Genomic DNA, 230,686 nt, shown 5'->3' with positions numbered 1-230,686 from the left:
ATTTAAAGATGCCCCAGGCATTAACTACATTGGCTATGTAGAAGGTAATGATATCTTTACCGATAAAGCCGATGTGGTGGTGACTGACGGTTTTACCGGCAATGTCGCGCTTAAATCTAGCGAAGGGTTGGCCAAATTGGTTATCAACGAAGTGAAACGTCAGTCACAAAAGAACTTTTATACGCGGCTAATGGCCAAAATTGCTTTTCCATTGCTTAAATCTATCTATAACAGCGTGAACCCCGACCAGTATAATGGTGCGAGTCTGATAGGATTGCGCGGCATTGTTATCAAGAGTCATGGAAATGCATCTAAAGACGCCTTTTATTACGCCATTGTGCAAGCAATGAAAGAAGCAAAGATGCGAGTTCCAGACAAGATAAAAACGAAGATAGAAACGGTTTTATTGGAGCAGCTTTGAGCAAATATTCTCGATTTATCGGTACCGGCAGTTATTACCCTAGTGATATACGAACCAATGCCGATTTGGAAGTTATGGTTGATACCAGTGATGAATGGATCACTGATAGAACCGGTATTAAAGAACGCCGAATTATAGGTGCTGAAGAAACCGCTGCGACCATGGGTGCAGAGGCAAGTAAGAAAGCCATAGAGATGGCAGGCATCGACCCTCAATCAATTGATATGATAGTGTGTGCTACTACTAGCGGACGCTATGCACTTCCTAGCACTGCGTGTGAAATCCAGCGCATTTTAGGCATTAACGGTATTCCTGCTTTTGATGTGGCAGCTGCCTGTGCAGGTTATTGCTACGCGTTAAGTGTGGCCGACCAATACATCAAATCTGGCATGGCTAAGCGTATCTTAGTTATCGGTACAGATTGTCTTAGCCGCTTGATAGCACCTGAAGATCGCACTATGGTCATTTTATTTGGCGATGCTGCTGGAGCCACGATTATAGAAGCCAGTGATGAGCCGGGTATATTATCGACTCACATAAACGCCGATGGCTCTTACGGCGATTTACTTTATGTTGGTAACCCAACACGTGGTGATGAAGCATCTGTTCACGAAAATTGGGGTGTTATGCGCGGGAACGAAGTTTTCAAAGTTGCCGTGAATAAATTGTCTGAAGTGGTCGAACAAACCCTTGCGGCCAACAATATGCAAAAATCTGATCTGGATTGGCTAGTGCCTCATCAGGCGAATTTCAGAATTATTAAAGCGACAGCAAAGAAATTAGATATGTCGTTAGACCAAGTGGTGGTTACGTTAGAAAAATACGGTAATACCTCGGCTGCCACAGTACCCACAGCATTAGACACCGCTATTCGCGATGGCCGTATTCAGCGTGGGCAACATTTATTATTAGAAGCATTCGGCGGCGGTTTTGCGTGGGCATCTGCGCTGGTACGATACTAGTTTCTTTTAATAGTCTTCATGAATTCGTAGTATTCAAGAGATTCGTTGTACTCAAAAAAATAACAAGGAACAACAATGACAAAAACAGCCTGCGTCTTTCCTGGGCAGGGTTCACAATCTGTGGGCATGCTTAAAGAGTTGGCAGACAGCCATCCTTCTGTTTTAGATACCTTCAAAGACGCTTCAGACGTATTGGGTTACGATCTTTGGGATCTGGTACAAAACGACACCGAAGGAAAATTGAACGAAACCCATATTACCCAGCCAGCTTTACTTGCCGCCAGTGTTGCTACTTGGCGAATATTAGAAGCACAAGGCATTGAAGTGAGCTATTTAGCGGGTCACAGTTTAGGTGAATATTCAGCCTTAGTGTGTGGCGGTGCCATGTCTTTCGCCGATGCGATAAAGCTAGTTGAAGCGCGTGGGCAATATATGCAAGAGGCGGTGCCAGCAGGGGCAGGTGCTATGTATGCTATCATCGGCTTAGACGACAACACCATTGCCAACGTGTGCCACCAAACGGCGATTGCCACAGGCGATGTAGTGTCTCCGGTTAACTTTAATTCGCCAGGCCAAGTGGTTATTGCCGGTGAAAAGGTGGCCGCTGAGCAAGCTGCTGCTGCATGTAAAGAAGCCGGTGCCAAGCGAGCGCTTCCATTAGCGGTTAGTGTGCCTTCGCATTGCGAACTTATGCGCCCCGCTGCTGACAAGCTAGAAGATGCGCTGGCGACTTTAAATGTTCACACCCCTGCAATTAATATCATTAATAATGTTGATGTCACCATTGAAACCGATGGAGCATCAATAAAAAGTGCGTTGGTACGTCAATTATATTGCCCCGTTCAGTGGACGCGTACCGTTGAGTACTTGGCCGCAGCAGGTGTTGAACGCATTATTGAAGTAGGCCCAGGTAAAGTACTTTCTGGATTAAATAAACGCATTAATAAAAGTTTAGAATCCATTGCTGTAAACACCCCAGAAAGTGTGGAAGCATTAAAACAATAAGGAATCGCTATGAGTCAGTTAGAAGGCAAAGTAGCACTGGTAACCGGCGCAAGCCGAGGCATTGGTAAAGCCATTGCCAGCCAGCTTGCAGCGCAAGGTGCTACGGTTGTGGGCACGGCTACAAGCGACAGTGGTGCAAGTGCAATTACTGAGTATTTATCTGAATTTGGTGGCAAAGGCATTGCACTAAATGTTACCGATAAAGACAGTATAGATGCTATAATCAAGGAAATTAATGACACCTTCGGTGGCATTGATATTTTGGTTAATAATGCAGGTATTACTCGTGATAACTTGTTAATGCGTATGAAAGATGACGAATGGCAAGATATTATTAATACCAACCTTACAGCCATTTTTACGCTGTCAAAAGCAGTACTTCGCGGTATGATGAAGAAACGCTTTGGCCGTATCGTAAATATCGGTTCTGTGGTGGGTAGTTCGGGTAATGCTGGGCAAGCAAACTACGCAGCAGCGAAAGCAGGTGTTATTGGTTTTTCGAAATCTATGGCACGTGAAGTGGCTTCTCGTGGTATAACTATTAACGTTGTTGCGCCTGGTTTTATCGATACCGACATGACAAAATCATTGACGGACGATCAAAAAAGCGCAATTTTTAAAGATATTCCTGCTAACCGTTTAGGTGAACCTGATGAAATAGCAGCCACTGTTGCCTTTTTAGTGAGCAGCGGTGCAGCCTATATTACAGGCGAAACTATCCATGTAAATGGTGGTATGTATATGGGTTAAATTCACGAAAATTGTGAATTTAACTGTGTTTGGGGTGGATTTTCCCCGAACTTGGATGTAAAAATAGAACATTAAGAATTTGGGATGTCGCTGGTTTGACCAGAAAATTTGTTTAAACTGGTGCTTGCAAGCTAGTACCTTGCAAAATAAACTAGCGGCACTTTGACTATCTAGTGACGTTTAAGGGAAACCTAGAATTATGAGTAACATTGAAGAACGCGTTAAGAAAATTATCATTGAACAACTTGGCGTAAAAGAAGAAGAAGTAAAAGCTGAAGCTTCATTCGTTGATGATTTGGGCGCAGACTCACTTGACACTGTTGAGCTAGTAATGGCGTTAGAAGAAGAATTTGATACTGAAATTCCTGACGAAGAAGCAGAAAAAATTACTACTGTTCAGTCAGCTATTGACTATATCAATGCTAACAAAGACGCTTAAGTCTTCGTTATAGTAAATTAAAAAACGGCTCTCTTTAGAGCCGTTTTTGTATTCCCACCTTATTAGTTCCAATGCGAGGGCTTTTTGTGACAAAACGTCGCGTAGTGGTTACTGGTCTTGGCATGCTTTCACCTTTGGGTCTTTCTGTAGATGAGACTTGGCGTCGTCTGTTAGCAGGCGAAAGCGGTATTGGTGAAATCACCCATTTTGATTGCAGTGACTATTCCACCCGTTTCGCAGGTCAAGTTGATAACTTTGACCCGCAGGAATATATAGAAAAGAAAGAAACGAAAAAAATGGACAGGTTTATTCAGCTGGGTATTGCAGCGGGTAAACAGGCCATGGCTGATTCGGGCTTAACGATAACTGAAGAAAATGCACATCGTGTAGGTGTAGCTATTGGTTCAGGCATTGGTGGGCTAGAACAAATCGAACAAAACCACACTAAATTAATGAATAGCGGTCCTAAGCGCGTTTCGCCATTTTTTGTGCCTTCTACTATTACCAACATGATTTCTGGCTTTTTGTCTATCATGGAAGGGCTTAAAGGGCCAAACCTAAACGTAGTGACGGCATGTACCACTGGTGTGCATAACATTGGTATTGCTGCGCGTACTATCGCGTATGACGATGCAGATGCCATGCTAGCAGGCGGTTCAGAAGCGTCTATTACGCCATTAGGTATAGCTGGTTTTGCTGCGGCACGTGCATTGTCTGCACGAAACGACGATCCTCAAGGCGCCAGTCGTCCTTGGGATAAAGATCGTGATGGTTTCGTCATGGGCGAAGGTGCTGGCGTAGTGATGCTAGAAGAATACGAAGCGGCGAAAGCACGTGGTGCAACCATTTATGCTGAACTTGTTGGTTTTGGTATGAGTGGCGATGCCTATCATATGACATCACCACCTGCTGACGGTGAAGGTGCAGCGGCTTCAATGAGTAACGCTATTCGCGATGCAAAAATTGAGAGCAGTGAAATTGGTTACGTTAACGCGCATGGTACATCTACACCAGCGGGTGATATTGCAGAAGTAGCAGCGGTTAAGCGTGTATTCAACGAACATGCGCATAACATGCTGGTAAGCTCTACTAAGTCGATGACAGGTCATTTACTTGGTGCAGCAGGCTCTGTAGAAGCTATTTTCACTATATTAGCACTACGTGACAAAATGGCACCGCCTACCATTAACTTGGATGAGCCAAGCGAAGGATGTGACTTAGACTTCGTGGCTAATAAAGCAAAAATGTTTACTTCAGACTATGCGCTGTGTAATTCATTTGGCTTTGGTGGTACTAACGGTTCGCTTATCTTTAAAAGAATTTAAGCCCGAACATACGTTTGGATACCCTAGTTATTGAATAAAGGCAGCGCAAGCTGCCTTTCTTGTTTGCGCACAACAACTTGGTATACTGCGCCCTAGACGTTACTAATTAGAGCTAGTTGTGAAAATAGTCGCAAACACCGACACCGCATCTTTAACCTCTTCATCCGCCGATGCAATTGCCCTTAACGACAGGGCACTGAACTATGGTGATGGGGTGTTTACTACTATGTGTGTTAGCCAGGGGAAAGTAGAGCTGCTGTCTTTTCATCTCGCTAGGCTGAATCATGATGCCAAAGCGTTAGCCATTCCCCTCAATATGGCTACACTGAGAACTGCTATTGACGAGTATGTCAGTACGCTTAACGCATCGCTTGAACACACGAAGACTCAAAGAGTAATGAAGATTCATGTATCTTCAGGAGAAGGCGGTCGTGGTTACGCGCGAGATAGCCACGCACCTGCGATTGTTCGGTTTTCCACGCATGCTTATCCGGCACATTATTCTGAACTTGCTGCTAGCGGTTTAACCCTTATAAATGCGAAAACACCGCTGGCAATTCAGCCTTTGCTTGGTGGTATTAAACATATGAACCGGTTAGAGCAGGTATTGGTTAAGCGTGAAGTTATCGCGGCCAATGCCGATGATGCCTTGGTGTTCGACACGCAAGGGCACCTTATTGAAGCCAGTGCGGGAAACGTATTTTTTCAAACCGATAGTGGATGGCACACACCAAAGGTAAATAACTGTGGTGTAAATGGTGTTGTGCGCCAGTGCTTATTAAGTATGTTAAAAGCAAGCTCTTCAAAAGACAGGGACATAATTGGCAACCCCTCAAGCGTTCATGAAGGCGAATACACTTTGGCTGATATCGCTAATGCTAAGGCAATGGTGATCACCAATGCCTTAATGGGCGTGATGCCAGTAAATAAAGTCATTTACAATAATAATGACAAAGAGATTAGCAATGAATTGGAATTCAGCGCGTCCCACCAAGGGGCAAAGACCCTCGCTAAATTAGTAATAGATAAAATTCAGGAAGATCATGCGAATAGTTATTAGCATTGGGATAATGCTGGCGCTTGTTTTAGGTGCAGTTACCTTTGGCGTTTTATATGTAGTAGGGCAGGCGTCTTCGCCATTATTAGTGTCAGAACCGCAATTATATACGGTAGAGAAGGGCAGTAACGGATACAAAGTACTAACGGAATTGCGGGCGCGTGAGTTACTTGATAGCCCTGAATTAGCGACAAAACTTTGGCTCAAATTTTTCGCTGCCAATACCCACGTGAAATCGGGTACATACCGTTTAACACCTGGGCTATCACTACGAGAAGTATTCGGTATATTAAGCCGTGGTGAAGAGCACTATTTTGCCGTGAGCTTGGTAGAAGGACTGACACTAAAAGAGTGGTTGGTTACGTTAAAGGCGCAAACTGAACTGATAAACGATGTATCGCTGGATCAGGTTGAAGAGACGATTAATATCTCAAGCTCGGTAAATGAGGAAAAAGCGCCAATGCTATGGCTGAGTGAAGCTAGCAGCGCCGAAGGCTTATTTTTAGCCGATACGTATTTCTTTACCGCTAACACTGCGGCCAGTAGCATTTTAAAACGCGCCCACAAGGCCATGTTAGATTATGTCGAAACCCAGTGGCAGCAACGGCAAGCAGATTTGCCATTGAACTCACCGTACGACGCCCTAATATTGGCAAGTATTATTGAAAAAGAAACCGCAGTGAGTGCAGAACGAACCAAAATAGCGGGGGTATTTGTAAACCGACTGCGGAAAAATATGAGATTACAAACCGATCCCACCGTTATTTACGGCATTGGCGATGCGTATGATGGTAATATTACCCGTAAGCACCTTCGTACGCCCACACCTTACAACACGTATACAATTAAAGGTTTACCGCCCACGCCTATTGCGATGGCCGGTAAGGAAGCCATTTGGGCCGCGTTAAACCCAATGGAAACCGATGCCTTGTATTTTGTTGCCAGAGGTGATGGTAGCCACGAATTTTCGTCTTCGCTCGCTGCCCATAATGCAGCTGTGCGAAAATATCAGTTAAACAAAAAATAAAAAGTCCAACAACGAATAATTATGAACGGAAAGTTTATTGTAGTAGAGGGTCTTGAAGGGGCCGGAAAGAGTTCAGTGATTGGGCTTATAGTAAAGCATTTGCAAGACGCAGGTATTGCGGTTGAGCAAACACGCGAGCCTGGCGGTACGCCTATGGCCGAGGCTATACGCGAGTGTGTTAAACACGACTGGGACGAAACCGTAGCCGAAGAAACAGAATTGCTGTTGATGTACGCCGCACGGGTACAGTTATTAACTAACCGTATACTTCCGGCATTACATGCAGGGCAGTGGGTAGTAGGTGACAGGCATGACTTGTCTTCACAAGCTTATCAAGGCGGTGGTCGCGGCGTAAGCGCTAATACCATGACTGCCATTAGCAAAATTGCGCTTAACGGTTTTAAGCCAAATTTAACCTTGTACTTAGACGTTGAGCCAGCCATAGGGCTAGAACGCGCTAGAGGCAGGGGAGAGCTAGATCGCATTGAACAAGCAGGCTTGGCCTTTTTTGAGCGTACTCGTGAACGGTACTTAAGCTTAGCAGCACAAGACGACAGTATTGTGGTGATTAATGCCATGCAAGCTATGGAAGATGTACATAAAGACGTGATAACCGCTGTGCAGGAGTACCTTTCTTAATGCAATCTGGGCAAATGCTTCCTTGGTTCACTGATACCTATAACGAATTGCTTGTACGCTATTTTAATAACAAGCTGCACCATGCGCTGTTATTCATTGGCGCTAAAGGTATTGGTAAAGCAAAATTGGTTGCAGGGCTGTCGGATACGCTGTTGTGCAAAAAGCCAACCCAGCAAGGGGCCTGTAATGATTGCCAAAGCTGTCATTTACGGCTTGCTGGAAATCACCCCGATTTTTACGTGCTAGAAAGCGAAAAACAATTGGGCGTGGATAAAATTCGTGAAGGTATTGCCAAGTTAAGCGGTACGGCGCAAATGGGGGGCAATAAGGTGCTGGTGATCCCCGTGGCCGATAGCATGACTGAGGCGGCGGCCAATGCACTATTGAAAACGTTAGAAGAGCCCACCAATAATACGTACTTGTTGCTAATCACTGACAGCCTGAACAGAATAATGCCCACTATTTTGAGTCGATGTGAAAAACATTCGCTCGGCTTGCCTGACGTACAAAGTAGTTTGGCCTATTTACAGCAACAGGGCGTACAAGATGCCAGTGAAGCGTTATTAGAAGCCTATGGCTATGCGCCACTTCGTTTAGAAGCAGCACTTAATAGCGAAAGCGACTTTAATTATCGTACTTTTACAGATGGTATGGGCGCATTACTTGCTGGTACTGGAAGTCAGCAGCTTTTAGCGCTTGCGAATAAATGGCAGAGCGATGCTGTTCAGGTAGCAACGTGGTGTCAACACATGGCACATAAATCGTATGTAGAACGCCAGCAAGCGCAAGATTACGCGCGTTATCGTGCCTGTGTAGAGGCAGTAAAAACCTTACAGCACCCTGGGGTGAATAAATCCATGGTGTTGGTAAGTATTTTGAAAAAATTTCAGCGCTAGGCCGCGGTTATAGTGGGTTAGCCTTAAAAAAGATAGGTATATTTTGTTTGTAGATTCACATTGTCATTTAGACAGATTAAAGCAATCGCCAGAAGAATTGGCAGAAACCCTTAACTTTGCCCGCACCCGCGGTGTAGAGCACTTTTTATGTGTGTGCGTATCGGTGAGCGATTACGACAGTATGTTAGAAACGGTAAAAGGCTTTAATGATGTTTCTGTTTCTTGCGGCGTACACCCGCTTCACCAAGAAGATGCATGTACTTACGATGAGTTACTTGAAAAAGCGCAAGACGATGCGGTAGTGGCCATTGGTGAAACAGGCTTAGACTACTTTTATAGCCCTGAAAGTAAAGAAGTTCAGCTAACGTCGTTTGTTGACCATATTAACGTGGCTAACGAAACGAAAAAGCCGCTTATTATTCATACCCGCGATGCCCGTGACGATACCATTAATTTATTGCGCGAGCATAAAGCCAGCCACACAAAGGGCGTGCTACATTGTTTTACCGAATCGCTAGAAATGGCGCAGGCTGCCATTGAAATGGATTTTTATATTTCAATTTCTGGCATAGTGACATTTAATTCCGCCAGTGAATTACGAGACGTTGTAAAAGCAATTCCACTTGAGCGCTTATTAATTGAAACCGACTCCCCTTGGCTGGCACCGGTGCCTCACAGAGGTAAACAAAATCAGCCTGGCTATGTGGTAGAAGTCGCAGAATTCATTGCCGAATTGAAAGGTATTTCGGTAAAAGAGTTAGCACGTATTACGACTGAAAACTTCTACACTTTGTTTTCACTTGCCCAACGCAAAGCCGCTTAAGCGACCGGAGAGTTTTAACGATGCCGCAGTGGCGCACAGGGTTGACAAAAAGCTTACACGCTAGCAGAAGTATGCCTGAGAGCCGTTATTTTCAGTTGGCAACTGCTGACAAAGACGGCGTGCCGTACTGCAGAACCGTGGTGTACCGAGGCTTAAGTGATGACAACAAGCTGATTGTTATTTCAGACACCCGTACCGAAAAATACACCCAATTGTCACAGCAAGCGAAAGCGCAAGGCTGTTGGTATTTTTCGAAAACTCGTGAGCAGTATCGATTTAGCGTAATTGCGACTATCATGACTGAAAACGAAGATAGGTCACTCATAGAGTCTCATTGGGCTAAATTGTCTGATGCAGGTAAAAAGCAGTTTCTATGGGGCGACCCAGGTACGCCAAGAAACAACGGGTTACCGCTTCAGATTGCGGGCGACTACTCTGTCGCTCCCGAACATTTTTGCGTAATTTTGCTAGATATTGTGAACGTGGATTATTTGAATTTGCGCGGTAATCCGCAGTATCGAGAGTTACATCGTCGTGACGATAAGGGGAACTGGATAAGCCAGTCTATTATCCCCTGATGCGCTAAAGTTGAATTCTAACAATCAAGCCTATACGCATACGAAAAAACGCCAGCACAATGTCCGGCGTTTTTAATTTTATCCTTTTGCTTACATTATTTTACTCGAAAATTTTCGAAATTGGCGTATCACCTTTAAACAAGTAAGTAGTGACATTACTTGTGTCGCTGCGATTAACTGCTTCCACAATAGCTGTAGCCACGTCCTCTCTAGGAATCACTGCATCGTCTTGGTTGTCAGGCATGTCGGTAGATACCAAATGTGTACCTGGCTCGTTTAAGAGAGTACCGGGGCGTAGAATGATATAAGGCACGCCGCTGTTCATCAGGTGCTCATCAGCCATGTGTTTAGCGACTAAATAAGGCTTAATGCTAGAGCTAACTGCGTCTGGCTCGCCGGCCCCTATTGAACTTACCATCACAAATTTAGGCGTACTCGCTACCTTGGCATAATTCGCTGCGTTTCGCGCTGCCCATAGATCTATAAGGAGTGTTTTATCATCGCCTGAATTGCCGCCGCTGCCGGCAACGAATACAACGCAATCGACACCTTCGAAATGTTCAGAAAAGTCTTTTTCAAGATCTTGTTCTTTAATGACGAGGTTGTCGTTTTCAAAGTCGTTTAGCTTTTCGGGGCTTCGTACAGGCGCTACCACGTGGTGACCTGCTTCAAGTAATTTTCCAGTAGCCTGCTTACCAATTTGGCCTGATGCGCCAATGACAAGAACCTTAGCCATAAATGTTACCTCCATGATTGAATATGGTTATTCATAAGCGTGGGAGGGGATTTCGATCACACAGTACGATGAGTTTCATCATACTGCGCTGGTCGGCGTTAAGGCATAAATTAATTACACTCGGGAGAAGAGTGGTTTACATAATAGGTAAAGCAGCGGCTAAATCAGCAGGTTAACATAAGGCTATTTAACAACAGCATTGCGTCCCTGGGCTTTACCTTTGTAGAGTTTTTTATCAGCTGCGTGAATGCATTGCTCTACGCTATCGCTTTCACGAATATCAGCTATCCCCGCGGTGATAGTCACTTTCACATCATGTCCTTCGCAGTGAAATGAGGTTTTCTCAACCGCTTTTCTTAATTTCTCACCTACCCAGTAGCATTCATGCGCATTAAGCTCAGGCAATAGAATAAGAAACTCTTCGCCACCCCAACGACAAATAACGTCGGAATTTCTCAAACTCGTGCGTAGCAGTTCTGCCACCTTAACCAATATAAGATCGCCTACATGGTGACCGTAAGTGTCGTTAATTTGTTTAAACCAATCAATATCTACAATAAGCAAAGAAAATGCCTGTGCATAACGCTCGTAACTGTCCCAAGCCTCGAGCGCTCTGCTTGTAAAATAGCGCCTATTTTTCAATCCGGTTAACGAGTCTTGGCTTGATAGCAACGTTAGTTTATCTACTACGTCTTCAAGATCTTTGGTTTTTTCTTCGACCATTTTTGCAAGCACAACCGAACGGTTTTTAAGGGTTCGAATACGCCACCACACAAGTAGCGTTAACAGTAGAAAAGCCGAAACGATAATGGCACTTCGCCAGATGGGTTTGTCCCACCAAGGGGGGACAATACTGATTTTCAGCTTGGCTTCATTTGGGCTCCATACTTTTTCTTTATTCATCGCTCGAATAGTGAGGGTGTAATTCCCAGGGGCCAAATTGGTGTAGGTTACTCCGCGGCGGCGATGGTCGGTAAAACGCCATTTATTATCAAACCCTGATAATAGGTAGGCGTAACTTACTTCATTTGCACGAGTAAAATCGAGCGCCGCGAATTCTACAGAAAATGAAACATTGTCTGAGCTAAGGATTAATTCTTCGATATTGGTATTCGGGAAGAGGTCTTTCGAATCACTGCTTTGTTCATTAATAATTTCAATATGCGAGATATTGACCTTAGGCGACCAAGGCTGTTGTTTGATATCACTTGGCTTGAAGCGAGTGAGACCCTGTGGGCTGCCCATGAAAATAGTGTCGTCAACGGTTTTTACGGCAGCGCCTATGTAGTAACCAGCTTCACTAACACCATTTTGTGCCCCAAAATAAGAAACCGACGATAAGGTAGAATCGATATGTGCAATGCCGACGGTTGTTGAGATCCAGAGTGCGTTTTCTTGATCTTCAACAATAGCGCCAATCGAGATGTTGCTTAAGTAGCTGTCTGCTTCTATTTGGTTAAATGATACTGAAGATACTTCGTCATCTCCAAGCACCATAAAATAGATGCCGTTTGACTGTGTGCCAATCCAATAGCCGCCACGAATAGAACGAGAAACCCACGTCACCACCGCATCTTTAGGAAAATTACTGCTACTTTCACCAATATTACGGATTTCACCCGTAAATTTATTGGCAAAGTATAAACCCGATATGCTGGCCAGCCATGCGCTCTCGTTATCTTCAAATACAATGCGAGTGGTTAGCGAAATAGGCCATTGGCGAATAACTCGATTTTCGGAAGGGCGATACACAAAAACACCGTCGCTATAGCCGCCGTACCAAACATCACCGTCTGCATCTACATTAAGGGTATAGCCGGCCTTGCCCTCCAAGGCCACCAAATCTACTTGTTCGGTGGTGGTATTTAGTTTTGCTAGCCCCGCGCGAGTCGATAGCCAAACTGAGTCTGACGGTTTATCGTAATGCACGGTTAAAAGCTTGTTTGAAGATGATTTGCCTTCAGACTCGAGTGTTGAGGTATAGGGGCCGCGAACCTTGCCAGAATGATAATTGTAATGCCAAAGGTTTTCTTCAGTAGCAAGCCACACTGAGGTATCTGAATGTGCCGCAATACCAGAGATATTATTGCCAATAGCTGCGCTAGTTGAAAAGTTGGCCAGCACAGGGTTGTGAATAGAAAACCCATTGTCGCGAGACCCAGCTATAATGGCACCAGCTTCTGTTTGATATAGCGCGGTAATGTAATTATTGGCGAGTTTCGATTGAGAGACCGATAACGACACAATCTCTGATGTGTCTTTAGCCGGAATAATATTTACTCCGCCGCCCGTAGCAACCCAAATATTACCATTACGCTGAAATAAAACATTCAGCACATCATTAGATGAAAGGCCGTTGCTTTCATCAAAACAAGTAGACTCGGAAAAATCGTTTTTCGCAAATAAGGGGTAACGGCAAAGACCGTTAGCGCCTGTGCCAATCCACAAGCTCTCGTCAGCAGTTAATGCCATCAATGTTAAGTTTGTGTCCGCCAGTTGCTGAAGCTCTAAGGTATTGAAAGCCGTATTAAGCTTGTATAGCCCTGATGTTGAACTAAGCCAAACGTGACTGTTTCTATCAAAAACGATGTCGGTTAACGTACTGGTTATGTTATCTAAAACAGCAACTTGAACCAGTTTGTTTGAAAGTGATGAAAAACGATAAAGCGCACGGCCGCTAATAACCCAAACGTTGCCATTCTTATCAATCTTTATTCGTTTGATTGAGCCGGCTTTTATTTTGCTGGATACAGTTATGGGGAAGTGTTCGAACGTTGTCGTTTCGATATGAAACTTGCTTACCCCACCAATAGTACCCACCCACAAGTATTCTTTGTCTAACGAAGCCTCAATTTGAAAGGTAGTTGCAGCGTAAAGCCCGTCAGACTCAGTCTCTTGCCATTTACCGAGATGCTTAAATTCGTTCCCATCAAACCTGTCGATCCCCGACTGTGTCGCCAGCCAAATATAGCCGTTGTTATCTTCTGCGATATCTAAAACCGATACCTGCGATAAGCCTTCTTCGATTGAAAAGCTTTTAAACACGGGCAGGGGGAAGTCAGCGGCACGAGATGTGGCAGCTAAAGAAAAAACAATAGGTAATAGCATAGTGGCGGTAACCAGAAATCTTACCACTACAAACTTCATAAATACGCTCGGGAATTGGGAACAAGCGTTACGATATACTAGGGTTAACCTAGTAAAAATGGGACATAAGTATTAATTTTGCATTTACGAGATACAAGCGCAGATAAAAAAGAACCCCGATTAACGAGGTTCTACTATTAAATCATTTAGTTGGCTAAAACATTACCAGCCACACTGACGCGTAGCATTTTGCTCATCTAACCATGATTTTAACGGTGCAAAGTAGTCAGCAATGGTACTTGCATCCATTTCAGGCGAGCCAGTGAGGGTTTCTAACGCCTTTTGCCATGGCTGGCTCATGCCCATTTCAAGCATGGCGTTTAGTGCTGTACCTGCTTCTTCACTGTTATAAATAGAACAGCGATTAAGTGGGCCTTCATCACCCGCAATATCACATAACGCTTTGTGGAATTGGAATTGCAAAATATGTGCTAAGAAATAGCGCGTGTAGGGCACATTAGCGGGAACATGGTATTTAGCACCTGGGTCAAACGCATCAGCAGGTCTGTCTACCGGTGCTTTTACGCCTTGGTATTTTTCTCTTAATTCCCACCAAAGTGTATTGTATTGCTCAGGTGATACTTCACCTGCCATGACTTTCCAGCGCCACTGATCGACCATCAGGCCAAATGGAATAAAGGCAATCTTATCTAGCGCCACCTGCATTAGCATGCCTATGTCGTTAGACGCGTCTGGAATTTCGTCAATCAAACCAATTTCTTTGAGGTACTTTGGCGTGATCGACAAGGCAATGGTGTCGCCAATCGCTTCATGGAAGCCATCGTTAGCTGAACCACGGTACAATAAAGGTTGGTCTTTATAGGCACGCTGATAATAGTTGTGACCCAGTTCATGGTGAATAACATTAAACTCTTCCCCCGTTTTTTGGATACACATTTTTATACGTAAATCGTCTTTGTCGTCTAAGTCCCAGGCTGAAGCGTGACACTGTGCGTCTCGACCTTCAGGTTTTTGGAACATAGAACGCTCCCAAAACGTATCAGGCAGCGGCGCAAAGCCCAGTGAAGAAAAGAAAGACTCAGCCTGTTTCACCATTTTTATTTCATCATAGTCCTGCGCAACAAGTGATGATGTCACGTCTGGCACCGTCATCTCTTGTTCAGGCTTCACGATATCGTAAACATTGCCCCACGTTTGCGCCCACATATTGCCTAACAAGTGCGCTGGAATAGGTTGGTCTTGAGGTACTAATTCTTCACCATAATGCTCACCCAACTTAGCACGAACGTGACAGTGCAACGATTCGTAGAAAGGCGCAACTTGTCCCCACAACCTATCAAGTTCTTTCGGGAAGTCGTCGGCTGGCATATCGTATTTACCGCGCCATAGTTCGCTAACGTTTTGAAAGCCTAATTCAGCAGCGCCTTCGTTAGCCAAATTGACCTGTTGTTCATAAAGCGGCTTCATAGGCACAGACACTTCACGCCAACCTTTCCAGTACTCTAGTAAGGTGTCGGCATCGCGAACAGTCGCCATTTCACTGCTCATTTCTACCAAGCTTTTACAGGTGCCATCTTCCATGCAGTACTGACCAGAACCATACATTGCACTAAGCTCAGAACCAATTTTAGCAAGTTGCTCTGCTTTCGCAGGTTCTGACGGAGGTGGCATGGTAAGCCCGTTTTTGAGCAAATTGAGTTGACGACGGGTATTTTCATCTACTTCAACATCGTTAAATTTAGCCGCTTCTTTGGCTAATACCGCTACTTTGCTGGACAGTACTTCATTAAAATAGGCACTGACTGCGGCGGTATCAAAATTGATGTTAGTGGCGTAACTCCACTCGGCATGTGCGGCTGGCACCTGCATTTTACTAATGTCGTTTTGCGCATTAATAAGGAATTCTTGCGCATCTTGCGCGGTAGGTGCCGCTGGTGTGGTTTCAGTTTTAGTAGTAGCTTCACCGCAACCTATTAGCGTAATGCTAACTAGCGCTGCGACGATAGTGCGTTTAGTTGAAAACATAAGTTTGCTCTTGTCGTTGTTGTTTTTATGTATTGGGGAGTACATATATTTTAGCGTTATATTTTGGAGTGACTAGCACGCTTTGTAAAACAAATTTGCAACAAAAAGCGATGGCTAAATGATTTTGTGTAAAGGTGAATAGCGTAAAGCGAAAAATAAAGGCTTAGTCTGCTATCGCTATTTTTAGATTTTAGCTCATAAGCCGCCTCATAAGCTGTCTTATAACCCGGGTACATTGTGTGAAATCTTGTTTTATTTTAAGCGTGCAGAGGGTAGGCTTTGAGTCTCACCTTAATAGGCTCAATGCCATTTTTAGTTGGCTTAGTATTATAAGCCAACGGTAATCTCAGGAATTTAAATGAATGTAGAGGTTAGTTTTAGGTTTCTATCGCTCAATAAATTACAAGCTCACACGTTAGAACGAGAAGTGGCGAATTCATCTACTCGCTATGTTGAAGATAAAAATTGTTATGTGGGAATAATTCCACTTACCGAAGATATCTTTGACCCATTGATGATTTTTTTCGAGCGCCAACAAGTCGCACTTGCCAATTGCGATATTTATTTGTCGGTGCTTAGTAGTAAAGACAACAACATTGTTGATGTTCCTTCCTCGGTCAATAAAATGTTAAAGCATATAAACTGTAAGCTAGTATTTTCATACGCTTACAATCAGTAACGATGTGGAATGATAAAAATGGGTCGAGCATTCTAAGATAGTGCAGGCTCATATCTAAATGCGTATTTTTAGCAAATTTGATAAAGTCTAAGTTTTATAGCGTTAAAATTAGCGTAGTGATGACTGATAATACAAATAAGCATGCAGCAAGTACCTTTGAAGAATCTAGTAAAGGTTGTACAAACACAAGCTGCTGCCCGCCCAAAAGCCCAATAACCCGTTCGGCACCAAAGATTGGTCGCAACAGTCCTTGTCACTGCGGTAGTGAAGTTAAATTTAAGAAGTGCTGCGGTAAAAACTAACTCACCGCTTTTTCGATTGTTAATAGAGCCGAGTGTGCGACTGTGAGTAAATGGAAGGTCGAGTATAGACCTTAACGCACCACAACGCCTTCCAACTACTGGGTTCATAAGGTTTAATGATGAGATGGATTTTGTTAGGGCTATGCGTCGTTGTACTACTTGGCTTTGTTATACCAGAACCGCGAACTACTCCCGTAGATAACGCCAGTGCCGCTGATTGGAACAAAGACACTTTTTGGTATGAACCCTGGGGCACTTCAGGGGTCCACAAAGGTATCGATATCTTTGCTCAAAAGGGCACGTCGGTGCTGTCATCCACGCATCAACTTATTATCTATCAAGGTCAGAAGCCAAAAGGCGGCAATATCATACTTGCCTTAGGGCCTAAGTGGCGGCTGCATTATTATGCGCATCTTGATTCAATAGATATTGACGGCATTACACTTGTTTCCAATGGTTCAAAAATCGGTACGGTTGGTTCAACAGGCAATGCCCAAGGTAAAGCGCCTCATCTGCATTATAGTATTGTTTCGTTGTTTCCCTATTTTTGGTTGGCTGATGAATCGACTCAAGGTGCTAAGAAGGCGTATTATTTAAATCCAATATCGTACTTAAGCACGGTTGATTGATTAAAAATGGAGATATAATGAATAGTACAACCTCCTCAGATACTGGCGCTGAATATAAAAAAGAATACGAAGAAGCGTATGTGTATGCAGGTTTTGGGATTAGATTTGGCGCATCAATTATTGATACATTACTTTTATTAGCGATTACTTTTCCACTACTGCATCTAATTTATGGCAAGGGATATTGGACTGCTGAGGACTCTGTTGTAGGTTTAGTTGATGTCCTGATTAGCTACGTTCTACCGCTAATAGCCACAATATTATTTTGGGTATATAAATCGGCGACGCCAGGCAAAATGGTGCTTAACGTTAAGGTGGTTCATGCTAAAACGGGAAGTGCGCCCACAATACGCCAGTCTATAATTCGCTATATAGGATATTACGTTTCTATATTCCCCCTAGGCTTAGGCTTTTTATGGGTGTTATGGGATACCAAAAAACAAGGATGGCATGACAAAATGGCTGGAACTGTTGTTATTCGACCTAAAAATAAAGGTGTTGAACCGGTCAGTTTCGATGAAAAGTAACGTTGAATATTGGTAAGAGCGAGTCGATGGGTATAGCTTATCTACTTGCTCGGCAGCTTTCAAATTACGTATTGGTCACAAGGAAGCACGATGAAGCTTGAGCAAAAAATCCCGCCAGTTGCCGTCTTTTTACTGTCAGCCTTTTTTATGGTGGTGACGACCAAAGTCGCTCGGGGTGTAAGTGTTGAATATCAATACAAGTTTGAGACGCTAATTCTATTTCTATTGTTGGGTGTTGGAATAGCGGTTATAGGTGTCGTTTCGTTCAAAAAACACAAAACCTCGGTACATCCTATCAAAACCGAACGTGTTGTTAGTTTAGTGACTTCAGGTGTGTATCAGTACAGTAGGAACCCCATGTATGTAGGTATGTTGTTGTGTTTGGTGGGTATTGGGCTTTACACGGCCAACCCCGTTAATGTTGTCTTTATTCTGCTTTTTGTGTGGTACATGAATAAGTACCAGATAATACCCGAAGAGGCATTTCTAACGGATAAATTTGGCGCCAGCTATACAGAATATATGAAAACGGTTCGAAGATGGCTGTAAGCAAATTCGGCGTACTTATCACTCTTACCTTTTGCACCGCCTTAATAGCAGCGGCTTTTCTGAATTTATTACCTGTAGAAGTGGTATACCTTTACATTACTATCAGCACGATAACTTTTGCCATGTATGCTTTTGATAAATCGGCCGCTCGCAAAGGAAAATGGCGTGTACCAGAAACTCGTCTTCATCTTTTAAGTTTACTTGGTGGTTGGCCTGGGGCGTATCTTGCCCAACGAAAATTAAGACACAAGTCGGCTAAAGTTTCATTTAAGCGAGTTTATTGGGCTACGGTGACGCTAAATTACTTTGCGTTTATTTGGCTTTTTAGCGAACAAGGTCAACATTTCATCAATGCTATTTTGGCGTAAATAACGTGTCCTTTTCTTGTTGGCATTGAGCGGGTAAGATTAAAAGTTAACCACGGACTAAAACTAAAAAAATAAAGGAATATGTTGTGTTCAGACCGGTCATTACGATTGCAGTATTTTTACTTATTTTGGTGCCTTTACACTCGTACTCAAAAGTACGTGGAGAAACTACGTACCTAAATATTCATTCTGAAATACTCGATGAAGAGCGTGAGTTGTTCATACACTTACCCAATAATTATCACCAGCCGACTAAGTTACGTTATCCTGTACTCTATTTACTTGATGGTCAACGAAATTTCAGCCATGCAGTAGGTACATTAGACTTGCTCAATCAATCTAATATGGCGCAAGAAATGATAGTAGTTGGTATCGCAAATACCCATCGCTCAAGAGACTTTACCCCAACTTATGATGAGAATTATAACGAGTGGGGAATATCAGGTGGTGCCGACAATTTCCTAGATTTTATCGAGAAAGAGCTCGTGCCATACATTAGCGAAAACTATCGCGCCAACAACTACAAAATAATATCAGGGCATTCGTTAGGTGGGCTATTGTCGGTGTATGCCTTGCAGTCTAGACCCCATTTGTTCCAAGCCCATTTTGCCTTTAGCCCAAGCTTATGGTGGCAAGAACAGGTTATCTTTGACGATGCCGAAACCTTCTTTTCCGATACTTCTGAATTAAACAACTACTTGTATATCAATATGGGCAGCGAAGGCGGCGATATGCTGAGCGCTTACCAGCGCTACCACGAATTGCTAAACACGCATAAGCGAAAGGGATTTAGCTACAATACAGATTTAGATACCTCAGAAAGCCACAATACCACTGCGCTTGCTGGGCATTCGTTGGCTTACCAAAATCTTTACACGTCGCTGCAGCCATCAAAAGAAGTGTTAAGTGGCGGGATGCCAGCAATTAAGCAGTTTTATAAAGCACAGTCTGAAATGTACGGTTATGAAATTAAGCCCAGTTATCGCGCCATTAACAGTGTGGGATACAAAGCATTATCTGAAAAAGATTATTCATCGGCTATTACGATATTTCAAAGCAATGTCGACAGCTACCCTTATAAAGCGGATGCCTACGACAGCTTAGCCGATGGGTTTGAAGCTAGTGGAGATTTACAAAAAGCATTAGAAATGAGAGCGCTCGCGATAAAGAAAAGTACGGCTGAAAATGTTGAAAACGGCGCTTATAAAACCCGTCATGCGAATTTACTCAAAAAAATTCAGGACAAAAAGCTTTAGTACTTTCTCTTTACGCGCGTTGAACATAATTTATAAAGGAAAACGTTGTGGTAGTGATCTATGGAATTGATAAGCACTTAAACCCAATTAAAAGCCAGTTGTCTGATGTGATCCACCGTTGTATGCAATCTGTTTTGGGTATGCCGGAAGACAAACGCGCTCATCGCTTTATTCCGCTTGCCAAAGAAGACTTTTTCTATCCTGGTGGCAGAACAGATAGCTATACCGTTATTGAAATTAACGTGATGAAAGGGCGTAAGCCCGACACCCAAAAAGCACTGATTAAAGGGCTTTTTAAAGCAATCGAGTCTCAATTGGGAATTAGCACGGTAGACATTGAGATAACGATTAAAGAACAGGAAAAATACCAATGGGGTTTTCGTGGTATTACCGGTGATGAGGCGTCAGATTTAAAATACAACGTTGATGTGTAAACTAAGCCTGCGCTCATACCTACACAAAGCCACATTATGGCTAGCTGGTGCCTTATATAGTAATAAATATAAATTTTGGGTAATTTGAAGTATTACGGTTAACGCCTTAAACGATAAATACCATTTAATTTCGTAACCTTTCAATAGCAGTAAAAAGGATTGTCGATGACAACAAGAATACTAAAAACCATGTCTGGGGCAATGTTACTCACGGCACTCTTTTCACTCGCAGCATGCAGTGCAATAGTTAGTAACAACACAGGTAAACAAGCTCAATCTAGCAGTTTAATGGATTTCCTTTACCCCGATGAAGAAAGCCGGGTTAAGCACCAGCCTGAAATTCCCACGCTACAATTACCGGTAAAGGTGGGACTTGCGTTTGTTCCTTCAAGCAATTGGCGCCGAGATGGCCTGCATGGTAAAGACCAAGTCGAGCTTCTAGAAAATGTTAAGCAGTCTTTCCTTCAGTACGAGTATATCGATCGCATTGAAATCATTCCTAGTGAGTACTTAAGCGGGGGAGAAGGTTTTTCAACGTTAGAGCAAGTAGGAAGGTTATATGATGTTGATGTAATGGCGTTAGTGTCTTACGACCAAGTTACTCAGTCACTCGAAAATAACGCGGCGTTATTGTATTGGACCATTGTAGGAATGTACGTTATTCCAGGGAATGAAAACACGGTACAGACCTTTGTGGATACTGCAGTTTTCGATATCAAAAGTAAAAAGATGCTGTTCAGAGCGCCAGGTGTAAGTAAGCTTGAGAAGCGTACCACCGCTGTAGGTATTGACGATTCGTTGGCCGAAAAATCTTTAGAAGGGTTTGGTATAGCCGTTGACGATATGTCTACAAACTTAGATGCTGAACTTGCTCGATTTAAAACCAGAGTAAAAGAAGAAAAGATTGCGAAAGTAGAACATAGAGAAGGCTATAGTGGCGGTTCACTTCAGGTTTTTTGCTTACTGCTTATGGGCGTCATGTTATTTAGAAAAATGACTGTACGGTAACTCGCTGTCAAGGTGTGCAGATTGAACGTCACCAAGCAACATCTTAAAGACGCAGTAAGCGCCAATATTCTTTCATCTGAACAGTTGATCGCGTTTTTGAATCAGCAAACGAGTACCACTGCCAAGTTCGATTTCACCCATGTGTTGTATTACCTTGGTGGCTTAATTGCCATTGGCGCAATGACACTGTTTATGAACCTAGGCTGGGTATCTTTTGGCGGAATCGGTATTGTTTTCATCAGCTTATTCTATGCAGCTGTGGGAATTAAGTTAGCTAACGTTTTTAAGGTGAAAGGATTGTTTGTGCCGGTGGGCCTATGCGCTACCTTTGTTGTTGTGCTAACCCCGTTGGCGGTTATTTGTAAATTACCTAGGTATAAAGTGGCAAAAGAACGAAGCCGCTATTACCGCGAAAACACGTAAACTTTTGCCTATGGCACTGCAAACACTGTTGGACGCTAAACATCTCTAGATTAACCTGTGTTAAATGCACAAGTTGATACTCGATTAGAAACCTGTTTATAAATTAGCGGTAAATAGGCCAGCCAAAGATTTGACTGGCCTCTACGCATTTTTGCCGTTGCTTAATATTTTCTACGTTTTAACCCTGTTTCCGCCAATATTTTCGCTGAAATCTCTTCTATTGAATATTTGGTACTGTTTAAGAACGGAATTTTTTCTTTTCGATACAAGTTCTCAACTTCTCGTAATTCCATTCTACACTGCTGTAATGACGCATAGCGGCTATTCGCTTTACGCTCAGAACGAATTTGATGCAACCGTTCTGGCTGTATAGTTAAGCCAAAAAGTTTATTTTTATAGCGGCGAAGGGCTGTAGGTAACCTAAGCATGTCGCCCATGTCATCTTCGGTAAACGGGTAGTTTGCCGCTTTAATACCAAACTGCAGGGCTAAGTATAAACTGGTAGGGGTTTTACCCGAGCGCGAGACACCCACTAAAATAATGTCGGCTTCGTCGTAATCTTTCAGGTTAGAACCGTCATCGTTGGCTAAGGCATAGTTAACCGCCTCAATACGAATGTCATACGTGGTTTCATGAATGCTATGAGTACGATGTTTTTCGGGTTTTGAGGGCACACCAAGCACTTTTTCCAGCGGGGCCACGAACTGATCGAGGAAATTGTAGTTAATACCCACAGATTTTGAAATTATCTTGCGAACATCTACATTCACAATTGTATAAAAAACGAGCGGCCTTTCTCCTGTGTCTTGAAAACTTTCAGATATTTTATCCAAAACCTTGTTGGCTTCTTCCTCAGTTTCAACAAAAGGGATGGTATTGTGATTGAATTCAACAGGGAACAAAGACAGCAGGGCGTGGCCAAACACCTCTGCTGTAATGGCGGTACCATCTGAAATATAAAAAGCTGTGCGCACAACAAATCCTTAACATTGTCGTAATTTTATTACAAAAGTAATAAAGAGTTTACTTTCCGATTTCCCCCATTCTAAGATGATTTCGTCGAAAAGCTATATGGTTATTAATGATGACTTGATGTAACGCAAGTCTGCTTTACTTGGTACTCGTTAATATTAATAAGCATTAAGCGCGTTTGGATATACGCAGTCGACACGTATTTTACCAATGTTGGGCATGTGGCCCGCCATTGCTTATACCCTACTCAAAAATAAGCTGGAGGCTTCGGCAGTGAAAGAATTCGTACTTTGGTATCAAGAACTGGGCATGCATGATGTAGGTCGCGTTGGCGGCAAAAATGCATCTTTAGGCGAGATGATTTCTAACCTAGCTAACGCCGGTGTACAAGTACCGGGAGGTTTCGCCACAACTGCAGAGGCTTTTAATGAATTTCTAGAGCAAAGTGGTCTAGAAGCAAAAATTCATAACGTACTCGATACACTCGATGTTGAAGATATTAGTGCGCTTAACGAAGCCGGCAAAGATATTCGTCAATGGATCATCGAGACGCCGTTTCAACCTGCACTAGAAGACGCCATTAAAGAAGCGTTTGTAAAATTGCAGGGTGATGCAGGCGACGAAGCATCATTTGCAGTTCGTTCATCAGCTACCGCAGAAGACATGCCAGATGCGTCGTTTGCCGGTCAGCAAGAAACCTTCCTTAACGTGAAAGGTTACGAGTCTGTATTAGTAGCCATTAAACACGTATTCGCCTCGCTATTTAACGACCGTGCTATTTCGTATCGTGTTCACCAAGGTTACGACCATAAAGGTGTCGCATTGTCTGCTGGTATTCAGCGCATGGTTCGAAGCGATATTTCATCGTCGGGCGTGATGTTCACTATCGACACAGAGTCGGGCTTTGAAGACGTAGTATTTATTACGAGTTCATACGGCCTGGGTGAAATGGTTGTGCAGGGTGCGGTAAACCCAGATGAATTTTACGTACACAAACCAACCCTTGATAAAGGGCTTCCAGCCATTGTTCGCCGTAACCTAGGCAGCAAGCTAGTTAAAATGATTTACTCAGACGATGAGGCGCATGGCAAGCAAGTGTCTATCGTTGATATCGACAGCGCTGAAAGTAAAGCTTTCTCACTGAACGACGAAGAAGTGATGGAGCTGGCGAAGCAGGCGCAAATTATTGAAAAGCACTACGATCGCCCGATGGATATCGAATGGGCCAAAGATGGCGTAGATGGTAAGTTGTATATTGTTCAAGCGCGCCCTGAAACGGTTCGAAGTCGTGAAGATTCTCAAAGTATTGAGCGTTTCCAACTTAAAGGTCAAAGTAATATCGTGTGTGAAGGCCGCGCTATTGGGCATAAAATTGGTGCAGGCGTGGCGAAAGTACTTGGCTCTATTGAAGAGATGGACAAGATTCAAGCTGGCGATGTACTGGTTACCGACATGACAGACCCAGATTGGGAACCTATCATGAAAAAGGCGTCTGCCATTGTCACTAACCGAGGCGGTCGTACATGTCACGCAGCGATTATTGCTCGTGAGCTAGGCATTCCTGCAGTAGTAGGGTGTGGTAACGCCACTGACAGTATCGAGAATGGCGATAAAATTACCGTATCTTGCGCAGAAGGTGATACAGGTTATATCTATGGTGCAGAGCTAGAGTTTGACGTAGTGACCTCACGTATCGACTCTATGCCTGACTTACCACTAAAAGTAATGATGAACGTGGGTAACCCAGACCGCGCCTTTGATTTTGCGCGTTTGCCTAATGCAGGTGTTGGCCTTGCTCGCTTAGAATTCATTATTAACCGTATGATTGGTGTGCATCCTAAAGCGTTACTTAACTTCGATAGCCAGCCTGCTGAGCTTAAAGAAGAAATTGGCGATATGATTGCCGGTTACGACTCACCAACTGAATTCTACATTGAAAAATTGGTTGAAGGTATTTCTACCATTGGTGCTGCGTTCTCGCCTGAAAAAGTCATTGTTCGTATGTCTGACTTTAAGTCTAACGAATACTACAACTTAGTTGGCGGCTATCAGTACGAGCCAGATGAAGAAAACCCAATGCTCGGTTTCCGTGGTGCGAGTCGTTATATCTCGGAAGATTTCCGCGACTGTTTTGCCTTAGAGTGTGAAGCCATTAAACGGGTTCGTAACAACATGGGCTTAACCAATGTTGAGATCATGATCCCCTTCGTACGTACTCTCGAAGAAGGCCGTAAGGTTATCGAACTACTAGAAGAGCAGGGGCTTAAGAAAGGCGAAGACGGTTTACGCGTTATTATGATGTGTGAACTACCCTCTAATGCATTACTTGCCGATCAGTTTTTAGATATTTTTGATGGCTTCTCGATTGGTTCGAACGATTTAACTCAGTTAACCCTTGGGCTAGACCGCGACAGTGGCGTTATTGCTCACTTGTTTGACGAACGAGATCCCGCCGTGAAAGCCTTGCTATCAATGGCTATTCAAGCGGCTAAGAAACGTGGAAAGTACGTCGGGATTTGTGGTCAAGGCCCATCAGATCACGAAGATTTCGCTGCTTGGTTGGTAGAAGAAGGTATCGATTCAGTATCGCTTAACCCAGATACCGTCGTTGAAACTTGGTTATACCTTGCTGAAAAGCATGGCTAGCTAGAGATTTTAAATAGCGACGTTAACTAGCTTACAGGCAGTTTACACATACCGGGTAAACTGCCAAATAAGCCAATCTAGCAGAAGCGCTATTTATAAAAGCCTCAACATTAAAAAGCCGCATAGATTTTTCAATCTAAGCGGCTTTTTCTAAGCACTTTTATCACACTGTCAGCGTAACGCAGCCTTAAGCTTTTAACTGGTTTCCAATAGGTAACTGCCTAATGCGCTTGCCACACGCCGCAAAAATAGCGTTACACAAGGCTGGGGCATAAACCGGTGTGGCTGGTTCACCCACGCCTGCTGGTGGTGCATCACTGGGTATAATCTCAACGTCAATTTCTAACGGCGCATCACTCATACGCGGTACGCGGTAGTCATGAAAATTACTTTGTTGAGCACGGCCTTTATCAAAGGTAATACCCTCACTAATGGCGGCAGTAATACCAAAGACAGAGCCACCTTGTACCTGATTTTTCACGGTGTCGGTGTTTACCACAGTACCCGCATCAATGCTGGCCCACGATTTGATAATTTTGAGATCGCCTGCATCTGACACTTCTACTTCCACCACAGTAGCTACATAGGTTAAGAAGCTTCTATGGGCTGCAATACCAAGCCCTCGGCCTTTTGGTAGTGCTCGACCCCAGCCACTCATATCTGCCACTTTCTCGATGGCTTTGCGTAGGCGACCAATATCGAGTGGATAGGCATCTTTGTCGGCACCGTAGTTACCGTACTCTGCATTTTGTTCAGTTACATCGATAATACGATCGGGGCCAATGGTTTCAAGTAGGTAGTCTTTTTGATCGCGACCCGCTTTGTGTGCCGCTTCACCAATGAAGGACTGAATAGCGAATGCATGAAAGATATTAGACACCGAACGCATCCACCCTATACGCGCTTTTGCAGGTGCTTCACCACTTTCAAGTTTAATATTAGGGGTATTGATTGGGTTATCAGTAAAGCCTAGGCCAAGTTCAAAGCTAAACGGCGCGGTAGCATCTTGTTGGAAGGTAGACGCAATGGGTGAAAAAGCCGTACGGTGCAAGTAAGCATTAATACCGCCATTTTCATCTAAAGAAGCTTCAATGTGCTGAGCTGACACTGCATGGTAGAAACCATGCTGAATGTCGTCTTCACGTGTCCACTGCACGCGAATAGGCTTACCTGTTTTCATTGAAAGGTAGGCCGCTTCAGCAGAAAAGTCGGGCTTAGACTTACGCCCAAAACCACCGCCTAGCATGGTGACGTGCACGTTAATTTTCTCTTTTGGCATACCAATCATGGCACCCACGGTTTCCATATCGGCTTGAGGGTTCTGCGTGGCAGCCCACACATCAACGCGGTCTTTATAATACATTGCCGTGGCGCAAGGTGGCTCCATTGGCGCTTGCGCTAAGTGCGGCACATAATAATCGGCAACCAGTTTGTCACTTGCACTGGCGAGCACATTGGCTGCATCACCTTCTGCGCGTACCGACTTTTGTGGTTTCGATACTGTTTCTAGCAAGCTTGCTTTAAAGGCCGCAGAATTATAATCACCATTTTTACCGTCATTCCAGCTTACTGTAAGAGCACGACGTCCTTTTATGGCAGCCCAGGTATTGTTAGCAATAATGGCGATGCCGCCTTTAGGTTGAAACTGTGGTGCGCCTTTCGCCGCCGGAATTTCCACAACATCTACAACGCCATCAATGGCTTTAACTGCTTTTGCATCAAAGCTTTTTACTTTTCCGCCAACAACAGGTGGGCGAACTACCACGGCAACTAAGGCTTTTGGCTCAAGTACGTCAGCCGCAAAAGTCGCTTTGCCAGTTACAATGTCTTTTAGGTCGATATGCGCCATGGCGGTATTAATGTAACGCCACTCGCTGCGCGCTTTTAATGTAATGCGATCTAATTCTGGCGGAGTAATTTTTAATGCATCGTTTACCAGTTCTGCATAGGTAAGAGTTTTACCCGAGGTATGGGTGACCACATGTTGCACTGCACTGCATGAGTCGAAAGGCACATCCCAACGTGTGGCCGCGGCTTGCTGCATAAGGTGGCGCACGCTTGCGCCCATTTCACGAAGACGCTGCATGTTATAACGAATACTGCGTGAACCATCGGTATTTTGATCGCCGTATTTCGGATCACCTTTACCTTGGATAACCACGACTTTGTCCCACGAGGCTTCCATCTCATCGGCCACAATTTGCGCCAATGCGGTACGAATTTGTTGGCCCATTTCAGAGCGGTGACATGTAATCTCAACAACGCCATCAGGGCGAAGTGCTACAAACAAGTTAGCCATTTTGGCTGACTCAGAGGGTTTTGCTAGTACGCCTGCCATAGCGCGGGGCGCCGCTCCCATGAAGTAAGTGCCTAACACGAGTGCGCCAGCGGTAGCCGATGACTTTAAAAAGCTGCGACGAGTTAAATCAAAATACTTGCTCATGCTTCTTCTCCCGCAGACTCAGGCACATAATACTCCACACCGGCCATGGTTTTGGCCGCTGACTTTATGGCTTTGTGAATACGGGGATAAGTACCGCAGCGGCAGATATTGCCAGACATACCTTGCACAATTTCTTCATCGCTTGGGGTAGGGTTACTCGCTAATAAACTGGCCGCTTGCATCATTTGGCCGCACTGACAGTAACCGCATTGAGGTACCTTATGTTCAACCCATGCTTGTTGAACGGGATGTTCACCGTCTTTACTTAACCCTTCAATGGTCGTTATTTTGCTGCCTGAAATAGCAGAAACAGGCAGTACGCAAGAGCGCTGTGCTACGCCATTAATGTGTACTGTGCAAGCACCACATTGTGCCATGCCGCAGCCAAATTTAGGGCCAGTTAGATGTAATTCGTCACGTAAGTACCACAGTACGGGAGTGGTAGGATCGCCCGCAAATTCACGTGTTTCACCGTTAACGGTAAACGTAATCATGATCTTGTCTCCATTGTCGTAAGTGTCGATGGTCAGTCGAATATCTCACGTTGCCTGTTTGAATAAATGAAAGGTTTTTTGATTTTATAAGGTGTTATATAACGCGTCGTTGGTTTTTATACGCGTTACGAATTTAGCGTATAAAATAACATGACGATGGAGGTTATACTGAAACTTCAGATTAATGGTTTACGATGTGCGATGACAGGGGGATAAACGTGTAAATTACGTAGTAATGAGTTAGCGAAATTTACGCATTAACAATACGCGGTCTATTTTTCTAGCGCTTGACGTCATCATGTTCTGGCTTATTTTTAGCCATCCTCGTGCACGAGGCCAATCGTAGCTTAGTAATACTAAACCACCTATCACCAACAGAATCGACCCTGGCAAAAGGGTTAACACAATCCCGCCGATAAATAGAATGCCACCAAGGGTTAACCGAACAATTTTCATGATAATTTTTCCACGCAATTAAATGCTAGTTACTGAATTTTAGCTATTAACGGCAAGCCATCGAATCTAATCGCTTAGCCCTAACGTTCGAATTAAAGCAATCGAACTCAGGTAATGAAAGATAACTAAACTCATTGTGGTTCAAAATCGAATAGTTGCCAACCACAAAAGTGTAAACAAGTGTATAGCGGAGTTTTTAAAGCTCAGTTAGTTTTTAAACGAGGCCTAGCATGGCCAAAGCCCCAAAACCGATGGCGGTAACAGGTAACGACACCAATGTGCTTAGGGCAATAATACTTGCAGCCAAGCGGTGATCGCCACCTAAGTTCCTTACCATCACATAACTGGCTGCGGCTGTCGGCGCGATAGACAGCAATAATACTATGCCTAGCTCCATGCCTCTGAAACCAAAAAAATAGGCAATACCTACCAGTAAGGCGGGGTAAACAATGCACTTACTAACTGTGGCTAATGCGATGTTGTACCAGTCGCTAGAAAATGAGCGGAACTGCAGCGATGCGCCGGTACAAATAAGTGCTAAGGGAAGGGTAAGCTGGGCAAAGTATTCCCCTGTTTTTAAGGCAACCTCGGGCAACGACCATTGAAAATAAGAAAACGGTAAAGCTGCAACAATCGAAATAATAAGCGGATTTCGAGCAATACCTTTAATTTGATTCATTGGCGCCGTAAAACCCACCTGATAGAAGTTAAGTACAAATACTGACATAACATTGTACAAAATAGTAATGCAGCCCATATAAACGGATGCGGCTGCTAAACCTTCTTGTCCGTAAGTATTCGCGCAATATGCTAAGCCAATAATGCCCATATTGGCCCTAAAACCGCCTTGCACTACCACACCGCGTGCATTTTGTGGGTTCACGGTGCAATGCACCAATAGCATTAATACCGCGCACATTAATACCGAACCACTTATTCCAATAGTGATAAGGGTAAAATTAGCAGCATTAGAAAAATTCGACTGACTAATAGATAAAAAAAGCAGCGCTGGTAAGGCAACATTAAATACGAGTTTTGAACCCGACTCGATAAAGGCTTCGTTTAACCAACGGATGCGAAAAAATACCCAACCCATTAAAAGAAGGATTAAAACGGGCACTAAGGTACTGGTGATAAATGAAAGCATGGGAGTTAATCGATGAAAGCACTAAATTCAGGAGATGGGCAATACAGTACCAAACTTAAACGAGATTGCGGCATTAGTTTGAAAATATAATTTCAGTACTTTCATAGCGGGTTTTAGACATTCCAATAGCACTTGTAACTTTGCATAACTATCATTCAGTTCAGTACAAACAACAAATCCAATAGCTCAAAATGATGTCGACACTAATTCCCTAGGTCCCCAGCCCTTTGGCCCTTATTTGGAATTTCTATGAGAACGCTATATTTAAAATTTGTTGTAACGCATTTTGTTTTAAGCGCCATTATGTTTTGTGTTTGGTACTTGGTTGCAGGTATAGAGAATGCGAGGGAGATGACTTTCGTTATAAGTACATTAGCGAGCTGTATAGCAGCTAAAAATCTAATGGAAGACACTTTGAAAGAAAAGAGCTGACAACATAAGTGTTGGTTCGCGTAATGTATGCACAGCGCCTTTTGAGAAGTGTCAGGCACATGCTAAATTTCCATTTCAATCTGTTGAAGTGAGCGGCCAACGCCGCCAGCCATTAAACGAGTAATGCAGCCATCAACCAACTGTAAATCAACGGTTATCAGGCTGCCTGATGGGGGATTCATTAAATGGCCTTGTTCAATGAACAGAGTAGTTTTGTCTATACCCTCTCGATCATAGAGATAGCAAGCTAAAGGGCCAGCAGCCATACCAGTAGCAGATTCTTCGTCAATTCCATAGCGTGGGGCAAACATTCTAGCGCCAGCATGACGCCCGCGCACAGTGGCTTCACTTGAAAAAACATAGAAACCTATTAGGTCATATTGTTCGCTCATTTTTTTGATGAGATTTTGATTCGGTTGTACTCCAGCTACCGAAGCTGCATTGTGAAGGGGAACAAGTAAAAAGGCATTCCCCGTATTCACAATTGATATTGAATGAAGCGGTACGTCGCTTGAAAGATTAAGCGCAGCGCGCACTTCTTCGGTGTTTAACACATCCGTGTAGATTGGCCGTGATTGCTCCATAAATGCCATTGAACCATCAATGATTATTTCTCTGGTTCCATCTACCGTCTCTTTCGACATCCGACCATTTTGTACTAGGCCAAGCTCACTCATTCTGCTAAACGTCGCTATGGTGGCATGACCGCAATGCGCTATTTGCTGTACGGGGGTGAAAAACTCCAGCTTTATAGTGGCAACTTCTGAGTTTGAAACAAAGGCGGTTTCAGAAAGCCCCACTTTTTGCGCCACTATAAGCTTCTGCTGTGCCGTTAAGGGGTTCGCATCTAAAACTACACCGGCGGGGTTTCCACCAGAGTCACCGTCAATAAATGCATTTACTATTTCAACAGAGACTTTCATGATGAGCTCCTCTAGCAAACAATAGGACTGAATGTACTAACGTCAGACTACTAACCTCTAACACTTGAGGTTGGGCAGTTATTCCTTAAGCGCTATGAATATATCTTTATTAAGAGCCCTAATCCAATCCTTCTTGTGCCATCATGTTTTTCACCGCGTTACGGCTTAGCATGGTTTGATAGTGCGCATTTAAATGCGGCCAGTCTTGAGCTTTACTGGCATACCGACGGCTCCAGTAGGCAACCATGAACAAGTGGAAGTCGGCAGCAGTAAGTTGCTCACCTACTAGCCATGGTCCATTATTGGTGAGCACTTTTTCAAGTACGCCCCAGCAATGGGTGAGCATATCATTCGCGTTATCTTTTACTTGCTGCAAATTGCTGTCGCCGCTAACGTATTGTTCAGGGTGCGCCCAGCGGTTGGCGGCCTCTTGCAGCGTAGAAGACATCCAAAATAAGTATTGATAGTACAAGCCGCGTGCAGGAGAGTGTATATCAGGCGCTAGTCCAGATTCTGGGTACTGATCTATCACATACAGTAATATTGCGGCAGATTCATAAATAACTCGCCCTTCATGCACCAACGTAGGCACTTTACCGTTTGGGTTAATGGCTAAATATTCAGGCGATTTTTGCATGTTTTTAGCTAAGTCTATTTCTATTAACTCATAAGAAACGCCAAGCTCTTCAAAAATGGCGTGGGTAGCCATATTCGCGCCGCCTTTATCCCAATATAATGTATAAATAGTTGTGCCTTTTTTTTGCTGCTATAGCTAAAAATTGAAAACCTATTAGGTGTTTTTTTAAAGCTTATCATTTTCGCGAAATTTTCGACATGATGGCAGCGGCTAGAATGGGTATTTCCGACTTCTTAAGCCTGCAATATTAATTCTACCGTTTGGGCATGCCGTAAATAACGAACTCACCTTGTAGTAACTGCATTTGTTTTGCTGATAACGGTAATAATGAAAACATGCCTCTTTAAATAGCAAAATGACGTAGACGATGACACCGAACTTACACTAACCCTATTACTACCAGTCGGCGCTATATTTTTTATTCGCTTCAAAAGCTTCTACTTCTAACGGCGCATTATCGTAACCGTACGCTGCTAAATCAGAATAATGCTGCGTTATTATTTTATCTAAGCTGGCATTTTCTATCTGCCGCACATGCACTAATTCATGGGCTAGCGTTCCTTTCTAATTTTCGATGTATCTAAATATTCAGACATTTTAATACTCAAGGCCTTTCAAACTGTTTTACTTGCCTAAGTACCAAACAGCTAAGATTAATATTGCAAGATAAATGGCAAAGATACCATAGCTAGCCGACGTTGAAGCCGGTGAAATATTTTGAATTGTAGGCTTATCGTCATCTTCAAGTTCATCAAAATTTACTGTTTCAAAATTTAACGGGGAGCCAGAATGAATCTTTACTGCTATTGCGCCTGCACCAATAGCTAACTCTTTAAAAGCTCGCTTTTCAATCATAGTGAGACCACCTTCGGTTTTTTCCATAGGATGGATAATGACCTTAGGTCTGGGCCGTAATATTTGGTTAGTACTTAAGTGCTTAAAAGCGTGTTGTAGTAGCTTTTCGCCTACATAGAAATCAGAAAAAAGTACTCTGGGGTGTGAGAAAGGGTTTACGGCAATTTCATCCTGTTGAAGATTTTTACTCGCTTCTTTACCAATTCCCGATATTAGTTTCTGACCTTTGTCGGTCGTCTTTATGACTACAACGGGGTAATCATCAAAGGACGTGCGCTTTGCGGTATCAGTGACTTTTAATCGATGCTCCCAAATTTGCATGTACATGATCGGTGCAAATCTAGAACGTAAATTTGACAGCATCTTAATTTCCTTAGCATGGGTGGGGCAGGGTAGATTTCAATTTTTATAATAGTTTTATTCTATATCTCTACAAGTGTTTGTGTCACTGACGTTGGGAACGACAAAATATAGTTGATAACCACTAAATAGAGACTCTCTCAGCATTTGGAAATAACAGGCAAGCTCGGTCAAACACAAGAGCAGTATGTCTTTGTGATAGGGTGATATCGATGGCATTTGAACTATGATTAAATACCGTAATAATGTTGTCGGCATGTTGAATACGCGCTGCGCTTTGTTTATTAATTCGCTTACCCTGAGACGGCCACAGTCTTGCCAAGGGAGTATGAAGAATTAACACTTCATCACCAACGTCTTGCAATACATGCTCCGGATTATTTAGGCGTGGTGAGCGGAACATAAAAAAAGTAAACAGAAATATAAGCAATGCTACTAAATAGATATATTCCATGTGGGCACATTTTCCTTTGGTGAATAAATCCAGATTACCCCCTAATTCCCCCAAATTAAATACAAACTAAACAACAAAGTAGATTAGCGTACTTCGCTAATTGATCAAAACCACCAAAACGCTCCGCTAAAAGAGAAAAGTGTATTTTTCTTAATCACTATGCTATAAATTATACTATGTATTACATAGTAATAAGCTTAACCTAGCTGGAAGGTCATGACAGAAGCTTCAAATCAAAGCGCGAAGTGGGATGCGCAACTTCGAAAAGGCACCTTAGAGTTGGCCATACTTGCCGCGGTCGCGGGCGAAGAAAAATACGGGCTGGCGATACTTAATTACCTGCATGGTTTTGAAACCATGGTGATTAGTGAAGGCACGCTTTACCCATTGCTCGATAGGCTGAAGCGCGAAGGGGTACTGAATGCGAAATGGCATCAAGAGGGTGAAGTACGCCCACGAAAATATTACTCGCTTACCGAAAGTGGTCTTGAACGGTTACATATTCTGCGCGCACGCTGGAAGCGTTCGGTAGTCGATATGGAATCGCTGCTAGCAGATTCAGCTATCGGCGAAGGTAACGGTGCAGACAACGTGAAAGAAACTGGAAAAAGAAAAGGATAATGAAATGAGTGGAAGGGAACAAATTAGCAACTACCTGAAAAGCTTTAGTCGTTACTTGGCCTCGTTAAGTTCTGAAGATGCAGCAGAAGTCATTCAAGAAATTGAATCTCATATTTATGATGTTATCGATCAACAGGAAATGGCAGGAAAAGAAGCCAATATTGAAAGCATCTTGGCTGGGCTTGGTGCGCCAAGAGTACTGGCCGAAAATTACGTGAGTCATATTCAACAAGGTACACCCCCACCAGAAGGGTTTCGGCCTTTAACGTCGGTCACTAAAGGCCTGTCTAAAACTTTGTATTGGGGCATGTTGGCTTTTGGTTATGGTACGGGTTTGGCACTAATCGTATTGGCATTTGCAAACTTATTGCTGCCCAACGGCATTGCCTTTTGGGTAGAAGCTGAGGGAAATTCAGTTGCTATTGGCTTTTTAAGTAACCCTATATTGGCAAATAGCGACGCTACTATTACAGGCTTATGGATAACGCCGGTTGCCTTGGTAAGTGCCTACGCGATTAGCCTATTAACCTATCGCATTCTGGCTTTGCTTAAACGGTTTGCTGTTGGCTATCAGTATGCTTAAGCGCGCAGCGAAACGTATAGCGAAATCAGTCGGGCATTTTCTACTTGTTTCTTTTGTGTTGGCTATTGTTGGTGTGGGTGTCTTAATAAGCCAGCATGGCTCTATCGATATCGGAGACGCTCCATTGGCTTATAAAGTAGGCGGGGAAGGGCCCTTCATATTTTTTAACGATGAAACACAGTTAGGCTCTGATGTTACAAGCTCTGATAATTTAGGTGTTGATATTGTAGGTACTAATCTTCAAGGTACTGGCGTTGAAATTAATTACATCCGCGGAAGCCGAGAAGAAAACTTCTTCATTGAAAAACGCTACGTGCCTTTAACAGACCAAACAGCAGTGCCCCTTGAGGTATATTTTGCTTTAGAAGATGCCACGTTTACCTTCAATTTAAAGCCATTGAACACATTGAATACCAAAACGCCGTCGGTGTATGAAAGCACTGCGCCTATTTTGGCAATGTCCGACTTAGAAGGGAATTATAAAACCTTTCGTGATTTCCTTATTACCCATAACGTTATAAATGAAAACCTTGAATGGCAATTTGGTGAAGGCCATTTAGTGCTAGTGGGCGACATGGTAGACAGAGGATTTTCTACTACCCAATTGCTTTGGTTCATTTATAAGCTAGAACAAGAAGCCCAAAAAGCGGGAGGGGTGGTGCACTATATTATTGGCAATCACGAGCTTAAAAACCTTCAAGGCAATTTTAAATCGGCGGCCAATAAGTATATCCCCATTGCGGGCTTAATTGGCAAAAGCCAAGCCGATTTATTCAGCCACAATTCGTACATAGGGCGCTGGCTTGCCAGTAAAAATACCATTGAAAAAATTAATGGCCATTTGTTTGTACATGGCGGTATTCATGAAGATATCGCGAACCTTGATTTAAGTTTGCAACAGATAAACAACAGGTCTAAAGCTTATTACCGACAAATGTATTTCCCAGGCGTGGCTGACAAGGCAACTGAATCGTTAATTTCAACCGAGACTGGACTGGCGTGGTATCGAGGGTATTTCAAAGGTGACGCCAGCAATACATCTATACAGCAAACATTAGATAAATTTGATGCTCGCTCAATAACGGTGGGCCATACCTTGCAGTTTAAGGTAAATAAGCAATTTAATGGCCGCGTGTTTGCTATAGACGTGAAGCACCCCAATGATTATCGAGGAAGCTTTCCAACAAAACATTCTGAGGCTTTACTGATTGAAAAGGGTAACTTTTATCGGCTTACTGAAACTGGCGAAAGAATAGTTTTATAAGTATTTGGGAAACAGCTTTAGGGTGATTCCATTGCTTTGTTCATGGCGTTTATCGATCCCATTATGTCAGCATTAGTTATCTGTGATTGTGCTTTTTTCAAGTGAATGGGGGCAGAGTCGGAGGGATCACCACGAATAATATAACGAAATCAGTGAGATAAAAAAGAAGGGAACATTCAATTCGTTTGGTGATCAGAACAATCGCCAAACATCACTGAGACCTAATAATCATGAATGCCCTGACTATTGTGAACAAAGTCGTATCGCTTGTCAGCTTTAAGATACACAATACTCGGCAAAAAGCAGTTATTGATTGTGTTAAGAGTTTGCTCAAGTGGTACAGCTCCTTAGTAGACAAAGCCTGGGGTGGAGGTACATGAAATTAAATTCGTGGGGATCCCTCAGGGGCAGGGTACATTATTAAGGTACTTTGACTCTTATTTAACTTCGTGTTGTTTAACTTGCTTTGTTATATTTAGTTCGCCATTCCCCAGCAGTGCAGCCAACGTAGCGTTTGAAAGATTTTTGAAAGGCAGATTCAGAACTGTAGCCCACGTGTTCAGTTACTTGTAATATACTCATTCCATCGGTAAGAAGCCGTGAAGCTAAATGCATTCTCCAACTATTGATGTATTGCATTGGTGGCTGCCCAACGTAAAGATTAAAACGTTTTGCCAGGGACGAGCGAGACATAGCGCATTTGTTTGCCAGTGCGGCGAGTGTCCACTTATTAAATGGCGCTTGATGAATTAATACCAGTGCTTTTCCAATACATGGATCTTGTATCGCCGATAACCAGCTTTGTTTATCAAGGTCTGAATGACTCTCCATATGTTGCCTTAGTGCTAAAGTAAATATTAATTCAGTTAACTTTGTAACAATGCTTTTCGCTCGTTCATTCGATTTTCGCATCTCTTGTAAAGTAGAAAGTAGCAGTTGTTTCATTAACCCGTCGGTGTTGATGTGATCTTTAACCACCAACATATTAGGCAAAGTATTCAATACTGTATTTAATGGTTTAGCATTAAAGCCTATATACCCACATACCAAATATGACCGCGTGCCATCCTCACCTAATTTAACCGCAGTAAATGGCTGTTTTTTGGCGGCAGTTTGTTGATAAAAACTAGTGTCAACTGGCTGGCCTTCCCAACTATCAATGTTTGAGGTTAAGGAATGGCTAGTGCCCATTGGAAACATCACTACGTCACCAGTTTCAAGTTTTACTGGTGGAGAAGAATCACTAACTGATTTAGCCCAGCCTTCTCCACTAAGCATTATGTGAAAGGGTATAACATGTTCAACATCTGGCAACATGTACGATCCTATCGAGTTCATGGGAGGGTTAACCAATACCCATGGCTGTCCTGCTTCCACTTCAAAATAAAGTGCACCTTGAATGTGTAGACTGTTTAGCACATCAGTTAATACATCCATTTATCGCTTCCTTCGTGGGCACATACTGCTGAAAATAGTGGTTTACTGACGAGAATGGGAAGACACTAGGGATAGATTAGCCTATTTTTTGGACGATTGGATATAAATTAAGGTGAATTGGCTATTACCCTTTTGTGTTCAGGAGAACATGATTAGGCAGGTTTTTCGTTTAGTTAAATAAGTCATTGCGCTTTTACAGCGCAAAGTTAACAGGTGCTAATAGGTAAGATGCAAAAGCCGCAAAGTTATTATTCAAGGAATTATTACGACAACTAATAGGAATAAACAATGAATTTGCTTAGTTTTAAAAAGATGGACGGCAGCACTATTGAAGTAGAAAAGAGCAAAGTGATAGATGCGCTTACAGGGGAAATTATTATGCCCGATGCAGAGAGCTTTGATGAAGCACGGACGATATGGAATGGCATGATTGATAAGTTTCCCGGTTTAATTGTGCAAGTTAGCAATGAACAAGATGTGGTTAATGCGGTAAATTTTGCTCGAGTCTACGATATTTTATTAGCTATCAGGTCTGGTGGACATAATATAGCAGGGAAGGCGCTAGTGGATGGCGGGCTAGTCATCGATTTTAGTAGTATGCAAGCCGTGACTGTGGACCTTACTGAAAATACCGTTAAGGTCGCCCCTGGCGCTACCTTGGCAGATATCGACCATGTAACTCAGCAACATGGTTTGGTGGTGCCTACGGGCATAAACTCAACAACTGGAATTGCGGGGTTAACGCTAGGTGGAGGATTTGGGTGGACTACGCGTAAATTTGGCTTAACCATTGATAGTCTGATTGGTGTTTCTATGGTGACAGCAGCAGGCGACATTATAAAAGCAAATGCGCAAGAAAATGTTGATGTATTTTGGGCCGTCCGGGGCGGCGGTGGTAATTTTGGCGTGGTGACAGAGTTTGAGTTTACCCTACATCAAGCTGGGCCAGAGGTATTGGCCGGTATGGTGATTCATCCTTTCTCTGATGCTAAAAACGTACTTACGCAGTATCAAACTTTTATAAATACAGCACCAGAAGAATTAACCTGCTGGGTAGTAATGCGTAAAGCGCCGCCACTACCTTTTATCCCAGAAGAATGGCACGGTAAAGAGGTACTAATAATGGCCATGTGTTATGTAGGGGATATAAACGATGGGCAGAACGTCACAGCAGGTTTAAGAAAAATAGGCCACCCCATTGCAGAAGCGGTGGGCCCCATGCCTTTTACATCTTGGCAAGCCGCCTTCGACCCCTTGCTTACCGAAGGCGCGAGAAACTATTGGAAAAGCCTTGATTTGCAGGACGTTGATAATGATGTTGTAACAGAAATAGAAAAGGCTGTTGAGACATTACCTAGCGATGAATGTGAAATCTTTATTGCTCACCTTGGAGGCGCTATGGCGAACGTTGCGCCAGAAGGTACGCCTTGGATCAATCGACAAACCCACTTTACTGTAAATATTCATACCCGTTGGCAAAAAGCCTCAGATGACGAACTATGTCGAAATTGGGCTCGTCAACTGCATAGCAATTTAACGCCACACGCTATGAGGAGTGTTTACGTAAACTTTATTCCTGAAGGTGATGAAGACAGTATTGCACATGCTTACGGAGCTAATTTTGAAAGGTTAAAGAGAATTAAGCAGCATATCGACCCCAATAATCTATTTAGGGTCAATCAGAATATTGTTCCTTAAATAATGGCGCCGAGTACATTATAAGTTTTTAAAGTACTCGGTCCCTCTCTACGAACCCTTTCTTCGGACTTTACTTCGCTGTTTGCGTCGCTATACCCATTTCACTATTCTCATCGATTTTTCAAAAGATTTAGTCAGCTTCGTACTGCAGTACGGCCTTGGATTAACTATGATTTGTTGATTGCAAAGGCGTAAAAGGGGGATATCAATTGAACTATCGGAGTAACCTATAATTGTTTCGTATTCTTCAAGGTTATAGCGCATTTTGATGCGTTCAACTTTATTAGTTGAATAACAATGAAACTTGCTGACCATACCTCCAGCGAGCCGACTTTCTTCAGAGCAAGCGACCTCCAGCTTTGGAATACAGAGCTTTGCAATAATACGCTTAACCATCCACTCTGATGCACCACTGACAATTACTACTGTGTCATTATTTTGCGTATGTGAAATTAACTTTTCAATCGCGTTTTTATATAGGACGGTAGCGTTATTTTCCAAATACCTGTTAATAAAGCGCTTGCGTAATTTAGCTACCTTTTTAGGAGACATGCCACACGTAACTAGCCACAGAAGCACAGAGAAACCAATAAACTTTGTTTTATTCAGTATCAAAAAGGGCAGGGTGAAAGGTAGCGCGAAGAAGCATAATACAAATCGAATAGGATTGCGTTGCACCATGAACTTCATATACTCGGCGCCGGTATCTTTGTTTATTATTGTTTTGTCAAAATCAAACAATATTAAATTCACGGTGCTAAATATTTCCTTAATTTGACTACATGAGTCTTGGTAGCTATTCCACAAATAACGATATTCCACAGTTTGGACAAGTATAATTTGTGAATGTGAACATGCTCCATACCATTAAACTCAAAACTATTTACCTATAACGCCATTTTAAGCGGCACTGCCCGCTCTTGGCTGGTGCCGCTTAAAAATTTTTGTTAAGTTCTTACCTATTGATTACCATCTAATTAATAATATCATTTTCACTAAAATATGCATAAACACAGCTACTTATTGCAGCTCCAAATATTAGATATAGACCCCATGCGGATATCATCGATATAGCTTAGCTAAATTAATCACTACAGCCACCACCAGAATCTGAACCCTCATTACCCGAATATAAGTTGCTACTACCAGAACCGTCCGCAACAGGATTACCGCTATTTACTTTAGGGTTTATTGAGCGAAGGACAAGCAAAGTAATAGCAGGGCCACCTACTGGAATAAACCAATTAACAAGTAATGTAATTACTCGAGAGTAATTATTGATGAACAATGTGCTGTTGACAGCTAGAGTATTAAAAAATGCCCAAGCCAAATGAACACAAATAATTCCAGCTAATAAGTAAACCATAAGTTAGGTTTTCCCGATGGTATATAATGCCTGCAGCTGCAGCCGCGCGACGCGAGGCAGAATGCGCTTGTTAGATGTTTTCATAATTTTGCCACCAGTTTAACGGGTTGTCTTGAGCATCATAAACATTGCCATACCACCACGTAGGCTCTTTTAAGCAACTCACAAGCTTTGGCGATAGCTACTTCAATTTTTTGAAACCCTCTTTTTACTGGGATTGTCCAAACTGCAACATGCTCAAGGTTACCATCGAGGCGAGCACCAACTTTAGACAAGGCCTCATCTAGGCTTTGCAGCTTATGAACAATGCTCTCAACTTCAACTGGTTGAGTCTCGCATTCAGTACCTTCGATATATAAATCAATATGTTTGTTCATTCTTATATCTAACGCCAAGCTAAGCGGCGCAGCTCTGCTGCGTCCTTGCATGAGCGCTTTGATAAATTTTTACCCAATAATAGTAGGAGGTAAGTATATGGTAAATTCATTTATTGGCTCGACTAACACACTATAGGGATTGCTTTGCTCTTCTTCCTTAACAATATCAAGGTCAGACAAAAGTTTGAAATTAGCTGATTTTATCTTGGCGGGCTTAACCTCAAGCTCTTTGTGCCACACACGATATGTACCTAACTTTTTATCTCTTCGATAATAAAATCCTGCTAGCGGATGAGTTAGATAGACCAAGGCAGACTCAACATCGGGAAAACCCGGGAAATTTAACAAATCAGATTCAGATTGAACCAAATCAACTGAAGCTTCAGCCCAGTGGGATTCAGTTTCCATGTGATACTTTTTGTACAAGCCATTTACTTCATTAAGAGTGCAGTCAAAGCTAACTTTTCCAGCGTGCCACGGAAGATTCCAAAGGTATCTTGGCACCGCTAGCGTCCAAGAATCTAAAGTAGTACCAAGGAACCACACACAACGCTCCCCAGTTTCAGTATCGATAATGTATATTCGATAGTTTGTTTGGCCCATTGTAAATTTCGGAAACGGGAAGACTGCAGAAGTAAAGTCAACATCAATGAATGGAACTACAGATATAAGCCCCATTTCTTGGCCGTTGATTTCAACTGTGTCTAATTTAAAGCGCTCGGGAAATATACCTTGAAATCTATCAGAAGGTACTGCGTAAGTAATGATTGCGAAATGCTTCAAACCACAAAGGACATCTATTCCTTTCGGTTTAGGCCTTTCTATCAAATAGTCCGCCAGTTTCCGCGATTCTTGCACGATGCTTCCTTGAATTTAACAGTTTACTAGACCCCAAATCGGTCTGTTTAAACACACTATTATGGGTTTTTTGATTTTATCTATATTTCCAGATTACCTGCTAACCCCTCAAAACAATAAAGCCGGATGGTGTTTTTTGCTCACGAATTAAAGGTACAAAAACGGTATGTTCGGGGCTGAAGGAGTATTTGACTCATTTACTTTGTATTATGGTGTAGTAAGTTTAATTTAGCTAGAAGACCATAAAAGTACTACAAATTAAGCTCTATAAATAAAAGCGCTTAGGTAAAACAAATGACAAGTGGCATTTATGGCGAAAGGTACGCTAAAAAATATTTGTCTAACGCAGAGTGCCTAGAACGGTTATATATTCTTCGCGTATGATTGAAGCGTTCCAAAAGGGATAGGGAATCGCTATTAGCAAATAAATAAAGCAGCAAAAAATATAGCTACAATTAACTTACCTGCATCAAATTCACCCAACGCTGTCACCTGCATTATTAACAAGTGCAGCGTTAGGTAAGCCTAAGCAATAAACTTCAGCTAGCTATAAAAACAAAGATAAGCAGTAGGTGTTTCAATTTTTACATCGAAAGAAAGCTTTGCATCAATAGTAAACTCTGTTCCCGTTTTGAACGACTGCCAGTCGCTTGAACCTGGAAGTTTAACGGTCATTTCACCTTCCATTACTTTCATTACTTCGTGCTGACTGGTGTTGAAGGTGTACTCACCTGGCGCCATTACGCCTGAAGTACAGGGGCCATTTGCTGACTCAAATGCAATTGAACGAACCTTGTCATCAAAATAACTGTTTACTGTAAAAGACATATGCGCTTTCCTTTAATTGAAAATAGAAGAGCGAGCATTGTGCAATAATTAAAGCTGAATGGCTAACCTGTGATTTTCTAAGGCATTCTCATTCGCAAAATAAGCCGGCATTAAAAAGGCATCCAGTTATATAAAGTGCAAAATTAGTCATTAAAACCACATGAAATATGTGTAATTGGCTAGAGACTCTCAAGCGCTGTGGTTATACTAGCTCACAATCGCATTTCCAGAGGTTTTACAGCAATTGAGCACAATGAGTTTGCCACGTGTGGTGCCCCAGCAGAGTCTTTTAACACATTATCAGACATACCTAGAACAGCTTGCTAGTACCGCTTTTACCGGCGATGTTGAGTACAGCTATGCCAGCCGTCTTGCTGTGGCCACCGATAATTCGGTATATCAAAAACTCCCTCAAGCTGTGGTATTTCCTAAAAGCGTTGCCGATTTGCAAGTATTAGGCAAGCTGGTTAACGACCACCCGCTAGTGAAATTCTCTGCGCGTGGCGGCGGCACAGGCACTAATGGCCAAAGTTTAACCGACGGCATTGTGGTTGATATGTCGCGTTACATGAATCAAATTCTGGAAATCAATGTTGAAGAGCAATGGGTTAAAGTACAGTCAGGCGTAGTAAAGGATGCACTGAATGACGCCCTTCGCCCCCATGGATTTTTCTTTTCCCCGGATCTTTCTACTAGTAACCGCGCTACGGTAGGTGGGATGATTAGTACCGATGCCTCTGGGCAGGGCTCGTTAGTTTACGGTAAAACCAGCGATCATGTATTGGGCTTAACTTCGGTGCTGGCTAACGGTGATGTATTAAACACCACGCCAATTAGTGTGCAAGAAGCGAAAGAAATAGCCGACACAAACGCAGATAACAGTGCCTATGCGGGTATTCTGCGCCAAGTACTTGCTACTTGCGTAGATAAGCGCGATGCCATTATTGAAAAATTCCCGCGTTTAAACCGCTTTTTAACCGGTTACGATTTAGAGCACGCCTATAACGAAACCGAGCAGCTTATAGATGTAAGCCGCCTGATAACCGGCGCCGAAGGCTCGCTAGCCATGGTGGCCGAAGCTAAGCTTTCCCTAACGCCTATCGCGAAACATAAAGCCTTAGTTAATATTAAATACGATACCTTTGAATCGGCGCTTCGTCATGCTCCCGAAATGGTAAAAGCAAATGCCACGTCTGTTGAAACGGTAGACTCAAAAGTACTGAACCTAGCTAAAACCGATATTATCTGGCATTCCATTGCCAATTTAATTACCGACGTTCCGAATAAGGAAATGTTGGGCTTAAATATGGTGGAGTACAACAGTAATGATGAAGAAGAAATTCGCACCCGCATTGCCGAACTAGAAGCCAGGCTTACCGCCGCTGCTGAAACCGGCGAGGGTGGGGTAATTGGATATCAGGTTACGTTTGATAAAGCGGATATTGGTAAAATTTACGCCATGCGTAAAAAGTCAGTTGGCCTGTTGGGTAAAACCAAAGGGGTGCAAAAGCCTATTGCGTTTGCTGAAGATACCGCAGTACCACCTGAAAACTTGGCTGACTTCATCATGGAATTTAGGGCTCTGCTAGACAGCCATGGTTTAAAATACGGTATGTTTGGGCACGTTGATGCAGGTGTGTTGCACGTACGCCCAGCCCTTGATTTATGCGATGTTGAACAAGAAAAATTGATGCATCAAATATCAGATGAAGTAGTCGCGTTAGTGGCTAAATATGGCGGCTTAATGTGGGGCGAGCACGGTAAAGGTTATCGCAGCGAGTATGGTCCTGCCTTTTTCGGTGACATGTTATTTACCGAATTGCGTAAAATAAAAAGCGCATTCGATCCGCTTAATAAAATGAACCCAGGTAAGGTGTGTACGCCTTTAGATAGTACTGAAAGCTTGGTAAAGGTTAGCGATACGAAACGCGCGACATTCGATAGAACTATTCCTACTACGTTTAAAGAAGCTTTTGCGCCTGCCATGGAATGTAATGGAAATGGCTTGTGCTTTAACTACGACACCACGTCGCCCATGTGCCCATCAAGTAAAGTGACTCGCGATAGACGGCACAGCCCGAAAGGCCGTGCCGGCCTTATTCGTGAGTGGATACGCTTACTCGCGAAAGACGGGGTAGACACCAAAACACTAAGTGCCGACCAATTCGATACGTCGTGGTGGCAGCGCTTTAGTAATAGCCGAAACAAACAAGACGATTTTTCTCACGAAGTGCTAGACGCCATGAATGGTTGCTTAGCCTGTAAGTCGTGTTCAAGCCAATGCCCGGTGAAAGTAGATGTACCTGATTTTAGGTCGAAGTTTTTATCTATTTATTACCAGCGCTACATGCGCCCAATGAAAGACCACCTTGTGGGTAACATTGAACGCATGGCACCAATTATGGCTAAGTTCTCGCCAGTGGTTAATTTGTTTTTGAAACGAAAGTGGATGCAAAACGGTATCGAGAAAACCATTGGTTATGTAGACACGCCTATTCTATCTGAGCCTACGTTGGCGAACAGAGTAAAAGGGAAAGTAGCTACTTATAATCATGATGCGCTATCGAAGCTAAGTGCTGAAGAAAAACAAAAGACGGTGTTGATAGTGCAAGACCCTTTCACCAGCTACTACGATGCGAGTGTGGTTGAAGATTTTGTTGCCTTAGTGAATGCCCTTGGTTTTACACCGGTAATGTTACCGTTCAAACCGAATGGCAAACCAGAACATGTAAAAGGCTTTTTAGCTAAATTTGCGAAAACTGCAAAAAATACCGCAGGCTTTTTAAATGAAGTGGCGCAGCTAAACATTCCTATGGCAGGTGTAGATGCCTCTTTAGTACTGGTTTATCGTGATGAGTACACCAAAACCTTGGGTAAAGCCCGTGGTGATTTTCATGTGTTGGCAGTGCATGAATGGCTTGAAACGGTACCCAGTGATGTATGGCAAGCGACAAGCAAAAAGGCAGGTGTGTCAGAGACTTCAGCTCAGCCATTTGCTCTGCTAAGCCACTGCACAGAAAAAACGGCGTTGCCGGCATCTGAAAAGCAATGGCAAGGTTTGTTTGCTAAAGTTAATCAGCCAGTTGATATTGTGGCGGTAGGCTGTTGCGGCATGGCGGGAACTTATGGCCATGAAGCCGATCAAAAAGAAAAGTCGTTAGCCATTTATGGGTTAAGTTGGGAGCAAGCGGTTAAACGCTACCCACCAAATGCTATTCTTGCCAGTGGCTACTCTTGTCGAAGTCAGGTAGCCCGTATAGAGCAATTCAAGCCGAAGCATCCTTTACAAGGTTTATTGGCTTGTGTTTCATCACCCCAATAGCTATTGGCTAATATTGACCGACTATGTAAAAACTAAAAATAAAATAGATTAGAGAATAATATGACAGACAATACACCACAAAATGAAATGACCGACCAGCAGCGCAGTGAATGGGTGCGTGAGCAATTTCAAAAAGCAAACAAACACCTCGCCGCAAATGGTGTGCTTTTTGAATCAGTCGTAACAAATGAAAGCCGCTATTTGGTGCCTTACTTGGCAGTGTGGAAGATAAAAGATACTAACAATGCAATGTATTGGGTGATGAGTGGCGATTTACCCACTGACTACATTGCTGAGTCTACGGCGGCTACTGCTCGCGATGCAATCAAACATTTCGCAATGGCGTGGCAGTTGAAGGCGGCAAATTTACGCGAGTCAGACAGTGCTGATGCATCGTCGTTGGAGTATGCGGAATTATTAGAAAGTAGAGCAGAAGGCCTGCACGCCATACAAAACCAAGATGAGCTATGGCCAAGCGTTTAAGTTAACCTTTATTGATGCAATGGCTAATGTGATAGTTAATGCATTTGTGAAACATCGGGGAATGGAAAACGTTCTGCAGGGCATTGCATGCGCTGTCGTGCTACGCCACCGTCCATAAACACTTGCCCTTCGGGCTTAAAGCCTAAGCCTTGATGGTACGACACACTATCAAGGCTGCAGCTAACTGTTAAGATAGTAACTTGATGGTGGTTGGCAACCTCTATTAACGCCGCAAACAGCGTGCGGTAAATAGACATGTTTCGGTAGCCGCGTTTCACCGCAATTCTGCCAATTTCCCCACACTGAGTTAACCGCCCGGTTGCAATGGGTAAGCTGGCTTCCTCACCTTCTTCCAAAAGCAGTACATGAAAAGCGCTGGCATCGCGCTCATCAAATTCACTGTCTTGGGGTACTCGCCATTCCAAAACGAATACATCTTCCCTAATTGCTTTAAGTCGATGCTTATCCCTTGCCCAATCGACGTTCTCTATCGTATAAGCCATATCGGTGCTTTATGCTTCTATCCATTCCCAGTAACCTTTGTTTATAAGTGTAGTTAATGTTGCTAAAAACGCAAAAGAGGGGGGATCTGGCAGAATATTCGCAAAAAGAACATCGTTGTTCACTAAAAGCTGAACCCACTGTTCATCTTCCTTGCTAAAACTAAACCGTTCGCCGTTAACGTAAAAGTAGCTACCAGAACGAGAAAGCGATGTATTTTCAGCATCAGTTGCAATGACCGCACGTACACCCGGTGCAGGCGCAAACTCTACACCCGCTTCAAAACCTGCGGCTATTTGGCTATCTGTATATAAATGCTCGGGTGGATATTCAGGAAGCCCTTGTTCGCTTAACGATTCAAGCAACGCATGGGTAAAGTCATCTGAATTAATGGCCGTGATGAGCTGTTTTTTCAACGCGGCGATATCGCTGGGTTCAACCACTGCCGAAGGCATTGACAACTTTCTACCTGCATCGGTAAATCGCACGTTAATGTCGCTGGTTTCTAACATTAACGACAGGCTATCGGCGAGTTGAGCGGTTTCAGGGGCACGAAAGCCTACCGAGTAGGTTAAGCAGTCTTCCAGCGCCTTACCGTCGTGTGGCCAACCCGGCGGAATATAAAGCACATCACCAGGGTGCAGTACTTCATCAATAATTGGCTCGAAGCCTTCAATTTGACGAAGTTTAGGGTGTGGGAATACTTCTTTGTATTCTCCAGGCTTACCTACACGCCAACGGCGCTGCCCTTTTCCTTGTACTAAAAACACATCATATTGGTCGATATGTGCGCCAACACCTGCATTTTTAGTGGCAAAACTTACCATTAGGTCGTCTAAGCGCCAGTTTGGAAGAAAGCGGAAGGGTTCAAGAATATCAGCGACGTCGTGCACATACCTGTCTACACTTTGCACGAGTAGGGTCCATGCCCCTTCGCACACGGCTTCAAAATCATGAATAGGCCCTTGATGTACTTTCCATTCGCCTGTGCTATCAGTAGCGTTGCCACGGGTATTTTCAAAGCTTAGTAGTCGGCTATCTATTTCTTCTTCTTGGGCCAAGCCTGCCAAATCGTGCTCATCGATAGGATCTTCAAAATCTTGAAAAAAGCCACGTAATACTACGGGCTTTTGTTGCCAATAATGAGATAGAAAATGTTCAATATCGAATTCTTTCATTAATTAATCTCCACGCATCTATGAGGGTATTATCGTTTATTCTATAAAGGGTTACTAGCCTAGCGTGTATCAGTAAATCGGTGCTCGAAGGCGTCCAATTGACCTATTTTGCTATTAATTAAAATGGGGCAGAATTTAGCTTGGGTTTCAGCGGGTAGATGGGGAAATGTGCTAGCGCAAACGGTAACGGAATTTCCGTTGCAATGTTGTTCTAACATAGACGCCAAATTAACTGTATTACCCCACACATCGAAAATGCCGTGCTGCCTTTGGGGCATGCCAGCGGTAACAGGGCCTGCTGCCACACCAATACGAATTTGGCACGGCCAGCCTTCTTTTAATGCAAAAACTTTAAAGGTGGCGGTAACGGCAAGTGCAAACAGCACGCAGTTGTTTATGTGATGTGTATTTTCTTGCATTCTACTGTGTGAATGACTCTGCGCACTTGCCTGTGAACTATTCTGCGTATTTGGGTCGCCTTTTTGCGCACCAATTGCAGGGTGTGAAGGAGGGAACATACACAGTTCGCTAACCGCCATGTATTCATCGCCATTCGTTTTTACTGGGAACATGTTGTGCGCAGCGGCGAGCACATCTATTTGGCTGTAAAATGCATCTAAAGCCTCTATTACGTTTTGTTCTCCAAACAAGGGGGCCAACGTTTGATAACCTTTTATATCTGCAAATAACACACTGGCCGAGGTAAAGGTTTGACGCGTTAGCCCTGTTGAAAAACTATTTGAAGTGTGGCGCGAAAGCCCGTTGTGAGGGGTGTTTGAAACGCGGTTCAAAGGGCGAGTAAAAGCGCTTGTAAGCTTGGCTGCAGGAGTTGCTTTTATTAACAATTGCCGCGTATGGCGGTAGTTCACAGCAAGATGATGAAGGTGGCGACGGCTATGGGCATGTAAGGTCAGTATAAGGCCCACGCTGGCTAGGGTTAAGGTAATACTGTTGCTACGGCGAATAGCGCCCTGCCAACCTTGAAGCGAGTAGCTAAATAGGCCGTCGATAACACAGAATGTTAGGGCGAACAGTAACCCCCAGTAAAGTCGTGGACGTTGCTCATGCTGGCTAAACACTCCCACACAGCATAAGCAGCCAATCAATAAAAAGTGCTGAATGTACACGTCACCACGCCATAGGAAAGTCGCTAGCACGATATAGCTGTAATAGCTGGTTAACAGTAGTGTACGAGCATGCGATGGCAGGCCTTTGTTACAAAGGTATAGCGTGGTAAATGCACAAAGAATATGAAAGGTTAGATTCCACCACAGTGCGATATGGTGTGCGCTGTAGTGAGCATAAGCCATCAATAGCGGTGTTTGTAACAATAAGCACAGGGCAAAAAAGCGTGCAGTTGCGTGAAGTATTGCCGCTTTTGAATGAAATGTTTTGTGTGTAAGCATGCCTAAATCCCAACTATAAAAAAACGCGGACTGGCCGCGTTTTTAAGTGTATGGAAAAGGCGATGCCTTTATAACTGATCTACTAGCCTGATTGCATCACCAATGTAGCTTGCAGGTGTTAATGCTTTAAGGTCAGCTTTTGCTGCTTCTGGCATGTCTAAGTTATCAATAAACTCAGCCACGATTTCAGCGTTAACCTTTTTACCACGGGTCAACTCTTTCAATTTCTCGTAAGGCTTTTCAATACCGTAACGACGCATTACCGTTTGAATTGGCTCAGCTAGTAATTCCCAGTTGTTATCAAGTTCATTCAACAAGCTTTGCTCGTTAACTTCTAACTTGCTAATACCTTTAAGGGTAGCTTGATAAGCGATAACCGCATAACCCACACCAACCCCTAAATTACGAAGTACGGTAGAGTCGGTTAAATCACGCTGCCAGCGAGAAATAGGAAGCTTCGCAGCCAAGTGATTAAAGATAGCGTTAGCGAGGCCTAAGTTACCTTCCGAGTTTTCAAAATCGATAGGGTTAACTTTATGCGGCATGGTTGAAGAGCCAATTTCACCTGCAATGGTTTTTTGCTTAAAGTGACCTAGCGCGATATAACCCCACACATCACGATCGAAATCGATAAGAATGGTATTAAAGCGGGCTACTGCATCAAACAACTCGGCAATATAATCATGCGGTTCAATTTGCGTGGTGTATGGGTTCCACGATAAGCCTAGTGATGTGACAAACTTTTCAGACTCGCTGTGCCAGTCTACATCAGCGTAAGCAGATAAATGGGCATTGTAGTTACCTACGGCGCCATTAATTTTGCCTAAAATTTCAACCTTAGCAATTTGCGCACGTTGACGCTTCAAACGCATTGCCACGTTAGCCATTTCCTTACCCATGGTAGAAGGAGAGGCGGGTTGGCCGTGTGTACGTGCCATCATTGGAATGTGTTGGTATTCCTTGGCAAGTGCAATAAGGGCATCGATAAGTTTGTCGCAGTAAGGTAGCAACACGGTATCACGGGCTTCGGTAAGCATAAGGCCGTGAGAAAGGTTGTTAATATCTTCAGACGTACAAGCAAAGTGAATAAACTCATTTACAGCAGATAATTCGCTGTTGCTAGCCACTTGTTCTTTTAGAAAGTATTCAACCGCTTTAACATCGTGGTTGGTGGTGCGCTCAATATCTTTAATGCGCATAGCATCATCAACACTAAAGTTAGCCACAATAGAATCTAATAATGCGTTTGAGGTATCAGAAAACGCAGGAACTTCTTCAATTTTAGTGTTCGCCGATAGCATTTGCAGCCATCGTACTTCCACTTCAACACGGTATTTCAGTAAGCCGTATTCGGAAAAAATACTACGTAATTCTACGCTTTTTCCAGCATATCGACCATCGACAGGGGAAATTGCAGTTAACTGACTCAGTTCCACCTTCAGCTCCTTAACTAGTTTATCAGCCTGAGCGCCTTTACAGCGCTATTTAAAATTTGTTTTCTGCGAAACAAAATGTTCCGACGTTTACCACCCATTTGACGCCACATTACCGCGGCGCGCACGCCTGCAAGTAATATAGCTCGAACTTTGTGCTGCGTAGCCGGTTGGCCAAGATGATCCGGGTTGCCCGCTATTTGAATGCGTGGTGCTAATGGACTAATAATATCGCTGTATATACTGGCCAACGACGACACAATTTGCGGATTTTGAAAATCTACATGTGCCAATTGACGCTGCACGTGAGAAATACGCTCTGCTAGCTCTTTCATAGCGGCAGGTTTACGTGCAAGTTTTCTTTCAAGGCCAAGAATGCTGGCAATATAACGCGTCAACTCGGTGTCTTTGTTCGTTTGTTTATCTGATAACTGTGCGAATAAGGTTTTATACCCAACTTCCAGGTTGCTTAACTTGCCAAACACTTGCTGTGGATTTTCAGGATCGGTAACCAAAATACTGGAAAGACTTGCTTCTACCGCTTCGTCGTTTGCCGTGCCCTTTCTTGCAAGGCTTTGCACAAGTGCCGCAGACTGGCAAACGCCAGCCAAGGCCAAATTATTTTCTATGTCTGTATCTAACATTAACGAATATAGCTCTCAATAATTCCGCCGCCCAAACACACTTCATCTAGGTAGAAAACGGCAGATTGACCAGGTGTAACCGCTTTTTGCGGCTCATCAAAAATGACTTCAATCATATCATCATTGATTGGCGCGAGTGCGCAGGGAATATCAGTTTGACGGTAGCGGGTTTTTACCACAGCTCGCATAGGTTCTGTAATAGCCGTGCGGTCTACCCAATGCAGTTGTTTTGCCACCAAGCCTTTAGAGTATAGGCGAGGGTGGTCGGCACCTTGGCCTACAATTAATACATTGCGTGCTACGTCTTTATCTACCACATACCAAGGTTCTTCACCGTATTTTGCGTGGCCACCAATGTGCAGGCCTTTGCGTTGACCGAGGGTGTGATACATCAAGCCTTCGTGTTTACCAATTTCTTCCCCTTCCGCAGTTTCAATAATACCGGGTTGGGCAGGTAAATAGCGGCCTAAAAAGTCCTTAAATTTACGTTCGCCGATAAAACAGATGCCGGTGGAATCTTTTTTGTCGTGGGTGATTAGCCCTTGTTCTTCAGCAATTTTACGTACCAGAGGCTTTTCAATATCGCCTACAGGGAACAAGGTTTTCGCTACGTGTTCTTCACCTAGGGTATAGAGGAAGTAGCTTTGATCTTTATTTTCATCCAACCCGCGCAATAGCTGCCACTTGCCACCTTGATGGCGGCGGCGCACGTAATGACCGGTTGCAATATAGTCTGCACCTAAGTCTTCGGCGGCAAATTCAAGGAACGCTTTAAACTTAATTTCCTTGTTGCACATTATATCGGGGTTAGGCGTTCTGCCTGCTTTGTATTCTTCTAGGAAATACTCAAATACGTTATCCCAGTATTCAGCGGCAAAATTGATGGTGTGAAGCTCAATGCCTAATTTGTCAGCGACGGCTTGTGCATCTTTTAAATCTTCGGCGGCTAAGCAATATTCATCATTATCATCTTCTTCCCAGTTCTTCATGAACAAGCCTTCTACCTGATAGCCTTGCTGTAATAGCAAGTAGGCAGAAACGGAAGAGTCGACGCCGCCGGACATTCCGACGATCACTTTTTTGCTCGCGTTTGATTCAATATCAGTCACAACGTAGATAACACTCATTTAGGTTGATTTCAGGGTGGCGGATTTTACCAGATAAAGCACACCAATTCACATAATAAAGCGATTGTGTTCAATCGTTTTACTTTCTCGACAAATTTTATTGTCGGGATGCGTAAATTGGTCGTTTAAATGCGTATTTCAAGCGCCGAATTTCAATATTCAATAAATCAAAAAGCTATAACTAATAATGAACGTAATCACAGTTAGGTTTCATCATTACAGTGACGTATTAAAAAAAGAAACACACTATTGAGTATTTGAAGAAATCGGCATTACTATAACGCTGATGTTAGAAACACACGTATTTGCCATTATCGATGCCATCAATGGTCCAGTTGCCCACGCGATAGCGCACCAAACGTAATGTAGGAAAGCCAATGTGGGCGGTCATGCGTCTAACTTGGCGGTTCCTGCCTTCACTGATTGTGATAGACAACCAGCTAGTAGGAATAGCTTGACGAAAACGAACTGGCGGGATCCTGTCCCATAGTTCAGGTGGGTCTATAGCCACAACTTTTGCGGGTTTGGTCATACCGTCTTTAAGCTCAACGCCGTTCCGTAAGGCGTCTAGCGCGGCCTCGTTAGGAATACCTTCAACTTGTACCCAATAAGTTTTGCTGGTCTTGGCTTCGGGGTGCGCCAGTTTATGTTGTAGTTTTCCGTCGTTAGTCAGCACCAATAACCCTTCGGAATCTCTGTCTAATCGACCGGCAGCATATACCCCAGGTATATCAATATAGTCTTTGAGGGTTTCTCGGCCGTCCGCATCGGTAAATTGAGACAGTACTTGAAATGGTTTGTTGAATAATACGATTTTGCTTTCGTTTGCCATGGTGTGAATAATTACTCTTATTCGAGGGATACTTTCTATTGCAAAAGCCTATCACAATGCGCGAAAAACTGCCCAAATAAGACACGGCTAAAACCAAAAAGGGCATAAAAATATGTGGGAAATTCGGTGAAATTCAGGCAAGTCGTCGGTTAAGACAATGGTATGACTTGTAACTAAAAGTTTCGACCTTATACTAATGTTCGCAGTTATAAAAATAACAGACTGCCCATTCGTGTTGAGTGCATGAAGGTTGCGTTAATCTCAGCACGAGGACGAAAACAACAAGTGGTTCTGTTGTTAAGTGCAACAGAACATAAAACATCAATTACGTATCGTAGTGACCGAAGGCTTTCCACATGCTTTGTGTTAGTGCGACTAATGGACTAAAACGGTAGTACGCTACCGACAACATTGAGGTACATAATGACCAAGTCTAAGATCATCTATACTAAAACAGATGAAGCGCCAATGCTGGCGACGTACTCGTTGCTTCCTATTATTAAGAAGTTTGCTAGTGCTGCTGATGTTGAAGTAGAGCTAAGCGATATCTCTCTTGCAGCCCGTGTTTTGGCTACTTTCCCCGAGTTTCTTTCTGAAGAGCAACGTGTGAATGATACGTTATCTGAACTTGGTGCGATGACGCAAGATCCTGAAGCTAACATCATTAAGCTACCAAATGTAAGTGCGTCTATTCCTCAGTTACGCGCCACTATCGCTGAACTTAACGAAAAAGGCTTTAACGTACCGGCTTTCCCAGATTCGCCTAAAACTGACGAAGAGCAAGATATTCGTGAGCGTTACGGCAAGGTATTAGGTAGTGCAGTAAACCCTGTATTACGTGAAGGTAACTCAGATCGCCGTGCACCTACTGCAGTAAAGAACTTTGCTCGTAAGCATCCGCATTCAATGGGTGAGTGGTCACAAGCATCTCGCACTCACGTAGCGCACATGCGTGGCGGCGACTTCTACTCAGGTGAAAAATCAGTAACCGTAGAAAAAGAAGGCTATGTTAGCATTGAGTTCACCGGAAAAGACGGTAGCAAGAAAACCCTTAAGCCTAAGGTGAATTTACTTGCTGGTGAAGTTATCGATGCAATGTACATGAGCAAAAAAGCCTTGTGTGAATTCTTCGAAGAACAAATTGAAGATGCGAAAAATACAGGCGTTTTATTCTCTCTACACGTTAAAGCTACGATGATGAAGGTGTCTCACCCCATCGTGTTTGGTCACTGCGTTAAAGTTTTCTACAAAGACTTGTTCGAAAAATGGGGCGACCTTTTTGAAGAGCTAGGCGTAAACGCTAATAACGGCCTTGGTAGCGTTTACGATAAAATTGCTAGCCTTCCTGAATCTCAGCGTTCTGAAATTCAAAAAGACATCAATGCTTGTTATGCCGACCGTCCACCTATCGCAATGGTGAACTCAGACAAAGGTATTTCTAACCTACACGTACCAAGTGACGTCATTGTAGATGCTTCTATGCCAGCAATGATCCGTAACTCTGGTCAAATGTGGGGACCGGATGGGAAGTCGCACGATACTAAAGCGGTTATTCCTGAAAGCACGTACGCCACTATTTACCAGGAAGTGATTAACTTCTGTAAAACTCACGGTGCATTCGATCCAACTACAATGGGTACAGTACCAAACGTTGGTTTGATGGCGCAGAAGGCTGAAGAATACGGTTCACACGATAAAACGTTTGAAATGGAAGCTGACGGTACAGTACAAGTTGTCGATCAAGACGGTAACGTATTGATGGAGCATGCTGTTGAAGAGGGTGATATCTGGCGTATGTGTCAGGTGAAAGATGCACCTATTCAAGACTGGGTTAAGCTAGCGGTTACCCGTGCACGCCAATCTGGTATGCCTGCTGTATTTTGGTTAGATGATGAGCGTGCTCACGATGCACAGCTAATCACTAAAGTAGAAACTTACTTGAAAGACCACGATACGTCTGGTTTAGACATTTCAATTATGGCACCTGTTCGCGCTATCCGTTTCAGTATGGAACGTGCTATTCGCGGCCTAGATACTATTTCAGTAACCGGTAACGTACTGCGTGACTACCTCACTGACTTGTTCCCCATTCTTGAGCTTGGCACCAGTGCTAAAATGCTTTCAATTGTGCCGCTAATGGCAGGCGGCGGTTTGTATGAAACTGGCGCTGGTGGTAGTGCACCTAAGCATGTTCAACAGTTCGTTGAAGAAGGTCACCTTCGTTGGGATTCACTGGGTGAGTTCTTAGCGTTAGCGGTTTCACTTGAAGACGTGGCTATTAAGCACGACAACAAGAAAGCGAAAATAATCGCTACTGCGTTAGACAAAGCAACTGAAAATTTGCTTAACAATGGCAAGTCTCCAATGCGTAAAGCAGGCCAATTAGATAACCGTGGTAGCCACGTTTATCTTGGTTTGTACTGGGCTGAAGAAGTGGCTAACCAAACTGAAGACGCTGACTTAGCGGCGCAGTTTAAAGCGGTATATGATGAACTATCGGCTAAAATCGATACTATCATTACTGAGATTGATGAATCTCAAGGTAAGCCTCAAGATATCGGCGGATACTACTACCCTGATTCAGAGAAACTAGAAGCGACTATGTCACCTAGTGAAACTTTGAAAGCGATTCTTAACGCTTAATAAAACTAATTAGGTTACTAATTTTTTAGTAACTTATATTTAAAAGCGCCCCTGGTTAAATAGTCAGGGGCGCTTTTTTTATATTGATTGAAAATAAAAAAATTAATGGTAAAAATTTATAAACATTTACTCAGCTTTATGCTAATTAATTTCGGTTTTTTACTGGTTAGTGCAATTTAATCTAACAATATGGGTAAGCAGAAAGGTAAATTATCTGAAGTAAGCTCAGAATATTTAAAAATAAGTAATAAATAAAAGAAGCGTTGCGAGGAAATAAATAAAATTTAATAAAAAGAGTAGGCCAGACATCTCTATGAGAGTGAACGATAGTCGACTCCCTAAGAAAAAACCCACTGCCGCCTAAGGAGGCAGCAACAGGTTTCTGTAGAATTTGTTCGGTGTTACTTAACGCTCTGGTTCTTCTTTAAAGCCTATGTTTTCGGCGTGTAGGCCTTTAGGGCCCTGTTGCACGTCATACGTGACTTCTTGACCAGCTTTAAGTGAGCGATATCCTTCCATTTGGATAGTTGAGTAGTGTGCAAAAATATCTTCGCCACCATCTTCAGGTACAATAAAACCAAATCCTTTCGCGTTGTTAAACCATTTAACTTTGCCAATCGCCATACTTCGACTTCCTCTTAATCCTTGAACTAACACGATTATGCCCCCACAATATAATTGAAGGCAGTGTGACGTGTCTTGTAAACAACAACGTCACCCCTAAAATGTAGATTTTTTAACCATATTATGTCAAGAGCAAATGTGAATTAATTTTATCCTAAAGTTAGTGAGACATCTGCCAACAAAGCACTATTATTAATTATGAGTAGAGACAACGCCATTAGCATCGAAAGGGAAAAACTCAAAGACGCGCAGCGCCAAAAACCGCAGCCGCCGCCAATGTATAAAGTGTTGTTGAACAACGACGATTACACGCCAATGGATTTTGTAATTGAAGTGCTCATGCAATTTTTCAATATGGATGCTGAGAAAGCTCATCAAATTATGCTAACAGTACACTACCAAGGTAAGGCGGTTTGTGGCATTTTTACTGCTGAGATAGCAGAAACCAAGGTGATGCAGGTGAATCAGTATGCGCGTAAGCACAGTCATCCGCTTATGTGTACTATGGAACAGGCGTAAGTCAATTTGTAGAGGGCGAGCGATATGTTAAATAAAGAATTAGAACAGACGTTGAACGATGCGTTTGTATTTGCCAGAGAACACCGCCATGAGTTTATGACGGTCGAGCATTTATTGCTGGCGCTACTTGATAACTCGGCAGCCCGTGAAGCACTGCATGCCTGCGGTGCGGATATTGAAGCAATTAAAAGCGAGTTGATCTCTTTCGTTAAAGACACCACCCCGTTGATTCTTGACGAGCAAATGAACGAACGAGAAACACAGCCTACTTTAGGTTTTCAGCGCGTGCTCCAACGTGCAGTCTTCCATGTGCAATCATCTGGCAAAGAAGAAGTAACGGGTGCCAATGTACTCGTGGCTATTTTCAGTGAGCAAGAGTCTCAAGCCGTATTCATTCTTAAAAAGTCTGATGTAACCCGCTTAGATATCGTTAATTTCATTAGTCACGGTGTGAGTAAAGCCGAAGATGACGCACCGATTAATTCAGATTCTGGTGAAGAAGGTGATGGTGCGGAAGAAAGTGGGTCGGCATTAAGTAAATACGCTACCGATTTAAATCGCCATGCCAAAGAAGGTAAGGTAGACCCATTAATAGGGCGCGACACTGAAGTAGAACGCACCATTCAGATTTTATGTCGTCGCAGAAAGAACAACCCGCTACTAGTGGGTGAAGCTGGTGTAGGTAAAACCGCTATTGCTGAAGGGTTGGCCTATCGAATTGTAAACGAAGACGTGCCTGAAGTTATCAGCAACAGTACCGTTTATTCCCTAGATTTAGGTGGCTTGCTAGCGGGTACTAAATATCGTGGTGATTTTGAGAAACGCTTAAAAGCGATATTGAAAGAATTGTCGAAAGACGAAGACGCCATTCTGTTTATTGATGAAATTCATACCATCATTGGTGCTGGTGCAGCATCTGGCGGTGTTATGGATGCGTCGAACTTGCTAAAGCCTAAGCTTTCAAGCGGTGAACTTCGTTGTATTGGCTCAACAACTTATCAGGAATACCAAGGTATTTTTGAAAAAGACAGAGCCTTGGCCCGTCGTTTCCAAAAAGTGGATGTAACTGAGCCAAGCGTAAGTGATACCACCAAAATTCTACTTGGCCTTAAAAGCCGATATGAAGATCATCACAACGTTCGCTATACACAAAAAGCGATTCAGGCTGCCGCCGAGCTATCGGCTAAGTACATTAACGAACGCCACTTGCCTGATAAGGCCATTGACGTAATGGATGAAGCCGGTGCAAGCCAGCGCTTGTTGCCACAATCGAAGCGTAAGAAAACGATTGGGGTAGGGGATATTGAGCAGATTATTGCGAAAATGGCCCGAATTCCTGAAAAGTCTGTGTCAGCGTCTGACAAAGAAGTACTTAAGAACCTTGGCCGCAACCTTAAAATGATGGTGTTTGGCCAAGACAAAGCCATAGAGACCCTTAACGATGCTATTTTACTGTCGCGTTCTGGTTTAGGTGCAGAAGAAAAGCCAATTGGTAGTTTCTTGTTTGCAGGGCCTACCGGTGTGGGTAAAACCGAAGTCACGCAGCAACTTGCTAAAATAATGGGCGTTGAGTTGGTTCGATTCGATATGTCTGAGTACATGGAACGCCACGCGGTAAGCCGTTTGATTGGTGCGCCTCCTGGTTATGTGGGTTTTGAGCAAGGTGGATTGTTAACCGATGCGGTTATTAAAAATCCATACTCAGTGGTACTGCTAGATGAAATCGAGAAAGCGCACAGTGATATCTACAACATTTTGTTGCAGGTCATGGATCACGGTACGCTTACCGATAATAATGGTCGTAAAGTAGACTTCAGAAATGTGGTATTGGTAATGACTACCAATGCGGGTGTACAGGAAACCGTGCGCAAGTCTATTGGCTTTAAACAGCAAGATCATAGCCACGATGCGCTATCTGAAATCAATAAGGTGTTTAGCCCTGAATTCAGAAACCGCTTAGACGGTATTATCTGGTTTAATCACCTTGATGCTGAGGTTATCTTGCAGGTTGTCGATAAGTTTATTATCGAGCTTCAGGCGCAGCTGGACGTTAAAGGTGTATCTTTAGAGGTTACCCCTGCAGCTAGAGCTTATTTAGCCGAGAAGGGCTATGACAAGGCCATGGGTGCCCGTCCTATGTCTCGCTTAATTAAAGAAGAGATTAAGAAAGAGCTTGCGAATGAATTGCTGTTCGGTGAATTAACGAAAGGCGGCGACGTTAAAGTAGATTTGAACGACGATAAGTTGGAGTTTGAATATTCAGGCGTTGATGCGGTTAAAGAAGAAACAGAGTCTAGCTAACACCTAATGAACTCGTTGTACTAGACGTTTAATGTCGAATAAAAAATGCTGCGCCTGAAAAGGGTGTGGCATTTTTTTTTTTTTTGTGAAATGGAAGCTTTGAACATTTAAGCGTTGAGCCCTTAACGCGATAAATTTGAGACTGCTAGGCAGGTTTATTACCTGTTGATGCAAAGTACCAAATTCTAAGCGCTAACCCCAAATGCAAACCCAAACACTTTAATGCTAATCCCCAAGCGTAAGGGTATTGCTAAAATGCCTTCGCGGGGCTTAACCCGCCACATACAAAAAAGCCCAATGATCTACATTGGGCTTTTTTTTGGAATGCGTTGACCGCTTAATGGCTCATTATCTGGCGCGATAAATGATACGACCTTTTGTTAGGTCATAAGGAGTCATCTCAACAGTGACCTTATCGCCAGTAAGAATTCGGATATAGTTTTTACGCATCTTACCAGAAATGTGTGCTGTCACTACGTGACCATTTTCTAGTTCAACACGGAACATAGTATTAGGTAGGGTGTCTTGAACCGTACCTTCCATTTCAATACAATCTTCTTTTGCCATGTAAAGCAGTTACCTCAGTAATTCAAATTTTTTGCCGCGCAGACATTAACCAATCTTGCCTTGCGTGTAAAGCGATTAAGCAGGTTTTTTATCAAAACGCTGCCATTTGTTGCCAGAAAATTGCTCATAAGGGAAAAATTTGTGCTTATAAGACATTTTTTGGCATTCTTCTACGTAATATCCCAAGTAGACAAAATCTCGTTCTTGTCGTTTTGCCTGCTCGATTTGCATCATGATCATCCATGTCCCGAGAGACGATGAGTGATAATCAGGATCGTAAAAAGTATAAAGTGCCGATAAAGCCTGATGCTCTTCACCATTATCGATGGTGTCTGTTACTGCCACAGCAATTAACGTATCGCCATCATAGGCCTCAATAAATTGTGGGCGTTTCCATTCGCATAGAATAAAGTTTTCAAACTGTTCTCTAGAAGGCGGGTACATGCTGCCATCGGTGTGTCGGGCACAAATATATTTCTCGTACAACGGATAATATAAATGATTGGCGCTCTGGGCACGGGTTACCACAAAATGTTGGTTGCGATTGAGAATGCGCTTTTGACTTTTAGAAGGCCGAAAAGTGACAACCGGTATTCTCACTGATTCACAGGCATGACAGTCTGGGCAGTGTGGGCGATAAATTTGCTCGCCACTGCGCCTAAATCCTACTTGAATAAGTTGACCATAACGCCACGCGAGCTGGTTATCTGATTCCGCGTAAACCAGTAATTGTTCTTGTTGATTGGGCAAATAGCTACAATCAAAAGATTGCGTAATTCCAAATCTCACGGTGTAATAACCTGCGGATGCCACTGATGCATGTAGTCGGTAGTTAGAGAGCCTTCATCGGTTAGAGTGTGGTTGCTACTTTGCAGTTTTTCAATAAATTCGTCACGGAAAATCGTTTTTGCACCTAATGAGCCAAGATGATCCGTTGGCAGTTGACAATCAATGAATGCCATCTTGTTACGTTTCATGTGCTCAACTAATGCGAGCATAGCTAATTTGGAGGTGTTGCTTTGCTTGTGAAACATAGATTCACCGCAATACACTTTCCCTACACCAACCCCGTATAAGCCCCCTACAAGTGCATCACCGTCCCACACTTCGACTGAATGAGCTAAACCAAGCTGATGCAAATAACTGTAAGCTTTTTGCATATCTTCAGTTATCCAGGTGTCTTGACTGGGCGCCTGTGAATTCGGATTTTTACGAGGAATATTGGCACAGGCATTAATCACAGAATCGAATGCGCTATTCAGCGTAACCTTGTAGCGCTTTTGTCGAACCAGTTTGCGTAAACTTTTCGAACACACGAAATCATCTAATTCGATAATAGAGCGTGGATTGGGTGACCACCACAACAAGGGTTCGTCATCACTAAACCAAGGGAATATTCCGCTAGAATAGGCCGAAAAAAGACGCTGGGCGCTAAGATCTGCGCCAAAGGCTAGTAGGCCGTTTGGATCATCAAGTGCTTCAGATACAGGGGGAAAGGGTGTATCAATGTCTAAATAGGGCAGCGCTATCATAAACGGAAAGACTTCAAGCCCTGAAAATATCAGAGCTTGAAACCAAACAAGGCTTAGCCTTGCTCAGGCATAAAGCCATCTAGGTATTTTTCTGCATCTAACGCGGCCATACAGCCCGTTCCTGCGGACGTTATTGCTTGACGGTAAATATGATCGCTCACATCACCGGCGGCAAATACACCTTCAACACTTGTTTGAGTCGCGTTGCCGTGCAGGCCGCTGTTGACCACTATGTAGCCGTCTTTCATTTCAAGCTGTTCAGCAAAAATGTCAGTGTTAGGCTTGTGGCCGATAGCTACGAAAAGACCCATTACATCAAGTTCTTCGGTTGCTTCGCCATCGGTCTCTTTAATGCGAATTTTCGTCACACCCATTTCGTCACCCATAACTTCATCAAGGGTACGGTCTAGGTGTAATACCACATTGCCATTTTCCGCTTTGTCACGAAGGCGCTGTTCAAGAATCTTTTCACTACGGAAGGTATCGCGGCGATGCACAACATGAACTTCAGATGCAATATTAGATAAATACAAGGCTTCTTCAACGGCCGTATTACCACCGCCAATTACCGCTACTTTTTGATTACGATAGAAAAAGCCGTCACAGGTAGCACAGGCAGAAACCCCTTTACCCATAAACGCTTGTTCAGATTCCATACCGAGATATTTGGCAGATGCACCAGTAGCAATAATTAATGCGTCACATGTGTACGTACCACTGTCACCGTAAAGGGTGAAAGGACGCTTGGTTAAATCTGTTTTGTTAATATGGTCGAAGATAATTTCAGTATCGAACTTCTCTGCATGCTTTTGCATACGAACCATAAGGTCTGGACCTGTAAGCCCTTCAGGATCGCCTGGCCAGTTTTCTACTTCTGTGGTCGTAGTAAGCTGTCCGCCTTGCTGGATCCCCGTTAAAAGCACAGGTTCTAGGTTTGCTCTAGCTGCATACACTGCCGCTGAGTAGCCTGCTGGGCCCGATCCTAAAATAAGTAGGCGAACATGTCTGTTATCTGCCATTTGTATCTCCAACTAATGCCCATTTACCGGGCTGAATTCTGCTATAATTTTGAAACGAAGCTTGTCCACTGTCTGTTGCTGTAGCCAACTGCCGCTCTAGGTAGCTAGGTAAGGCCTGCACCTTGCTTTTTCAACTGCTAATTGCTCAATACCATCGAAAAACACGATGCCTTAATAAAATAGCATTGAAAGAAGGGCATTATGATGCCTTCATGATGATGAAAAGTCACCCATCTGATGTTCTAGGCTATAATTAATTATCTAATTAAGGCTATTTTTAAATTATTTATAATGAAAAGCGGCGTTATTGAGACGAACTTACGTTGAATTAGGCGAAATTCATATTACAATTCATGTTGTAGCGATAGTTTAATATTGTGCTTTAGAAATCATGTTTAGGCACCATATTAACGCTGAGCGTTGGGGTTATATTTAAGTGTTTGTGTTATCACTGAGCTTTTTTGCAAAAACAGCGTTTAAATAACTATGGCGTTTATACTTGCGATAATCACGAGCCAATCTGGCGTTAAAGCGGCGCTAACTGGCTATTGAAATGCAACGAACAGGCATCCATAGTGCGCTACTTACTGAAGTGAAATGAGGTGGTTTATGTCACAGTCTGTGATAACAATGCTAAAAGATGGCCAGCACTACATGAAAACCTGGCCCGTCAAAAAAGAACTGTATGCTTACTTCCCCGAATGTAGGGTGGTTGCCGCCACGCGTTTTGCTATAAAGACCATGCCGCCTGCGGCGATACTCTCGTGCGCATTGTTACTTCAGAACATGGGCACAGACTATATTCCACAAACTATCACCATAGGTGCATTCTTTCTCAGTATTCCACTTCAGGGGTTATTGTGGTTGGGTCATCGTTCAAACCAATACTTACCACCGCAATTAAAAAGCTGGTATCAAGATATCCACAGTAAGATGCGCTCTGAAGGTTGTAATGTATCGTCGGTTAAATCGAAACCTAAATATAAAGAATTGGCAGCGTTACTCAAAACCGCTTTTAATGATTTAGATAACGTATTTACTAAACATTGGTTCCGCTAAACCCAATTGGGCGCTGCTGTGCCTAGGCACGTATGCTCGCTAGCGAATTAACTAACCGACTAACCAACTAGATAGCTAACTTCTCTTCTACAAGCTCGCCATTGCATTTTCGGCACTTATACTGCGCTCCTTTTAAAATTTTATTGTGTCGTCTTATGGTCAGTTGGTGCGTACTGCAAAGGCAGGCATAGTTGAACTGCTTCCCAATCACTCCTTTTACATCAAAACTGTGGGTAGCGTTAGCCGGGCGCTGAAACACATCAATCATAATGGCTTGCCATTCCACACCGTGGGGCTTTACCTTTTTGAATAATTGCCAAGTCAGTAAATGGCTCACTTCATGGGGAATAACATCTTCTATGAATGCGTGTTCATTCTGTTTGAATAGTTCGGGATGTAAGTTAATGCGATTTTGTTGTAGGTACGCAGTGCCTGCATTCTTACCAGAGCGTCTAAAGCTAAGCGCAGGGCGGGGGAATGTACGCTTAAAATATTCATCAGCGCATTGATAGCAGCCTTCTACAGCATCAGCAATATGCTGACGCTGTAGAGAGGTTAAATCGCGACTTGCTATGGTAGTACCTTACCTAGGTTATTAATTACTCTACTTGGCACTGCAAGCAAAGAATATAGGTACCCATAGGGTCGTTCAGTTCGTTGAAAATATCGAACTCGCTTAATACACGTTTAAATTCGTTAATCAGCGCAGAGTCTGAGTTAGCAAACTGCCACTTTCCAACAAACGTAAAGGCTTGACCGAAGAACTCTTTCCAAAACAGCTCTTGTGCTGAAAGTGTACGTTGAACATAGAAAGTATCGTAGTTTTCTAGTGCAGCGAATTCTGCCGCTGCATTAACCGCGTCTTCTAATGTGCCCAGTTCATCAACTAGCCCAAGTTCTAAGGCATCTGTACCAATCCATACACGCCCTTGTGCAACGTCATCTACTTCATCTACCGTCATATCTCGGGCGTTCGATACCAAAGATAAGAAATTACCGTAGCTGGTTTCAACGTTGCGTTGCAAAATTTGGCCAAATTCTGGCGCAAGTGGGCGTACCGCTGAGAACCCAGCTAGCTCATTCGAGCCAACGCCGTCACTATGAATACCTAAATAATCAAGAGAGTTTTCGTATGTCATAAACATGCCGAATACGCCGATAGAGCCAGTAATAGTGCTTGGGCTGGCAAAAATGCGATCGGCGTTAGCTGCAATCCAATAACCGCCTGATGCAGCATATGTGCTCATAGAAACCACCACCGGTTTACCTGCGTTTTTCAACTCAAGTACTTCTTGGCGAATAATCTCTGAACCTAACGTACTGCCCCCTGGTGAATCTATTTGCAGTACTACTGCTTTCACGTTTTCATCTAACCGTGCTTTGCGTAGTAAACGTGCAGTACTATCGCCGCCAATGGTGCCCGCTTTTTGATTGCCATTTAAAATAGTGCCCTTCGCTACCACAATTGCCACCTTGTCGATGTCACTGTTGATAGACGGTAGGGGAGGGTTAATCACTTTTAAGTAGGTGTTAAAGTTAGTCACGTTAACACCGTGATTGTCTTCGTTCTCGCCTACTAGGCCGGTAAGTTCTACGCGAACCTCTTCACGGGTTTTTAGTGCATCTACCCAATTATTTTGTAATGCGTAATTTGCAAAATCCCCACCAGCTTGTTCAAACTTAGCCAGTAAGCCTTCCAAGGTTTCATCAAAGTTTGAAAGAGGGATACCACGGGCAACCGCAACGTCTTCTTTATATTGCTGCCAGTAACCGTCTAACCATTTACGCTCAGCTTCTTTGGCCGCCTCAGACATATCGTTACGAATAAGCGGTTCTACTGCTGACTTATAAGTTCCCACGCGGAAAATGTGCGTCGTAACCTTGAGTTTTTCCAAGAAATCTTTGAAATACATGCCATAACGACCATAGCCATCTAGCAGTAATGAACCCATTGGATTGAGATAAACGTGATTCGCATGCGCTGCAAGATAGTACTGCTCTTTAGTGTAGTAATCACCAATGGCGTACACTGGCTTTTCAGAGGATTTGAAATCGTTGATGGCGCGCGCTACCGTACGAAGTTTGTCTAAACCGCCGCCAGATAAACCTTGAAGGTCTAAAACCAACGCTTTAATCCGTCTGTCTTGCTTAGCGTTTTCGATAACTTTTACCACATCACGCACTAGCACTTCTGGGTTATCGGGCTCTGACCCCATGGCATCTTGTAAAAACTGTTCGAAGGGATCGACAGACTCTTTTTCAATAACAAGTTGTCCGTTCAACGTAAGTAAAAGCGCACTATTCGTTTTTACCGTAAGTTGGTCGTCTTCTTGAGAGGTAATCGCAATGATTATGCCAACAAAAATCACCAGAAAAATGACATTGAAAAAAAGCTTACGGGTGAAGTTTAAAACCGTCCACAGGCCAATAAATAAGGATTTAGTCCAGTTTCCTTTGGCAGCCATAAATTACATTACCTTCTGTTTGTTTAACTCTATTATGTTACCGAATCGAAACTAGATCGCTAACTTATTTGTAATTGTTTGTGATTGTACCGCAAAGTCACTCACTTATGGGCATTCTCGTCATCTGTTAGCCATTGCGCAATCACTTCAGCGATGTGCTTATGATCATTCGCGCTTAGTTGCATCATTAAGTCACCAGTGGACTTTTTATAGCCTACTTTTTTGTGGCCACGCACAAACAACCGCTTAAGCGGTGATGTTTTTTGCGTATCACGTGGTTGTTTTCTATTGTTAAGTGAAAGTTTATTCACTTCATCACGTTCCTATAACAATACGTTAAATACCAAACTTCATTAACAAGGCGCTTGATAATGATAAAGCAATTATACGCGAACCTCTTTAAAAAACTAAGTGTGGCAGATGGAATACCATTACTGTTGTTAAGGCTTTATTTGGCCCCTGTCATGATTCAAGCTGGTTGGAATAAGGCGAGCAGCTTTTCGTCCATTGTTGACTGGTTTGGTAATGAAGACTATGGATTGGGATTGCCATTTCCGCTCGTGCTTGCTTTTCTAGCCACTGCTGCTGAGTTAGTAGGCGGTATATTCTTATTACTCGGTTTACTTACTAGGTTAGTGTCTATTCCGTTGATGGTAACCATGTTAGTGGCCATATTCACCGTGCACATCGACAATGGTTGGTTAGCCATTGCCGATGCATCATCTTGGCTAGCCGATGGCACTATTTTGATGAACGACAGTGTCATGGCGGCTCCTGAGAAATTAAGTGCTGCTAAATCTTTACTGCAAACGTATGGCAACTACGATTGGCTTACTTCCAGTGGTAGTTTAGTCGTGCTAAATAATGGTATTGAATTCGGTGCTACCTATTTTGTGATGCTGCTGGTGCTATTTTTCTATGGGGGTGGTCGCTATGTAAGTATTGATTACTTCTTTCGCCCTAAGTTGCGAGATAACAACTTTCGGTAGCCTGCCCCTAAAATAGACCCGCTATGCTGGTCTTTTCTCATGATAGAACGTAGGATCTTCATAACGCTTTGTTCGATAATAGGATACTGAAATGGATGCACTTACGTTACTGCTTAACAGAAGCTCTCAACCTAGACTTACTGCGCCTGCTCCGTCAGGTGATGCGCTTGAAAACATTATGCAAGCTGCACTTCGTGCCCCTGATCATGCGTGTTTAACGCCGTGGCGTTTTATCGTTTGTGAAGGTAAAGGGCTAGATAAACTAGGCAGTTTATATGAGCAATCTGCTATCGATAACGATAAGACTGAAAAAGAAATTGAGCGGGCAGTGCAGTTACCTCATCGAGCACCTATGATTGTGGTGGCGATTGCTAAGCATGTTGAACATGAAAAAGTCCCCCGTGTAGAGCAAATTGCTTCTGCATCGTGTGGGGTGATGGCTATGCAAATGGCTGCAGTAGCGCAGGGGTTCAATGGCATGTGGCGAACAGGAAGTTATGCCCATTGCGATACGGTAAAGCGGGGTTTTGATTTAAACGATGATGACGAGATTGTTGGGTTTTTATATTTAGGTACGCCCGCTTTTGAACCTGCGGCGAAACCAGAACGTGATACTTCTGACTACTTTGAATATTGGCGCTAACTTTTAGCTTTAGGTGTTTAGCTTGTCTTTGCCATCTACAGCAGCAAGCAAATCCTGCAGATAAAATATAAGCGATTTTATCTGCAGGGAATGACTGGGAAGGGGCTATATTATATTTTGAGCCACATTTTATCTCACATTCAAATTTACATTGTATCCGGCGTATTTTCGGATATTGATAACACGGTCGCCATCAAGCATCCAATATTGCCCTTTAATTCCAGTGAGTACGCCTTCAAATTCTGGGGTTTTATCTAAGTTAATCGATTTAATTTTTTCAGGATAAGTATCGACAGGGTAGTGAATATCGTGTACTTCACCATCGGCCTCAGACACCGCTTGTAGCCCTTTTGTCTGCTGAATTTGTGCTAAGCCATCTGAAATTTTCGACAATATAGTGGCTTTTACCTCACGTAAATCAACCTTATCTGGGGCACTTTTGAGCATAGTGCGCCAATTGGTTTTATCGCCAATATGTTCTTTGCAAAGCATTTCTACTAGGCCGCTAGTGAGCCTGTCGGATACTCGTAACATGACCGTGGCTTGGGTAGCGCCTTGATCCATCCAACGCGACGATACTCCATCGGTAACGTGACGAGTGATCCCTACCTTTACATTGCCAGTGTTGGCCAAGTACACAAAGTGCTCGCTAAAGCAGTGTTCTTCGCCCCATTGCGGTTCTCGACATGTCCCTTCATGGTAGTGGCATTTTTCAGGTTTAATGATACAGCTATCGCACTGGGCTAACGAAATTAAACAAGGGTAGCAATAGCCTTGGCCAAAACTTTTCTTGGTCTTTCTATTACAATGTACGCAGTTGATGTCGCCCGTAAAATCGAGGGAAACCTGTTGTCCGATAACGGGGTTTATATCTACCTTATGTTCTCCAATAGGGAGCTGGTAGTTAACTGTGTTGTTGTCGTCAGCAAGTGTACGCATTTTTCTAAGCGCACCACTATAAGATGTGGTCATGGTGTATTCCTATTCGCTAAGCTCGCCGCAGAGGTTTTGAGTAAGCTTAGCTTTAATGGTTTCAAACGGCAGATTCTTACTTAATAAATAATGCAATTTTGCCAATGCTGCTTCGGGAGTCATATCGCTGCCAGATAACACGCCCACTTCCTGTAAACCATGCCCAGTGGCATACCCGCCCATGTTGACGCGACCGCGCATACACTGGGTGCAGTTAAGCACCGGTATTTGTCTGTCCCGTGCATATTCTAATTGGGCAATTAGGGCTGGGCTTTGCGGTGCATTACCTACGCCGTAGCTTAATAAAATGAGTGCATTTACAGGTTGTTGTAAGGTGTTTTTAAGCACTTCTGAGGAAATGCCAGGGTACAAACTCACCATACCAATGGGCTGGGCTTTTACGCTCGAAACCTTAAGGGATTTATCCGACTCAGTGGCAAGCTCACCCGCTTTAAGGCGGATGTTAATACCCGCTTCAAGAAGTGGTGGGAAGTTGGGGGAATCGAAGGCACTAAACCCATCAGCATCTACCTTACGACTGCGATTTCCCCGTAATAAGCGGTTATTAAAAAACAAACCGACTTCTGCAATGGGGAAATTAGCCGCAACGTAAAGCGCGTTTAACAGGTTAACTTGACCATCGGAACGCAATTCAGCAAGGGGAATTTGCGACCCAGTGACAATAACAGGCTTAGTTAAATCTTCCAGCATAAAGCTCAGTGCCGAGGCCGTATACGCCATGGTATCTGTACCGTGCAAGATGATGAACCCATCGTATTTATCGTAGTTTTCTGCGATGTCATCAGCAATGCGTTGCCAGTCAGAAGGGTTCATATCCGATGAATCAATCAGGTTATCGTACTCATGCAGAGTGAATAATGGCATTTCACTGCGATGAAACTCCGGCATGTCGTTCAATGTATCACCCAGGAAGCCTGCTGCTGGAATATAACCATGATCTGATGGCTTCATTCCGATGGTGCCGCCTGTGTAGGCAATATAGATATGTTTACGCATTGCGTAACCTCACTTCTTTTGTGGGTTTAGGCAGAATGACGGCATTCTAACAGCACATAACGTAAAGTCATCCTGTTCGCGCAAAAACCTTGTAATCAATAGGCGGTAACAGGCAATATTAGGCGGTAAATTAATAATAAATACACGACAGGTTATTTTTTATAATGAAAACAATGAAGATAAGTTTACTTAGTGCTGCCATAGTGAGTGGCTTAATTGCTGCACCCGCCTTAGGGCATCAGCAAGACAATACGGCGATTTCTACTCAATTACAGTCTACGGTTAGTGAAGCTAAAGACATCATAGAAGTGGATGCAAAGAAAACAGAGGCAGAAAAATTAGCTGCCTTAACGCTTAAATATTTCAACGAGTCGTTGGAACAAAACCCTGTAATGGCGACATTTTATGGTGTGAGCGATTATAACGATAAGTTTAACGAGCCTTTAAGCGAGGCGTTTATCGCTAAATCAAAGGCGCATGAGCAAACGTATTTAGAAGCCATAAATGCTATTGATGCGTCTAAACTTTCTGGACAAGACTGGATCAGTTACCATATTTTCAAAAGCGACAGAGAACACGGCATTGCGGGCTACCAGTTTGGTAGTCAATACATGCCAATTAATCAAATGTATGGCGTGCATACTTTTTTCCCAATGCTGGGTTCGGGCCAATCGGCGCAGCCCTTTGCTACGGTGAAAGACTACGAAAACTTTATTTCACGTACTAAAGGCTACGTAGCGTTTATCGATAGCGTAATCCTGTATATGAAAAAAGGCATTGAGGAAGGGGTGGTTTTACCGACTGCTATCACCGAAAAAATGGTACCACAGTTAAGTGCTCACGTTGTTAAAAAAGCCTCTGAGAGTGTGTTCTACGGACCAATAAAACAACTTGAGACAAATGAAGACATTAGCGACGATGAAAAAGCACGCTTAGCCGCAGCGTATGAGGGAATGATTACTGAAATGATTGTACCTTCGTATCAAAAGCTGCACGACTTCGTAGTAGAAGAATATTTGCCACACACTCGCGCTACCGTAGGGTACTCAGACTTACCGAACGGAAAGGCGTGGTACGAATACAAAATTAAAGACAACACTACCTTGCCGCTGAGTGCCGATGAAGTTCATGCGTTTGGGTTATCTGAAGTGTCGCGCATATTAGGTGAAATGAAATCGGTTAAAGAAACCGTGGGTTTTGAAGGAAACCTAGCGGCGTTCTTCGAGCACCTTCGTACTGACGATAAATTTTACTTTGAGTCTGATGAAGCCTTAATTAAAGCGTATACCGATGTGAAAACGGATATAGACGCCCGTTTACCCAAGCTTTTCAGTGTATTTCCGAAAGCCGATTATATTGTAAAAGCGGTAGAACCTTACCGTGAAGCGTCATCGGCAGCAGCTAGCTACATGTCTCCGGCACCAGATGGCAGCAGACCTGGCATTTTTTATATCAATACCCGTGACCTTAAAGCCCAGCCTAAATTCAGTTTGGAAACCTTAAGTATTCATGAGGCCGCGCCTGGTCACCATTTCCAAATTGCTATTCAGCAAGAGGTAGAAGGTTTACCCCTGTTTAGAAAATTCAATGGCTATACCGTTTTCAGTGAAGGCTGGGCCTTGTATGCGGAAAGCTTGGGAAAAGAGCTAGGCATGTTTACCGACCCTTACATGTGGTACGGACGATTAAATGACGAACAGCTTCGTGCGATGCGCCTCGTGGTTGATACGGGGCTGCATGCTAAGGGCTGGAGCCGCGAAAAGGCCATTGCATACATGCTTGAAAACTCTTCTATGGCTGAGTCTGATGCGGTTGCAGAAGTAGAACGTTACATTTCTATTCCTGGCCAAGCGTTAGCGTATAAAGTAGGTGAACGTCATATCAGACATTTGCGTAATCAAGCCACTGAAGCCTTAGGTGATGACTTCGATATTAAAGCGTTCCACAGCAATATACTGACCGATGGGGCAATGCCAATGCCTATTTTGAGTGACAAGATGTCGATGTGGATAGACGAAATAAAATCAAAAAGCCAAGGCGAGTAAGTTGATAACTGGCTGAGCAAAAAGAAAGGCAAATAAAAAAGCGGCTGTGAGAGCCGCTTTTTTTATACTTATTTTACTTCTTTACCCGCTGCCTGTTGGTCGGCATGGTAACTAGAGCGAACCATAGGGCCACTGGCTGCATGAGTGAAGCCAATGTCTTTAGCGTAAGCGCCTAGCGCATCAAACTCATCAGGGTGAACATAACGCTTAACAGGGAAGTGATGGCGACTTGGCTGTAAATATTGGCCTAGTGTCAACATATCCACGTCGTGAGCACGTAAATCACGAAGTACGCCTTCAATTTCAACGTTTTCTTCGCCCATGCCCATCATCAAGCCGGACTTGGTTTTAACATCTGGATGCTGCGCTTTAAATTTTTTGAGCAAGTCTAGCGACCACTGATAATTTGCACCAGGGCGACACTCGCGATACAAGCGAGGAATAGTTTCCAAGTTGTGATTAAACACATCAGGAACACCATTCTTGAAAATTTCTAATGCGCGATCCATGCGGCCACGGAAATCCGGTACCAGCACTTCAATAGTGGTAGTGGGGCTGTGTTCACGAATAGCGTTAATACAATCGACAAAGTGCTGTGCGCCGCCGTCACGTAAATCATCGCGGTCTACCGAAGTAATTACCACGTAACGCAGGTTCATTTCAGCAATAGTTTTCGCTAGTTTTTCTGGCTCTTCCGCACTTGGCGGTAGGGGCTTGCCGTGGGCAACATCACAGAACGGACAACGACGGGTGCAAATGTCACCCAGAATCATAAAGGTTGCCGTACCATGGTTGAAGCATTCAGCTAAGTTAGGGCAGCTGGCTTCTTCACACACAGAATGCAGTTTATTCTTTCTCAACGTCTTCTTGATGTGATCAATTTTATCGGTGCTACGTGGCAGCTTAATTTTGATCCACGAAGGCTTGCGCAGCATTTCTTCCTTTTCAGTAGGAATAATGGTGACAGGAATGTGTTTTACTTTTTCGTCGTCGCGGAGTTTAACTCCAGCTACAGGTCGTGCGTTACTCATCAAAACCTTCTTTATGTCGTTTTTCCGTAATGGAAAGCGCTTCAAGTAGTAAGTCGGTGAGAACTTCACCGGCAACACTTATCGAATCTGGGCCATTCAGACTGGCGGTATCAATCATTTCCATACCTGCATAACCGCATGGGTTGATGCGCTGAAACGGTGACAAGTCCATATTAACATTTAATGCCAAACCATGAAATGAGCAACCGTGACGAATTCTTAACCCCAGTGAGCAAATCTTTTTCTCATCTACGTAAACCCCTGGTGCATCGGGTTTAGGGTAGGCGGTAACACCGTATTTGGCCATTAAGCCTACCACAGCATCTTCCATCGCTGTCACCAAGTGACGTACACCTAACTTGCGTCTTCGAATATTGATAAGAAGGTAGATTACCTGCTGACCTGGACCGTGGTACGTTACCTGACCGCCTCTGTCGACTTGCACCACGGGAATGTCGCCAGGCATCAGGATATGTTCAGCTTTGCCTGCTTGGCCCTGTGTGAATACAGGATCGTGCTCAACCAGCCAAATTTCATCTTCAGTCGTATCGTTACGTTCATCCGTGAATGCTTTCATGGCAGCCCATGTTGGCTCGTAGCTTTGTCTGCCAAGTTGCCGAATAATGACAGAGTCGGTTAGGGTACTCACTTATAGCACGACTCTTACAAGTTCTAACTTAGCGAGTTCAGTGTAAATAGTTTCCATGTGCTCTTTACTGGTCACTCGTACACTTACTGATACAGAATGGTAATTACCTTTGCTGCTTGGCTTTACTGCTGGCGAATAATCACCTGGTGCATGCTGCTGTAAGCATTCAATTACGTGATTAGGTAAATCGTCATGGGCAATGCCCATTACTTTAAATGTTTGATTTGTTGGAAAATCTAGAAGTTCATCGAAACGGGTATCCATGCGATATCCTTTTTATACAGTCATTAAATACAAAAACGGCCCGATTATACCAATCAGGCCGCCCTTGAACTAGTGTAGCGATGCGTAATGTTACGCTTCGTCGAAACCCAGTTGCAGCATAATGTAATCTTTAATGCGGTTAAACATGCTGCCTTCTTTTACTTCTTGCAAAGTGACAAGGGGGTAGCTGGCCACATCTTCGCCTTCAAGTTGAAGGAAAAGTGTGCCTACAACTTGGCCTTTAGCCAGTGGCGCTTCTAGTTTTTTATCTAGTTCAAAATTGGCTTCCAAGTTAGCCGCTTGGCCGCGTGGAATGGTAATGGGGGTAGATTGGTTAATTCCAAGGTCTACGGTTTCTCTATCGCCCATATAAATGCGGTGTGCAACAAAACTGTCGCCAGCTTGGTATGGGGTTAGCGTTTCGTAAAAACGGAAACCATACTTAAGCAGCTTCTTGTTTTCAACCTTACGGGCTCTTTCACTGTCGGTACCCATGACCACAGAGATTAAGCGCATATCGCCTTGTGAGGCTGAAGTAATAAGGCTGTATCCAGCATCTGATGTATGACCGGTTTTAATGCCGTCAACGTTTAAGCTCTTGTCCCATAATAGGCTATTACGGTTATATTGTTTAATGCCGTTAAAGGTGAACTCTTTTTCGCTGTAAATTTTGTACATTGCTGGGGTTTCAGCAATAAGTGCACGAGACAACACAGCCATATCACGAGGGGTAGTGTAGTGATCTGGGTCGTGCAGGCCGTGGGCATTAACAAAGTTAGACGATGTCATACCAATGGCTTGTGCATGCGCATTCATCATGCTGGCAAAGGCCGCCTGTGAACCGGCAACGTGCTCTGCCATGGCAACGCAAGCATCGTTACCTGATTGCACGACAATACCGCGTAATAAATCGCTTACCGATACTTGCGTACCCACTTCGATAAACATCTTTGATGAATCTGGGAATTTCTTAGCCCATGCATTTTCAGAAATGGTCACTTCGTCAGAAAGACTAATGTTACCTGCTTGCAATTCTTTACCAATCACATAAATGGTCATGATTTTAGTCAAGCTGGCGGGTGCCAATTGCATGTCTGCGTTTTTCGACGCGATAACGTGTCCGGTTTCAAAGTCGGTTAAAAGAAAGCCTTCCGCCGCTACCGATGGAGCAGGTGGAGTAACCACTGCTGCATTCGCTGACAGTGCTAATACGCTGAAAAGCATAAAAGCGAAGGAGAGAAAAGACGGTTTAGCGCGTTGAATTATTCTGAGCATGATTTTATTTTCTTTGACCGTTTATTATCCGTTTATAACTGAACAGCAGGCATGCTACACAGTTAATACTACTACTTGATTTAGAATTCTAACGTAAGGCGCATAGTTCGACTAGGGTTAAACCAAAAAGTTTAGCTGTTAATGGAGATTAGGCTACGAAACAACGAAAAAGCACCATAAATGACAGATTTGAAACGCGTTTCGCCACATTGTTGCCATAGTTGTGGCGGTTTTTTAAACGGGGGGGTTATAAGGTTTGTTTTATCTTATAAGCTTGGGGGTAGCCGTTTTGTTTAAGTTGCTCTAACAATTCATGAGCTAGGGCTTCATCTTCAATAGGGCCAAGTTGAAGTTTGTACACGTTGCCTACTACTGGCATGTGTGTTGGCACCTGATAAAGTGCAGAAAGCACATTCGAAATAGACTCTGCTTTCTTCTGATTCGATAGCGCTGCCACTTGAATAAAGTAGCCGTCTAACGACATTGATGTTTGCTGAAGGTTATCGCTTTGTGCTGAGGCACTAGCCGCGACCTCAGATGATGAAGCTGAGGGAAGGGGGGCAATACCAATGTATTCATCGTAAGAAACGGTTGGATTTACACCAACTGTCACGTTATTTTCGGGGTCGAAGTGAATGACTTCAATTTTTACTTTTGCTGTACCTTTATTGTGATACCCCAGTTTTACCGCTGCAGCATAAGATAAATCGATGATACGATTATCGTGAAAAGGGCCACGATCATTCACTCGCACAATCGCTTGTTTGTCGTTGTCTAAGTTAGTTACGCGCACGTAAGAGGGGAGCGGTAAGGTTTTGTGGGCAGCCGACATGGCAAACATATTGTAGGTTTCACCGTTTGAGGTTAAATGGCCATGAAACTTCTGGCCATACCAACTGGCGTATCCCACTTCTTCAAATCCTTTACCTGATGTAAGTGGGGTATAATGTTTACCAAGCACTTTATAAGGGCGACTGTTAAACATTCTATATGCTTCATACTTGGGGACTGCATCCAAGGTTTCGGGCACTTTCGCCACATGATTTGGAGCAGTGTCTTGCTGCTGAGTATAGCGGCCACTCGGCGCTGACTTACACGCGGCGAGTATGAACGAAGCAAGCAGTATTAACAGTAGTGTGCGCATGTTATCGAGACATTAGTCGTTTTTGAGTGGCAATAGACATTAGCATGCCAAAGCCTGCCATTAATGTCACCATAGAAGTGCCGCCATAACTTACTAAAGGCAGTGGCACTCCCACAACAGGTAGTAATCCAGATACCATCCCCATGTTTACAAATACATAAACAAAGAAGGTTAAGGTAATGCTGCCTGCCAGTAATTTAGAGTAGGCGTCTTGAGCGCGACTGGCAATAATAAGCCCACGTAAAATAACGCAAAGGTAAATAATCAGCAGAACAATAACCCCTGTAAGGCCAAATTCTTCACTGAAAACCGAGAAAATAAAGTCGGTATGTCGTTCGGGTAAAAATTCTAATTGTGATTGGGTGCCCTGCAACCAGCCTTTTCCATCTACGCCACCTGAGCCTATGGCAATTTTCGACTGAATAATATGGTATCCTGAACCGAGTGGATCGCTCTCTGGGTTTAAAAACGTCAACACCCGTTGTTTTTGATATTCAGCCATTAAAAAGAACCACATAATGGGCGCGAAACCACCGAGCAACAGCGCAACAAAACCGATAAGCCGCCAACTCATACCGGCGAGGAATATCGCGAAGATCCCTGAGCTGGCAATAAGCAGCGATGTCCCTAAATCAGGTTGTTTAGCAATGAGTACCGTTGGGATAGCTACCATTAGAAAGCCAACCACAATATTCATGGTGCGAGGAGGCAGCGTGAACTGGCTAATATACCAGGCGACCATCATGGGCACGGCGAGTTTCATTAACTCTGAAGGCTGAAAACGTATGACTTTTAAATCGAGCCAGCGCTGCGCGCCTTTGCCCATGTCACCAAATAATAACACCGCGATAAGCATTAAGAGCCCCGCGATATAAGCGTAAGTCGACAGGCGGCGAAATGCGCCGGGGGGAATTTGCGCAATGCCAAACATAACTGCCACACTTAGTGCTAAGCGCGTAATTTGGCGTTCTACTTGGCCGCTGTCTTGTCCTGACGCGGAATACAGGGTTATCAGCCCCACTGACATAAGCACTAACAGGCTTAAAAACAGCCAACCATCAATATGAATACGTTGTAAAAAACTGGTTTTATTTGGGTTGAGCGTGTTCTTTTTCATTGTTCGTCAACCTTGCTAATCTCGGTGTCGAAAACCCGATCGCGAAAATAAAAGTCCATGATTTTCTTGGCCACAGGAGCGGCATTTTTACTGCCGCCACCGGCGTTCTCAAGTACAACTGTCACAGAAATTTCAGGGTTTTCAAAAGGTGCAAAGCCCACATACATGGCATTGTCGCGCAAACGCTCATCAATTTTTTCAGCATCGTATTTTTCATCTTGTCCCACGGAAAATAACTGTGCAGTCCCAGTTTTACCGGCAGATTGATAAGGGGCGTCTGCAAAGGTATGACGAGCACCACCTTCTTCACCATGCACCACATCGTGCATTGCATTAAGAACAATATCGACATTATGCTGATTTTTAATCTCAATAGGCCTAAGGGTTTTAAGTGGAATAATTTCTACCGAGCTGTCTTCATGCCTGAACCCGCGAATAATTTGCGGAATTATACGCTCACCACGATTAACCAAGGTGTTCACTGAATGCGATAATTGAATAGGGGTGGTAGACCAAAACCCTTGTCCAATACCAACAGGAATAGTGTCGCCGATATACCAAGGTTGGTTAAACCTCGCACGCTTCCAGCCTCTACTAGGCATATTTGCATCAGACTCTTCATATAAATCGATACCAGTAAAATCACCAAATCCGAATTCGTACATAGCTTCACTGATTTTATCTATACCCAGCTTATAAGCTAAGTCGTAGTAATAGATATCGCAGGATACCTCTATTGCTTTTGCAATATCTACTTCGCCGTGGCCCCATTTTCGCCAGTCTCGCCACGTGTGCGATACGTTGGGTAACTGATAGCGGCCATTATCTTGAATGGTATATTCTTCGGTGATTATCCCTTCCTCAAGCCCCACTAGACCAAGGTGCGGTTTAATAGTGGATGCTGGTGGGTATTGACCTTGTGTGGCGCGGTTTATTAGTGGGCGGTCTGGTGAATTTAGTAGGGCAGAATAGTTCTTTCTGCTAATACCGTGCACAAACAAGTTCGGGTCGTAACTTGGGTTTGAAAACAACGCCATTATCCCCCCCGTTTTTACATCACTTACAATCACTGCACCGCGTTGACCTTCCAGTGCTTGTTGGGTAGCAATTTGTAGCGAAAGATCGATGTTTAATACAATATCTTTACCAGGCACAGGTGGGTCGACGTTTAAGACACGGATTATACGGCCTTGGTTATTCACTTCCACTTGTTGGTAACCCACTGAACCGTGCAATAACTCTTCGTGGTATTTCTCTACGCCCAATTTGCCAATATCGTGGGTGGCAGCATAGTTATCTTCTTGCCCCGCTTCTACCAGCTTTTGAAGATCTTTTTTATTGATGCGTGCCACATAACCTAATACATGGGTGAGGGCTTCTTTGTATGGATAATGACGCGCTAGTCGCGCTTCAATTTGTACCCCAGGGTATAAATGTTTGCTGGCAGAAAACAGCGCAACATCTACTTCAGATAATTTAGTACGAAGGGCAATAGGTTTAAAACGACGTTGGCCCTTTAAGCTGCTATTAAAACTTTCACGTTCTTCGGGAGTGATGCCCATCAATTGGGTTAATCCGTCTAAGGTGGCGTCTAAATCGTTGGTTTGCTCAGGTGTGATCTCTAAGCTAAATACGGGGCGGTTTTCCGCAAGCAAAATGCCGTTTCTGTCGTAAATTAACCCGCGATTTGGCGCAACAGGTAACACCTTGATGCGATTTCCGTTTGAACGGGTTTGGTAAACGTCGTGTTGTTCAACCTGCAGGGAATAGAGGTTATTCAGCACCACGCCTAACATCATTACAACAATAATAAAGGCGATAGACGCACGTCTGGCAAATAAGTTTGCTTCAGCTGAGTGGTCTCGAATTGCTTGGCGCTTACGATGCATAAAAGGCTATTCTCTCACTCGCGATGATACGGGTGGTTCTGAGTAACAGACCAAGCGCGGTATAAGCTTTCAGAAAGAATAATCCTAACCAGAGGGTGAGGTAGGGTAAGTGCCGACAGTGACCATTTTTGCTCAGATACGGCAATACATTCAGGTGCTAAACCTTCAGGCCCACCAATCAAAAGGCTGACATCACGGCCATCCATTTTCCAATTATCTAACTGTTTGGCTAATGTGGGGGTGTCCCAAGGCTTACCAGTGACTTCTAATGTCACTACGCGGTTACCTTTAGGAATAGCAGCGAGCATTTGTTCGCCTTCTTTTTCTAAAATGCGTTTAATATCAGCATTTTTGCCGCGTTTACCAGCTGGAATTTCGGTGAAACTCACCGGTAAATCGGCGGGGAAACGGCGAAGGAATTCATCTACCCCAGTGGTGACCCAGGCGGGCATTTTTGTACCTACGGCGACAATTTGTATACGCACAGTGGGTAAATCCTTTAGAACATCAAACTACCAACAAAGTTGACCGCAGCCTTTTCTATAAGTCTGCGGTTAGCTTTGTTATGACCACAGCTTCTCTAACTGATAGAAATCGCGGGTTTCATCTTGCATTACGTGCAAAATAACGTCGCCAAAATCTACTAATACCCATTCGCCAGTTTCTTTACCTTCAACGCTTGTTGGTGCTTCGTCAGCGCTTTTAGCTTCCACTATTACATTTTCAGCAATAGCAACAACATGGCGCTTTGAGTTACCAGAGCAAATAATCATGGTGTCGGTAATGGTTGATTTGCCACGAACATCCAGTTCTATAATATCGCGGCCTTTCATGTCGTCTACTTTCTCTTTTACGAACTGCTTGAGTTGTTGACTCTCCAAGTGTTTCCTCACTTATTTGATAATTCTTGGTATAACCGATGTGTATGAATATAGTCTTCGACTGCCTTAGGCAGCCACTTTGCTATTAATGTCGTGGCTTGAAACTTTGCGTCATGCAATGCTGTTTCGTTCAAATATGTTTCCTGCAATGTCGATGATGCGTTCGTTTGAACGGCGCTGCGCAATTGCGTTGATGAAACAGGGTGTAATGGGGTATCTGCAAGAAATACTAAGCCATTAGGCTGAGTATGTAGTTGCAGAACGTCCTCTGTTTTGTTGGCTTTTAACCACTCAACCAAGTCATCAGGTGGTGTAAATGTGTCACTGTCGCGACGCATTACTACTAGATGACAGAAATCAAGCAAACGCTCCCACTCAAACCAAGACTTAAGATTATACAGGGAATCGGCCCCAATGAAAAAACAGATTGTCTTATTGTCTCTTTCTTTTAATGCCCGAAGGGTTTTTACCGTGTAAGAAGGTGAAGGTAGCGAGAGTTCGATAAGTTCGGGGTACAAGCGTTTATCTTGCTCACAACACAGTTTCACCATGTTGACCCGGTGTTCTTCGCTAACGGCCACCGATTTGTGCGGCGGTAATTTACAAGGCATTAAACCTAGGGTGTCGATATTAAGCGCACGCAATAAATGGAGTGCGGGCGATACATGACCTAAATGGGGCGGATTAAACGTACCCCCTAAAATGGCGCAAATAGCCAAGATGTTAGGCTTCCATCAAAGGAAGGTGAAAAATACCCATTGCCATAAACATCATGCATAAATGGCAAAGTTTCACGAAAGGGCGTGAAATAACGTTTTGTTTAAACGCTAAATCCGCTTGGGTGAGAGCATCCTGAATTTGCAGCAATTGTTCTATGCTAAGGCGATTTAACGCACTTTGATAGAAGCCTTGCCTGTTACGCCAAATACCAAACTTTTGCCATTGAATAGCTTCACCATTAGCGGCAGCACTTTTCAATATCCATAAGACTTCCCACTCACGAATGAGCGCCCAAATAATAATATTTGGCTCTAAACCTTCACTTTCTAAGCGGTAAAGCATTTTCACGCAGCGATTGGCGTCGCCGCTTAGCATGACATCCACTAACTGAAACACGTTGTAGCGAGATTGATCTACCATCGCCCGTTCTATTTGTGCTTCAGAGACTGACTGCTGGGGGTAAAGTAGGGCTAGCTTATCAATTTCTTGTTTTGCAGCCAGTAAATTACCTTCACAAAAATCGGCAATCATTTTCATTCCAGCTGCATTAATGGTTAGCTGATGATGTTTCACTTGATTGCTGATCCACGCACTGAGCTGTCTGCCCTCTAGGGGGTAACACAGAACAGAAACGCCCATGTCATCAAGTACTTTAAACCATTTTCCACGCTGTACGTCTTTGCCAATTTTCGGGCCGTGAATTAACAGTAAGGTGTCTTGGGTTAACCCTTTGGCGACTTCTTGCAGCATTTTGCTGCCTTCTGCGCCAGGCTTTCCGGTAGGAAGTTCTAACTCAATAAACTGTTGGTTCGAAAACAACGACATGCTTTGGGTTGCTTCAAGCAGCTGGTTCCATGAAAAGCCGGTGTCGGCCACAAGTACTGTGCGCTCATCAAAACCATTGGCTTTTGCAGTAGTGCGTATTTGCTCTATTACCTCAAATTTTTGCTGAGGCTCATCACCAAACACCAAGTAGCAGGATGCTAATCCTTTACTTATCTCATTGGAAAATTGGTTTGGGTAGAGTTGCATGCTTAATCAATCAGCTTAGCGGCAGAGGCTTGGCTTGAGAGCCTACGAATAATAATGTCCGCTGCCTCGGCACGCATTTCATCCAGTACTAGCTCAAGCTCTCTCGATTTAGCAAGTACCTGATCGGGATCATCTTGATAGTCACGCATTACATCAAAGGTAGCCATAATGGCTTCTTCTTCAGGGAATTGAACCCGATAACGCACGGTATAAATTAATTCGTATTCAGCAACTTGACCTGAAGCGTAAACCGAAAGCAGTCTACGCTCTAATTTTTCAGGCAATAGATACAAAGATACGCCGTCGGTAGACGACGTATTATCTTGCTGGTAAACGCCATTTAACCCGTACACGGTAAGTCGATTGTGAAGCGCTCTTGCAAGAGGTGCATGAGCGCGAGCACTGGTGATAAGCACTGATTTTACATTTTCAGGAAGGCTAGGGGCGCTTCTTAAATGAAATCCACAACCGCCAAGTGCAAAAAGTGCACTCAATACTACTGTGTAACGGAGTAAACGGCGCATATTAATTAGCCACTATGTTGACAAGTTTTCCTGGTACCACAATAACTTTACGTATTGTTTTACCTTCAATAAACGGCTGCACGTTATCTTGTGCTTTGGCCGCTTCTTCAATGGCCTCTTTGCTGGCATCAGCAGCCACGGTCATTTTAGCGCGAACTTTACCGTTAACTTGCACGATAATAAGCTTTTCGTCTTCAACCAAGGCTGCTTTATCGGCGATAGGCCAAGGGGCATGATCGATATCGCTTGTCTGCCCCAATACTTTCCACAATTCGTGAGAAATATGCGGTGTGATAGGGTTAAGTAGCAAGACAAGTGACTCTGCAGCTTCACGCATAATGGCAATATCTTGCGCATCTTCTTGTGGCGCTTTTTGAAGATGGTTCAATAACTCCATAATAGCGGCGATAGCGGTATTGAACGTTTGGCGACGACCTAAATCATCAGACACTTTTTCAATAGTCTTGTGGACTTCGCGGCGTAATGCTTGCTGATTTTTGTTCAGCGCTTTGGCATCAAGGGCAACGGGGGCACCTTTTTCAACGTGCTCGGTTACCAGCTTCCAAATACGACGTAAGAACCGGTTAGCACCTTCTACGCCCGAATCTACCCACTCTAGTGTTTGCTCAGGAGGCGCAGCGAACATAGTAAATAAACGCACCGTATCGGCACCATATAGGTCGATAACTTCTTGTGGGTCAATACCGTTGTTTTTCGATTTCGACATTTTTGTCATGCCGCCATGAATCACCGGTTCGCCATCGGCAGTAAGCCATGCCTTAACAATGCGGCCTTTTTCGTCTTTCTCGGTAGACACTTCCGTTGGTGAGTACCAAGTTTTCTTGCCCGCGTCATCTTCACGATAGTAAGAATCTGCTAGCACCATGCCTTGGCATAACAAACGTTTAAACGGTTCATCAGAATTTACCAAGCCTTCGTCACGCAATAGTTTGTGGAAGAAGCGAGAGTACAATAAATGCAAGATGGCATGCTCGATACCACCAATGTATTGATCGACAGGTAGCCAGTAATTAGATGACGTAGGGTCAAGCATAGCATCGTGATTGGTGGCGCTTGCGTAGCGAGCGTAATACCATGACGATTCCATAAAGGTATCAAAGGTATCTGTTTCACGCAGTGCAGGTTCACCGTTGTAGGTGGTTTTCGCCCATTCAGGATCTGCTTTAATCGGTGATGTTACCCCGTTCATTTCCACATCTTCAGGAAGTACTACAGGCAGTTCGCTTTCTGGTACAGGAACCGATTCACCATTTTCCAAGTTAAGCATTGGAATAGGTGAGCCCCAGTAACGCTGACGGCTTACGCCCCAATCTCGTAAACGGTAATTTACTTTGCGCTTACCAAAGCCGTTTTCTTCAAGTGCAGTTGCGATGTTATTAAATGCATCGTCAAACGCTAGGCCATCGAATTTTTCAGAGTTTATTAACGTGCCTTTTTCGGTATACGCAGAAGCCGTTAAATCACATTCTTCTTTTGCATCTTCATTTGGCGCGATAACTTGCTTAATGGTTAAGCCATATTTGGTTGCAAATTCCCAGTCGCGCTGGTCGTGACCCGGTACTGCCATTACTGCGCCTGAACCGTAATCCATCAATACAAAGTTCGCCACCCAAACAGGTAACAATTCACCGGTTAAAGGATGTACTGCGTGAATGCCCGTATCGCACCCTTTTTTCTCCATGGTAGCCAATTCTGCTTCGGCTACTTTGGTGTTTTTGCACTCATCAATAAAGGTGGCAAGTTCAGCATTCGATTTTGCTGCAAATTCAGCTAATGGGTGTTGTGCAGCAACTGCCACATAAGTCACACCATAAAATGTATCAGGGCGAGTGGTATAAACGGTTAAATCGTTTATGTCACTGCCGTTTTTACCTAAGTTAAAGGTAATGTCTACTCCTTCAGAGCGACCAATCCAGTTCGCCTGCATGGCGCGCACTTGATCAGGCCATTCGTCAAGCTGTTCTAAGTCAGCCAACAACTCTTCGGCATAGTCGGTAATTTTAATGAACCATTGTGGAATTTCTTTTTGTTCCACTAATGCGCCAGAGCGCCAACCGCGACCGTCAATAACTTGTTCGTTAGCCAAAACGGTTTGGTCTACCGGATCCCAGTTTACGGTTGAGTTCTTTTTATAAACCAAGCCTTTTTCGTAAAGACGAGTGAAGAACCATTGTTCCCAGCGGTAGTAGTCTGGCTTACAGGTTGTTACTTCGCGATCCCAGTCGTAACCAAAACCCAAAGAGCGAAGTTGAGTTTTCATGTAATCAATATTGGAGTAGGTCCAATTGGCAGGCGCGGTATTATTATTAATCGCGGCGTTTTCTGCTGGAAGACCGAAAGCATCCCAACCCATAGGTTGGAGAACGTTTTTACCCTGCATGCGCTGATAACGGCTAATAACATCACCAATGGTGTAGTTACGCACGTGACCCATATGCAAGCGACCACTTGGGTAAGGGAACATAGAGAGGCAGTAGAACTTCTCTTTTTCTACATCGTCATTTGCTTGAAATGAGTTGTTTTCTTCCCAGTATTGCTGAACACGTTGTTCTATATCTTTCGGGTTGTACTGATTTTCGGCCATGAAACTTAGGCTTCCGCATTATTAGAGTTAAAACGTTCATGAAACCTGCTCCCCCAAATTTCATCGTGGGGTGTGAGTCGTCGTTGGACAGAATCACAATATTGCAGGTTTAACTTGCATGTAGCCGCATAGAATAACCCAGCGCAACACTTAGCCTCAATAGCTAGTGCTAGGTTACCACGACTTTTTTGTGACTACTTGTTGAAAAAGTAAGCGTATTGGCAAAGGTTTCACTTGATAGCGGTTTCGTACATAAAAATTAATAGCCGCGATTGTTCGTTAATTCATCGATTAGAGGCCCGAAACAGTGCTTTACGGCATAAGGGTTTGACACACTACTTAAATAGGGTTTCACTTACCCTAAAGCACAATAAATAGAACACTATGCCAGGCGAAAGCACCACTATGGCCCTAGATCCAATTGACCTAACCCCAACCATCAATCGAAAAGCAGTGAATGCTGCCTTAAAAGACGATGAAGCCCTAAATGCCACATTTATAGGGCAGGAGCGCGCGCGAGAAGCGTTAACCTTCGGTCTTGGCATTAACGCGAAAGGTTATAATCTTTATGTGATGGGTGAACCGGCTACGGGTCGCTTTACCTTGGTAAAAGATTACATTGAACGCCAAGTAGCCGTACTGCCTGCACCCGATGATTGGTGTTATATCAATAACTTTGATGAAGAGCGCGAGCCAGTAGCCCTTCGTTTTCCGCCTGGTGGCGGTAAAGCATTTCAAAAAGACATCACTAGCTTAATTGATGACGTGCTCGATACCTTTCCGGTGGCATTTGATAACCCGGGTTACCAGCGCCGTAGAACCAGCATATCCCGCGAATTCGATCAAAAATACGATAACGCCATTGATGCGGTAGAGCGTTTTGCAAAAGCCAATGAAGTGGCTATGAATGAAGACGGGGGCACTATCACGTTTTCACCTATTGTTGATGGTAAACCCATTAGCGATGCCGAATTTGCGACGGCTAGCGACGAAAAGCGCCAATTCTTTTACAACTTGATAGACGAGCTAGAAAATAGACTAAGTGAAAGTTTATTAAGTTTACCGTCGTGGAAGCGTGAAAACTCAGAGCGCTTGCGTGAGCTAGACAAGCAAACTGCCGAGCAAGGCATTAAGCCACTTCTAAAGGTACTAGAGCACAAATACGCGTCAGATTTAGGCATTTTAAAATACTTAAAGCAGCTTAAAACCGCACTTGTGAATGCTATTTTACTTATTTTAGCTGAAGAGCAAAAAGACGAAAAAAGTGATGATTTCGACAAACGCTTATTCTTAGAAGAGCAATTTCTGCCTAATGTATTGGTTGCGAATCGTCTAGATGACTCTGCGCCAGTAATCTATGAGCCAAACCCAACTTATCAAAACCTGTTCGGGAAAATTGAATACACTAATATTCATGGCAGTGTTTACACTAATTACAGAATGATCCGCCCTGGCGCATTACATCGTGCCAATGGCGGTTATTTGCTGCTTGATGTAGACCAGTTAATTGAACAGCCCTATGTGTGGGATACCCTTAAGCTGGCGGCGAAATCTGGTAGTTTGAAAATGGATTTACCACAGCAAGATGTAGGTATGGTAAATGCGATTACCCTAAACCCTCAACCTATCGATTTGAACGTAAAGATAGTGCTGTTGGGGTCGCGAGACTTGTATTACACCTTGCAAGATTACGATGATGAATTCGATGAGCTGTTTCGTGTGTTGGTCGATTTCGATTTAGAAATTCAGGTGACTCGACAAGCTTTGTTCGATTTTGTGGGCAAAGTGCGCAAACACATTTTAGCGCTTAACTTAACCGGTATTACCGCGAATGCTATGTGCCGGTTAGTCGAATATTCACTACGCATGGCTGAACACCAAGAAAAGCTTTCAGCACATTTTGCTGAAGTGATTGAGTTGGTGAATGAAGCCCATTATTTTTGCGTAAAGTCAGGTAGTGAAACCCTAGAACTTGACCATTTGCGCACCGCGCTTAGTGCTAAAAAACGGCGAACAGGGCGCGTAAGCCAAACCCTACTTAATGATATTAAAGAAGGGCATGTGCTTATTGCTACCGATGGTAAAGCCATAGGAAAAGTGAATGGACTTACGGTGCTAGATATTGGCGATACCTCCTTTGGTACGCCTGCGCGCATTACCTCTACGGTATTTGCTGGCGCAAGTGGTGTCGTTGATATTGAACGTGAAGTAGAGCTTGGCCAACCGATTCACTCAAAAGGCGTGATGCTATTAACAGGGTATTTAGGTTATAAATACGCTCAGCACTTCCCGCTAACCTTATCGGCTAATATTGCGTTGGAGCAATCGTACGGACACATCGATGGTGATAGTGCGTCATTAGGTGAGTTGGTGGCGTTAATTTCTGCGTTAACCGAAATTCCATGCGTACAAACCCTTGCCATCACAGGCTCTATAAATCAATACGGTGAAGTGCAAGCGGTGGGTGGGGTGAATGAAAAAATTGAAGGCTTCTTCGACTTATGTCAGCACCGCGGCTTAACTGGTACACAAGGTGTGGTCATTCCTAAATCGAATGCGATTAACTTGGTGTTAGATGCCACTGTCATTGATGCGGTGAAAAAAGGCTTGTTCCACATTCATACTGTAGAAACGGTAGATGATGCCTTGGCCGTATTAATGGGGCAGGACGCCGGTACATTAAGTAGCCGAGGTCGTTACCCCAAAAACACCATCAACTATCATGCGGTGAATCGTTTATATAATATTGCACTCATGGTTAACGGTGGCGATGGTGAATAATGCTAGTGAATTAGTCGCGTGTTAGTACAGTTTTACTTGGGCGGCATTCTTAAGCCGCCGTCTAAGCGAATGGTTTCACCGTTTAAATAGTTATTTTCGGCAATATGCAGCACCAATTTACCGAACTCTTCAGGCAAACCTAAGCGTTTGGGAAACTGCACGTTAGCAGAAAGGGCGTCTTGTACCTTTTCTGGCATGGCAAGCAACATGGGGGTTCCCATTACCCCAGGAGCGATGGTGTTTACGCGAATACCCAGTGGGGCAAGATCTCTCGCCATAGGTAGTGTCAGTGCAATAATGCCGCCCTTACTAGCTGCATAAGCGGTTTGTCCTATTTGCCCCTCATAGCCTGCTACAGAGGCAGTATTGATAATAACACCACGTTCGCCTTCCTCATTTAGTGGTGCTTGCTTCGCCATTGCTGCGGCCACAAGACGAGCTACATTGAAGCTGCCCACCAAATTTATATCAATCGTGTTTTGAAAATCACCTAAAGGGACTGGGTTACCATCTCGGTCTAGCAAACGTTTTGCAGGGGCAATGCCAGCGCAGTTTATGCATAATGAAAGCGTGGAAAAGCGAGAAAGGCACTTATCAATAGCATGGGTAATATCATCTTCGCTTCTTACGTCAACCTTAATAAACAAGGTATGTTCAGCACCGAGTTCCTCAACGCGTTGCTTACCCATTTCTTCATTAAGATCGAGTAAACATACATTGGCACCGGCAGCACGAAGGGCAATAGCGGTAGCATGACCTAGACCGGAGCATCCACCGGTGACTATTGCGGTTCGCTTTTCAAGCGGTTTTTGTTGTATATAGGGAGTATGAAGCGAGTTGGGAATAGGCTTTGTTTCTGTCATAGGGTTTCCGTGTAGGTTCCGTATTATTTTTTGTTAATTTATGTCCACAACGACATTATCATGTTTATTAACATAATATTAACGGCAATACGGTACGAAAACTATGGTGCCGGCAAAAACCGACACCATGGTATGACTTATTTTGGCAACTGAATTTTACGCTCTTCACTCGGACGGTAAAGAATAAGCGTGTGTCCAATTACTTGTAGCTTTTCTGATTTCGTTTCGCGAACAATCGCATCCATGATGAGTGATTTTTCTTCACGATCATCAGTAGGAACTTTAACTTTAATCAGTTCATGGAAATTTAATGCGTTGTCGATTTCCGCAACAACACCTTCAGTTAGGCCGTTTGAACCTAGCTGTACGATAGGCTTTAGCGGGTGCGCTAGGCCTTTTAAAAATTGTTTCTGTTTATTTGAAAGTTTCATGTAGTCAATTTTCTTACAATTAATCTATAAATTTAAGCTTGAATTAACGTATTCTAACGCCATCTTCTCTACAATCCTAATGACAATGTATTGGAATGACAAAAAAGAAGCACTCTGCCAGCAGTAAACGCTGGTTAACAGAACATTTTAACGACCATTATGTGCAAAAAGCACAGAAGCAGGGTAAGCGTTCGCGCGCCTTCTTCAAATTGGAAGAAATTCAGCAAAAAGACAAACTTATCAGCACAGGTAACACAGTAGTGGACCTTGGTGCTGCGCCAGGAGGCTGGTCTCAACTGGCTTCTGAACTGGTAGGAGACAACGGGCAAGTTATCGCATGCGATATTTTACCGATGGATTCTATTGTTGGCGTTGATTTTTTGCAGGGTGACTTCAGAGATGAAGCTGTTTTAAATGCGTTATTGAACAGAATTGGTGGGAACACCGTAGATATAGTGTTGTCTGATATGGCACCGAACCTGTCTGGAAATGCAGCAGTAGACCAAGCTGGCTCGATGTACTTGTGTGAACTGGCACTCGATATGTGTCATCAAGTACTGAAACCAGGTGGCAGTTTTGTTATTAAAGTCTTCCAAGGGGAGGGTTTTGATACTTACCTACGTGCATTACGTGACGCGTTCACAACCATAAAAACACGTAAGCCAGACTCATCGCGTTCACGGTCTCGTGAAGTGTATTTGGTGGCTCTTGGGTACAAAGTGTAGTACGCTTTGAGTAAGCGATTTTCGTTGCGAAAGTTTATGTGTGTAAGGGAAGCACTCGTGGTTTTATCTTTCACAAGTATATTCTTTCGGATTTTTAGAGGTTAGTAGCATTGAGCGATATGGCAAAAAATTTAATCTTATGGTTGGTTATCGCCGTTGTGTTGATGTCTGTTTTTCAGAGCTTTTCACCTGGTGAATCGTCGAAAACACAGACCGACTACACAACTTTTTTAAGAGAAGCTGAGCAGGGTAACATCCGTGAAGTTCGCATTAATAATAGCGGCGAAATTCGTGGTACCCGACGTTCAGGCGAAACATTTCAAACGTACGTACCGTATTTTGATGACAAGTTAGTTTCTGACTTGGTCAAAAACGATGTACGCGTTTACGGTGAGCCGCCAGAAGAACAATCATTTCTCACATCTATTTTCATTTCTTGGTTCCCAATGCTTCTGCTTATTGGTGTATGGATTTTCTTCATGCGTCAAATGCAAGGTGGTGGTGGTCGCGGCGCAATGTCTTTCGGCAAAAGCAAAGCTCGCCTATTAGGTGAAGACCAAATCAAAACCACCTTTGCTGATGTTGCAGGTTGTGACGAAGCAAAAGAAGATGTGTCTGAATTGGTAGATTTCTTACGCGACCCATCTAAGTTCCAAAAATTAGGCGGTAAAATTCCTAAAGGCGTACTGATGGTAGGTCCTCCTGGAACGGGTAAAACATTGCTTGCCAAAGCGATTGCAGGTGAAGCAAAAGTGCCATTCTTTACCATTTCAGGTTCAGATTTTGTTGAAATGTTTGTGGGTGTAGGTGCATCGCGTGTTCGTGACATGTTCGAACAAGCGAAAAAAGCCGCTCCTTGTATCATTTTCATCGATGAGATTGATGCGGTAGGTCGTCAACGTGGCGCAGGTTTAGGTGGTGGTCACGACGAACGTGAACAAACACTTAACCAGATGTTGGTTGAAATGGATGGGTTTGAAGGTCATGAAGGCATTATTGTTATTGCCGCGACTAACCGTCCAGACGTACTAGACCCTGCATTGTTGCGTCCAGGTCGCTTTGACCGTCAAGTGGTTGTTGGTTTACCTGACATCCGTGGTCGTGAGCAGATTCTTAAAGTTCACATGCGCAAAGTGCCTGTGGCCGATAACGTGGAAGCAAGTGTTATTGCCCGTGGTACACCAGGTTTTTCCGGTGCCGACTTAGCTAACTTAGTTAACGAAGCTGCGTTATTCGCTGCACGTGGTAACAAGCGTTTAGTGGCGATGGAAGAGTTTGAGAAAGCGAAAGACAAGATCATGATGGGCTCTGAGCGTAAGTCAATGGTGATGACTGAAGCTGAAAAAGAGATGACGGCATATCATGAAGCGGGTCACGCCATCGTAGGTCGTTTAGTGCCAGAGCACGATCCGGTTTATAAAGTGTCTATCATTCCTCGTGGTCGTGCATTGGGTGTAACCATGTACTTGCCAGAGCAAGATCGTGTGAGCCATTCTAAGCAACACCTTGAGAGCATGATTTCAAGTTTGTTTGGTGGTCGTATTGCTGAGCAAGTGATTTACGGCGACGACAAGGTCACCACTGGTGCCTCTAACGATATTGAACGTGCTACTGAGATTGCTCGTAAGATGGTAACGCAATGGGGGCTTTCTACTAAGATGGGTCCAATGCTTTATGCTGAAGACGAAGGCGAAGTGTTCTTAGGCAAATCAATGTCTAAAGCCTCTAGCATGTCTGATGATACTGCTCGCGCAATCGATGCAGAGATTAAATCACTCATCGACAGCAACTATGATAGAGCGCACAATATTCTAGAAGAGAACATCGATATTCTGCATTCAATGAAAGACGCACTGATGAAGTACGAAACGATTGATGCAAAACAAATTGATGATCTTATGGCGCGCACTGAGGTTCGTCCTCCTTCAGACTGGGATGATCGTCGTCCTTCTGATGGCGACAAACCAAGTGGCGGTAAGCCTGCTCGCGAAGGCGAGATTACTAACGATGGCGTAGATAAGCCGTCGGTTGGTAAACCAGGTGACTTACCTAGCTAGAAATTGATACAACGTTAATAAAACGCCAGTCTTTCTGGCGTTTTTTATTTGTGCAGTGATAATTTTGAACGATCAATACCACGCCGAGTTGGCAGATTGAATTTAAGAGTAAATAAATGCAGTTTTCCTCCCACAAATTAGACTTATCCCGCCCACAGGTTATGGGCATTTTGAATGTCACACCGGACTCCTTTTCTGATGGCGGCAAGCATGCGCTTTTAGAAAATGCGGTAAGACATGCTGAAAAAATGCTGTCTCAAGGTGCCACGCTAATAGATGTAGGTGGTGAGTCGACACGACCAGGCGCCGCGCCGGTTTCTCTTGAAGAAGAGCTAGACCGTGTTATTCCGGTTATTGAAACATTGCGCGCAAATACAGACTGCATTATTTCAGTAGATACCAGTAAAGCTGAGGTAATGACGCAAGCGGTTAGCGCTGGAGCAGGGCTCATTAACGATGTAAGAGCCTTGCAAGAACCTGGCGCTCTGAAGGCCGCGGCAAACGCGAATGTGCCAGTGTGTTTAATGCATATGCAAGGCCAGCCTAAAGATATGCAGCAGCAGCCTCATTACAAAGACGTTGTGGCTGACGTTAAACAATTTTTATTAGCAAGAGCATCAGATTGCATTGAAGCTGGCATTAAAAAAGACCAAATTTTGTTCGACCCTGGCTATGGCTTTGGGAAATCCCTTGAACATAATTATGCATTGGTTAAACATCTTCCAAGTATACTCGCACTAGGCTATCCGGTGTTGGTAGGGATGTCTCGTAAATCTATGATTGGCAATTTGTTAAATAGAAATGTGGATGAACGCTTGGCGGGAAGTATTACCCTCGCTACAATTGCAGCACAGCAAGGTGCGCATATTATCCGCGTTCACGATGTACAGGAAACAACGGACGCAGTTAACATTGTTAATATGCTAACAACAATAGAATAAGGAACCTTCATGGGGCAGCGTAAATATTTCGGCACTGATGGCATACGCGGTAAAGTTGGCGAAAGTAATATTAATCCCGAATTTGCAATTAAGCTTGGTTGGGCAGCAGGAAAAGTGCTTGCCGGGCGAGGTACCAATAAAGTACTAATTGGCAAAGATACTCGTATATCAGGCTACATGCTAGAGTCTTCTTTAGAAGCGGGCTTATCAGCTGCTGGTATTGATAGCGGTTTACTAGGCCCCATGCCTACACCCGCAATTGCCTATTTAACGAAAACATTCCGCTCTGAAGCCGGTATTGTGATTAGTGCTTCACATAATCCTTATTATGATAATGGTATTAAGTTCTTCTCGGCAGACGGTTTCAAACTCGACGATGATATTGAACTAGCTATAGAAGATATGCTTGATAAACCAATGACATGTGTTGCCTCTGATAAGCTAGGGAAAGCAACCAGAATTAACGATGCTGCAGGCCGCTATATTGAATTTTGTAAAGGTACTTTCCCTTCAGATTTGTCTCTCACCGGATTAAAGATAGTCGTAGATTGTGCCCATGGTGCCACTTACCATATTGCGCCGAATGTATTGCGTGAGCTGGGTGCTACGGTGATTGAAATTGGTACGGCGCCAAATGGTTTAAATATCAATGAAGGTGTTGGCGCCACTTCGATGGATGCGATAGTGGAGAAGGTAAAAGAAACGAATGCTCACCTTGGTTTCGCCTTAGACGGTGACGGCGACCGTATTATGATGGTTGATCATTTAGGCAATGTGATAGATGGCGACCAAATTGTATATATGATTGCCCGCGATGCACTTAAAAATGGCCGCATGCAAGGCGGTGTTGTAGGTACATTGATGAGTAACCTTGGGTTAGAAATTGCCTTTAGCAAGCTAGGCGTTCCTTTTGCACGAAGTAAAGTAGGGGATCGCTATGTAATGGAAATGCTTCAGCAAAAAGGCTGGGCAATTGGCGGCGAGAACTCGGGTCATATACTGAATTTGGCAACGTCTTCTACCGGCGACGGCATTATTGCAGGCTTACAAGTTATCGCTGCAATGTTGCGCTCAGACTTAGATTTACATGATTTAAGTAATGGCTTTGATATGTATCCTCAGTGCTTAGTCAACGTGCGTTATCAAGATGCTAGTCAAGATTATCTAGCGCATGCTGATGTGCAAGGTGCTAAAGAAGAAGCAGAAGCTTCATTGGGCAAGAAGGGCCGCGTTTTATTACGTAAAAGCGGAACTGAACCCCTTATTCGCGTTATGGTAGAGTCTGATAACGAAGGGCATTCTTCCAAGTGGGCAGAGCATATTGCTGAAACTGTTCGTAAAGTCGCCAATTAGTTGGCAGAACTGGATATTTCGCGTTTTATACTTGTATATTTTTACTGAAATCGTTAATATCACGCCCGCTTTAAGACAGGGCTAAGGTCTGCATTGTGAATAACAATAAAAGAAAGCCGCTGGTAGCGGGCAATTGGAAAATGAACGGTAATCGTTCTCTGGTCACTACGTTCAACGATGCATTTGAGAATAATGCGGTTGATAATGTTGATGTAGTTATTTGTCCTCCTGCTCTATATCTTTCAGCATTTTCTACTCAAGCCTTTGCGTTGGGTGGACAAGATGTCAGTCATCTTGATAATGGCGCTCACACAGGTGACCTTTCTGCTGACATGTTGAGTGAACTTGGTTGTAAGTACGCCATAGTAGGGCACTCAGAAAGAAGAGACGACCACGGAGAAAGCAATAGCTTAGTGGCCGAGAAAGCAAAGAAATCAATTGCAAGTGGATTGACCCCTATCATTTGTGTGGGTGAGTCACTTGATATTAGAGAAAGTGGTCAGGTTGAGTCTTTCATTGGCGAACAACTTGACGCATTAGTTAACGGTTTATCTGTTGAAGAGCTTTCTAAATCAGTACTTGCTTATGAGCCTGTTTGGGCCATAGGTACTGGAAAGACAGCTTCACCTGAACAAGCGCAAGACGTACATGAATTTATTCGTGGATACTTTGCAAAAGTAGACGCAGAGCTTGCTCAAGGGTTACGAATTTTATACGGCGGCAGTGTTAAAGCAGATAATGCTAAAACATTGTTTGCACAACAAGACGTAGATGGTGGCCTCATTGGCGGCGCCAGCTTAAAGACAGAAGATTTTATTTCAATTTGCCAAGCGGCAAACTGACGAGGTAATTATGGTTTACGAAGTGCTACTGGTAGCATATTTAATTGTTGCATTGCTGTTGATTGGTTTTGTTCTTATTCAACAGGGTAAAGGTGCAGATATGGGCGCTTCTTTTGGTAGCGGCGGCTCAAATACAGTATTTGGTTCAGGTGGTTCTGGTAACTTCATGACTCGCACTACAGCCATTCTCGCTGGTTTGTTTTTCTTTATCAGCCTTACGTTAGGCGCGATGACAGCGAACCGCGAAAGTGCAGTAGATGAGTGGGATAATTTGGAAGTACCAGCGGCTGTTGAAGCCCCGGTTCAAGCGCCAGCTGATATGGACGTTCCTGTTATGGATACGCCTGCGAAAGACGCAGCAACGTCGAATGATATCCCAATGGGTGACGCTCCTAACGCTGAGGCTCCCAACGCTGAGGCTCCTCAGGCTGAAGTTACTGAGGAAGACGTACCTAAGCCTGACGATTCAGACGTACCTAACTAAGATTTTTGCGGAAGTGGTGGAATTGGTAGACACGCCATCTTGAGGGGGTGGTGAGCATAGCTCGTGCGGGTTCAAGTCCCGCTTTCCGCACCAACTTTAAAAACCGGCTTTTAGCCGGTTTTTTTGTGTTTCTAATTTTTTTATAAAATGAACAATTACGCCAACCTCGCGACTATTAGTCTTGCGGTAATTGGGCTATGCTACTAGCTGAATTAGAAAAAGTGAATGTACGTATTATGTATAAAACGGTGCGCTGGGAGCGGTAGGTTGCAAATATCACTTCGACAAAGTCTTTTTAGAACGCTTCTTGGCGGAATTTTTATAGCCTCACTCCTCATTGTTGCAGGGGTTTGGAAGTCAGCCAACAACTTGGTTAAACAAAATATCAGCCAAGATATTGCTGTTACCGAAAAGGTGCTGCATAGGCTAATTGAAGACCGCCAAGCTATCATTAAAAGCGTCTCCAACGTACTTCTTCGTTCTTATGATTTTCGCCAAGCCGTGGGGACCTCAGATTTACCCTCTATACAAACTGCGTTAGAAAGTTACGCGTCGCGAATTAATTCCGATGTGATTGCATTAGTGAATTTAGATCACACTATTGTCGCTTCTCACAGTGCCCTTTTTACACCGGGTGAAACCTTAGAAGCCAGCACTGCACTTGTTGCAAAAGGCTACGAAAACGGTTTTTTCCTCATTGATGACTCATTAATACAGTTAAATCTCTATAAAGTAGAAATTCCGACATTACGTTATTACATGATCATCGGTGTGGAGTTTGATGAAACATTACTACAAGAACTAAGAAATCTTGTTGATGCTGAAATTATTATCACCAATGTTAGTGACAATACGCCGATTGCGTCAACGCTTTCGCCTGCGCAAGTAGAGTCAGTTTTAACGGGTGATCCCACACCATCTTGGGTCGATGTAACTTTCAAGCAGAAAAATACCTACATAAGTCGTGAAGTTAGCTTAGTGTCGATGTCGGCGCTTCCTGTACGCATTACTATAGCTGTAGATGTATCAGACGCCTTCCACGCGTTTACCGACATCCAATTAAGTATTTTAGTGTTAACCCTAATTGCAGTTTTGGTGGCGTTGGGGTTCTCAATGCTACTGGCTCGAAATGTCAGCAGTTCCGTTTCTAACCTTGTCAAAGCAGTCAATAGGGTAGCTGGCGGTGAATATGGCGCTACACTAGACAAACCATCAAAGTTACGTGAAATAAGTGAACTCGCATCGGCAGTGGATAGCATGCAAGAGAGCATTCAACACCGAGAAAAGCATATTCGGTATCAAGCGCAACATGATGTGCTAACAGGTTTGTTCAATCGAAATTACGTTGAAGGTTATTTTGATGGAAAAATGTCTGAGAATGTAAATTTGCAGGTTGTTGCTATCACGATTATTGGCTTTAGAACGACCAACGACCTTTATGGGTATTCAAATGGAGACAACACGCTCAAGGCACTTGCTACGCGTTTACTTCGCTGGCCTGGCACATCTGCACGTTTAGCCGGGGGAGAAATTCTCTATATTTCCGATACGGCGTTAGATGAAAATCAACTAGAAACGTTGAAACATATTTTAGAGCAGCCCGTCGAGAGTAACCTAATCTCTATCCCTGTCAAAGTGGCGATGGCAGTGGTGTCTTGCCCTCAAGATGCCACCAACTCAGAAGAACTATTTCGTAAAGTTAATATTGTTACCGATGAAGCTATTCACTCTAATGCATGGTGTGTTCATTATCGCCCCGAGCTTGAGGCTAAGTACGTTAGGCGTTTAACCATTACCACCGAGCTTAAGCGTGCGCTTTCTAGCAATCAAAGTGAGCTTTCTATGGTGTATCAACCCAAAATTGATCTCAGTACGATGAAAGTATGCAGCATGGAAGCGCTGATAAGATGGAATAACGCGACGCTTGGTTTCGTACCCCCAGATGAATTTATTACCATCGCTGAGCAGGCTGCACTAATCGAACAAGTCACAACTTGGGTTATGCAGCAAACGATTACTGATTTGTCCTACTTTAGGCAAAAAGGCTATGGCTTTACAGTAGCCATGAATCTATCAACCCAAGATATTCAAAATAAGCCGTTACTCGATAAACTGGTTTCTTTACTCACCGATGCAGCTCTCTCGCCTGATGCCCTAGAGCTAGAAATCACAGAAAGTGATTTGGTAGCCGATGCTTCACTTGCCATTGAAAACCTGAACGCATTGACGAGCAGGGGATTCCATTTTGCCATCGATGACTTTGGTACTGGCTACTCATCGCTCGCGTATTTGAAAAATTTGCCTGTCGATACTATCAAAATTGATAAAAGCTTTATTTTGTCTTTAGCGACCGACGACAACGATAAGCAAATCGTGCATACCGTGCTGGGATTAGCTGCTGCCTTCGACTTAAAAGTGGTAGCTGAAGGTGTAGAAGACGAGATGTCGCTAAATATTTTGAAAGAGTGGGGCTGTGATATTGCGCAGGGCTACTTCATTAGCCGGCCATTGGCTAAGCATGCGCTAGAAGAATGGTTAGAAAATTCACCTTTAGGCGAATAGACGTGTGCCAGTAAATTCCTTATTGTTGGCAGTATATATGCATTATAAAAGCAAAGCCTGCTCAAAAACTTAAAATACCGCAGTTAGAGTGGGTGAACTGTGAAATTACTTCAAAAACAAGGATATTATTATGGACATTATTCGCATTATACTTTCAATCTTACTGCCTCCTTTAGGTGTGTTCTTACAAGTTGGTATTGGCGCTCAGTTTTGGATAAACATCCTTTTAACGTTGTTAGGCTACTTCCCTGGTGTTATCCACGCCGTGTACATTATCGCTAAACGATAGTTTATTTTACTAACTTTTAGTAAAACCAAGCATGAAAAGAAAGGCCAGTCTATGACTGGCCTTTTTCGTATCGTTATGATTTGAGTAACACTTGAGCCTAAAGAGGCGCAAGTTCTTTTGCCATTTCCTCTTGGTAAGCATCGGCAAGTTTATTCTTCTGAGAATCGTTAAGAAGTCGACCAGCCACCTGGAAAAACTCTTGCTCTTCATCAGCAAGGTGATGCTCAACTTTTTCCTGAAGCGATTTCAAGTGACGTAGCCATCCTGGTGAGTCCATTTTAGTCTCATCCAGTTTTTCGATTAGCTCATCAATTTCGTGATGTTCTGCAATACCGTGACGGGTTAACTCTACGGCGTCATCCTTTTTAAGGAGGGGAGAATAAAAATGGCGCTCCTCCGCAATGGCATGACTTTCGAGCTGATTTTTAAGCTCTTGGTAATACTCTCGGCGTGCAGCCGTGTCTCCACTGGTCTCAGCGAGAATTTTAAGTAACAATCTTTGTTTCTCATGATCTTGGCGTAACGCTTCGAAAATCTTCATCGGTAATCCCTCAACTAGTTGTACTAAAATGTGGCGTAAAAAGCACGTTAACCAATGCGAGAAGCGTTCCACTATATTGCGTTCACTAAGTCACTGTAAGTAAAGCTTTTAGCGGCTGATTATCGTTTCAATACATAAGCAGCCGCTTAATTAATGCATTTCTTACATAGCGTTTGCGGTAATCTTTACTTATCGTTTTTCTGTCGTGAATTGACTGTTATTTTGCGCATGGTCTATGCCCGTTAATACTCGGAGACTCGCGGGGTGTGTGGTGATACTGATTTCACTTGCGCTGAATATCTCACCATCAACCGCGTAAGATATTTCCTCGTCAAAATAAAGGGATATCGATGGGGACTGTTTATGCCTGATACTGTCTGAACTGGTTTTGTAATCTTCAGGACCAAAGACGAGCTCTGCCAAAGAGAGTAATTGACGGTCAGATGAATCTTGTGGGGTTAGCCACGTGATATCTAATTTACCATCAGTCACATCTGGTAAGTCTCCGCCTTGCGCGAGTGCGGTGGTAATTGGCGCAGCATTGGCGATCACTAAGCTTGGTGTTTCTAAGTGCTGGGCTTCTTCATCATTAAACTTTACCTGAAGACCAAGGTTTTCGTTTTTGCCAATGGCCTCCCAAAGCCCCTTAAGGTAGGCAAATTGTCCACCAGAGTCTTTTTCTCCTCGTCCTGCGGCAGATATCATATGCTCTTCAAACCCGACAGCCGCAACCAGTAACATCATTCTGCCATTACACTGGGCAGTATCAATATCTGCAGTTTTACCGTTAATAATGACGTCACACGCTGTGCTGATGGGAACAATTTTGCTAGCATAACCATGAAGTACCTGACAAAGGGCATTGGCCGTACCAAGGGGAATAACCCCTAGTGTTACATTCTTATCGGTGAGGGCATTCGCCACCTCAGTAATGGTACCATCGCCACCACAAGCTACGATAATTTGTGCCCCATCGCCTAAGGCTTCTTTAGCCAAGGCTTCACCGTTTATTTCTTCTGTTGTTTCTTTAACGGTGACTTTAAATTTTTCGTTCAATCTTGCCAGAATGTCGGCCTTTTCAACTTCCCATTTACCCCCGCCAGCAACAGGGTTGGCAATGAGGGTAAGGCGCTTAGTTAATGACAAGCTTCCACCATTCTTTATTTTTTCCAGTGCCGCTAACTGATGTTTATTTAGCCTTGCTGTCGTTCGAACCGATTGAATCTTGTCCATCGCATCTAGAATTGATAACGAGGGCTCTCTCGCTAAAAGGTAGGCGGCTAGCACTAGTACAGAACGCCCTCGACCAAGTGCACAATGCACTACGACATTTTTACCTTCAACGAGTTGTTGATCTAACCAGTTAATTGCAAGTGTAAGTTGTTCTTGGGTGGGGCTGGTATGGTCAAGAACAGGAATGTTTAAATAATCAAAATCCAATTGATAGGCTGTCCAATCTAAGCCATCGAATTCGGCGGTAACGTCTAAAATAGCGTTAATATTGTTGTTTTTCAGCATATCCACATGTTGAGAAGACATGCGACAACCTAAATAGAGTTGGTCATCTATTCTTTGGAAGGGAGGAACCTTGTCGGTACGCCTTGCATACTCATTGTACAACCAGCTTCCCAGTAAAAATGGAACGAAGACCCACCGAATATAAATAGGGATTGAACCATCTTCACGTTTTCTGAACAATGCAGGATAGTTAAGCAAGTAGGCGCTACTAACTGCAATAAGTGAAAAACTGATCCAAGCAAAGATGACAGAGAGCCATAGTGTTGGGCTAAACCAGGTTAGCACTAGTGCTAAGATTGCGCCGAGTACATAATATTTAACCATCTTCATACTGTTCACATTTCCTTTGTTCAAAGATTTAATTAACTTATACAGTGGTTCCGCTTTTTTTGTTTATTACTAATATGCATCTATGTAGGTAGAATGAAATTAAACATCAAAAATTACGTTTTATTAAAACTTTACAAGTGAACTGGCTGACAAACAGTACCGTAAATGTTCCATCTGACTTTCAACTGCAGTATTCACATTCATAAACGGGCGAATTCAATGTCGAACAGTTTCATTATCAAATTGGTTAACTTTCTATGGTTTCAAACCATTTGGTGGTTAGTGGTTTTATACCAAAGTACTTTTTTGGTTTTGGTTTTGGGTTTACTGATCGCGTGGCTTGTTTACTCACCATTGCGAAAGTCAGATGGTAAAATAATGATAGCAGTTTTATTACTAGGTACAGTGGTTGACTCACTACTGATGTTGACAGGGGTATTTAGCTTTGAGCGTGGGGCTTGGTTTAGCGGTGGTGCATCTCATTGGATAGTACCCATTTGGCTGGTGTGCCTATGGGCAGCACTAGGGGGCTCAATACAACACAGTTTGAGTGTATTTGCTAACAAGCCATGGCTAGCAATGATCGGCGGTGCGGTTTTCGCCCCGTTAAGTTACTTTGGTGGCCAGAAGTTTGGGGCTGTTAACTTCGGATACTCACCGCTAATTACGCTGTTTATTTTGACTCTTGTATGGGGCGTAGTATTTCCGGTGTGTTTTTTACTGGCGAAAAAGTTATCGGCTCACGATGAGCAAGATTAAGTAAGTCTAGCAACTCCCTTTAACTTACGTTATAAGGGAGTAAGCTGCTAATTTGGGTTCAAGAGATACTAGCGTACCGCTTCGACCACATTCTTGCTTCGCGAATGTAAAAACGATGCAATGTCAGACGCCGATTGGCTCTTTTTCAAGTTAATAACCACAGCCACATGATTTCTTCGTATAGCATGCCTAACAGCTTGCACTATTTCTGTACGGTCTGGGCGCAGGCCAACTAAACCTGCTACAAATAAACCAGTAAAGATGCCTGGGCTTATTAACGCGATGTAAGTAAATAGTGGGTTTTGCTTCGTTAGTTCAGGGCCGAACGAAACCAAAAGAAATGCTCCTAGCATGCCTACAAGAAAGCCTACACCACCAAGCACTAAGTGGGAGTGCCACAAATTTTTGCCTATGCTTCTGCTCTCTCGTTCTAACTTCTCACTTATTTCAGTATCGCTTCCGTCGATGAAAGACACTTGGTCAGTACTGATATCAGTTGAATTTGCCAGTTGTTGAATGGTTTTTTTTGCCATCAATTTGTCTTCAAATATGGCAGCAACTTGAATTTGGTCATTTGGCGCTAGAGATGCGCGAAGATTTTCATGATTAGCAGTTTGCATAACTTCTCCGATAAACCCGGTCAATTTATACCTAAGCGGTACCCTTCAACGTTTTTGCCAAAGGCGGGTAAATTCATAACTATTAAGCGAATTTACAAATATTCATTGATAACCATTCAAAATGCGTTCCGCTGGCGGGTTAAACTTTAGTCCACATGCTTTCGAAGCGCTCTATTTTTATGTAAGATGTTGAATTTCATCGTTAATATTGGTTTTTTGATAAGGTTGGCTTAACTTTGTGTCGATAATACTTACCCTAGGTCTATAGATAACATTTTCGCTATGTTACATATTTACTCACAGTATGAAAATTTGTCTCAGTCTGTGAATTTAGCTTTCAGCGGTTGTCTTACTGCTTACTAATATGATGGCGCCAAATCATTAACCCAATGTAAAATTACATCGATAACCTAATGAATGTAATAGAAAATAATTTTTAATCGAATCAATTGCCTCGCAACGGGCCATGGCTTTTGGCTGGTGCGTCAACACGCACGTAACTTGCATCTCCGTTTGCATTCAAAATAGCGATTTTAAGTTACCACACTGTTAAGCAGCCTTGATGTAAGTTTGCGGTACACATTATTTTAGAAGGGAGCTGACGTGACCATAGGGCAAGTCGTTGATGGGAGTATGCGTCATCCACACCTTACAATTAAGCGCATTGCTTGTGGTAAAGGTGCCTATTATCGTTACACCAGCGGTCGTAAGGTTGAAGGGCAACGTGTGCTGCGTAGAATCAAATCACTCGCCATTCCTCCTAACTGGAAAAGTGTCACTATCAGTCGCGACCCTAAAGCAAGTATTCAAGCGATTGGCCTAGATGCTAAAGGGCGAAAACAATACCTCTATCATCCTGATTGGCATAAACAGCAACAAGTAGAAAAATTCAAACGTTTGACTTTATTTGGTCAGAAGGTACCTGAGTTTAGAGAATTTTGCAGGGCACTCGTTAGTGGCGAGCAGTGGACAATAGAGCGAGCGTCAGCCTTGGTGTGCCTGTTATTAGATTACACCGGCGTAAGAATTGGCAATGCTCAGTACAGTAAAGAAAATAACACCTATGGCTTAACTACGCTTCGTCGTAAACATGTTCAAGAAGCAACGCTTGAAAAGGTGTCTCTTGAATATTCTGGTAAACACAGTAAGCGACGCACCATTACTATCGACGATCCTTTATTGGCATCCTTAGTGTGTGAATGTACTCAGCTTCAAGGTTACAGCTTATTTAGGTATCAATTATCTGATGGCTCTTGGTGTGATATTCATAGTGAAGACGTGAATGACTTTATTCACGCGCACTTGGGTGAAAGCTTCAGTTGTAAAGATTTTTCGAACCTGGGCGGCCAGTCGATTTGCACTGCAAAGCTTCCCTGACGTTGAAAGGTATTTGCGAGAAGGGCGTAACCGTAAATGGCCTAACTCGTTGAGTTCACATGTGTCAAAAATGCTGGGAAATACCCCTTCCGTTTGTAGACAGTATTACATTCACCCGAAATTATATTCTGTGTTTGATGAGAAAAATACGTTTGAAAATTTATTAAAGACACTCCAGCAGTTTAATCAGGAAATTTGCGATCCTATTGAACGAGAATTAAGCACTGAAAAGCTTTTGTTGTCGATTATTTCATCTGAGTGACAACTAGATTAACTTTTAATAATAAATGTTTCTATTGATGCTAATAGTGTACTGGTTGAACGACGTAGAGTACAAAATATTGCGTTTCACGGAACCGCATGGTTGCATTAAAGTTGCTTTAAATCAGTGCCTTGTAGGCAGTTTTGAAAGAGGTAATGTATGTGGAACCTTTTTGGTTATATTCACGCAGCAAATAGGCTTCATAACAAATTGACTACTATTTAAACTTGAAATCACACCAGTGATACTTATATAATTAGAACTCTAATCATTATTGTTCAATTTAAATGTTTGATTCTGAGTTTGGCATAAGGCTAAAGTCGGAAACAAATGATGCGTGTTATTCAAGCCTTCAAACCTTGTATAGCACTTCGATGGAATGCAATGTCCTTCGAACATCTGAATGATGTAATTTTAACTAACATAGGAGAGCAATCTCACATTATGCCAATTGAAAGTTATATATCGCTGGCAATTTATTTTCTAGCGATGTTGGGTATAGGTCTTTTTGCATATCGTCAATCTACTAGTGATATTTCTGGTTACATTCTAGGTGGTAGGAAGGTTAGCCCTCAAGTTACTGCACTATCAGCAGGTGCTTCTGATATGTCAGGTTGGATGTTAATGGGATTGCCAGGGGCAATGTTCTTAACCGGGTTCGACGCAGTTTATATTGCTATTGGTCTTGTCGCAGGGGCATTAGCAAATTATATATTGGTTGCACCTAAGCTTCGTGTTTACACCGAAGTCGCAGATGATTCCTTAACCGTGCCGGAATTCTTCGCAAAGCGCTTCGACAACCCTAAAGCAAACGTACGCATCGTTTCAGCTGTCATCATTGTCTTATTTTTTACTTTATATACGTCTGCAGGGCTTGTAGCCGGCGGAAAGCTTTTTGAAAGCGCGTTCTCAGTTGATTATCAGCTTGGGCTGTTTATCACATTGGGCGTTGTCGTTTCATACACCTTATTGGGTGGATTCTTAGCGGTTAGCCTTACCGATTTTGTGCAAGGTTGCATCATGTTTATTGCCCTTGTTCTCGTGCCGGTTGTGGCCTTTACCGAGTTTAATGGTGTAAACCAAATGACGGCTGCTGCGTATGAATCAGTACCGAATTTTACTGAGTCATGGGGTGCACTCACTCTTGTGGGCTTGCTTTCAAGCCTTGGGTGGGGCCTTGGCTACTTTGGTCAGCCTCACATTATTGTAAGGTTTATGGCTATTCGCGATGTTAAATCGGTGAGCACCGCACGAAATATTGGTATGTCTTGGATGCTAGTTACTATACTTGGAGCATTAGCAACGGGTTTTGTAGGGATAGCCTATGCAAATCAATTCAATTTAAGCGTGGACGACGCTGAGACTATTTTCATCGTTTTTTCTCAGTTGCTATTTCACCCGCTTATTAGTGGCTTTTTAATGGCTGCTATTTTAGCTGCCATTATGAGTACTATTTCGTCTCAGTTATTGGTATCGGCTAGTTCGTTAACCGAAGACATTTATCGAGTTGTAGCGAAAAAAGACATCAGCGAAAAAGAGACAGTGACCATCGGAAGAGTTGCTGTAGCGGGCGTTGCCATAGTGGCATTGCTATTGGCGATGGACTCGTCGAACTCCATTCTTTCGTTAGTGAGTAATGCATGGGCTGGCTTTGGTGCCGCATTTGGCCCGTTGGTATTGTTCAGCTTATACAAAAAGGATTTAACACAGAATGCGGCATTAGCCGGCATTATTAGTGGTGCAGTAACTGTCCTATTTTGGATATACGCACCCGTGTTGGCTGACGGTAAAACGTTAAGCAGTGTTATTTATGAAATTATTCCTGGTTTTGCGGTAAGCACCGCAACCCTTTGGTTGGTATCGCGCGCAGGTGCTGCGCCGTCTGAAAATGTTCAGCGCTTATTTAAAGCCACTAACCAGCAATTAGCAGATCAACAATCTTAAGGTGAATGAAATATTATGAGTCATCCCAATTGGAAACGCGTGGTCATTAAAGTAGGCAGTGCACTAATCTCGCCGAACAAGCAAGGGTGCAGCAGCCACTACTTGCTTAGTATTGCCCAATTCATCGTGCGTTGTCGGGCAAATGGAACACAGGTAGTGTTAGTGTCTTCAGGTTCAGTTGCCGCAGGGGCACATTTGTTCCCTGACCATGAAAAGTCGAACATTGCTGTGAAAAAGGCAATGGCAGCAGCAGGGCAGACAGAAATGATTGCAACCTGGGATAGATTATTCGACTTCCCATCGGCGCAAATGCTGTTAACCCATGCTGACCTGCGCGATAGAGAGCGCTACGTTAGTATTCGTGAAACCATATTTAGTTTGTTAGAGCATAACGTTCTACCTATCGTAAATGAAAACGATACGGTAACGACCGATAAACTAAAAGTAGGCGATAACGATAACTTATCCGCTATGGTGGCAGCAGCAGCTGACGCAGATGCACTTATCATCTGTTCTGACATTGACGGTTTGTATAACAAAAACCCTCATGATCACGACGATGCTGAGTTGCTCAAGAAAGTAGATACCATAGACGCCAGTATTTATGCCATGGCGGGTGGTGCAGCGGAAGGCGGTGTTGGCACCGGTGGTATGCGCACAAAAATTGAAGCGGCTGAAAAAGCAGTTTCGCATGGTATAGATACATATATTATTAACGGCTTTACCGAACTGTCATTTAACATGTTGCTTGCGGGTAAAAACCCAGGCACGCACTTTAGTCCTTACGATAAGCCTATGCTAGAAAACGTGCATTGGATGCGCCATACGTCGAACGCGCAAGGCGAAGTGATAGTTGAGGGAGATTTTGATTCCTCATTGGAAAACGACAGTGAACAACTTACCAGCAGCGAGATAGTTGATGTAAAAGGCGAGTTCTCAGTGGGCGATACCATTTTGGTACGCAAAGCTGATGGAACTAAGCTTGTTAAAGCGAAATCAAACTACAGTAGCTGTTTACTGAATTTTATCGCGAATCAGGAAAACGATGACTTCGCCAGTGAATTTGAAGATAAGACTGGCCCTATTATTTCTGATCAGCATGTAGCAAATTTGGAGAAAGAATGAGCATTATTACAGAATTAGCAAAACAAGCGAAACAAGCGGCACAAACACTTGCCATCTTAGATGAAGCTGAGAAAAATGCGGTGTTAAAGGATATGGCTGCGGCTATTCGTGGAAATAAAGACACCATTAAAGCGGTTAACGAAAAAGAAGTGGCGCGTGCTAAGGAAAATAACCTAGACGATGCCATGATTGACCGTTTGATTTTGGATGATGCCCGCATAGAATCTATGGCAGAAGGCATTGAAGTTATTATTAGCCTTGACGATCCTGTTGGTCGTGAGCGCGTAATTGGCACCCGTCCAAACGGTATCGAAATTAAAAAGATGCGTATTCCATTAGGTGTAGTGTGTATGATTTATGAAGCACGCCCTAATGTAACAGCCGATGCTGGCGCACTGTGTTTTAAATCGGGTAACGGCGTTATTCTACGTGGTGGTAAAGAAGCACTGGATACCAGTCTAGCCATCGCTGGGCTTATGCAAGACGTGCTTGAAAAGCATAACTTACCAAGAGCCTTAGTTACTGTAGTTCCGAATCCAGATCGCGCGCTTATGCAAGAGCTAATGGAACAACGGGACTACATTGACGTTATTATTCCACGTGGTGGCGAAGGATTAATTAACTATGTAACCGAACACTCTAAAGTGCCTGTTATTCAGCATTTTAAAGGGGTATGTCATTTATATGTCGATAAAGACGCTGATTTAGATAAAGCGTTGGCTATCTTGTTAAATGGTAAGACCCAGCGTACTGGCGTATGTAATGCGTTAGAAGGTTTGGTAGTACATCAAGCTATTGCGGGCGACTTCTTACCTCGCGTTGCCGAAGCGTTTGAGCAACATAAGGTGACAGTGCATGTCAATGAAAAAGGCGCTCAGTACTTTAACAACGCTGATGTTATTAGCGAAGACGCTTACGGCGAAGAGTACTTAGGTTTAGAAATTGCCATTCGTGTAGTGGATGATTTCGCAGGTGCCATTTCTCATATTGCTGACTTTGGTAGTAACCATACTGAAGTTATCTGTTCAGAAAACGAAGATAGCGCTAAGAAATTTCAGCGTGCCGTAGACGCCAGTGTAGTAATGGTAAACGCATCTTCACGTTTCTCTGATGGCAGCCAACTTGGTTTAGGTGCTGAAATTGGTATCGCGACTACTAAGCTTCATGCCTATGGGCCAATGGGATTAGAATCGCTAACGTCTGAAAAATACCTAGTGAATGGTGTTGGTCAAATTCGCGAATAAGCGACTAGCAAACTAACACGAAATAGCTTCGTTCAACGTAAGCATAAAATCCCGGCCTTTGAATGGGAATAATCCCACTGGTCGGCATTGTGCCCATCAATAGCATGCTTCATAATAAAGGCGCTGTATTTACAGCGCTTTTTTTATTTTCTATCAAACGGTTAACTGGAGCATCTACATGGAAATAGCGATAGACCCAACACAAATGTGGCATAACCTTGTTCAATTTGTGTTGGATTACAAGCTATTGGCCTCGCTCTTTTTAGTGGTATTACTCCACTTTTTCAAGAAGGGTACCCTTCGCCTTATTAAGCGTCGGAGCTCGCGCAAAGGGGAAGATCGACGTAACCAGATTAATATTTTAGAGCAGCTAGGTAATGCATTCATTATTGTGCTGCTGATGATGGTGTGGTCATCTGAAATTCAGAACCTTGCCATTTCAATTGCCGCTTTCATGGTGGCTATTGTGTTAGCTACCCGCGAATTTATTCAATGCTTTATGGGCTTCATTTACTACCTAGGCGCACGGCCATTTAGGGTAGGGGATTGGATCCAGATGAATAACGTCATCGGGGAAGTGGTAGAAATGGATTGGGCAAAAACCGCCTTATTAGAAGTTGACCCTGAAACCTTCAATTACACCGGTAAGCACGTATATGTGCCTAATAGCCAGTTAGTTACTCAGACAGTGCGTAATTTAAACTTCTTACGTCGTTATAAATTGCACTCTTTTAATATTGTTAACGAGCCGACGGTAAATGCCTACAGCTTATTACCAGCATTTAGGGCCAGTGCCCATGCCCACTGTGAATACTTTCGTGATGTAGCAGAACGGTATAAAGGCCTTATTGAGCGTCACTTGGAACAAGACTTTATTCAAATTGACCCTGAAGTTGAAATTAAAACTAATGAATTGGCTAAGGTAGTCGTGAAAGTTAGTTTGTTTTGCCCGACAGCAGAGGCACACGAACTTGAACACAAAATGTGTTCAGATTGGCTAAGCCTGTGGTTTGAGGCGCTAGAAAAAAGTGCCTGTCCGCCAAACACTTCGTCTAGCTCTCAATCGCTAGGGGAAACCGTTTAAATGCCAATCTCGTTTATCCGTGAAATGGCCTTTTAAAAACTCCATTTGGTCAGCCAGTATTCGTCGGTTCACTAAATAGAACCTTTCATAAACGTTTGGCCTGAAGGGTACAGCAAGCAAAGGCATGCCCGCTTCCTCAGGGGTTTTGGCCGCTTTAGCATGGTTACAGCGCTGACAAGACGTTGCCACATTAGTCCAGCTATCTTTGCCACCCCGTGAGCGTGGAATAATATGATCACGGGTTAACAGGCTAGGTGAGAAGCGTTGGCCGCAGTAAAGGCATAAGTAATTATCACGCCTAAACAGATACCGATTGGTTAACGCTATTTTTCCGCTTAAATCTGTGACTTTGCCATCGCAAGCAATAATACTCGATAACGTTAACTGACTTTGATGGCCATGGTGATCCCAGCCACCTTTAAGCGTAACAGCATCACTGCCTAATTCGAATAATACCTTTTCCTGACAATAGAGTTTTGCAGCTTGCTCAACATGGATCCATTCCTGTGGCATGCCAGCTTTATTTAGTCTGAGTACTAGCATTGCATTCCCCTTAGCGCACCGTGTAGGTTTAGTTATAGCATACGAGGTTTTATGTCATTATGATGAAAATACATACAATTTGAGCGTATTAATACAAAATTCATCTGGTTATGGTGATATTTACGTTGCGGTGAGTATTTGTGCGCTTATTTGTTCAATGTGAACTACATTGTGTAGTGGGTTAATCACAGTGAATACGTGATGTGGACGAAATTGCCACAAACCGCAACGAATTCTACGAATAGAAAATTTGTTAATGGTATTAGCGTTAGTTCATCGCTATACTATGCACCGCGATTATAAGCGATAAATAAGATTGAAATTAAAGGACAAATAGTGACTCCTATTACTAAATCATTTCAGTATGGACAGCATACTGTAACACTAGAAACGGGCGTTATCGCTCGTCAGGCCACAGCAGCCGTCATGGCAAGTATGGATGACACCGCTGTATTAGTTACCGTTGTAGGTAAGAAAGAAGCGAAAGCAGATCAAGATTTCTTCCCACTAACAGTAAACTATCAAGAAAAAACATATGCTGCGGGTAAAATCCCTGGTGGTTTCTTCAAACGTGAAGGTCGTCCTTCTGAAGGCGAAACCCTTACAGCGCGTTTGATTGACCGTCCAATCCGTCCATTATTCCCTGAAGGGTTTAAAAACGAAGTACAAGTTGTTATCACGGTAATGTCTGCTAACCCAGATATTCCAACTGATATCATCTCTATGATTGGTACTTCAGCAGCACTAGCCATTTCTGGTATTCCATTTAATGGTCCAATTGGTGCAGCGCGCGTTGGTTACACTGACGGCGAATACATTCTAAATACCCGTGTTGAAGAACAAGCTGACAGCGATCTAGATCTTGTTGTTGCTGGTACTGAAGGCGCAGTATTAATGGTTGAGTCAGAAGCCGATGTGCTTTCTGAAGACGTTATGCTTGGTGCAGTAATGTTCGGTCACGAGCAATTACAAACGGTAGTAACAGCAGTTAAAGAATTTGCTGCTAACGTTAGTATCGACAAGTGGGACTGGAAACCAGAAGCAGAAAACACAACTCTTAAAGATAAAGTGAAAGCATTAGCTGAAGCTGAAATGGTTGCTGCTTACCAAATCTCTGACAAGCTTGCGCGTAAAGACGCAGTTACTGCTGCAACTGAAAAAGCACGTGATGCTATTCTTGCTGAAGACGAGACCCAAGATAAGAAAGAAGTATCAAACCTTCTTCATGATCTTGAGTCTGACGTAGTGCGTTCACGCATCCTTGCTGGCGAGCCTCGCATTGACGGTCGTGATCCTAAGATGATTCGTGCACTAGACGTTGCAACGGGCATTTTACCACGTACTCACGGTTCTGCTGTTTTCACTCGTGGTGAAACTCAAGCAATCGTTGCTGCTACGCTAGGTACAGAACGTGACGCGCAGATGATTGACGAGCTTCAAGGCCGTCGTGACAGCCGCTTCATGCTTCATTATAACTTCCCTCCATACTGTGTTGGTGAAACCGGTATGATTGGTTCTCCTAAGCGTCGTGAAATTGGTCACGGTCGTTTGGCGAAGCGCGGTATTCAAGCAGTAATGCCAAGCGAAGAAGAATTCCCGTACGTAGTACGTATCGTTTCTGAAATTACAGAATCAAATGGTTCGTCTTCAATGGCCTCTGTATGTGGTACTTCACTTGCGCTTATGGATGCAGGTGTACCAATTAAAGCTTCAGTTGCTGGTATTGCAATGGGTCTAGTGAAAAGCGACGAAAACTTCGTTGTACTTTCAGACATCCTTGGTGATGAAGATCACCTTGGTGACATGGACTTCAAAGTTGCCGGTACTACCGGTGGTATCACTGCATTGCAGATGGATATCAAAATTGAAGGTATTACTAAAGAAATCATGCAAATTGCCCTTAAACAGGCAAAAGAAGCACGTTTGCATATTCTTAACGTAATGGACGAAGCTATTGGCGGTCATCGCGAAGAGCTTAGCGAATTTGCTCCACGCATTTACACTGTTAAAGTCGATCAGGACAAGATCCGCGACGTTATCGGTAAAGGCGGCGCAATGATTCGTTCAATTACTGAAGAATCTGATACCAACATCGAAATCGAAGATGATGGTACTATCAAAATCTTCGCAACTGAGCGTGCGAAAGCCGATATTGCTATCAGCAAGATTGAGCAAGTTACCGCTGAAATCGAAGTGGGCAAAACTTACCACGGTAAGATTACCCGTATCGTAGATTTTGGTGCGTTTGTTGAAGTATTACCAGGTAAAGAAGGCCTAGTACATATTTCTCAAATCGCTCACGAGCGTGTTAACAAAGTAACTGACTACCTTACTGAAGGTGCGATGATTGACGTGAAAGTGATGGAAATTGACCGTCAAAACCGTGTACGTCTAAGCATTAAAGAGTTACTTGAAAAGCCTGCTCCTAAGTCTGACGACGCAGAGTAAGGTTTTATTTGCTAATGAGCTATAGCGAAGGTTTTGCCCTAACGTTATAGCCAGATGTAAATTGAAGACAAATGTAAGAAAAATTAGAAAAGGGAGCTTAGCTCCCTTTTTTGTTTTTAAAGAAAGGAGCAACATGGAAAAGCAAACGCAAACCGAAATTGAAGCGGCTGTGTTTCGACGTTTGGTCGATCATTTAGACGCGAACAAAGACGCACAAAACATCGACCTAATGATTCTGGCTGATTTCTGTCGCAACTGTCTTGCTAAGTGGTATTCGTCTGCCGCTGCAGAGCAAGGTGAAGACATTGATTACGATGCTGCTCGAGAAGTCGTGTACAAAATGCCGTATTCCGAGTGGAAAGAAAACCACCAACTACCGGCCAGTGATGAGCAGCTAGAAAAACTAGCAGCACGCCACAAAAAATAAACAAAAAGCCCAGCTAGAAGCTGGGCTTTTCATTGATAAACGCGCAAACCGTTTCATGGAAGCCGTATCCACAAAATCCTTATCCACAAAGCGACATACGGAAACCGCTTCACGAGAATCAAATACATATAAGGCAGTTATCCTTGGTAATCTCGCATATCAAGCACGTTATCAATACCCTCAATCGCCTCATCGGCTATGTGAGTAACATAAAGCAGGGTGGTGTGGTTCGATGCTGCTAAAAGCTTTATTAATGCCAGCACATTGGTGCGATTTATATCATCTAACCCATTACAAGGCTCATCAAGTATTAACACCACAGGGTGCTTCACCATGGCGCGAACAATAAGTAATAATCGCTGTTCACCAAAAGAAAGGCTGTTGAACGGTGTGTGTTTGTTATCGGTAAAGCCTATTATATTAAGCCATGCATCGGCAATCGCATTTTCAGCATTGGTCGGCGTGGTATAAAGTCCGATGCTATCGTAAAAGCCAGAGGTCACTACATTGTGAGCGCTGCAATTTACCCGGTACTGCATGTGCAGTGCGTTTGACATAATGCCAATGTGTTGTTTGATATCCCATATACTTTCCCCAGACCCTCGCTTTATACCAAACAAGGTTAAATCATTGGTGTAGCAGTGAGGGTTATCGCCTGTAATCATGGTTAGCAAGCAGGTTTTTCCAGATCCGTTGGGCCCAGAAATTTGCCAATGCTGGTCCGGGTAAACCATAAAATCTAAATCTTTGAATACGGTGTTGTCATCGTACTTAACAAACCCATTTCGAAGCGCAATTAACGGCTCGTCTTTGGCAAAGGTTTTAGACGTTTCGGTGCTAGGTGGCAATGTTGGTTCAGCCGTACTTAAACTGAACCACGACGATAAATGGTTAACTAACGCTTCAGGTGCCAAGCGGTCGTCGCTACACGATACAATTTGTAATGCCTCAACCAAGACTAACTTACATGCCACATTCGGCACGTCGCGCACTGTATTTGCGGTAATCACTAAGGTGGACTGTGTTTGTTGGCTTAAGAAGGTGTTGAAACGTGCCCGTGCGTCTTTATCTAGCCCTTCAAAAGGTTCGTCAACTAAAATTACGTCGGCATTGCTCACCCAAGCTAGTAACAAGAGGACTTTGCGTGTTTCACCGGTAGACAGTGAAAGAAAGGCCGTATTGAGTAAATGGGCAACCTGCAAGGCGGTTGATAAGATTTTATACGCGCTGTGTTGTTGATAGTCAGAATTTGCTTTGCTTAAAAGCTCGTGCACTAAGGTAGGCTCAGCCACAATATCGAGAAGATCTGCACTGTCTTTTTGTTTTTCTTCAAGAATCATCGCGTGCTGAACGGCTACGCTGACTTCAGCAACCGATACGTTCAATGAGCGTGTACCAGCAAGCGGCTTTCCGCGACCGGCTAATGCTGCCATAAGCAAGGATTTTCCTGCACGGTTTCGCCCAGCAATTAATACATGCTCACCTTGATTAACGGTAAAAGTAAAGGCAGGGGTGGTGAAGTTGTTATCTAGTTTTACTTGGTAGTGGTGTAGCGATAGCGTGGTCAAAATACAGACATTTCAGTTGGATGTTATATTGGCATTTTGGCGGGAATAGCAGGGATATGCAATGCAAACAAATTGTTATGTTTTTTCGATACGCTTGTCGGCTTGTGCTTCCACTTCAGGGGCTTGCTGTTGTATGTCTTTGAAATCAGCAAAGGATAGGAAAGGATACTGAAGTAGCGGGCTTTATTGTTTTCTAATTACAGGGGCCCTTTCGGGGAATATCAGCTTGGTCATAAAGTGGCTATTGGGATCAAGCTGATATTCCCCGAAAGGGTCACAGGCCTTAAAACCATGTTTTGAATATAACCGCCGGGCGGCGTTGAAATAGTCTTGCGTGCCCGTTTCCAGGCTTAACGTTTGGTAACCGTTTGCTGCAGCGAATTCAATTACGAAGGTAAGCAATTGACTTGCTATACCTTTCTTACGAAACATGGCGCTGGTACGCATAGATTTTAATTCTGCTTCAGTGTTACTGAGCTTTCTGATGGCTACGCATCCGGCTAATAGTTCGCCTTCCCATGCACTAAAAAAGGTAATGTTAGGCGACTTCAACGCCTTAACATCTAAGGCATGCACGCTTTCTGGGGGAGACGTGGCGTACATGTCTTTTAAGTGCTCTTCTAGCAGGGCGATAACGTCGCCGCTGCTAAGGTCGTCTTGCTTAATTGTTATCAAAGGGCTCATTTAGAAGACTCACACAAGAATCAGAAGCAAGGCTTATGGAACATGTTCATACGTTATTTAATAAACCTAATGCTAAGTGGGTACACCCATAATTCGCCCTTGTTGGCTTTTATCGCGGCAACAATAGCGAAAATGAAGTTCAAAATAGCAAGGATCACTAATCCAAACATACCAATAATGATTAACGTGAGCAGGCCACAAATAAGCGAGTAAACAAATAAGCTGATTAACCAATTAACGGTGACCTTTCCATGCATATCAATATCTTGGTGCTTATCTTTATTCACAGCCCACATAACGATGGGCAGGATTAACCCTAAACCAGGCACTATAATACTGGTTAACTGGCTAAGGTGAATAAGCATGCAATAGGTGTTAAGTGGCATACCCCAATATTCTTGAATACTTTCATTTTCTTTGCTGACGTCATGGTCATCATTGATGTTGTTACTCATACAACTTTCCTTGTTTTATCGGTTTTATATATATGCTTACGCTAGTTACTTCGAATTTTTCGAAGGGAATGCCAACATACTCTGTTAAAATAACAAAATCAACGTACTAGCGAGCTGGTTAATCGCGATACGTATTTGTTTCTATTCGGAATTAGCATTATGAACCAACAGCAGCCAAATAATCCTCTTCACGGGCTTACCCTTGAAAAAATTCTTGTTCGTCTCGTTGAACATTATCAATGGGAAGGCTTGTACTCTGAAATTAGGGTGAACTGTTTTAACAACGACCCTTCTGTGAAATCTTCGCTTAAGTTTTTGCGCAAAACTCAGTGGGCGAGAGACAAAGTAGAAGCGTTATATATTCGTACATTTAGCTAATCTACTCGTGTAATAGGCAAGCTAACAAACAACATCAAAAAGGCTGAGCCTTCTGGCTATCAAAAAGGACTAACCATGGATAACGTTGCGCTTTTCGTCGACGTGCAAAATATTTACTACACCACGCGACAAATTCATAAGTGCAATTTTGATTACAATCAATTTTGGCGCTTGGCTACCGAAGGTAGAAACGTGGTGAAAGCAGTGGCGTATGCTATTGAGCGAGGCGACACAAAACAGCGAGAGTTTCAAAATATACTCCGTGGTATTGGCTTTGAAGTTAAGTTAAAACCTTTCATTCAGCGAGCAGATGGTTCAGCGAAAGGCGATTGGGATGTGGGTATAACGATTGACGCTATGGAGTATGCTGATCTCGCTGACACCATTGTGTTTGCTACAGGAGATGGTGATTTCGATATATTGGCCAGTAAGCTTGTTGATAAAGGTAAAGAGGTGGAAGTGTACGGCGTTCAAGAACTCACTTCGGTTTCTCTTATAAAGGCTGCCAGCAAATATGTTCCTGTACAAGGTGACTTGTTACTGCGCTAAGCTATGTAATTGCTGCCTATAAAAAAATATGCGTCAGTTTTGACGTTTTTTATTGATATTGGTCAGATGGATTTTCTGTTGTTGAGAGTATGCTTGCCTTATCTGGGTAATAACAAGGCGAGGTATCATGATTTCACAGCTACCTAAATGGGTAGAATTTGGCGCATTTATCTTAGCGCTGGTGGCTGGGTATGTGAATGCGATTGGACTGCTTGGGTTTGAACACCAATCAGTATCGCATCTATCGGGCACTGCAACCTTACTTGGCACGGGGGTTTACCAAGGCTCTTTGCAAAGTGCGTTTCATCTTGTAGGAGTTTTACTTTCCTTCCTTGTTGGCGCTTCTATTGCAGGTTTCTTACTGCATGGTTTTACATTGAAACTTGGCCGGCATTACGACACAGCCCTTGTAATAGAAGCGCTTTTATTGCTTGTTGCGTTGGCGTTTTTGTATAACGAACAGTTTATTGGGCATTTTTTTGCCTCAGCGGCTTGTGGGCTTCAAAATGCGTTAGCTACAACCTATAGCGGGGCTATTATTCGCACCACTCATGTTACTGGTATTTTCACCGATTTAGGCATTATGCTTGGGGCCCTGTGCCGAGGGGAAAAGCTAGATACCAGAAAAGCCAAGCTATTCTTGTTAATTATTACCGGTTTCATTTTTGGTGGCACAGCGGGGGCAATTCTGTTTGGCATGTTTCAGTTCTTTTCGCTTATTGCGCCAGCTGGCGTATGCCTAGTGATAGCGATGATTTACAACGTCTATTTGCGAAAAGCGGTATAAGTGAAACATTGGCAAAGGTAAACGCTAAACGAGGCCGCTGACATTAGCGGCCTTGTCTCGGTCTATTTTAAAGGTTATTTATGCGCTAGATGTGGCTTAACAGCACCATAATGGATACAAGCAAGTACTGGACATGCAAGTAACACAGACAAACCAAAGGTGTGTGGCGCAAAATAAATAACCAAGGTGTTTAGTGCAGCTAACATGGCGAAAGCACTAGGCTGTGCAGAAACAATCGAAAAGGTTGTTGCCATACTTTGTTTAAAAGTGCGTTTAGCTATTAACATTAGTGGTGCAACAAACAGAAATAGCATAATAAATGGCACTGCCGATGAGAATAGTAAACCTAACGTGTGGGCGCTTATATCAATAAGCTTTTGGAATAAAAGCAAATCTACACCGCTACTTCCAAGTAGTACCCAAGAAAACAAAAGCTGACTTAAAAACGGCAGCAAAAGGAGAGGGCTAATAAGTAGAAATTTACCCCACGATGCATTGCTTATTGCAGAGAACGACCATACTTTCCCTTTTGTCGCCAAGTTATGAATGCATAGCCAAGTAGCGCCAATAACAGGCACCATTATCCATTTTGAAAGCATTATGGACATGGGGGCTGCTAGTAGGGGATCAGGTATTAGTTGCGCAGGTAATAGCTGTATAATACCTTCAATAATTAACGGGCTCAGCATAAGAACAAATAATGAAAAAGGGGCTTGCTTAAATAATTGCCACCCTTGTTGAAGCCACGCCTTGTTATCTAAACGCCCTGTATTTTTCCCATAGATATTGTTTTCGTATGTTTTGGGGGCTTGTAACGCTAGCTCATTTTGATTGCCTGAAGTTTGTGCCGTCATCGTGATTCCCTGTATATGCTTTGGTGATTATTAATTAACCTTCAAAGCTATAGTCACGGGCAAAAAATAAAAATTACAAAATGATTGAAAAATAATCTAATTAAAGTCGAAAGTGCCTTTAACGCTATGAAATGTTTGGCTTTATTTTATTTTTTTTACTCTAGAAATTATTCATAAGGACGTGTTAATGAAAACTATGGCGAGACTGGCGATTCTTTTCAATGTGCTTTTAGTGTCTTCTTGCTCTGACAGCCCCCAACAAGCAGACGCGACATTTGAACCCTACAAGCGAACAGCAACTTACACCTCAAATGCCAGCCCAGTGGTACAGGTCGATGAAGCTCACCACAACTTTCTCACCATCAATAATCGTTTCAAACCCTTTGCTCAGGTGTTGCTCAGCGATGGAGTCACGGTTGAATCAAACAAGGTAAGTTTCAGCCAACAGGCCCTTAAAAATGTGGATATTCTTGTTATCGCCAACGCCCTTGATAAAAAGCGAAGCAACTGGCAACCCCCTTTTAATCAAGCGCTGACTAATGATGAAGTATCTGTTGTTATTGAATGGGTACGAAATGGCGGCTCACTTTTTCTTATTGCCGATCACGCCCCTTTTCCGAAAGTAATAGAAAGCCTAGCAACAGCGTTGGGCTTCACTTTTACTAATGGCCACGTCAAAGCAACACTATTTAGCAAGGCCACGGGTACGCTGATTAGCCATGAAGTAACCTATGCACATGAAAATGCTAAGCAAGATGATAATTCTAGCGCTAATGCTAATTCTGAAGCCAATCCAGAAGCCAAACACCCAAACCATGTCGAACTTCCTGTATTTATGCAAGAAAGTCAAAATGGCGCATTCACATCAGTATTAAACAGTCAGTTGCACGTAAAAGAAGTGATACAAGTTAAAACTTTCGGCGGCGCTGCCTTTTTACCACCAGAAGAGGCCACTTCACTGTTAACCCTTGGGCCACGTACTGTATCTATTGAGCCAGAAGTTCCTTTTGAAATAACGTCAAGCACACGCCGAAGAGCCATCGAAGGCTGGAGTCAAGGTGCCTTGTTGGAATTGGGTAAAGGGCGGGTTGCGGTGTTTTCTGAGGGTATGATGTTTTCTTCACAGGTTGATACGAACACAGGAGCGAAGCATGGTATGAGGTCGGTAGGAGCTGAACAAAACGAACGATTTTTACTTAACATTATCCATTGGCTAGCGGATTAAACAGAGCTGACAAAAAAGTTGAGTGGCGCATAGATGCAAACTCAATGTCAGCTCTGTAATCGCTATCAGGGCGGTAGCATTAACGCGTTAATTCTTGTCTAATGATTTCGGCACCTGCACTCAATGCGTTGAGTTTTCCACGTGTTACATGTTGTGATAACGGCACCATGCCACAGTTAGTACAAGGGTATAGTTTGTCAGCATCAACGAACTGTAAGGCCTTTCTTAGGGTATTAGCGACTTCTTCTGGTGTTTCAATAGCATTGGTGGCTACGTCTATAGCACCAACCATCACTTTTTTCCCACGAAGCAGCTCGATTAGTTCCATGGGAACCCGAGAATTTTGACACTCTAGTGAAATAAGGTCGATAGAGGACGATTGCAGTTTTGGAAAAATTTCTTCGTACTGTCTCCATTCATCACCCAATGACTTTTTCCAATCGGTGTTGGATTTAATGCCATAGCCATAGCAAATATGTACGGCAGTTTCACATTTTAACCCTTCTGCAGCACGTTCAAGTGCCGCAATGCCCCAGTCATTCACCTCATCGAAAAATACATTAAATGCAGGCTCATCAAACTGAATAATATCAACGCCTGCGGCTTCCAGTTCTTTCGCTTCTTGATTTAATATTTTGGCAAACTCCCATGCTAGCTTTTCACGACTTTTATAGTGACTATCGTACAGGGTATCTACCATAGTCATAGGGCCGGGAAGTGCCCACTTAATCGGTTGGCTAGTTTGTTGACGTAAAAACTTGGCATCATCAACAAAAACGGCTTTTTGACGAGTGACCTCACCAACCACCATAGGCACACTGGCATCATATCTGTCGCGAATTTTTACCGTTTTACGCTGCTGAAAATCAACACCGTTTAAATGTTCAATAAAGGTGGTAACGAAGTGTTGTCGAGTTTGTTCACCATCGCTAATGATATCAACGCCAGATTGTCGCTGATTGAGTAACGACAAGCGTAAGGCGTCTTGTTTGCCCTGAGTCAGTTCATCGCCGTCTAATTTCCAAGGTGACCAAAGTGTTTCAGGTTGCGCAAGCCAAGACGGTTTAGGCAGACTGCCGGCAATTGAAGTAGGTAATAATTTTTTCATAATAAGTACTACACGTTTGAATGAGTTAAAGGGCGCAGTTTGCAGACCATTGTTGAAGAATATTGTGGTAAGGCTTGATGAAATTTTCTTCAACAAACTTACCTTGTTGAGCCGCTAAGTGATTGCGTTCTTCTCGGTCATATTCTATTTGTGTGAGTGAATGATCTTGGTGTTTTAAATTCGGCTGATACACTCTACCGGCGACCGCGTTTGCGTTATAAATCTCAGGGCGATAAATCTTTTGGAAGGTTTCCATGGTGCTAATCGTGCTTATCAATTCAAGATTGGTGTAATCGTTTAGCAAGTCACCAAAATGATAGAATGCCAAAGGGGCAACGCTATTAGGCGGCATGAAATAACGAACCTGCAGTCCCATCTTTTGGAAATACTGCTCGGTTAACGAAGCGCTATTAGGCTGGTATTCAAAACCTAATACAGGGTGCTGATTTTCCGTTCTTTGGTAAGTTTTGTTTTCCGACACACTCAGGCAGATAACAGGTAACTTACTGAAACTTTCTTTGTAAACGTCTGAGTTCACGAATGCTTTAAACATCTTCCCGTGCAAATCACCAAAATCATTGGGAATGCTAAACTGGTCTCGGTCTTTATTATGCTCAGATAAGATCACGCTAAAGTCGTAGTCTCGTACATAAGACGAAAAGTTGTTCCCCACAATTCCTTCAATGGTTGTATTGGTTTTGCGATCAAGAATATTGGTTTTTAGTATTTCAATGGTAGGAAAGGTACAGCCGTTACCTTCAACATCAATATCAACCGAAATGATTTCAAGCTTTGCCGAATAACGATCGCCGCTAACATTGTCCCAATACGCTAGAGCATTAAAACGATTGTCTATCATCTGTAATGCGTTTCGAAGATTATCCTGGCGTCGTCTACCTCTAGCTAAGTTAGCAAAGTTAGTAGTGATGCGTGTGTTGTCAGATGGACGATAGTTCTCATCAAAACAAACGCGCTTAAGCGAAAAAGTAAAAGTGTTATTCATGGTGATCTGACATTCCATTTGTGAACATAAACCCAAATTTTTAGCTCAGTACAACTGTTCTGTATTTTCTAATTAAGCACCTAGTAGCTAATTAAAAACGAATGCAATACGTTAGTTGTGTCGAGCAGAGAAGGTTTTATACGCAGATCAACTGATGAATAAAAGTGATTTAATTTCATTAAATAATGAAATTTACTCATAAGTATCAGTTTTAAGTTTTAATTTGAATAATGACAGCGGTGCCGTAAAAGCAATCTACTTGTGTGAAGCGATGTGAAAATTCAACACAATCAGTAAAAAGAATCAGTAAAAAGAATGAATAAAATGAGTAGAGGTAAATGCTTCAAAAGCCCGAAGCAGCAGACTTGTTTGCTTCGGGCTTATTTGCTTCGAACTTATCTGCTTCGAGTTTTGAACACCTTGAATGACAGGGTGACTATTAGTTCGCCGGGTAAAAGTTTTTTGTATTAAAGGGGGATACAGCCACACAGCTAATGAAGCTTTACCGTGCTTTGGTTGCACAGCATTGCTTAAATTTTTTCCCGCTGCCACAAAGGCAAGGTAAGTTACGGCCGTATTTTACTTTGCCGCAGTCATCATGGAGTATCCCGTCGTGATAGCACCATTTGCCATCTTCAACAATAAAGTTCGATGTCTCATGTAACTGATATAGGTTTTTATTTTCAAAATAATAAGCCGTGAAATCTACCGTATCCGTTGCACCTTCATTAATTTGCATAATGTCCTCAGTAAGCCCTTCAGCTTGGGCAGTAAGAGGCACATTGTGGGTTTCACCCACTTCCAGTGCAAACCACGTAGCATTAGCTGCATTAGCAGTTAATTCATTAACACTTAATTCCGGTTGACGTACTTTTGTATAGGTAGCCAGTACATAATCGAATTGCTTACTGGCATACGCAGAAAAACGAGAGCGCATTAACTGGGCAGCAGTTTGAGGTGTGGCATGCCCTTTTAAAAAAGGTTCACAGCATGAAGAAAATGGTAAATTTGAACAGCAAAAACATCGCATAATTTTTTACAACCAAGTTAGCAGTGCACATATTGAATATATGTGCAGGTAAACGTGCACTCGGGCGCAATGCTAACGGTTAATCAAACGAATTACCATGGCCCTACTGCAAGGTTGCCTTCATTTAACGCTGAATCTACTCGCACATTTACCAAACATACAGAATAAAGTTCGCAAAGCTTTCTGATCATATCGCTGTCGGTAGGCTGCAAATCTAAATCAATATTTTCAACATACAGTGTTTTGCATTGGCCGCCGGTTATCAGCTTGCTTATCCACTCTGGCATTTTTTCCTTTTCAGGTTTTTGTATACGAATAGCGTGGTCGACTTCTTTTGAAAATGACACTGAATCGGCTAATAGATAATTCCAGCCCTTACTCGTACCACCTTTACCTTCACCTGGATAGCCTTCGAAAGGTAAGGGGAGTTGTACAACGTTAGAAATAGCGGAGCTTGAAGCAGACTTATTGGTCACTGAGGTACGTAATGCCTGTAAACGTGCAATTGGAGAAGTGTTCATAGCGTTACCTTTTCTTAAGTTATCTTCGTAGGGTGTTTTAAATCAGTTTGTGAATCAGTCTTTTAAGTAAAATCACGTGTTATCGTAGAAACATGCTTAATTAGTATTTATACAGCAAGCTGTTTATCTATACAGTGTGTATGTGCATACAGTAGTTTTAAGTTGAAAGGATTGCAAGCATTAAATTGTGTTTTTTTCACACAATGTTTATTTCTTAAATGCTTTTGAATGGTTATACCGATTTAAAGATGGAAGTGCTTCGCGCGCAAACGCTGTAATATTAATGACTACAGCGTACTGTCGCTAAAGGGTATGCATACAGCCATCAAAGGGTAAGCAAACTTAATGACTAAATTGGCGACTTAGGTACACTACACCCGCATAGAATTTCATTAGGTTAAACACGATGGCGTGAACCTAGTAACAAAAAATAAGGCATAATTTGCGGTGAGCAGTTTAATAACACTAGGGTATGTTGGTATGTTGGTTTCAGCGTTTCTTGCTGCCACAATATTACCCTTAAGCTCTGAGCTTGTATTAACTACCTTGGTACTAAACGGTTCATCTGCGCTGGTGTTACTGGTTGTTGCGTCTGCAGGTAATGTATTGGGTTCAATCGTAAATTATGTTTTGGGCTTTCGCTTCGGCCAATTGGCAGCGACCAAGTTGTTGCGCGTTTCTCACGCTACCTTTATGCGGGCTGAAGTCATGTATAAAAAGTGGGGGAAATGGTCTTTACTGCTAGCCTGGGTGCCAATTATTGGTGACCCATTAACTCTGCTAGCTGGCACCTTACGTACGCGCTTTTGGTTTTTCTTACTGATTGTGGGAATAAGTAAAACTGCGCGATACGCCGCGCTGTTGTTTTTTATCACTCACTAATTTTGCACCAGTACTGGTTAAGTTTGTACAGCGTGTTTCCGGTTTTTATTGCGAGCATGTTTTTTAAGTGTGGTGGTCACCAAACTTTTAATTCGGTTGAATAACAATACAAAGGCAAACAGCCAATACCATATGGGTTCTTGCCATAGGGTTTTTTGTGACCATGAAAAATGAAGCAATGCCAAAGGTACTATTAAATAAATACTGTTATGTAAATGCTGCCAACGCTTGCCCATACTGCGACGAATTTTCTGAAAAGACGTTACTGTTAATATGAAGAGTAAAACCAAAGCGGTAAGCCCTACTACAATATAGGGTCGTTTAACCAACTCAGTAGCAATCAAGCCCATGTCTAGTTGCAGTTCGAACAGGATGTAAGTCGCAAAATGCGACAACGCATACACAAAACTATAAATCCCCAGCATTCGCCTAAACTTAATTGGCTCTGGACTAGGTAAAACCTTTCCTAGTGGGCTTAACATCAGCGTAATAAGTAAAAAGTGTATTGCCCATATACCGGTTTCGTTTAGCAACGTATCGACAGGATCGGGGCCTAAATTATCGGTTACGCCAGCGTAAAAAAGGCCAACTAAATACCCAAGTGCCAGTAAATGAATGATGCCCTTCAGCGACCTGCGAGTTAAATTTGAAACACGTACGGGTTTTTTGAATATTTTCATTAGAAGTTACGGGTTAAATCCATGTTTGCATAAAGCGGCGCTACTTCGCTGTAACCATTGTACATTTCGGTAGGTATTCTATTACGTGATAATAAGCCACCTGTGGTGATACGGCGTTCGCTAGCTTGGCTCCAACGAGGGTGTGATACATCAGGATTCACATTAGCGTAAAAGCCGTATTCGTTAGATGCTAAGCGGTTCCACGTAGTGGGGGGCTGTTTATCGGTCAACCGAATGCGAACAATCGACTTAATACTTTTAAAGCCGTATTTCCATGGCACCACTAAACGAACGGGCGCGCCATTTTGCGGCGGGAGGGTTTTACCATATAGCCCTACCGACATTAGTGTAAGCGGGTGCATGGCTTCATCTAAACGCAGGCCTTCAACATAAGGGTATTCAATACCACCACCCAAGAAACGGTTACGCTGCCCAGGCATTTGTTCAGGTTCGTATAGGGTTTCAAACGCGACATATTTGGCTGACGATAAGGGCTCTGCCGCTTTTAGTAATGCGCCTAACTCATAACCAATCCAAGGAATAACCATAGACCATGCTTCTACACAGCGAAGGCGATAGATACGCTCTTCAAGAGGAAAGCGTTTCGTTAAATCATCAAGATTTAGTGTAAGCGGTTTATTCACCAACCCATCGACTTTTAGTGTCCACTCAGAAGTATCAAATTCTTGCGCGTTTTTAACCGGCTCATCTTTGGCAGTACCAAACTCATAAAAGTTGTTGTAAGAGGTGGCTTTAGATTCTGGCGTTTGAGTTTCGCTAATTTGATATTTTTCTGGTTGGCTAAATTTCAGCGCTTGGGTTTTAAATGCTTCTGCTTGCTCTTCATCGTCTTCCCAAAACCAACCTGCTGCATTCGCGGAGTTTGAAAGCAGAGCAGAAGCACCTACAAAACCAAAGGACTTTAGTAACTGGCGACGATTAAGGTAAACACTTTCATCGGTCACATGATTGTCGGTTAACTTTACTGATGGTTTAAAAGGTTTGGACATACTTACACCACTATTATTGAGCGCGCTTTAACATTAAAAATCGATTAGCAGAGTACCGTCGACGTCGCGCGAAGGCGCCGAGCTTACATTACTTACGTGAAGGCAAGGTTTTAAGATTGCACAAGGCAACAAACACGCACTATTGTAACGATAAGTAAAAATTTTGCGTAACTACAAAGACCCACCAACTAAGAATAAAATTTCATGTATTACCAAGAGCACAGTGAGACACAATGGTAAGTAAGGGATACCAATTGAACTAATTAGGTTTTTTTGTGCATAGTAATCAATAGCTTTAGCTTGAGCTAAAAATAAAAAGCGCGTAATTTAAATGGTTTACCTATTTTAATAACAAGTATAAAAATGAAAGCCAACGAAAAAGAGCAATCAGCGCTATCTGGCTCAGAAACCAGAGATGTGATCACCCCGTATGCTTTTAACGTTGACCAAGCGCTATTAGGTATCCCTCTAGCCACACCGATTAAGCGCGCACTGGCAATGATCATTGATGTCATTTTAATATTTATGGCTGCGAAGCTTAGCGCAACGTTAATTGCCTTCGTTGCTGCTATGGCTTTTTATAAAGGCACTGCACAACAATACCTCCCTAAAATGTCGCCGTTTTGGCGCAGAACATTAAAGCTTTTTGCGGCAAGCTTTTTATTTGTAAGCTCGCTAACGGTACTCTCGTTAGCAATAGATTTCTTTGAAGGCGATAGCGCTATACAAGGAACACAAATAAAAGAAGCAGAGCGAAAAGATGAGTTAAGTGAGCATGATAAATCAATAATACGTACCTATTTAGCGCAAACAGACAACGATAAAAACTGCGATGAAATTTGCCAGAGCGCTGCTAGCGCTAATCTAGTTGCTCAATTACCTGAACTTGCTGAAATTGAAGACGCTGAAAGTACTCAATTTACCCGATCACTATTGCACTTGATGGCTATAGCAGATGAAGAATCTGATACAGCACAGGATGTTAATAATTCAGATTTAGCGCCAGAGAGCATTTCGCGCGAAGTTATAACTGAAAGCAACACGACACCTGTAACCAGTATTTTGCAGTGGGGCAAAGGCATTATTCAAGACCTAGGCCTAGGTTTTGGTTGGGCTGCTGTTTACTTTACCTTGTTCTCGTTACTTTGGCGCGGGCAAACCCCAGGTAAAAAAGTATGTAATATTCGCGTGGTTTCGTTAAGCGGTGAGCCACTTGGCATGCTTGATTGCTTTGGCCGGTACGGCGGTTACGGAGCAGGTTTTGCGACGGGGTTATTAGGCTTTTTACAGGTGTACTGGGACCCAAACAGACAAGCCATTCAGGACAAAATATCAGCCACCGTGGTTATTCAGGGGAGTGTGAACCAAATTGTAAATGCACAAATCGTTGCAGATGCCGTTAAAGATTAGTGCTGCTTAATTTAACGTAATAACTTTGTACCACGCTTAACGCTAACCGTGAAAGTTATCTTGAATGCCACCTTGTCGAGGAGAAAAGAGTGTGCCATATAAGCGAGAGGCAAATTCATCGGTCATACCGGAAATATAATCAGCAAGCACGCGCATGCCGTTATTTTGTTCGCACGCTTTTAACCAGCGCTCTTGCGTGTTTTCGGGCAACAGGCGCGCTGGATCAGAACTAAAAGCTTCTAATAATTCCATCACTACTAACTGGCCCTTGTACTCAAGTTGTTGTACATCGGGGCGGCGAATCACTTTGTTATAAACAAAGCGTTTGAATAGTTCTAGGCCACGCTCAAAGTCGTTAGGCATTTTAGCATTGTACGCTAGAAGGGGGTGTTCGAAACCGTCTACACCCGCAATTTCAATAGCAGTAATGAAACTGTTTACCAATGCGCCAATTGCATTTTTGCGCTCGTGATGGGCTTTGCTGAAAAGCTTATCGGTAAGTTCATCAATGTTGCCTGATAACCATTTTATACCCAATGCTTTTAGCGGAAGGGTGACATCGCTAATAAAGTCTTGTCGGTTCACCATGTCCATGACAATTGCGTCTTCTAAATCGTGTATGCCATAAGCAATATCATCCGCAAGTTCCATAATCGAGCAGTCAAAAGACTTGAAGCGCGTTTTACTGTGCTTGTTATCAAATTGGTTGAATGACATTAGTTTGTCTTTGTCTTGCAAACTAAAAGGTGCTAATAACCAATCAAATAGTGGTTCATCGCAGCGAAATAAACCTTTAGGCGGGTGCCATTGGCTGGCTTTTACTTGGCGCAAAGACGCTGGGCGCTCACCATTAACATCAGGAGAGCGTAACGTATCTATAAAGTTGGGGTATTTCACCAGGCCTAATACACTTCGTCGGCACAAGTTCATACCATGTTCGGCGGTATAGGGCTCTAGTTGAGTAATAATGCGAAAGGTTTGGCCGTTGCCTTCAAAGCCACCATGTTCGTGCATCATATAATGAAGGGCAATTTCACCGCCGTGCCCAAATGGTGGGTGACCGATATCATGGGCTAAGCACAAGGTTTCAATCAGCGTAGCATCAAGGGTTAATTTATTGGCGATATCTGGAAACTTACCGCATAGCTGCGCAGTAATACCGGTACCTATTTGCGCGGCTTCTAAAGAGTGGGTAAGGCGAGTGCGATAAAAATCACTTAGGCCAACACCCAATACTTGGGTTTTGGCCTGTAAGCGCCTAAAAGCAGCACTGTGAAGTACGCGAGCTTTATCTCGCTGGTAGGGATTGCGATGATCGCCATCGCGAGAAACACTGCGCGGCAGTCTGCGAGCGTGTAATTCTTGTTCCCATTTTTGTACTATCACAGTGCGTTCCTTTTTTAAATTTCTTCCTGGGTAATTTCGTCTAAACTGAGCGAAAAACTAGGCACATAACGGGTAAGGAAATAATCGACTTCATCTGAATGGTATTCTTTTAAAATCTTATCTAACCGTTTTTTAGCTAATTTGAATTCTTGGTTTCCTGCTGAAAGTTCTTCTAAGGTTTTCAAATAGGCGCACAGTACATCGGCAGCTTTAACAATAAAGGCTTCTTCTTCAGTGTGAAAATTAGCATCAATCAGTGAGGCGTAATCTTCTTTAAATGCGTCTGGTGCCATGTCGATTAAAATGTTTTCGGCTATCTTTTCAATCTTTTTGTATTCGTGCTTTATGTCTGGATTATAATATTTTACCGGTGTTGGAAGGTCGCCAGTGAGCACTTCAGACACATCATGAAACATCGCAATGGTAGCAATACGTTCTGCGTTTAATGTTCCGCCAAAAAACTTGTTCTTTATTAAGGCGAGGGCGTGAGCCACCATGGCCACTTGTAAACTATGCTCCTGAACGTTTTCGGTGCGTACATTGTGCATAAGCGGCCAGCGATTAATGAGCTTTAATCGGGCAAGGTGAGCAAAAAAATGGCTTTTATCTGACACGTTAAGCGCCTTGTTGATAGTGTTGAAAGAAGTTACCTATACGGTGAAGCGCCGGAACTAGCACATCACTATGAGGTAAAAACACTAAACGGAAATAGATGCCATCTGTCAGATTGAACGCTTTACCGTGTACTAGTAGTATCTTTTCAGCACGCAGCAAATCTAAAATCATCTGCTCATCATTGTTTATATTGAATTTTTTCTCATCAACGCGAGCGAAGCAATACATAGCACCTTTGGGCTTAACACAGTGTATACCGTCAATACTGTTAAGCATGTCTACCGCTACATCACGCTGAATGCGAAGGCGACCAGTGTCTTTCACTAAGTCATTAATGCTCTGATATCCACCTAACGCGGTCTGGATTGCACTCTGACAAGGTACATTTGCACACATCCTCATAGACGATAAAATATTTAAACCTTCTATATAGTCCCGTGCTAAGCGCTTGTTCCCACTCACTACCAACCAGCCAGAACGAAAGCCCGCTACACGGTAGTTTTTAGACAGTCCGCCAAAGGTAACGAAAAATACATCGTCAGCAAGAGAGGCTATACAGGTGTGCTCGGCATCGTCGTATAAAATTTTATCGTAGATTTCATCGCTAAACACCACTAAGCCATGTTCTCTGGCTAAATCGACAACGTCTTGTAATAGCGCTTTGTCATAAACCGCGCCGGTGGGGTTATTCGGGTTGATAAGTACGATAGCACGAGTCTTACTGGTTATCTTACTCTTGATATCATCTAAATCAGGAAACCAGCCGGCTTGTTCATCACATCGATAGTGTACCGGTGAACCCGAAGATAAGCTTACTGCAGCGGTCCAAAGTGGATAATCTGGGCTTGGGATTAGTACTTCGTCGCCATGATTGAGTAGCGCTTGCATGGCCATCATTATCAATTCACTAACGCCGTTACCAATATAAACATCGTCTACACGAATATGCTGAATGTTGCGCTGTTGATAATATTGCATCACTGCCACACGTGCTGCGTAAATTCCCGTTGAATCTGAATATCCTTGGGAAGTAGGCAGGTTGTGAATAACGTCTTTAAGGATATCGTCGGGGGCTTCAAAGCCAAATGGGGCAGGGTTACCAATATTTAATTTTAAAATACGGTGGCCTTCATCTTCCATTTTTTTAGCTTGTGCCGCAATGGGGCCGCGAATGTCATAACAAACGTTATCTAATTTGTGTGAGCGAGATACAGTTTTCATGGTCTTTCTGGTTAATTTACAGACCTTGAGGTTAACGTAAACCACATACCCTTGCGAAGCCTAATTTAGCGCTAAACGTGAAAAATATTTCGATTTGGTTAAAAAGCGTGCGGGGAATTGAGGTTTGCATCATAAAATTGGTCGGAAATACCTAAAAAGTGATTGATAAACACAATATTAAAAAAAACTTCATATAGTAAACTTACCAATTAACAGCTAATTAGAAATAGAAACTCATCAAAAAGGCTAAAATCTTGTTAATTAATTGTAAAATTAAGTGAATCGGCCTATCGTATAAGTACGGCGCATTAGGATGGGCGCGCCAACACCTTTTACGTGTAATAGCAGAGGTAATTCTCATTATGTCGCACCATTTTAAAGAAACCCCAGAAAATGCGATAACTCAAAGCGGTATTGCAAGGGTAATCCCTTGTAAGGAACTCGATATAGGCGATCCTATAAAATGGCTTTCACTTGGTTTGCGCGACGCTATGCGCACGCCTATTTTAACCGCGGTATATGGCGTTATGTTTGCCGTTATTCCTTGGTTCATAATGTACCTAGTAGAGATGACAGGCTGGCACTTGGTGATAATGCCCGCCATAGTGTGTTTTATGTTGATTGGTCCGTTCTTGGCTGCAGGTTTATATGATATAAGTTGGGAATTGGAAAAAGGGCACAAGCCTACCTTTATGCATTCATTGCGCGCCATGCGAAGAAATGCAGTGAATGAATGGGGGTTTGGTATTTTGCTAATGGTGATGATGATATTTTGGCTGCGGGTGGCTTCGCTCATTCACGCACTATATCCGTCGAATATAGAAACCACCCTTCAGAGTTTAATGCCATTTCTGGTACTGGGCTCGATAGTGGGGGCAGGTTTCACCTTAGCCATGCTATTTGTTACAGCCTTCACTCAACCTATATTAATGGAACGTAAGGTCGATTTAGCCACGGCGTTACTCACCAGTGTTAACGCGGTATGGGTAAATAAAGTTCCCATGCTCATATGGGGCGCCATTATATTTACGGCGGTGGCTATTGGCTTCGTTACAGGCTTCGTTGGCTTTATCATATTAATGCCGCTAATCGGTTATGCATCGTGGCACGCATATATCGACGCTATTTCGACTAAGCGTGCAAGAAAATATGACTAAAATGTAGTTTTATTACAACAAAGTTGGGCGGGGTAACGGGGTTTTATCTCATTGCTCTGCCTTTTTTTGTGAAAATTTCATACATCAGGCTTTTATTTGTACAAGAATAGACAAAAGTATTAGACCTTTTTAATAGTAAAAAACTCACAGCTATAACGAACCGTTATAAATCAAACTAATAACTCTTTATAAATCAGGTGTGTAGTTTGTTAATGACTTAGTAACATTCTGATTTACCGTTAGTTTACTCGCCTTATACAATCTTTAAACAGCATTAATTTCCATTTTAGGTCATAAATAAAGGGCACTCAGGGAATTCCTTCCTTGAACTGCTTTTACCGAGTTTGCCAAAACCTTTGAGGATCTAATGATGAAATTACTTAAGACTTTAGCTGCTACTGCTGCACTAGCTTTTGCTGTTAATGCTAACGCTGCGCCAGAAAAAGACGTTCGTTTTGTAGGCGAAACACAATTTTCAGGCTTCTGTAAAGCGGTTGTACTTGATGATATTAAAGTATTACGTTCAAACCTTGCCCGTAACGTAGGTCGTATTGGTGCTAGCCAACGTGAAGTATTACGCATGGTTACTGCAGAAGACGGTTTAACATGTAACGGTGTTAACTTAATCAAGTTCTCTGTTGAGCGTGATGCCAACTCAGTTCACGAATACCTAACGTCACGTAGTTAATTGTGCGTTTACTAAGTTAGCGGGTGGCTGTGCTGTTATGTTTTATCAGCAGAAACACCCGCTACGTAAGTAATGCTTAACACTATTTACGGCTTAGTCATCGTAACTACACTATTCACACTTTAATAAGTTTAGCTATTCTAGCTTGTCCGTTGACTATCATTCGCTGAGTATTAAAACGCAGCTTGAGTAGCAACACATAAGCAAGTGGTACCAAAAATAAACTGGTCATGGTAGAGAACACTAGCCCACCAATAATGGCAATGGCCATTGGCGAGTAAGGCGGTCCGTCGCCACCTATTCTTGTTGCACCCATAGCAAGGGGCACTAAGCCTAGAACAGTTGTTGCTACCGTCATTAAAATGGGGCGAATGCGAGATTGTGCGCCTTGCACAACGGCGTCATAAAGGGTTATCCCCTCATTAACCAGTTGATTAATTCTATCGACTAATACAATCCCATTATTCACCACAATACCCATGAGAATTAGCATGCCAATCATGCCCATTATCGACATGGATGTACCCGTGACCATAAAGGCCCAAAAGACGCCGGTAAATGAAAAGAGTAACGACGTAATCACCGAGGTAGGTAGCACTAGCGATTCAAACAGCGCCGCCATCACCACATAAATCATGCACAAAGCGAGCAGCATATTCATTTGCATCACCCCATTGGCCTCATCTTGGCGTGAAAAGCTGCCATCTAGTGTCCACTGGTAACCCGTGGGGAGTTCGATATGGGCTAGTGCCTGTTGAATACGCTCTTTGGCTTCTTCTATAGTGGCATCATCTTCCAAATTTGCGCCTATATCTAACGCCGTTTGTCGGTAGCTTCGATTTATCTGCGAAAGTTGCTGCTCAACCGAAAAATCCGCCACCATAGCAAGGGTGATTGCCCGGTCTTGATTAAACCCAATATTAATATGCTTAAGAGCATCCAATGATTTTTGAACATCACTGCCATAGCGAAGCTGAACATTCACTTCACCTGCATCACCATATCGAAATGTGCGTAAATTCGCGCCTCTTAATGCCGTAGCCACAAGCTGGGCTACGTCACTCACTTGAATTCCTAACCGATTCGCCTTTTCTCTATCAATTCGAATCTGAAGTTCGTCACGTTTAGAGCCAGTATCGGCTTTCACGTCGGTGAGTCCATCAATATTAGCGAGTATAGGGATAAGGCGTTCTGATATTTCTAGCAAGGTATCTGAAGATTCGCCCAACAAGGTAATACGCACACCGCCGCCGTTACCACTGTCCCATTGAAATGATGGTCGAGCTCTAACGAAGGCAGGCATGTTTTCTCGAATATCTTCTTTAATCGTACCCACACTCACAGGGAGATCGTCGTTTAGGGTTATTCCACTTACTGCATGCCCTGGCGTGAAATAGGTATAAACTTGTTTAATGTGGAAGCGTTTTTGGTTTTCATATAAAAACGCCTCCATTTTATCCACCGTTTTTTCTACTTCATCAAGCGTGTAGTTCTGAGTAACGTGATAATTTAGCCAAATTCGTTCTTGATTATCGTTACCTTCATCATCGGAGGTAACGACCTGCATAGGAATAGCAGTAGAAAGCAAAATACCTAATGCAATCAGTGATGTTTTTCCTTGGTTTACCATTACCCAAGACAGTATTCGACCATATCGCGTGATATAGCCAGGCGTGCTGTCTTCTTTCGCTTCAGGAATCGCTATTTTTGTAGTAAGTAAAGGGATCAAGGTTTTGGCAATAAACAACGAGGCGAAAAGCGAGATACAAATGGCGATGGCGACGTGCTCTAAAAATATCGTTACATCAATTTTCACGCCCACAATGTTAGGTAAAAATACAATAGCGGTAGTGGCGGTTCCTGCAATAACGGCCAAGCTGACATTGTTAACTCCACGCTGGGTGGCGCGGCTAATATGGTTATCTTGTTGTCGTTCTTGAAAGATACTTTCGGTAATAACCACCGCATTATCAACCAACATACCTACTGCTAACATCAAGCCCATCAGAGACAAGATATTTAGGGTGTAGCCCATCAAGTACATCACTCCCAACGTAATGCAGATTGAGAATGGAACTGACAGTACGACAATGAGAGTTGTGGTAAGCTGGCGCAAAAATAAATACAGCACCACGATAGAAAGTAATGCACCTAACAATCCAGCACTGAGCAAATCAGACAGCGATGAGGTGACGCTTTTTGCCACATCGTCCATAACAAACAGGTTAATACCCGTAAACGCAGGGTCAGACTTGGCTTCCTCTATCACTTTCATAACGTCAGAGGAAACTTCGACTAAATTGCTACCAGACTCTCTGAATATATTAAACCCAACCGCAAAGGTTCTATCTAGGTGGCGGCCTTCGCTTTGCTCGGGCAATTCAAAGCTGATTGTGGCAATGTCGGACAAACGCACATTGGGTGAAACCCACATGTTTTCGAAATCGGCCATATCGGTAAATTCCCCAACGGGATTAACCAGTATTTTCTCGCCGTTGTCATACATGTAGCCTGCGGTTAACGAAAAGTTGGCGTTTTGAAGCTTTTGCCCCAATGCAGTGACATCCACTTGATAGGCCGTCATTAATTTCGGATCTAACCGAATAGTAATTTGCCTTTTGAGAGTGCCGTATAGTTCAACCTTAGACACACCAGCAACGCGCTCAATAGGGCGCTTTAAATTACGCTCTAATAAGTCATACGCGAGGGATAAGTCACGATCGCTCGAAACGCGGAGTTGAAAAATGGGCATATCATTGGTGTTGAATTTGTACACCATGACACGCTCTACATCAGCAGGAAGTAAGTGGCGAATAGCGTCAATTTTTTCCCTGGCTTCTACGCCCTTTGCCTTAAGGTTTTCATCCCAATCAAACTCAACAATGATTTCCGCTTTGTTTTCATACGACCTTGCCCGCAATCGTTTAATACCCGACATGGTGGCGATGGCTTCTTCCACCGGGCGGGTGATCATGGTTTCAATTTCTACCGGCGTAGCATCGGGGTAGGGCACTTCAACCACCATTTCAGGAATGTCTATGCCAGGGAATTTCTCCAGGGGCAACAACTTTCCAGACACTGCGCCAAATAACAACATGGAGATAAACACCATGCCTATAGTCACTGGGCGGTTTAACGCAAAGCGTGCTAGTGCCGCGCCAATGCCATTGATAGTATTTTCAGTGGGCTTATCAGGTTGCGTAGCGCCCTTGTTATGCTCATCGTTAGGCGTTTTCATAGGCGCCTCCCGAAACGTCTGCCACTTGGTTTTTTTCTACCACAGTTGAGACCTTTTTATCGAAAAGGCTGTAAAGCACGGGCAGCAATATTAGGGTAAGCAAGCTAGAAAATAGCAATCCGAAAATTACGGTAATGGCCATAGGTGTGCGTATTTCAGCGCCTTCACCTAATCCAAACGCCATGGGCATCAAGCCTAAAATGGTCGTCAGGGTTGTCATCACAATGGGGCGTAAACGGGTTTTTCCTGCATCGATGATGGCTGCGTTTTTTTCCATGCCGTTAGCACGTAATTGGTTAATGCGATCAACAAGCACAATGGCGTTGTTAACCACTATACCGCAAAGCATAATCAGCCCGATGAAAACCACTACGTTCAATGGTGTATTGGTAAGCCATAGGCCGTACACAGAACCTGCACCAGCAAGGGGAACCGCAAACAGTATAAGCAGTGGATGAAGTAGTGATTCAAATTGCGACGCCATCACCAAGTACACCATGAAAATAGCCAACGCTAAGGCAAATTGCAGCGACCTGAAGCTATCTTGCATATCCTCACTTTGCCCAGTCACTGTGGCATCCATCGACAAAGGTAACTGTGTATCGTTAAGCACCTTATTGACCAATGAAACGGCCTCATCTAGCTTCCCTTTTGCTAAATTCGCGGAAATTAATGCCACCCGTTGCTGCCCAATGCGCGTAATTTCACTGGGACCTACACTCATGTAAACATCGGCAACGGCACCAAGGGGAATAGGCTGTGATGAGTCAGGGTTCACGACAATGGCGCGTACATCATTGATGTTGTCGCGCTGACTGTCTTTGGTACGCACGAGTACATCAACCTTTCTATCTTCGAGGCTGTATTGTGTGGCAACGCGGCCACCAATTTTAGCGGCAATTAAAGACGACACCGTGGCAGCATCAAGGCCTAAACGAGACAGCTTGGCATGATGAAACTCAATTTTTAGTTCTGGGTTACCTTCACGAATACTGGTAGAAATATCGGTGAAATTGTCATGTGTACTTAATTCGTGGGCAATTTTATCGCTATACGTTTGAAGTTGGCGTAAATCATAGCCACTCACTTCAACTTGAATAGGCGAGGCAAAGGTAAAGAGTTCTGGCTCAGTAAAGGTAGCTTGAACATTTGGGTAACGGTTAAGTGCGTCGCGTAGAGCGGTCTTTACGTTATCCATATTGCTACTCGCATTTTTGCTTTCGCTCGAGCTTGTATTGGCATTAGGGGCCATTACGATGTTGAGTCTTCCCCAGTGATCGCCACCTTGGCTAGGCGCGGCACTAATTAAACTTCCGGTACCCGACATGGCGTAAGTTCTTGCTACGTTTGAATCTGCCGATGCTATTGCCGATAAGTTCGATAACGTTGCATCAGTTGTGCTTAGGGGGGTACCCGCTGGTAGGGTAATATCTACCGAGAATTCACCTTGCGACATAGTGGGAATAAGCTCCATACCCAGTTTAGGGACAAGGAAGAGCGCACCACCCGCTGAAACTAAGGCTATCATGACCACAAGTGTTCTAGCCTTCAAGCTTGCAATTAAGGCTTGGTGATACACTTTTTCCAGACCATTAAAACCTTTGTTAAATAACCACACTAAGGGCGTAAACAACAACGACAAGCCCTTGGCAAGAATATGCCATGCACCAATCACTAAGGTAATTAGCGCAGCCGGCAAATAAACGAACACAAAGCGAAGTAACATTGCAAAAGGCCATTTTACGACATAGCCAATTTTCCCTAGCAAGGTCGTGGGGCGGGCTTTTGTGGGTGATGAAAAAGTATCTTCGTGTGCAAGCTGCGTTTTTTGCTTTCTTCGCGCCATGGCGGGAATAAGTGTGAGCGCGACAACTAACGAGGCGGCGAGTGCAAAACTGACGGTTAGCGCTTGATCTCTAAATAGCTGACCGGCAATGCCTTCTACAAAAATAAGCGGCACAAATACGGCCATAGTGGTTAGTGTAGAAGCAACAATGGCACCCGATACTTCCTTAGTGCCTGATGCGGCAGGATCGTCAGCCAAAACAGGAGTACTGTGACTAATATCACCATGAGCATTGTTTGCCAACATGGCTTGTTTACGTTTTTTGTGGCGGTCGATGTTTTCTAACACCACAATACTGTTATCGACAAGCAAACCCACAGCCAGTGCAATCCCCCCTAAACTCATCATGTTTAGGCTTATATCGTTGGCATACATCAGGTTGAAGGTGGCAATAACCGAGACAGGAATAGACACAGAGATGATCACTGTAGTCCAAAAATCCTTAAGAAATAGATATAACACTAGCATGGCAAGTAAGCCGCCCATAATAGCCGCTGACTTAACATTATCGATAGCTTGTTTTATGAAAACACTCTGATCGTATATTTGCGTCAGTGTGTAATTCGCAGGAATGTCATTCTCAATTTCACTAAGGCGGGAGGCTATTTGCTTTGCTACATCAACTGCATTTGCATCGCCTTCTTTGTAAATCGCAATTTCAACCCCTTCACTGCCATTGAAGCGAGTTACCACACTGCGATCTTTATAAGCACCCTCTACCGTCGCCACATCTTTTAATTGAATATTTCTACCTTCAAAGCGGCCAATAAACAGGTTCTCTATTTCCGTTAGGTTTTCGAATTGATTCAGTGTGCGCACTAAGAACGCTTGGGCATCGCCTTCAATACGACCACCCGCGGCGTTCACATTTTCGGCTTTAATACGATCAATAATACGGGTAATAGGGATAGATAACTGACTGGCTTTACGTTGGTCGATAAGAATGTGTACTTCGTTTTCAAGGCCACCGCCAACACGCACAGCTGCCACACCCTCAACAGATTCGAGGGCGCGTTTCACTTGTTGCTCGCCGTATAACCGTAGCCTTTTCATTTGGGTGGTAGACAGTTGGCCAGTGAGTACATCTTCTGTGAGCCCTAGTTTGATAACCGGATCTAAACTTGGGTTAAAGCGCAACAGACGAGGCTTTTCAATGTCGAGAGGGAGTTGAAGCACATCAAGCTTTTCGCGCACTTCTAAACTCGCGAAATCCATATCTGTGCCCCATCTAAACGCCATCACCACGTCTGATTGGCCAGCACGTGAAGTAGAAGTTACTTTTCTTACCCCTTTTACTACGCCAATGGCTTCTTCAATAGGTTTAGAAACAAGTTGTTCCACTTCGCCTGGAGCAGCACCCGTGTAATCGGTTCTAATGGTTAGCGTGGGGTAGGAGAGGTCTGGCAGTAAATTTACCGACAACCGACCTAATGAGACCATACCAAACAACAGTACAGCAAAAGTAAACATAGACACGGCAACCGGGCGTTTAACCGCTATATCAACAATACGCATGGTATATCCTTTTTATAGCGGGCTTAGCCGTTAACGACATCAACAGGGGCTTGGTCTTTTAGGTTTTGGTGGCCAGCAGTAACCACTTTTTCATCACCTTGTAAGCCGCTTAATACCTCAATCATTTCATCCTGTTCAAAGCCAGTCACAATGTCGACTTTTGTGGCTATATTGTCTTTAACAACAAAGACGCTATGTTGGTTGTCCATGGTAATAAGGGCACGTCGAGGAAGTAGCGTAGCGCTATTGTGAAGTGCATACTCAAGGGCTACGTCAGTGAACATGCCCGCTTTTAATACGTGTTTTTCATTTGGCACCGCAAGGGTAACTTTAAACGTGCCGGTGGTTGCATCAATAACAGGGCTAATTCGCTCTACTGATGCCATTAACGATTTATTGCCAAGTGCAGCAATAATAAGGGTGGCGGGTTGACCTACCGCCACATTCTGCAATTCATTTTCAGGTAAATACACCACACCTTGTAAATTCTGCTGCTGCACAATATGAAACATGCGCTCTCGCTGGAAAGATTCAGTCAAGTTACCTACTTTGGCGTTTCGAGAAGCGATAAAACCGCTAATAGGGGCAGTAATGGTGGTTTCTTTTAAATCAAGTTCAGCAAGATGAACCGACGCTTTGGCTGATTCGTATTGGGCGGTTAGTTTGTCGTAAGTATCAACGCTGATAAGGTTCTTAGAATACACTTTGTTTACTTTATCTAATTCACGCTCTAAACCGGTTAAATCTGCCTTTGCCTTCGCAAGGTTGAGTTCGTATCTGCGTTTGTCTAATTGCGCTAGAATTTGACCTTTTTCAACGTAGTCGCCTTCTTCTACCACTATCTGTTCAATTATGCCGGAAGCCCTTGCTACCACAAACGCTTCTTCTCTCGCTTCCAAAATAGCAGTGGTTGTATAAGTGGAACTAATTGAGCCATTGGTTACCACAGCGGCTTCTACCGGGATTGCGATCACCGTTTCAGCGATGTCTTCTGTTGGGTTTATAGCGTCGGCGTCGGTACACGCACCTAGTAGCAAAGATAAAGAAAGTATGCCGCCAGTAAGGGACAGTGTGCGAAGAGAGTTAAACGAAGCGTCCATGGTTAAATACCTGATTGTTGTCGTTAATTATTAGAGTAATACCAATTTACAGCAGCAACCATGCCAGTAAATGTAAGAAGATATTTATTCTTTAACAATCAAGTGGTTAGATTGGTTTTTGTGGGGGAATAAAAAAGGGCCATCAATCTCTGATAGCCCTTTACACTAATAGGTGGTGTATTAGCCTAATTGTGTGTGGATTCAACTAAAGTATAGCTGGTGGTGATCTCCACATTGCCGGTTAGCATCAACATAACCGAGCAGTATTTTTCAGTAGAAAGTTGTACTGCACGCGCTAATGCTTTCTCGGTCACGCTGCTCGCTACCACAGTGTAGTGGGCATGAATTTTTGTAAACACGCGAGGGGCGTCATCAGCACGATCGGCTTCTAGCTCACATTCACAGCTTTCAATTTCGTGGCGGCCTTTTTTAAGGATCTCTACCACATCAATACTGGAGCATGCGCCAACAGCTAATAATACTGACTCCATTGGTGATATTGCATTTCCACTACCGTCCATGACGGTCTTATACCCACTGTCGGTAGTACCGGTGAAAGTGAGGTCTTTATCCCATGAAACTTGTGCTTTCATTTCGTATCCTGCTTACGATTGGGTGAGACGAACGGCGTCTGCGCCAATGGTGATTTTCTTTTGTTTGTACAATGCGCCTAACGCTTTTTTATACGCGGCTTTACTCACATTAAAATGCTGGTAAATGGCATCGGGCGGACTTTTGTCCGTTAAGGTTGAAATACCACCGTGGGCGTCCAAATCATCTAAGATAGCTTGCTGCAAGGCATCACGGGTTTCCTTATCATGACGCTGTAACACCACATCAATCTTGCCATCTTCACGAATGGTTTTGACTACGCCATCGGTAGATTGCCCTACTTTAAGCGGTTTGAATGCATCGCTATGGAAAATTAGGCCTAGGGCTTTTTCGTTCAATACCACTTTAAAGCCTAAGTCAGATTTGGCATAAACCAAACAACTCACATTTTCACCTTCGCTAAGATAGGCGCTACCTTCTTTAAGGAAGTAGTGCAAACGAGTTGCACCTAAAATTCGATTTGTTTTTTCATCAAAGAAAGCGTGAACAACATAATACATGCCGGGATCTATAGGCGATTCTTGATAATCGGCGGGTATGAGTAAGTCGTTCTCTAGGCCCCAGTCGAAGAATGCACCGAAATGTGTAGCCGAGACTGCTTTGAGTACCTTGGTTTCACCTACTTGTATGCGCGGTGGCTTCAAGGTAGCAAACAAATCGCCGCGCTGATCGGTAGCCACAAACACATCTAGGGTTTGTTCCACTTCCAGCGACGTGGTTACTTCGTCGTGAGGTAAGGTTACAGTAGGCATATCTTCACTACTGTAGTCGGTTTCATCTACATTATCGGTAAGTGGTGCTAGCGCATAGCCAAACGGATATTCGGCGACCACTTTTAATGTATTAATTTTTCCAATATTTATCATTAACACTGACTTTTAAAAAAGAACAGGTAACATGATATCGGATTGAGGTTAAGAGCTAAACACTTATGAAGTTAAATTGCGATTTAGGTGAAAGTTTCGGTGCATGGCAAATGCCTGTAGATGCCGACATTATGAAATTTATCGATCAAGCGAATATTGCGTGCGGCTTTCATGCCGGTGATCCCGTGGTGATGAAACAAGCGTTGTATCTGGCTAAAAACAGTAATGTGGAAATAGGTGCACACCCATCTTATCCCGATTTACAAGGGTTTGGACGTCGAAGTCTCGCTATGCCGATAAAAGAACTGATAGCCTGTATTCAATATCAAGTCAGTGCATTGATGGGGATGGCAAGTATTGTCGGGGTGCCAGTGAGTTATGTGAAACCCCATGGTGCGCTATACAACGACATGATGCTTGACCCTCAAGTGCGTACTGCGGTCATGCAAGCTGTGGGGAGTATTAACAAAGGCCGGTTGGGGTTGATGGTGCAATCTCACGCACACAATGAAGCGCTGGTGCTTGAAGCACAAGAATATGGATTGGCGTTAATATTCGAAGCGTTTTCAGATCGTCGCTATACCGATGAAGGTTTTTTGCAGCCTCGCTCACAAGAAGGCGCGGTGTTAACCGCCGCAGAAGCGCTAACCCAAGCGAAGCTTTTGATTGAAGATGGGGAAGTCATCACCGTTAGCGGGCAAAGACTGCCATTGCAGGCTGACACACTGTGCGTACATGGCGATACCGCAGGTGCTGTAGACATTGCGCAGCAAATTCGTGCATGCATGAAATAGACGGTGTGCAGGCATAAGGAAAAGTAGAAGCTAAAGCACAAGAAATAACACCAAGTGAAATTACCTTTTACTCATTAAATCATGTGAATGCCTTAACTTCGCCATAATTTCACCCTTTTTACTAAGGATATTACTATGCATCCCTTTGGGGATATTAAGCAGATAGTACCTGCAGGTTTAGATGCCATACTTTTGTACTTCGCGGGCGATACGGTAGATATCGCCAATGCGCGATGTCAGCATTGGTTACACACCATCACAAATTTGATGTTTCCATGGCTGAAAGAATGCGTTCCAGCCTACGATTCTTTGCTGTTGGTGTTTGATGCTCATAAAGTGGATAGCCATTATGTTTATCAGATGCTTCGTTCGCTGGCAGCGCAAGATGCAAGCATGAGTATAAGTAGTACGGGTGGTATTAGCGTGAAAACTCATGAAATACCTGTGTGGTACGGGGCAGAATCGGCAAACGACTTAGCTTTGGTTAGCCAGAAAACGGGGTTAAGTGAGCAGGATGTTATTGATGCTCACATCAGCATGACTTACAAAGTTTACGCTGTGGGCTTTGCGCCAGGCTTTGCTTATATGGGGCATGTACCTGAAACGTTGCACTGCGCAAGATTAGAAACGCCTAGAAAGCAGGTGCCCAAAGGAGCGGTTGCTATTGCCGACGCGCAAACCGCTATTTATCCTTCGTCATCGCCTGGCGGCTGGCACTTGTTGGGTTTATGCCCACTGAACTTGGTGGATACCAGCCATAACGCGCTTTTAAAAGTGGGTGACAATGTAAAGTTCGCGCCTATTACAGAACAGGAATTCAGAGACTTGCATGAAGGTTAGTGTTGAAAAAAATGGTTTGCTGAGCCTAATTATCGACAGCGGTCGGCAAGGTAAACAGCATCAAGGCTTCTGTCAGTCAGGCCCCATGGATGAAGATGCCTATTGGTGGGCAAATTATTTGGCTGGTAACCAAGAAGGTACGCCCTGTATTGAAATTATAGGGTGCGCAGAATTTGTATGTGATACCAATGCGCAGGTGGCTGCCACGGGGCGCAGTGTGGTTTGCCTGGTAAATAATCAGTCAGTTTCTCCATTTGAAACTATCTTTGTGAAAGCGGGTGATCGGGTATCGATTGACAGTGAACACATGGGCAGTAAAGCCTATCTTGCAATACACGGTCGGTGGCAAGTACCTTCACCTTTAGGCAGTGCGTGCACGGTCTTGCGCGAAGGCATAGGCGGCCTTGAAAATAAAGGCGCACCGTTAGGGGTTGGCGATACCATCAATATTGAAACCCCAACAATACAAAGTGCTCACAGGGCTCTTGCACCGAAGCACTGGCCGCGATACGACTTAAGTCAGCCCTTAGCGCTTATCCTAGGCTATCAAGAAGAGAAGTTTAGCGCGTCTGAAAAAGGGCGATTGTTTTTGAGTGAGTACACGGTAACAACAAATATTAATCGTATGGGCTATCGACTGTCTGGTTCACCCATACATAGCAATATGACTAAAATGCGTTCTGAAGCAATACATATCGGAGCGATGCAATTTCCGCCCGACGGACAACCAATTGTGATGATGCGAGACAGACAAACCTTAGGCGGTTATCCGAAGCTTGGCAGTGTAAGTTTGCTTGATGTTAATCGTTTAGCGCAAGCCGTGCCGGGGGAAACTGTTACTTTCATGAGTCAGCATTACGACGATGCTCGCGCCGCATTTTTATTAAATTGGCAAAAACGACTTCGCCTTACAGGAGAATAAGAGTGACCATTGCATTTTTAAACGGTGAGTTTATGCCGTTATCAGAAGCTAAAATTTCCCCCATGGACCGAGGCTTTTTATTCGGTGATGGTATTTACGAAGTTATTCCCACTTACCATGGTAAAGCGGTTGGCATGACCGGCCACTTAAGCAGAATGCGCGATGGATTGGCGGCTATTTCTATAACTAACCCTTACAGTGCACAGCAGTGGCAGCAAAACCTAGACGGGCTTATCGACGCCAATGCCAGCTATCTCCCAAGCGGAAACATTGGCGTGTATTTTCATATTAGTCGTGGAACGGACACCAAGCGTTATCATGCCTACCCGCAAAAAATAACGCCTACCGTATTTGGTTTTGCCTTTGAAATTGCACCAGCTCAACCACTAGAGGCAGCCAATGTTAAGCCCTTTAAGGTGGCGCTTGAAGAAGACAAGCGCTGGCAGCGATGCCATATCAAATCAACCTCATTGTTAGGTAATGTGATGCATTTTCAGGCGGGGGTAGATAGTGGTGTGCAAGAAACTATTTTGCACAACAGTGACGGCATTATCACTGAGGCGAGCTCTTGCAACGTGTTCATGGTAAAAGATAATGCCATTTTTACCCCACCATTAGACAACCAGCTGTTGCCCGGAATTACCCGTCAAATAGCGTTAGAAGCATTTAAACGAGCGGGTTTGGCAGTAGAAGAAAAGTGGTTTACTAAGGAAGATTTATTCAATGCAGATGAAGTATGGTTGACCTCGTCAAGCAAAGAAATTGCCCCTGTCATTGAAGTTGATGGTAAAACCATTGGTACTGGTGAAGTAGGGCAGATGTGGGAGAAAGCCATAAAGGCTTATCACAATTATAAGTTTGAGGCTTAGGGCATAGAGTTAAAAACTAAAGGCTTAAAACGAAACGCTTGATGTTTTAAGCCTGAACATAAGTCATTTAACACTGCTGCAAAATGAAGGATAGGGAAGCGCAAGCAGGCAAAATGCCTAGGCGGTTTCCCTTAACTTAATGTGATAGGGGAACACTTTGCTTGTTTCGCTTACACTTTTACCTTCAATAATTGATATCAATGATCGGGTGGCTAATTCAGCCATCTCCCTTCTTGGTGTAGATACCGTGGTAAGGGAAGGGTAAATAGCTTTCGCAAAGCTCAAATCGTTGAAACCACATATATCAATGTCTTTTCCAGGTTTTATTCCCCTGCGATTACATTCCATTACAGCTCCGGCTGCAAGTTCATCACTAACAAAAAATAGGGCATCTAAGTCTGGCCATTTATGAAGCGATTCCACTAGCAATTCAGCGCCCGCTTGAAATGAGGCGTCAGCACGTGACTGAAGGCACATATCATCTTGCAACTGTGCATTATGAAGGGCTTGCTCCCAGCCTCGTTTTCTAAGTACAGCACGCCAATCAAGCAGCAATGAACAAAAAGCAATTTTCTTTCTGCCCTTCACGTTTACTAAATAGTCCGTCATTTCTTTTGCCGCATTGAAATGATCTACACCATAGTTAATATCAAAAGTAGACTCCGACATATCCATAATTTCCGCAACCGGCGCATCGGTGGTTTTTAACATTCTTATCGTTTCGTCGGTATGACGACTAGAAGTGAGAATAAACCCCGAAACCGCTTGCTGAATATAGGATTCAACAATTCGTTCCTCCCCTAACGCTGAATAGGTAGAGTCACCAATCATTAATGCATAGCCAAGTTCATCAGCAACCGCTTTTACGCCTGAAACTACATCATTAAAAACATTGTTTCCAAATGAAGGGAGTAGCAACGCAATTGTTTTATTGTTTTGAATAGATAAACTTTGTGCTGCACGGTTGGGGATGTAATTTAATTCCTTAGCCGCTTTCTTTATTTTCAGCGATAACGCTTTAGAAATACTACTTGAATCTTTAAGTGCGCGAGAAACGGTAGTTTTGTGAATACCTAAATGTGCGGCGATGTCTGAAATGGTTGTGCGTTTTTTAATATTTTTCATAGGGTAGATTCATTTTTTATTATTGTTGCACAGTTTACTTATTTCACCGTGATGTGGCGCTATACTCTTGTTTAAAAAGGGCGTCCAATCTAAGGGGGCTATGTAGCATCTATCACTGAGCTGATAAACGTCTTGCATATTTCCACTACCTCATCGACACTTTGTGAAACATCCACAAAGAAAGCCTCATCTTTATTTGGTACTTCCAGAGTAGAAAACTGACTTTTGAGCATATCATCGCCCACAAAAAAATGCTGTCTTTGTTTAAGCCTTTGGCCAATGGTATCGGTAGAGCCATGTAAGTAGATGAACCTTACATTTGATTGAACGCTTTTAGCTAATGGAATTTTTTTCTCTTCAGCTTGCCTTCCTGTTAGTTCTTTACTAAGCCCTTCACATAATATTGCTCGGTAGGATGCTTTAAGCGCTGAACAAGAAATAATAGCGCTTTGATCATTTGCCAAATGATCTTTGGCTATTTTATTCAAACGCGTTAGCCAGTCCCATCTGTCGGCATCTTCTAACGGAATACCAGCAGACATTTTTTCTACGCTAGCAGCAGGGTGATAACTATCACCTTCCTCAAAAACAAGTCCCAGTTCAGAAGCCACACGCTCGCCGATGGTAGATTTCCCTGTGCCTGAAACCCCAGTAATAAAGAAAACGGTATTTGCAGTCATTCAACTACCTCTTTGATTCAATGCTAAGCAATGAGCCCAAACTACGTTAATTAATTTAAACTAAGCATAATTCGGAAACCGGTTGCGTTCAAGGTTTCTTTATAATATTGTTACGGCGAATACATAATTTGTTAATGTAGTGTTGCATAGAATAACAACGGGTTGCCTGGGTGTTCTCTGTTTACTAGATAATAAAAATTTTCAACGTGTACCTCAGAATTTTACGTGCCGCTAACTGCAGGTTTGAGTGCAGGTTTATAGGGAAGAAACATGTCAGATACCTTTTCACTTCTTTTTTTCGCCATCGTCAGCATTGTACTGCTGGCCTATTTGGTTATTGCTAGAAAAGTACATGCATTTATTGCCATTATTATTGCGGCAGCCTTTGTGGGGATAGGCACGGGAATGGACGCTACAGAAGTTCTCAATTCCATGCAAAGTGGTATGGGAAATACACTTGGTTTTGTTGCTACCATAGTGGGATTAGGGGCAATGTTCGGGCAATTCCTAGAAGAGTCGGGTGGCGTGGATAGACTGGCGCTAACGATCAAGCAGAAGTTCGGTGAAAAGAATAGCCAATGGGCACTGGTTATCACCGGTTTCCTAGTGGCGATACCTGTATTTTTTGAGGTAGGACTCATTATATTAATGCCGCTGATATATTCGATGGCGCAAAAAACCGGTAAGTCATTAATTTATTATGGCATTCCCTTAGCAGCAGGACTTGCGGTCACCCACGCATTTATTCCACCAACGCCAGGGCCTGTAGCCGTAGCCTCTATATTAAATGCCGACATTGGACTAGTGATTTTATTTGGTTTTATCGTTGGTGTGCCATGTGCTTGTATTGCGGGCCCAATTTACGCTTCCTATATCGCTAAGAAAATCCATGTGCCAGTGCCGGAACATATTAGAAACATTGAAGCAAGACCAGTTGAAGCATTGCCCTCATTTTCTTTAGTAGCGGCATTGTTATTCTTTCCTCTTGTTGTGATCCTCGTCGGGTCAATTGCGAAATTTGTGCTAGCCGACGGCATAGTAAAACAGGTATTTATTTTTGTTGGGCATCCTTTCATCGCACTCACCATCGCGACCTTGGCATGTTTTAAGTGGCTGGGAAAAAACCAAGGCTTAAGCGCAGATCAAGTGAGAAATGTGGCATCGAAAGGGTTAGAGCCAGTAGCGTTGGTGATATTAGTTACTGGTGCAGGTGGTATGTTCAAACAAGTATTAATCGATTCGGGGGCAGGTCAAGCCTTTGCCGATGTAGTGGCACTTTCACCTCTTCCACCGCTTATGGCTGGGTTTCTTATTGCCATTTCCGTCAGGATTATTCAAGGCTCAGCTACCGTTGCAATGCTAACGGCTGCAGGTTTGATGGCACCCGTGGTAAATGCATTGTCGTTATCACCATCTTTATTAGCGCTAATGACTATATCTATTGCTGCCGGAGCTACAGCAATGTCGCATGTAAACGATACGGGATTTTGGATAATTAACCGCTATTTCGATATTTCAGTAAAAACCACCTTAATATCCTGGACGTGCATGGCCACTATTATTGGCTTTGTTGGGCTAACGTTAACCCTACTCTTAGCCATGTTCATCTAACACTCATTCATCTGTAGGTACACATACCCAAACGGTGTTTTAACGCGTTGGATCTTATGGCCTATTTTTGTATTTAGTATGGAAACCGGTTTCCAGAATAATTAAGCGTAAAAAATTACGTTTATACAAACCATCAGGGCGTTAAAACCAAAGTAAACGGCTGACGATAAAATTTCAAATAGAGGTAAAGACATGCGTGAAAGCAATAGAGCAGTTAAATTAAATAAGCAACTTAGCAAGGTTGCATTAGTAGTCATGTTGTCTAGCCCATTCGTTTCTGTGCAATCGGCACAACAAGAAAATACAGCGGGCTATTCATCAAAAGTCTATCAAGCAGAAGACGCGTTCCCTGGGCTTTTTGAAGCAGTACAAACCGCAAAAATTCTGGGTGACTACAAAACCTTTGTCGACGCCGTTCCGAAGCAAGAGCCACGTGATATTTTACAAAAGTATGGATCGTTGAAAGACACAAAAGGTTTTGATCTGAAGGCATTCGTATTAGACAACTTCTCCTTGCCTCAAGCGACTAAAGAGACAAAAGTCACTCACGAAGCGTCATTGCAGATCCACCTTGAAAACCACTGGAAGAACTTAGTGAGGCAACCGGTTAAAACGTCTGAGTTTTCTAGCTTGATAGAACTGCCTAACCCCTACGTGGTGCCAGGAGGGCGCTTCAGGGAAATGTTCTACTGGGACAGTTACTTTACCATTGTGGGGTTATTGGCATCGGATCACACCACACTCGCTAAAGGGATGATTGATAACTTTGCTTACCAGATTGACCAGTTTGGTTTTGTTCCAAATGGTAATCGAAGCTATTTCTTAAGTCGTTCACAACCACCATTATTCGCAGCCACTTTAATGGCGTATGCACAAAAGGAAGGTCTTGAAAGTATTGTTCAGTACTTACCTCAACTTGAAAAAGAATATCTGTTTTGGATGGACGGAAATACTGATATTCCCACAAGTGCCAAGGAAGGAGAGCACTTAGTTACCTTAGAAAACGGAGACTTTTTAAATCGGTATTATGGTGCTATCGCAAAGCCCCGTGCTGAAGCGTACGGCAAAGAAAGTCGCTGGGCTCAAAATAAAACGTCCTCAGAAAAAGACAGTTTCTTTAGAAACCTAAGGGCGGTGTGCGAGTCGGGTTGGGATTTTAGTAGCCGTTGGTTTAGTGATGGAAAGAATAAAACAACCACGCATGCGATGGACATTATTCCTGTTGATTTGAATAGCTTACTGTACCAGTTGGAATCCACCATCGCTTTGCTGCACAAGCAAGAGAACAACGAAAGCAAAGCCAAGTACTTTACAGACCGGTCAGAAGAACGAAAAGCGCTAATCCACAAGTACCATTTCGATGAAGAAACCGGCACTTATCAAGACTACGATTTCAAACGTAAAGCCCATACTAAACGCCCCTCTATGGCAATGGCTTACCCGCTATACGTGGGTGCAGCTAAGCCGCTTGCAGCAAAGCAAGTTGTTAAGTACCTCCATAACCATTTTCTTAAGGCGGGTGGTTTTGTCACTACATTATCGAATACTGGTGAACAATGGGATTACCCAAATGGGTGGGCACCACTTCAATATATTGGTGTAAAAGGCCTTTTAAATTACGAGGAAGGCGCTTTCGCTAACGAGGTTATGCAACGCTGGTTGGCACTCAATGAAAAGGTGTATGCGCAAGAAGGCAAAATGATGGAGAAGTACAACGTTGTTGATACGTCAATGAAAGCCGGGGGAGGGGAATACCCCACACAAGATGGCTTTGGTTGGACCAATGGCGTCGATTTAGCTTTTTATGAAATTTTAAACACTGATCAGTAGTAAGCACACGGTTTTAACAGGCGGTACGGAACGGGAATTAGCAAGCGTACCTGCCGCCAAGCACACAGCTAAAACTTGGAGAAATACATGAAGAATGGAATATTCAAACTGGGGTTAATTGCATCATCGATTTCCTCGATACTTTCGCCCTCAATTACGTTAGCACAAGATGCAGACAATGCCGTAAATAACGATATTGAGGTCATTTCAGTTTCAGGCATTCGTGGCGCATTAGCCCGCTCTCAAGCCGAAAAAATGAATGCATCTTCTATTGTTGAATCAATATCAGCAGAAGATATAGGCAAGCTACCAGACTCATCAATTGCAGAATCACTGGCTAGACTCCCAGGACTAGCAGGGGAGCGTAGCGGTGGACGTACTTCGGGAATTTCTATTCGAGGTTTTAAGGAAGATTTTACTGGCACGTCATTGAACGGCAGGGAGCTTATTGGAATTGGTGACAACCGAGGGGTTGAATACGATTTATACCCTTCTGAAATCATGACAGGCGCCACCATTTATAAAACCACCGAAGCCGACTTAATGGTACAAGGGATTGGTGGCACGGTTGATTTGCAAACCGTTCGTCCCTTGCAAGCAAGCGACACTATCACAATCAACACAAGTTACGAGCTGGGGGAGCGCGATTCAGATAACCCAGAGTACAGTAATAAAGGTCACCGTGCGGCGCTTAGCTTTAACAAAAAATTTGCCGATGATACCTTTGGTGTTGCAGTAGCACTGGCCACAACCGAGTCGCCAAACAATCATCGTAACTATGGTGTTTGGGGCTATGCGACTAATGATGACGGACAAATTTTGCCAACGGGAATCAGTAGCCACGTTATTAGCACAGAGCTAAAGCGAGATACCATCTCAGCCGTGTTTCAATACCGTCCTACCGATAAACTGGATATTGTGCTTGATGTATTGAATATAGATTATTCAGACTCGGGCATAAGACGGGGCATCATTGACCCGTTCTCGGCTGTTAACGTGGTAGGCACGGGAGCAAATAGTACCGGCACGCAAATTAACGCTAACCCCGTCCTTAGAACTGATCCTAGGCAGAAAACCGGTGAACTGAATACGCTGGGGCTTAATTTAGAATACTTTGTTACCGACAACTGGTCGGTAGAATTGGATGCGGCCACCAGTAAATCGGATAAGCGGGACTTACGCGGCGAATCGTACGCCGGGTTAGGGCGCTCAGGCACCGTCGACCCCTCTCAATTTGGAACTCGACAATTTCAAATGTCACCAGATGGCATCGTGTTCTCTGATTCATCAGGTTTAGACGCATTTTCCGACCCTACCTTGTTACAACTTGCAGGCCCACAAGCGTGGGGAGGCGGAATGGCGAGTTTATCTGATCAGTTTGAAACCGACGCGTTACAAGTGAATGGAAACCCGCTTTCCTACTTAGACGCACAAGACGGTTTCCTAAATTATGCTGATTTTACTGAAGAGCTCACCACTGTAAAATTTGAAGTGGTTGGCAACCTATCAGGTGATATTTTCACCAAAGTCACCGCAGGTGTTAATTACTCAGATCGCTTTAAAGACAAAGTAAATAAGGGCTTTTTCGCTACCTCAGATACATACCCATCTAGCGAATCAATTCCGTCTGACTACGTTTACGGCTTGGCAGACTTAACTTGGATGGGACTCGGAGAGGTGGTGGCTTATGATGGTTTTGCTCCCTATGAAGACGGTACATATACCCAAAATGATGCAGGTTTCTTAGAGCCCGATCGCCTAGGTGATACCTATGAAGTCAACGAAGAAGTGATTACCTTGTATGTGAAAACGAATTTTGAATATGCTTTTAATGACATGTTCTTGGTGGGAAATGTAGGTGTGCAATATGTAGATACCCAACAGTCTTCTACAGGCACCATAGGCGTAGTAGGAAGCAACTTTAAAGTTTGTGATGATAACGATGACGGTGTGGTTGATGAAAGCTGCCAAGTCGATTTGGGCACTGATTATAGTCATGTGCTACCCAGTTTAAATCTGAGCCTCGAATTTGCCGATAGTCAGTTTATTAAGTTAGCGGCGAATAAAACAATAAGCCGGGCAAGAATTGATCAAATGAAAGCGTCGGGATTCGTGAAGTTCACACAAAATATTGATCAGATCTCCATTCCTAATTCTGCCGAAGCCGTAGAAAATTATGGCTCACCATGGTCTAAATTTACCGGTAACCCTCTACTTCGGCCGCTGGAATCAAATAACTTTGATTTGTCATACGAAAACTATTTTAGTGACGAAGGTTATTTTGCTGTTGCCTATTTTTATAAAGACTTAGTTAATTGGACTAGAGACGGTGATCAAACTATTGATTTCACAAACGACGAAACCAATAACGGAGCAAATTACTTCGTTCCAGGTTATCACGACCGTGTTATCGAAAATGATGGTACTTATGGCCCTGCGGGTGTGTTCTATTCCCAAGGTGATGTGGTGACACCGCCTGATTTAGGTACCTATTCATTCTTTGAAGATGGGTTAGAAGGCACGGTAGAAGGTATAGAACTAACGGCTAACGTACCATTGAATGTGGTAGCTGATGTTCTAGACGGCTTTGGTGTAGCGGCATCATACACTTACGTTGATGCTGAGTTAGAAGATGGGTCACGCGTACCAGGGCAATCAGACAAGTCATACTCAATCACTATGTACTATCAATATGAAGGGTTTGAATTTAGAGTGGCCACAACCGATAGAACAGGCTTCTTGACGTACGAGCGGGGAGGGTCGAATAAGATATCAGAAGCAACGCGTAGTGCGGTAACTCTGGTTGATGCACAAATCAGTTATGACTTTGCAGATGCTGGAATTGACTCACTAGAAGGGCTGCGCGTATCAATATCAGGCACGAACTTAACAGATGAAGATGAAGAAACCATTGATGATGCTACGGGTGTCGTGTCGTCACGTCGTCAATTCGGACCTTCTTATTTATTCAACGTAAATTACTCCTTCTAAAACAAAAAGGCCCTTCAATTCACATTGTAGGGCCTTCTTTGTACCGTAGCAGTTCTAAACGGTATCAGCTGCGGTACTAGTCTTTACCTTCGCAATTCTCATCTGTGCATTCGCCATAAAGATACAAACTATGGTGAGTAAGCTTGATATTATGCTTCTTCGCAATCATATCTTGGCGCTGCTCGATAATATCGTCTTCAAATTCAATTACCTTGCCGCATTTTAGGCATACCAAGTGATCGTGATGTTCTTTGTGGCTTATTTCAAAAACTGATTTGCCACCTTCAAAGTGATGGCGATTCAATATACCCGCATCATCGAACTGGTTTAGCACGCGATAAACTGTAGCAAGGCCAATCTCTTCCTCTTGCTCGATCAGAATCTTATACACGTCCTCTGCACTGATGTGTTGATTTTCAGGTTCTTGCAAAATTTGCAAAATCTTGAGGCGTGGCAGGGTTACTTTTAAACCTGCTTTTTTAAGTTCTTTATTCTGATCCATTACAACCTACTGAGAACGAGATGTTTATCAATGGAGCTATTATAGGTAACTCGTCAGGATTTAAAAGAAAAACCGCTGTTTCTTGTTCGGTACGATGAAAATTCGAACGAATGGGCAAATTTTTCTTCTGTGACTTGTTGTGGAACGCTTTGTTTTTCGAGGACTGACCAGTTTGTAAGTGTCAGTTATTGTTAATAATTAATAGCAATTATATATACTTGGGGTGCATATCATTAACATTCTGTTAAACTGAGTGTAATGACGGTAAACGAGGTTAGTACGTTGAACTTCATCGCGTACTTTGAATTATGCCAATGAAATTGACGGTTATAAATAAAATAAAAATAGGTTTTGGCCTCTTTGGATGCTTGTTACTTATCACAAGTATTCTTTCTTATTTCGGTTTAAACGACATTAGGCGTTCAGCAGAAAACGTGGTTGAACGTAAAATGCCGGCTCAAACCAGTATGCTTAAAGTCAAAACCGAGATCCTATCTTTATCTGTGGTTACGGCCAATGGTTTTCACGAAAATACCCCCAGCGCTTTGGCCCAAAATCGCCAAGAGTTTGAAACTCTATCGAACGAGTTTGTTGCTGATCTCAAGAGCCTAACCATTATTCTGCCGAGCAATCCAATTGCGGTAGAGGCAGTAGATGCAAGTTTAGCCTACGTAGAAAATAGTCATGATATGTATAGGGCGTTAGCGCAGCGAATGGTGATAGAAAGCGCGTTAGGCGACAAATTAAGAGAAGTAATGAGCGAAGCAGATGAAGCAAGCGCCTTAATGCTAGATTTGTCTTACTTAGAGTCAGACAGTCCAAGCCTAGATACACTAATTGGTGCAGGGACGAATATCGATAATAAGCTGCTTACCACCACTGATTCTTTTAGCGAACTTGCCGCCAGCGTAGACGCACAAGACACAGCCAATATTATTGATGATATAAAATATCAAATTAGTAATATTACGGTAGATAAGGACTACTTAAACCGCCTTGCACTTGATATTGATGATGGAGGCACGGTAGCTGCCTTTAATGAACAATTTGCTTTACTCATTGAAAACGTTAACAGCACCAACGGGTTGGTGGCGCTGCAACAACAAAAGTTAACTGAAATAGCTGTAGCACAAGCGAAAAAAGACGAAGCATTAACGGCGTTGCAATTAGCGTTAAGCAGCATTAATACATTATTTGATAGTGTGCAGTCTGAATCTATTCAGGGGCAAAATGCTATTTTAGAATCTGTGCAAACCAACTTAGTTAAAAACTTTGTTGTGGCAGTTATTGGCCTGATTGCCGCCATCACGTTAGGTGTGCTGGCGACCCGCAGTATCTCTACGCCTCTTGGAAGAATCAATGAAGGGTTAACCCAACTAAGTAAAGGAGATTTAAGCCATACACTGCCTGAAATAGGAAACGATGAATTCACGGCACTTTCCGTCAAAGTGAATAGTTTGACCAATAGCTTGCGAGAGTTAGTGGGGAATATTTTAGAGCAAGAAAAACGCTTAATTACCATTACTAAAGAAAGTGTCGCCTTAGGTGAAAAAAGCTTACAAGGTGTGGATGAACAACGTAAACAAGTTACGGTAATTTCTACTAATACACAAGATGTGCAAAACACGAGTCGTAGCAATTTAAGTCAAATTAATGATGCTATGGAAGCGCTGCATACAGTGACCGCACAAAGCGAAGAAATTAGTGTGCTAGTTGCCCAAAACCGCAGTCAGGTAGACAGCCAAGCCCGACAGGCTGAAGCATCCGCAGATATTATAAATCGTTTAGATGGACACTCACGCAGCATTGGCAGCATTTTGGACGTTATAAAAACCATTGCAGAGCAAACCAATTTATTAGCACTTAACGCAGCAATTGAAGCCGCTAGGGCAGGAGAGCAAGGCAGAGGCTTCGCCGTAGTAGCCGATGAAGTGCGCACCTTGGCAAATCGTACACATAACTCGACCGAAGAAATCGAGTCTATGATAGGCAATCTTCAAAAAGATGCTGAGAAAGCGGTAAAAGCAATAAATGCGGGCAGGGAACAAGCCCAAGAAGGGGTGGAAATTACCCAACAAGTCTCTCAGCAGGTTGAAAGTATTCGAGAAATTATTGCTCGTTTAAGTCAAATTAATGAGCATATTGTTACAGATACCCAGCAGCAAGATGTATTACTGGCAGATGTAGCCTCAAGCTTAAATACCATTGTTGCATTGGCTGATTCTAGTGCCGAAAGTACCCGCCAAGCCAACGAGTCGACCATGATGCTAGATGCGCAAACTGACAGCCTTAGAAAAGCGGTAGAGCGTTTTCAGCTTTAATCCTGCTACGTTTTTATAAAAGAGTCGTTGATATAAAGATGAAGCGTGATTTACTCAAACAAAAACGCCGCTGATAAAAGCGGCGTTTTTATTATTCATAAGCATGAAGCTGATGAACTAGGCTAGCTCAGATAAGCACAATTCGTCGTGAATTTGCTTACACCAAGATTTTACACGCGACTCGGTAAGCTCGGGTTGACGGTCTTCATCAATACCTAAGCCCACAAAGTGGTTGTCGTCTGCCATACCTTTGGATGCTTCGAAATCGTAACTCTCGGTAGGCCACTGACCTACTAGAATGGCGCCACGGCCTTCAACGATATCGCGAACCATACCCATAGCGTCAAGGAAGTATTCAGCATAGTCTTCTTGATCACCACAGCCAAAAATAGCCACGAGCTTGTCGGTAAAATCAATGTCTTCTAATTCTGGGAAGAAATCATCCCAGTCACACTGTGCTTCACCATAGTACCAAGTAGGGATCCCGAAAATTAGCAAATCGAACTCTGCTATATCTTCTTTGCTGCTCTTGGCAATGTCTTTTACATCAATTAGCTGTTTACCCAGTTCCTTCTGGATCATTTTCGCAACATGTTCGGTATTACCGGTGTCACTTCCGAAAAACAGGCCAACGCTTGCCATATCAAACCTCTATTATTCGTTACTAGTTACTATACACCTGTGCTTAGCCAGAACCATTCAATGATTCCTTTTGCTAGGAAACCAATGGCCCCTAAGCCTAATACCCCATAAGTCACAACACGCCCAATTAACGGCACATTATTTTTTGATAGGACATCGTGTACCGCGAAGCTCATCAATACAAATAGTATAAATAAACCGCCGTACAGCATGATGGATTCAATTAGCTCAAAGTTTTCTGCAAGCATAGTGTCTTTATTGAAAAAAATCTGGCGCAACTATATCACAGTATATACGCCTAGCAGAGTCAAAAAGGGTCAAAAAAAAGTAATAATAGTCATTCGCATCTGTGATGGTGCTAACTTGCTGACTTTTCTAAGGTGCGAGCCACAATTGCATTGAAAACACTCGGTTTCTCAGCATGTAGCCAATGTCCTGTACTCTCTATAATATGGGCTTTGGCACGAGGGAAATATTTTGTAATTTCCTTCCTATAAGAATTATTAATGTAATCTGACTCGGCCCCCTTAATGAACAAGGTTATCCCTTCGAAGGTCAAATTACTTTGAGGCCAATCAAGTATTCGTGAATAACTGGCAATTAACCCATCTACATTAAAGCGCCATTGCCACTCGTCGCTATCAGTTTGGTACAAGCTTTTAAGCAAGAACTGCTGTACGCCAGGTTCTTTAACGAATTCAGAGAGGGCGGCTTGGGCTTCTTTTCTATCACTTATAGTGTGTAGAGGAACGTTTTTAATGCCATCAAATACTGCTTGGTGACTATGTGAATATTTAACGGGAGCAATATCTGCCACAATTAAATGGCGAACACGGTCAGGGTTTAATAACGCAAATTGCATTACCACTTTACCGCCTAAAGAATGGCCTAGTAAGGCAGCTTTATCAATCTGGTTATTATCAAGTATTTCTATAATTCCGGCTACCGCAGCTTCCAACGTAAACCCGTTAGTCCAAGGGGATTGTCCGTGATCAGGTAAATCAATACTGATAATATTATAAGTGCTTTCAAAGTGACGCTTAACGCCTGCTAGATTGTCAGCACTACCAAACAAACCATGAACTAATACTAACCATGGTGAGTCTTTTTGGGCTTCGGATAATTTGAAATGCAAAGACATTTTATACCCTATTAAAATAGCAATTAAGACTAATAGTGGGGGGAAATTTAAAAATGACAAGAGGTAGGGTCAGCAGCAAGTTTATTCACCGCTACCCCATCTTTATAGCACTATCACTATGCGTTTACTGAATAGTCTTCCAGCGACTTTCCGTTTTCAAGTGCTGCTTTGTATACGCGAGGCATACGGCCAATGCCTGTCCAAGGATGAGTAACACCTTCGCTATCCGTCAATATATATTTAACGGGGCGCTTTTTACCTACCTTTTTAGGGGTGTCTTCATTTAACGATTGTAAGTCTTCGAATTTTAAACCCGCTTCTTCCATTTGTTTTTTAATTTCTTCAAGCTTGGCACGTTTTTCTTTACCAACTTTTTCTTCTTCAAGCGCTTTTTCTTTTCTTTTATCAATAATGTTTGCAAGTTTTTCTTGCACGGTTTCTAGCTCTTGAATGCTTAATTCCTTTACAGCACCTTGTAAACGTCTTCCATGGGTTAAAATATCTAAAAATTCGTTCATTTAATAACCTTAGCGTTTCGTAGTGTATTTATCCGGCGAATGATAATTAAATTTAGCACAAAAAAAAAGCGGAGAAAGTCCGCTTTTTAATTTTTTAAGATAAATAGCTTAAATTACATGTTTGGGTAATTTGGTCCACCGGCACCTTCAGGTACAACCCAACGAATATTTTGTGAAGGATCTTTAATATCACACGTTTTACAATGCACACAATTTTGTGCATTAATTTGAAAACGCTTAGACCCTTCTTCTTCAATTATTTCATAAACGCCAGCAGGGCAGTAACGTTGTGCAGGCTCTGCATATTTAGGGAAGTTAACTTCTAAAGGAATAGAGGCATCTATTAATTGTAAATGACAAGGTTGCTCTTCTTCATGGTTTGTATTCGATAAAAATACAGAAGAAAGCTTATCAAAACTTAAAACACCATCCGGTTTAGGGTAGCTAATTTCTTTAGCATCAGAGGCTAAATCAAGTTGCGCATAATCTTTATGGTCGTCTTTCATGGTGAAAAACAAATTACCATTAAATAAGTTCTGTTCTAGCGTATTAAATGCACCACCCCAGAAATTACCTAGCTTATGAATAGCAGGCCCGAAATTACGTGAACGGAATAATTCATCATATACCCACGAATTTTTAAATTTTTCGGTATAGCTGCTTAATTCACTTTCAGGGGCTTCTGCGTTTTTAGAAAGGGCATCAATAATAGCTTCAGCGGCCAACATGCCTGATTTCATAGCCGTATGATTGCCTTTAATTTTGGCAAAATTGAGTGTACCTGCTTCACAGCCTACTAATATGCCACCCGGGAACGTCATTTTAGGTAAAGAATTAAAGCCACCTTTTGCAATTGCACGGGCGCCGTAAGATACACGCTTACCGCCTTCCAAATATTGCTTAAAGACAGAGTGGTGTTTTAACTGTTGGAATTCGTCAAACGGGCTCAAATACGGGTTGCTGTAATTCAAATCGACAATAAGGCCTACAAACACCTGATTATCTTCTGCATGGTAGAGATAACTACCACCAGTTTCGTCATTTAGCGGCCAACCAGCACTATGTACGACTAGACCAGGCTGATGTTTAGCAGGGTCGATATCCCAAATTTCTTTGAAGCCTATCGCGTAATGTTGTGGCGACGCGTCTTTATCAAGTGAGAAGTGCTCGATAAGATCTTTACCTAAATGCCCACGGCAACCTTCTGCAAATACGGTGTATTTCGCTCGAAGTTCCATGCCCGGCATATAGCCATCTTTGGGTTGGCCATCTGCGCCAACACCCATGTCACCCGTTAATACACCACCCACACTGCCGTCGTCATTATAAATGACCTCTGAAGCTGCGAAGCCAGGGAAAACTTCCACACCCAGTTGTTCCGCTTGTTCAGCTAACCAACGACAGACGTTGCCCATCGACACAATGTAGTTACCATCGTTATGCATGGTTTTAGGGGTAATCGCGTTTGGTAGGCGTTTTGATGATGATTCACTATTCAATAAATAAATATGATCTTCGGTCACTGGGGTGTTCAAAGGTGCGCCTTTTTCCTTCCAATCTGGAAAAAGTTCGTTCATTGCTCTAGGCTCAAATACCGCACCTGAGAGAATATGTGCACCCACTTCAGAGCCTTTTTCGACAACACAGACCATGAGTTCTTGGTTGTTTTCATTGGCAAGCTGCATAAGCTTGCAGGCGGTTGATAGTCCAGCTGGGCCGGCACCGACGATGACTACGTCAAACTCCATCGATTCTCGTTCCACGGGTGGCTCCTTATGTTCGATTTTTTATAGTGCACTATTGATGAAACAAATAATGCGATGTGTCAAAAACATGTAAATTAATTGTCGTCCTGAAAGGTAATCTAGGTTGACGTTTACGTCAACAGTAAGTACATTGCAGGGAGTTTACGTTAACGTTAACTAGCAGCACAAATACTGTGCAAGTAAACGTGGTGTTAATGATATTTTGGGTCTAGCCTTTTGAAAATGTCTTCGCCGCAACGCAAAGTTAGCGTAAAGCACATTGTTTAAGTTTCAGAATGCGTGGTGAAGTAACGCTGTTTCCTTAACCGCTTATTAGCATGGAATAGCAACATACACCGACGAACTCAACAATTGAGGTAAATATGAAAATACTCGTCCCGGTCAAACGCGCGATCGATTATAACGTTAAAGTAAGAGTGAAGGCCGATAACTCTGGCGTCGATCTTACTAACGCTAAAATGGCCATTAACCCTTTTTGCGAAATTGCTGTTGAAGAAGCAGTAAGACTAAAAGAGAAAGGGATAGCGACAGAAATCGTAGTGGTTTCTATTGGCGATAAAAGCTGCCAAGAACAAATTCGTACTGCGTTAGCACTAGGCGCCGACCGCGGTATTCAAATTGATACAGACCAAAACCTAGATTCTCTTCAAGTGGCTAAGCTGCTTGCTAAAGTTGTTGAAGAAGAACAGCCTCAGTTGGTGGTGTTAGGTAAACAAAGTATTGATTCAGACAATAACCAGACTGGGCAAATGCTTGCTGCATTAACCGGTATGCCTCAAGGCACCTTTGCATCAGAAGTAGCGGTAGACGGAACAAGCGTTAACGTTACCCGTGAAGTTGATGGCGGTTTACAAACCGTTGCCTTAACGTTACCTGCTGTTGTGACTACCGATTTACGTTTGAACGAACCTCGCTATGCTTCGCTGCCAAACATTATGAAAGCGAAACGCAAGCCGCTAGATGTTAAAGCAGCTGCCGACTTCGGTGTGGCACTTGAATCTAACGTAAAAGTACTCAAAGTAACGCCGCCGCCTCAACGTGAAGGTGGAGTGAAAGTTGCGGATGTTGCTGAGTTGGTTGAAAAACTTAAGAATGAAGCAAAGGTGATCTCATGACAGTTCTTGTATATGCCGAGCACGACAATGCTAGCTTGAAGTCAGAAACTGCTAAAATGGTTCATGCTGCAGCGAAAATGGGCGGCGACATTCATGTGCTTGTAGCGGGTGAAGGTTGTCAGGCTGTTGCTGACAGTGCTGCGCAAATTGACGGTGTAAGCAAAGTATTGCTTATCGACAATGCAGTATACAAATACCAGCTTGCTGAAAACGTTGCTGATCTTGTTTTATCACTTGCTGATGATTACAGCCATTTATTAGCGGCCGCTACCACTACAGGTAAGAACTTCATGCCTCGTGTTGCTGCACTTTTAGATGTTGCTCAAATTTCTGACATCATTGGTGTTGAAAGCGAAGATACCTTTATTAGACCTATTTATGCTGGTAACGCTATTGCGACTGTGCAATCTTCTGATAGCAAAAAGGTGATCACCGTACGGGCAGCTTCATTTGATGCGGCTACAACAGGTGGAAGTGCTGAAGTAACGACACTAGATGTGGTTAAAGAAAGCGAAAAATCTAGCTTCGTCTCTGAAGAGCTTACTGAGTCTGAGCGTCCTGAACTAACCGCTGCTGAAGTGGTTATCTCTGGTGGTCGTGGAATGCAAAACGGCGAAAACTTCAAGTTGCTTGAAGGTATTGCTGACAAACTTGGTGCTGCTATTGGTGCATCACGTGCCGCAGTTGATGCGGGCTTTGTACCAAATGACATGCAGGTAGGCCAAACCGGTAAAATTGTTGCACCGCAGCTGTATATTGCTGTAGGTATTTCTGGTGCCATTCAGCACCTTGCCGGTATGAAAGACTCTAAAGTCATTGTTGCTATTAACAAAGACGAAGAAGCGCCTATTTTTCAGGTAGCGGATTATGGTCTTGTTGGCGATTTATTTGATGTGTTGCCTGAACTAGAAAACACACTGTAAATACAACGCGTTTATAAAAATCAAAAAAGGCTGCTTTTGAAAGCAGCCTTTTTTAATGCTCGCAGTCACCGTTAGAAACCGCAGGCGAGGGGAGTGTTAAACACGAACCACAGAATTATCTTCGCTTCCTATGGTAGAGGGTAGATATGCATCTGCGGCCCAATCGTTTTCCCACAAATCACCATCGAGTAAATAGCGAAATTGGTACTCATGGTCGGTTTCTAGATTGATAGTCAGCGTAAAATCGCCGCTCTTTAGTTTTTTCATCGACAGAGGTTGCTTGTCCCATTCGGTAAAGTCACCCACTAAGCTAGCCTCATCGGCATTTTTTGCTTCTTCAGCTGAAAGGCGGAATGTTACTTTACAAACGGGTTTAGATTTCAGGTATTGCTTTTTTAGGCTCATGACAGGTCATCCCTTTTAGCGTAACAAATTCGTTGTTGCATCGATAAGTGCAACTTTTCCTGCGAGTGTGCAGGTGTTTAAATAATCAACGATTATTACTCATTTAGCAATCTTACATTTAAATTCTGTGCGGATTTTTTTATATTACGGTGAGTAGCGCAATAATGAGTTAAATAATTCACAATTTTTAACAAACGAAGACAAGCGCTTCACGTCGAAACACATTACACTAGAACCAATAAAAAAATAATAAATCACGTATAGCTTTAACCCTTTGTTCGCCAGACAAATTTCACTTATACAGGTAGGTGAGCCTCGCTTCATCGGTTAAACTTTAGTACTACGTTTTATAGGGAAAATAATGAAAAACTCCATCTGGATAAAAAGCGGTATTCCTCTTATCATCATACTGGTCGCGTTTGTAATTGCGGCAATTATGATTTCCTCACGTAAGCCGCCAGAGCAAATTCCCGTTGAAACGCAAGCTTTCCTTGTTGATGCCAAATCAATGAGTTACGAACCTGTCAGCTTCGTGGTCGATTCTCAGGGCAACGTAGTACCTCGTAATAAAACATCGCTTAGCGCACAAGTCAGTGGGCGAGTAGTTAGTTTGTCCGATAAATTCATTGTTGGGGGCATGTTCAAAAAAGGGGATGTGCTAATTACGCTTGAACAAGATGACTACCGCACTGAAGTGAAGCTTGCCGAAGCTGAACTAGCTCAAGCACATGCTGCGCTTGAAGAAGAACTCGCAAGAGGGAAAGTAGCAGAACAAGAATGGCGTTCAGTAAGCAGTGTTGTGCCGCCTGAACTTGGCTTGCGTAAGCCTCAATTAGCCAAAGAGCAAGCGAATGTTAAAGCCTCAGAAGCAAAACTAGAGCGTGCCAAGCGTAACCTTGAGCGTACCAAAATTAGAGCCCCATACAATGGCATAGTGGTTGAGCGAAACATCGATTTAGGTCAATTTATTTCAGCAGGCGCCACAGTAAGCACCGTTTACTCAACTGACACCGCCGAGGTACGTTTACCTATAACCGATAAAGACTTGATGTTTGTAAATATTGGTAACCAATCTAACCATCAATCTGATGTCACATTAAACGCGACGGTAGGCGGTAAAAATAGAACTTGGACTGGTAAGTTAGTTCGTTCTGAAGGTATTTTGGATTCAGGCAGCCGCGTACTTTATGCTGTGGTTGAAGTTAAAGACCCTTATCAATTTAATGGTGGTGACAATGCGCCACTTCGCTTCGGCCAATTCGTTCAGGCCGAAATTGTGTCTCATCAAAAGCAAAACTTAACCGTGCTGCCGCGCTCGATATTGCGCCTTGATAACACAGTGCTAACCGTTAACGATAACCGCGAGATTGAAATTGTACCGGTAGACGTAGTACGTACCACAGCAGAACAAGCTTTCATTGGTGGCGGCTTAAACAGTGGCGCGCTGGTAGTAACCAGTGCGGTTCCGAATCCCTACAATGGCATGAAAGTAAGACTGCCAGGTGATGAGCTTGCTATGCCACCAGAAGCAGAGAACGATAAAGAGGAAGACACTCAATCAGTAGGCGTTAAAGAAGATGCTACTGAAAGCAGCCCTGCTTCTTCTGGGGGTAACTAATGAGTCAAATTGATACGCAAAAAGGGTTAATTGCTTGGTTTGCGCGCAACAATGTTGCGGCAAACTTGTTGATGTGGCTGCTAATAGTTGGCGGGCTATTTGGTGCTTTTAGTATACAAAAACAAGTTTTCCCTAGTTTTGAAATAGATATCATCAACGTTCGCGTGCCGTATTTAGGTGCTGCGCCTCAAGAAGTAGAAGAGGGCGTGATCCTAAAAATAGAAGAGTCGATTAAAAATCTAGAAGGGATTAAACAAGTTACCTCTACCGCGGTAGAGGGGATGGGTACGGTCAGTATTCAAGTTGAAGAAGATTACGACATTCAATCTTTACTCGATGAAGTGAAGGTGCAAGTTGATGCTATCCCTCTTTTTCCAGCCGATACAGAAAAGCCGGTTATCTATCGTCAAAAAATTCAGCAAGACGTTATTTGGATATCTGTGTTTGGCGATGCTAGCGAACGTGAACTAAAAGAGTTTGCTAAAGATATTCGTGATGATGTCGCCAATCTTCCAGGTATTTCAAGCGTGCAAGTTGTTGGGGCTAGAGACTACGAAATATCGGTTGAATTGTCTGAGGTAGACCTACAAAAATACAACCTGACCTTTGCAGATGCGGTCAGTCGTTTAAGTCAGTCGAGTATTGATTTACCTGGTGGGTCTATTCGCACAGAAAATGGCGACATTCTGCTTAGAACGAAAGGGCAGGCTTACACTGGCTGGGATTTCTCTCAAATAGTGTTAGTCACCAATGCCGACGGTACCCGAGTTACGTTAGGCGATGTTGCTTACATTAATGATGGCTTTATTGAAAACAACCAATATGCATTATTCGATGGAAAACCAGCGGTTAGCCTTCGCGTGCAAGCGGTGGGTGATCAAAATGCATTAGAAATATCCGAACAAGTCAACGGCTACATCGATGAGAAAAAGAAGGATTTTCCAGCCCATATTTCCGCTGACACATGGGGAGATAGTTCGTTTTATCTAGCGGATAGATTGAACATGATGCTTGAAAATATGTTCTTTGGTGGCCTGTTGGTGTTCTTAGTACTGTCGTTGTTCTTGAGAATAAAGCTCGCGTTTTGGGTTATCGTTGGCCTGCCGGTTTGTTTTCTAGGTACGTTGTTAGTTATGCCTATTGATATGCTTGGTGTGTCTATCAATATGCTGAGTTTATTTGCCTTTATTCTTGTGCTTGGAATAGTGGTGGACGATGCCATTATTATGGGGGAGTCGGCCTATTCCGAAATTGATCAAAAAGGGCACAGTACCGAAAATGTGATTGCAGGCGTTAAGAAAGTGGCTATGCCTGCCACCTTTGGTGTACTTACTACCATAGCGGCATTCTCACCTATGTTAATGGTATCTGGGCCCTTTGGCGTCATTTGGAAAACCATCGGGCTTGTGGTGATCATTTGCTTAGTGTTTTCACTTATTGAATCGAAGCTTATTCTCCCTGCACATTTAGTGCATATGAAACTAAAACCTTACGACCCAGCTAAGGCCAACAAACTGCAAAAGTTTAGAGACTTTTTTAGTGAAGGTATTAAGCGCTTTATTCACAATGTTTACGCACCATTTTTAGAAAAGACAATACGCAATCGTTACACCACGGTATCGGTCTTTTTAGCCATGCTAATTCTGACTATTGGCTTATTTGGCGGCGGCATTGTTCGATTTGTTTTCTTCCCCAGTATTCCTAGCGACTTCATGTTTGCAAGTTTCGAACTAGAGCCAGGCTCTTCGCTAAAACAGCGAGACGAAGTGCTTACTGCGTTACGTGAAGGCATGATGCGTATGGATGAAAAAGTACGTGGCGATACCGGTGAAGGCGTAATTAAACACTCCATGGCATTTGATAACGGTGACTTGGGTGGGGAGGTATTTGCCGAACTGACCAAAGGTGAAACTCGTACCATGGCCGATTATGAAATTCATCAGCTGTGGCGCGATGAAATGTCTGAAATTCCAGGTGTTAAGACATTCAGTATTGGCGCTCCGGGTGGCCCTGGTGGTGGTGCTGATCTCAGCTTCGAATTTAGCTCTGGTGATATTGCGTCTTTAAGAGCCGTAAGTGATGAATTAAAAAGTATCTTGTCAGGCTACGACGGCGTAACCGATATTAATGATACGTTCTCAGGTGGTAGTGAAGAGATTCAATTAGCATTGAAACCTCAAGCCGACGCATTAGGTATTACGCTACAACAACTAGGGCAGCAAGTGCGTTTTGGCTTTTACGGCGCAGAAGTTCAGCGTATTCAACGTGACGATGAAGAAATAAAAGTCATGGTGCGTTACCCAAGAGCAGAACGTAGTTCTATTGAACACTTAGAAAATATGCGTATTCGTGCGCCTAACGGCCAAGAGATACCTTTCCAGCAAGTGGCTAGCTTTACCGTGGGCGAAGGCTTCGATTCTATCATTCGTGTAGATGGCAGCCGCTCTGTTACTGTCACCGCCGTAGTTGACAAGGCGTTGATGGATCCGTCTGAAATTACAGGTGAGGTTATCGAATCTGTTATGCCTGATTTGTTAGCACGCTATCCTAAAGTGGATTTCCAGTTACAAGGAAATGCAAAAGAACAAGCTGATGCAATGATGAGTTTGGCGCAGGGCTTATTATTTGCCTTATTTGCGATTTACGCGCTATTGGCTATACCCCTTAAATCTTACAGCCAACCGTTTATCATCATGTCAGTCATACCATTTGGTGTGGTAGGCGCTATTATTGGGCACTTAGTATTAGGTATGGCGGTAAGTGTACTGTCGATTTGTGGCATTATTGCGTTATCCGGTGTAGTGGTTAACGACAGCTTGATTATGGTGGACTTTGTTAACCGAGCACGCCAAGAAGGCCATTCATTAATGCGCGCAGCAATTAGCGCAGGTACCCAGCGTTTCCGCGCAATTATATTAACGTCGTTAACCACCTTTATGGGGCTAATGCCAATTGTATTTGAGCGAAGCCTACAGGCCCAAATTGTTATTCCTATGGCAATTTCATTGGCCTTCGGTATTTTGTTTGCCACGATTATTACCTTACTACTAGTACCTGCCTTGTACCTCATATTAAATGACATTAAAAATGTATTTAAAGGTAGAAAGCATACTGAGTCTGTTGGTTCGGCATCGATAGAGCAGCACTAACACGGGTTAATGAACAGAAAAACTCCCGCCTAGTTCGTTAATCGGATTATAAAAACACCGCATTGGTTTGCCAATGCGGTGTTTTTGTTTGCATTTTGTACGATTAGCTATATACTGTATGAATAAACAGTGAATAGGTGAACGCGATGACTACAGGTGTTAAAGCAGTTGATCAACTTATTGAAAAGTTCGGAATATTATCTTCGCCAGGGCAAAATCAGTTCCAGCGCTTAACGCATTTATTTGGTGGTGACAAACGGGCTGACTCGTTGCCTTTTTGTATGTATCAAAAAGTCATGGGCGCGCCTGTGTCTCGTCGATTTACTGTCCACCACTTTTATCTGCCCTACAAAAACTGCAAGTTAGCCAGTTTCATGTTTAATGAAAAAGGCGAATTAATAGAGCAGGTTTATTTTACCAAGATGTCTCGGATGGTGAATGTTTGCCGCAAGTTGCAGCGTATTCTCTTGGAAGAAAAGGACCTGCGTGAAAATGCATCCCAAGGAATGCTGCAGCAGGGAAAGCGTCAGAAGGACAGGGAATGGGCGCAGACGGAGCAATTTGCGGCCTAATCACTTGTGTAGCTGCAGTGTAGAGCTATGGCATGAATGCATTAAGGCAAGTGTCACTGAGTCACTAGCAACGACCAAACGTGCTAACGGGCAAGGGCAAACTGCAGAAATAAAAGCTAAAGCTAAAAGGTAAAAGCCCAAAGGCATAGGCTCAAAATAGAGAATAAAAAAGCGAAGGGTCGTTAAAACGACACCTTCGCTTTTTTGTGTTTATCACTCTTAAATGCAGTGCTTGATAAGGCCAAGAATAAAAGTGCAGATCAGATCTGCACTTTTAACCTAAATCAAAATAGTGCTTAGTAGTAAGAATACTTCACTTCAACACCAAGAATACGTGGCTCGTTCACAATACCGGTAAGGTTTGCGAAGTCGATTGCACCTTTAACGTTATCTTCATCGGTAATGTTACGACCAAACAAGGCTACTGTGTAGTTATGTTCGAAGTTTTCGTAACCAATACGTAAACCGCCTTCAAAGTTGTCATCAGTCGTAAATTCAACCGCTTCGTAAAGGAAGAGGTTAGTTTCGCCTTGGAAAGCCCAATCAGTGAAGATAAAGAATTCGCCGTCGTCACCCATTGGTACTGTGTAACGTGCGGTAAAGTTAAAGATTGATTCTGGCGCTTGAGGGAATGGGTTACCATCAATTGATGCTGAGAAGCCATCGGCGCGAGGATCTAATACTGTGCAGTAACCTGTGAAGTCTGCATCAGCACTTGTACCACAAGGTGCAACAGTTAATGTATCGTCTTTAATTTCTGTGTGGTTATAACTATAACCAGCAGTGAAAGTAAGTTCGTCTGTCGCTAGCCATTGGGCATCAACTTCAAACCCGTAGGCTTCCCCTTTGTCGGCATTTACCAGTGCCGTAAAGTTGTTACCACCACCAATGGCGGAGAACTGCATGTCGTCTACTGTATAGTAGAAAGCAGCAGCATTTAAGCGCAAAGTATCATCTAGCAAGTCAGACTTAACGCCTACTTCAAATGAGTTAATGGTTTCTGCTTCAGCTACAGAAGGAGATCCTTCAAAGGCTACATCGCGGCCTTGAATGGTTTGCGCGCGAAAGCCGTTAGCATATCGAGCAAATACTGACATATCGTCAGTAACACGATAGTTGGCGCTAAGCTCATAGCTCATTTGACCGTCGTCTACGTGAATATCATCATATTCTTGTACGCCAGCAAAACCGATAAGTACCGCGAAGCCATCAACGTTTTGTTCACCAACAATAAGCGATTTGTCATCGTGAGTGTAGCGAAGGCCGCCAGTAATGTTTAGCTTCTCGTTAACTTGGTAAGAAGTCTGTCCAAACAATGCCCATGTTTTGTTGTCATGGAATACGGTTGTTGCACCGAAGAAGCCATCAACACTGGTTACATTGAAAGACGCGTCATAATAGAACGCACCTACCTGCCAGTTCATAGCATCTGTTGTGTTGCTTGAAAGGCGGAATTCTTGAGTGTATTGCTCTAGGTCGTTTAACTTATCTTGGGTAACGAAGTTTTGGCTCGCAATGCTATCACCGTCTACGTCACCTAAGCTGTAACCGTCAGCCGTTTCTATTGCAGAAATAGACGTGAAGGTTACGTCATCCATGTCGTATTCAAGTTTTAATGAAGTACCAAAACCGTCATATTCTTGAGGGTTGTTATCAGCACCTGTGCCTAATAGGTCACTGTCATAGCTTACGGTGTCACGATCATAACTGGCATTTAGGCCATTTTCGCCTTTATTGAAAACGTTGCCACGGAAGATAGAGGCTGTGCCTTCTAATTCACGGCCGTGTACATTTAACAATGCAGAGAAGTCGTCAGACGGTTCCCAAAGAAGCTGTAAGCGGTATGCTTTCTCGTCAAAGCCACCAAGCGCATCTTTTTGGCCTGTTGCAGCATTGTCGATGTAATCATCACGCTCTTGTGAAAGTACAGACAAGCGTGCAGATAGCTCGTCAGTTAAACCGCCGCCTACTGCGCCTTCAAAGTTCATAGTACCGTAAGAACCAAAACCGGCTTTAGCGTAACCTTCTAAATCTTGTGTAGGTTTTACGGTATCGAACTTAATGATACCTGCTGTAGTGTTGCGGCCAAACAAGGTGCCTTGTGGGCCACGTAATACTTCAACTTGTTGCACATCAAAAAGTGGGAAGCTTTTCAGTACCACATTTTCCATTACCACTTCATCCATGATAATAGAAACAGGCTGTGAGGCGGCTAAATCGAAGTCAGTGTTACCTAGGCCACGAATATAGAAACGTGGCGCTACGCGACCGTTTGACGATTCAGCGTAAAGCCCAGGCACTCGAACGGCCAATGCAAGAATGTCTTCACCACCTGAAAACAAGCTTTCAAATTTTTCACCACTTAGGGTCGCTACAGAAATAGGTACTTCCTGAATTGACTGGGTACGTTTTTGCGCTGTTACGGTAATTTGTTCAAGAGCAGTTTCTTTTTTTTGTATTGTTTCTGCTTCTTGAGCAAGGATTGAAGTACTGAACGCTGCACTAACTGCAAGCGCCAAAGAGGCTAGTTTATGTGTTCTCATGTGTCCACCAAGAGTTTTGAATTATACTTTTGTAGTGTTTTTCGGTACAGAAAAAGCGGTCTGTACGCGGCGTAGCATTTTACACAAACTAGGTAATAAAAACTTATCATTGTTGTAAATATTTATTTTCTTATGAACTTGGCGCGGTATTGTGAAGGCGATAAACCGGTATTCTTTTTGAAAAGCCGAGTGAAAGAACTAAGGTCTTCGTAGCCCACACTATTTACAATTGATTCAAGCGGAGACAAAGACGTTTCTAAAATTTTTCGCGCTTGTTCTAATCGTAAACCTTGAAGATATTGAATAGGCGTTATTGCGCAGGCTTGCTTGAAACGCCTTATTAATGTGCGTTCAGTCATATTGTGTTCGTGGGCAACATGTTTCAGGGTGAGACGTTTCGTAAAGTGATTTTCTAAGTAATTTTGTACTGCTAACACATCTTTATCTTGGTGAAATTTATGCTGGCGACTGCTTGCATACACGGTTTGATTCGGCCTGGAAAAATCGAGTACGTGTGACTTGGCAGTATCGCTTGCCACTTGATGACCGCAATAACGTTCTATAAGCAAAATAGCCAAATCTATCCACGCCATGCCGCCACCTGCACAAAAAATAGCATCTTGTTCAGTTACCATCTTTTCAGACTGCAAATTAACATTGGGATAATTAGAGCGAAACTTATCGGCATAGCCCCAATGGGTAGTGGCAACTTTGTTATCAAGTAATCCTGATTCTGCTAACAAGAAAGTCCCTGTGCAATTACCCGCAATATCCGCCCCTTGTTTTTGCAGCCGTTTAATATGTACAAGTTGATTCGCGTTTTCTTGTAAAACGGTATCAATATCGCCGCCAATCGTGGGGATCAGCAAGATATGGGTTTCAATGACATCTTCAATAGCAATGTTAGGGGTTAGCAGTAACTGGTTAGTACAGTGAAAAGGTTTACCGTGAAAACTCGCCAGCTGAACTTTGAATTTAGGCGTGGTGGGTTGGTTATGAATGCGCTGCCAACTGATGCCTGCAAACGCGAAAACATCGAGTGCGCCGGTAATGGCAGAAGCCAGTGCTTGATCAAACCCTAATACGGTCACGACGAAAGGTGGTTTATTCATAAAAATAATACGGTTTATTAAATACGATAACTAACAGTGATTGTTGGCGTAAATGGCCATGATTGTGTCATAAATGACAATAATGGCATGATAACGAATATGACACAATGCATTAACAATTTGCTCATGGACTTTATTATGGCTGACCAACTTATTCCCCGCCGGGAAATGCAATTCCAACTTTACGAAGTTTTAAACACACAATCACTGTGTGAAAAGGCCCGTTTTGAGGAACATAATGTAGAAACGTTTAATGCCGTTATTGATATGGCAGAAAAAATGGCTGAAGAGCTGTTTCTACCTCACAACGCTATCGCCGATAAAAATGAGCCTACTTTTGATGGCAAAAAAGTCACCATGATAGATGAGGTTAAAAAAGCCTTTGATACCTATCGTGAGTCGGGCTTTATTGCAGGTCACTTCGATTATGACGATGGCGGAATGCAATTACCCGTTACCATCATGAATGCGTGTGCAGGTTACTTCTTAGCGGCAAACCCTTCCACCACAGCGTATCCTTTTCTTACTGCTGCTGCTGCAAATGTGGTTAAGCATTTTGCTAACGAAGAAACCAAGCAAGCCTTTTTACCTAAAATGCTAACAGGTGACTTTACCGGCACTATGGCATTAACTGAGCCTCATGCCGGATCTGGGTTAGCAGATATTCGTACATCGGCGACCCTTCATGAAGATGGTACATATCGGGTGAAGGGCAGTAAGCTTTATATCTCTGCTGGCGAACACGAATTATCAGACAACATTGTTCACTTGGTATTAGCGAAAATTCCTGGCGGCCCAGCGGGTGTAAAAGGTATTTCGTTATTTGTTGTTCCTAAATACCGTTTAGATGAAAACGGAAACCCTGGCCCTCGTAACGACGTAACCCTAGCTGGGCTTATACATAAGATGGGTTATCGCGGGACGACCTCTACCGCACTTACCTTTGGTGAGAACGGTGACTGTCATGGTTATCTCGTGGGTGAGCCGCACCAAGGCTTGCGTTATATGTTCATGATGATGAACGAGGCGCGTATTGGTGTGGGTTACGGTGCAGCCATGATTGGTTATCGCGGCTATCGCTATTCACTTGAGTATGCCAAAGATCGCACCCAAGGGCGTGCCGCACCAAAGCTAGCACCAGAAGATGAAGCAACACCAATTATTAACCATGGTGATGTGCGTCGCATGTTGTTAGCGCAAAAATCTTATTGTGAAGGTGGCATGGCACTGTGTTTATATGGCAGCACCTTAATTGATGCGTTAGAGACGGAAGAAGACACCGCAAAACGCACCGAAATTTCCCAGTTACTTGAGCTACTCACCCCTGTATTTAAAGCGTGGCCTTCAGAATTTGGCCCCAAAGCTAACGACTTAGCCATTCAAATTCTTGGTGGCGCAGGTTATACCCGTGAATACCCTGTAGAACAGTGTTGGCGGGATAACCGTTTGAACCCTATTCACGAAGGAACAAACGGTATTCAAGCCTTGGATTTAATAGGCCGTAAATTGTGGCAAAGCGAAGGCAAAGGGCTTCAAGTATTAATGGCCCGTGTATCTGGCGACATGAAAGCGGCTACAACACCACGAGCCCAAGCACTAGCGGCGAAACTTAAACCTTACCTTGACCAACTAGGCGGGCTTATTCAACAAGCGGCGGGTGATCTACGTTCAGATAAACAAGCTGTACTGCTTACCAACGCAAGTTGCTTTTTGAATATCTTCTCTGCCTGTGTAGTCAGTTGGATTTGGTTACGCCAAGCGAATGTGGCAGAGCAAGCACTGGTTGAAGGGGCGGGTGGTCAAGACGGCGATTTCTACGAAGGTAAAATGGCAGCCGCTGAATACTTCCTAAATTGGGAATTACCGCTAGTGAAACGTGATATAGAAGTCATTACGTCTCAAGAACCAACCTGTGAAAATGTGAAAGCCAGTTATTTTTAATAACGGCTTAAAGGGCATAACAATGACATACCAACAACGGCAAATTGCGTTAATAATTAAGGCGGAGCAATAACAATGGTGGCATCAAACGTAGAAGGGAAACATATCCTTATCACCGGTGGCGGTTCAGGTATTGGCGCGGCCTCGGCCAAAACCTTATGTGAGCGTGGAGCATTGGTCGGTGTTGCTGATTTAAATATGGATGCTGCTGAAGCCTTAGTACATGAGCTCAAAGAAGAGGGCGGTAATGCCTATGCGGTAAAAGTAGATGTTACCGAGCCTACAGAAGTGAATGCCATGTTTGAAGCGGCGTTTTCAGAGCAAGCTAAGCTAGACGTAATTATCAATAATGCGGGTATAGACCATTTCCCAGCGCCCCTTACTGAAGTAGACGATGCTATGTTCATGAAGAACATTCAGGTGAATCTAGCGGGCGTGTGGTATTGCATGAAGAATGCGCTTAAACATATGGCCGTAAATGGTGGCGGTCATATTATTAATATTGCGTCGGTAGCGGGCTTACGCTCCGCGCCTATGATCAGTGCATACAGTGCATCTAAACACGGTGTTATTGGCCTAACTAAATCGGCGGCGGTGGAATATGCCCGTGCGAATATTCGTATTAATGCGGTGTGCCCCAGCTTTGTTGACACACCGATGGTGCAGGGCGTGTTGTCTAAATTAGACGAACGTGGGCAAAAAGCCATGGTGGGGGCAAACCCCATGAAGCGTTTAGGCAAACCTGAAGAAATAGCGAATGCGATAGCATGGTTGTGTAGTGATGAGTCTTCATTCATGACAGGGCAATCGGTTGTACTTGATGGCGGCATGTTGGCCTAATCACCCAATTCCTTGCGTTTGATAAAAGTTCTTGCGTTTAATAAAAAGCGCGACAGATTTAAAAAGGGAAAACTATTATGAAAAATTTATTCGATTTAACCGGCAAAGTTGCTCTAGTAACAGGTGCTAGCCGAGGTATTGGTGAATCAATCGCCCGTCTGTTGGCGCAATATGGCGCACACGTTATTGTGTCTAGCCGTAAAATTGATGGCTGTGAAGCAGTAGCCTCTTCAATTCGTGATGCAGGTGGTAAAGCGACAGCGCTTGCCTGTCATGTTGGCGATATGGAGCAAATTACCGCTGCATTTGCGGCGATTAAGAGCGACTTCGGTAAGTTAGATATACTAGTGAACAATGCCGCAGCTAACCCGTACTTTGGTCATATCCTAGATACAGATTTAGGCGCTTACGACAAAACAGTAGACGTGAACATTCGTGGCTACTTCTTTATGTCTATTGAAGCGGGCAAAATGATGAAAGAGCAGGGCGGTGGCGTCATTCTTAACACGGCTTCAGTGAATGGTGTAACACCGGGCGATATGCAGGGTATTTACTCTATTACGAAAGCGGCGGTTATTAGTATGACGAAATCATTCGCGAAAGAATGTGGAAGCTTAAATATCCGTGTTAACGCCTTACTACCTGGTTTAACCGATACCAAATTTGCCTCTGCACTAACTTCAAATGATCAAATTTTGAAGCACGCGTTAAAAGTGATCCCACTAGGCCGTGTTGCCGACCCGGATGAAATGGCGGGTACGGTATTGTACTTAGTGTCTGACGCATCTAGCTACACCACAGGCACGACAGTGGTAGTTGATGGTGGTATGCTAGCGTAAAAACGCTAACGAGATTTTACCATGCATATATGGGTTGACGCAGATGCGTGTCCCAGTGTAATTAAAGACATACTTTTCAAGGCAGCCCGACGTACCGGCCTGCCTTTGTCTTTAGTTGCTAATCATTCTATGTCTGTTCCACCAGATAAACACATTACGTTAACTATCGTGCCTTCTGGCTTTGATGCCGCAGATGATTATATTGTTGAAAAGATAGAAGCCGGTGATTTGGTGATAACCGGCGATATTCCTTTGGCTGCCGATATTCTGGCCAAGAACGCCAAAGCCATGAATACCCGGGGCGATGAGTATGACAAATCATCCATTCGCGCTGCGCTCACTATGCGAGATTTTATGGATACCATGCGTTCAAGCGGTGAACACACGGGTGGCCCTAAAGCGTTTTCTCAGCGAGATAAACAGAATTTCGCTAATGCGTTAGATAGGATGATTACCGCAGGCACGCGTTAGTGTGCACTATTTAAAAAGAGATAGTACTAGCGGGATTGCCCACAAGAGATAGCCAAGCGACTGATACAAACAAAAAGGGCTGCGTTTTCACGCAGCCCTTTTTTATGTGTAACTAAAAACCGAGTATTTATCGTACTGAGATTTACAGTACCACGTGCTTAAAGTACCGAGACTAAGGCTTTCGCTAATGTTTCAACGTTCTCTGTGTTGATACCCGCAATGTTCACGCGGCTTGAGTCAACGAAGTAAACACTGTGCTTTTCGCGCACTTCACGCACTTGCTGCGGTGTAATACACAAGAACGAGAACATGCCTTTTTGATCGTTAACAAAGCTGAAGTCTTTTGGCGAACCATTGTCGTGAAGATTCTTAACTAGCATGGCACGTAGAGACTTCATGCGGTTACGCATTTCGTCTACTTCATTTACCCATTCTTGATTAAGCGCTTCATCAGACAGAATAATATCAACCAACGCACCGCCGTAGCTAGGTGGCATAGAGTAAATACCGCGAGCAATAGATTGAATTTGACCTTGTGCAATTTTACGCGTGGCCGTGTCAGCAGTAATGATAGCTGCAAGACCAACACGCTCACGGTATAAACCGAAGTTTTTAGAGCAAGACGCCGCAACAATCACTTCTGGTAGGTTTTCAACCAATAGACGAAGGCCATACGCATCTTCATCTAAGCCTTCACCAAAACCTAAATAAGCAACGTCAATAAAGGGGAGGAACTCACGCTCTTTAGCAACGGCCAATACTTCGTCCCACTGTGCATTAGTCAAATCTGCACCCGTTGGGTTGTGGCAGCAACCGTGAAGTAACACGATATCGCCTTTCTCAACACCACGAAGGGTATCCATCATGGCATCGAAGCGAATGCTAGCAGACGCTTTATCGAAGTACGGATAGGTTTCAATTTTAAGACCAGCCGATCCAATTAATGGAATGTGGTTAGCCCAGGTTGGGTCGCTTACCCATACTTTAGCGTTCTCGTTACAACGAACCAGTAATTCTGAAAGAATGCGAAGTGCACCACAACCACCCGGGGCTTGAACCGCGGCAACACGGTCAGCAAGCAATACAGGACTGCTCTTGCCTAATAGCAAAGTAAGCATGTTGTCGATATAACCTTGATTACCTTGTGGCGTAATATAGGTTTTGCTGGTTTCACGTTCTAACAACAGTTGTTGCGCTTTCGCTACGCTAGTAAGAATAGGGGTATTACCTTGCTCATCTTTATAAACACCGACACCTAAGTCGATTTTATGAGAATTAAGATCTTCACGATAAGCAGCTGACAAACCAAGAATTGGATCTGGGGCGAGTTGGGGTAATACTTCAAACACGATATGTCCTCGTTGCAATGCAAAAAATAGCAGGCACGCATTATGCCACCGATGGTAGAAAAAACGACCCTTTATAGTAGAAAATATGTCATTAAATCGGTATTTGTAGTGTAAAACGAAATACACATCACAAAAACCCGTCTCTGTTAATACACCTCATACTTGCTTTGATTTCCACCTTTATGCGTTACCGCCCGCTTAGGCAATGCTTAGTCGATAGTGAAATGTTGGTTACCCTCTACACCACCTTGTGTATTAAAAGTGCGTTCATACCAATGTATTCGCTGGTGGTTATCAACAAGAAGCAGGGTAGAAGTGCGTGTGCCATACTCTGGTGATTGGATAAAAATGGACGACAAACGTTTTTCCCATTCATACCCAATGCCTGTATTGGGGAGAGCGTTATCAGACGCTTTCGCTTCGTCTTTCAAAATAGCAAAAAGTGCCTCAGTGTCGAGCTTACTATTCTGTCTCACGTAGTCGGTTAACGACGCTATTCCTTTGGTGACTTTCGGCCAAGGTGTTGTTAAGTTCGCATTGGATAAACCATAGACACCTTGGGTTAACGTAGCGTGGGTGTCTTCGAAGTTGTTATAAACCGCCAGTGATTTCACATCGCCATAAACCAGATTATAGCCGTTATACTGGTGCCGGTTTGCGCGTAAAGCTTCAAGGTAAGTGGGCTGTTTAAGTACTTCATCTATAAGCCAGTCTGCGACTAAAGCGCCGCGAGAAATTGCATCGACTTTAATCGTTTCCGGAGCTCTTATATTGGTTAAAGCCGCTAGTTTTCCGTTACGCGTAACGCCCATCCAGGTGCCATTTGCTTGTAAGTCTCGGCCTGCAAGTACATGATGGTGATTTTCCCAGAAGCCAGATGCCGCGGTAGGTCTAGCGTGAAATTCATCTCTATTTGCCGCGATTACTAAGGGGAATTCCTGACTTTGGTCTACTGCAATAAACAATATGCACATATACAACTTAACTCGCTGACTGTGGTGAATAATGAACACTATTACAGTATTCAATATCACGTAAAGGTGGTGGATTGCTGCTAACTTTTTTATGCTTACCCGCTAAAACGTAGTAAGAGAATAACAAGAATGAAACAAACGATTCATCATCAGTTAGTGGGCAATAAGTTACCACGCAAATGGCCACATTGGCTAAGTGCCTGCGGCAGTTTTATATTAACTAAACGGGGGTGGCGCGTGGAAGGTGAGCTCATCAACGATAAAAAAGTGATATTGGCCGTAGCGCCACATACCTCGAACTGGGATTTTTTTATTGGCATACTGGTGGTGTTTGCATTGCGCATTAAGGTTAACTTTTTTGGTAAACACACCATTTTTACGCCCCCTTTAGGCTATATCGTTAGGAAACTTGGCGGCATACCCATTGAACGAAGTAAAGCTCATGGGGTGGTAAATAATATTGTACGGCAAATACAAGGCAGTGAAGAAGTGGTGTTAGCTTTGGCACCAGAAGGGACACGCAAGGGCGTATTTCCATGGAAAACCGGTTTTATGTACATAGCCAAAGAGGCCAATATTCCCATTCAGCTGCTAGGACTTGATTACGCCACAAAAACCGTTGTTCTTGGCCCAATAATTAACCAAATCGACAATATTGAAGAACAAATGCAAACTATTTATGCGTTTTATGCTAACGTTTGCGCCCATTATCCAAAAAACTGTATAACCAGCTAACGTAACGGAGCGTTCACCCGTGTCAAAACAGGGATTTACAACCCGGCAGGTTCACGCAGATCGTGTGCTCAATACTCCAGAGCATGGCGGCGTGCACACCAGCACTTCTAATTCTGTACTTTTCGAATTTTCTGATGCCCAAGGTATCATTGATGCTTTTCAGGGCAAGCGTGCAGCCCACGTATACTCTCGCTCATCCTCTCCGTCGGTTGCCGCATTACAAAATATGCTTAACGATCTTGAGGGCGGTTTAGGGGCGCTGTGCTTCTCAACGGGTATGTCTGCCATTAGTAGTACGTTGTTTTCTCTTTTAAAAGCTGGCGATCATCTTATTGTTAGCCAATACTTGTTTGGAAACACACGAAGCTTTTTCGATACTCTGGCCGACTATGGTGTACAAATTACCTTCGCTGATGTTACCGATATCCAGAACGTCAAAGAAGCATATTTACCCAATACGAAAGGGGTTTATACGGAAACGGTAGCTAACCCGGTGACCCAGGTTGCTGACTTACGTGCTATCGGTCAATATTGCGAAGAGCGTAATATTTTGTTTATGGTAGATAACACCATGACACCGCCTCCGCTTTTCTATGCTAAAGATCTGAAGGCGTCGTTAATATTTTGCTCACTGACTAAATATATTTCTGGTCATGGAAATGTGCTCGGTGGTGCAGTGATTGATACCGGCCTTTTCAATTGGAAAGGCTTTGGAAACATTAAAAGCGCTTACCAAGTTGCCGATGAAGCGCAATGGGGTTTAACCCAAATTAAGAAAAAAGGGTTACGGGATTTAGGCGCCACGCTGGCACCTCAGTCTGCGACAGCCATAGCGTTAGGTATAGAAACATTAAGCTTGCGCCTTGCTAGAGCGTGTGAGAATTCACAAAAACTTGCTATGTTTTTAGACAACCACCCCAAAGTAAAACACGTATTTTACCCTGGGCTGGCTAGTCACCCGCAGCACTTTATGGCAAGAGAGCAATTGAAAAGAGGCTATGGCGCTATTCTTAGCTTTAACCTTGTTGATGATATCGACCCTGTTCAATTTCTAAATGCCCTAGAGTTGGTCATTTGCGCCACGCACTTAGGTGATAATCGCACGTTGGCATTACCAGTGGCCCCAACAATTTACTTCGAAAATACGGCAGAAGAACGTGAAGCCATGGGGGTTTCCGATACCATGATAAGAATTTCGGTAGGTATTGAAGATACCGACGATCTTATTAATGATTTTTCTAAGGCTTTCGACCGCAAATACGCAGATAACTAAATTGTCGGCTTCATTGATTTAACGTTATTTTCACTTTTTGTTCGTCATCGGAGCAGTAACGAACAAAAAGTGATGGTAATATCGATTTTGCAAGAAGTAGCTAGATCCTTTTCATCGCATTAATTCTCTTAGTTGTGTTGTGGCAAACTCGATTGATTCTGGGTTAGCAATGAGAGGATCAGCTTCTTGCCCTCTCAATCCTCCCCTCAGATATGCTTTCACTAATATTCAGCTAAGAATCTCCACTAGAAAATTTTGCGCTAGCGTATTTTGTGGTATGGATCGTTCGTCATTTAAAATAGAACGTTAGGTGGGTTTTTTCCTAATATAGATTCGATTTATTTTCTCCTATTATTTACAGACTAACTAATAGGAGAAATATTATGACGTCTATTCTTGTTGTGTATTCAAGCCTCAATGGCGAAAACAGTCAATCAACTGAGCTTGCTGACTTCTACCTTCAATCACTAGAAGGCAGCGAAATATCGGTAACAAAAGTTGATGTTGCAAAACTAGCGTTGGCACATTTAACGAGTGAAGAAATGCAAGCGTGGATGACAGACACCAGCGAACGTTCTGCCTCTCAGAAAAGTTTGGCCGCGGTTTCCGACGATCTGGTTGCACAACTTCAAGCTGCAGACGAAATTGTGCTAGCGGTACCCATGTATAACTTCGGTATTCCTTCTTCGCTTAAAGCCTATTTCGATCGTGTCGCACGGGCGGGTATTACCTTTAAGTACACCGAAACAGGGCCGGTGGGTTTACTAGAAGGCAAACAAGCTAAAGTGTTTGCTAGTCGAGGCGGCCTCTACGAAGGCAGTGATTACGATACACAAACAGGCTATTTAACCCATTTTTTAAATTTCATTGGTATTACTGATGTAAAATTTGTTTACGCAGAAGGACTTAGCATGGGTGAAGACGGTGCTCACGAAAGTATCGCTAATGCGAAGGGTAAAATAATTGAACTAACCCCAAAAAGCGCTGACTAAATCTATGCAGTTAGCAAAACGCAATGAGTGCGTTTGAGCTAAAGTGTGTTCCAAGTTGAGTGTGCTTGATTGCCCCGCATATTATGCGGGGCTTTTTTATGCCGTGCTTTTTATGAAAAGCGTTATATTGAGTTTTTAATAGATTAAGTAAATTACACCTAGTGTTTACTGCCTATTAGTCAATCACACAATTCTTTGGGTATAATGCGAGCATAACTAAAAAATAAAGTCGTTAATATGCAGAAATTTTCTTCCCTTGTTTTAGCTTCTAGTATTACGCTTCTGCTTAGCGGATGCGCCAATACAGATCCAACTACTGAATTAAACGCTAAAAGAAGCTCCGCCCAAAGTGACACCCTTTCATCTAGAGCACCTAAAAGTAACCGTAATGAACCGATTGCTTCTTACACCCCTGATATTGAACCGGGCCCTGTACAGTACTCGCAAAACGGTGAGATTACCTTAAAGCAAATTATGGCAGATCCGCAATGGTTAGGCAGAGCCCCGACTAATATGGGGTGGTCAATTGATGGTAGTCACATTGTTTACGAAAGAGAACAAGCTAACAGCAAGCTAAAATATGTTTATATAGCAACTCTTGATGCGGCGGATAAAAGTGAAAAAGCACCGCTATCTCAATTACATCAATATAAATACGATGAGCGGGCAGAGCGCGAAGACGGCGTCATTGCCTACCGGTTTAAAGACAGCGTATATGTGCAACTTGCCAATGATGACGTTGTGCAACTTACCCGTGGTGGTATCTTTCTCTCATCGCTATCTTTTATGACTGATGGGCGTTTAATGGCATTGAGTGGCAACAGCGCCATTGCCATAGACCTAACGAACGGCAGCAGAGAAGAATTGGTAAGTTGGGCATTCAGCGATGAACCAGAACCAGTCGCTGCGCCAAAAGATTATATTGCCGAGCAGCAACAATCATTAATTCAATACATTGCTAAAAAGCGCAAAGATCGTGAAGCGAAAGCAAATGCGCAAGATACGCTTGCGGCAAATAACACCAGCATTGCACCCGATACTTTTTATTTCGATAAAACCCATAAACTGGTAGGCGTGAGTGTATCCCCGAAAGGGAATTTTGCGATTGTGGCGACCACGCCAGATACGCCTACTCGTGATGATAGGGACATTATGCCGCACTACATTCAGGAAGATAGCCGCATAGCGAGCAAGCCTGTACGTAGAAAAGTAGCTGACGCTGAACCCATTAATCATCAGCTTTGGCTCTTAGACTTAGCTAGCGGTGAAAAGTCATTATTAAATTATTTTAGCTTACCGGGCTATAACGATGATGTGTTAGCCGATGTAAAGACTGAAAATGCTGAAGCTAAAGGTGAGCGTTATGACGTGAACCGCTTACCAAGACCTATTACCTTATTATCTAGCTGGAACTGGCAAAAGCCGTCTATAAGCTGGCATAAAAACGGTGAGCAAGTTGCGGTAATGGTAGAGGCCTGGGACAACAAAGATCGCTGGATTGCCACGGTAGACTTGGATAACCAACGTTTAGTGAACCAACATCGCCTACATGATGATGCGTGGGTAAACTATCGTTTTAACAGCTTCGGTTGGTTTAATAACAGCGAAACCTTGTATTATCAGTCTGAACATTCAGGGTATGCACATCTTTATACGCAAGTACCTGGTCAAGCGCCAAAAGCATTAACCCAAGGTACATTCGTTACCGATAACCCAACGTTGTCTAACGATGACATGTGGATGTATTTTACCGCAAACAGTAAACATCCCGGTATTTTTGAAGTTTATCGTGTGAAGACTACCGGCGGTGAAGTAGAAGCGCTAACCAACCTCAACGGTATAACAGAGTATAAACTCAGTCCGGATAACGCCACATTAGTGTTAAGTCATGGCAAAGTGTCTCGTCCTCCAGAGCTTTATGTTAAAGCTGTAGATAGCAATGAAGCGGCTATGAAAATTACCGATACGGTAAGCGACGCGTTCACCGCTATGCCGTGGGCAGTGCCCAACGTGGTGGCCATTCCATCTAGTCACACAGATGCCCCTATTTATGCCCGCGTATACTTACCAAAAGACTATCAAGCAGGTAAGCCGCTTAAGGCAGTAGTCTTTAATCACGGTGCAGGTTATTTGCAAAATGCCCACCTAGGGTGGTCGTTGTATTTCAGAGAATACATGTTTAATAGCATGCTAGTGCAACAAGGGTATGTGGTACTTGATATGGACTACCGTGCCTCGGCGGGTTACGGGCGCGATTGGCGCACAGCTATTTACCGCAACATGGGGACACCTGAAGTACAAGATTTACGAGACGGTGTGAATTGGTTGGTAGAAAACGCCAATGTCGATCGCAACCGAATAGGCACGTATGGGGGCTCTTATGGCGGGTTCTTAACCTTTATGTCTATGTTTAACGCACCGGATCTTTTTGCAGCTGGCGCAGCGCTTCGCCCAGTAACAGATTGGGCGCACTATAACATTGGTTATACGTCAAACATCCTTAACACCCCAGATGTAGATCCTATTGCCTATGAGCGCAGTTCACCTATCTATTTTGCAGAAGGGCTAGAAAAACCACTGTTAATCAATGCACCCATGGTAGATGACAATGTGTTTTTTCACGACACGGTTCGACTAGTACAGCGCTTAATCGAGCTAGAAAAGGAAGACTTTGAAACGGCTATTTACCCTGTAGAGCCACATGGTTTCGTTCAACCAAGCTCTTGGTTAGATGAATACCGCCGAATCTATAAGTTATTCGAAGAGAATTTGTAGTTAGCTAAGGCCAGCTATTAAGATAAAAAAAACGCCCCTATATAGGGGCGTTTTTGTTTTAGTGGTAGTTAGTAAAGGAAACCGTATTGTCACGCTTAATTCAATTTCACTCGTTAACTACCGTTTTTTTGCGGTTAGCCACATAAGTGTGAAGATGATTAATCCACTTAGCGCACCGAATAAGTGCGAATCGATGGCAACTTTGGCGTCAATCAGTGCAGCAACCTGAGCACTACTGCCTGATACTTGTTCATAAATCACTTTAAGCGCAACACCGCCCAGTAAAATCCAACCCGAGCGCATCTTATTCATAATATCCATTAATGCGCCCCATACGAAGATACCGTGTAGCGCACCTGATAGCCCCGCATACCAAATAAGATCTTCAGAAAAAAGGTAAAGACCTGCACTTGTGCCTAAGCTGCACCATACAAATACTTTTAAGAAACGACCTATTCGGTAATGTTCGCCGTGTAACGCCCACAGTAAGGTAAGGCCTGATAAATTCAGCAGCAGGTGATACCCATTGGTGTGCACAATATTGCCAGATAATAAACGCCAGGTTTCCAACCCTTGAATGGCGAAACGATCGTAAGCTAACCACTTACCAGAGAGCGGCTCTAAGAAAAAAGCGACGATAGCGCAAAGCGCTAAAATAAGTGGGCCTACGCTATACTTAGGTGAGACCGGTAGTGACATCATCATTGTTATTTATTTTAGTAATCCGTGTGTGCTGGGTATGATACATAAAATTGCCAGTAGGGTGGGAAGCGTTATCGGTAAAAATGCTTTTTTTGTCGGCTTCCGCCTATATAACAATCATAAAAACGTAAAGAGGTGACACATGTCTCTAATTTTAAGTGAAAAGAAAAACGGGATCTTAACGATCACCATCAATCGCCCAGAGAAGAAAAACGCCTTAACCCGAGAAATGTATCAGAGCATGGCTGACGCATTATTCAGTATTGAAAATGACGATAGTATCAAGACTGTGCTGATTCGTGGTGAGGGAGATTGTTTCACTTCCGGTAACGATATTAGTGATTTTGCAGGGCGCAAAGAAGGAGATGACGTGAATGAGTCTGCGGCATTTATGCGCGGGCTAATAAACTGTAAAGTGCCGGTAGTCGCACAGGTTCATGGCGTAGCTGTGGGTATAGGCACGACGATGCTATTACATTGTGATTTTATCTACGCTGAGACAAACACCCGATTTGTTCTACCATTCATCAACTTAGGCCTTGTACCTGAATTTGCTTCAAGTTATCTTCTTCCGAAAATGGCGGGGCATGTAAAAGCCAGCGAGTGGCTGATGTTAGGCGAACCATTTGGCACAGAAGATGCGTGTCAGTTTGGGTTGATTACCGGTATCTATTCTGCCGACGAGTTAACCGAGAAAGTGGCATCGGTGTGTAAAAAACTGGTGTCAAAGCCCTCATTTGCATTGATGCAAACCAAATCACTGTTAAAGAATGATGTGGAATCTACCCACCATTATATGGATATTGAATTCGATGTGTTTGGTCAAGCAATGGATTCAGAGGCTGCGCGTGAAGCGTTTGATGCGTTTTTGTCAAAACGTCCGATCAATCCGGAGAAATTTAAATAAAGAGGAAGTCATATTTTGAAACGTGGTTCATGGTTCTGTTCATCGCTTTTAGCCATTGCAGTTTCAAGCTGCCTGTTGGTGTCTGCAAGTGCACAACAAGTAAGAGAAGTTGGGGAGCCAGAGGCTGCCACGGGATACGTGGACAAACAAGCCTTTGCTGCTAAAGATTACATGGTGGTAGCAGCTAACCCATATGCTTCATGGGCAGGCAAAAATATATTGGCGAAAGGTGGAAGCGCCATTGATGCTGCTGTTGCTGTGCAATCCATGTTATCGCTTGTTGAACCACAATCCTCTGGAATTGGTGGTGGCGCGTTTATATTGTATTGGGACAATAAAAACAAAGTGCTGCACACCTTTGACGGTAGAGAAACCGCCCCCGCGGCCGTAAACTCTCATTGGTTTATTGAAGGCAATAAGCCCATGCGTTGGCTTGATGCCGTGGTAGGCGGGAAATCGGTAGGTGTACCTGGCGCAATTAAAGCGCTGGAAACTGCCCAAAGTGAATTCGGTAATTTGCCGTGGAACGCACTGTTTGACGATTCTATCAAAACGGCAACCGAAGGGTTTCGAGTGTCCCCACGACTGGCCAAGCTCATTGCCCTTGATTACCACCCAGGTTTAAAAACGTTTCCAACCAGTTCCACCTACTTCTTTCCCGCTGGGCTTCCGTTAAAAGAAGGTGCAATACGTAAAAATAGGCAATTGGCTAAAACGTTGAAGGGTATTGCCGAAAACGGCACTGATTATCTGTATAAAGGCGAGCTAGCTGAAAAGATTGTTAAAACGGTAAATTCTGCGTCAATTAACCCAGGTCAAATGACAACAGAGGATTTAGCTGCTTACGAACCTATTCGACGTGAACCGGTGTGTGGTTTGTATCGTGAAAAACAGATTTGTGGCATGGCACCGCCAAGTTCGGGCGGTATAAACGTGTACCAAATTCTGAAAATGTTGGAAGGGCAGGATTTTTCTACCCTCACGCCTGACTCTGTAGAATTCGCAAACGTTTTTACTCAATCAAGCGCACTGGCCTACGCTGACAGAGAAAAATACATAGCGGATAGTGATTTTACCAACCTACCTTTTGCCGCCATGATTAACACCGCGTATCTGAATCGCCGTGCCGAAGGTATTGCATCCGATAAGAAGTGGCGACGGGTACGTGCTGGCAATCCTTACGGTGATGCCAATATTAGTCTTGGCAGCAACATGGAACAGCCTAACACCTCGCATTTCTCTATCGTCGATAAAGAGGGCAACGCGGTATCGATGACCACAAGTATCGAGTTTATGTTCGGTTCGGGTTTGATGGTTGGTGGCTTCTTGCTAAATAACCAATTAACCGACTTTTCGTTTTCGCCTACGCAGAATCGCTTCCCTGTACCCAACCGTGTTGAGCCAGGTAAGCGCCCACGAAGCGCTATGAGCCCCACAATGGTGTTCGATGAGGAAGGCGAGCTAGAAGTCGTAGTAGGCTCTCCTGGTGGCTCACGTATTGTGAGTTACGTGGCACAAACGTTAGTGGGCGTGTTGGATTTTGGATTAGACATACAGCAGGCCATTAATTTACCTAAAATTACTAACCGAAATGATTACACAGCCCTTGAAAAGGGAACGCCGATTGCTGAGCTTGAAGCGCCGTTAAAAGCGTTAGGGCATAATGTAAAGGTTGTCGACTTAAACAGCGGTTTACATGGTATTCAAATTAAGTCGGGTAAGATTATTGGCGGTGCGGATCCAAGACGTGAAGGCGTTGCGGTAGGGCGCTAAGCGGCTTTATTTAAAAAGCATCCTAGCTTACACAAAAGGCTGTTCGAATAACTCGAACAGCCTTTTTTATTACATGAAATGATCTGGATGTATTTGAGATACTTTCCACATACCATCTTCTTTAATAAGCTCTAAGCTGCGCAAGTCCTCAATTTTATCGTTATCGTACATTCCACTTAAAAATACGGTAACCGTTGCCTTTTCCGAGAACTCAGAACGGCCAACACTATTACCGCTTTGTGGGGTAATAACGACAGAGTCGTACTTTAAATTTAAAAGGTGGCGCTGAACATTTCTATTACTGTGGTAATTAGTCAGAATTCTCGCTAAACGATCGGATGACAGGCTAATGGCTACATCAAGATTATCGTCTTCATAAACGCTTTTCAGAAACGTAACTGCAGAATACTCTGGCGTACTGTCGGCCAACATACCATAGCGACCCATGCCTTCTTCTTTTTCTCCACATCCTGCTAAACAAAGCACGCTAAGCAAAACGGCAAACAAACTAAAACGAAAAGACCGCATTTATGACAACCCCACAATAAGACTAAGGAAAATGATCGCGCATATTATCAAGACTCATCCGATGAGACGCAAGCCAATACGTCTAAACCTTTCGAATAACATTCACTCATCTTTTAAATTACTGACTTTAGATAAAGATAGTTGAGATAAAAGGTTTTGAGCCCTTTTTACTACAAACAATGATATAGCGATGATGAATGGTATGCCTTTATAGAGTATCTAAAAACAAAAAACGAGGCCGAAGCCTCGTTTTGTTATTTACACTCTAACCGTATAACGGGTTAATAAAAGTGATTATTGTGTTTCTTCTTGGTCACCAAATGCGCCCGCAAATAATGGGCTACTTAGGTAGCGCTCGGTACCACTGGCTAGCAGTACAACAACAATTTTGTCTTTATTCTCTGGACGCTCAGCAAAACGTTTTGCTGCTACCACTGCTGCACCAGAAGAAATACCCGCAAGAATACCTTCTTCGGTCATCAAGCGGTGAGCCATTTCCATACATTCATCGTTGGTGACTTGCTCAACTTCGTCAATCAAGCTTAAGTCCAAGTTACCTGGAATGAAGCCTGCACCAATACCTTGAATTTTGTGTGGCCCTGGTGTGAGTTCTTCACCGTTCATCGCTTGGGTAATAACGGGCGAGTCAGTAGGCTCTACAGCAATAGAGGTAATAGCTTTACCTTGCGTGTTTTTAAGGTAACGGCTTACACCAGTAATGGTTCCGCCTGTACCTACACCTGCTACGAATGCATCCACTTTACCGTCGGTGTCATTCCAAATTTCAGGACCTGTGGTCTTTTCATGGATAGCAGGGTTAGCAGGGTTATCGAACTGCTGAAGTAAAACGTACTTTTCAGGATCAGAAGCCACAATCTCTTGTGCGGCGGCAACTGCACCTTTCATGCCTTTAGGTGCTTCAGTTAATACTAAGCTTGCACCAAGGGCCTTTAATAGTTTTCTACGCTCTAAACTCATGCTGCTAGGCATGGTTAGGGTAAGTTTGTAACCACGTGAAGCAGCAACGAACGCAAGGGCAATACCTGTGTTACCACTGGTAGGCTCTACGATTTCCTTACCTTGGGTAAGCACGCCACGTTTTTCTGCATCCCAAATCATATTGGCGCCAATACGACACTTAACGCTGAAGCTAGGGTTACGAGACTCAACCTTTGCGTAAACGTTACCAGAAGTAACGCGGTTTAATTTAACTAGAGGCGTGCGGCCAATAGAAAGAGAGTTGTCGTCAAATACTTGCATTATTAATCCTTACCTAGTTAGGAAATCCCAGCAGTCGTGTTCGGTACGACCTTTATAATAGTTAATAATTCATAGCCTGAATTTGGGGATTTCGTCATACCCCTATATCATTGGTCCCAAACGTGAAAATGCAAAGTGCTTTTTCGCTATATGTTATTGTTATTTTACATGACGAATCAGAACGAAAGAGGTAAAACCAGAATGGCTTTTAGTGGAACGTCGAATTACATTGCTACAAAAGATTTGCAATTGGCCGTGAATGCCGCCATTAAGCTAGAGCGTCCACTGCTCATTAAGGGTGAGCCAGGCACGGGTAAAACCATGTTGGCAGAAGAACTAGCCGCCAGTCTTGGAACCGATTTAATTCAGTGGCACATCAAATCTACCACGAAGGCACAACAAGGCTTGTACGAATACGATGCAGTATCCCGCCTTCGTGATTCACAGCTGGGTGACGACCGTGTTCACGATATTGGCAATTACATTGTTAAAGGGAAACTGTGGCAGGCTTTTGAAGCGGGCAACCGTCCTATCTTACTAATTGATGAAATAGACAAGGCAGATATTGAGTTTCCAAACGACTTGTTGCTTGAACTCGATAAGATGGAGTTTTTTGTCTACGAGACTCAAGAGCGCGTGGTGGCCAAAGAGCGTCCTATTGTTATTATCACGTCAAATAATGAAAAAGAGCTTCCAGACGCCTTCCTACGCCGTTGCTTCTTCCATTACATTCAATTTCCTACGCCTGAAGAAATGCAGCAAATCGTTGATGTGCATTTCCCCGATTTGAAGAAAAAGCTGCTTGATGAAGCATTGAAAGCCTTCTTTGAGATTCGTGATGTACCAGGGCTTAAGAAAAAGCCGTCTACGTCAGAGCTTATCGATTGGTTGAAACTGCTGGTGGCCGAAGACATTCCACCTGAAGCGTTGCAATCTAAAGACGGTAAAGCTGCCATTCCACCGCTTTATGGTGCATTACTTAAAAACGAACAAGACATTCACTTGTTTGAAAAATTGGTATTTATGGCGCGCCGCTAATGCTTATTCAATTCTTTTTCACGCTGAGAAAATATCAAGTAAAAGTGAGCTTGCGAGAGCTACTTGATTTACTCCACGCCTTGGAAAAGCATATTGTTTATGCAGATTTGGAAGGCTTCTATAGTTTGTCTCGAACCATCATGGTGAAGGATGAGTCTCAATACGATAAATTCGACAGAGCATTTGCCGATTATTTTGAGGGGGTAGAATCTATCGATTTATTCGGTAAAGATATCCCCGAAGAATGGTTACGTAAACAAATCGAGAAAACCCTGAGTGCAGAAGAGCGTGAAGCGCTACGGCAGTCTGGCGGCTTAGAAGCTTTAATGGATACCCTTAAAAAGCGCCTTGAAGAACAAGAAAAGCGACATCAAGGTGGTAACAAGTGGGTGGGTACGGGTGGAACATCTCCCTTTGGCGCTTATGGCGACAACCCTGAAGGTATTCGTATTGGGCAAAAAGGCAACCGTCGTAACTCTGCGGTAAAAGTATGGGATAAGCGCGAGTTTAAAAACTTATCTGCCGACGTTGAGCTAGGGACACGAAACATTAAAGTCGCCTTGCGTAAATTACGTAAGTTCGCCAGAACCGGTGCCAGTGAAGAACTAGATGTAGCCACCACCATTGGTGAAACGGCCAAAAAAGGCGGTATGCTAGATATACACATGTCGCCAGAGCGTCACAACGCGGTTAAGGTTTTAATGTTTTTTGACGTGGGTGGCTCTATGGATCCTCACGTTAAAACCACGCAAGAACTTTTCTCTGCAGTGCAGAGTGAGTTTAAATACCTCGAGTATTTCTATTTTCATAACTGCGTGTATGAAGAGGTTTGGAAAGATAACCTGCGACGCGAAAAAGAGCGGGTATCGGTTCACGATATCATTCATCGCTATGGTAAAGACTATAAGGTCATCTTTGTTGGCGATGCCACCATGGGGCCTTATGAAATTACCTATCCTGGAGGAAGCGTTGAACACTGGAACGAAGAGCCGGGTAGTGCGTGGCTGGGGCGTATACTGAACCACTTTAATAAAGCGGTATGGTTAAACCCCCAAGCTGATAATTATTGGCCTTATTATTCGTCTATTTCAATAATCAAAGACATTGTGGAAGACAGAATGTATGGGTTAACGCTTGAAGGCTTAACACAGGCTATAAAAGAGCTTAGCCGTTCACGTTAGCGTTGGTTACCTTAGTCCCTGTTTACATTAATCGTCGTTATTAGCCAGTGGGTTAGACAGAATGAGTAAAGTCGCAAGCATACTGTTGGCGGGTGGGGAAAGTAGGCGTTACGGCAGTAACAAGTTACTTTCCCCGCATTATAGTGGGTTGCCGTTAATTCAATACGCTTTGCAGCAGTTACACGGGCTTAATCTTGCCGGTACTTATGTTGTTACTGGGCGTTGGCACAGCGATGTTGTCGATGTGATTTCGGCAAACGCGGTTCAAGATAGCAATAGTACTAAGGTGTGTTACAACCCATTGTGGCGTGAAGGCATTGCTTCAAGTATTCGTTGTGGTCTGCAGGCTCTCATGCAGGAAAATAACCTCATACAGGCAAAGAATGCCAATCAGGTAACTGACAATGAGTACACCCATGTGTTTGTACACTTAGCAGACTTAGCCAGTGTTACCACCGCTACACTGCAAGCATTGCTTAACGAAATTCCATCAAACCCCAATCACATCATTTACAGTCAGTGGCATAACCGCGGCTTTGAAGAGCAAGTGAAAGTAAAAGCGACAGTGCCCGCTATATTCCCCAATGCGGCATTTGACAGCTTACTTGCGCTAAGGGGGGGCAAGGGCGCAAAGAAAGTAATAGAAGACTGGAAAGACAAAGGGCGGGCGATTGGTGTCAATCACCCCGAGTCTGCATTTGATATTGATGCGCCCAGTGATTGGAAAGCCTATCGGAGCAACGAGGCATAACCGATAGGCATGACATCAATTAAATTACGTGGCGAATCGGTAGTTTGGCCGTTGAATATAATAAAGTCTTGCACCTAGCATGACTGCCGCAGCACTTAACCCCACAATAAAACCAATCCAGAAGCCGCCAGCAGACATTGGTTCTGCCGTGATCCAATTAGTACGTCCTAAAATTACGCCGGTGGGTAAACCAATTAACCAGTAAGACACAAACGTAATGATAAACATGGCGGTAGTATCTTTGTAACCACGAAGCGCATTGGCTGATATTACTTGAATAGCGTCAGAAAGCTGAAAAATAGCCGCATAAATCAGTAGGGCATTCGCCATTTGGTAAACCGCATCATCGCTGGTATAAAGCCCAATAATGAATGCCTTTGCGGTTAACGTGAAAGTAGCCGTACAGGCAGCGGTAATAAACCCAATAATAATTGAGCACTGAGCGGCAATTTTAGCTTGGCGTCTGTTATTTTGCCCAATCCGATAACCAATTCTAATAGACGCTGCCATACCAATACTCATTGGTATCATAAACATGAGTGCCGAGAAATTAAGGGCAACTTGGTGGGCGGCAACAGTCGTGGGGCCAAACGGCGCCAGTAATAGTGCCACCACCGCAAATAAGGTCACCTCGAACAATAATGTCATGGCGATGGGAAGGCCAAGCTTAAAAGTACGCTTTATGGCAACCAAAGACGGCTTATAGTACGTATCGAATAGTTTGTACTTTTTTAGTGCTGGGCTAAAGCGCACATAAATGAAGGTTGCAATTAGCATGGTGTAAATAACGATGGCCGTTGCAACACCACAACCCGCGCCACCAAAGGCAGGAATAGGGCCCACGCCGTAAATGAAAAGGTAGTTACCTATTATATTGGCCATTAAACCAATCACGGTAATTAACATGGTAGGCTTGGTTTTACCTAGCCCTTCACAGTAATTTCTTAGCCACTGATAAAGCGCAAAACCCGGCATAGCACACAGTACATAAATTACATAGTCCACAGTGATGGTATGAAGTTCATCTGCCATTGGGAATATCGATACAATGTTACCGGCAAAAGGAATAAGTGCGGCCACCACGATACCAACGAAACACACTAAGTAGCCTGCTTGTTGACTGGCATTGGCAATGCCGGTGATGTCTTTTGTACCTTGAAGCCTTGAAATAATGGGCGGTAAAGCTAGCGCAATACCTTGTATAAAACACAACAAAGGTACGGTAATACTAAAACCAAGCGCCACCGCAGCCATATCAGTCGCACTATAACGGCCAGCCATAATGGTATCGCTCACGCCCATTAGCATTTGGGTAATTTGCGCAATTAATAGTGGCCAAGCCAGCTTTATAATATCTCTACCTTCAAGTAGATAACGTTTGTTCTTCAAGGTTACAGATCCGATTCAGGTGAAAGTAAATCAAAAGGAATAACAGGCAGGGTTGTGCCTTTTTCAACATGACTGATGTCTTCGTGAATTATCATTAAACAATTTGCTGCGGTAATAGACGTCATCACACCAGAACTTTGTGTGCGAAACGGCGTTACCAGAAGGTTGAAGTTTTCATCGTAGGTTATCGTGGCGCGCTGAAAATCCCGCCGGCCAGCACGACGTTTAATATCGCAGGTTACCGTGGCATTAACGGTTAGCGGCTTACGAACTTGCTGTTCACCCTGCATTTTTCTGATTAACGGGGTAACAAGAAGTTTAGCGGTTACAAAGGCAGAAACAGGGTTACCAGGCAAACCACAAAACAAGGTATTGCCAATATGGCCTAAGGCAAAAGGTTTACCCGGTTTAATTGCCACTTTCCAAAAGTCGATACTACCTAAAGTGTCTATTACGCCTTTCACATAATCGGCGTCGCCAACAGAGACGCCACCACTACTTACCATCACATCTACCCGTTCGCTTGCTTCTTTAAATAGAGCGGTGAGCGACTTCTCATCGTCTTTTACTATGCCGAAGTCGATAATCTCAACGCCCAATTCTGAGAGTAGGGCGCTCACACCAATACGATTAGATTCATATATCTGTGTAGGTAAGCAGGGTTCGCCAGGTTGAGCCAGTTCAGAGCCTGTGGCGACAACACCCACTCTAACTTGTTTCACTACGTCTACCGTGGTTAGGCCTTGTGAAGATAGCAACATAAGGTGCTGCGGCTGTAATCGAATACCTTGAGTTACCAGTGACTGTCCGACTTTAATATCCGCTTCTTTGGTGCGAATATTTTCACCACAAGACGGTCGCTTATTAATGCTTACCTTATTGCCTTCAGTGAACGTATTTTCAACCATCACTACGGCATCGGCGCCTGGAGGGACAGGTGCGCCTGTCATTATTTTAATCGCGTGACCGGGTTTTAAAGGTTCGTCTGCGGCCATGCCGGCGGTAATGGTGCCCTGAATAGGCATAAGCGTGTCTGGTCGACAATCAGCTGTATTAATAGCAAAGCCATCCATTGCCGAGTTATCCCAGGGGGGCACAGATAAAGAAGCATGAACTTCAGAAGCGGTAATTCTACCTAGGGCGTGGCTTAACTCAATGGCTTCAGATTCACCCAAGATGCTCGTTGCATCAATTGCTTTTTCTAATGCGTGTTCTAACGATAACCATTTTGAAGACATGAAAACCACTCCCTAATTTGAGGGGGGGGATTATCACCTAAATGAGTGAATAAACCAATGTATTAGGCAGTGACGAAAAGGAAATTATAACAAAAACGGCGCTATAAGCGCCGTTTGGAAGAGGTCAATGGAGAGCTCAAGAATGTGAGGTTACTCAAAGTCTTGGTTGCTTATCCAAAGCACTTGATAGGGTTTCAATTGCAAAAAGGCATCCGACAAGGAAATTTGTTGACGAGTCACAAGATCTATCCAGTTATCGGTACCAATTAGGTTGATATCAGATAATAGAATAGTTTGCTCTTCATCCGACACATTACTAATACAGAAGATACTTTGCTTTCTGTCTAAGCTTTGTCGCCAATAACCGAAAATACTTTCGTTAAGCTGCAACGTGAATTGTGTGGCATTCGGGTGGAATGCTGGCTGAGCTTTACGAATTCGAATTAACTGAGACAATCGCGTCAGCACTTTGTGGTGCTGAGAGTAGGGCGAATCAAGCAAAGCTTCGAGCTCTTTGAAATCCCAACGTCTGCGGTTAATTGAACGGTTTTGCCCTGTATTAGCCACTTTTTCATAGTCGTTAGACGTACCTAATAAACTATGAATATAAATGCCTGGAATGCCTTCCATTCCCAGCATAATGGCATGCGCACAGATGAATCTGTCTATCTGCCATTTATCAGGGCCTTTTGTCGTTCCCTGTAACGCATCAAATAATGTGATGTTTATTTCATAAGGCTTTTGCTGCCCATGATCAGATGCACGCCACGAAATCTTGCCACCAAAGTTTTGCATGGTATGCACAAGTTCTGAAATTTCTTCATCGTCTAGCAACCCTTCGGCAGGGCGAAGCCCAATACCATCGTGGGAAGCAATAAAGTTGAAGTATGCCGTACCGTTTTGCGCAGGTGGCATGCTCATCATCCAACTCTTTAAGTACTTACAATTACCCGTCACCAAGGTGTTTACCAATAGTGGCGGCAATGAAAAGTTATAAATAGCATGGGCTTCATTGGCATTACCAAAATAGGTCAAGTTTTCCCTATTGGGAATATTGGTTTCAGTAATGATAATAATAGACGGGTCGACATGTTCAATCAGCGTGCGAATTAACCTAATAACCTCATGAGTTTGAGGGAGGTTAATGCAGTTAGTGCCAACAATTTTCCACAAAAACGCCACGGCGTCTAAACGGAATATTTTTGCACCCTTATCGATATACAAACGAATGATATCAATGAACGTAAGAAGTACCTTAGGGTTCCTGAAATCAAAATCAACTTGGTCGTGACTGAAAGTACACCAAACATGTTTAGTTCCATCTTTGGTTTCTGTTTCACGCAATAGCGGCGAAACCCGTGGTCGGGTAACGATAGACAAATCGTCAGCGGGATCTCCAGTAAAGAAAAAATCTGAACCCGGGCCTTCACCTTTAATGAAATTATCGAACCATACACTACGCGCAGAACAGTGGTTAATCACCAAATCAGTCATTAACCCATAGTCTTTCGCAATGGCTTCTATATCATCCCAACTCCCCAATGCTTCATTCACACTTGAATAGTCGATAACCGAAAAGCCATCGTCTGAACTGTATGGAAAGAAAGGCAGAATATGCACGTTGTTAATGGTGTTCTTGCTATATCGGTTTAAAAAGCGATTGAGGGTAACGAGCGGACGCTCGTCACCATCAATAACGCTATCACCATAGGTGATCATGACAATGTCTTCCTCATCCCAATAATTGGAATGAGATGGAGGAAGCGCAATATCATCATCAGGCTTAATGCCCATGGTTTCCATTAAAGACATGGTTAAGCTTTCTAATGAATGCTCAAGGGGCACGTCAGCATAGATATATTCTAGATGGTGCTTTACTTTGTCATGGAGTACTTGCCATGTCATTGTCTATTACTCCATAAATTCTGCGGTGTCAGCTTCAACGGCCTCCAGCAAGCGCTCAAGAATATCAGGCACAGCGCTGGTGACTCGGTTCCAACTTGGAATGAAAGGGGTTTCCATTGGGTTTTCCAAGAAGTTCTGACCAGCTTTCATGATATTACTGGCGAACATTTCAACTGCTTTCTCTTCACTGTGAATATCAAGAGTAAGACCATTCATGACTGCGTCGTTGTGATAGGTCTCAATAAAGTCTAGTGCAATTCTGAAATAGGTGGCTTTAATAGAGCGGAACATCTCGTTACTAAAGGTATAACCTTGGGTAGCCAACTTTCTAAAAATGGCTTTAGTAATGTCGATAGACATTTTAGATAAGCCACCTTGATCGTCATTTAATGATAGGTCTTGGTGTTTATGATCGTAAATATCACAAATGTCGGCTTGGCAAAGACGGTTGTGCGAATAGTTGCGGTGCATTTCAGACAAGACACCAATTTCTAAACCCCAGTCGCTAGGAATGCGAATGTCATTTAGTACGTCGCGGCGGAATGAAAATTCACCGGCTAATGGATAGCGGAAACTGTCCATAAACTCGAGATATTCGTTATCACCCATAATACGCTTGAGTGCACGTAATAACGGCGTAACGAGTAAGCGTGAAACTCGACCATTAATTTTGCCGTTAGCCACGCGGGCGTAGTAACCCTTACAGAACTCATAGTTAAAGTTCGGGTTTGCCACCGGGTAAATTAGTTTAGCTAACAAATCTTTATTGTAGGTAACGATATCACAATCGTGAAGCGCGACAGATTCGGCACGATTTGATGCCAACACATAGCCCATGCAATACCAAACATTACGGCCTTTACCAAGTTCTTTTGGCGCAAGTCCTTTAGACTGAAGTTCTTCATCCAACGCCTTTAAACGAGGTCCGTCGTTCCACAATACACGGTGGTGCTGAGGAAGTTTGTCGAAAAATTTAAGTGCATGTTGATATTGCGCTTTATCGGCGCGATCTAGTCCTATTACGATTTCGGATAAATACGGAACATCTGTCAGTTCATTAACAATATGAGGCAACGCCTCACCTTCAAGTTCCGAGAAAAGGGACGGCAAGATAAGCGCCATCGGACGTTTCTGAGAAAAGCGGAGTAATTCGGCTTCTAGTTCCTCTGTTGGTCTACGAGACAAATTATGTAAAGTTGTAACCACACCATTTTGATAAAAATCAGCCATGTGTCCTCCTGATTATAGGGAAAGCAATTGAGTTAGCATTTCGTTCCAGCCTTCGGGGCCAAGTAACGTGCTGGTATAAACCTCGTCTTTTTTAACGGAAGGCGGAGGATTTACCGGAGATAAAATTCGTATAGCGATATGCGCTGCTTCAAGCATAGCAATATCGTTTTTACCATCGCCGAGGGCAATAGTTTTAACATGACTCTCATGTTGTCTTTGGTATTCAGCCGCTAGCCATTTAAGGGCTTGGCCTTTGTCGCAATTGCCAGATACATGGATAAATCGTCCGCCCTCTAGAGGATAGGCGCCACGCTCTTTTACTGCCGCTATAAACTTTTGTTTGTTTTCATCAGAACCTGTCCAAAGTACTGGTTCACCAAATTGACGTTTAGCTGCTAGGGCTGCGGATGCTTCATCTAAGCCGGTACTGCTTTGAATTTCTTCTAAACTCATTTGTGAAAACTGTTTGAACTCACCTTCAAAATCCGCTTTGATTTTATCCAGCAGTTTGATCCAGTAATTTTTATTGGAGATGAACGATTTACACCAGTAACCATCCACCCATACGGTTCCACTAGGTTTCTTTTTGAAAAAACCATGTGGAATGAATATCGCCGCGCCATTTTCAATAATAAATGGTCCAGTAAGGCCAATTTGCTCTCGTAGAGGTTGTAGCTCAGCAAAGGTTTTACTGGTGGTTGGAATAACCGGTATATCTCGTGACTCTAACGCTGTTAAAGCAGGTTTCGCCGCCTCGAATGAGTAGGTATGGTGGTCTAACAGCGTGCCGTCCATATCGGTGAAAACTAGCGTTCTTGTCATTATTTTACTTCCTCGCCGGTTATAGTTCTTGTTTCATCTAGCGAATACACAGTGTCACACTTTATTGGCAATGTTTTTAGTGCATGCTCGGTGAGTCGTTGGTAATTCTGAATAAATTGCGCCACTTGTTCATCGGACATTACCCCTGTAGATGCACCCTGCGTAGTTACAGCAAGTTTATGTTCTTGCTCTAACCGCCAGCGGTAGACACAGTCAAACGAGGGAGCTTTTAACATAACCCGATAATCGATTTGATCAAACAAGCTTTGATATTCATTTGATAATTCAGTATTAACAAATGAACGCCAAATACCAAGGGGATCTTGGTTTTCTTCTAAACTATTTATAGGTTGTTTAATATCAGAAGCGCTTTGTGGTGTTACCGCAACGCACCATCCTTCTAAAATAATGATATCTGGTGGCGCCGACACCACAGGCCATTGATTAACAGGGAAGGGGTCGTCTATGGCTTTATTGAAACGGGGAAGGGCAACTTGACCGTTCCTTTTAAGCTGCTTAAAGGTGTTAAGCGCAAGAGGCATATTGTGCGTACCGGGTACACCTCGGGTTGCTAAGAGAGGGTGAACCTTAATCGACAGCGCGTTTCGCTGAGATTTGTCTAAGTAAAAGTCATCAATAGAAAGGCAAACCACTTTTTTGGCGTAAATGCTGGTTAAATACGCGCTAATAAAATCGGTAAGCGTAGATTTTCCCGAACCTTGGCAGCCATTAATTCCGACCACCAATGGAACGTTGTTTGAATTCTTTGCACTCTCTTGGTGCTTAAGTAGCCGCTCGCATAATGGGATGAACCATTTCTGTGCAGTGTCTGCATACGTACTTGGTAGCTGATGTGTCTTTAAAAACCCATGTATGTCCATGTTGCAACCCTATTAAATGCAGAATACGTACATCATGGGGATTATAGGTTACAACATTTATGCCAACATCTCGGTTGCATTACATAGGGTTGAACTTATTTACGATCCGCAACAATCACGGCTCGTTGTGGTGCAGGATACCCCTCAATGGTGCGAGTAATATCTTCAGGGTCGAGAAAATCTTTCAATGACTGACCTTCAATCCACTCTGTGGCACGTTGCTCATCTAAGGTGGTGAAGTTTTTATCGACAACGCGAATATTTTCAAACCCGAGTCGCTCTAGCCACACTGTTAATGCGTCTGTGCTGGGTAAAAACCACACATTGCGCATTTGAGCATAGCGTTCGCCCGCCATTAAAACAGTCTGCGCGTCACCATCAACCACCAAGGTTTCTAATACCAATTCACCGCCTTTTCTTAGTTGATGCTTCAGTTGGGTAAGAAACTGGATGGGATCTTTACGGTGATACAGTACGCCCATAGAAAAAACGGTATCAAATGCATTTAACGGCTGCATCTCTTCTATACCTAGCGGCAAGAAATGAATGCGATTGTCAGGAATAAAGTGTTTGATAGCTTGAAATTGAATGAGAAACAGCTGTGTAGGGTCGATACCAACTACCCGAGACGCGTCGCGTCCTAACATACGCCACATATGATAACCACTACCACAGCCCACATCGAGCACGGTTCTGTTTTTAAGTGGAGATATATGCGGGGCAACCCTGTCCCATTTCCAATCTGAACGCCATTCGGTATTAACGTGAATGTCGTGTATATGGAAAGGGCCTTTTCGCCAAGGCATAAACTGTTGCAGCAACCCTAATATCTTCTTCTGGGTATATTGGTCTATATCATCCGCTTTACCAATTCGAACTTCATCAACAAGGGTGGTGGACGAAGGTGTCGTGGTTGGAATTTTTGCAAGTAGACGACACCACTTATCGAATTCACCGTGTTTCTGACTCTTTTGCCATTCATTCATTTGCGCAGGCAGGGTTTGTAGCCAATGCGCTAAAGGCGTATCTAAAATAGATTTATAGCAGTCGTTAAACCACGCTGATTCTGGTTTCGTCATATTATTCTCGGTGTTCTTAATTGTGCATCTCGGTGCTTTTGGTTCTAGCTCACGGTATTTGGGATGCTAATTATAAATGTTCAGGAGGTATTACTACTTCTTTAACCGCTGTGCCCGCTACTTTATTGCCACCAGCGACGTAAAGTTAAAGCACTTAAACCACATCACCACATCTTTAAAGCCAACAGACTTCAGACGGGTTTCGTGTTCGCTGAAGGTATCGGTAAGCATAACTTTCTCGATGGCCGCGCGTTTTTGGCTTACTTCTAATTCGCTGTAGCCGTTGTCTCGTTTAAATTGATGGTGCAAATCTATCAGTAGTTCATTGCCAGCAATGGTAGGGTGCTTAATTTTTTCTGAAAGAATCAAAACACCACCTTCATTCAAACCATCGTAAATTTGTTTCAGTAGGGCTTCTCTATCGGCAGGCGGAATGAATTGTAAAGTGAAATTCATTACTACCATAGAGGCGTTTTCTATTTGGGTATCTTGGGCGTTTTGCTGAATGATGGAAATTGGGTTTGGCAAATTGAAGGCTTGAACCATGCGTCGACAACGGTCAACCATGGCATCGGAACTATCAATACCAATTATTTCACAGGGCACATCTTGTGTAGCGCGAGCAACAGAAAAACTTGCTGCACCCAAGGAGCAACCTAGGTCATACACCTTCGTATTTGGTTGTACTTTTGTTTTGGCCAATTCACCTATGGTATGAACAATTGTTTCATAACCCGGTACTGAGCGTTGGATCATATCGGGAAAAACGTCAACTACTGACTCATCGAATGAAAAATCTGCTACCTTTTTAAGAGGGTTGGCATAAAGTCTGTCGTGTTTTTGCACAAAATGTACTCAGCTAACGGGAATTTGGTCGGCAATTTTACCCTCACAAATTTAAATGCCAATGGAAAACAGTAAAAAAATCAAATAAAGCGGTGATTTTTAACGAATAGGGCTTTTAGAATTAAATCGAAAGTATTAACCTAGGGATATAAGAACTAAAGGAAGTAATAACGCTAATGACAAGAATTCTAGTAGCAGACGATCACCCATTGTTTCGTGAAGCACTCAGCGGAGCGTTAGAACCTTATTTTGAAAACGCGCAGATTCTTGAAGCCGGAAGCCTTGATGCTGCGCTGGCCGTTTTAAATGAATACGACGGCATTGAGTTGGTCTTACTCGACTTAAACATGCCAGGCGGTGAATATTTTAATGGCATCATTTCGTTGCGTGAGCAATACCCTAATATACCTATCGGCGTAGTGTCGGGTAGCGACACGGTAGAAGTGGTTGCGCAGGTAATGAGCTTAGGCGCTCAAGGCTTTATCCCTAAAGTGTCAGCAACACGTGAAATGGCGCAAGCTATTGTTGATATCATAGCGGGTAAAAAATGGCTTCCTGAAGGTATGGAAGACGAACTTGAGAAAGTAGACGACGAATTGAAGTTGTTGCTTCAACGTTTCAGAGAGCTAACGCCTAAACAAATTCAAGTATTGTCATTCCTTCGTGCTGGCTTAATGAACAAGCAAATAGCCCATGAAATGAATGTAACTGAAGCGACGATTAAAGCGCACATTAGCGCAATTCTACGTAAGCTAGAAATCAATACCCGCACGCAAGCAGTATTGTTGATGGACAAGCTTCAACTAAGCTAGTCGTACAAGCAAGCGTTACAAATTAAAAAAGCCGGTGTTATTAAAAACACCGGCTTTTTTGTTTTTACTGCAATTGCCACAATTTTTAAGAGTGTAGTTCACTATTGCATTGGGGTAATTTCACCATTTTCGGTAACAATGCCTAGCCCCTTATCGGGCACTTCACTAAACGATTGCTGTTGTGCATCACCACTTAGTTTAGTGAGATAAATTGCCCAGTATTCTACATGTGGCGTTTTATAATCTTTAAAAAAGGCGATCCCGATTTCATTTTGTTCAGCATAAAAAGGAATTTCACCAAGCAAATGCTGTTTGTGGGAGAACGAGCTTTTTAATGCGTGCCACACCTTTTTAGCTGTTTGATAACCACCAGCCAATGCCTCAACCTGATTGCTCATCGCATCGCCGTAATACGACGGGAGTGTTAACCCTGCGTTTCGCAAACGTGTGTTTGGGCTGCCACCTAAGAAATGCGACACTAAACCTTCTTCTGCCATGTCTTTTGCCTTTTGCTCTGCAATGGCAACTAGGGTGGGGTTACAGTGAATTTGGGTTCGGGCTTGGTTTTTATCATTCACAATAAGTTGGGCAAGTTTTTTGGCTTGTTCCGAATTACCACACTGAAAGGTATCAGAAGGTAACGAAACCATGGCGTGTTGCGATTCTGCCTGAGCAGGCGCAATCACGAGCAAAGATAACCAAAAAATAGCAGTCACTTTAGTGCATAAAAAAAGGCCGCCGAAGCGGCCCTTTTTGAGAAGGGTTAAACTAAGCAGCTTTGCCTCCTCGTTTCTTTATTTCGCTAGAAGAGTTAACCTTAGCCACTAATTCTTCGTGGTCAAAATCGTCCACGTTAATGGTTCTCAGTCTTCCTGCTTCTGTACGACGAAGTAAGTCAGCTTCTTCTTCATTAATGATGTCTTCACTAAGCGCTTCGTCTGCTAACGCCGCTAAACGTGTGAAAGGCAGTTTCGCTTTCTTATGTTTGCAAATGCGCTCGAAGATTGGCTCGGCTGCTAACACGTCATCAAGAGTCTGTTCTAAGTCACCGAACAAGTTACCTTCTTCACGAGACAGATACTGACCATAACCTAAGCGACTACGTGCGCTACAAGGGGTTTGCAGCATTTGCGCAATAGCATGCTCGGTTTTATCAGAAGGCTTACCAACACGACGACCAAACGGAATAACAATACCACGAAGCACAATACCAATGGCTTTGTTAGGGAAGTTCGCTAAGAAGTCATCAATGGCTGTTTCAATGTCATGCAAGGTGTTTTGCATTGCCCAATGAAGTAGTGGTAAGTCTTCTTTTAAGCGACCATCTTCGTCAAAACGTTTCAAGGTAGTACTACCTAGGTACAAGCCGCTTAAAATGTCACCTAAGCGTGCAGATAAGCGCTCACGACGTTTTAAGTCACCGCCTAACACACCCATAGAAACATCAGTAAGCAACGCTAAGTTTGCACTGTAGCCTTGTAACAGCTTGTAGTAGTGAGCCGTTTCGTCAGTGAAGGGTGCACTGCTAAATACGCCACTTGTCAGCGAGAACCAAACACTACGAACGGTATTTGAAATGGCAAAACCAATGTGACCAAATACGGCTTTATCAAAAGCGGTTATGCTTTCTTTCTTGTCTTCAATTGATGCGGCTTGAATTTCTTTCAATACGAAAGGGTGACAGCGCATTGCGCCTTGACCGAAAATCATCATGTTACGAGTAAGAATGTTCGCGCCTTCAACAGTAATTGAAACTGGAACACCTTGGTAACCACGGCCCAAATAGTTATTTGGCCCAAGCATTACGCCCTTACCGCCATGAACGTCCATTGAATCATTTATAATCTGACGCATCTTTTCAGTAAGGTGGTATTTACAGATTGCCGAAATAACAGACGGCTTCTCACCCAAATCAACACCAACTGTTGAAAAGCGTGTTACGCCATCCATCAAGTACGCATTACCACCGATACGGGCTAGCATTTCTTCCACGCCTTCCATATGGCCAACAGGCATACGGAACTGACGGCGAATACGCGCATACGCACCCGTTGCCAATGATACAGATTTAGCGCCACCTGCAGCAGAAGACGGTAGGGTAATACAACGGCCTACTGATAAGCATTCAACCAGCATACGCCAGCCTCTACCTGCCATTGCTGGGCCACCGATGATGTAATCGATTGGAACGAAAATGTCGTTACCGCGAATAGGACCATTTTGGAAAGGCGTATTTAGCGGGAAGTGACGACGACCAATTTCTAGGCCCTTAGTATCGCGAGGGATAAGTGCACAAGTAATACCTGGCTCTTTATTCTCACTTAACAAACCGTCTGGATCTTGAAGCTTAAACGCTAGACCAATGACCGTAGCCACTGGCGCAAGGGTAATATAACGCTTGTCGAAAGTTAGGCGCATACCTAGCACTTCTTCACCGTTCCACTCGCCTTTACATACCACACCGACATCAGGAATTGCGCCGGCATCTGAACCCGCTTCAGGGCCCGTTAATGCAAAACAAGGAACTTCTTGACCTGCCGCTAGGCGAGGTAAGTAATGGTCTTGTTGTTCTTTTGTGCCATAGTGTTGAAGTAGCTCACCTGGACCTAACGAGTTAGGAACACCAACCGTACTTGAAAGTACGGCGCTAACGCCAGCAAGCTTTTGAAGAACGCGAGACTGAGCGAATGCTGAAAACGCTAGGCCGCCGTATTCTTTTTTGATAATCATGGCAAAGAACTTATGTTCTTTAAGGTATGCCCAAATTTCAGGAGATAAGTCGGCATCTTTATGGTTAATTTGCCATTCATCTACCATTGAGCATACTTCTTCAACCGGGCCGTCTAGGAACGCTTGTTCCTCAGCCGTTAAGCGACCTTTTGGAATACGGTGAAGTTTTTCCCAATCAGGCTTACCACTGAAAATATCACCGTCCCACCATACTGTCCCTGCATCGATTGCTTCTTGCTCGGTACTAGACATTTCTGGCATTACCTTTCGGTAAAACGCTAATAACTTTTTAGTGATGTGCTGCTGACGAATATTAGAAAGGGTAAACGGCAGCGTAAGTGCTAGGAATACAATCCAACCAAGTAAACCAATATCACCAAATAGAGTCCCTAATATCATGACTCCGCCAGCAATACACACTGCTGTTACTAAGCTGGTACGTTGATAGCTGGCAACGGCCAAAGCTAACACTACCAATAAAAACCAAATAAAATCTGCCATACTTCGCTCCTGAAAAGGCGTTAAATGTAACGCTCATCGTTCCTCTTATTTTGGTTCATTACGCATGATTGTGCGCAACTATCAAATTGAGGTCAGACCAGCATGGGTTAAACCTATTATTTAATGGCTCAAAGATCAAGATTTTTACATGAATTTTGCATTAAAAGTAATGGTTATAGTGCAAGTTAAACTGCGGTATATATGGGTTGCCAAGCTAACTTGTTGTCAACCACGTGGCATGATAAAGATTTGTAGAGAAAAGAGAAAAGAGAAAAGAGAAAAGAGAGAAGAGAAAACAGGTGGGGCTCATCCATCGATGATGTCCCCACCTACAAACAGTGCAAGCAACGTTTACTGAGTGGCGTAAGACTTCAATTTAATATCGCCTTGTTCTTCACCATCTTTAAATTGCTGCAAACGCACCAAGGTATAGTTTAATGATGGAGCAAACCACGCAAAGGTTTCACGGGTTTTAGAGTCGCGAATAAGTTTTACTTTCACCGTGTCGAATTCACCGTAAGGTAATGACAGGCTTTCGTTAGCCACCACTTCTACACCGTAAGTACGTAATTCACCACGATAGTTAACAAAGTCGTAGGTTAGGTTAGTTTCGCCAGAGGCTAATTGGTTTGCCAAGTCTACGCGGTAAATTTGGTTGTCGAACTGGCCGTTCCAAACAAATTCTTCGCCATTCTCAACCGCTATTTTGCCGCCGTTATCGGTGTTGAAATTAACGGTGAGCTTTTTATCTGGCCCTGTACCTGTGCGAGTATAATGATACTCAATAGGTAATACGGTACTGTCTTCTACTTTAAAAATAGAGTGCTCGTAGCGTTTGTCAGATAAAAAGAATTTTGACACTTTGGAAGAGTAAGTGAGGGAATATTGTGTATTGCTTAACGCTTCAAGTTTAATGCGAGCTTCGCCCACATCATCGCCCCATTTGTAAGCCGTATAAACTGCCTCGTAGGGTTGAAGTTTACTCTCTGTTGTATCGGCTGCGTGGGCGCTAGCGCCCACAAAAGCCAAAAGAAACGCTGCTACATAGCTGCGTTTACTCGTTTGCATAACCCGATTCTGGGAGTTCTTGCTCATCTAGGATAGCCTTATTATTTACCATCTTAAGTCGCCCCGCACTGAACCAAGAAAGCACTAATGGGTATATGCGACGCTCCTGTTCTTGAACACGATCTGCTAAGTCTACCGCAGTGTCATCTTCGAAAACCGGCACGCGGCTTTGAATGATGACTGGGCCGCCATCTAACTCAGGCGTAACAAAGTGCACGCTAACGCCGTGTTCTTCGTCGCCATTATCAATGGCTTGCTGATGCGTATTCAATCCTTTGTATTTGGGCAACAAAGAGGGATGAATGTTCACTAATTTTCCAGAAAAAGTATTTACAAACTCAGGCGTTAGGATACGCATGAAGCCCGCAAGTACAATATAGTCTGGATTTAATGATTCAATTTCAGCTTGCAATGTCTTGTCGTAGCTTTCCCGACTGTCATGCTGCATGTGGTCTAGGCTAATTGCGGTAATACCGGCTTCTTGCGCACGGGTTAAACCGTACGCATTAGGGCGGTTACTAATAACACCACATATTTCAGCATCGAGCTTTTCAGCGCTGATGTTATCAATAATGGCTTGTAAGTTACTGCCGTTACCTGAAATTAAAACGCAAAGTCTGGTTGATGGAGTGCTCACGCGTTTATCTCAACTTGCTGCTCACCGTCTTTGGCTTGAATGTCACCAATTAACCAGGCGTTTTCACCGTGCTCTTTCAAGGTTGCAATAGTGGTATCTACATCAGCTTCATTAATAACAATAACTAAGCCCACACCACAGTTGAACGTACGGTACATTTCATGACGAGTAACGTTGCCGTTCTCTTGTAGCCAGCTAAATACTGAAGGCCACTGCCAACTTTTCTCGTCAATAACCACTTTTGCATCATCAGGTAATACGCGAGGGATGTTTTCCCAAAAGCCGCCGCCAGTAATGTGTGAAATGGCGCTAACTTCCACTTTCTCAAGCAATGCCAATACAGATTTTACATAAATACGGGTAGGCTCAAGTAAATGCTCGATAAGCGGTTTGCCGTCTAAATCTTGATTTACGTCGGCGTTGCTCACTTCTAAAATCTTACGTACCAGTGAGTAACCGTTAGAGTGAGGACCTGACGACCCTAGTGCGATAAGTTTCTGGCCAGGCTTCACTTTAGTGCCGTCAATAACCTTTTCGGCTTCAACTACGCCTACGCAGAAACCTGCAATGTCGTAATCGCCGCCATGGTACATTCCCGGCATTTCTGCGGTTTCACCACCAATTAGGGCACAACCCGCTTGCTCACAACCATTACCAATACCGGTTACTACCGATGCAGCAACATCAACATCCAGCTTGCCAGTTGCGTAATAATCTAAGAAAAACAACGGCTCTGCGCCTTGTACAATAAGGTCATTAACGCACATAGCAACCAAGTCGATACCCACACCATCGTGACGGTTTGCATCCATAGCAACACGAAGCTTAGTGCCTACACCATCGGTTCCAGAAACCAGCAACGGGTTCTTATATTTTGTTGGAAGCGAACATAATGCGCCAAACCCACCAAGGTTTCCTTTTACTTCCGGACGGTGAGTCCTTTTAGTAACGGATTTAATACGGTCGACAAGTTGGTTTCCCGCATCAATATCGACACCAGCATCTTTATAACTAAGAGAGGTTTTATTTTCGCTCACGTTTGCGCCCTAGAACTAAGAGTAAGAGGTAGAAAAACGCGGATTCTACCAGTAAGTCACCACAAGTCCAATTGACTAAGGCGGATAAGGGTCAGATCATGTGAAAAAAGTGTAATTTGAGTATGAATTACCTTTTTTAGCGGCTTCAAACTTCGTTTTTTATATTTATAGATGAAATAAACATGAATATGACAGAGAATAGCGGGCAACGATCTTTTGACGTTGTAGTGGAGTAGTGAAGAAATTGATTTCTTATCGGAACAGGAAAATTAGGCGTATGTTTCAGCAACAATTAATTCGCGGTGTAGGGGTGGCAATAGCGGTGTGCACAATGAGTGCCCATGCTACGCAGCACGTGGTGGTTAATGAAGCACAGATACCTGTTAGTGATCAGAGTCAAAAAACACAAGCCAACGCAGTAAAAAAAGCCCTAACTCAAGTAATGGTGAAGGTATCAGGAAATACCGAGGTGTTGCAGAACCCTGGCGTAAGGGCCGCACTTAGAACGCCTGAAGCGTACCTTCGCTCGTACCGTTTTTCCTATTCAGGCAACGAAACCTATTATGTCGCTGAGTTTGATAAAACTAAGCTGACTGAGCTGATGAAACGTGAAGGCCTGCCTTTGTGGGGCGAACGTAGACCAGAAACTATTGTGTGGTTGGCCACAGAAACCGACGATAACGAACGCATCATTTTAGATGAAAGTACACCAACGCCTGTAGGGGAAATGTTGGTTCACACCGCGAAAACCCGCGGTGTGCCGGTAAGCTTACCGCTAATGGATTTAACCGATTCAGCCAGTATTTCAATTTACGATGTGTGGGGTAGGTTTGTTCAGTCTTTAACAGCATCATCGCAGCGTTATGGTGTTGATAATATTATTGGCGCTCGCCTATATAAAAATACCCCTGGCGAGATGCCGTCTATCCCTGAAGGGTTGCCTGCTTCGTCTGGAACTGGTGAAGGTGGTGTTTACCAAGATACTAATTACGAAGATAATAGCTACGCTGATAATGAAAACCAAAATGCGCGTGCAGGCACAGAGCAACCACTAAGTGGTCAACTCGATTTAGATGAAGTTGATGGCGTGAATCTGCAGGCAAACGAAGAACAACAAGCAAGCCTTGTAGGCGATGAAGTATCAACTGCGATGGTGAATGAAGTGCAAGCATTGCCGCCTTTCACGATGGACGAATTCACCCAATACGCACAAAAAGCGCAAGAGGGAGAGTATGCGCTTGATTGGGTGTTTGTGGGCAATGGCAAAGTAAGCTACGGGTCTATTTTCGCCGATGAACCCACCTCTCTCACGCAGCAATTGGTTGATGCTTATGCCAACTATCTATCTTCACAATATGCAGTGATACCCGGTGCGGTAGACGCAGAAAGAGTGCAAATCTCTGTGTCGGTTGCCAACGTAGACTCATTGAAAAAATACGCTAATGCTAATGCGTATTTGAAAAGCTTAAGCGTGATAGAAGAAGCCATGTTAACCGGCCAAACCGGTTCCGTAGCCACGTACAACTTAACCTTGCTTGGTACCCCGGAAGATTTACTCAATACGGTAAGGCTTGAATCTAAACTGCGGCCTGTAACAGATTCCTTCGGTCAAGTTGTAGAAGGATATACTTTTTACTGGAATGAATGACCCCCTTGCTATGCAGCTAACTCTCCCTGTAACGCTACCCACAGATGAAACCTTTGACAGTTTTATTGATACAGGAAACCAAGAAGTGGTGGCGTTACTTAAGGGTATTCCAAGTGCTATGCCTGCATGGCAGGATGCGCCGTCGTTGGCATCGCTTTCTGCACTACATCTGCCATTGGTTACCCTTTTAGGTGGGCAGGGGTTAGGTAAAAGCCATTTACTGTATGCCTTGTGTCATCAACTGGCGCAGCAAAACGTGAATCACCTTTATCTGAATTTAAATGGCCATGCCCAGTGGTCTTTTGATATTTTTGATGGGTTAGAAAACCTTTCGGTTATCTGTTTAGATAATATACATGCCATTGCTGGTCATCCGCGATGGGAAGAAGCCTTATTCGACCTTTTCAATCGGGTGATAGAAAACCCTCACGCACTCATTGTTGGTAGCAGTCAGCATGGACCGTCACATCCCGCATTTCAATTACCCGATTTAAGTTCTAGGCTTGCGTGGGGCGTAATTTATCATTTAACGGCGCTTAATGATGAATCGCGTAAGGAAGTGGTTCGATTGCGTGCTAATCAACGCGGATTGCGGTTGTCAGAACAGGCATTGCAGTTTTTGCTGCACCACAGCGACCGAGATTTACGTAGCTTGTTAAGCTTACTAGCAAGGCTTGATACCCGTTCATTGCAGGAACAAAAAAAGCTCTCGGTGGCGATGGTTAAGCGAGAACTCGGGCTTTAATTAGCACAGCTTTATTCCTGCCGCTATCGCTCTGCGGTAATATCAGTACCGGGTTTCTCTTCCTAATATTGACGCTCTTCAAGCTTCTCTTGTGCTTTTATAATCGCATTCTTTTCATCGCTTGTTAGCTCAACACTACCGTCATTGTCTAAATCCACCGTATTAAACCACGTGCTTCCGGCAGGAAATAAAGTCGGTGTTGGCATTGCAGCTTGAATAGCCGGAATGTCGAGTTCGGGTAATACGCGGCTAACCGCATAATCTGCTCGTAATTGAAGGTTGTCATCGTTTATACGATCTCGTTGCCCCCAAGTGACATTATAAGAACCATCGTCTACTGCATCACCCGAAAATATACCCACATCGGCACTGGCGCCCATTCGATAAAGCATCATGAAACGCTCGACCAAATTAGCAAAGTCTTCTCTTTCGGTATAATAGGAATAAAAGGTCACTGCGCCGTCGCTTGCAAACCAATTGGCTACTTGAGCCGCTGAATAAGCGCGCTGTGTACTGTTGGCTTCATCGCCGCCGTAGCGTACCTGCGCCAGCGCATGCAGTTGAGATGAAGTCAGTGGCAAGGTGTTTTCAAGGCCTGTAGATAAAGGCGTGTTGTTGTTAACGTAGTTTAAAGGTGTATTACTGTTAGATAAGGTCGACCAAGTTGTGTAGTCGAAGAAATCATTCGCATGGGCGAGTTCGTGGTACATCAACCATGTTAGTGCGGCATCGACACCTTGTTGTGTACGGGTTGACCTTGTTGACGCTGCCAAGCCAGTTTGTGGGTAGTAGTATTCAGCGTCTTTCACATATCGCCAAAAAATAGAAAAATCTAAATCACTACCAAAGCCGCTACGATAGTCGGGCTGGGTATTAATGGTGTCTCGTTCTTCAGGGCTGCGCCAAAAATTATTCGCGTCCAGATAAATAGCACCGGTAACCGCCCAATAAAACGAGGGGCGAATATCGTAAGAAATCACAACCGCACTGGTTGCTCTTAGCATTTGTAGCAAATCTTCGCTGCTGTTAGAGGTTTGTAAGAACTGCTCGAATGCTTCTCCCATCCAAGGGTGAGACACATAGGTTCTATCTAAAATATCATCAATTGTTGGCGATTCTGTTTGCTGCCCAATAAGAGGAAGTTGGGCAAAGGTGCAGCTTGATGTTAGTTCATTGTTGTATACACAAGCTTCCAACGCAGAGGCATAGGGGCTATTCGGGCGGTACGCTAGCATGTGCGAAGTAACGGTTTCTGGAATACTGCCTGAGTCGTCAACGAAATACGCATCCGAATTTATATCAATATTTTTTATCACTACCTGAACGGTATCGGTTGAGGTAGAACCATCATCGAAAGTTAGCGTAGCTTGAATTTCTGCAATGCTGTCTGCGCTGACTTGGGGTGCTTGAAAATAAAGGTTGTAGGATAAATCGTCGTCATCAAAGGTAAATGCGGGTATGGATGCCCCGGATAGCTGTTCCCAGGTAATGTCCGTTACGGTTTTTAAACTGTTGTTATCTACGTGCAATGAAACGCGGCCACCTTCGCTGGCTTCGTGACCTAAGCGTAAAATGGCTTCAGGGGGCTGATCTTCAATAACGGTAAGGCTAAGCTCGTGGGTTAAGGTTTCGTGGGTAGAGGTTTCGCCGCTTGAAAACGATGCGGTAACCGAAATAAGGTATTCACCGGCCGCCGTAACATCGAAGCCTATGGCTTGGGTGTGAGAGGCAAGAGGAGCGATACTGCCTGCTTCCGTGCTTGCACCACTCACCGCATTAACAGTCCAATTTACGCTGGTGATTGATGTGCCTGATGGGGCAATAACGGCAAAATCGGCAGAGTCGCCAGCAATGAGTTCGCTGGCGCCATGAATGGTTAGACTGGGTGGCGAAGATGGGGTGGGTGTAGTGACATTGCTATCGCCTCCTGAACCGCCGCATCCGTATAATGCCAGCAGTGAAATTGGTAGTAGCCACTTCATTGTTATTCCCCTTGTTCGAAATGCGCCTTTTCTTCTTGCATAACTTGTTTAAGTTTTTTCAATCCAAGGCCAAGTTCACGTCCACGTTTGCGCGCAAACGCGCTGCAGCCAACAAACATTCCTACACAAAGCAGAATTTCAATTGCTGCATACCAGCGTTCTTCAGGCACTGCATAAGCCACAGTACAGCCGTGCATTAGATAAAACAGTACCACGAAATTTGCCCAAGCGTGAGTATACGGCTTACCTTGTATAACGCCTTTGTAAGGTAAAAGTAACGGCACTAAATAAACTAGCGTAATAAATATTGGTGAGTACGTTAGCGTTTTATTAAGAAAAAACTGCCACGCAATAATCCACACAATTAATAAGGTATGACAACCCAGTGCCAAATAACGATAAAAACGCGTATTAGGCGCCATGTGTTGTCTCCTGGTTATTTGCATGCCACAAAGCACTGGCTAAGTTTGCCAGACGTTTACCTTGAGCAATACATAAAGATTTTTCATCTTCGGTAAGTGTGACCGCATTATCTAGGGCCACATGGCTCACACCGTAAGGGCTACCACCACTTCGCGTGTGATGAAGCGCAGGCTCGCTGTAGGGCAGGCCGCACATCACCATGCCATGGTGAAATAGCGGAATCATCATAGACAGCAGCGTTGATTCTTGACCGCCATGCATGGAAGAGCTTGATGTAAATACACACGCAGGCTTATTAATTAACGATCCTTTTAACCATTGGCTGCTGGTGCTGTCTAAAAAATGCTTCACTGGTGCAGCCATGTTACCAAATCGCGTAGGGCTTCCTAGGGCAAGCGCGCTACACTGCTCGAGTTCTTGTAAGGTTACCGTGGGGGCTGCGTTAGGGTTTGCCTCTTTTAAACTAGCATCTGCATTTTCTTCGCCTGAGCCCTGATCACTTGAACTATTCGAGTTAATGTTTAGGCTTGCCACGCTGCGCACTATTACTTCAGGTCGTACAAATGATGCAGCGGTAGCCGGTGATGCAGAGATAGCATTGGCTTCCATGCTTGATAGTTCAGCCATTGCCCCATGTGCTATAGCATCGGCTAACCTTTTGGTACTGCCATGGCGGCTGTAATAAAGAATTAAAATAGGGCCCATTATACGATTTCCAGTACGGCCTCTGGCGGCCTTCCAATACGGGCTGTATTGTTGTTAATCACCACAGGGCGCTCAATTAACTTAGGGTGTTCTACCATAGCGGCGAAAAGCTGCTCATCGGTAATATCTGCACCACCTAATGCATTCGCTTTATAGGCTTCTTCTTTGGTACGCATCATGTCTCGCACATTTTCTATGTTAAGTTGCCCGAACAAGGTGTTAAGTTCATCGATACTCAGTGGCGTTTTTAAATATTCTACTACGGTAGGCGAGATACCTTTTTCTTCAAGTAGTGCTAAGGTTTGGCGGCTTTTAGAGCAGCGCGGGTTATGTAAAATAGTAACCGAAGACATAATGTCGCCTCATCGTTAAATCATTGCCAAATTTTGGCGCTGACTATTGCTTGTTTGAAGGTATTTTTCAAGGTGCTAAGGCCTTATTAGTGACAAAAGCGCAATAATATTGGTGTGTAGGCCCCATAAATGAAAGGTGATGCTAAGCAATTAACCCTGCTTGTGCAAACTAAGCGTTTAATATGGCGTAAATACCAAGGTAATCTCATTCCCAAATACATGAAAATACTTGCTATTACATACCCAGCAAGGCATGTTTGCACACCGTTGTTATCTATATTGTTGTTTATATTTATTATAAATAATAACGCTGCTCTTATGACAAAGAAGTATGGCAAAGAAGTACGGTAAAGAAATACGCAAAAAAGGTACGCTAAAAATGACGAACGCTGTGAAGCAAGGGCTGTTGATTATATTGGTGATGTTACTTTCGGCAACCGCTGGAGTATGGTTTTACAATTACCATCAAACCGACTTTGAAACCCTTCAGGGCGAAACATATAAATGGCGTGATTTAGAAGGTAATTGGGTGATCATTAATTACTTTGCACCCTGGTGTGCGCCGTGTTTAAGAGAAATGCCTGAGTTACATCATTTAAGCGAAAACCTACCGCCAAACACTTTGTTATTCGCGATTAATTACGACGTGCTACCGGAAGATGATTTACAGGCCATGGCAAACAAGTTTGATATTACGCTGAATTTGATTGTAGCCAATGAAGAAACCCAGCTTCCCATTACAAAGCCGCCGTATTTACCGGCGACTTATATTGTGGGCCCGAAAGGGCAGGTTCAAGCCGAGATTTTAGGTGAGGTAACCGCTGACATCTTAAAAGACAAAATTGCGGCGTTGCAGGCGCTATAAACGCTGTAACCGCTCTTCTTGATCTCTAAATTGCTTTATTCTTGCCCTAATGCGCTGCTTTTGAAGATGGTCGTCGTCTTTCGCAAAATTATAAGCATACTGTAATTCATCTACGGCGCGAGTATAAGCGCCATACAAGGCGTACACTTCTGCCTTACTTTGATGCATTTGCGAAAAGCGCTTCGCTTTTTGATACGCCTCTGACATCAACTGATGCGCAATTTGGTATTCATCGTTCACCAATAAAAAGTCTTTCAGTAAGCTAATAGCATCATCGTAACGACTTGCACTTATCATGGCATTCGCTTGGTTGAGTGCCAGTACTTGATTGCGCGGGCTATTCTCTACAAAAGGTGACAGCATTTCTACCGCCTTCAAAGGCTCGCCTTTAGCAATGTAAATATCTGTTGCGGCGTCTAGGTAAAACAGGTTGCCGCTATCTTTGGTTAACAATTCACCCATAATGATTTCTTGGGCTTTGTCGTATTCTTCGGTACGCATGTACGCCAATGCTAAGGCGTAAAGCGAAGCTTCTCTTACTCGATAAGCCTTTTTATCTACCTGTGCGGTGAAATACTCTACGGCGTAATCAGGTTCGAATGAATATCTGGCCATGATCCTAGCTTTAGCCAGTTCAAACTGTTTGCTTACAGGCACAAAGCGAGAAGGATAGTCGTCTGCTCGTGAACGGGCATCGGCAATACGAGACTCAGTTAATGGGTGCGTTAACAAGCGCGCTGGCGGACGAGAAACGTTTCGATATTCTTCTGCCATAATTGAAAAGAAGTCGGCAGCGCCATTGGCATCAAACCCGGCCCGAGACAACATAGCAATTCCGATGCGGTCAGCCTCTTGTTCATTTGAACGGGTGTAGTCAATTTGCATTTGTACAGAGGCCGCTTGGCCAGCCTGCATTGCTGCCATACCCGCTTGAGGGTTTGCCATGGCAATTAATACGCCACCAATAAGTGACGCAATGGCTAAGGGCGACGAACGTTGTTGTGCCTGCATGCTTCGAGCAATGTGCCTTTGTGTAACGTGAGAAATTTCGTGAGACAATACCGAGGCCAATTCACTTTCAGTATTTGCCCTTCGCATAAGGCCAGTATGAACACCTATATGCCCACCAAAGAACGCGAAGGCGTTAATCGCATCGTTGTTTACCCAGAAGAAACGAAAGGGGAACTTGGCATTTTCGGCATGAATAACTAAGCGGTTACCTAAATCTTGTAGATATTCATCTAAAACAGGATCGGCTATTAGCGGGCTTTGCCCACGCATTTGACGCATAACGGCATCGCCAACAATCATTTCTTTATCTAAAGAAATAGCGTCAGACGCCACTACACCAATTTCAGGCAGCGCATTTTTATTCGTATAACTCGCGTCTTGCGCAATACTCGATAGACTGGCTGTAATAAGGAAAGACAGCGCAAAGAGTTTTTGAGATAACCTTTTCTTCATGTACCTGTGATTTACTGAACAATACTGGAATACGTATTAGAGCATCAAAGTACCGTTTCAGTTTCAATTATTTATTGTGAATTTTATCATTCTGCCTAGATAAGTACGTTTATGCCAGTTTTAGTGTCACTCTGTCATTATCGTTAACCTTGGCAATTGACTCGTGTGTTGCTTGTTAAATCGTCTTACCAGATTGATTTAAATAGAAAGTGTATTGCCCGATGCTAAGTCTTTACACTATGATGCGTATCCTAATCTTAACATTTCTCAGGAAGCTTTTATGATCAGTGTGTTTGGTCGCTGGTACCGACGCAAATTTTCCGATCCTGATGCAGCCATGCTGCTTATTCTCATACTTATTACAACAACTGCACTGCTTTTGTGGGGCGAGCTTATCATGCCCGTTTTAGTGGCGGCCGTTGTGGCGTATTTACTTGATTGGCCGGTTACCCACCTTGTTAGATTTGGCGTAGGGCGCGCTATTGCCTGCGGCATCGTACTAATGGGGTTCATTACCCTTGTCATTTTCATGCTGATTGGGTTAGTGCCCATTGTCACTCGGCAAAGCATTAATCTTATTCAAGAAACCCCTTTAATATGGCAAAAAGCCCAAGATTGGATCTTAACCTTGCCAGAAAAATACCCTGACTACGTGCAGGTTTACCAAATTCATCAAATGATGGAAGGGCTAAACGACAAACTTGTTGGTGTGGGAGAGACCTTAATATCGGCTTCTTTCAGTAATATTGCCAATGTGGCTGCGTTGTTAGTTTATGCGGTACTTGTACCATTAATGGTGTTTTTCATGCTGAAAGACAAAATGTATTTCTTAGAAAGCATTTCTCAATTGTTACCTAGAGAGCGCCGTTTGATTACGCAAGTTGGCCATGAAATGAATTCACAGATTGCCAATTATATTCGCGGCAAAGTGATAGAAATCGTGATTGTTAGCTTAGTGTCGTGCGTAACCTTTGCCTTCATGGATTTGCGATACGCCATTTTGCTTGGTGTATTGGTAGGTATTTCTGTGCTAATTCCTTATATTGGCGCGGCGGTGGTTACCATTCCTGTTGCCATAGTTGCATTGTTTCAATGGGGTTTAACGCCTGATTTCTGGTATTTGTTTATTGCCTATTCGATTATTCAGGCATTAGATGGAAACTTATTGGTGCCTTTGCTTTTCTCTGAAGCAGTAAGTTTGCACCCACTGTACATCATTATTGCCGTGCTGGTATTTGGTGGCCTTTGGGGCTTCTGGGGCGTTTTCTTTGCTATACCGTTGGCAACATTGGTAAAAGCAGTAATAACAGCGTGGTCGAGTAACCCTGCCGGTTTACCGGTGGCTGAAAGCGAATAAGCTGTAAATATTTAACATCCAGTGAAATAAAAAAAGCGGTAGTGTGAACTACCGCTTTTTTTATTAGCTTTTTGTCAATGTTAAATCGATATAAAACCGCTAACGAAATACGTTTATAAAGAGTTACTTGTTATCTGCCAAGTAATCTAACACTACTGTGTGATGCTCTTTGGTTTTGAACTTATTGAAAACGTGTTCAATAACGCCGTTTTCGTCTACTAAAAAGCTCAAACGATGCTGCTTTATACCCCAAGCAACATGCACATTACGTTATTTTTCGGGTGTAAAATGAGTATTTTTGAAGTGTGCATTTTAGTTTTTGCACATTAAAGATGTTATTAAGGGAGACAATGCTACAAATCAAGCCAGAGAATAGCAGCTACTTCTTTTTAAGGGAGTTTATTAAGTTCGATTTTTCTTCATCACTAAGCTTCTCGATCAAGCAGCTAAGCTCTGCTGATAGTTCTGATTCACAGAAAAAGTAAGCCAGTGGAACTTCTAGTTCGTCGGCGATTTTTTTCAAAGTCTGGATGTCCGGCACGTGTCTGCCTTTCTCATAATGATTCATTCGGCTACTGGCGGAGCTTTCATCCAGGCCAATCCGTATACCGAGCTCTCTTTGAGAAATTCCTTGTGACACTCTCGCACTTTTAAGTCGAGAGGGAATCGGGTTAGTAGAAGCTTGCAAGTGGACTTCATAGTTGATACCAAAGATACTTAGATTCTCTAAGTTTAATCAAACACTGTATACTTAGGAATACTAAGTTTTACGTTGGAGATAATCTTGAATAGCAGATACCCCGACTCATTAAAAAAGTTAGCTTTAAAGAAAGTTCTTGAATTAGGGCTAAACGCATCTGATGTTGCCCTAGAACTGAAAATATCAAGAAGCACAATTTATAGTTGGTTGAGAGAGGAAAGACAAAGCAGAAGAGAGTCCAAAAATAAGTTTGTCTCTGGAAAGCTTGAAGAGTACATCCATGATGTTAGTGAGGAACGTAAAACTTTAATCAAGGCATTAGCAATATTAGCGCGAGAATTACCTAAATAGCTCGAACATAAAAGACCTAGTTCATAGACAAGCCCCCCGATCTTCATGATACAGACTTTTTACAGTGTGTGATTCATGGACATCATTTCAATATATTATGACTCTATGAACAAAGAAATTAAACAGCGTTTAAAGTGGATTGAGCTATACGAAGAGACCAATAATGCGGGCCTAGTTTGTCGTCGGTGTGGAATATCTAGGCCTACTCTCCGAAAATGGTATAAGCGATATAAGGAGAAAGGTCTAGACGGTCTACAGGAAGTTTCTAGACGCCCACACAACTCTCCAAACACTAAAATTGATAATCGGATTGAAGAGTGGATCCTTAGCCTGAGAAAAGATAGAAAGCTTGGTGCCAGAAGAATTCAAAACGAGCTTCTTCGCGAGCATAACTTTAATTTATCACTTGCTTCAATTCATAAAGTGCTGACCAAACATGAAGTAAAGCCAGTAGTTTTTCAGCGGAAGAAAAAAGACTTCATTCGTTACCAAAGACCTATTCCAGGTGACCGGGTTCAGATGGATACATGTAAAATCGCACCAGGAATTTATCAATATACTTCTGTTGATGATTGCTCTAGATATCGCGTTTTGGACGTCTTTAAGCGTAGAACAGCAGCCAATACTCTTGCCTTCATTGATAAGGTAATAGAAGAAATGCCATTTCCAATACAGCGAGTCCAAACTGATCGTGGCACGGAGTTTTTTGCTGAAAAAGTACAGCTAAAATTGATGGAGCATGGCATTAAGTTTCGCCCCAATAAGCCAGGCTCACCTCATTTAAATGGCAAAGTTGAAAGGTCACAAAGAACTGACAAAGAAGAGTTTTATTCAACCGTTAATTTGGATTTGGAAGAACTCAAAAATAAAACGTTGCCTGAGTGGCAGCATTACTACAATTGGCAACGCGCGCACGGCTCATTTAAAGGTAAAACACCAATGGATATTGTGTGTGAACGCCTTGAACAAACACCGCTTTGGGAAGACGTTCACGCTAACTACGAAACTGAAAAAGAACGCATTCAGCTATCGAATTATCAGCGTGATCTTCAACTCCGAAAAATGAAATGATGTCTATGAATCACACAGATAAAGAATTAATTGAAGCTGAAAGTCGTGTTTGTAATTGGTTTGGTCATCGGGGTGTTAAAATTTATTGACGCTCATGGTTTGCTGACACATGGAGTCAAGACCTACTTACCGAAAATGTAAAAATTGAAATGGGCCAAAATCTTTTCAGCCGTTATGACGAATAGTTTTTAATTTGCTTTACCTCCAGAGATGACTAAGGATTTAGTCATCTCTGGAGGTAAAAAGTATCTACAAACATTTCTAATGCAGCTTAAAGTTACTGTAGTTTCATTTTTTTAAGTAGTTTAAAACAACCTCATGATGATCTTTGGTTTTAAACTTATTAAATACATGCTCAATATTGCCGTTTTCATCAACTAGGAAAGATGTTCGTACCACGCCCATATTTTCACGGCCCATGAACTTTTTCAGTTGCCAAACACCATATGCCTCACAAACAGCATGATCTTCGTCTGCGAGTAGGGTGAAGTTCAGTTCCTGTTTGTTGGTGAAGTTTGTAAGCTTTTTCGGAGTGTCAGGGCTAATGCCGAGTATCACTACGTTTAACTCGTCAAGTTCTGATTTGGTGTCTCTTATAGCGCAAGCTTGAACAGTACAGCCAGGGGTAGAGGCTCTTGGGTAAAAGTAAACAAGAACTTTTTTGCCTTTGAAGTCGGTAAGAGAAACTGATTCATCACTCTGGTCTTGTAATGTAAATTCTGGTGCTTTTTGGCCTGCTTCAACCATTATTAAATCCTTCCTTCTTCCATCAATGAATGTAGTTTTCGTTAAAATAGCTTTTCGCCATTGTGTTGAGTAATAAAGCTTCTTTGGAGCGTAAGCTTTTAATTCCTATGATAACAAGTCACGCATAATATTTAACTGCTTTGTGAGTTCAGATGTCTTTTGGCGCTCTTGTTTTAACATATTTTCATAGTCGCCTCGGGCTTGAGTCATTCTCTGTAGATTTTGCTCAAGCTGCATTATCTTTTTCTCGTTGTCTAAGTTTTTGTTGAACCAGTAAACAAGCTCACGCTTGGCGTTATCGAGTTTACCTTCGAGAATAGTGACCGGATCAATCTGCTTCTTTTCGATAGACTGTTGCTGCTGTAGCGCTTTTCGTCTATTTTTTATTTCCTTGAGCTTAATTACAGGCCACTGCCTTCTGCTGATTGCGTTTCTATGCATCCCTGTCAGTTCTGACAACTGTGTGATTGTGGCTGGTAGGTTGGCGCTTGATCCTATCTTATCGATGGCGTCGGCTAAACGCTCCGTGTTTTCCTCAAAATCTCTTTGGTTTCTCTCATCAAAGTTATTCATCGTCTACACTATGCCCTAGTAATTCTAGTACTTGCTTAGCCTCGCTAATCACCTCTTGTATTTGCTCATAATTGTCTTGATAGGTTGGGTTGTTAAGATTTGCTCGATTAGTGTTGTAAATCTCTCGCCAATAGGGAGCATTAGCTTCACTTACAATGGCATTTGAACAACGGTTTGAATTACATCTGAGGGAGCCAATACAGGGAAGGTCTGTATTTGTGCTATCGGAACCGTAGCAATACCCTAATCCTACATTAATGACACCAAGGCCTTGGTCGGCCATTGCTTCAAAGATTTCATCTTTAGAATAACCGCTTGCCATATAGCCTTTGAAAGCACTGCGTAACCGCTCTTTGTGTTCAGCTGCTTTGCCTCCAAGGTAATTACCATCAGGATCTGCGGTCGCTTTAATCACTTCAATCTCAGACTGTTTCCTCAGCCTTTGTGCTGTTTGGCTCTCAACTAAACTGTCTGCAATTCCACCGTAGCCCATTGTGACATCACTTGTAGATCCTCGTGATAGAAATTTATCTACGGTATTGACCAGATGCTTAAGTTGAAATGAAATTAGTGGAAGGCCTGCTTCTAGCCTATATAGTTGATATGCGAGTGTATGGCGCATCATATAATTATTAAAGCCAAGGTCATCGTTAGGTAGAGCGTGTCTTATGAATATCTTTATTTGGTGGCATATCATAACCGAGTTCTGCGGTTTCTCTGTTTCTTCAGGTTTTTTAGTTTGAATAGAGCTAAATGCTAAACCTCTTTGCGTTATCGAACTTAAAATTCTGATCGCATTAATTGCATCTTCAATGATTGGGATAACAACCCACTTATCATCAAATAGCCCTTTAGAGAAACTATCCTTTCCTTTGAAAACATGCGAACGGAGAAGTTTTATTCCATTCTCCTCAATTAGACAGGTGTTTAAATCGATTACGGCCAACTCGGATGGGCGCATCCCCGTATATTGACCTATTAGATATTTAGCAGCACAGGTTACAAGCGCTAAGTGTTCATATGCACTAGACAATGAAAAGCTGCACCCTTGACGCTCATTTAGAAAGAACGTCATGTCTTTAAAGTTATATTTTCCCTTCGAATTACGCAGTTCATTGGGTATGCCATATTTTGAATCCACAAATTTTTCAGCATAACCTGCGTTAAGAAGGCGAAAGGCTCTGTATAGTTTAAAAGTGTGCTGTGTAAGTCCTATGTCTTTGCAATATTTTGAGGTATTAATCTGCGAATATCGACTTACATACGAGTCTGATACCTCTTCTTTCATTGTCATTAGAAAGTCATGCACTAGCAGTGAAGCAGCCCTTACAAGCTGATCAAAAGCCCAGTTTGGCAAGACCTGAGTCGAAAGTTGCTTTTTGTAACGGCTTTCCCATGTGAATTGATCTGAGTCGAAGGCAGGTACGCTTTTCCCAAAAATATGCTCGGATGTGTAAGGGTTTTGGATGTAAGAGAAAAATTGTCTCAGGTCATCGTTATAGGTACTTTTGTGGGCTTTGGCCGCTTCTCTATAATCATCAGCCTGTAATTGAGTAAGAGATAAGTATGTTTTTTCAATGTGTTCATGTCCCAGCTTAGTTTTTAGATGTCGAAAGAGAGTTTCTAGGAACCGCAGCCCTGACTTCATGTGTGCCAAAACTGTATTTACTGCAAGTTTGTTAGTTGTCTTTTTTTTGGCTTTTTTTCTATTGTTTATAAAAACTTCTGGAGTAAGTAATACGGCTAGTAAAATACACTTTATTTCAATAGTAAGCTCTGTTGGAACGTTTTTATATTTGGCGAAGTTAATCCTGAGCTTACTTCCTCTGATACTGGGGGAGACATTAGGGTTTTCTATGTTGAAACCCCATTCAGTGTCAGAAAACAGTGAAGTCTCTGAGGCTGGTAGGTTGAGTAATTCATTTAGGTACAGTGCGTTATCTTTGTTTACAGCTCTATTGTAGTCAGCACTTAAAATATTTGATTTGTATCTTTTTAGCTGAGCAATCGTACTTAAAATGCTGAGGTATTTTGGTTGTCTCTCCATTTTTTTCCTTAAACCAGCTCTGTTGTTTCGATATATAACGACAGCTTTTCGGCTTCATCCAGTTCCTGGGGGCTGAATTCCGAATACTGTATGTCTAAAATTGGGTTTAGTAACGCGAGGTTGCTTTTTATTACATCGCCAAAGGGAGTATCTAGGATCCTACTATTTTGGATTTTTGTTAAGTAGTCGCGCTTCATAGCAAAAAGTTTGGGCAAATCTGTCTGCGTTATGATCACATTTGGGCAGCTTAGACACATATTATAAGTGCTACACGGTTTACCAGGTGTATAGTTGGAAAGACTTCTAACTGACTCTGGTGGGTCAAAAATGTTTTTACATGTAGCTAGAGGAGTTGATATTGGAATCGAATCTTCTTTATGCTTCTGGCTCACTCTCTTTTTAGGCTTATAGTGTACTGAAGTCTGAGCATTACGATGTATCTCTAAAAGCTTTTCTTTGATTTTTTCTCTGGCAGTTCTTCCGAAGTCATGTACATCTAAGTAACGCATAGTCGTATATAAACTCTTATGACCCATTAACAACTGAATTTCCCTGATAGATACTCCTTGCTCTATGAGGTCACTAACAAAAGTTGGCCTAAACCTTGTTGTTTCTAAGATTTTTACACCAGTAGATTGGTCAAAGAGTAAATGTTTTTCAGAGAAGATTTTTACAGCTTTAGTTACATGATGCGCACAAGGAAGGCTTTTTACTAGTCCGTTATGGGTTTCGAATAGCCACAATTTGTTTTTATGTTCTTGAGGTGCCTTATCTCTTAGCTGAGACGTTAATCTCAGTACATTATCGAAAATGGTTTTTACCTGATTTCCCTGACTGTTAGTTAGCCACTGGAGGTTTGCCTTAAAGATATCTAAATGATACAGCTTTTGCCCATCAGAGCGGTCTTTCCAATATCGTAAACACGGTTTACCTGTTGCAGGGTGTTTATCAACCAGATCGTCAATCTCAAGAGCATTAATTGATTCAACATTCATACCCGTTACTTGAAGTAGTTTCAGTAGAAAGGGAAGCAAATGATTCATGGTAACTTTGCACAGTACTCCCCAGGATTCATAAATATCTTGGTAATAAACGCCATGACTACTAATGATTTTGTAGAAAATATTACCAGCGGACGTTTTTCGAAAATCATAAGAGCTTGTAATGGGTTTACAGTCCAATTTATTCTCAAAAATCCAACGAGCATCGTCCAATGTGAGAATCTCATTATCTCTTTTTTTAAGTCTCGCCTTGTCATCGATAACGGCTCTACCTTTACCTGTTTTTTGATAAGGTTTAATTAGCTTTAAGACTTTGCTGATATCTTTGTCTATTGCGTTTCCGATCCGCTTCCTGTCGATTTCGCTGTAAGGCTTGTAGCGCTCCGTTACCCTTGTGTGATAGCAAAATGCGCTAGGCAAATAGAACCTTTCAAAATTGGGAGTTTCAATTTCGATAGCTTTGTTCAAAATATTTTTATATGTGCTTTGCAAGACGTTTGCATAACGATTATGTAACTTTTCGCATAACATACAGCGCTTCAAATAAGCATGAAATTCGTTCAATGAGAATTCGTTTAATTCTTGGCTGAGGTAAATTGGTTCGTTATCAAACTTTTCTTCCATCAATGCTGACACATGCTTAAAAGTTGACTTAACGTCGGCTCTATGAGATTCGCTGGTTTTGGTTTTATAGACTGAGGTGAATAAGTGCATTAGTTGCAGATGCGGTGACTTTTCTGTGGGCTGTGCCAGTTCACTAAAACTGCTTAACTGAATTGATAACAACTTCTCCCATTCGTTCATACAGCGTGATGCAATATTCATTTTTTGTCCTTGATAGATATTTTTAATTGTGTCCTTTCTACTAACCGCTCCATTCGCTCTGCTTTTGTTATCAACTCACCGTCGCTATCTGTTATTGTTTTATATAACTCCAGCGGTATTTTTGTATAAACTTCTGTACTACTCAGGAATGCGTGACCAAGTGACTTTTGCACTACAGCAAGCCTGTCCACATAGCTTTTACCTATATCGGATGATTGAAGTAAGTCGTATGCGAAACCGTGTCGAAGTTTATGAGGAGACATCTGCTTAGATATTAACTCTCTGTTTATAGCTCTTTCCGAAACTCTTTTAAGTAGCTTAGATAAGCACTTAGGTGTAATAGATCCCCCTTGGGCGTTAAAAAAGGCAGGGGTTTCATGGGAAGATGGGTATTTTCTTGCGTACTTTTTATATAGTGGCGATGAATGATATCTACTTATTCTGCCTAGTGTGGCTCGGCTTAATAATGTCATTCGTTGCTTCTTACTGTTATGGCGACCTTTCACGCCTTCTATAGAAAGAGGTGCATAAGGGGATATGGTAGGTTTATCAGAGTTTCTGGATATAAGCTTTTGGCTGTTAAACTCCCAAGCATTTGTAATGTCTTGCCTAGTTACATTTTGTAATTCAGATCTCCGGATTCCCGAATCAAAAATAAACTGAAGTATCAACCTTTCCCTTTCAGAGTTGCTTTGCATCATCAATGTTGTGAGCTCATCAATTGAACAAGAAATTACAAGTTTTTGCTTTACCGGCCCACTAATTAAACCACCGGAATACGGGCTTTTCTCGATATATGCATCTCGAAGTTCCTGGTTTTGATAAAGAAACTTGTGAATGAATGCTTGAAGAGTTGCATCTCTATTTCGGATCGTAGCTGAAGTCAGGTTATGGATGTTTTTTAGTTCTGCTAGGTACTCTTCGATAACATGCTTCGAAACAGTCAGGTAGGCGTCATCAAGTAATGTACCTTCAAATTCTGGTCTCTTTTTCAAGTAAGCCAAAAAATAGATTAGATTCTTAGCGTAAGTTTTAGCAGTGTGGGGGCTTATTTTATTGTTTCTTAAGTTGTGGGAGAGAAATTCGGAAATTAAAGGCAGTACTCTTAGCTCTTCATCAAAAGCCGCAACGCCAGTATGTGAATCGGATCTAGATAACCAAATACCATCATCTTCATTCAATAAAGATTTAGATAAATCAATAGGCTCTTTGTTTGATACAAAAGAACTGAACTCTTCCATAAAAACGTACGTTACCCATTAGGACTGTGCAGTTTTTAAGCGTAGTAGTAAATTGTGATTTTAGAAAAGGAAAAGAGGAGGTTTTTAGAGCGTAATGTGCAGAATATTAATGGGGGTATAAATGAATACCGTCATACTCTTTACCCATGAACTTTTTCAAGCCCCATACGCCAAAAGCATCTGCTACCGCGTGGTCTTCATCTGACAACAAGGTAAAGTTTAGGCTTTCCTTTTCAGCAAATTTTGGCAAGCGTTTAACCGCATCAGGGCTAATACCCATCACTTCTACGTTCAAGCCGTCTAGGGCATCTTTGCTGTCACGCAAGCCTTGCGCTTGCACGGTGCAACCTGGTGTCATCGCCTTAGGGTAAAAGTACACCAGTACTTTTTTACCTAGGTAATCTGATAACGTAATGGTTTCATCATTTTGGTTTTGAAGTGAAAACTGTGGTGCTTTATCACCAGCTTGAAGCGTGTTCATTAGATTCCTTAATATGTTTGTCTACAACTTTACCGGTTACATTGAGCTCTTCAAACAACGCGGTTAGTTCTGATTCTAGAGCAGCAAAATCTTCTGAGGCGGGCATGTTCACAACAAACTTGCATCGCATACATTCGTTTTCACACTCAGCCGCTTTGTAAGTGGCTTGTCTAAACGCACTGATTGACGCGTTACGTTTTGCGAAAAAGCCTGTTACTGCCTCAATAAGGCCAGCCGTATCTTCGCCGCTGAACTCAACGTGAAATAAGTGATCGAGATTTTGCTTTTCGTGGTGACTGGTACGTTTCATCATGGAAAGCAGATCTAGGCGCTGACAAAGGGGAGGCACACTACACTCAGCGCGGGTAATGGCTGACTGTGAGCCTTCTAAAATCATAGTAAGTGAAAACTCTTGACCATAAATTGCTTGCCGACTGTCTAAAATATTGCATTGCGCTGCAGAAACTGTGGTCGCAATTTCACTTAATATACCCGTTTTATCAGAACCTAAAATGGTAACAATCAGTTGGTGTTGAGACATTAAAACCTACATCACAAGAAACGTATTGTGTGATGGTAGCATAGAGTTTTTTTTTAGTACCAGCGGCTTTTTGTAGTATTGATGCAGATTATTGTCAAATTCTTGTCATTTAGACGTGAGATAGCTTGTGTTTAGCTACCGACATATTTACCATGTGCGCTCATATTTTGCGGAGAGATTATGTTTACTGGTAGTTACGTAGCACTCGTCACGCCGATGTTTGAAAACGGCGACATCGATTATAAGTCACTTGAGAAGCTAGTGCGCTTTCATGTTGAACAAGGCACACATGGTATTGTGTCTGTTGGCACCACTGGCGAGTCGGCCACCTTACCGTTTGATGAACACGTAAATGTAGTTAAAGAGACCGTTGCTATGGTGTCTGGCGCTATTCCTGTTATTGCAGGTAGTGGTGCAAACTCAACTGCCGAAGCGATTTTCTTAACTAAGCAATTGGGCGCGGCTGGTATCGACGGCTTCTTAAGCGTAGTGCCTTACTACAACAAGCCTCAACAAGCAGGCATGGTGGCACACTTCAACGCCATTGCTGATGCCAGCGATTTACCTGTGTTGTTATACAATGTACCGGGTAGAACCGTTGCCGACATGCTGCCGGAAACCGTGGCCGAACTTTCATCTCACAAAAATATTGTTGGATTAAAAGACGCAACAGGCGATATTTCTCGCCTTAAAGCAACGCAAGCACTGGTACCTTCAGACTTCGTTTTACTAAGCGGCGATGACGGCACAAGTTGTGAATTTATGTGTGAAGGCGGTCATGGTGTTATTTCTGTGACAGCAAACGTGGTACCTAAGGCCATTGCACAAATGTGCGAAGCCGCTTTAGCAAAAGATTTTGATAAATGTCGCACTATAGATGAAAGCATCGAATTGCTTCACAGCGCGCTATTTATCGAGCCTAATCCAGTTATTCCAAAGTGGGCTTTATACAAAATGGGCATGATGGAAAGTGCACAAATGCGATTACCTATGGTTTTACCGGAACTTGTAAGCCAAAAACATATCGAAGAACTATTACAAAAATACGCATTGATTTCGGGTTAATAAGGAACACAGATGAATAGAACGCTGGCTATAGTGAGTTCGATGGTAGTAATCGCACTTGCAGGTTGTTCAAGCCAAACAGATAGAAAGACGGCTTCAGGAACGTACAAGTACTTAGAAACAAAAGAACAAACCCCAGTACGTGTTCCTGACGACTTAGATGCGCCAACTTTTTCTAGAGAGTTTGCAGTACCTGAATTAGACGAAAGCGTAGATGAAAGTCTTGTTGGGAAGAAATTGCTTGTGCAATCTCCTGCATTGGTATTGCCGCTAGTAACCGGTTCTCACGTTGAAGAAGGTAAAAGCACAGCAACAATTTGGTTCGACCAAGTTGATGATAGCCAGCCGTTAAGCCAAGCAATTTGGAATTCTTTGTTAAGCTTCCTAGACGAGCAAGGCATTGGCGTAGATTTCTTCGATCCTGAACAGCAAGTTTTAAACACTGACTGGATGATCATTAAAAAAGAAGTGGACAGCCCTTGGTACAGCTGGACCAGTACTGAAAGTGAAGTGGGTCGCCGCTTTGAATTCGTTCTAGACGTAAAACCTCACGGTAGAACCGCAGCCCTTTCTGTTGATTTAAAAGACTACATGGCCACCACAGGTGACGATGTTGTTGCAGAAATTTCAAGCATGCAAGAGCGCCGTGAAGAAGTAGACGTACTTAACCAAGTGATTGGTCATTACGAATACCAAATTCAGTTACAAGAAACTCGCCGAATTGCACGTATTCGCCAAGGCCTAAATACCGAAATGGGCTTTAACGATGACGGCAACCCCGCATTTATGGTAGATGCACAATACGACGTGGTATGGCCACGTATGTTGTTGGTATTGCGTAAACTTGGTTTCGACGTTAAAGACTTAGACAAATCAAACGGCTTACTGTTTGTTACCTATAATGGTAGTGACACGGGTTGGTGGGGCGGCTTGTTCTCCAGCGACAACGAGTTACTTGAAAAAGGTGACTACCGTTTGAAAGTTTCACGTGCCGGTGAGAAACGCAGTTCAGTGACTTTCATGAATAATGAAAGCGAACCTTTTGAAGCCAATCAGGTTTCAGACCTTTACGGCGCATTTGCCGAGGTCATGTCAGAAGATAACCTTGATATATAATTGAGACTGAGAATGGAAAAACGTGACGAGCTTTACCGCGGTAAAGCAAAAACTGTGTATTTTACCGATGACAGCGATAAGTTAATTCTGCATTTCAGAAACGACACATCAGCTTTCGATGGTGAAAAAATTGAACAGCTAGACCGTAAAGGCGAAGTGAATAATAAGTTTAACCATTTTATTATGACTAAACTTGAAGAAGCGGGTATTGCTACGCAAGTAGAAGCCTTGCTTTCTGACACTGAATCTTTAGTTAAAAAGCTAGACATGATCCCAGTGGAATGTGTTGTTCGTAACCTAGCGGCTGGCTCTTTGGTTCGTCGTCTTGGTGTAGAAGAAGGGCAAACGTTGGCACCGCCTGTGTTTGAATTCTTCCTTAAAAACGACGCACTGCACGACCCTATGATTAACGATTATCATATTGTGTCATTTGGTTGGGCGACTGAAGCGCAAATTGCTGAAATGAAGTCGTTAACGTTTAAAGTAAATGCCGTACTTAAATCGCTGTTTGATGAAGCAGGCATGTTGCTAGTAGATTACAAACTTGAATTCGGTGTTGATCCTGATGGCAACATTGTTTTAGGTGATGAATTTACCCCTGACGGTTGTCGCTTGTGGGACAAAGAAACCCGTAAGAAGATGGATAAAGACCGTTTCAGACAAGGCCTAGGCTCAGTAGTTGAAACTTACATTGAAGTTGCAGAACGCTTAGGTGTTTCACTGTAACTTACATAGTAATGTAAAGATTGAACGAAAAAAGGACCCATTGCGGTCCTTTTCTTTTGCCTGTAAAAAGGTAAATTAAACAACACGTTGATTAACAGAGCTTTGATTAACATAGCTTTGATTAAACAATGCTTTATTTAAAATAGCCTTGTTCAAAAAGCGCTTTGTGCATTTTATATAATGCTAAATGCACAACTAAACGCTATAAAATTATCATCATTATAAAAAGGGCTTTTATGTATACGCTGCTGGAGAAAACGAATGGGTAACCCGTACGGATTAGTGTGTATTGCCATGCTGGCGTTTGCGGCCAATTCGTTATTATGCCGAATGGCATTGGCTAATACCGATATCGACCCCGGCCTTTTCACCACAATACGCTTAGCCAGTGGCGCATTATGCTTAGCCCTTTTAGTGGCATTTACTGCCCGCCGTTCATCAAAAAACACCAGCCCAATAGCAGCCATTAAACAACAAGCATCAATAGCAGGGGCGTTAAGCCTATTTATTTACGCTATTGCATTTTCTTATGCGTATATCTCTATGTCGACAGGCACAGGCGCGTTGTTATTGTTTGGCGCAGTGCAGCTCACTATGATTTCAGTAGGCTTATTAAAAGGCGAACGCTTTGCTACATTTCAGTGGCTAGGGTTTTTACTGGCTTTTGCAGGCTTAGTTATCTTGCTGCTTCCAGGGGCTAGTGCGCCACCATTGTTTTCAGCCTTATTAATGATAAGCGCTGGTATTGCATGGGGTTTTTATTCCTTACTAGGTAAAAAGAGTAATGCGCCCTTATTGCTCACGGCGGGTAACTTTTTATATGCCACACTACTTACCCTGCCTTTGATTGTTTGGTTATGGGTAACCGATACTTGGCAATGGAGCAACGATGGGGTGTTATTTGCGCTGGCATCTGGAATAGTGGCATCTGGTTGTGGCTATGCCATTTGGTACAAGGC

At 43.3% G+C, this 230,686-nt stretch carries 211 protein-coding genes, 1 tRNA gene and 3 pseudogenes (2 of these 215 only partly in view); 99 read left to right on the top strand and 116 right to left on the bottom strand.

Annotated features, from left to right (window positions below; translation table 11 throughout):
• The 12 genes from plsX to FLAVO9R_RS09715 all read left to right on the top strand — a co-directional run.
• Positions 1-421, top strand: partial view of a phosphate acyltransferase PlsX gene (gene plsX / locus FLAVO9R_RS09770; protein WP_159530842.1) — the 3' end only. 605 nt of this gene lie to the left of the window's left edge; 421 of the gene's 1,026 nt are visible here — the last part of the coding sequence; its start codon lies off the left edge, out of view; it ends in the stop codon at positions 419-421.
• A complete protein-coding gene (locus FLAVO9R_RS09765) occupies positions 418-1,383 on the top strand; it encodes a beta-ketoacyl-ACP synthase III (protein ID WP_013784460.1) in 966 nt (321 codons plus the stop codon). The genes plsX and FLAVO9R_RS09765 overlap by 4 nt, the downstream gene beginning before the upstream one ends.
• 75 nt (positions 1,384-1,458) lie before the next feature.
• The gene (gene fabD, locus FLAVO9R_RS09760) at positions 1,459-2,388 is read left to right on the top strand and encodes an ACP S-malonyltransferase (RefSeq protein ID WP_159530840.1); all 930 of its coding nucleotides are present in this window, start codon (positions 1,459-1,461) and stop codon (positions 2,386-2,388) included.
• A gap of 9 nt (positions 2,389-2,397) precedes the next feature.
• Positions 2,398-3,138, top strand: a complete 741-nt coding sequence (gene fabG, locus FLAVO9R_RS09755) for a 3-oxoacyl-ACP reductase FabG (protein WP_057792377.1) — start codon at positions 2,398-2,400, stop codon at positions 3,136-3,138.
• A 199-nt stretch (positions 3,139-3,337) separates the two neighbouring features.
• Positions 3,338-3,577, top strand: a complete 240-nt coding sequence (gene acpP / locus FLAVO9R_RS09750) for an acyl carrier protein (protein WP_013784457.1) — start codon at positions 3,338-3,340, stop codon at positions 3,575-3,577.
• Between the two features lie 86 nt (positions 3,578-3,663).
• Positions 3,664-4,902, top strand: a complete 1,239-nt coding sequence (fabF, locus tag FLAVO9R_RS09745) for a beta-ketoacyl-ACP synthase II (protein ID WP_057792376.1) — start codon at positions 3,664-3,666, stop codon at positions 4,900-4,902.
• 118 nt (positions 4,903-5,020) lie between these two features.
• A complete protein-coding gene (gene pabC / locus FLAVO9R_RS09740; protein WP_159530838.1) occupies positions 5,021-5,962 on the top strand; it encodes an aminodeoxychorismate lyase in 942 nt (313 codons plus the stop codon).
• Complete coding sequence (gene mltG, locus FLAVO9R_RS09735) at positions 5,946-6,986, top strand: endolytic transglycosylase MltG (protein ID WP_159530836.1); 1,041 nt, start codon at positions 5,946-5,948, stop codon at positions 6,984-6,986. Before pabC ends, mltG begins: the two co-directional genes overlap by 17 nt.
• Before the next feature lie 21 nt (positions 6,987-7,007).
• Entirely contained in the window at positions 7,008-7,625 is a 618-nt protein-coding gene (gene tmk, locus FLAVO9R_RS09730) for a dTMP kinase (RefSeq protein WP_159530834.1), read from the top strand.
• Entirely contained in the window at positions 7,625-8,521 is an 897-nt protein-coding gene (gene holB, locus FLAVO9R_RS09725) for a DNA polymerase III subunit delta' (protein ID WP_159530832.1), read from the top strand. The genes tmk and holB overlap by 1 nt, the downstream gene beginning before the upstream one ends.
• Positions 8,522-8,564: 43 nt before the next feature.
• Positions 8,565-9,344: a TatD family hydrolase gene (locus FLAVO9R_RS09720; RefSeq protein WP_159530830.1), complete on the top strand. Its 780-nt coding sequence runs from the start codon at positions 8,565-8,567 to the stop codon at positions 9,342-9,344.
• 20 nt (positions 9,345-9,364) lie between these two features.
• A complete protein-coding gene (locus tag FLAVO9R_RS09715; protein ID WP_159530828.1) occupies positions 9,365-9,922 on the top strand; it encodes a pyridoxamine 5'-phosphate oxidase family protein in 558 nt (185 codons plus the stop codon).
• A gap of 100 nt (positions 9,923-10,022) precedes the next feature.
• Here the strand turns inward: FLAVO9R_RS09715 and FLAVO9R_RS09710 are convergent, their stop codons facing one another.
• The 3 genes from FLAVO9R_RS09710 to FLAVO9R_RS09700 form a co-directional block, all read right to left on the bottom strand.
• Entirely contained in the window at positions 10,023-10,658 is a 636-nt protein-coding gene (locus tag FLAVO9R_RS09710) for an SDR family oxidoreductase (protein ID WP_159530826.1), read from the bottom strand.
• A 183-nt stretch (positions 10,659-10,841) separates the two neighbouring features.
• Complete coding sequence (locus FLAVO9R_RS09705; RefSeq protein ID WP_159530824.1) at positions 10,842-13,805, bottom strand: ligand-binding sensor domain-containing diguanylate cyclase; 2,964 nt, start codon at positions 13,803-13,805, stop codon at positions 10,842-10,844.
• A gap of 162 nt (positions 13,806-13,967) precedes the next feature.
• Positions 13,968-15,791, bottom strand: coding sequence for a M2 family metallopeptidase (locus FLAVO9R_RS09700; protein ID WP_159530822.1), 1,824 nt, complete (start codon positions 15,789-15,791; stop codon positions 13,968-13,970).
• A gap of 358 nt (positions 15,792-16,149) precedes the next feature.
• On the opposite strand from FLAVO9R_RS09700, the gene FLAVO9R_RS09695 reads away from it, so the two are divergent.
• From FLAVO9R_RS09695 to FLAVO9R_RS09650, 10 genes and pseudogenes are all read left to right on the top strand, one after another.
• Complete coding sequence (locus tag FLAVO9R_RS09695; protein ID WP_159530820.1) at positions 16,150-16,470, top strand: hypothetical protein; 321 nt, start codon at positions 16,150-16,152, stop codon at positions 16,468-16,470.
• Positions 16,471-16,589: 119 nt separating this feature from the next.
• Positions 16,590-16,772, top strand: coding sequence for an SEC-C metal-binding domain-containing protein (locus FLAVO9R_RS20575; RefSeq protein ID WP_159530819.1), 183 nt, complete (start codon positions 16,590-16,592; stop codon positions 16,770-16,772).
• 119 nt (positions 16,773-16,891) lie between these two features.
• Positions 16,892-17,401: a M23 family metallopeptidase gene (locus FLAVO9R_RS09685; protein WP_159530817.1), complete on the top strand. Its 510-nt coding sequence runs from the start codon at positions 16,892-16,894 to the stop codon at positions 17,399-17,401.
• A 17-nt stretch (positions 17,402-17,418) separates the two neighbouring features.
• A complete protein-coding gene (locus FLAVO9R_RS09680) occupies positions 17,419-17,928 on the top strand; it encodes an RDD family protein (protein WP_159530815.1) in 510 nt (169 codons plus the stop codon).
• Between the two features lie 90 nt (positions 17,929-18,018).
• Positions 18,019-18,477, top strand: coding sequence for a methyltransferase family protein (locus tag FLAVO9R_RS09675; RefSeq protein WP_159530813.1), 459 nt, complete (start codon positions 18,019-18,021; stop codon positions 18,475-18,477).
• Complete coding sequence (locus FLAVO9R_RS09670) at positions 18,468-18,845, top strand: DUF1294 domain-containing protein (RefSeq protein ID WP_159530811.1); 378 nt, start codon at positions 18,468-18,470, stop codon at positions 18,843-18,845. The genes FLAVO9R_RS09675 and FLAVO9R_RS09670 overlap by 10 nt, the downstream gene beginning before the upstream one ends.
• An 86-nt stretch (positions 18,846-18,931) precedes the next feature.
• Positions 18,932-20,101 carry an alpha/beta hydrolase-fold protein gene (locus tag FLAVO9R_RS09665; protein WP_159530809.1) on the top strand — a complete coding sequence of 390 codons (1,170 nt, stop codon included), beginning with the start codon at positions 18,932-18,934 and terminating at the stop codon, positions 20,099-20,101.
• A 47-nt stretch (positions 20,102-20,148) separates the two neighbouring features.
• Positions 20,149-20,535 (top strand): tautomerase family protein, encoded by a 387-nt coding sequence (locus FLAVO9R_RS09660; RefSeq protein WP_159530807.1) that lies wholly within the window; start codon positions 20,149-20,151, stop codon positions 20,533-20,535.
• Between the two features lie 165 nt (positions 20,536-20,700).
• Positions 20,701-21,543 carry a rhombotarget lipoprotein gene (gene rhlP / locus FLAVO9R_RS09655; protein WP_159530805.1) on the top strand — a complete coding sequence of 281 codons (843 nt, stop codon included), beginning with the start codon at positions 20,701-20,703 and terminating at the stop codon, positions 21,541-21,543.
• Between the two features lie 21 nt (positions 21,544-21,564).
• Positions 21,565-21,900: pseudogene (locus FLAVO9R_RS09650) on the top strand (DUF2157 domain-containing protein); the annotation flags it as partial.
• A 227-nt stretch (positions 21,901-22,127) separates the two neighbouring features.
• Here the strand turns inward: FLAVO9R_RS09650 and ppsR are convergent.
• Positions 22,128-22,940: a posphoenolpyruvate synthetase regulatory kinase/phosphorylase PpsR gene (gene ppsR / locus FLAVO9R_RS09645; RefSeq protein WP_159530803.1), complete on the bottom strand. Its 813-nt coding sequence runs from the start codon at positions 22,938-22,940 to the stop codon at positions 22,128-22,130.
• A 271-nt stretch (positions 22,941-23,211) separates the two neighbouring features.
• Here ppsR and ppsA point away from each other — a divergent pair, with 271 nt between their 5' ends.
• Positions 23,212-25,584, top strand: a complete 2,373-nt coding sequence (gene ppsA, locus FLAVO9R_RS09640; RefSeq protein ID WP_159534544.1) for a phosphoenolpyruvate synthase — start codon at positions 23,212-23,214, stop codon at positions 25,582-25,584.
• A gap of 187 nt (positions 25,585-25,771) precedes the next feature.
• On the opposite strand, the gene FLAVO9R_RS09635 is transcribed toward ppsA, so the two are convergent.
• From FLAVO9R_RS09635 to FLAVO9R_RS09595, 9 genes are all read right to left on the bottom strand, one after another.
• The gene (locus tag FLAVO9R_RS09635) at positions 25,772-28,027 is read right to left on the bottom strand and encodes a xanthine dehydrogenase family protein molybdopterin-binding subunit (protein WP_126872195.1); all 2,256 of its coding nucleotides are present in this window, start codon (positions 28,025-28,027) and stop codon (positions 25,772-25,774) included.
• Positions 28,024-28,521, bottom strand: coding sequence for a (2Fe-2S)-binding protein (locus tag FLAVO9R_RS09630; RefSeq protein ID WP_159530801.1), 498 nt, complete (start codon positions 28,519-28,521; stop codon positions 28,024-28,026). The genes FLAVO9R_RS09635 and FLAVO9R_RS09630 overlap by 4 nt, the downstream gene beginning before the upstream one ends.
• A gap of 240 nt (positions 28,522-28,761) precedes the next feature.
• Entirely contained in the window at positions 28,762-28,977 is a 216-nt protein-coding gene (locus tag FLAVO9R_RS09625; RefSeq protein WP_126872197.1) for a tellurium resistance protein TerC, read from the bottom strand.
• A gap of 214 nt (positions 28,978-29,191) precedes the next feature.
• On the bottom strand, positions 29,192-30,124 hold the full coding sequence (locus FLAVO9R_RS09620) for an AEC family transporter (protein WP_126872198.1): 933 nt from the start codon (positions 30,122-30,124) through the stop codon (positions 29,192-29,194).
• A gap of 494 nt (positions 30,125-30,618) precedes the next feature.
• Positions 30,619-31,479: a PhzF family phenazine biosynthesis protein gene (locus FLAVO9R_RS09615; protein ID WP_126872200.1), complete on the bottom strand. Its 861-nt coding sequence runs from the start codon at positions 31,477-31,479 to the stop codon at positions 30,619-30,621.
• Between the two features lie 118 nt (positions 31,480-31,597).
• The gene (locus FLAVO9R_RS09610) at positions 31,598-32,188 is read right to left on the bottom strand and encodes a glutathione S-transferase family protein (RefSeq protein ID WP_201299257.1); all 591 of its coding nucleotides are present in this window, start codon (positions 32,186-32,188) and stop codon (positions 31,598-31,600) included.
• Positions 32,189-32,512: 324 nt separating this feature from the next.
• A complete protein-coding gene (locus FLAVO9R_RS09605) occupies positions 32,513-32,650 on the bottom strand; it encodes a hypothetical protein (RefSeq protein WP_158306767.1) in 138 nt (45 codons plus the stop codon).
• Between the two features lie 90 nt (positions 32,651-32,740).
• A complete protein-coding gene (locus FLAVO9R_RS09600; protein WP_013784416.1) occupies positions 32,741-33,334 on the bottom strand; it encodes a rod shape-determining protein in 594 nt (197 codons plus the stop codon).
• A gap of 121 nt (positions 33,335-33,455) precedes the next feature.
• Complete coding sequence (locus FLAVO9R_RS09595; protein ID WP_159530799.1) at positions 33,456-33,785, bottom strand: hypothetical protein; 330 nt, start codon at positions 33,783-33,785, stop codon at positions 33,456-33,458.
• A 216-nt stretch (positions 33,786-34,001) separates the two neighbouring features.
• Here FLAVO9R_RS09595 and FLAVO9R_RS09590 point away from each other — a divergent pair, with 216 nt between their 5' ends.
• The 3 genes from FLAVO9R_RS09590 to FLAVO9R_RS09580 are packed head-to-tail and all read left to right on the top strand — an operon-like array spanning position 34,002 to position 36,253.
• Entirely contained in the window at positions 34,002-34,406 is a 405-nt protein-coding gene (locus FLAVO9R_RS09590; protein WP_159530797.1) for a PadR family transcriptional regulator, read from the top strand.
• A 4-nt stretch (positions 34,407-34,410) separates the two neighbouring features.
• Positions 34,411-34,989, top strand: coding sequence for an HAAS signaling domain-containing protein (locus FLAVO9R_RS09585; RefSeq protein ID WP_159530795.1), 579 nt, complete (start codon positions 34,411-34,413; stop codon positions 34,987-34,989).
• Positions 34,982-36,253: a metallophosphoesterase gene (locus tag FLAVO9R_RS09580; protein ID WP_201299256.1), complete on the top strand. Its 1,272-nt coding sequence runs from the start codon at positions 34,982-34,984 to the stop codon at positions 36,251-36,253. The genes FLAVO9R_RS09585 and FLAVO9R_RS09580 overlap by 8 nt, the downstream gene beginning before the upstream one ends.
• Positions 36,254-36,709: 456 nt before the next feature.
• Here the strand turns inward: FLAVO9R_RS09580 and FLAVO9R_RS09575 are convergent, their stop codons facing one another.
• Positions 36,710-37,690: an AraC family transcriptional regulator gene (locus FLAVO9R_RS09575; RefSeq protein WP_159530793.1), complete on the bottom strand. Its 981-nt coding sequence runs from the start codon at positions 37,688-37,690 to the stop codon at positions 36,710-36,712.
• 288 nt (positions 37,691-37,978) lie between these two features.
• Here FLAVO9R_RS09575 and FLAVO9R_RS09570 point away from each other — a divergent pair, with 288 nt between their 5' ends.
• Positions 37,979-39,388 (top strand): FAD-binding oxidoreductase, encoded by a 1,410-nt coding sequence (locus tag FLAVO9R_RS09570; RefSeq protein ID WP_159530791.1) that lies wholly within the window; start codon positions 37,979-37,981, stop codon positions 39,386-39,388.
• A 90-nt stretch (positions 39,389-39,478) separates the two neighbouring features.
• On the opposite strand, the gene FLAVO9R_RS09565 is transcribed toward FLAVO9R_RS09570, so the two are convergent.
• The 5 genes from FLAVO9R_RS09565 to ppnP form a co-directional block, all read right to left on the bottom strand.
• On the bottom strand, positions 39,479-40,141 hold the full coding sequence (locus tag FLAVO9R_RS09565; protein WP_159530789.1) for an HAD-IB family phosphatase: 663 nt from the start codon (positions 40,139-40,141) through the stop codon (positions 39,479-39,481).
• A gap of 331 nt (positions 40,142-40,472) precedes the next feature.
• Positions 40,473-40,754, bottom strand: a complete 282-nt coding sequence (locus FLAVO9R_RS09560; protein WP_159530787.1) for a hypothetical protein — start codon at positions 40,752-40,754, stop codon at positions 40,473-40,475.
• A 119-nt stretch (positions 40,755-40,873) separates the two neighbouring features.
• Positions 40,874-41,131 carry a hypothetical protein gene (locus tag FLAVO9R_RS09555; protein ID WP_159530785.1) on the bottom strand — a complete coding sequence of 86 codons (258 nt, stop codon included), beginning with the start codon at positions 41,129-41,131 and terminating at the stop codon, positions 40,874-40,876.
• Positions 41,132-41,200: 69 nt separating this feature from the next.
• Entirely contained in the window at positions 41,201-41,989 is a 789-nt protein-coding gene (locus tag FLAVO9R_RS09550) for a DUF2071 domain-containing protein (RefSeq protein WP_159530783.1), read from the bottom strand.
• A 543-nt stretch (positions 41,990-42,532) separates the two neighbouring features.
• Positions 42,533-42,817, bottom strand: coding sequence for a pyrimidine/purine nucleoside phosphorylase (gene ppnP / locus FLAVO9R_RS09545; protein ID WP_159530781.1), 285 nt, complete (start codon positions 42,815-42,817; stop codon positions 42,533-42,535).
• A 253-nt stretch (positions 42,818-43,070) separates the two neighbouring features.
• Here ppnP and ydiJ point away from each other — a divergent pair, with 253 nt between their 5' ends.
• Complete coding sequence (gene ydiJ, locus FLAVO9R_RS09540) at positions 43,071-46,139, top strand: D-2-hydroxyglutarate dehydrogenase YdiJ (RefSeq protein WP_159530779.1); 3,069 nt, start codon at positions 43,071-43,073, stop codon at positions 46,137-46,139.
• 60 nt (positions 46,140-46,199) lie between these two features.
• A complete protein-coding gene (locus FLAVO9R_RS09535) occupies positions 46,200-46,622 on the top strand; it encodes a DUF4826 family protein (RefSeq protein ID WP_159530777.1) in 423 nt (140 codons plus the stop codon).
• Between the two features lie 35 nt (positions 46,623-46,657).
• On the opposite strand, the gene FLAVO9R_RS09530 is transcribed toward FLAVO9R_RS09535, so the two are convergent.
• The 7 genes from FLAVO9R_RS09530 to FLAVO9R_RS09500 form a co-directional block, all read right to left on the bottom strand.
• The gene (locus FLAVO9R_RS09530; RefSeq protein ID WP_159530775.1) at positions 46,658-47,125 is read right to left on the bottom strand and encodes a GNAT family N-acetyltransferase; all 468 of its coding nucleotides are present in this window, start codon (positions 47,123-47,125) and stop codon (positions 46,658-46,660) included.
• 9 nt (positions 47,126-47,134) lie between these two features.
• A complete protein-coding gene (locus tag FLAVO9R_RS09525; protein WP_159530773.1) occupies positions 47,135-48,301 on the bottom strand; it encodes a JmjC domain-containing protein in 1,167 nt (388 codons plus the stop codon).
• Between the two features lie 59 nt (positions 48,302-48,360).
• Positions 48,361-49,707, bottom strand: a complete 1,347-nt coding sequence (locus tag FLAVO9R_RS09520; RefSeq protein ID WP_159530771.1) for an adenylate/guanylate cyclase domain-containing protein — start codon at positions 49,705-49,707, stop codon at positions 48,361-48,363.
• A 68-nt stretch (positions 49,708-49,775) separates the two neighbouring features.
• Positions 49,776-51,143, bottom strand: coding sequence for an adenylosuccinate lyase (gene purB, locus FLAVO9R_RS09515; protein WP_129737948.1), 1,368 nt, complete (start codon positions 51,141-51,143; stop codon positions 49,776-49,778).
• Between the two features lie 14 nt (positions 51,144-51,157).
• A complete protein-coding gene (gene hflD, locus FLAVO9R_RS09510; RefSeq protein WP_159530769.1) occupies positions 51,158-51,784 on the bottom strand; it encodes a high frequency lysogenization protein HflD in 627 nt (208 codons plus the stop codon).
• The gene (gene mnmA / locus FLAVO9R_RS09505; protein WP_159530767.1) at positions 51,784-52,911 is read right to left on the bottom strand and encodes a tRNA 2-thiouridine(34) synthase MnmA; all 1,128 of its coding nucleotides are present in this window, start codon (positions 52,909-52,911) and stop codon (positions 51,784-51,786) included. Before mnmA ends, hflD begins: the two co-directional genes overlap by 1 nt.
• Before the next feature lie 289 nt (positions 52,912-53,200).
• Entirely contained in the window at positions 53,201-53,743 is a 543-nt protein-coding gene (locus tag FLAVO9R_RS09500; RefSeq protein ID WP_013784396.1) for an rRNA large subunit pseudouridine synthase E, read from the bottom strand.
• Between the two features lie 423 nt (positions 53,744-54,166).
• Here FLAVO9R_RS09500 and FLAVO9R_RS09495 point away from each other — a divergent pair, with 423 nt between their 5' ends.
• The gene (locus FLAVO9R_RS09495) at positions 54,167-56,386 is read left to right on the top strand and encodes an NADP-dependent isocitrate dehydrogenase (RefSeq protein ID WP_159530765.1); all 2,220 of its coding nucleotides are present in this window, start codon (positions 54,167-54,169) and stop codon (positions 56,384-56,386) included.
• A gap of 405 nt (positions 56,387-56,791) precedes the next feature.
• Here the strand turns inward: FLAVO9R_RS09495 and cspD are convergent, their stop codons facing one another.
• Positions 56,792-57,010: a cold shock domain-containing protein CspD gene (gene cspD, locus FLAVO9R_RS09490; RefSeq protein ID WP_013784394.1), complete on the bottom strand. Its 219-nt coding sequence runs from the start codon at positions 57,008-57,010 to the stop codon at positions 56,792-56,794.
• 198 nt (positions 57,011-57,208) lie between these two features.
• Here cspD and clpS point away from each other — a divergent pair, with 198 nt between their 5' ends.
• Entirely contained in the window at positions 57,209-57,529 is a 321-nt protein-coding gene (gene clpS / locus FLAVO9R_RS09485; RefSeq protein ID WP_159530763.1) for an ATP-dependent Clp protease adapter ClpS, read from the top strand.
• 24 nt (positions 57,530-57,553) lie between these two features.
• Positions 57,554-59,830 (top strand): ATP-dependent Clp protease ATP-binding subunit ClpA, encoded by a 2,277-nt coding sequence (gene clpA / locus FLAVO9R_RS09480; protein WP_159530761.1) that lies wholly within the window; start codon positions 57,554-57,556, stop codon positions 59,828-59,830.
• A 348-nt stretch (positions 59,831-60,178) separates the two neighbouring features.
• On the opposite strand, the gene infA is transcribed toward clpA, so the two are convergent.
• From infA to trxB, 4 genes are all read right to left on the bottom strand, one after another.
• Positions 60,179-60,397, bottom strand: a complete 219-nt coding sequence (gene infA, locus FLAVO9R_RS09475) for a translation initiation factor IF-1 (RefSeq protein ID WP_013784390.1) — start codon at positions 60,395-60,397, stop codon at positions 60,179-60,181.
• Positions 60,398-60,472: 75 nt separating this feature from the next.
• Positions 60,473-61,186, bottom strand: a complete 714-nt coding sequence (locus tag FLAVO9R_RS09470; RefSeq protein ID WP_159530759.1) for an arginyltransferase — start codon at positions 61,184-61,186, stop codon at positions 60,473-60,475.
• Positions 61,183-61,929, bottom strand: a complete 747-nt coding sequence (gene aat / locus FLAVO9R_RS09465; RefSeq protein ID WP_159530757.1) for a leucyl/phenylalanyl-tRNA--protein transferase — start codon at positions 61,927-61,929, stop codon at positions 61,183-61,185. The genes FLAVO9R_RS09470 and aat overlap by 4 nt, the downstream gene beginning before the upstream one ends.
• Positions 61,930-61,982: 53 nt before the next feature.
• Positions 61,983-62,948: a thioredoxin-disulfide reductase gene (trxB, locus tag FLAVO9R_RS09460; protein WP_057792262.1), complete on the bottom strand. Its 966-nt coding sequence runs from the start codon at positions 62,946-62,948 to the stop codon at positions 61,983-61,985.
• 609 nt (positions 62,949-63,557) lie between these two features.
• Here trxB and yfbV point away from each other — a divergent pair.
• Positions 63,558-64,007, top strand: a complete 450-nt coding sequence (gene yfbV / locus FLAVO9R_RS09455) for a terminus macrodomain insulation protein YfbV (RefSeq protein ID WP_159530755.1) — start codon at positions 63,558-63,560, stop codon at positions 64,005-64,007.
• A 67-nt stretch (positions 64,008-64,074) separates the two neighbouring features.
• Here yfbV and FLAVO9R_RS09450 read toward each other — a convergent pair whose 3' ends face one another.
• The 3 genes from FLAVO9R_RS09450 to FLAVO9R_RS09440 all read right to left on the bottom strand — a co-directional run bounded on the left by FLAVO9R_RS09450 (position 64,075) and on the right by FLAVO9R_RS09440 (position 66,783).
• Entirely contained in the window at positions 64,075-64,542 is a 468-nt protein-coding gene (locus FLAVO9R_RS09450; protein WP_159534539.1) for a SprT family zinc-dependent metalloprotease, read from the bottom strand.
• 64 nt (positions 64,543-64,606) lie between these two features.
• A complete protein-coding gene (gene sppA, locus FLAVO9R_RS09445) occupies positions 64,607-66,472 on the bottom strand; it encodes a signal peptide peptidase SppA (protein ID WP_159530753.1) in 1,866 nt (621 codons plus the stop codon).
• A gap of 101 nt (positions 66,473-66,573) precedes the next feature.
• Positions 66,574-66,783, bottom strand: coding sequence for a hypothetical protein (locus tag FLAVO9R_RS09440; RefSeq protein WP_159530751.1), 210 nt, complete (start codon positions 66,781-66,783; stop codon positions 66,574-66,576).
• Positions 66,784-66,843: 60 nt separating this feature from the next.
• Between FLAVO9R_RS09440 and FLAVO9R_RS09435 the strand changes: the two genes are divergently transcribed.
• Both FLAVO9R_RS09435 and FLAVO9R_RS09430 read left to right on the top strand, forming a co-directional pair.
• Entirely contained in the window at positions 66,844-67,461 is a 618-nt protein-coding gene (locus FLAVO9R_RS09435) for an HvfX family Cu-binding RiPP maturation protein (RefSeq protein ID WP_159530749.1), read from the top strand.
• A gap of 91 nt (positions 67,462-67,552) precedes the next feature.
• On the top strand, positions 67,553-68,104 hold the full coding sequence (locus FLAVO9R_RS09430) for an NAD(P)H nitroreductase (protein WP_159530747.1): 552 nt from the start codon (positions 67,553-67,555) through the stop codon (positions 68,102-68,104).
• 129 nt (positions 68,105-68,233) lie between these two features.
• Here the strand turns inward: FLAVO9R_RS09430 and FLAVO9R_RS09425 are convergent, their stop codons facing one another.
• A complete protein-coding gene (locus FLAVO9R_RS09425) occupies positions 68,234-69,076 on the bottom strand; it encodes a DUF2797 domain-containing protein (RefSeq protein WP_159530745.1) in 843 nt (280 codons plus the stop codon).
• A 9-nt stretch (positions 69,077-69,085) separates the two neighbouring features.
• A complete protein-coding gene (gene ansA / locus FLAVO9R_RS09420; protein WP_159530743.1) occupies positions 69,086-70,093 on the bottom strand; it encodes an asparaginase in 1,008 nt (335 codons plus the stop codon).
• A 164-nt stretch (positions 70,094-70,257) separates the two neighbouring features.
• Between ansA and FLAVO9R_RS09415 the strand changes: the two genes are divergently transcribed.
• The gene (locus tag FLAVO9R_RS09415) at positions 70,258-72,138 is read left to right on the top strand and encodes a DUF885 domain-containing protein (protein ID WP_159530741.1); all 1,881 of its coding nucleotides are present in this window, start codon (positions 70,258-70,260) and stop codon (positions 72,136-72,138) included.
• Positions 72,139-72,206: 68 nt separating this feature from the next.
• On the opposite strand, the gene lipA is transcribed toward FLAVO9R_RS09415, so the two are convergent.
• From lipA to leuS, 13 genes are all read right to left on the bottom strand, one after another.
• On the bottom strand, positions 72,207-73,169 hold the full coding sequence (gene lipA / locus FLAVO9R_RS09410; protein WP_013784376.1) for a lipoyl synthase: 963 nt from the start codon (positions 73,167-73,169) through the stop codon (positions 72,207-72,209).
• Entirely contained in the window at positions 73,162-73,818 is a 657-nt protein-coding gene (lipB, locus tag FLAVO9R_RS09405; protein ID WP_159530739.1) for a lipoyl(octanoyl) transferase LipB, read from the bottom strand. The genes lipA and lipB overlap by 8 nt, the downstream gene beginning before the upstream one ends.
• Positions 73,819-74,082: a DUF493 family protein YbeD gene (gene ybeD, locus FLAVO9R_RS09400; RefSeq protein ID WP_013784374.1), complete on the bottom strand. Its 264-nt coding sequence runs from the start codon at positions 74,080-74,082 to the stop codon at positions 73,819-73,821.
• A gap of 90 nt (positions 74,083-74,172) precedes the next feature.
• On the bottom strand, positions 74,173-75,357 hold the full coding sequence (locus FLAVO9R_RS09395; RefSeq protein WP_201299255.1) for a D-alanyl-D-alanine carboxypeptidase family protein: 1,185 nt from the start codon (positions 75,355-75,357) through the stop codon (positions 74,173-74,175).
• A 247-nt stretch (positions 75,358-75,604) separates the two neighbouring features.
• Positions 75,605-76,501 (bottom strand): septal ring lytic transglycosylase RlpA family protein, encoded by an 897-nt coding sequence (locus FLAVO9R_RS09390; RefSeq protein WP_159530737.1) that lies wholly within the window; start codon positions 76,499-76,501, stop codon positions 75,605-75,607.
• 1 nt (position 76,502) lies between these two features.
• Positions 76,503-77,618 carry a rod shape-determining protein RodA gene (gene rodA / locus FLAVO9R_RS09385; RefSeq protein WP_159530735.1) on the bottom strand — a complete coding sequence of 372 codons (1,116 nt, stop codon included), beginning with the start codon at positions 77,616-77,618 and terminating at the stop codon, positions 76,503-76,505.
• Positions 77,615-79,507 (bottom strand): penicillin-binding protein 2, encoded by a 1,893-nt coding sequence (mrdA, locus tag FLAVO9R_RS09380; RefSeq protein ID WP_159530733.1) that lies wholly within the window; start codon positions 79,505-79,507, stop codon positions 77,615-77,617. Before mrdA ends, rodA begins: the two co-directional genes overlap by 4 nt.
• A 14-nt stretch (positions 79,508-79,521) precedes the next feature.
• Positions 79,522-79,992, bottom strand: a complete 471-nt coding sequence (gene rlmH, locus FLAVO9R_RS09375) for a 23S rRNA (pseudouridine(1915)-N(3))-methyltransferase RlmH (RefSeq protein ID WP_013784369.1) — start codon at positions 79,990-79,992, stop codon at positions 79,522-79,524.
• A gap of 78 nt (positions 79,993-80,070) precedes the next feature.
• Complete coding sequence (gene rsfS, locus FLAVO9R_RS09370) at positions 80,071-80,388, bottom strand: ribosome silencing factor (RefSeq protein ID WP_159530731.1); 318 nt, start codon at positions 80,386-80,388, stop codon at positions 80,071-80,073.
• An 8-nt stretch (positions 80,389-80,396) separates the two neighbouring features.
• A complete protein-coding gene (gene nadD, locus FLAVO9R_RS09365; RefSeq protein WP_159530729.1) occupies positions 80,397-81,107 on the bottom strand; it encodes a nicotinate (nicotinamide) nucleotide adenylyltransferase in 711 nt (236 codons plus the stop codon).
• 4 nt (positions 81,108-81,111) lie between these two features.
• Complete coding sequence (gene holA / locus FLAVO9R_RS09360) at positions 81,112-82,140, bottom strand: DNA polymerase III subunit delta (RefSeq protein WP_159530727.1); 1,029 nt, start codon at positions 82,138-82,140, stop codon at positions 81,112-81,114.
• Between the two features lie 2 nt (positions 82,141-82,142).
• A complete protein-coding gene (locus tag FLAVO9R_RS09355) occupies positions 82,143-82,664 on the bottom strand; it encodes an LPS-assembly lipoprotein LptE (RefSeq protein ID WP_159530725.1) in 522 nt (173 codons plus the stop codon).
• 1 nt (position 82,665) lies between these two features.
• Positions 82,666-85,269: a leucine--tRNA ligase gene (leuS, locus tag FLAVO9R_RS09350; RefSeq protein WP_159530723.1), complete on the bottom strand. Its 2,604-nt coding sequence runs from the start codon at positions 85,267-85,269 to the stop codon at positions 82,666-82,668.
• A 405-nt stretch (positions 85,270-85,674) separates the two neighbouring features.
• Here leuS and FLAVO9R_RS09345 point away from each other — a divergent pair, with 405 nt between their 5' ends.
• Complete coding sequence (locus FLAVO9R_RS09345) at positions 85,675-88,050, top strand: Lon protease family protein (RefSeq protein ID WP_232370621.1); 2,376 nt, start codon at positions 85,675-85,677, stop codon at positions 88,048-88,050.
• A 32-nt stretch (positions 88,051-88,082) separates the two neighbouring features.
• On the opposite strand, the gene FLAVO9R_RS09340 is transcribed toward FLAVO9R_RS09345, so the two are convergent.
• The gene (locus FLAVO9R_RS09340) at positions 88,083-88,913 is read right to left on the bottom strand and encodes a 3-hydroxyacyl-CoA dehydrogenase (RefSeq protein ID WP_220099938.1); all 831 of its coding nucleotides are present in this window, start codon (positions 88,911-88,913) and stop codon (positions 88,083-88,085) included.
• Positions 88,914-89,050: 137 nt separating this feature from the next.
• Entirely contained in the window at positions 89,051-89,344 is a 294-nt protein-coding gene (gene yhbY / locus FLAVO9R_RS09335) for a ribosome assembly RNA-binding protein YhbY (RefSeq protein WP_013784361.1), read from the bottom strand.
• Positions 89,345-89,439: 95 nt separating this feature from the next.
• Between yhbY and rlmE the strand changes: the two genes are divergently transcribed.
• The 9 genes from rlmE (at position 89,440) to FLAVO9R_RS09290 (ending at position 98,597) form a co-directional block, all read left to right on the top strand.
• The gene (gene rlmE, locus FLAVO9R_RS09330; RefSeq protein ID WP_159530719.1) at positions 89,440-90,069 is read left to right on the top strand and encodes a 23S rRNA (uridine(2552)-2'-O)-methyltransferase RlmE; all 630 of its coding nucleotides are present in this window, start codon (positions 89,440-89,442) and stop codon (positions 90,067-90,069) included.
• 110 nt (positions 90,070-90,179) lie between these two features.
• The gene (gene ftsH, locus FLAVO9R_RS09325) at positions 90,180-92,126 is read left to right on the top strand and encodes an ATP-dependent zinc metalloprotease FtsH (protein ID WP_159530717.1); all 1,947 of its coding nucleotides are present in this window, start codon (positions 90,180-90,182) and stop codon (positions 92,124-92,126) included.
• A 116-nt stretch (positions 92,127-92,242) separates the two neighbouring features.
• Positions 92,243-93,067 carry a dihydropteroate synthase gene (gene folP / locus FLAVO9R_RS09320; RefSeq protein WP_159530715.1) on the top strand — a complete coding sequence of 275 codons (825 nt, stop codon included), beginning with the start codon at positions 92,243-92,245 and terminating at the stop codon, positions 93,065-93,067.
• 9 nt (positions 93,068-93,076) lie between these two features.
• Entirely contained in the window at positions 93,077-94,420 is a 1,344-nt protein-coding gene (gene glmM, locus FLAVO9R_RS09315) for a phosphoglucosamine mutase (protein WP_159530713.1), read from the top strand.
• A gap of 95 nt (positions 94,421-94,515) precedes the next feature.
• Positions 94,516-95,262, top strand: coding sequence for a triose-phosphate isomerase (gene tpiA, locus FLAVO9R_RS09310; RefSeq protein ID WP_159530711.1), 747 nt, complete (start codon positions 94,516-94,518; stop codon positions 95,260-95,262).
• 10 nt (positions 95,263-95,272) lie between these two features.
• Positions 95,273-95,746, top strand: coding sequence for a preprotein translocase subunit SecG (secG, locus tag FLAVO9R_RS09305; protein ID WP_159530709.1), 474 nt, complete (start codon positions 95,273-95,275; stop codon positions 95,744-95,746).
• A gap of 7 nt (positions 95,747-95,753) precedes the next feature.
• Positions 95,754-95,839: transfer RNA gene (locus FLAVO9R_RS09300), tRNA-Leu, on the top strand.
• A 174-nt stretch (positions 95,840-96,013) separates the two neighbouring features.
• Complete coding sequence (locus FLAVO9R_RS09295) at positions 96,014-98,308, top strand: bifunctional diguanylate cyclase/phosphodiesterase (RefSeq protein ID WP_159530707.1); 2,295 nt, start codon at positions 96,014-96,016, stop codon at positions 98,306-98,308.
• A gap of 130 nt (positions 98,309-98,438) precedes the next feature.
• Positions 98,439-98,597 (top strand): YqaE/Pmp3 family membrane protein, encoded by a 159-nt coding sequence (locus FLAVO9R_RS09290; protein WP_159530705.1) that lies wholly within the window; start codon positions 98,439-98,441, stop codon positions 98,595-98,597.
• Positions 98,598-98,694: 97 nt separating this feature from the next.
• Here FLAVO9R_RS09290 and FLAVO9R_RS09285 read toward each other — a convergent pair whose 3' ends face one another.
• Both FLAVO9R_RS09285 and FLAVO9R_RS09280 read right to left on the bottom strand, forming a co-directional pair.
• Positions 98,695-99,138, bottom strand: coding sequence for a hemerythrin domain-containing protein (locus tag FLAVO9R_RS09285; RefSeq protein ID WP_159530703.1), 444 nt, complete (start codon positions 99,136-99,138; stop codon positions 98,695-98,697).
• A 189-nt stretch (positions 99,139-99,327) separates the two neighbouring features.
• A complete protein-coding gene (locus tag FLAVO9R_RS09280) occupies positions 99,328-100,986 on the bottom strand; it encodes a diacylglycerol kinase family protein (protein WP_159530701.1) in 1,659 nt (552 codons plus the stop codon).
• Between the two features lie 165 nt (positions 100,987-101,151).
• Between FLAVO9R_RS09280 and FLAVO9R_RS09275 the strand changes: the two genes are divergently transcribed.
• Positions 101,152-101,745, top strand: coding sequence for a DUF2878 domain-containing protein (locus FLAVO9R_RS09275; protein WP_332310445.1), 594 nt, complete (start codon positions 101,152-101,154; stop codon positions 101,743-101,745).
• Between the two features lie 68 nt (positions 101,746-101,813).
• Here the strand turns inward: FLAVO9R_RS09275 and FLAVO9R_RS09270 are convergent, their stop codons facing one another.
• Positions 101,814-102,365: a hypothetical protein gene (locus FLAVO9R_RS09270; protein ID WP_159530697.1), complete on the bottom strand. Its 552-nt coding sequence runs from the start codon at positions 102,363-102,365 to the stop codon at positions 101,814-101,816.
• Positions 102,366-102,968: 603 nt separating this feature from the next.
• On the opposite strand from FLAVO9R_RS09270, the gene FLAVO9R_RS09265 reads away from it, so the two are divergent.
• The 5 genes from FLAVO9R_RS09265 to FLAVO9R_RS09245 all read left to right on the top strand — a co-directional run bounded on the left by FLAVO9R_RS09265 (position 102,969) and on the right by FLAVO9R_RS09245 (position 109,401).
• Positions 102,969-103,742, top strand: coding sequence for a DNA topoisomerase IB (locus tag FLAVO9R_RS09265; RefSeq protein ID WP_232370620.1), 774 nt, complete (start codon positions 102,969-102,971; stop codon positions 103,740-103,742).
• A gap of 706 nt (positions 103,743-104,448) precedes the next feature.
• Positions 104,449-105,948 (top strand): sodium/proline symporter PutP, encoded by a 1,500-nt coding sequence (putP, locus tag FLAVO9R_RS09260; RefSeq protein WP_159534533.1) that lies wholly within the window; start codon positions 104,449-104,451, stop codon positions 105,946-105,948.
• Between the two features lie 15 nt (positions 105,949-105,963).
• Complete coding sequence (gene proB, locus FLAVO9R_RS09255) at positions 105,964-107,073, top strand: glutamate 5-kinase (protein WP_129738012.1); 1,110 nt, start codon at positions 105,964-105,966, stop codon at positions 107,071-107,073.
• The gene (locus FLAVO9R_RS09250; RefSeq protein ID WP_159530695.1) at positions 107,070-108,317 is read left to right on the top strand and encodes a glutamate-5-semialdehyde dehydrogenase; all 1,248 of its coding nucleotides are present in this window, start codon (positions 107,070-107,072) and stop codon (positions 108,315-108,317) included. The genes proB and FLAVO9R_RS09250 overlap by 4 nt, the downstream gene beginning before the upstream one ends.
• 178 nt (positions 108,318-108,495) lie before the next feature.
• Positions 108,496-109,401: a mechanosensitive ion channel family protein gene (locus FLAVO9R_RS09245; protein ID WP_159530693.1), complete on the top strand. Its 906-nt coding sequence runs from the start codon at positions 108,496-108,498 to the stop codon at positions 109,399-109,401.
• On the opposite strand, the gene FLAVO9R_RS09240 is transcribed toward FLAVO9R_RS09245, so the two are convergent.
• Positions 109,384-109,944, bottom strand: coding sequence for an HNH endonuclease (locus FLAVO9R_RS09240; RefSeq protein ID WP_159530691.1), 561 nt, complete (start codon positions 109,942-109,944; stop codon positions 109,384-109,386). The two genes, FLAVO9R_RS09245 and FLAVO9R_RS09240, sit on opposite strands and share 18 nt — an antisense overlap.
• 336 nt (positions 109,945-110,280) lie before the next feature.
• Here FLAVO9R_RS09240 and pnp point away from each other — a divergent pair, with 336 nt between their 5' ends.
• The gene (pnp, locus tag FLAVO9R_RS09235) at positions 110,281-112,392 is read left to right on the top strand and encodes a polyribonucleotide nucleotidyltransferase (protein WP_013784342.1); all 2,112 of its coding nucleotides are present in this window, start codon (positions 110,281-110,283) and stop codon (positions 112,390-112,392) included.
• 133 nt (positions 112,393-112,525) lie between these two features.
• Positions 112,526-112,819, top strand: a complete 294-nt coding sequence (locus FLAVO9R_RS09230) for a DUF1244 domain-containing protein (RefSeq protein ID WP_159530689.1) — start codon at positions 112,526-112,528, stop codon at positions 112,817-112,819.
• A gap of 137 nt (positions 112,820-112,956) precedes the next feature.
• On the opposite strand, the gene FLAVO9R_RS09225 is transcribed toward FLAVO9R_RS09230, so the two are convergent.
• The 3 genes from FLAVO9R_RS09225 to FLAVO9R_RS09215 form a co-directional block, all read right to left on the bottom strand.
• Positions 112,957-114,387, bottom strand: coding sequence for an ATP-binding cassette domain-containing protein (locus FLAVO9R_RS09225; RefSeq protein ID WP_159530687.1), 1,431 nt, complete (start codon positions 114,385-114,387; stop codon positions 112,957-112,959).
• 183 nt (positions 114,388-114,570) lie between these two features.
• Positions 114,571-115,059: a GNAT family N-acetyltransferase gene (locus tag FLAVO9R_RS09220; protein ID WP_159534531.1), complete on the bottom strand. Its 489-nt coding sequence runs from the start codon at positions 115,057-115,059 to the stop codon at positions 114,571-114,573.
• Between the two features lie 65 nt (positions 115,060-115,124).
• Positions 115,125-115,526 carry a DUF4870 domain-containing protein gene (locus tag FLAVO9R_RS09215; RefSeq protein ID WP_159530685.1) on the bottom strand — a complete coding sequence of 134 codons (402 nt, stop codon included), beginning with the start codon at positions 115,524-115,526 and terminating at the stop codon, positions 115,125-115,127.
• A 159-nt stretch (positions 115,527-115,685) separates the two neighbouring features.
• Here FLAVO9R_RS09215 and FLAVO9R_RS09210 point away from each other — a divergent pair, with 159 nt between their 5' ends.
• From FLAVO9R_RS09210 to FLAVO9R_RS09200, 3 genes are all read left to right on the top strand, one after another.
• Positions 115,686-115,904 (top strand): VF530 family DNA-binding protein, encoded by a 219-nt coding sequence (locus FLAVO9R_RS09210; RefSeq protein WP_013784337.1) that lies wholly within the window; start codon positions 115,686-115,688, stop codon positions 115,902-115,904.
• A gap of 75 nt (positions 115,905-115,979) precedes the next feature.
• A complete protein-coding gene (locus FLAVO9R_RS09205) occupies positions 115,980-116,453 on the top strand; it encodes a LabA-like NYN domain-containing protein (protein ID WP_126872244.1) in 474 nt (157 codons plus the stop codon).
• Positions 116,454-116,580: 127 nt separating this feature from the next.
• On the top strand, positions 116,581-117,240 hold the full coding sequence (locus FLAVO9R_RS09200) for a YoaK family protein (RefSeq protein WP_159530683.1): 660 nt from the start codon (positions 116,581-116,583) through the stop codon (positions 117,238-117,240).
• Between the two features lie 74 nt (positions 117,241-117,314).
• Here the strand turns inward: FLAVO9R_RS09200 and FLAVO9R_RS09195 are convergent, their stop codons facing one another.
• A complete protein-coding gene (locus tag FLAVO9R_RS09195; protein ID WP_159530681.1) occupies positions 117,315-118,094 on the bottom strand; it encodes a hypothetical protein in 780 nt (259 codons plus the stop codon).
• Positions 118,095-118,281: 187 nt separating this feature from the next.
• Between FLAVO9R_RS09195 and FLAVO9R_RS09190 the strand changes: the two genes are divergently transcribed.
• Positions 118,282-119,319 (top strand): DUF4350 domain-containing protein, encoded by a 1,038-nt coding sequence (locus FLAVO9R_RS09190; RefSeq protein WP_159530679.1) that lies wholly within the window; start codon positions 118,282-118,284, stop codon positions 119,317-119,319.
• A 79-nt stretch (positions 119,320-119,398) separates the two neighbouring features.
• On the opposite strand, the gene FLAVO9R_RS09185 is transcribed toward FLAVO9R_RS09190, so the two are convergent.
• The 4 genes from FLAVO9R_RS09185 to FLAVO9R_RS09170 form a co-directional block, all read right to left on the bottom strand.
• Positions 119,399-120,427: a methionine synthase gene (locus tag FLAVO9R_RS09185; protein ID WP_159530677.1), complete on the bottom strand. Its 1,029-nt coding sequence runs from the start codon at positions 120,425-120,427 to the stop codon at positions 119,399-119,401.
• A 25-nt stretch (positions 120,428-120,452) separates the two neighbouring features.
• Positions 120,453-121,430 carry a DUF1852 domain-containing protein gene (locus tag FLAVO9R_RS09180; protein WP_129738038.1) on the bottom strand — a complete coding sequence of 326 codons (978 nt, stop codon included), beginning with the start codon at positions 121,428-121,430 and terminating at the stop codon, positions 120,453-120,455.
• 502 nt (positions 121,431-121,932) lie between these two features.
• The gene (locus tag FLAVO9R_RS09175) at positions 121,933-122,460 is read right to left on the bottom strand and encodes a YchJ family protein (protein ID WP_159530675.1); all 528 of its coding nucleotides are present in this window, start codon (positions 122,458-122,460) and stop codon (positions 121,933-121,935) included.
• Between the two features lie 92 nt (positions 122,461-122,552).
• Positions 122,553-122,981: a deoxyguanosinetriphosphate triphosphohydrolase gene (locus tag FLAVO9R_RS09170; RefSeq protein WP_159530673.1), complete on the bottom strand. Its 429-nt coding sequence runs from the start codon at positions 122,979-122,981 to the stop codon at positions 122,553-122,555.
• Between the two features lie 447 nt (positions 122,982-123,428).
• Here FLAVO9R_RS09170 and FLAVO9R_RS09165 point away from each other — a divergent pair, with 447 nt between their 5' ends.
• Positions 123,429-123,863, top strand: coding sequence for a YqaA family protein (locus FLAVO9R_RS09165; protein ID WP_232370619.1), 435 nt, complete (start codon positions 123,429-123,431; stop codon positions 123,861-123,863).
• A gap of 17 nt (positions 123,864-123,880) precedes the next feature.
• Here FLAVO9R_RS09165 and FLAVO9R_RS09160 read toward each other — a convergent pair whose 3' ends face one another.
• Both FLAVO9R_RS09160 and msrP read right to left on the bottom strand, forming a co-directional pair.
• The gene (locus FLAVO9R_RS09160) at positions 123,881-124,543 is read right to left on the bottom strand and encodes a sulfite oxidase heme-binding subunit YedZ (RefSeq protein ID WP_159530671.1); all 663 of its coding nucleotides are present in this window, start codon (positions 124,541-124,543) and stop codon (positions 123,881-123,883) included.
• A complete protein-coding gene (msrP, locus tag FLAVO9R_RS09155; RefSeq protein WP_159530669.1) occupies positions 124,543-125,553 on the bottom strand; it encodes a protein-methionine-sulfoxide reductase catalytic subunit MsrP in 1,011 nt (336 codons plus the stop codon). Before msrP ends, FLAVO9R_RS09160 begins: the two co-directional genes overlap by 1 nt.
• A 363-nt stretch (positions 125,554-125,916) precedes the next feature.
• Between msrP and FLAVO9R_RS09150 the strand changes: the two genes are divergently transcribed.
• Positions 125,917-126,963: an RDD family protein gene (locus tag FLAVO9R_RS09150; protein ID WP_159530667.1), complete on the top strand. Its 1,047-nt coding sequence runs from the start codon at positions 125,917-125,919 to the stop codon at positions 126,961-126,963.
• A 42-nt stretch (positions 126,964-127,005) separates the two neighbouring features.
• Here the strand turns inward: FLAVO9R_RS09150 and FLAVO9R_RS09145 are convergent, their stop codons facing one another.
• From FLAVO9R_RS09145 to FLAVO9R_RS09135, 3 genes are read right to left on the bottom strand one after another with little or no spacing between them, the layout of a single operon-like run.
• On the bottom strand, positions 127,006-128,349 hold the full coding sequence (locus tag FLAVO9R_RS09145) for an anti-phage deoxyguanosine triphosphatase (RefSeq protein WP_159530665.1): 1,344 nt from the start codon (positions 128,347-128,349) through the stop codon (positions 127,006-127,008).
• Between the two features lie 14 nt (positions 128,350-128,363).
• On the bottom strand, positions 128,364-128,963 hold the full coding sequence (gene yfbR, locus FLAVO9R_RS09140) for a 5'-deoxynucleotidase (RefSeq protein ID WP_057792155.1): 600 nt from the start codon (positions 128,961-128,963) through the stop codon (positions 128,364-128,366).
• 1 nt (position 128,964) lies between these two features.
• A complete protein-coding gene (locus tag FLAVO9R_RS09135; protein ID WP_159530663.1) occupies positions 128,965-130,185 on the bottom strand; it encodes a pyridoxal phosphate-dependent aminotransferase in 1,221 nt (406 codons plus the stop codon).
• Positions 130,186-130,547: 362 nt separating this feature from the next.
• Between FLAVO9R_RS09135 and FLAVO9R_RS09130 the strand changes: the two genes are divergently transcribed.
• Both FLAVO9R_RS09130 and FLAVO9R_RS09125 read left to right on the top strand, forming a co-directional pair.
• Positions 130,548-131,342, top strand: a complete 795-nt coding sequence (locus tag FLAVO9R_RS09130; protein WP_159530661.1) for a DUF2189 domain-containing protein — start codon at positions 130,548-130,550, stop codon at positions 131,340-131,342.
• Between the two features lie 370 nt (positions 131,343-131,712).
• On the top strand, positions 131,713-132,030 hold the full coding sequence (locus FLAVO9R_RS09125) for a DUF3718 domain-containing protein (RefSeq protein WP_057792150.1): 318 nt from the start codon (positions 131,713-131,715) through the stop codon (positions 132,028-132,030).
• Between the two features lie 115 nt (positions 132,031-132,145).
• On the opposite strand, the gene FLAVO9R_RS09120 is transcribed toward FLAVO9R_RS09125, so the two are convergent.
• The 5 genes from FLAVO9R_RS09120 to FLAVO9R_RS09100 form a co-directional block, all read right to left on the bottom strand.
• A complete protein-coding gene (locus tag FLAVO9R_RS09120) occupies positions 132,146-135,268 on the bottom strand; it encodes an efflux RND transporter permease subunit (RefSeq protein WP_232370618.1) in 3,123 nt (1,040 codons plus the stop codon).
• Positions 135,255-138,629, bottom strand: a complete 3,375-nt coding sequence (locus FLAVO9R_RS09115; RefSeq protein WP_159530659.1) for an efflux RND transporter permease subunit — start codon at positions 138,627-138,629, stop codon at positions 135,255-135,257. Before FLAVO9R_RS09115 ends, FLAVO9R_RS09120 begins: the two co-directional genes overlap by 14 nt.
• A gap of 23 nt (positions 138,630-138,652) precedes the next feature.
• Positions 138,653-139,729, bottom strand: coding sequence for an efflux RND transporter periplasmic adaptor subunit (locus FLAVO9R_RS09110; protein WP_159530657.1), 1,077 nt, complete (start codon positions 139,727-139,729; stop codon positions 138,653-138,655).
• Positions 139,730-139,914: 185 nt separating this feature from the next.
• On the bottom strand, positions 139,915-140,322 hold the full coding sequence (locus tag FLAVO9R_RS09105; protein WP_159530655.1) for an OsmC family protein: 408 nt from the start codon (positions 140,320-140,322) through the stop codon (positions 139,915-139,917).
• A 12-nt stretch (positions 140,323-140,334) separates the two neighbouring features.
• The gene (locus FLAVO9R_RS09100) at positions 140,335-141,207 is read right to left on the bottom strand and encodes a CvfB family protein (RefSeq protein WP_159530653.1); all 873 of its coding nucleotides are present in this window, start codon (positions 141,205-141,207) and stop codon (positions 140,335-140,337) included.
• 65 nt (positions 141,208-141,272) lie between these two features.
• Here FLAVO9R_RS09100 and FLAVO9R_RS09095 point away from each other — a divergent pair, with 65 nt between their 5' ends.
• The 4 genes from FLAVO9R_RS09095 to FLAVO9R_RS09080 all read left to right on the top strand — a co-directional run bounded on the left by FLAVO9R_RS09095 (position 141,273) and on the right by FLAVO9R_RS09080 (position 144,632).
• The gene (locus FLAVO9R_RS09095; protein WP_159530651.1) at positions 141,273-142,001 is read left to right on the top strand and encodes a 5-oxoprolinase subunit PxpA; all 729 of its coding nucleotides are present in this window, start codon (positions 141,273-141,275) and stop codon (positions 141,999-142,001) included.
• A 135-nt stretch (positions 142,002-142,136) separates the two neighbouring features.
• The gene (locus FLAVO9R_RS09090) at positions 142,137-142,841 is read left to right on the top strand and encodes a 5-oxoprolinase subunit B family protein (RefSeq protein ID WP_159530649.1); all 705 of its coding nucleotides are present in this window, start codon (positions 142,137-142,139) and stop codon (positions 142,839-142,841) included.
• Positions 142,831-143,763: a biotin-dependent carboxyltransferase family protein gene (locus FLAVO9R_RS09085; RefSeq protein WP_159530647.1), complete on the top strand. Its 933-nt coding sequence runs from the start codon at positions 142,831-142,833 to the stop codon at positions 143,761-143,763. Before FLAVO9R_RS09090 ends, FLAVO9R_RS09085 begins: the two co-directional genes overlap by 11 nt.
• A 2-nt stretch (positions 143,764-143,765) precedes the next feature.
• Positions 143,766-144,632, top strand: a complete 867-nt coding sequence (locus tag FLAVO9R_RS09080; RefSeq protein ID WP_159530645.1) for a D-amino acid aminotransferase — start codon at positions 143,766-143,768, stop codon at positions 144,630-144,632.
• Positions 144,633-144,749: 117 nt separating this feature from the next.
• Here the strand turns inward: FLAVO9R_RS09080 and FLAVO9R_RS09075 are convergent, their stop codons facing one another.
• Both FLAVO9R_RS09075 and FLAVO9R_RS09070 read right to left on the bottom strand, forming a co-directional pair.
• Positions 144,750-145,757 carry a LacI family DNA-binding transcriptional regulator gene (locus FLAVO9R_RS09075; RefSeq protein ID WP_159530643.1) on the bottom strand — a complete coding sequence of 336 codons (1,008 nt, stop codon included), beginning with the start codon at positions 145,755-145,757 and terminating at the stop codon, positions 144,750-144,752.
• A 98-nt stretch (positions 145,758-145,855) separates the two neighbouring features.
• Positions 145,856-146,437, bottom strand: a complete 582-nt coding sequence (locus tag FLAVO9R_RS09070) for a gluconokinase (protein ID WP_159530641.1) — start codon at positions 146,435-146,437, stop codon at positions 145,856-145,858.
• A 270-nt stretch (positions 146,438-146,707) separates the two neighbouring features.
• Between FLAVO9R_RS09070 and FLAVO9R_RS09065 the strand changes: the two genes are divergently transcribed.
• The 3 genes from FLAVO9R_RS09065 (at position 146,708) to FLAVO9R_RS09055 (ending at position 152,869) form a co-directional block, all read left to right on the top strand.
• Positions 146,708-148,048 (top strand): GntP family permease, encoded by a 1,341-nt coding sequence (locus FLAVO9R_RS09065; protein ID WP_159530639.1) that lies wholly within the window; start codon positions 146,708-146,710, stop codon positions 148,046-148,048.
• Between the two features lie 192 nt (positions 148,049-148,240).
• Complete coding sequence (locus FLAVO9R_RS09060) at positions 148,241-149,878, top strand: trehalase family glycosidase (RefSeq protein ID WP_232370617.1); 1,638 nt, start codon at positions 148,241-148,243, stop codon at positions 149,876-149,878.
• 87 nt (positions 149,879-149,965) lie between these two features.
• Positions 149,966-152,869 (top strand): TonB-dependent receptor, encoded by a 2,904-nt coding sequence (locus tag FLAVO9R_RS09055; protein ID WP_159530637.1) that lies wholly within the window; start codon positions 149,966-149,968, stop codon positions 152,867-152,869.
• Positions 152,870-152,945: 76 nt separating this feature from the next.
• Here FLAVO9R_RS09055 and fur read toward each other — a convergent pair whose 3' ends face one another.
• On the bottom strand, positions 152,946-153,371 hold the full coding sequence (gene fur, locus FLAVO9R_RS09050; RefSeq protein WP_159530635.1) for a ferric iron uptake transcriptional regulator: 426 nt from the start codon (positions 153,369-153,371) through the stop codon (positions 152,946-152,948).
• Between the two features lie 314 nt (positions 153,372-153,685).
• On the opposite strand from fur, the gene FLAVO9R_RS09045 reads away from it, so the two are divergent.
• Complete coding sequence (locus FLAVO9R_RS09045; RefSeq protein ID WP_159530633.1) at positions 153,686-155,692, top strand: HAMP domain-containing methyl-accepting chemotaxis protein; 2,007 nt, start codon at positions 153,686-153,688, stop codon at positions 155,690-155,692.
• Between the two features lie 117 nt (positions 155,693-155,809).
• Here the strand turns inward: FLAVO9R_RS09045 and fldA are convergent, their stop codons facing one another.
• The 5 genes from fldA to FLAVO9R_RS09020 all read right to left on the bottom strand — a co-directional run bounded on the left by fldA (position 155,810) and on the right by FLAVO9R_RS09020 (position 159,756).
• Positions 155,810-156,334 carry a flavodoxin FldA gene (fldA, locus tag FLAVO9R_RS09040; RefSeq protein WP_013784294.1) on the bottom strand — a complete coding sequence of 175 codons (525 nt, stop codon included), beginning with the start codon at positions 156,332-156,334 and terminating at the stop codon, positions 155,810-155,812.
• A 29-nt stretch (positions 156,335-156,363) separates the two neighbouring features.
• On the bottom strand, positions 156,364-156,582 hold the full coding sequence (locus tag FLAVO9R_RS09035) for a DUF2788 domain-containing protein (RefSeq protein WP_013784293.1): 219 nt from the start codon (positions 156,580-156,582) through the stop codon (positions 156,364-156,366).
• Positions 156,583-156,692: 110 nt separating this feature from the next.
• Positions 156,693-157,475 (bottom strand): alpha/beta fold hydrolase, encoded by a 783-nt coding sequence (locus tag FLAVO9R_RS09030; RefSeq protein WP_159530631.1) that lies wholly within the window; start codon positions 157,473-157,475, stop codon positions 156,693-156,695.
• Between the two features lie 116 nt (positions 157,476-157,591).
• Positions 157,592-157,993, bottom strand: a complete 402-nt coding sequence (locus FLAVO9R_RS09025) for an H-NS histone family protein (protein ID WP_159530629.1) — start codon at positions 157,991-157,993, stop codon at positions 157,592-157,594.
• A gap of 113 nt (positions 157,994-158,106) precedes the next feature.
• Entirely contained in the window at positions 158,107-159,756 is a 1,650-nt protein-coding gene (locus FLAVO9R_RS09020; protein ID WP_159530627.1) for an electron transfer flavoprotein-ubiquinone oxidoreductase, read from the bottom strand.
• Between the two features lie 365 nt (positions 159,757-160,121).
• Between FLAVO9R_RS09020 and FLAVO9R_RS09015 the strand changes: the two genes are divergently transcribed.
• Both FLAVO9R_RS09015 and FLAVO9R_RS09010 read left to right on the top strand, forming a co-directional pair.
• Complete coding sequence (locus FLAVO9R_RS09015) at positions 160,122-160,874, top strand: electron transfer flavoprotein subunit beta/FixA family protein (protein ID WP_159530625.1); 753 nt, start codon at positions 160,122-160,124, stop codon at positions 160,872-160,874.
• Positions 160,871-161,797 (top strand): electron transfer flavoprotein subunit alpha/FixB family protein, encoded by a 927-nt coding sequence (locus FLAVO9R_RS09010; RefSeq protein WP_013784288.1) that lies wholly within the window; start codon positions 160,871-160,873, stop codon positions 161,795-161,797. Before FLAVO9R_RS09015 ends, FLAVO9R_RS09010 begins: the two co-directional genes overlap by 4 nt.
• A gap of 96 nt (positions 161,798-161,893) precedes the next feature.
• On the opposite strand, the gene FLAVO9R_RS09005 is transcribed toward FLAVO9R_RS09010, so the two are convergent.
• Positions 161,894-162,202 carry an isoamylase early set domain-containing protein gene (locus tag FLAVO9R_RS09005; RefSeq protein WP_159530623.1) on the bottom strand — a complete coding sequence of 103 codons (309 nt, stop codon included), beginning with the start codon at positions 162,200-162,202 and terminating at the stop codon, positions 161,894-161,896.
• A 361-nt stretch (positions 162,203-162,563) separates the two neighbouring features.
• Between FLAVO9R_RS09005 and FLAVO9R_RS09000 the strand changes: the two genes are divergently transcribed.
• The 3 genes from FLAVO9R_RS09000 to FLAVO9R_RS08990 all read left to right on the top strand — a co-directional run bounded on the left by FLAVO9R_RS09000 (position 162,564) and on the right by FLAVO9R_RS08990 (position 167,541).
• Positions 162,564-163,820, top strand: a complete 1,257-nt coding sequence (locus FLAVO9R_RS09000; RefSeq protein ID WP_159530621.1) for an efflux RND transporter periplasmic adaptor subunit — start codon at positions 162,564-162,566, stop codon at positions 163,818-163,820.
• Positions 163,820-166,969, top strand: a complete 3,150-nt coding sequence (locus FLAVO9R_RS08995) for an efflux RND transporter permease subunit (RefSeq protein WP_159530619.1) — start codon at positions 163,820-163,822, stop codon at positions 166,967-166,969. Before FLAVO9R_RS09000 ends, FLAVO9R_RS08995 begins: the two co-directional genes overlap by 1 nt.
• Positions 166,970-167,115: 146 nt before the next feature.
• Positions 167,116-167,541: a hypothetical protein gene (locus FLAVO9R_RS08990; protein WP_159530618.1), complete on the top strand. Its 426-nt coding sequence runs from the start codon at positions 167,116-167,118 to the stop codon at positions 167,539-167,541.
• 296 nt (positions 167,542-167,837) lie between these two features.
• Here FLAVO9R_RS08990 and FLAVO9R_RS08985 read toward each other — a convergent pair whose 3' ends face one another.
• Both FLAVO9R_RS08985 and FLAVO9R_RS08980 read right to left on the bottom strand, forming a co-directional pair.
• Positions 167,838-170,084 carry a TonB-dependent receptor gene (locus tag FLAVO9R_RS08985; RefSeq protein WP_159530616.1) on the bottom strand — a complete coding sequence of 749 codons (2,247 nt, stop codon included), beginning with the start codon at positions 170,082-170,084 and terminating at the stop codon, positions 167,838-167,840.
• A 122-nt stretch (positions 170,085-170,206) separates the two neighbouring features.
• On the bottom strand, positions 170,207-171,196 hold the full coding sequence (locus FLAVO9R_RS08980; RefSeq protein WP_159530614.1) for a GlxA family transcriptional regulator: 990 nt from the start codon (positions 171,194-171,196) through the stop codon (positions 170,207-170,209).
• Between the two features lie 138 nt (positions 171,197-171,334).
• Here FLAVO9R_RS08980 and FLAVO9R_RS08975 point away from each other — a divergent pair, with 138 nt between their 5' ends.
• The 4 genes from FLAVO9R_RS08975 to FLAVO9R_RS08960 all read left to right on the top strand — a co-directional run bounded on the left by FLAVO9R_RS08975 (position 171,335) and on the right by FLAVO9R_RS08960 (position 175,287).
• Positions 171,335-173,137: an acyl-CoA dehydrogenase gene (locus FLAVO9R_RS08975; RefSeq protein WP_159530612.1), complete on the top strand. Its 1,803-nt coding sequence runs from the start codon at positions 171,335-171,337 to the stop codon at positions 173,135-173,137.
• A 75-nt stretch (positions 173,138-173,212) separates the two neighbouring features.
• On the top strand, positions 173,213-173,977 hold the full coding sequence (locus FLAVO9R_RS08970) for an SDR family NAD(P)-dependent oxidoreductase (RefSeq protein ID WP_159530610.1): 765 nt from the start codon (positions 173,213-173,215) through the stop codon (positions 173,975-173,977).
• A gap of 77 nt (positions 173,978-174,054) precedes the next feature.
• The gene (locus FLAVO9R_RS08965) at positions 174,055-174,816 is read left to right on the top strand and encodes an SDR family oxidoreductase (protein WP_159530608.1); all 762 of its coding nucleotides are present in this window, start codon (positions 174,055-174,057) and stop codon (positions 174,814-174,816) included.
• Positions 174,817-174,837: 21 nt separating this feature from the next.
• On the top strand, positions 174,838-175,287 hold the full coding sequence (locus FLAVO9R_RS08960; RefSeq protein ID WP_013784278.1) for a YaiI/YqxD family protein: 450 nt from the start codon (positions 174,838-174,840) through the stop codon (positions 175,285-175,287).
• A 158-nt stretch (positions 175,288-175,445) separates the two neighbouring features.
• Here FLAVO9R_RS08960 and FLAVO9R_RS08955 read toward each other — a convergent pair whose 3' ends face one another.
• Positions 175,446-176,636 carry an amino acid aminotransferase gene (locus FLAVO9R_RS08955; RefSeq protein WP_159530606.1) on the bottom strand — a complete coding sequence of 397 codons (1,191 nt, stop codon included), beginning with the start codon at positions 176,634-176,636 and terminating at the stop codon, positions 175,446-175,448.
• 209 nt (positions 176,637-176,845) lie between these two features.
• On the bottom strand, positions 176,846-177,610 hold the full coding sequence (locus FLAVO9R_RS08950; RefSeq protein WP_159530604.1) for an NRDE family protein: 765 nt from the start codon (positions 177,608-177,610) through the stop codon (positions 176,846-176,848).
• A gap of 129 nt (positions 177,611-177,739) precedes the next feature.
• On the opposite strand from FLAVO9R_RS08950, the gene FLAVO9R_RS08945 reads away from it, so the two are divergent.
• The 4 genes from FLAVO9R_RS08945 (at position 177,740) to FLAVO9R_RS08930 (ending at position 183,385) form a co-directional block, all read left to right on the top strand.
• Positions 177,740-178,345, top strand: coding sequence for a 1-acyl-sn-glycerol-3-phosphate acyltransferase (locus FLAVO9R_RS08945; RefSeq protein WP_159530602.1), 606 nt, complete (start codon positions 177,740-177,742; stop codon positions 178,343-178,345).
• Between the two features lie 19 nt (positions 178,346-178,364).
• Positions 178,365-179,618, top strand: a complete 1,254-nt coding sequence (locus FLAVO9R_RS08940; protein ID WP_159530600.1) for a cystathionine gamma-synthase family protein — start codon at positions 178,365-178,367, stop codon at positions 179,616-179,618.
• Positions 179,619-180,001: 383 nt separating this feature from the next.
• Entirely contained in the window at positions 180,002-180,610 is a 609-nt protein-coding gene (locus tag FLAVO9R_RS08935) for an FMN-dependent NADH-azoreductase (protein WP_159530598.1), read from the top strand.
• A 237-nt stretch (positions 180,611-180,847) separates the two neighbouring features.
• The gene (locus tag FLAVO9R_RS08930) at positions 180,848-183,385 is read left to right on the top strand and encodes a S9 family peptidase (protein WP_159530596.1); all 2,538 of its coding nucleotides are present in this window, start codon (positions 180,848-180,850) and stop codon (positions 183,383-183,385) included.
• 117 nt (positions 183,386-183,502) lie between these two features.
• Here the strand turns inward: FLAVO9R_RS08930 and rrtA are convergent, their stop codons facing one another.
• A complete protein-coding gene (gene rrtA / locus FLAVO9R_RS08925; RefSeq protein ID WP_159534524.1) occupies positions 183,503-184,087 on the bottom strand; it encodes a rhombosortase in 585 nt (194 codons plus the stop codon).
• Between the two features lie 142 nt (positions 184,088-184,229).
• Between rrtA and FLAVO9R_RS08920 the strand changes: the two genes are divergently transcribed.
• A complete protein-coding gene (locus tag FLAVO9R_RS08920) occupies positions 184,230-184,994 on the top strand; it encodes an enoyl-CoA hydratase (protein ID WP_159530594.1) in 765 nt (254 codons plus the stop codon).
• A 15-nt stretch (positions 184,995-185,009) separates the two neighbouring features.
• A complete protein-coding gene (gene ggt, locus FLAVO9R_RS08915) occupies positions 185,010-186,767 on the top strand; it encodes a gamma-glutamyltransferase (protein ID WP_159530592.1) in 1,758 nt (585 codons plus the stop codon).
• A 69-nt stretch (positions 186,768-186,836) separates the two neighbouring features.
• Here the strand turns inward: ggt and FLAVO9R_RS08910 are convergent, their stop codons facing one another.
• On the bottom strand, positions 186,837-187,295 hold the full coding sequence (locus FLAVO9R_RS08910; RefSeq protein WP_159530590.1) for a hypothetical protein: 459 nt from the start codon (positions 187,293-187,295) through the stop codon (positions 186,837-186,839).
• Between the two features lie 294 nt (positions 187,296-187,589).
• Positions 187,590-188,555, bottom strand: coding sequence for a cysteine synthase A (cysK, locus tag FLAVO9R_RS08905; protein ID WP_013784262.1), 966 nt, complete (start codon positions 188,553-188,555; stop codon positions 187,590-187,592).
• A gap of 201 nt (positions 188,556-188,756) precedes the next feature.
• Here cysK and FLAVO9R_RS08900 point away from each other — a divergent pair, with 201 nt between their 5' ends.
• The 3 genes from FLAVO9R_RS08900 to FLAVO9R_RS08890 all read left to right on the top strand — a co-directional run bounded on the left by FLAVO9R_RS08900 (position 188,757) and on the right by FLAVO9R_RS08890 (position 191,525).
• Positions 188,757-189,593, top strand: a complete 837-nt coding sequence (locus FLAVO9R_RS08900; protein ID WP_159530588.1) for an AAA family ATPase — start codon at positions 188,757-188,759, stop codon at positions 189,591-189,593.
• Positions 189,593-190,774: a vWA domain-containing protein gene (locus FLAVO9R_RS08895; protein WP_159530586.1), complete on the top strand. Its 1,182-nt coding sequence runs from the start codon at positions 189,593-189,595 to the stop codon at positions 190,772-190,774. Before FLAVO9R_RS08900 ends, FLAVO9R_RS08895 begins: the two co-directional genes overlap by 1 nt.
• Positions 190,775-190,835: 61 nt before the next feature.
• Entirely contained in the window at positions 190,836-191,525 is a 690-nt protein-coding gene (locus FLAVO9R_RS08890) for a nucleotidyltransferase family protein (RefSeq protein WP_159530584.1), read from the top strand.
• A 24-nt stretch (positions 191,526-191,549) separates the two neighbouring features.
• Here FLAVO9R_RS08890 and FLAVO9R_RS08885 read toward each other — a convergent pair whose 3' ends face one another.
• From FLAVO9R_RS08885 to cmoA, 8 genes are all read right to left on the bottom strand, one after another.
• On the bottom strand, positions 191,550-192,914 hold the full coding sequence (locus FLAVO9R_RS08885; protein ID WP_159530582.1) for an MATE family efflux transporter: 1,365 nt from the start codon (positions 192,912-192,914) through the stop codon (positions 191,550-191,552).
• 2 nt (positions 192,915-192,916) lie between these two features.
• Positions 192,917-194,152: a molybdopterin molybdotransferase MoeA gene (gene moeA / locus FLAVO9R_RS08880; RefSeq protein ID WP_159530580.1), complete on the bottom strand. Its 1,236-nt coding sequence runs from the start codon at positions 194,150-194,152 to the stop codon at positions 192,917-192,919.
• Positions 194,153-194,302: 150 nt separating this feature from the next.
• Positions 194,303-196,057 (bottom strand): sugar phosphorylase, encoded by a 1,755-nt coding sequence (locus FLAVO9R_RS08875; protein WP_159530578.1) that lies wholly within the window; start codon positions 196,055-196,057, stop codon positions 194,303-194,305.
• A gap of 6 nt (positions 196,058-196,063) precedes the next feature.
• A complete protein-coding gene (locus FLAVO9R_RS08870; RefSeq protein ID WP_159530576.1) occupies positions 196,064-197,287 on the bottom strand; it encodes a glycosyl transferase in 1,224 nt (407 codons plus the stop codon).
• 12 nt (positions 197,288-197,299) lie between these two features.
• Positions 197,300-198,109, bottom strand: a complete 810-nt coding sequence (locus tag FLAVO9R_RS08865; RefSeq protein ID WP_159530574.1) for an HAD-IIB family hydrolase — start codon at positions 198,107-198,109, stop codon at positions 197,300-197,302.
• Positions 198,109-198,990 carry a kinase gene (locus FLAVO9R_RS08860; RefSeq protein WP_159530572.1) on the bottom strand — a complete coding sequence of 294 codons (882 nt, stop codon included), beginning with the start codon at positions 198,988-198,990 and terminating at the stop codon, positions 198,109-198,111. Before FLAVO9R_RS08860 ends, FLAVO9R_RS08865 begins: the two co-directional genes overlap by 1 nt.
• A gap of 95 nt (positions 198,991-199,085) precedes the next feature.
• Positions 199,086-200,069, bottom strand: coding sequence for a tRNA 5-methoxyuridine(34)/uridine 5-oxyacetic acid(34) synthase CmoB (cmoB, locus tag FLAVO9R_RS08855; protein WP_159530570.1), 984 nt, complete (start codon positions 200,067-200,069; stop codon positions 199,086-199,088).
• Positions 200,070-200,186: 117 nt separating this feature from the next.
• Positions 200,187-200,915, bottom strand: a complete 729-nt coding sequence (gene cmoA / locus FLAVO9R_RS08850) for a carboxy-S-adenosyl-L-methionine synthase CmoA (RefSeq protein ID WP_159530568.1) — start codon at positions 200,913-200,915, stop codon at positions 200,187-200,189.
• A gap of 176 nt (positions 200,916-201,091) precedes the next feature.
• Here cmoA and FLAVO9R_RS08845 point away from each other — a divergent pair, with 176 nt between their 5' ends.
• A complete protein-coding gene (locus FLAVO9R_RS08845) occupies positions 201,092-201,727 on the top strand; it encodes a response regulator transcription factor (protein WP_159530566.1) in 636 nt (211 codons plus the stop codon).
• A 101-nt stretch (positions 201,728-201,828) separates the two neighbouring features.
• Here the strand turns inward: FLAVO9R_RS08845 and FLAVO9R_RS08840 are convergent, their stop codons facing one another.
• The 5 genes from FLAVO9R_RS08840 to purM all read right to left on the bottom strand — a co-directional run bounded on the left by FLAVO9R_RS08840 (position 201,829) and on the right by purM (position 207,700).
• Complete coding sequence (locus FLAVO9R_RS08840) at positions 201,829-202,377, bottom strand: CAP domain-containing protein (RefSeq protein WP_246604375.1); 549 nt, start codon at positions 202,375-202,377, stop codon at positions 201,829-201,831.
• Positions 202,378-202,495: 118 nt separating this feature from the next.
• Positions 202,496-204,958, bottom strand: coding sequence for an acyl-CoA dehydrogenase FadE (fadE, locus tag FLAVO9R_RS08835; RefSeq protein ID WP_159530564.1), 2,463 nt, complete (start codon positions 204,956-204,958; stop codon positions 202,496-202,498).
• A 351-nt stretch (positions 204,959-205,309) separates the two neighbouring features.
• On the bottom strand, positions 205,310-206,053 hold the full coding sequence (locus FLAVO9R_RS08830; RefSeq protein WP_201299254.1) for a DUF3108 domain-containing protein: 744 nt from the start codon (positions 206,051-206,053) through the stop codon (positions 205,310-205,312).
• Positions 206,013-206,663: a phosphoribosylglycinamide formyltransferase gene (gene purN, locus FLAVO9R_RS08825; RefSeq protein ID WP_159530562.1), complete on the bottom strand. Its 651-nt coding sequence runs from the start codon at positions 206,661-206,663 to the stop codon at positions 206,013-206,015. The genes FLAVO9R_RS08830 and purN overlap by 41 nt, the downstream gene beginning before the upstream one ends.
• Positions 206,660-207,700, bottom strand: a complete 1,041-nt coding sequence (gene purM / locus FLAVO9R_RS08820; protein ID WP_159530560.1) for a phosphoribosylformylglycinamidine cyclo-ligase — start codon at positions 207,698-207,700, stop codon at positions 206,660-206,662. Before purM ends, purN begins: the two co-directional genes overlap by 4 nt.
• Positions 207,701-207,977: 277 nt before the next feature.
• Between purM and FLAVO9R_RS08815 the strand changes: the two genes are divergently transcribed.
• Together FLAVO9R_RS08815 and hda are read left to right on the top strand one after the other, a co-directional pair.
• Positions 207,978-209,348 (top strand): DUF2066 domain-containing protein, encoded by a 1,371-nt coding sequence (locus FLAVO9R_RS08815; RefSeq protein WP_159530559.1) that lies wholly within the window; start codon positions 207,978-207,980, stop codon positions 209,346-209,348.
• Positions 209,349-209,358: 10 nt separating this feature from the next.
• Positions 209,359-210,093: a DnaA regulatory inactivator Hda gene (hda, locus tag FLAVO9R_RS08810; RefSeq protein ID WP_159534520.1), complete on the top strand. Its 735-nt coding sequence runs from the start codon at positions 209,359-209,361 to the stop codon at positions 210,091-210,093.
• Between the two features lie 62 nt (positions 210,094-210,155).
• On the opposite strand, the gene FLAVO9R_RS08805 is transcribed toward hda, so the two are convergent.
• From FLAVO9R_RS08805 to arsC, 4 genes are read right to left on the bottom strand one after another with little or no spacing between them, the layout of a single operon-like run.
• Positions 210,156-212,075, bottom strand: coding sequence for a hypothetical protein (locus FLAVO9R_RS08805; protein WP_159530557.1), 1,920 nt, complete (start codon positions 212,073-212,075; stop codon positions 210,156-210,158).
• 2 nt (positions 212,076-212,077) lie between these two features.
• On the bottom strand, positions 212,078-212,497 hold the full coding sequence (locus FLAVO9R_RS08800) for a DUF2069 domain-containing protein (protein WP_013784241.1): 420 nt from the start codon (positions 212,495-212,497) through the stop codon (positions 212,078-212,080).
• Positions 212,487-213,203 (bottom strand): NAD(P)H-dependent oxidoreductase, encoded by a 717-nt coding sequence (locus tag FLAVO9R_RS08795; RefSeq protein ID WP_159530555.1) that lies wholly within the window; start codon positions 213,201-213,203, stop codon positions 212,487-212,489. The genes FLAVO9R_RS08800 and FLAVO9R_RS08795 overlap by 11 nt, the downstream gene beginning before the upstream one ends.
• Positions 213,203-213,556 carry an arsenate reductase (glutaredoxin) gene (gene arsC, locus FLAVO9R_RS08790; protein WP_159530553.1) on the bottom strand — a complete coding sequence of 118 codons (354 nt, stop codon included), beginning with the start codon at positions 213,554-213,556 and terminating at the stop codon, positions 213,203-213,205. Before arsC ends, FLAVO9R_RS08795 begins: the two co-directional genes overlap by 1 nt.
• Positions 213,557-213,887: 331 nt before the next feature.
• Between arsC and FLAVO9R_RS08785 the strand changes: the two genes are divergently transcribed.
• On the top strand, positions 213,888-214,421 hold the full coding sequence (locus FLAVO9R_RS08785; RefSeq protein ID WP_232370615.1) for a TlpA family protein disulfide reductase: 534 nt from the start codon (positions 213,888-213,890) through the stop codon (positions 214,419-214,421).
• Here the strand turns inward: FLAVO9R_RS08785 and FLAVO9R_RS08780 are convergent.
• Positions 214,416-215,885 (bottom strand): M48 family metalloprotease, encoded by a 1,470-nt coding sequence (locus tag FLAVO9R_RS08780; protein ID WP_159530550.1) that lies wholly within the window; start codon positions 215,883-215,885, stop codon positions 214,416-214,418. The two genes, FLAVO9R_RS08785 and FLAVO9R_RS08780, sit on opposite strands and share 6 nt — an antisense overlap.
• A 280-nt stretch (positions 215,886-216,165) precedes the next feature.
• Between FLAVO9R_RS08780 and FLAVO9R_RS08775 the strand changes: the two genes are divergently transcribed.
• Positions 216,166-217,242 (top strand): AI-2E family transporter, encoded by a 1,077-nt coding sequence (locus FLAVO9R_RS08775; RefSeq protein WP_159530548.1) that lies wholly within the window; start codon positions 216,166-216,168, stop codon positions 217,240-217,242.
• Between the two features lie 123 nt (positions 217,243-217,365).
• On the opposite strand, the pseudogene FLAVO9R_RS08770 reads toward FLAVO9R_RS08775, so the two are convergent.
• Together FLAVO9R_RS08770 and FLAVO9R_RS08765 are read right to left on the bottom strand one after the other, a co-directional pair.
• Positions 217,366-217,479, bottom strand: a pseudogene (locus tag FLAVO9R_RS08770) (thioredoxin-dependent thiol peroxidase); the annotation flags it as partial.
• 142 nt (positions 217,480-217,621) lie between these two features.
• On the bottom strand, positions 217,622-217,930 hold the full coding sequence (locus FLAVO9R_RS08765) for a helix-turn-helix domain-containing protein (protein WP_201299253.1): 309 nt from the start codon (positions 217,928-217,930) through the stop codon (positions 217,622-217,624).
• 96 nt (positions 217,931-218,026) lie between these two features.
• Here FLAVO9R_RS08765 and FLAVO9R_RS08760 point away from each other — a divergent pair, with 96 nt between their 5' ends.
• On the top strand, positions 218,027-218,293 hold the full coding sequence (locus FLAVO9R_RS08760; RefSeq protein WP_159530546.1) for a transposase: 267 nt from the start codon (positions 218,027-218,029) through the stop codon (positions 218,291-218,293).
• Between the two features lie 105 nt (positions 218,294-218,398).
• The gene (locus tag FLAVO9R_RS08755) at positions 218,399-219,364 is read left to right on the top strand and encodes an IS481 family transposase (RefSeq protein WP_159534512.1); all 966 of its coding nucleotides are present in this window, start codon (positions 218,399-218,401) and stop codon (positions 219,362-219,364) included.
• 288 nt (positions 219,365-219,652) lie between these two features.
• On the opposite strand, the gene bcp (FLAVO9R_RS08750) is transcribed toward FLAVO9R_RS08755, so the two are convergent.
• The 7 genes and pseudogenes from bcp (FLAVO9R_RS08750) to FLAVO9R_RS08720 all read right to left on the bottom strand — a co-directional run bounded on the left by bcp (FLAVO9R_RS08750) (position 219,653) and on the right by FLAVO9R_RS08720 (position 226,820).
• Positions 219,653-220,111, bottom strand: coding sequence for a thioredoxin-dependent thiol peroxidase (gene bcp / locus FLAVO9R_RS08750; protein ID WP_201299252.1), 459 nt, complete (start codon positions 220,109-220,111; stop codon positions 219,653-219,655).
• Positions 220,112-220,216: 105 nt separating this feature from the next.
• A complete protein-coding gene (locus tag FLAVO9R_RS08745; protein WP_159530544.1) occupies positions 220,217-220,684 on the bottom strand; it encodes a hypothetical protein in 468 nt (155 codons plus the stop codon).
• Positions 220,677-222,731 carry a hypothetical protein gene (locus FLAVO9R_RS08740; RefSeq protein ID WP_159530542.1) on the bottom strand — a complete coding sequence of 685 codons (2,055 nt, stop codon included), beginning with the start codon at positions 222,729-222,731 and terminating at the stop codon, positions 220,677-220,679. The genes FLAVO9R_RS08745 and FLAVO9R_RS08740 overlap by 8 nt, the downstream gene beginning before the upstream one ends.
• A gap of 8 nt (positions 222,732-222,739) precedes the next feature.
• Entirely contained in the window at positions 222,740-224,557 is a 1,818-nt protein-coding gene (locus tag FLAVO9R_RS08735) for a tyrosine-type recombinase/integrase (RefSeq protein WP_159530540.1), read from the bottom strand.
• Positions 224,554-225,798: a tyrosine-type recombinase/integrase gene (locus FLAVO9R_RS08730; protein WP_159530538.1), complete on the bottom strand. Its 1,245-nt coding sequence runs from the start codon at positions 225,796-225,798 to the stop codon at positions 224,554-224,556. Before FLAVO9R_RS08730 ends, FLAVO9R_RS08735 begins: the two co-directional genes overlap by 4 nt.
• A 121-nt stretch (positions 225,799-225,919) precedes the next feature.
• A pseudogene (bcp, locus tag FLAVO9R_RS08725) lies at positions 225,920-226,279 on the bottom strand (thioredoxin-dependent thiol peroxidase); the annotation flags it as partial.
• Positions 226,257-226,820 (bottom strand): glycine cleavage system protein R, encoded by a 564-nt coding sequence (locus tag FLAVO9R_RS08720; protein WP_159530536.1) that lies wholly within the window; start codon positions 226,818-226,820, stop codon positions 226,257-226,259. The pseudogene bcp (FLAVO9R_RS08725) and the gene FLAVO9R_RS08720, both read right to left, overlap by 23 nt.
• A gap of 180 nt (positions 226,821-227,000) precedes the next feature.
• On the opposite strand from FLAVO9R_RS08720, the gene dapA reads away from it, so the two are divergent.
• The 4 genes from dapA to FLAVO9R_RS08700 form a co-directional block, all read left to right on the top strand.
• Positions 227,001-227,885, top strand: coding sequence for a 4-hydroxy-tetrahydrodipicolinate synthase (dapA, locus tag FLAVO9R_RS08715; protein WP_159530534.1), 885 nt, complete (start codon positions 227,001-227,003; stop codon positions 227,883-227,885).
• A gap of 12 nt (positions 227,886-227,897) precedes the next feature.
• Positions 227,898-229,001 (top strand): outer membrane protein assembly factor BamC, encoded by a 1,104-nt coding sequence (gene bamC / locus FLAVO9R_RS08710; protein ID WP_159530532.1) that lies wholly within the window; start codon positions 227,898-227,900, stop codon positions 228,999-229,001.
• 12 nt (positions 229,002-229,013) lie between these two features.
• Positions 229,014-229,727 carry a phosphoribosylaminoimidazolesuccinocarboxamide synthase gene (purC, locus tag FLAVO9R_RS08705; protein WP_013784230.1) on the top strand — a complete coding sequence of 238 codons (714 nt, stop codon included), beginning with the start codon at positions 229,014-229,016 and terminating at the stop codon, positions 229,725-229,727.
• Between the two features lie 261 nt (positions 229,728-229,988).
• Positions 229,989-230,686: the 5' portion of a DMT family transporter gene (locus tag FLAVO9R_RS08700; RefSeq protein ID WP_159530530.1), read on the top strand. The gene runs 172 nt beyond the window's last position; only the first 698 of its 870 coding nucleotides appear in the window; its start codon is at positions 229,989-229,991; its stop codon lies off the right edge, out of view.

Source organism: Alteromonas sp. 38 (assembly GCF_902506055.1).
Taxonomy (GTDB): domain Bacteria; phylum Pseudomonadota; class Gammaproteobacteria; order Enterobacterales; family Alteromonadaceae; genus Alteromonas; species Alteromonas lipotrueae.
Note: the sequence above shows the minus strand (reverse complement) of the source record. Positions and strands in the feature narration are given on the sequence as shown.

Excerpts from the sequence above, each read along its gene's own strand:
- FLAVO9R_RS09200 (WP_159530683.1), top strand. The coding sequence starts at position 116,581 with ATGATTTCACAGCTACCTAAATGGGTAGAATTTGGCGCATTTATCTTA.
- FLAVO9R_RS09105 (WP_159530655.1), bottom strand. The coding sequence starts at position 140,322 with ATGAAAGCACAAGTTTCATGGGATAAAGACCTCACTTTCACCGGTACT.
- FLAVO9R_RS09095 (WP_159530651.1), top strand. The coding sequence starts at position 141,273 with ATGAAGTTAAATTGCGATTTAGGTGAAAGTTTCGGTGCATGGCAAATG.
- FLAVO9R_RS09705 (WP_159530824.1), bottom strand. The coding sequence starts at position 13,805 with ATGAAGTTTGTAGTGGTAAGATTTCTGGTTACCGCCACTATGCTATTA.
- FLAVO9R_RS09230 (WP_159530689.1), top strand. The coding sequence starts at position 112,526 with ATGGAAAAGCAAACGCAAACCGAAATTGAAGCGGCTGTGTTTCGACGT.
- FLAVO9R_RS09135 (WP_159530663.1), bottom strand. The coding sequence starts at position 130,185 with ATGAAAACTGTATCTCGCTCACACAAATTAGATAACGTTTGTTATGAC.
- rlmE (WP_159530719.1), top strand. The coding sequence starts at position 89,440 with ATGACAAAAAAGAAGCACTCTGCCAGCAGTAAACGCTGGTTAACAGAA.
- FLAVO9R_RS09125 (WP_057792150.1), top strand. The coding sequence starts at position 131,713 with ATGAAATTACTTAAGACTTTAGCTGCTACTGCTGCACTAGCTTTTGCT.
- FLAVO9R_RS08990 (WP_159530618.1), top strand. The coding sequence starts at position 167,116 with ATGACTACAGGTGTTAAAGCAGTTGATCAACTTATTGAAAAGTTCGGA.
- FLAVO9R_RS08890 (WP_159530584.1), top strand. The coding sequence starts at position 190,836 with ATGAGTAAAGTCGCAAGCATACTGTTGGCGGGTGGGGAAAGTAGGCGT.
- arsC (WP_159530553.1), bottom strand. The coding sequence starts at position 213,556 with ATGTCTTCGGTTACTATTTTACATAACCCGCGCTGCTCTAAAAGCCGC.
- FLAVO9R_RS08840 (WP_246604375.1), bottom strand. The coding sequence starts at position 202,377 with ATGGTTTCGTTACCTTCTGATACCTTTCAGTGTGGTAATTCGGAACAA.
- FLAVO9R_RS09435 (WP_159530749.1), top strand. The coding sequence starts at position 66,844 with ATGATAAAGCAATTATACGCGAACCTCTTTAAAAAACTAAGTGTGGCA.
- cmoB (WP_159530570.1), bottom strand. The coding sequence starts at position 200,069 with ATGACGAAACCAGAATCAGCGTGGTTTAACGACTGCTATAAATCTATT.
- secG (WP_159530709.1), top strand. The coding sequence starts at position 95,273 with ATGGTTTACGAAGTGCTACTGGTAGCATATTTAATTGTTGCATTGCTG.
- FLAVO9R_RS08830 (WP_201299254.1), bottom strand. The coding sequence starts at position 206,053 with ATGAGCAAGAACTCCCAGAATCGGGTTATGCAAACGAGTAAACGCAGC.
- FLAVO9R_RS08795 (WP_159530555.1), bottom strand. The coding sequence starts at position 213,203 with ATGGGCCCTATTTTAATTCTTTATTACAGCCGCCATGGCAGTACCAAA.
- fabG (WP_057792377.1), top strand. The coding sequence starts at position 2,398 with ATGAGTCAGTTAGAAGGCAAAGTAGCACTGGTAACCGGCGCAAGCCGA.
- clpA (WP_159530761.1), top strand. The coding sequence starts at position 57,554 with ATGTTAAATAAAGAATTAGAACAGACGTTGAACGATGCGTTTGTATTT.
- FLAVO9R_RS08865 (WP_159530574.1), bottom strand. The coding sequence starts at position 198,109 with ATGACAAGAACGCTAGTTTTCACCGATATGGACGGCACGCTGTTAGAC.
- FLAVO9R_RS08985 (WP_159530616.1), bottom strand. The coding sequence starts at position 170,084 with ATGAGAACACATAAACTAGCCTCTTTGGCGCTTGCAGTTAGTGCAGCG.
- FLAVO9R_RS08970 (WP_159530610.1), top strand. The coding sequence starts at position 173,213 with ATGGTGGCATCAAACGTAGAAGGGAAACATATCCTTATCACCGGTGGC.
- FLAVO9R_RS09070 (WP_159530641.1), bottom strand. The coding sequence starts at position 146,437 with ATGACTGCAAATACCGTTTTCTTTATTACTGGGGTTTCAGGCACAGGG.
- FLAVO9R_RS09610 (WP_201299257.1), bottom strand. The coding sequence starts at position 32,188 with ATGGCTACCCACGCCATTTTTGAAGAGCTTGGCGTTTCTTATGAGTTA.
- folP (WP_159530715.1), top strand. The coding sequence starts at position 92,243 with ATGCAGTTTTCCTCCCACAAATTAGACTTATCCCGCCCACAGGTTATG.
- FLAVO9R_RS09015 (WP_159530625.1), top strand. The coding sequence starts at position 160,122 with ATGAAAATACTCGTCCCGGTCAAACGCGCGATCGATTATAACGTTAAA.
- acpP (WP_013784457.1), top strand. The coding sequence starts at position 3,338 with ATGAGTAACATTGAAGAACGCGTTAAGAAAATTATCATTGAACAACTT.
- FLAVO9R_RS09395 (WP_201299255.1), bottom strand. The coding sequence starts at position 75,357 with ATGCTCAGAATAATTCAACGCGCTAAACCGTCTTTTCTCTCCTTCGCT.
- FLAVO9R_RS08960 (WP_013784278.1), top strand. The coding sequence starts at position 174,838 with ATGCATATATGGGTTGACGCAGATGCGTGTCCCAGTGTAATTAAAGAC.
- FLAVO9R_RS08995 (WP_159530619.1), top strand. The coding sequence starts at position 163,820 with ATGAGTCAAATTGATACGCAAAAAGGGTTAATTGCTTGGTTTGCGCGC.
- fur (WP_159530635.1), bottom strand. The coding sequence starts at position 153,371 with ATGGATCAGAATAAAGAACTTAAAAAAGCAGGTTTAAAAGTAACCCTG.
- bamC (WP_159530532.1), top strand. The coding sequence starts at position 227,898 with ATGAATAGAACGCTGGCTATAGTGAGTTCGATGGTAGTAATCGCACTT.
- FLAVO9R_RS09005 (WP_159530623.1), bottom strand. The coding sequence starts at position 162,202 with ATGAGCCTAAAAAAGCAATACCTGAAATCTAAACCCGTTTGTAAAGTA.
- FLAVO9R_RS09045 (WP_159530633.1), top strand. The coding sequence starts at position 153,686 with ATGAAATTGACGGTTATAAATAAAATAAAAATAGGTTTTGGCCTCTTT.
- FLAVO9R_RS09715 (WP_159530828.1), top strand. The coding sequence starts at position 9,365 with ATGCCGCAGTGGCGCACAGGGTTGACAAAAAGCTTACACGCTAGCAGA.
- FLAVO9R_RS09355 (WP_159530725.1), bottom strand. The coding sequence starts at position 82,664 with ATGCGCCGTTTACTCCGTTACACAGTAGTATTGAGTGCACTTTTTGCA.
- FLAVO9R_RS09695 (WP_159530820.1), top strand. The coding sequence starts at position 16,150 with ATGAATGTAGAGGTTAGTTTTAGGTTTCTATCGCTCAATAAATTACAA.
- FLAVO9R_RS09195 (WP_159530681.1), bottom strand. The coding sequence starts at position 118,094 with ATGACGGCACAAACTTCAGGCAATCAAAATGAGCTAGCGTTACAAGCC.
- dapA (WP_159530534.1), top strand. The coding sequence starts at position 227,001 with ATGTTTACTGGTAGTTACGTAGCACTCGTCACGCCGATGTTTGAAAAC.
- FLAVO9R_RS09710 (WP_159530826.1), bottom strand. The coding sequence starts at position 10,658 with ATGGCTAAGGTTCTTGTCATTGGCGCATCAGGCCAAATTGGTAAGCAG.
- FLAVO9R_RS09620 (WP_126872198.1), bottom strand. The coding sequence starts at position 30,124 with ATGCTTTCATTTATCACCAGTACCTTAGTGCCCGTTTTAATCCTTCTT.
- fabD (WP_159530840.1), top strand. The coding sequence starts at position 1,459 with ATGACAAAAACAGCCTGCGTCTTTCCTGGGCAGGGTTCACAATCTGTG.
- FLAVO9R_RS09700 (WP_159530822.1), bottom strand. The coding sequence starts at position 15,791 with ATGTTTTCAACTAAACGCACTATCGTCGCAGCGCTAGTTAGCATTACG.
- FLAVO9R_RS09275 (WP_332310445.1), top strand. The coding sequence starts at position 101,152 with ATGTTCCATCTGACTTTCAACTGCAGTATTCACATTCATAAACGGGCG.
- holB (WP_159530832.1), top strand. The coding sequence starts at position 7,625 with ATGCAATCTGGGCAAATGCTTCCTTGGTTCACTGATACCTATAACGAA.
- FLAVO9R_RS09060 (WP_232370617.1), top strand. The coding sequence starts at position 148,241 with ATGCGTGAAAGCAATAGAGCAGTTAAATTAAATAAGCAACTTAGCAAG.
- cysK (WP_013784262.1), bottom strand. The coding sequence starts at position 188,555 with ATGCAAGTATTTGACGACAACTCTCTTTCTATTGGCCGCACGCCTCTA.
- FLAVO9R_RS09575 (WP_159530793.1), bottom strand. The coding sequence starts at position 37,690 with ATGGATGTATTAACTGATGTGCTAAACAGTCTACACATTCAAGGTGCA.
- FLAVO9R_RS09685 (WP_159530817.1), top strand. The coding sequence starts at position 16,892 with ATGAGATGGATTTTGTTAGGGCTATGCGTCGTTGTACTACTTGGCTTT.
- ydiJ (WP_159530779.1), top strand. The coding sequence starts at position 43,071 with ATGAGTTTGCCACGTGTGGTGCCCCAGCAGAGTCTTTTAACACATTAT.
- FLAVO9R_RS09520 (WP_159530771.1), bottom strand. The coding sequence starts at position 49,707 with ATGCTTACACACAAAACATTTCATTCAAAAGCGGCAATACTTCACGCA.
- FLAVO9R_RS09670 (WP_159530811.1), top strand. The coding sequence starts at position 18,468 with ATGGCTGTAAGCAAATTCGGCGTACTTATCACTCTTACCTTTTGCACC.
- ansA (WP_159530743.1), bottom strand. The coding sequence starts at position 70,093 with ATGCGTAAACATATCTATATTGCCTACACAGGCGGCACCATCGGAATG.
- FLAVO9R_RS09425 (WP_159530745.1), bottom strand. The coding sequence starts at position 69,076 with ATGACCACATCTTATAGTGGTGCGCTTAGAAAAATGCGTACACTTGCT.
- FLAVO9R_RS09600 (WP_013784416.1), bottom strand. The coding sequence starts at position 33,334 with ATGCTGTCAAATTTACGTTCTAGATTTGCACCGATCATGTACATGCAA.
- FLAVO9R_RS20575 (WP_159530819.1), top strand. The coding sequence starts at position 16,590 with ATGACTGATAATACAAATAAGCATGCAGCAAGTACCTTTGAAGAATCT.
- FLAVO9R_RS09160 (WP_159530671.1), bottom strand. The coding sequence starts at position 124,543 with ATGAAAATATTCAAAAAACCCGTACGTGTTTCAAATTTAACTCGCAGG.
- FLAVO9R_RS08730 (WP_159530538.1), bottom strand. The coding sequence starts at position 225,798 with ATGGAAGAGTTCAGTTCTTTTGTATCAAACAAAGAGCCTATTGATTTA.
- FLAVO9R_RS09615 (WP_126872200.1), bottom strand. The coding sequence starts at position 31,479 with ATGAAAGTCTCTGTTGAAATAGTAAATGCATTTATTGACGGTGACTCT.
- FLAVO9R_RS09630 (WP_159530801.1), bottom strand. The coding sequence starts at position 28,521 with ATGATTACGTTTACCGTTAACGGTGAAACACGTGAATTTGCGGGCGAT.
- trxB (WP_057792262.1), bottom strand. The coding sequence starts at position 62,948 with ATGGCAGATAACAGACATGTTCGCCTACTTATTTTAGGATCGGGCCCA.
- FLAVO9R_RS09055 (WP_159530637.1), top strand. The coding sequence starts at position 149,966 with ATGAAGAATGGAATATTCAAACTGGGGTTAATTGCATCATCGATTTCC.
- FLAVO9R_RS08910 (WP_159530590.1), bottom strand. The coding sequence starts at position 187,295 with ATGCGGTCTTTTCGTTTTAGTTTGTTTGCCGTTTTGCTTAGCGTGCTT.
- sppA (WP_159530753.1), bottom strand. The coding sequence starts at position 66,472 with ATGGCTGCCAAAGGAAACTGGACTAAATCCTTATTTATTGGCCTGTGG.
- FLAVO9R_RS08735 (WP_159530540.1), bottom strand. The coding sequence starts at position 224,557 with ATGAATATTGCATCACGCTGTATGAACGAATGGGAGAAGTTGTTATCA.
- FLAVO9R_RS09025 (WP_159530629.1), bottom strand. The coding sequence starts at position 157,993 with ATGAACGAATTTTTAGATATTTTAACCCATGGAAGACGTTTACAAGGT.
- FLAVO9R_RS08900 (WP_159530588.1), top strand. The coding sequence starts at position 188,757 with ATGGCTTTTAGTGGAACGTCGAATTACATTGCTACAAAAGATTTGCAA.
- FLAVO9R_RS09000 (WP_159530621.1), top strand. The coding sequence starts at position 162,564 with ATGAAAAACTCCATCTGGATAAAAAGCGGTATTCCTCTTATCATCATA.
- holA (WP_159530727.1), bottom strand. The coding sequence starts at position 82,140 with ATGCAACTCTACCCAAACCAATTTTCCAATGAGATAAGTAAAGGATTA.
- rrtA (WP_159534524.1), bottom strand. The coding sequence starts at position 184,087 with ATGATGTCACTACCGGTCTCACCTAAGTATAGCGTAGGCCCACTTATT.
- FLAVO9R_RS09215 (WP_159530685.1), bottom strand. The coding sequence starts at position 115,526 with ATGAGTAACAACATCAATGATGACCATGACGTCAGCAAAGAAAATGAA.
- FLAVO9R_RS09170 (WP_159530673.1), bottom strand. The coding sequence starts at position 122,981 with ATGAACACTTCTCCAATTGCACGTTTACAGGCATTACGTACCTCAGTG.
- leuS (WP_159530723.1), bottom strand. The coding sequence starts at position 85,269 with ATGGCCGAAAATCAGTACAACCCGAAAGATATAGAACAACGTGTTCAG.
- FLAVO9R_RS08875 (WP_159530578.1), bottom strand. The coding sequence starts at position 196,057 with ATGACATGGCAAGTACTCCATGACAAAGTAAAGCACCATCTAGAATAT.
- FLAVO9R_RS09560 (WP_159530787.1), bottom strand. The coding sequence starts at position 40,754 with ATGGTTTACTTATTAGCTGGAATTATTTGTGTTCATTTGGCTTGGGCA.
- yfbV (WP_159530755.1), top strand. The coding sequence starts at position 63,558 with ATGTCACAGTCTGTGATAACAATGCTAAAAGATGGCCAGCACTACATG.
- FLAVO9R_RS08975 (WP_159530612.1), top strand. The coding sequence starts at position 171,335 with ATGGCTGACCAACTTATTCCCCGCCGGGAAATGCAATTCCAACTTTAC.
- hflD (WP_159530769.1), bottom strand. The coding sequence starts at position 51,784 with ATGTTAGATACAGACATAGAAAATAATTTGGCCTTGGCTGGCGTTTGC.
- FLAVO9R_RS09585 (WP_159530795.1), top strand. The coding sequence starts at position 34,411 with ATGAGTGGAAGGGAACAAATTAGCAACTACCTGAAAAGCTTTAGTCGT.
- FLAVO9R_RS08935 (WP_159530598.1), top strand. The coding sequence starts at position 180,002 with ATGACGTCTATTCTTGTTGTGTATTCAAGCCTCAATGGCGAAAACAGT.
- FLAVO9R_RS09390 (WP_159530737.1), bottom strand. The coding sequence starts at position 76,501 with ATGCGCACACTACTGTTAATACTGCTTGCTTCGTTCATACTCGCCGCG.
- ppnP (WP_159530781.1), bottom strand. The coding sequence starts at position 42,817 with ATGTCTTTTACAGTAAACAGTTATTTTGATGACAAGGTTCGTTCAATT.
- FLAVO9R_RS09190 (WP_159530679.1), top strand. The coding sequence starts at position 118,282 with ATGAAAACTATGGCGAGACTGGCGATTCTTTTCAATGTGCTTTTAGTG.
- FLAVO9R_RS09280 (WP_159530701.1), bottom strand. The coding sequence starts at position 100,986 with ATGAAGATGGTTAAATATTATGTACTCGGCGCAATCTTAGCACTAGTG.
- FLAVO9R_RS09245 (WP_159530693.1), top strand. The coding sequence starts at position 108,496 with ATGGAAATAGCGATAGACCCAACACAAATGTGGCATAACCTTGTTCAA.
- lipA (WP_013784376.1), bottom strand. The coding sequence starts at position 73,169 with ATGAGTAACGCACGACCTGTAGCTGGAGTTAAACTCCGCGACGACGAA.
- mltG (WP_159530836.1), top strand. The coding sequence starts at position 5,946 with ATGCGAATAGTTATTAGCATTGGGATAATGCTGGCGCTTGTTTTAGGT.
- FLAVO9R_RS09120 (WP_232370618.1), bottom strand. The coding sequence starts at position 135,268 with ATGAAAACGCCTAACGATGAGCATAACAAGGGCGCTACGCAACCTGAT.
- clpS (WP_159530763.1), top strand. The coding sequence starts at position 57,209 with ATGAGTAGAGACAACGCCATTAGCATCGAAAGGGAAAAACTCAAAGAC.
- FLAVO9R_RS09115 (WP_159530659.1), bottom strand. The coding sequence starts at position 138,629 with ATGCGTATTGTTGATATAGCGGTTAAACGCCCGGTTGCCGTGTCTATG.
- purC (WP_013784230.1), top strand. The coding sequence starts at position 229,014 with ATGGAAAAACGTGACGAGCTTTACCGCGGTAAAGCAAAAACTGTGTAT.
- FLAVO9R_RS08930 (WP_159530596.1), top strand. The coding sequence starts at position 180,848 with ATGCAGAAATTTTCTTCCCTTGTTTTAGCTTCTAGTATTACGCTTCTG.
- hda (WP_159534520.1), top strand. The coding sequence starts at position 209,359 with ATGCAGCTAACTCTCCCTGTAACGCTACCCACAGATGAAACCTTTGAC.
- FLAVO9R_RS09270 (WP_159530697.1), bottom strand. The coding sequence starts at position 102,365 with ATGCAAACTGCTAATCATGAAAATCTTCGCGCATCTCTAGCGCCAAAT.
- FLAVO9R_RS09635 (WP_126872195.1), bottom strand. The coding sequence starts at position 28,027 with ATGAGCAAGTATTTTGATTTAACTCGTCGCAGCTTTTTAAAGTCATCG.
- ybeD (WP_013784374.1), bottom strand. The coding sequence starts at position 74,082 with ATGGATACCCGTTTCGATGAACTTCTAGATTTTCCAACAAATCAAACA.
- FLAVO9R_RS09595 (WP_159530799.1), bottom strand. The coding sequence starts at position 33,785 with ATGGAATATATCTATTTAGTAGCATTGCTTATATTTCTGTTTACTTTT.
- FLAVO9R_RS09535 (WP_159530777.1), top strand. The coding sequence starts at position 46,200 with ATGACAGACAATACACCACAAAATGAAATGACCGACCAGCAGCGCAGT.
- tmk (WP_159530834.1), top strand. The coding sequence starts at position 7,008 with ATGAACGGAAAGTTTATTGTAGTAGAGGGTCTTGAAGGGGCCGGAAAG.
- FLAVO9R_RS08945 (WP_159530602.1), top strand. The coding sequence starts at position 177,740 with ATGAAACAAACGATTCATCATCAGTTAGTGGGCAATAAGTTACCACGC.
- aat (WP_159530757.1), bottom strand. The coding sequence starts at position 61,929 with ATGATAGCGCTGCCCTATTTAGACATTGATACACCCTTTCCCCCTGTA.
- FLAVO9R_RS08775 (WP_159530548.1), top strand. The coding sequence starts at position 216,166 with ATGATCAGTGTGTTTGGTCGCTGGTACCGACGCAAATTTTCCGATCCT.
- FLAVO9R_RS08950 (WP_159530604.1), bottom strand. The coding sequence starts at position 177,610 with ATGTGCATATTGTTTATTGCAGTAGACCAAAGTCAGGAATTCCCCTTA.
- FLAVO9R_RS09210 (WP_013784337.1), top strand. The coding sequence starts at position 115,686 with ATGAACCAACAGCAGCCAAATAATCCTCTTCACGGGCTTACCCTTGAA.
- FLAVO9R_RS09180 (WP_129738038.1), bottom strand. The coding sequence starts at position 121,430 with ATGAATAACACTTTTACTTTTTCGCTTAAGCGCGTTTGTTTTGATGAG.
- FLAVO9R_RS09675 (WP_159530813.1), top strand. The coding sequence starts at position 18,019 with ATGAAGCTTGAGCAAAAAATCCCGCCAGTTGCCGTCTTTTTACTGTCA.
- FLAVO9R_RS09100 (WP_159530653.1), bottom strand. The coding sequence starts at position 141,207 with ATGATAAATATTGGAAAAATTAATACATTAAAAGTGGTCGCCGAATAT.
- mnmA (WP_159530767.1), bottom strand. The coding sequence starts at position 52,911 with ATGAGTGTTATCTACGTTGTGACTGATATTGAATCAAACGCGAGCAAA.
- FLAVO9R_RS09205 (WP_126872244.1), top strand. The coding sequence starts at position 115,980 with ATGGATAACGTTGCGCTTTTCGTCGACGTGCAAAATATTTACTACACC.
- FLAVO9R_RS09525 (WP_159530773.1), bottom strand. The coding sequence starts at position 48,301 with ATGAAAGAATTCGATATTGAACATTTTCTATCTCATTATTGGCAACAA.
- FLAVO9R_RS09010 (WP_013784288.1), top strand. The coding sequence starts at position 160,871 with ATGACAGTTCTTGTATATGCCGAGCACGACAATGCTAGCTTGAAGTCA.
- FLAVO9R_RS09130 (WP_159530661.1), top strand. The coding sequence starts at position 130,548 with ATGTCGCACCATTTTAAAGAAACCCCAGAAAATGCGATAACTCAAAGC.
- FLAVO9R_RS09625 (WP_126872197.1), bottom strand. The coding sequence starts at position 28,977 with ATGAAAATTGTTCGGTTAACCCTTGGTGGCATTCTATTTATCGGCGGG.
- FLAVO9R_RS08980 (WP_159530614.1), bottom strand. The coding sequence starts at position 171,196 with ATGAATAAACCACCTTTCGTCGTGACCGTATTAGGGTTTGATCAAGCA.
- FLAVO9R_RS08920 (WP_159530594.1), top strand. The coding sequence starts at position 184,230 with ATGTCTCTAATTTTAAGTGAAAAGAAAAACGGGATCTTAACGATCACC.
- FLAVO9R_RS09500 (WP_013784396.1), bottom strand. The coding sequence starts at position 53,743 with ATGGCAAACGAAAGCAAAATCGTATTATTCAACAAACCATTTCAAGTA.
- FLAVO9R_RS09030 (WP_159530631.1), bottom strand. The coding sequence starts at position 157,475 with ATGTCTTTGCATTTCAAATTATCCGAAGCCCAAAAAGACTCACCATGG.
- fldA (WP_013784294.1), bottom strand. The coding sequence starts at position 156,334 with ATGGCAAGCGTTGGCCTGTTTTTCGGAAGTGACACCGGTAATACCGAA.
- FLAVO9R_RS09415 (WP_159530741.1), top strand. The coding sequence starts at position 70,258 with ATGAAAACAATGAAGATAAGTTTACTTAGTGCTGCCATAGTGAGTGGC.
- FLAVO9R_RS08720 (WP_159530536.1), bottom strand. The coding sequence starts at position 226,820 with ATGTCTCAACACCAACTGATTGTTACCATTTTAGGTTCTGATAAAACG.
- FLAVO9R_RS09495 (WP_159530765.1), top strand. The coding sequence starts at position 54,167 with ATGACCAAGTCTAAGATCATCTATACTAAAACAGATGAAGCGCCAATG.
- FLAVO9R_RS09340 (WP_220099938.1), bottom strand. The coding sequence starts at position 88,913 with ATGACAGAAACAAAGCCTATTCCCAACTCGCTTCATACTCCCTATATA.
- FLAVO9R_RS09430 (WP_159530747.1), top strand. The coding sequence starts at position 67,553 with ATGGATGCACTTACGTTACTGCTTAACAGAAGCTCTCAACCTAGACTT.
- cspD (WP_013784394.1), bottom strand. The coding sequence starts at position 57,010 with ATGGCGATTGGCAAAGTTAAATGGTTTAACAACGCGAAAGGATTTGGT.
- moeA (WP_159530580.1), bottom strand. The coding sequence starts at position 194,152 with ATGTCTTCAAAATGGTTATCGTTAGAACACGCATTAGAAAAAGCAATT.
- glmM (WP_159530713.1), top strand. The coding sequence starts at position 93,077 with ATGGGGCAGCGTAAATATTTCGGCACTGATGGCATACGCGGTAAAGTT.
- FLAVO9R_RS09185 (WP_159530677.1), bottom strand. The coding sequence starts at position 120,427 with ATGAAAAAATTATTACCTACTTCAATTGCCGGCAGTCTGCCTAAACCG.
- FLAVO9R_RS08800 (WP_013784241.1), bottom strand. The coding sequence starts at position 212,497 with ATGGCGCCTAATACGCGTTTTTATCGTTATTTGGCACTGGGTTGTCAT.
- FLAVO9R_RS09290 (WP_159530705.1), top strand. The coding sequence starts at position 98,439 with ATGGACATTATTCGCATTATACTTTCAATCTTACTGCCTCCTTTAGGT.
- FLAVO9R_RS08860 (WP_159530572.1), bottom strand. The coding sequence starts at position 198,990 with ATGGACATACATGGGTTTTTAAAGACACATCAGCTACCAAGTACGTAT.
- mrdA (WP_159530733.1), bottom strand. The coding sequence starts at position 79,507 with ATGCATCGTAAGCGCCAAGCAATTCGAGACCACTCAGCTGAAGCAAAC.
- FLAVO9R_RS08780 (WP_159530550.1), bottom strand. The coding sequence starts at position 215,885 with ATGAAGAAAAGGTTATCTCAAAAACTCTTTGCGCTGTCTTTCCTTATT.
- fadE (WP_159530564.1), bottom strand. The coding sequence starts at position 204,958 with ATGGCAGATTTTATTTGGTTTTTATTGGTAGTGTTAGCTTTGGCCGTT.
- FLAVO9R_RS09680 (WP_159530815.1), top strand. The coding sequence starts at position 17,419 with ATGAATAGTACAACCTCCTCAGATACTGGCGCTGAATATAAAAAAGAA.
- bcp (WP_201299252.1), bottom strand. The coding sequence starts at position 220,111 with ATGGTTGAAGCAGGCCAAAAAGCACCAGAATTTACATTACAAGACCAG.
- FLAVO9R_RS09090 (WP_159530649.1), top strand. The coding sequence starts at position 142,137 with ATGCATCCCTTTGGGGATATTAAGCAGATAGTACCTGCAGGTTTAGAT.
- FLAVO9R_RS08965 (WP_159530608.1), top strand. The coding sequence starts at position 174,055 with ATGAAAAATTTATTCGATTTAACCGGCAAAGTTGCTCTAGTAACAGGT.
- FLAVO9R_RS08895 (WP_159530586.1), top strand. The coding sequence starts at position 189,593 with ATGCTTATTCAATTCTTTTTCACGCTGAGAAAATATCAAGTAAAAGTG.
- putP (WP_159534533.1), top strand. The coding sequence starts at position 104,449 with ATGCCAATTGAAAGTTATATATCGCTGGCAATTTATTTTCTAGCGATG.
- FLAVO9R_RS09175 (WP_159530675.1), bottom strand. The coding sequence starts at position 122,460 with ATGCGATGTTTTTGCTGTTCAAATTTACCATTTTCTTCATGCTGTGAA.
- FLAVO9R_RS09240 (WP_159530691.1), bottom strand. The coding sequence starts at position 109,944 with ATGCTAGTACTCAGACTAAATAAAGCTGGCATGCCACAGGAATGGATC.
- FLAVO9R_RS09530 (WP_159530775.1), bottom strand. The coding sequence starts at position 47,125 with ATGGCTTATACGATAGAGAACGTCGATTGGGCAAGGGATAAGCATCGA.
- yhbY (WP_013784361.1), bottom strand. The coding sequence starts at position 89,344 with ATGAAACTTTCAAATAAACAGAAACAATTTTTAAAAGGCCTAGCGCAC.
- FLAVO9R_RS08755 (WP_159534512.1), top strand. The coding sequence starts at position 218,399 with ATGAACAAAGAAATTAAACAGCGTTTAAAGTGGATTGAGCTATACGAA.
- FLAVO9R_RS08845 (WP_159530566.1), top strand. The coding sequence starts at position 201,092 with ATGACAAGAATTCTAGTAGCAGACGATCACCCATTGTTTCGTGAAGCA.
- FLAVO9R_RS09035 (WP_013784293.1), bottom strand. The coding sequence starts at position 156,582 with ATGCTTGCAGAAAACTTTGAGCTAATTGAATCCATCATGCTGTACGGC.
- FLAVO9R_RS09590 (WP_159530797.1), top strand. The coding sequence starts at position 34,002 with ATGACAGAAGCTTCAAATCAAAGCGCGAAGTGGGATGCGCAACTTCGA.
- FLAVO9R_RS09285 (WP_159530703.1), bottom strand. The coding sequence starts at position 99,138 with ATGAAGATTTTCGAAGCGTTACGCCAAGATCATGAGAAACAAAGATTG.
- FLAVO9R_RS09570 (WP_159530791.1), top strand. The coding sequence starts at position 37,979 with ATGAATTTGCTTAGTTTTAAAAAGATGGACGGCAGCACTATTGAAGTA.
- FLAVO9R_RS08815 (WP_159530559.1), top strand. The coding sequence starts at position 207,978 with ATGTTTCAGCAACAATTAATTCGCGGTGTAGGGGTGGCAATAGCGGTG.
- FLAVO9R_RS08740 (WP_159530542.1), bottom strand. The coding sequence starts at position 222,731 with ATGGAGAGACAACCAAAATACCTCAGCATTTTAAGTACGATTGCTCAG.
- proB (WP_129738012.1), top strand. The coding sequence starts at position 105,964 with ATGAGTCATCCCAATTGGAAACGCGTGGTCATTAAAGTAGGCAGTGCA.
- msrP (WP_159530669.1), bottom strand. The coding sequence starts at position 125,553 with ATGTCCAAACCTTTTAAACCATCAGTAAAGTTAACCGACAATCATGTG.
- FLAVO9R_RS08785 (WP_232370615.1), top strand. The coding sequence starts at position 213,888 with ATGGCAAAGAAGTACGGTAAAGAAATACGCAAAAAAGGTACGCTAAAA.
- FLAVO9R_RS09065 (WP_159530639.1), top strand. The coding sequence starts at position 146,708 with ATGTCAGATACCTTTTCACTTCTTTTTTTCGCCATCGTCAGCATTGTA.
- FLAVO9R_RS08805 (WP_159530557.1), bottom strand. The coding sequence starts at position 212,075 with ATGAAGTGGCTACTACCAATTTCACTGCTGGCATTATACGGATGCGGC.
- FLAVO9R_RS09075 (WP_159530643.1), bottom strand. The coding sequence starts at position 145,757 with ATGAAAAATATTAAAAAACGCACAACCATTTCAGACATCGCCGCACAT.
- infA (WP_013784390.1), bottom strand. The coding sequence starts at position 60,397 with ATGGCAAAAGAAGATTGTATTGAAATGGAAGGTACGGTTCAAGACACC.
- FLAVO9R_RS08745 (WP_159530544.1), bottom strand. The coding sequence starts at position 220,684 with ATGAATAACTTTGATGAGAGAAACCAAAGAGATTTTGAGGAAAACACG.
- FLAVO9R_RS09150 (WP_159530667.1), top strand. The coding sequence starts at position 125,917 with ATGAAAGCCAACGAAAAAGAGCAATCAGCGCTATCTGGCTCAGAAACC.
- FLAVO9R_RS09250 (WP_159530695.1), top strand. The coding sequence starts at position 107,070 with ATGAGCATTATTACAGAATTAGCAAAACAAGCGAAACAAGCGGCACAA.
- rodA (WP_159530735.1), bottom strand. The coding sequence starts at position 77,618 with ATGAAAAAGAACACGCTCAACCCAAATAAAACCAGTTTTTTACAACGT.
- FLAVO9R_RS09555 (WP_159530785.1), bottom strand. The coding sequence starts at position 41,131 with ATGAACAAACATATTGATTTATATATCGAAGGTACTGAATGCGAGACT.
- FLAVO9R_RS09580 (WP_201299256.1), top strand. The coding sequence starts at position 34,982 with ATGCTTAAGCGCGCAGCGAAACGTATAGCGAAATCAGTCGGGCATTTT.
- FLAVO9R_RS08870 (WP_159530576.1), bottom strand. The coding sequence starts at position 197,287 with ATGGCTGATTTTTATCAAAATGGTGTGGTTACAACTTTACATAATTTG.
- FLAVO9R_RS09345 (WP_232370621.1), top strand. The coding sequence starts at position 85,675 with ATGGCCCTAGATCCAATTGACCTAACCCCAACCATCAATCGAAAAGCA.
- rhlP (WP_159530805.1), top strand. The coding sequence starts at position 20,701 with ATGACAACAAGAATACTAAAAACCATGTCTGGGGCAATGTTACTCACG.
- FLAVO9R_RS09085 (WP_159530647.1), top strand. The coding sequence starts at position 142,831 with ATGAAGGTTAGTGTTGAAAAAAATGGTTTGCTGAGCCTAATTATCGAC.
- FLAVO9R_RS09110 (WP_159530657.1), bottom strand. The coding sequence starts at position 139,729 with ATGGACGCTTCGTTTAACTCTCTTCGCACACTGTCCCTTACTGGCGGC.